Genomic DNA, 230686 nt, shown 5'->3' with positions numbered 1-230686 from the left:
TTTATTGGAAAAATATCCAGCTTTGAATATTGATGGCGTTTTATTGGCCCAGGTGATTCAAGCGGGATCTGGTCAGAATCCAGCTAGACAAGTCGCTTATAAAGCAGGAGCTAACCCAGAAATACCAGCACTTACGTTAAATAATGTTTGCCTTGGCGGCGTCTCTTCAGTTGCAGATGCTGTTCGCAGAATCAAATTGGAAGAAGGCTCGCTTTATATCGTTGGGGGATTTGATTCGATGTCCAATGCACCGCATGTACTTCCTACTAGATCGATAAAAGGACTAGGGCATCAAACGTTAAAAGACACATTATTGCACGATGGTTTATGGTGCGCTTTAAGTGATCAATCAATGGGAGTGTTAACAGATCACTACAATCATCAATATCAGATAACAAGAGGAGAGCAAGATCAATATGCAGCATTATCACAACAAAGGGCAGCCACGGCAAGGTCAAAGGGAATCCTAAAACAGGAAATCCTTCCTTTTGAAGAGGTGTTAACAGAGGATGAAGGAATTCGCCCTGAAACGTCAGTTGAAAAATTGGCCGATTTAAAAACGGTTTTCACGGAAGACGGAACGATAACTGCGGGCAACGCTTCACAGATGACAGATGGTGCAAGTATTGGAATTGTGACAACATCAGAAAAAGCAGCAGAGTTACAAACTTCACCTCTAGCAGAAATCATAGATTGGGCAGAAACAGCAGGCCCTGATGCTAGTTTACACACGAAGCCTTCGGATGCGATTGCAAAAGTTCTCAAAAAGCAAAACCTGACTCCAAGTGATATTGATTTATTCGAAATCAATGAGGCGTTTGCAAGTGTCGTAATTGCGAGCTGTAAGGCGCTAAAAATAGATTGGGACAAGGTAAATGTCAACGGGGGAGCCATTGCGATCGGGCACCCGCTTGGTGGGACAGGTTTTCGCCTCATCCTTACGTTAGCACATGAATTAAAACGCCGCGGTGGCGGAACAGGAATCGCAGCTCTATGCGGTGGAGGCGGTCAAGGCATCGCAATTCTTATCGAGGTACCTAAGAGAGGGGAATTATCATGAGCGTAAAGACAACTAAGGAAAAATCGATATTATGGGAGCCGACAGGAAAAGATATTGCGAATTCTCATCTGCAGGCATTCGCCAATCAAATTCAGCAACCCCTTTTTCCATATGAACGTTTACACAGATGGTCAACGACGTATATTGACGAATTCTGGTCAGCGATATGGGATTATGCATGTCTCATTGGCGATAAAGGAAAAACGACTTATATACCAGCAGAATCGATGGTTGATGCAACTTTCTTTCCTGAAGCAACCCTCAATTTTGCGGAAAACCTTTTACAAGGAAAAGTCGATCAGATTGCTGCATATGAAGCGGATGAATCAGGAGTAACTGCTAAGATCACCTTTGGCGAATTGCGAATTCAAGTTGCGCGAGCGCAAGCAGGGTTAAAGCAGTTGGGTGTGAAAAAAGGAGACAGGGTTGCTGGTATAACTACAAATAATATTGAAGGGCTAGTTGCCTTAATTGCTACTACTTCACTTGGTGCTGTCTGGACGTCTTGCTCACCGGACTTTGGTGCAAAAGGTATCATTGACCGCATTGGTCAGGTTGAACCTAAAGTTTTAATCGCAAATCTAACATATCAGTACAAGCAAAAATTTTATGATATCTCGGATAAATTACAAGAAACAATTGAGCAAATCGATAGTATCACAGATGTTGTAACGATTGCTGGGGAAATTCCAGGTGCAACGAGCTGGAGTGCGCTTCTGGACAATGGTGCAAGTGCTCCAGATTTTGAAAAAGTTGGCTTCCGTGATCCGTTATATATTCTTTATACCTCTGGTACAACGGGACTTCCAAAGGCAATTGTTCATTCCGTTGGTGGAACCCTGCTACAGCATGTAAAAGAACATCAGTTACACTGTGATGTGCATGAAGGGGACGTGCTTTATTGGTATACCAATACTGCCTGGATGATGTATCCATGGTTAGTATCAGGTTTAGCAAGTAAGGCAGCTATTCTTTTATACGACGGTGCACCAGTATTACCTGATAACCCGAGTCATTTATGGGAAATTGCTGATCAGGTGAATGTTACGCATTTTGGTACAAGTCCGAAATACTTAGACACATTAATGAGAGAAGAAATCGTATTAAAGGATCTTTATAATCTTACTAGCCTAAAAAGTATTCTATCATGCGGTGCGCCGCTTGTTGCTGATCAGTATGACTGGGTTTACGAAACGATTAAAAAAGATCTTTTGTTAGCATCGATTTCTGGTGGGACAGAGATTATCGGATGCTTTGTAATGGGATCTCCAGTTCACCCAGTGATTCGTGGTGAGATTAGCTGTAAAGCATTAGGGATGGCAGTTGAAGTGGTGGATAATCGCGATGCCCTCGTATATGGCCAAAAAGGTGATCTTGTTTGCCTACAGCCATTCCCAAGCATGCCTCTTACTTTTTACGGAAAAAATGGAGATGAACGTTTTCGTGCTAATTATTTTACCGAACGAGCGGGGATATGGACGCATGGGGATTTTGCGGAACAAACGATTGATCAGTCCTTTATCATTTATGGGCGGGCTGACACGGTTCTTAATCCTGGAGGTGTTCGTATTGGGACGGCGGAAATTTACAGTGTGGTCGAGCAAATAAAAGAAGTGAAGGATTCGATTGTATTCGGATTACCTTGTGACAATGATGAAGAGATCGTCTTGTGTGTGGTAACAGAGGATTTATCAAAGGATTTAGCGGGAGTGATTCGGAAGCAAATTCGTGCTAATGCTTCGCCGCGGCATGTGCCAAGACGTATTTATCAAGTAAATGATATACCGCACACGATTAACGGAAAAAAAGTAGAAGGTGCCGTCAAGAAAGTGGCGGTGGGAAATGAAGTAAAGAATAAAGCGTCGATTCGCAATCCAGAATGCCTGCAATTTTTCACGGATATTCGAAAAAAGGAGTGCTATTAATGGCAAAACGACCGAACGGTGCCATCATTGGTATCGGTGAATTAAAGCCAGCGCGCTATTCAGAAGGAAAAACGACTTTAGGTTTAATCGCTGAATCTGTACTACTTGCAGTAAAAGATGCTGGTATTTCAAAAGAAGAGATCGACGGCTTGCTTGTGGGTCCGCAAGTTGGTGAAACACCGCAGCATGTTCCTGCAACTGTTTCAGAATATCTGGGAATTGAGCCTACGATGACTAATACAGTCGATTTAGGTGGTGCAACCGGTGCTGGTATGGTGTGGCGGGCAGCAGCGGCGATCGAAGCGGGTATGTGTGAAACGGTGGTATGTGTGCTAGCGAATAAGAATGAAAAAGGGAATGCGCCACGCTCACCAAATCGCAATCCTATTCGTGAATTTGATGTACCATTTGGGGCGTCTGGTGCAAACACTTCCTATGCATTATTAAAACGAGAGCATATGGAACGATACGGGTCAAAGCAGGAAGATTTTGCACAGATCGCTTACTTGGCACGCAATAATGCTTTGCAAAACCCGAAGGCCATTTTTTACGGCAAGCCGGTGAGTGTGGAGGATATCTTGCAGTCTCCAATGATATCGGATCCCCTGCATTTACTGGAGATCGTGATGCCATGTGCAGGAGGCGCTTGTGTGATTGTCACTTCAGCAGAAAAAGCAAAACACAGCTCGAAATATCCGGTCTATCTGCAAGGTGCAGGAGAAAAAATTACCCATCGTGCCGTGAGTCAAGCACCTGCTATTGATAAATTACCGTTTGTTTATTCTATCCCACAAGCGCTAAAGCAAGCAGGAATCACTGGGGAAGACTTGGACTTACTCTCTCTTTACGATTGTTATACAAGTGTTGTAGCAACACAAATTGAGAGCATCGGGATTTGTGAACAAGGTCAATTTGCAAGCTTTTTACGGAATCATACATTTGATCATAAAGGAGACTATCCACTGAATACACACGGGGGACAATTAGGATTTGGACAGGCTGATTTAGCTGGTGGAATGTCTCATGTAATCGAAGCGGTCCTGCAGCTAAGAGGAGAAGGTGGCGAGCGTCAAATTCCAAATATAAAGCACGCGCTTGTAACAGGAAACGGTGCGACATTAAGTGAAACAACGGCACTTGTGTTAGGGGGAGAACGATGACAAATATATCCTTTCCAGAACCGACGATTACGCAGGTAAGTAAACCTTTTTGGGACAAAATTGATCTACAAGAATTTTACCTACAGCAATGCGAGGATTGTCAGAAATGGATTTTCTATCCAAGGGCACATTGTCCCCATTGCTTTGGTGAAGAGCTTTTATGGAAAAAAGCATCAGGAAGCGGAACGTTAAAATCGTGGAGTATTGTCCATAGAGCAGGGCACCCAGCTTGGCAAGAAAAAACACCATACGCAGTTGGAATTGTGGAGCTTTTAGAAGGACCATCGCTTTTAACACATTTGATCATTGATCAGGAACAATTACGGTATCAATTACCTGTTACCATTTCATACGAGAAGCTCGGGGACAGATATCTACCATTTTTTAAAAAGAAGGGAGATTAACTTATGATTTACACTTATTTGATTTTAATCGTTTTATTTTGGCTAATCGGACTTTTAATATGGGGGAAATTTTACAAAAATAACTAAGGGAGGTTTTACATATGTTAACAGATTCAAGTCTGCTTTTATGGACTGTTATTATTTTATTAGTCGTCTATTTTGGCGTTGTAACATGGATAGGGCAAAGGGGAAGGAAGCATAGTAAGTCGATGAATGGTTTTGCAACAGCACGAGGGAAGGTGAGCCCATGGTTAGTTGGGGCAAGCTTTGCTGCATCCTATTCCAGTGCTAATTTATTTATCGGGGTGCCAGGTCTTGCATACCAATACGGAACATCTGTTTTGTGGTATACGTTAGGATGCTTTGGTGTTTCATGGGTCGGATTATTAATTTTTGCTAAAACCTTTTGGCGTTATGGGAAAAAATTTGGCCGTGTGTCGACAGTTCCAGAATGGTTAGGACGTCGTTATAACTCAAAAGCCTTGCAAGTGCTTGTTTCCGTCCTTATTTTATTTAATGTTTATTATATTGTTGGTCAAAATGTGGGGCTTGCGACGATCTTTGAAACAGTTATCGGAATACCTTATGTTTGGGGTATCATTATCGGGGTAACCATTACGATTTTGTATATCGGACTTGGTGGTGCCTATGCGCAGATGATTACCGATGGAATTCAAGGGTTACTTATGGCTGTTGCTTCTATCTTAATATTTGTTTCATTTTTCTGGACCATCGGTGGCGGAATCAATGTATTTGGCGAATTAACTAGTCAGCTAAATGCAGCGGATCCGAATTTAACAAGAGCTATTGGGGTAGAGGGTCCATATAATAGTGTGTTAGCAATTATGGCCGTACAGTTCTTATTGTTTAGCTTTATTTTAATGCCACATTTACTAAACAAAGTATTGTCGATTGAAACAGAGGAAGAGCTTGCACCTTTTACACTTTCAACAGGTATCGTGTTATTTGTCATTTCAACATTGATGGTGTTAGGTGGACTAGCTGCAAGAGTGTTATTCCCTGCACTAGAAAGCGCGGATGCTGCGATTCCGATGTATGTCATTGAATCGTTCCCAACTATTATTGCTGCGATCATCATTGTAGGTATTATTTCTGCAATATTGTCGAGTACGGACAGCTTATATTTAGGGGTAACAACAAGTATTGGGAATGATTTTTACAGAATAGTAGCTCCGCTTTTTAATAAGAATTTAAGTAAGGACCAAATAGATTCACAGTCGCTTAAAGTGGCAAAAGGTTCTCTACTCTTAGTTGGTTTATTGTCTTTGTATATTTCATTAGACCGCCCAGAATCTTTGTCGATTTTGATTCAATTTAGTTTCTCTGCGATTTTATCAGGTATTTTAGCACCGATTTCGCTCGGCTACTTTTGGAAAAAGGCGACGAATTATGGAGCGATAGCTGCTGTTATTGCAGGTGCTGGTCTTTATGTCGTATTTACACAATTGAACGTAATTGAAAATATATATTTGGCAATGTTCTTTGCCTCGCTAGCCTCGTTTGTAGCGATGGGCATTATTAGTTATATCACTGCAAATGAAAAGCATGAAGCACTTGTTTTGAAAAAAATTAGTTAATAGTATTTCGGGGGATTAGCAGCTGATCTAGTTGCTAATCCTTTTTGCTCGTTATTTCTTAAGATAGAGATGTTAGATAGTGGATAGCTTTATTTATATATTAACTATCTTTTTTATAGTATGATGATAAAAAGAGAGGGTGATAGAGTCATGGAAAATGTTAAAGAAGAGACACTAGTCATTGATTGCTCAATTGAAAAAGCCTTGGATGTCATTGGCTCAAAGTGGTCCTTTTTAATTTTGCGTGAATTGTTTGGAGGAACCAAACGCTTTAGTGAGCTCCAGCGTGCAATTAAAGGAGTAAGTCCAAAAGCATTAACAAACGCACTAAGACATATGGAAGAAAATGAAATCGTAATCCGAAAAGTATACCCAACCGTCCCAGCAAAAGTAGAATACTCCCTCACAGATAAAGGACAAGACCTACATAAAATCATCAAAGAAATGAAACTATGGGGAGCTAAATGGGGATAAAGATTATTCGACAGGTGCCAGGCACCACAAAACTACAAGATTGGAGGATCAAAATGAAAAATTATGAAAAAAATGTTGTAGAGATTAATCATCATGGTAGGAGGGTTTATGGGGTCTCTTACATGCCTATGAATAAGACTGAGTTTCCGATGGTGATTTTTAGTCATGGTTTTAATGGGACGCATGCGGATTTTGCTATGCATAGTGAGTATTTAGCTGATAATGGTGTGGGGGCATTTTGTTTTGATTTCTGCGGTGGATCTGTACATTCAAAAAGTGATCTTAAGACGACGGAAATGTCTATCATTACAGAAAAGGAAGATTTGTGCGCTGTAATTGATACTATAAAGCAATGGGATAATGTCGATCGCGACAATATCTTTCTTTTTGGAGGAAGTCAAGGCGGATTTGTTACAGCTTTAGTAGCAGAAGAATATATAGATGAAATAAAAGGCTTGTTGTTGATGTTTCCTGCATTTTGCATTCCGGATAATTGGACGGAAAGATTTCCTGTATTAGACAATGCTCCTGACACCTGTGAGATATGGGGCGTGCCGTTGGGGAAAAAATTCATTGAATCCATTCATGGATATAACGTATTTGAACATATTGGCAAATTCAATAAGAATGTATTAATTTTGCACGGTGATGAGGATGAAATTGTTCCCCTTGAATATGGAGAGAAAGCAGCAAAGCTATATCCTCATGCAAGCATGGAAGTGTTTTCTGGAGAAGGACATGGATTTTCAGAAGAAAGTAATAAAAAAGTAGTGGATATGACACTTGAATTTGTAAAAGAAAACTTATAAATCTCTTCTCATTGAAGGAAGATAATATTTGCTGAAAAGGCGCATCTATGAGATGCGTTTTTTTATGAATTTGAAGATAATTTCAGGAAAAAGATTCATTTTTAAAACGCTATTTATGAACAATAAAACAATAAAAGTATATTTATTCAAATTTTATGCATTTGACATAAAATGTCCATATGAATTTATGAGAATTTTGAATATACTTATTTTATAAACATTTTAATTACCAAATATGGTAAAGGGAAAATAAGTTCCTAGTCCCATATAAGGGATCATCAAGAGGACCGTTATACACATACATGTGAAATACTTCACATGAAAAACAGAGCGAGGAAGGAGCATTTTGATGAGAATAGGGATACCGAAGGAAAGCTACCCCGGTGAAACCCGGGTTGCTGCAATTCCTAAAACAGTTGAACAACTAAAGAAATTCGGCTTTGATATTTCTGTTGAAGCTGGAGCTGGTGAAGAAGCTAGCTTTACAGATGAGCAATACCTAAAGGCAGGAGCAATCAACGCAAGCACTACTGACGTTTGGCAATCTGACATCATTTTTAAAATAAATCCGCCAAACGAGGAAGAAATAGTGAAGATGAATGAGGGCGCAACGTTAGTTAGTTTTATTTTTCCGCGTCAAAATAGTGAGCTAATCAAGCATCTTACGGAGAAAAGAATCAATGTATTAGCAATGGATATGGTGCCAAGGATTTCACGGGCGCAATCTGTTGATGTCTTGTCTTCGATGGCCAACATTGGAGGATATCGAGCGGTTATGGAGGCGACACATGCTTTTGGTCGCTTTCTAAATGGCCAAATAACCGCTGCGGGTAAAGTACCTCCAGCAAAAATATTTGTCATTGGTGCTGGTGTAGCTGGGTTAGCTGCAATTGGTACAGGGCGTTCGCTTGGAGCAATTGTTCGAGCATTTGATGCACGTGCTGAAGTGGCAGAACAAGTTGAATCGATGGGTGGAGAATTTTTAAGTGTGGCCATCGAGGAAGATGGAACAACCGCTTCTGGATATGCAAAGGAAATGTCTGAGGCTTTTATTAAAGCAGAGATGGATTTAATAGCAGAACAAGCAAAAGAAGTAGATATCATCATAACAACTGCACTGATTCAAGGGATGCCGGCTCCAAAGCTTATTACCAAAGAGATGGTTGATAGCATGAAGCCTGGATCAGTAATCGTTGATATGGCTGCTCTAACAGGTGGTAACTGTGAATACACGGTTCCAAACGAACTCACTGTCACAGACTCAGGAGTGAAAATAATTGGATATACCGATCTTCCGGGTCGCATGCCAGCACAAGCATCCGATATGTATGCAACAAACTTGGTTAATTTAACAAAATTGCTGTGTAAAGAAAAGGATGGAAATATCGATATTGATTTTGATGATGTGATATTAAGGAACATGGCAGTTACGCGTGAAGGGAAAGTAACTTTTCCACCACCTGAAATTAGTGTCTCAGCAGCTCCTGTGAAAAAGGAAGACAGTAAAGCTAAAACAGAACCAATTACAAAAGAAACAAAAAATCGCTCTGGCTTGAAATATATGTTCGGCATAGCTGCCATTCTTTTATTCGGTTGGATAGGGCAAGTATCACCACCAGAGTTTTTATCTCACTTTACAGTTTTTGCATTAGCTATTGTTGTTGGTTATTACGTGATTTGGAAGGTGACAAGTGCCTTGCATACCCCACTCATGTCCGTTACAAATGCGATCTCAGGTATTATTGTCGTGGGTGCAATTTTACAAATTAATAGTGATATTCTAGCAGTGAAAATTTTATCTTTTATTGGTATTTTAATAGCATCTATTAATATATTTGGTGGATTTATGATAACGCACCGTATGTTAAATATGTTTAGAAAGGATCAGGAGGTGTAAGGGATGGAGATGTCTCAAGGTTTAGTTACTGTAGCGTATATCATTGCAGGTGTCCTATTTATCCTAAGCTTAGCTGGTCTATCTAAACAAGAAACTGCTAAAAATGGGAACATAATTGGTATTGTAGGTATGGCCATAGCAATCGTGGCTACTGTTTTAAGTATAGAGCTTGATATGGAAGCATGGATCTATATTGTAGTAGCGGTGGCGCTTGGTGCTTTGATTGGAATTGTTGTAGCGAAAAAGGTTAAAATGACCGAAATGCCACAACTTATTGCGATTTTAAACAGTTTTGTTGGTCTAGCTGCTGTGTTAGTTGGTTTTAATAGTTTCATTAAAATATTTACACATGATCCTGTACGTGATGTTCATTTAAATATTGAATTAATAGAAATATCCCTTGGTGCTCTTATTGGTGCCATCACCTTTACGGGCTCCATTGTTGCTTTTGGTAAATTGCATGGAATGATTGGTTCGAAACTTCTTTCTTATCCATTCAAGGGAGCGGTAAATGCCATACTCCTAATTGCATCTATTGTTCTTATAGCTTTATTTATTATCGAGGGAAGCTCTCTAAACGCAATGATTTATCTTAGCATCATGACAGCGATCGCTCTGTATCTTGGATGGCAAATGGTTATGTCAATCGGTGGAGCAGATATGCCAGTTGTTATCTCGGTGTTGAACTCTCTATCTGGATGGGCTGCTGCAGCGACAGGATTCATGCTAACGAATGACCTGTTAATTATTACTGGAGCTTTAGTAGGTTCTTCTGGTTGGATTCTATCCTATGTGATGTGTAAAGGAATGAACAGATCCATCGTCGCTGTCATTGCTGGTGGGTTTGGTGATCAAGGAGCAAGTGCAACATCTGATGGAGAAGTGGGTGAGCACCGTGAGATTTTTGCAGAAGATGTAGGAGAAATGTTAAAACAATCACGCTCTGTTATTATTACACCAGGCTACGGAATGGCTGTGGCTCAAGCACAATATCCGATTGCAGAAATGACGAAAAAACTTCGTGACCAGGGAATCGATGTGCGTTTTGCGATACATCCAGTTGCTGGTCGTTTACCAGGCCATATGAATGTGCTTTTAGCTGAAGCGAAGGTGCCTTACGACATTGTGTTGGAAATGGATGAAATCAATGAGGACTTTCCTGAAACAGATACTGTACTTGTTATCGGTGCAAATGACACGGTAAATCCAGCGGCACAAGATGACCCAACTGGTCCAATTGCTGGCATGCCTGTTCTTGAAGTATGGAAAGCAAAAAATGTCGTGGTGATGAAACGCTCTATGGGAGTAGGTTATGCTGGAGTGCAAAATCCGCTGTTCTTTAAAGAAAATTCCAGTATGTGTTTTGGGGATGCGAAAACAACGACAGAGGCAATATTGCATTCGATATAAAAAAGTAAACTGTTAATATGAAAAGTGACCTAGAAATAAAGATTAATCGACAGGTGCCAGGCACCATTCACTAAAAAGGACGAGCCCGAGGGCTCGTCCTTTCCAATTATCTATTTTTGTCTGGTCCGAATAGTTTGTCTCCGGTTTCTATTGCTGGTCTTGGTGCTTCGTCCATGTCATAGCCAAGGAAAAATCCTGTGTGTGGTGGCTGATTATAGCCAACATTTTGCCAGGCTACAGATAGTCGGTAAACTGGGTCGTGCATCAATGTGTGAATTTTTTCTTCAGTTACGTCTGTTGTCGTGTAGATTCTAAGCTCTTCACTATCACTAGATGGCCAGATTACTTCTTCACGCCAGTCCCCATAGATATCTGCTTGAAGTGATGGATTCCCTTTTGTCCAGTTGCTTGTACGTGTGCCTTCCGGTGTTAGTAGATTAACTAGCTCACCGTTTTCGTAATCCCACTTGTCAATACGTCCAACGCCGTGCGGGTCATTGTCTTGATCAAACGTATGATCAAGAATCTCTCGACCTAAATCGCCGTCCCACCAAACCGCATGGTTGACCGATTGTGGAATAGATTGTGAAATTAATTCGCCATCTACAGCATGTAGCCCGTTTCCAGAGCTTCCGTCCCATGCTGAAGAAGTCCAGAATTCAGCACCCTCGTAACGTGGATCAATGTCAGCGATCAGACCACGTCCTACGTCACTGCTGATATCGACACCGGCTATTTTCTCACCAGTTGCCGCGTCACGAATCCCGTAGCCTATTGGGATCGATGCGTCTTCGTGTGGTTGGAAAATTTCTAGTCCTGGACGGTTCGGATCAAAATCGCTGACGTGAAGTGCGTCACCATGTCCCCATCCAGTTGTGTATAGACCGCTTCCGTCATCATCTACGACCATCGCACCGTAAATGATCTCATCATTGCCATCTTCATCTACGTCAGCTACAGATAGACTGTGATTTCCTTGTCCTGCATAGCCTTCATTTCCTTCGTCATCACTATCAAATACCCATTCCTCTGTTAGCTCGCCATCACGGAAGTTATAGGCAGCTAGTACAGATCTCGTATAATAGCCGCGAGCCATGACAATGCTTGGGCGCTCCCCGTCGAGATAAGCTACTCCAGCTAGGAATCTATCAACGCGGTTACCATAACCATCACCCCAGTCACTAACATTTCCTCTTGCAGGTGTATAGTCTGTTGTTGTCAATTCTTTTCCTGTTTCGCCTTCAAAAACGGTTAAATATTCAGGTCCATCTAAAATATAACCACCATCATTACGCCAGTCAGCTTCGGCATCACCAATGACATCTCCTTGTCCATCAACCGTACCGTCTGCTGTTTTTAAAACGACTTCTGATTTTCCATTGCCATCAAAATCATAGACAAGGAACTGCGTATAGTGGGCACCCGCACGAATATTTTTACCAAGGTCAAGGCGCCATAATTTCGTTCCATCTAGCTTGTAGGCATCTAAATAAACATTACCTGTATAACCTGATCGGGAGTTATCCTTCGAGTTCGATGGGTCCCATTTTAAAATGATCTCATATTCACCATCCCCGTCAAGATCCCCAACACTTGCATCATTTGCGCTATAGGCGTAATCTACTCCGTCTGGTGTGGTGCCACCCTCAGGTTTGTCTAGTGTGACACTTAAATAATCTTCGCTCCAAACATCCACTTCCTCTGTTATTTTATCGCCACTTCCTTTAATGATCTTCACTTGATATTTCGAATCTATCGTTCCATTCTCATCGAAAATATTGGTGCTGTCCTCAATCGGCTTCTTATTCACCTTTTTCCCATCACGGAAAACATTGAATTTCACCTCTTTCGGATCCGTTCCAAGCATCTTCCATCCTACGTAAACGCCATCCTCTGATTGCACTGCTACTAAAGCACGGTCCAGTTGTTCCATTTGACGTTTGCGAACTTCTGTTACGGGAGATTCTGCAACCTCAGAAGCTTCTGAAATCCCGCCTTCGTTAACCGCGCGTACCTGATAATAGTAGGGGTTATAGGTCAAAATCGAATCGTCTGTAAAGCTTGCTTCAGTGGTTGTTGCGATTTTTTCAAAGGTCACTGCACCTTCTGGGTAGTCTGCTGGGTTGTGATTGGCACGGTAAATATAGTATTGTATGGCACCATCTGTTGTTTCCCAATTTAACGTGACGTTATCAAGTGTTGCGTCGTTTACAGCTACGCCTGCGGGTGCTGATGGTACTTCTATTTCTTCATTAAAAATTTGTGCGGTTACCTCATTGCTATTTTCTGATTCGATACCTGAGGAATGCACGAGTGTTACAGCGTAGGTATAGGAAAATCCGAGTTCTACGCTCGTGTCGGTGTAGGTTGCATCTGTTGTTTCATCGATCTTCTCAAAGGATTCATCGGATTCATTTTTACGGTAAATATTATAATGACTAGACGCGTCGTCAGCGTCCCAGGACAATTCTACTACACTGTCTGCTGAGTAAGTAACAGTGTCAACAGCTAGGCTCTCAATTTTAGTCATCGGGATAATTTCTAATGCATTAATCCGTCCGTTGTTTCCGATATCGATTACGATTTGTTCATCGCTTACGGTCAAATTAGTGTTAAGCTCTGCGTATTCTCCAGCCCCAGAGGAAATACTTCCCTCGCTCTCGCCGTTAATCGCGAAGCTGGTTCTGTTAAAGGCAATATCGTCGCCAGCAATAATGCGAACGAAGTAGTCTCCGTTTGGAACGTCAACGGTAAAGGAGTAATCTGCCCCGTTAGTGAAGTCTCTTCTTAAATTATCGGGTTCACCTCGGTCACGATTATCCACTTCATTGCTTAAACCATATCCTCTTTCTGCGTCGTAAATTAGGGTGTTAGAAACTTGTGTATAGCCATCTGCTACCGGACTACTTTCTGAGCCAAAATCAAATAAATAACTGTCATCTGTTTCTGCCTGAACCTGTGATGGGGAATAAGCTGGTAATAGACTAACTAATAATACGGCAATTAGAAATACAGAAACCTTCTTCATCAAATGCAAAAACCTCCTATTATTTTGATCTAGTTTTTTTATGTAGCCTCTAGGATGTCCGGGATCTCGCGTATCTTTTGCATCACCTCCTTAAATAGAAGTCAGACCCTTAGACTTGGTTCTATAGTATGATAGCGCTTACATTTAGTTTTAAAAAATTTTTAGTTGTGCATATAAGCGTGGCTAGGGCTTTGTGTTGTGGCAATTTTGTGAAATTTCCATCTGAGTAATGCAAGCTTAATGAGGATAAGCGCGTTCGTCAATAAAATCTCCGAAAATTGAACAAACAACTCTGATATTTGTGGATTTGTTTTAGGGGAGAGAGTGGGAGGTTGATGAGACTGCTTCTCTACTCAGTAATACTAGATACCATGACGCCAAAGCTAGATACGAATTCAGAAAACTAGATAACCAATCTTTAATAAAGATTAATCGACAGGTGACAGGCACCAAAAAACCGAAATCCAATTCCTAAATAATGTGGATACAAAAACAGGAGTTTCATGAAATGAAATTGAATTAATAGGAATAGGCATTTATCGTCATTATCACCTAAAAATGTAATATGCTGTGAGGGGAGTTAAATAATGAAAAGAAAAATACATATTATGGGTGCTTCTGGAGCTGGAACTTCTACCTTAGGTGCTGCACTAGCTGAAAAATTGCCCCATACATACCTTGATACAGATGATTACTTTTGGACAAAAAAGTTTACAGAGCAAAGAGCTGTACCGGATAGAAGAGAGCTACTACAAAATGATTTATTATTATATGAAAATTGGATTTTATCTGGTGCTGTTTGTGGCTGGGGAGATGATTTCAAGAATTACTTCGATCTCCTTATTTTTTTATGGATTCCAAAAGATATAAGACTTGAAAGATTAAAGGAAAGAGAATCTCAGAGGTATGGAAAAGGAGTATTACCCGGCGGTAGCAACTACGAACAATCAAAAACATTCTTAGAATGGGCATCTTTATATGATGATGCGGGTCTGGAAGTGAGAAGTAAAACCCTTCACGAACAATGGATGAAAGATGCACCATGTCCTGTATTAAGAATTGAAGGAGATTATACAGTAGCCGAGCGAGTCAATCTGGTATTGAATTATCTGAATTCTAATTGAACAAAATTGAAAGGAGAATATATTTGAAACAAACATTATTAGTCATTGATGCGCAGCAAGAATTAATAGAAGGGAATCATAAAGAAAGTGCTGTTTTCAATAAAGATCAGCTTATCAACAAAATTAATTTAGTAATTGAAAAAGCTAATGAATCGAATGTTCCTATAATTTTTGTTAGAGATTTGGATGTAGCGGAAGGTAAAGGGAAAGGATTTCAAATCCATGAAAAAATACTGGTACCTCCAAATGCAAAGATATTTGATAAAACTGCAACAAATTCCTTTCATGGAACTGGACTTCTAAATTATTTAAAAATTGAAGAGATGGAGCATGTCGTTATTATGGGATGTGAAACGCAACACTGCATCGATAGCGCTGTTAGAACGGCTACCATTAATGGTTTAGATGTTACTTTAGTAGGCGATGGGCATTCGACCAAAGAAAGTGCAGTATTGAGTGCGGAACAAATTATAAAACATCACAATGAAACCCTTCATGGACATTATAATGTTGAACACTTCTCCATCGTAAGAAATGCAGAGGAAGACTTGTTCCGTCCACAGCATGATAGATATCGAGAAGAATAAGTGCTAAAGAAAAAGCGAATTTTTAGAATTATACCGAGAGAGGAGAGGGTATAAACATCAAACAAATTTTTAAGCTTTTTGTAACCGCGTGGATCTGTGTCTTATTAACTGCTTGCACAGATGATGAAGAAGTTATAAAAATTGAAAATAAAAATTTTGGAGAGATGTTAGTTGTTAAAAAAATAATAGATAATCATCCAGCCGAGGATTCGGATATTGTTATAAAAGATAAAAAGAAAATAAAAGAGGTATTGTCTTTGGTGGAAGGGGTTCACGTTGAGAATATTGAAAATGAACAAGCAATGAATAAAATAAAATCAGGAACTGTATATATATTCGGTTTCTTTAACGAAAATAAATCAACAACACAAAAGGGAGAATATGCTTTCTCTATTTTAGAAGACGGTTCAATAATCTTCACCTATGACAATATTAATAACACACAAACACCCGTCATCACAACCCAGAAACAAAAGGACAAACTAAATAAGATAAAGCAGTTGTTGAATATATTATGAGGAATAATGGTGTCAATTTTTATATAAGAGTTCTTTGTGAAATATGTGTAGATGATTATTAGAGGAGGAAAGAAAGTGAATACCTCAAAGCAGAACAGTATCGCTTGGGATAAAAAAGTGGAAGAGGGTTCTAGATACACTCAATCAGTAAGTGCTGAAATTATTAATAAAAGTAAAGCTGGTGACTGGGAAATCACTGTCACAACTGAAAAATCAGTCCCTAGAGATTGGTTTCCTAAAAATTTAAAAGGAGTAAAGATTCTTTGTTTAGCATCGGGTGGAGGTCAACAAGGACCAGTTTTAGCCGCAGCAGGAGCAGACGTAACAGTAACTGATATATCTAAAAAGCAATTGGAGCAAGATCAAATGGTAGCAAAAAGAGATGGATTAAATTTAAAAACAATGCAAGGAGATATGTCAGATCTTAGTGAGTTTGACGATGAATCTTATGATATTGTTGTCAATCCTGTTTCTAACTTATTTGTAAAAGATGTGCGCCCCGTATGGAATGAAGTTTCAAGAGTTTTAAAGAATAAAGGAATTCTGATTTGTGGCTTTACAAATCCTTTATTATGGATTTTTGATGATAATCAAGAGCGAAAAGGGATTTTAGATGTTAAAAATGCTATTCCTTCATCGACATTGGACTTTCTAAAAAAGGATGAACTTGAAGATTATATTAAAACAAATCAAACAATAGAATATGCCCATACCTTGGAAGACCAAATTCAAGGACAAATTGATGCAGGGTTTCTTATATCAGGCTTTTTTGAAGATGACTTTGGAGGGAAGAGAATATTAGATAACTATATTAAAACTTTTATCGCAACGCGAGCTATAAAATTAAAAGTAGAATAGGATAGGTAGGATGAGATTTTATGGAGAAAGAAACTATATATAAAAATGACAAAGGCAAAAAGATAATTTCAGAACACTATGAGAATTACATAGAAGCATTTAAGTTTGAGTACGAACGAATTTATGTTGATACAAGCTATGGTAAAACGCATGTTTTAGTAGCAGGGCCTCCTGAAGGAAAACCTATTTTTATATTCCAAGGCGGAAATTGTATAAATCCAATGACTTTATCGTGGTTTTTACCATTAATAGGGCAGTACAGAATATATGCACCAGACACGATTGGGCATCCTGGATACAGTGATGAAAATAGAATGTCAGCAAAAGACGATAGTTTTGCTCACTGGATAGCGGAATTAATGCATAATTTTAATGTGGAACGTAGTGCATTTATAGGTCCATCCTATGGAGCTGGTATCATTTTAAGGTTAGCTACATTTATGCCAGAGAAAATTGATTGCGCCGTATTAGTTTCACCAGCTGGAATAAAACTAGGTTCTAAATTAAAAATGATGAAAGATATTTTACTTCCATTAGTTTTGTTTAATGCTACTTCTAAGGAAAAGTATCTAAATCAAATTACTGGTATTATGTCTGATGGAAGCATGAAAGAAATGGATAAAAAAATTATCGGTGATGTATTCAAATACGTAAGCCTTGAACAAGATATGCCTAAGCTAACGGAAAAGAGTGAATTAGAAAATTACCAATCTCCCACTTTAGTTATAACTGGCAAGAAGGATATATTTTTCCCTGAAGGAAAATTGAATAAAGGTGCTCAAGAAATTATTCCTAATTTAAAAGCATATAAGGCTTATGATATGGGACATTTTCCATCAGAAGATTACTTGGTAAAAATAAATGAAGATGTAATAGGTTTTTTGAAAACTTATTATTAAAACACGCAAATTTTAGAATGAAATGTAATAAAAAAAACGAGAATACACTTTTAGCTTGTATCTCGTCTTTTAATCGTTTTAAGAAGGGATTGTCATTTTTAGTATAAGTCAATTTTTTCATCATTACCTTTTTTTAGCTCTTTTAATTCGCTTAAAATTGCTTTTTGTATTAACAAGTTTTCTTTTTGTATTGCCATTAATTCATTTTGTCGTTTATGTGATGATTTAGCGACCTTTAAAGCAAAAATAAGCAAAAGTGTGGTGAAAATAGCTAATACAATTGCTACAATGATCATTATATTCAGAAAGTATAGTAGATCCATAATTACTCCTTTCTTACATGTAGTTTAGTCGGGATTCGGTATAGAAACAGGTATATCAATATCTATGTCTTCTCCTAAGGAATTGTCGTTTTGGTCAGTTGGAGCCTTTACATGAAAATTAACCTCTTCTAGCGACTCTGTCATTGATTCTTCCAATATATATGATACCGTCACATAATAATCACCGGCACCTGTATCGGAATCAATATATGCAAAGTTAATATTCAGAGCAGTACTCATTAATCCTTCAGGTTTATGAAATTCTTCTCCAGAATCAGTTGTCAGCTGAAAATTATCTTCCGTAAAATTAATATTTTCTTTTTCAGAAGTCACAGTCATATGTACTTCTATAAATTCTATTTTCCCTTCTGGCAAACGACCATTTAAAAAATCCTTATTTATTTCTCCTCTTTTTACCGCAACAGATTTAATCATTATGGATATGGGACCTGTCTCATATGTACCAACGTCATTTTTCCCTTTCAGAGTTTCAAACTCACCCATACTAAAGATGCTATCATCATTGTTTTCTTGATCATTTGTTGTTTGGTTTTTCTCTACTGGTGAATCACCGTCTTCATTTGCACTGTTTTGTTCATTCTTGTCTGAATTAACACTGCATGCACTTACTATTAATAATGAAATGGATAAGCATATGTATAACGAATATTTCAAGGAGACCCTCCTGTAATTTTCGGCAGTGAAATTATAACATGACTTGGAAAAATAATGCAATTATCCTTCAGTTAAATTGTTGTATATTCTAGCAAAAATGATCTTCATTCTTATTCTCTTGGACATTCTGCACCATACTAGAGACAAATATAGCAGGACAACTACCTTTTTTAGAGTAGATTAGGAACAAGTCCAACCTATTAGCAGGAAAATTAATATAGTAATAGTGAAAGATGCTGAAAGGAGGGAGAATAAGTTGGAAGAAATAAACCAGGAACTATCAAATTTATCTAAAAGTCTAGCAGGTGTGGCTGTTTCCAGTGTCTTAAAAAAACACAAGATAACAACTGATGAATCTATCACAAACCAATTATCAGAGGAACAAAAACAAGAATTAAGAAATATTTCTGAAAAACTAGAAGTTCTCGTTAGTGATTTTACTTCAAAAAACAAACCAGAGAATGTTAAAGAGAAGCTAGAGTCAGTAGAAAGTCCGTTACGAGAATTAGTGAAAAAAAATACGAAAAAGGAGAGTGATGAATAATGAGTACGAGAATGGAACAAAGAAGAAGAAGAGCAATTGATGAATTCTATGGCTGTAATTCCAATCACAATAGTAATGCTGCTATTCAGCAGAAGGATACGCAGGACGCTGACATTTTTCAAGGATCCTTTGAATTAATCGAAGTTAGAGATTCTTGCGGGGTGGATATTACAACTACGGATACGCAAGTAGCTGTATCTATTCAAGCAGCTCTAAAAGTTGCTATCGCACTTGTTGTTAACATTACGATTACAGATAGTAATCGAGCAGAGTTAGTTACCCAAGAATTACTTCAACGCGCAGAAATTGATCAGGTTAATAGACAAAGGATATTAATAGAAGGATCAGAAAATGTAACTGTCACCACTACTGATACGGATGTAGCAATTTCCCTGCAAGTACTAGTTCAAATTTTGTTAGCATTACTAGTACAACTGGATATTTTTTAATATCCCATAGGATTTGCTTATACTCCCTCAGATTGCCAACTCAAAGACAGAGTTGGCTTTTTAACTGATATTTTCCTTCGCTTCAATATCCTTTACTACATCCTCTAGCGTTACAGATATTAAGACCTTTTCCATTGCAACTTGAGCAGCTGTAAATATTGGCTCGATAGTATTCTGAACGTTTTTCCCTACTATACATAATGGATTTGGATTATCATGAATGCTAAATAAATCGTTCTCTTGTACAACATTTACAGCCTTGTACACATCAAATAATGTTATTTCAGCTAATTCCTTAGTAAGTTTTGATCCTGCAATACCTGGTCGGACCTCGATTAAACCTGCTTTTTTTAGCATACCCATAATTTTTCTGATTACAGCTGGGTTAGTGTTAACACTTGAAGCCAGAAATTCAGATGTGGTGGTACTTTCCTTATTTATATTAATTAATGCTAATATATGAATTCCAACAGAGAATCTACTGCTAATAGACAATTTCTAGTCCCCTTTCTTATATACGATCTACTTTTTAATAAATCAATTTATCATGTAATTAAAGTGATTACAAGTTTATTATACCAATTCTTGAGCAAAATAATAGCTGTAGTAATTAATTGACATATCTTTATCTTGTAACTAAAATGAATACATGTAATCAAAATAGTTACAACTTAAAAGGAGAGAGTTATTTATGAAATTATTAGTTACTGGAGCTACAGGTAAATTAGGTTCAAAGGTCGTAAAAACATTACTTACATCAATACCATCAAGTGATTTGGTAGTAAGTGTCAGAAATCCTGAGAAAGCAGAAGACCTTAAAACACAAGGTATTGAAGTGAGACAAGGAGACTTTGATCATCCAACAACCTTAGATAATGCTTTTAAAGGAATTGACCGCTTATTAATTATTTCAGCAGATGGTGACGATGAAACAAGAATTCGTCAGCATTTAAATGCGGTTGAAGCGGCAGAAAGGGCAAAGGTTAAATTTATTGCTTACACAAGTATAGCGAAGGCGACAGAGAGTAAGAATATTATGGCTCCACCCCATGTTGAAACAGAAGCGGCAATTAAGAAGACCGGGATTCCTTATTCTATCCTGCGGAATAATTGGTATTTAGAAAATGAAACAGGAAGTATACAAGGTGTCAAGGCAGGAGCTCCATGGGTAACATCTGCTGAAGCAGGGAAAGTAGGCTGGGCACTTCAACAAGATTATGCAGATGCAGCGGCGAAGGTTCTAGTAGAAGATGGTCATGAAAATACCGTATATGAACTTTCAGGACCTTTATTAACTCAACAGGAATTTACAGACGCACTTAGTATTGTATTGGATAAAGAGGTGGCTATTCAATCAGTCACAGATGATGAATATGCAGAAGTCATGAAAGGCTTGGGCTTACCTGATGCTGTTATACCAATTGTAGTCGGTATTCAACAAAGCATTCGTAACGGTTCACTAGAGGTTGAAAATAGTGACTTTGAAGAAGTACTCGGTCGCCCAGTCACACCAATAAAAGAAGCCTTAACGCAAATAGTTAATGATATTTAAATAAAGAAAATTCGACAGGTGCCAGGCACCACATCCCGAAATTCCTAAAATATGTTTAATTTTTTATAAATGGGGGTATAAAATGAGGTAACTATTTACGGGAGGAGTGATAGTATGCCTTCTATTAAAGATGGTGAGGAATATATTGATGTGAAAGCTGGGCGCTTTCGTCTTTATTTAAATAAACGGTATCAGGTTTTTTCTACGATTAATGATATGCTAATTGGTATATTATTTGTGCTTGGGAGCATATTGAATTTCTGGTCGAGTCTGGAAATGGAGGGGATGATTGCTTATCTCCTCGGAAGTATTTTCTTAGTGGTAAGGCCAGTCTTACGCTTAATTAATAGCGCTACCCTGCGAGATGAAATTAAGAGTAAAGATACCTATACAACTTAATAGATAAAAATAGATTCTCTTTTTTATAAAGAGGATTTATTTTTATTTATTATATGTGACTTTTGTGCTAATTATTTTTATTTGATAGTACATATTTATCAATAAAATATTTTATTTATGTTATGATTAAGGGTATAATTGATCATATAAAGACATGTGCAATTTAGATATTAAATTTGCAGTACTTATTATATTTTTTAAATATATGTCCTTAAGAGAAGGTTGGGATGAAAATGCGAGCAAATAAAAGCTCAATCATTGGCATTGTCTTGGTAATTACTTTTTTGTATTATCTTCTACTTTTATTATTACAAGATAATCCGTGGGTTAGGGTTTTAGTTACCATAACGGGTTTAATTTTAGCTGGTTTTCTATGTTTGAAGTGGATTTATGATGCATATAAAATTACCAAGGATAAACAGAAAAAGTTCTGGCTTTTGATTGGAATTGGAGTGTCGTTATATACCATTTCTAGTATTTACTGGCTTATTATTGTAATCATTCAAAAGGTTACTGATTATCCTGACCTATCTTATGCGTTATGGTTATTTGCCTATATCTTCTTTCTCACAGCACTTGTATATAAAATTCGTGTAATTGAAACATCGATCAACACGAGTCCTTATTTATTTAACATGGGGATATTTATAATCGTTTCCGTATCTATTACCGTTCACTATTTACTTCAACCAATCCTAGCATTTTCCGGTGAATCTACTCTTGTCTTTGTAATTTCTATATTATATTTAGTTGTAGACTTAAGTATTATCTTTGCAATTTTGATTATTTATTATCTTTCCTTATATAGTAATGAAAAAGAATCGCTCTTATTCATTGTTTGTGCCTTCTTTTTCCAAGCACTAGCTGACATGATGTTTGTTTACGCAACCCTTAATGATTTTTATGAAGTAGGAATATACATTGATGCCATATGGCTCTTTGCACTTTTATCTATGGGTATTGCAGCAAAATTTGTTCAAAAAGACTTTGCGTCTTTTGATTGGAAAATATTACGTTCCTTTGATAGCAAGGATACCTATTTTCCTTATATTGGTGGAATTGTTTTAGTGATCCTAGTAAGTGATAGTTATAATTGGGAAATGAATGCCCTAAGTATTGGTATTAGTTTTGTTTTTATTTTAGTGATTACTCGACAAATTGTAGTAATGCGTAAAAATAATCAATTGGTAAAGGAATACCGTTACTTAGCCTATCATGATTCCTTAACCTCTTTAAAAAATCGAACTAGTTTTGTTAAAGAGTTAAAGCTTTTCTTGAAGCAAGCAGAAACCCTAGATACCTCTATTTGTGTTTTATTATTAGATTTAGACCGTTTTAAAAATGTCAATGACACGCTAGGACATCATTACGGGGATGAAGTACTAATGGAAGCAGCTCAAAGATTGAAAATGGGGGCTGATTGTCAATCAGAAATATATCGAATTGGCGGGGATGAGTTTGTTATCATTATACCGGATATAGATAAAGAAGAGTGTGAAAGGATTGCTAAATCAATTCTTGCTATATTTGAGTCTTCCTTTGTTATCGATAATCATGAAATTAACATCACCCCAAGTATTGGGATAAGCATGTATCCAACAGATGGGAAAAAGGGAGAGACTTTACTTCGATATTCAGATGCAGCAATGTATCATGCAAAAGAAACGGGGAAAAATCGATACCATTTCTTTAATCAAAAATTAAATGAAGATATTGTTAGAAAAATGACATTGGAAATAGAACTGAAAAAAGCGATGCAAAATGATGAATTAATGGTACATTACCAACCAAAATTCGAGTTAAATAGTAAAAAAATAATTGGAATGGAAGCTTTATTAAGATGGAATCATGCTACTCTAGGAGCTATTCCACCACAGGAGTTCATTCGAGTTGCAGAAGAAACGGGGCAGATATTACCGCTCGGTGAATGGGTTTTAAGAAAAGCGTGTGAAGATACAAAAGAGTTGCATAAAAAAGGATATCAAAAAATAGCCATTGCTGTGAATGTTTCCGTGCGTCAATTCGAAGAGCAGGGGTTTGTTGAGCTTGTAGAGCAAGTTTTAGAGGAAACCGGACTAGAAGCAAAATATTTAGAGTTAGAAATAACTGAAAGTATAATGCAAAATGTCGCACATTCTACCGAAATTTTAAAAGGATTAAAGGCAATTGGAGTGAAAACAGCTATCGATGACTTTGGAACAGGCTATTCTTCGCTCCACGTTTTAAAAACATTACCAATCGACACGATTAAAATCGATAAATCTTTTATAGATCAAATGGAAGTGATAACAAATTTCTCTATCGTAAAAACAATTATTGACATAGGTTTAAATCTGAACTTGAAGGTTATAGCAGAAGGTATTGAAACACACTTTCAGCATGAGATTTTGATCGACCTAGGTTGCGAGTTAGGGCAGGGATATTTATTTTCGCAGCCGGTCTCCTTAAAAGAATTAGAGAACCATCTATTATTAGCCGTATAGTAAAATTTTTTCAAACAAAGATTCTAATTTTTGAAAAAATTTGTTAAACTATTCCTTAGGTCTAAAATATCGAAAGGTTAGATGAATAGTGAAAATCTTTAATTAGAAGTGGGTATTTTAATGAGGATAATGGACGTTAGTATCCTAATAAGTTCCACTAACCATCGGTAACTTTACAGGGATAGGGGGGAGTCTATTGAAGCGAATGCGAAGGAAATATCAGATAGTGATTTTAGGCGGTATTTTATTTTTAGCACTACTGATAATATTTCTATTGGACTACTCCTATAAAAAAACAAGTGAGGTTTTTACTGACCAGACTGAAATAACTGTATATGATATTAAAAAAGAATATTTAAAAGAAAGTGTTTTAAATGTAGTAGGAGAAATTAAAGTTTTAGAAGATGAACAAAAATCTAGCTTCTTACAATCAATCTATGAAAGAATGACATTACTTGAAAATTCCTATGACCGAAATGCAGAAACGTTTCTAATAGAATTAGATGAAAGTCTATTAAACGGCTTGAATAGTAAAGTATCAGTATATGTCGAGGAAGAAGATGAAATGGTATTTACTAACGATAACAATAATGACGTTGTTAATATTGCCGATAACGAAGAAGCCTTTTCTGTGTATGAGGACAGGAAAATAGGTCCATACAGCATTGTCATGGGAGTTAAGACAGAAGATATGGTGAAAAAAATAAAAGGAAGCATTCGTGCAATCATTTACCAAGCCGAGTATTCTCAAAGTGCATATATTTGGGTGAACGAAGTCTTAGATTATCGTGGTGGTGAGAATTACGCCCTACGCAGAATACATCCGTATTTGGCTTATACAGAGGGAGATTATTTATCGACCTATACAAAGGACCTTATGGGGAACACTCCCTATCAAACAGAACTTGATGGTCTGATGGAAAATGGAGAAGTGTTCTATACGCACTATTTTGAAGAGTTGAATTCTGCTAATATTTCAAAAAAGCTTTCCTATGCTTATCTATACGAACCCTTTGACTGGATCATTGCAATGGGTGTGCATACAAATGAAATCGATGTATATGCGGATGAAACTGAAAAAAAGAGCATGAATTTATTAACCTCTATGAAGCAAGGGGTACTCTACTTTTTGCTTAGTAGTGTTATCGTTTTACTAGCTATCTTTTATATCGTAGAGAAAAGATATTATATAAACTTTAGAAACCGAACAAGAAAGGAATTATACACAGATCCATTAACAAAAGGATGGAATAGACGAGCTGGACAAGAAGATTTAGAAGAATGGTTTGAAAACTATAAAGGAACAGGCATCTCTCCGATTGTTTACATGATAGATATTGATAATTTCAAGCATGTGAATGATACCTATGGTCATGATATAGGAGATCAAGTGATTTGCGAAACAGTGAAAGCGTTGAATCACGTGATTCGAAATACGGACCGCGTTTATCGATGGGGTGGAGAAGAATTTTTACTTGTCTGTGATGGACTGCATGTAGATATGATCGACACGTTTACTACTGTTTTACTAAACGCTGTTCGAAAGCATGATTTTATTGTTGAAGCAGTGAAATTAAAAATAACGGTTTCCATTGGTGTTTCGCATTTTAAAGCGGACGATATCACCTATCATGATGCAGTGAAACGTGCAGATATAGCCCTCTACAAAGCGAAAGCTGAAGGAAGAAATCAATACCACTATGATGAACAATCACATAAATAAAAAAACTGTACTTCCAACATAACTGGGGGTGCAGTTTTTTTGTGTTAATAAGAATTTTCTCGGCCAAATTTAGATGAAGCTTGGACAATTCATTCACTTTCATGACCAATTCGAGGGGAAAACTATATTTATTAAAAGATTTTTTGGGAAAATTGATCTGCGTCAATTTTTGTTCAGCTCTTCTGGCGTAAGATTAAACTATACAAAGGAGGAGATGGAATATGACAACGTCAGTAATTCAACTGGAGGGCTTGACTTGTCCGTCATGTGTGAAAAAGATTGAGGGCGTAGTTGGGAAGATGCGCGGCGTGGAGAATGTAAAGGTATTGTTTCATGCACAGAAGGTGAAGGTTACCTTTAGCCAAGAGCAAATTATAGCGAAGGAAATTAGTGAGCAGATTTCTAAGCTTGGATATTCTGTAGTGGGTGAAAAATAATGAAACGATATCCGAAGAAACAAACTGTAGTTATGATGATAGCGGGAGCACTTATAGTACTAGCATTTGTTGTGCCAAGTTTAAAAGACTTGGCACTCCTAAGTGCTACCGTACTTGCAGGTGTACCGATTGGGGAAAAAGCATGGCAGGCACTTAAATTTAAAGCGTTTAGCATCGAATTGTTGGTAACAATTGCAGTCATTGGTGCTTTATTTATTGGTGAATACGTAGAAAGCGCGGTTGTGACATTCTTATTTTTATTTGGTGCGTATTTAGAAGCAAGTTCGCTCGCGAAAACACGCGCATCGTTAAAAAGTTTAATGGATCTCGCGCCTGTAGAAGCACGGGTGGTAAGAGAAGGTGAAGAATTAACGATCGACGTGTCAGAGGTGAAATTAGGTGACACTGTCCGGTTACGTTCAGGTGAAAAAATTCCAGTGGACGGGAAAGTGCTAAGTGGCCATTGTGTAGTAAATGAAGCAGCGGTGACAGGAGAGAGTGTCCCTGTTACTAAAAGCGTGGATGCTACCGTTTTTAGTGGGACCTTGGTAGATCATGGTTATGTCGATATCGTAGCTGAAAAAGTCGGCGAGGATACAACGGTTGAAAAACTGATCGCACTGGTAGAAGAAGCTCAAGAATCCAAAACGAAAGTGGAAAAATTCTTACAAGCTTTTGCACGAATATATACACCATCTATTATTGTATTAAGTATTCTCGTTCTTGTGATCACAAAGAATCTTCACATGGCGATTACCTTTTTAGTGATCGCCTGTCCTGGTGCACTTGTGATTGGGGCACCAGTATCGACGGTAACGGGTATCGGAAATGGAGCGAGAAATGGCGTGCTAATTAAAGGCGGCGAAACGATGGATCGCTTAGCTAAAGTAGACAAGATTATTTTTGATAAAACGGGCACGTTAACAGAAGGGAAGCCTTCCGTTGAAGACATCCATGTTATCGATAAAAGCTACACTGAACAAGACCTATTACATTTAGCAGCTACAGTCGAACAGATTTCAGAGCATCATTTAGGAAAAACAATTGTAGCAGAAGCGAAGAAACAAGGTTTAACTAAGCTGGAGAAGATCACGGAAGGCACGGTCAGAAAAGGACTAGGTGTCGAAGGAATGCTAGATGGCCAAAAAATAATAGTAGGAAACCGTGCTTTGATGAAGGAATCACACGTCGACGTTTCGGACGTATTACTACAAGCCGTTACAAAAAAAGAAGCAAAAGGTAAAACGGTTGTATTTATAGCGATTGATGGAAAATTAGTCGGTAGTCTATCCATTTTTGATAAAATTAGAGTAGACGCAAAAGACGCCATCGCAAAATTAAGAGCATATGGTGTGGAAGAGATTGTGATGCTGACTGGTGATAACAAGCTAACCGCTAAAAGTGTCGGAACAGAGCTTGGTTTGGATCAGGTTTATGCCGAATTGTTGCCAGAGGATAAACTTTCCTATGTGAAGAAGTGGCAAGCTGATGGCCAAATTGTTTTAATGGCTGGTGACGGAATTAACGACGCACCATCGATTGCAACAGCAGATGTTGGCGTTGCGATGGGTGAGGGAGGAACTGATATATCCATGGAAACAGCTGATGTTGTTTTAATGGCAGATAAGCTTGATCAACTTGCACATGCCTTTGCCTTAGCAAAAGCAACCACCAAAAATGTAAAACAGAATACCTATCTTGCCGTTGGTGTGGTCGCGATTTTATTAATAGGTGTCTTGATGGGTTCCGTGCACCTCGCTTCAGGCATGTTTATCCACGAAGCAAGTGTCTTACTGGTGATATTAAATGCCATGCGGTTAATGAAATTCGGTGAGTCCAAACGCAAAAAGGTGAGGCGCGTACTAGCAGAACGTACCGCTTAATATGATAAACTAGTAAAAAAGCGAGGTGATCAAGTGAGTTCTACATGTAATCATTCCTATCGTGGTTGTGTAGCTGGAGTGCCGATTTTTAACCATTTAGAAGCTGAGGATTTAGATGAAATCATGAAAACCGTGCACTCCTCTACCTACCAAAAGGGAGAGCATTTATATCATGCAGGCGATACGCTTGGTGCTTTATACATTGTGCATAAAGGAAAGGTTCGCATTTACAGGATGAACGAGGAAGGAAAAGAGCAGCTTGTGCGTCTATTGTCAGCTGGTGACTTTACCGGTGAGCTCGCTCTTTTCACAAACAAAAAAGAAGAAGCCTATGCAGAGGTAGTAGAAGATGCGCAAGTATGCCGGATCACACAGGATGATCTGCACAGTTTTTTAATGCAGTACCCAACAATTGCGCTTAAAATTATGCAGGAATTTGCAACGCGTCTTGATACCGCAGAAACCCAGACGGCACTTTTTGCACAGGAGCGAGTAGAAACCAGAATTGCAAAATATTTATTAACCTGTACAGAAAATAATACCGCAAGACTCACGATGACCAAAAGAGACCTAGCATCCTATCTTGGCACTACACCGGAGACGATTAGTAGACGCTTTTCTGATATGGAAAGAAGCGGGATTATTCAGAAACAAGATTCTCGCACCTTCCTAATTCTAGATCAAGTACAATTAGAAGAGTTATAAATCAACTGCCCCAGAAAGCTAGATAATAACGAAGATCCAAAGTGGAAAAAGGGTTATCAAACCCCCTTTTTCACTTACCGTCATTGACGAAGAAACAACCCTCGACAATTATTAAATACACTGCACTTGAACATATTAGCAACAGTTTCTGGCAAAATAACACCAGCTTTATCACACATTAAACTGAGACCCTCCGCTTACGCAAGTTAAATTCTGAAACCAATTGGATCCACTTCATATTGCCTAGAATCCACCATAACAAAATATACCTTATAGTCTCAGTGAACTGATCAGTTACCTTTTCAGGTTTAAAACCCGCGAATAATAAATTTTTCATTTAGCTGTTGTGAGTTTATAAATAGTATGGTATAAATATATTGTACAATCGGTTGCCATTTAATAAATGAACAATATTAATTATATTGTTCATATTTTTATTAATTTTATGCAAACGATTGCACATAAAAAGATGTGGATTTTTATTTTTTATTAAAATTTGAAAGGGGTTACAAAATGAGGAGAAAGAAAAAAGGTTTTTCCATGCTCTTAATATTTTTAATCTTATTTAGCACAGTATCATCCTATCTACCTGTTTCCGTTTCAGCTGCAGAGCTAGAAAGTCCAGTTGTAAATGACGATAACACGGTGACAGTTACTTACGAGGATGTTGAAGCAGAAAAGGTGCGTGTAGCAGGTGACTTTAACGATTGGGATCCTAGTGCATTAAGCATGTCTGATGATGGTTCTGGAATATGGACTGCTACGACATCTGCACTAACACCTGATATTTATGGATACAAGCTTGTTGTAGGAGAAGATGGGTGGAAGACTGATCCACTTAATCCAGCTACTTTAAGTAATGGCAACAGTAAATTAGTAGTGCCAGGGCTTAACTTAAGTGAAGTACCTAATAAAGTGGCGATAGGTTCTAGCACTTCATTAACTGCTAATCTAGTTGATGATTCTGGAAATAATCCAACATCTGATGCTACATGGTCACTTGTCGGGGAGCCAACAGGTGTAAGCCTAGACGGGGCCAGTTTAGAGGTTGCTAGTGATGCTGCTGTAGATGCAACCTTCACAGTAAAAGCAACACAAGGAGATTATGAAACAACAAAGGAAGTACAGGTGATTGCCGGTAATAATGAGTTTACTGTACATTATTACAGAGAAGATCCTGCTACTTTCACTGATTGGGATTTTTACTTCTTTCATGAAAGTGGAGAATTTGATGCAGTTGGAAAAGCGTTCGATTCAGTAGATGATAGTGGTGATTATAGATTCGCGCATGGAACCTATTCTTTCCCAACCAATGAAGTAACCCTTCTTACTAGAAAAGGTGGAGAGAATTGGGATGACCAAGAAGGTGAGCGTGTTATAACGGTACCAGAAGGTGAATCTGCTACAGAAGTATGGGTAGTTGAAGGTAAATTAGATGTCTTTACTAGTCGACAAGATGCGATCAACGCTATTACTGGCGACGAACAAGAGGAAGAACGACGTCGAGTACGGTTGTCTTATACTCGAGCAGATGAAACATTTGGAGATTGGAATATATGGGTATGGAATACGGGTGTCAAAGATGATCAAATTAATTTTGACACTATTCAAGGCGATACTGCAGTAGCTAATATTGCTGTCTCAGAAGAAGCAGAAGAAATTGGTTTTGTTCTACGTAGCACAGAAGATTGGGATACAGCAGAAAAAGAATTTGAAGATGATCAGTTTATTTCAGTAAACAAAAACGATCTTCTTACAAAAGCTTATATTATTAGTGGGACAGATGAACTAAGAGTTGTTCCAGATGGCTCAGCACCTAATGTAGATAAAGGAAATGCCACTTTCTATTATCGTGATAAAGAACTTTACTCAAACGATGCAATGGATACGATTGATAAAGTAGAGTTGAAGATTAACAATGAAACATATGAAATGCCATATGAGCCATTAAATGAAAGATTTGTTTATACGGTTAATGGAATTTCAACTGGTGAGACATCTTATTCTTACCTCATTACAAAGGATGGCACAACAAAAGAGGTGACAGATCCTTATAATACCGTAGATGGCGCTTCTACTATTAGATATAATGAGCAGGTTGATTTAACGGTTTCTGGTTCTGTCTCACCTGCAGCGATTGATTACAATCAAAATGCAGTTTTATCTGTCGGTGTGGAAGGTTTAACAGATGATATTGAAATTTCTGAAATATACGCAGATGTTAGTTCGTTAGGTAATTCTAGTAAACTTGCCATTGATCCATTACTTAAAGAAGTATCGATAGCAGTAGATGATCACGTGACAGCAGGGACGAAAGAAATTCCTTTAACTGTTGTTGATTCTTATGGAAACCAATACACATCGAGTACACAGGTTGATGTGAAAACAAGACAATCTGTTGGAGAAGAAGATTTTGATTGGGACGAATCTATTATTTACTTTATGTTAACAGATAGATTTTTTGATGGAGATTCTTCTAATAATGATCCTTATGGAATTGGCTTTGATACGAGTAAATCAGGCACGTACCATGGTGGTGACTTTGAAGGGATCACGGAAAGGTTAGATTATTTGGATGACCTTGGTGTAAACACCATTTGGATTAGTCCCATTGTAGAAAATATTGAGTATGATGTTCGTTATGACGCAACAGATGGCATTGATGGAGAGCCATACTATGGATACCATGGTTACTGGGCTAGTAACTTCGGTAAGTTAAATCCTCACTTTGGTACAATGGAGGAATTTCATAGATTAATTGATGCTGCACATGATCGCGGTATAAAAATTATGGTTGATGTGGTATTGAATCATACAGGGTATGGTTTAAAAGAGATTAATGGAACGGTTTCTAATCCTCCTGAACAATATCCAACGGATGCTGACCGTGACCGATTTAGTGATCTTGTGCGACAAGGTTCTAACGTTGGAACTGCTGAGGTTGTCGGTGAATTAGCTGGACTTCCAGATTTTAAAACAGAAGATCCTGCAGTACGCCAACAAATCATTGATTGGCAAACAGCTTGGATTGAAAATGCTACAACACCAAATGGAAATACAATCGACTATTTCCGTGTAGACACCGTAAAACATGTCGAAGATGCTACGTGGATGGCATTCAAAAATGCACTTACTGAAAAAATGCCTGAGCACAAAATGATTGGGGAAGTTTGGGGCGCGAGTGTAGGTAATGACTCTGGCTACCTGGAATCAGGAATGATGGATTCCCTTCTTGATTTTGGTTTTAAAGGGATTGCTCATTCATTTGTGAACGGCGATTTAACCGAAGCGAATGATAGTCTAATTGATCGCAACGAGAAAATTGATAATACAGCAACCCTAGGCCAATTCTTGGGCAGTCATGATGAAGATGGATTCTTGCACAGTCTTGATGGAGATGAAGGTAAATTGAAAGTGGCGGCGTCACTTCAAGCAACTGCTAAAGGGCAACCTGTCATTTATTATGGGGAAGAACTTGGACAAAGTGGAGCTAATAATTATCCATACTACGATAACCGCTATGATCTTGATTGGGATCAAGTAGAGGGTAACGATGTTTTAGCACACTATACAGAGATTCTGAACTTTAGAGCGGATAATTCTGACATATTTGCTAAAGGCGATCGAACTACTATTGGAGGAGAAAATAGTGAGGACTACTTACTATTCTCTCGTAACTACAATGGAGACGCTGCATACGTTGGATTAAACGTCGCAGAAGAGGCATTAGATATTACCGTTTCTGTTGATTCAGCAGATGCAATTGTCACAGACCACTACTCTAATCAAACATACAACGCTACAGCTGCTAACGAGGTTTCTTTAACGCTCCCAGCTATTGCTGATGGTGGTACAGCGCTGTTAACTGTTGAAGGTGGCTCAATTACAGGAGTAACAACTAATACTAGTGATAATAGTGATGATGGAGATGCCGTAGAACCAATTCCAGATAATCATATCCGTATTCACTATCAACGTACAGAGAATGACTACGAAAACTATGGTGCTTGGTTATGGAATGATGTAGAGAGTCCATCGGCTGGATGGCCAGATGGTGCTACTATGTTTGAAAAAACAGATAGCTATGGTAGCTATATTGATGTGGAATTAGCTGAAGGTGCGCAAAATATAGGATTCCTAGTTATGGATGTAACCAATGGTGATGCTGGAAAAGACGGAGGAGATAAAGGATTCACGATCACTTCTCCTGAAATGAACGAAATTTGGATTAAACAAGGTTCTGATGAAGTATTTACTTATGAACCAGTAGATCTACCGGAAAATACTGTCCGTATTCATTACTTGCGTGATAACGCAGACTATGAAAACTACGGTGTTTGGAATTGGGGCGATGTAGTAGCTCCATCTGAAACTTGGCCAACTGGTGCAACAGATTTTGAAGGTACTGATCGTTACGGCGCATATGTAGATATCGAATTAACAGAAGATGCACAAGAACTTGGATTTATCGTCCTTGATGAGTCAGGTGGCGGTACGAAAGATGGAGGAAACAAAACATTTAATTTACTAGATAAATATAATCGTCTATGGGTTAAACAAGGGGATGATAATGTCTATATTTCTCCTTACTGGGATGTGGCAACAGGTATTACAGCAGCGGAGGTAATTTCTGAAACTACTATCCAACTAAACTTTACGATGACTGAAGGTTTAACAGCAGAAGATCTAGTGAGTGATTTAGAAATTGTAGATGCTGATGGAACTACTGTTACCGTGGAATCTGCTGAGATCACAGGAGATAAAACTGCAGACGTGACCGCAACCTTCGATATTAATAAGCTTCCATTGTCTATCACATATTCTGACAAAACAGTTTCTGCAAGCTCTGGTTGGAAGTTTATTGATGAACAATACGGTTATGAAGGCGATGACCTAGGTGCAACATATCAAGATGGCGATGCTACACTTAAATTATGGGCTCCTAAAGCGAGCAAAGTAGTTGCAAACTTCTTTGATAAAGAGGATGCAGCTACAGAAATTGGTAGTGTTGAATTAACTAATGAAAACGGCGTTTGGACAAAAGAAGTCACTGCAAGTGAATTAGGGTTATCTGATCTAGATGGTTACTACTATCAGTATGAGGTTACAAATGATGGTGTAACAAAAGAAGTATTAGACCCTTATGCAAAATCAATGGCAGCTTTCACTCTTAATACAGAAGGGGAAGCTGGACCTGATGGAGATGACGTTGGTAAGGCTGCAATCGTTGATTTAAGCGGTACAGATCCAGAAGGATTTTCTCATGCTGACATCGATGGTTATGAAAAACGGGAAGATGCTGTTATATATGAAGTACACGTTCGCGATTTTACATCTGATTCTTCCATTGAGGGTGACCTAGATGCTAGATGGGGTTCTTATCAGGCCTTTATCGACAAGCTCGATTATATTGAATCATTAGGGGTAACGCATGTTCAGTTATTACCTATTATGGCTTGGTATTATGGTGATGAAACAGCGATGGATGAAAGGGAATTAGATTACTCTGCTGGAGGTAATGAATATAACTGGGGATATGACCCACACAGTTACTTCTCACCAGATGGAGCATATTCTGAGGACGCAACTAAAGCTAAATTAAGAGTAGAAGAAACAAAAGCATTAATTGATGCGATCCATGATGCTGGAATGGGTGTAGTACTTGATGTAGTTTACACGCATACTGCAAAAACAAGTACGTTAAACGACATTGTGCCAAATTACTATGCGTTCCAAGATGCTGAAGGAAACTTCCTCGGTGGTTTTGGAAACAACCTAGCAACCAACCATCAAATGGCTGAAAAGCTTATGGTTGATTCTGTTAAATATTGGTTTGAAGAATACAAGATAGATGGTATGCGTTTTGATATGATGGGGGATGCAACATATCCAGCTATTCAAAATGCCTATGACGCTGCTGCAGAAATCAATCCTAATGCTTTATTTATTGGAGAAGGTTGGAGAACATTTGCAGGAGATCTAGATGATCCAACGCTTGAAGGTATGGGAGCAGATCAAGACTGGATGGATAAAACAGATGATGTTGGTGTGTTCTCGGATGAAATGCGTAATGAATTAAAATCTGGATTTGGTTCAGAAGGGGAACCACGCTTTCTTACTGGAGGTGCTCGAAGTATTGAAACAATCTTTAATAATATCAAGGCACAGCCTTCTAATACACCATCCGATGATCCAGGTGACATGGTTCAATATATTGCAGCACATGATAACTTACCTTTATTTGATGTCATTGCTCAATCTATTAAAAAAGATCCAGCAATTCCTGAGAACAACTTAGAAATCCATAAGCGAATAAGAATAGGTAATTCTTTAGTACTAACCTCTCAAGGAACGGCATTTATTCATGCTGGACAAGAATATGGTAGAACAAAACAATGGCAAACAGATGGAGTACCCCAACAGAAATATCATGAATTAACTGATGAAAATGGAGATCCATTTAAACATCCGTATTTTGTTCATGATTCGTATGATTCTTCTGATGCAATTAATATGTTTGAATGGAAAAAAGTAACGGATGAATCTCTTTACCCTGTTAACACGCTAACGCAAGCCTATACGCAGGGGTTAATTGAGCTAAGAAGATCAACCGATGCATTTCGTCTCGGAGATATGGAACTTGTAAACAGTAATGTCACATTAATTGATGCGCCTGAAATTGCAGATCAAGACTTACTAATTGCCTACAAAAATGAATCTACAGATGAAACAGGAGCCTATTATGTGTTTGTAAATGCTGATACAACAGAAAGAGTCCTTACGCTAAGTGAAGACTTAACTTCTGGAACTGTTGTAGTAGATAATGATGAAGCGGGAACTGCAGCCGTTTCTGAAAAGTCTGGGTTTAGCTTAACATCAGATTCTATGTCTATCGATCCGTTAACTACAGTTGTTATCAAAGTATCTGATGACGAACCGGGCACAGACGAACCAGGCACCGATGAGCCGGGAACAGATGAGCCGGGAACAGATGAGCCAGGCACAGATGGGCCAGGAACAGAAGAGCCAGGCACGGATGAACCAGGAACAGATAAACCCAAAAAGGATAAAACAAGTAAAGTTGTCATCAAAGACGAAACAGACTTGGTGATAAACGATAATAACAAAGTTTATTCTTACAGCAAGAAAGCAAAATCCGTTACAATTAATAAAGAAGTTATTTCTAAGTTAGATCCAGATTTTTCTGTTGAGCTAACGAATGGAAAAGCTACATTATTAATACCAATTAAGTTATTCCCAGAGGGGACAGATGTTACCATTAACTTTGAGAAAGTTTCTAAGAAAGTAGCTATGAAGAACAAAGATGCAGTGAGTGAGCTAATTGATTTTTCAATCATTGCTGATGGTAAGGAAATCACTGAATTTCCTGATCAACCAATAACAGTAACGTTTGCTGTCAATAAAAATAAAGTGAAGAACTGGGAAGATTTAAAAGTTGTTTACATCGATGAAAATGGTGATCACAAAGAAATAATTTCTCCAATTTCTTATAATAAAGAAAAAGGTGAAGTTGTAGCGGAACTTACACACTTTAGTGCGTATGGTGTATTTGAAATTGCTAGTGATTCTGACGATGAAGGTGCTAGCAAAGATAACGGCGAAGCATTACCAGATACCGCAACAAATCAGTATAATTGGTTATTGGTAGGTGGTTTACTACTAGTTATCGGTGCCATCACATTGGTTGCAGTAAGAAGAAAAAGACAACAAAGCTAGAGCATAAAATGCGCCTTATAGAGAGAACACTTAAAAAGTCTCTATAGGGCCTTTTTGTGTATAATTAGAAAAATCAGGACAATATTTTCCCTCGAGTGACTCTTTTTCTTTTTTGAATTCGATGATTAATTCATTACTTTTATTGAAAAACAGGATTCGCGCACCTTCCTAATTCTAGGTCAAGTACAATTAGAAGAATGATTAAATAACTGCATTATAAAGCTAGATAACGCACATCCAAAATAAAAAACAGGGCTATCACACCCTGTTTTTAACTAACCATCTCTGACGAAGAAACAAGCCTCCGCCAATCAAGAAAAATACCGCACTTAAAGCCAACCAGTTAAACATGCTAGTAGCTGTTTCTGGCAAAAGCGCACCAGCTTTATCAGCCATCGAACTCACCTGTTTCGCTTCTTCTAAAACAACAAAGGCACTAAAGTGATCAGCTGAAGCAATCACTTTTCCGTCTTCATACGTTCCACCAACCAATTCCCAATCATCCGCTTCCGCATTTTTAACATAAACACCTAACCGTTCCACGTCAAATTCTTTGGTGCTATCCACAACAAAAGAGAGCGCAATAGGTTCCGCGAACTCATCAATTACCGTTCCCCCTTGAACAATCGTCAAATCATAAACATCACTGAGCCCATCAGCCGCCGCCTCTAATTTTTCTAGGCGTATTTCCGCATCTTCCTTTGCTTTTGAAAAAGTGGAAGCAGGTACATCCATTTGGAATCCACCATGCATAATAGAAAGCTGTACATCTTTCTCGATGAGGCGATGAATTTGTTCTTCCGTTAAGGATAAGATTACCAAATCCATATTATCTGCTTTTTTTAAATCAACTAAGAGTGTGCCACCATTTTTCACTTCAGTTAGATCAGCATTTAAGATTTTAGCAATATTATTCGTTACGCTCGGTTGTTTGGTTACTTTTGATTTTTGTGTGATTTGCTCCTCATTCTTTTCCTCTGACTTTGTATCGTTATCGTTTTCGTTCTTATTTTCATCTTTGGCTTCTTCTTTATCTTTTTCATCTTCCTTATCTTTACCTGCTTCATCCTCTTTGTCTGGATCATTTTCATCTTCGTTTTTATTTTGATCATCTGGTGTTTCATTACCATTTTGGTCTTCTGTTTCATTTTCTTCTTCTGTGAACGGTTCACCGGTAATAGAATTAGCCGATTTCGTAATAGTATAAGTGATTTCCGCACCACTCCAGAAGTGGAAGGTTAATTTTACTTCACCATCATTTACTTCATTAAAGAAATTTTCACGTAGCGTGATTTCGTTATCTTGATAGTTCGGTGTAAAAGTGTAGCCAAATTCTTTATAAGTGGTCCAGTTTTGCGGGCCAGCAGCCTCACCACTTGGATAGATAGCTTCCATTGTCGCTAATCGGTCTCCATTAAAGGTCGTAGGAATAGTAAAATTAGAAGCCTCACCAACTGCCGTATCTAATACAGGTGTATCATAGGTTTTCACCTCAATATCCCAATCCATCCCTTGATTAAAACTAGCAGTGAGTGTTGCTTGTTTACCAAAATCATTTGATCCGGTTAAAGACTCAAGTAAGCCTGCTTTTAAGATTAATTCATTACCATTAAGCTGATAATCTTCACCCTCAATAAGGGCTTGCCCGTCGTGTAGCAATGCTTCGAATGTGGTCCCATGAAGGTTTAGGGTCAGTACTTGATCTTCTATTGTAGCATCCTTTTTTAGATATACTTCATTTGAGCTTGCTGTTGCAGATCTTACTTCCCAGCTTGTCTTGAGCATCTCAATTAGTGATGGGTCAGACCATTCAAGTGAATTTCTGCCTAGATGCTGCCCATTATCCCAGAGCATATGGACAAGATCTTTTTCCTGTGCGTAATGCAGCATAAATTCAAAAAACTTTAATTTTTCACCTTGCTGAATAACATCGGTACTCGTATCAAAGCCAAGTAAGCCGTATTCACCGATAACAACTGGAATACCGTTAGCGCTAAATGTATCGTGGACGCGATCAAACGTTTGAATAATATCATTTTTCGTGTCTTGTTCAAAAGTGGTGTAGCCAGCGATATTAACACTAAAAGGCCAGAAACCATAATAATGCACAGTTGCTAAAATATTCGGATCATTTAGCTCTTTGATATAGTCATATAATGGATTAATTTTATGGGATTCAGACCCCGTATCCAAAGTTGGCAAAACAAGTGGACGGCTATCATTTTTCCCGCCTGATTCTCGTACAATGTTGTAAAAAGCAGTATTAAGCTCATCTAAATATACCTGTGATTGCTCTTCTGAGGCCTGAAATCTAGGCTCATTAATACTTTCAAACATTAGATTAGTAGAGTAATCCTTAAAATGTGCAGAAAGCTGTGTCCAAATGGCTTCATAACGAGCTAGGGAGTTGTCATGATCTGTTGCCATCCCACCTTCAAGCCAAAGCCATGAATCGTGGTGAATATTAATCATCACGTATAGTCCTTCGTCTAAAGCCCATTGCACCGTCTGATCAACACGATTTAGAAAATCAGCATCTATCGTATAATCAGGACCTTCCGCCATACGTTGGTCAAAGGTAACTGGAATTCGAATACTTTTATAGCCTTCAGATGCAATTTTTTTAATTAATTCTTGTGTAACAGGGGGATTTCCCCAAGCAGTTTCATCTGTACCAACGGCGTCAAAGGAATTCCCTAGGTTCCAGCCGGGTTGCATATTTTCTGCGTATGTTTCTATATCTATGGTGTTTGTTTCCGCGCGTACTTCTGGAGGAGCATGGAAGGCTAGTAGGAAGATCATGGTGAGGAAAAGAGAGAGTGCACACTTTTGATAAAAACAATTTAGGATTTTACTTGTAGACATATAATGTCCTCCTTATAATTTTAGTAACTAGATAAGAATAAAATGTCACCCCCAGAGTTAGAGATAGTGCATCGTTTATACACAGAAGTTTTAAGAAGAAGTAATAATGAAAACGATTACATTTAATTTATCATGGTCCTATTTCCATTAAAACCCTAAAATGGAGGGCATAAATCATGTGAAATGGAGACATAGGTCTTACAAAATTATTTTAAATCTAATTATGTCTAGAACCTACACGTTAATAGCTTCCTTAAATATATATAAAGAAGAGATGAAAAGTGGGGGAGGGCGGTAATTTTAAATTAAATAGTGAGCGGTATTTATTAAAGGGAAAATCGATGCTTAAATCGACTTAACATATGAAAAATAGAGCATAACCAAGCTTAATCACTTAGTCATGCTCTATTATTAAATTTCACCAGATTAATTTCCAGCAATACCAACTTCATCATTATAGATTAGCCAGGTTGCTTTTTCTGTATCTGTTCTGAATGTCAGTTTATAGGGTGCATAACCAGATGCAACAAAATATATGGGCTCATGGATCTCGGATTCATTGTTTACTAATTGGCTCATTTGATTATCTAAATCGTAAAGATCCAACTCCTTTCCTCTATGATCTTTTATCTCAAATCTGGAAGCGGCCGCAAATGATCGATAAGTTGCTAAATTTTCATAAGAAACACCAACTCGAACGACGTGAATCGGGGAGTATATTTCATCTTCTAATCTCCTAGCAATAGTAGATGCTCCTGTGAAGGTAATGATTTCATTTTTAAACTCGACAGTATCACCAAGACCATAATTTCCTAAGTCTGTGCGATTCTCTTCTTCGATCGCTTCTTCAACCTTTTGTCGCTCTTCTTGATCTTTTTCAAATGCAATCACAACTTCATCTTTTTGATTGAGAAAACGAAAAGTAGGCTCTTGTTGATCTTGGTAAAAAGTCGATGCTTTATAAGCTTGACGTAGATGAGGCTCGATGAGCATAGCGACCATTTCATCGTAATTTTCTGCTTCCAATTCAGTTGCTTCTAGCATTTCTGCCGCTTCGTCTTGTGGCTCTTGAATTTTAGCTTCTATTGTTGTTGCGTCTACCATTTTAATTTCGGATATTTCAAAGTTACTGGGTACCCATGCTAAATAGTTTAGAAAAGCCTCCTCACTTAAACGAATTTCTTGCCTTTCCCAATCATATAAATTAATCTCTGACCAGTCTTTTTCTATTTCAGGTGTTGATTGCTCTTTTTCTGTTGTACCCCCAATTTCAAAGGAGCATCCTATAAGAAAACTGAAACAGATGACGCATATCCATAATTTTTTCATCTTATCCCCCTAATTAAAATAAAAACAACTATTTATTAATACTTCCTCTATGTAATCATTTTTTGAAGAAAAGCTTGATTGCGATTAACCAACCGAACAACGCGCCAATCATATTCAAAATGAAATCATCTATATCAAAGCTACCTCTTCTTGTAACAATTTGAATGAATTCTACCATAAATAATAGGACAATCATCGTAGTAATGAATATTATTATTTTTCTTGTTCCTTTAAAGAAATAAGGAAGGTATAGCCCCATTGGTGAAAATAAAACTAGATTTCCAAAGAGGTTTTTTATCGGTATTTCAATATTCATACTTCCATTAATCAAGGCGTTTAGATAAAGCTTGATGGTTTGAAGTGGCGAAAAATTTGACGATGCCCTCATATATTCAAACAATGTCATATTTGACCACTGATCCCCCCTCGAACCTAAGAACAAGAGTGAGGATAGAAGGCACAGATAAAAGATAAAACTAATTACGAAAATAATTTTATATAACCTTTTCATCATGTCCCTCCGTAATTATTAATCTTTAAAACAGTCATTTTGTATAGCTGAAAATCAATTATTATTTTCCTTAGTTTAACATAAATTTACAATGTTTCTCTTCAAACAATAAATTTATACATAAAAAAACTACTTGAAGCACAACGCCTCAAGTAGTATTCCTTTAAGTCGTCCACTGATCACTTACGATAGCTACGAGTTTCCATACGCCATTCTCATTTTGTTCTAACACAAAATTCACGGCGAACCAGTCCATACCTTCATATTCGTTTGTACCTTCCACGTAGTATTCCACAACAGTGGCTTCAGAGAAGCGTTCTTCCAAATTGGAAATAGTATTTCCGCGAGAAATGTATTCATTTACATTGATCTCGTCAGGTGCACGCACGCGTTCAGTCGGCACAAACTCTTCTATATATTGAGCAGGTGTGAGCTCAATCGGATCACCGCGTCCGTCATACGTCCCCCAGTTGTATGCGTTACTTTCTGGAGAAAGTAGCTCTTCTACTTCGGCTGGAGTAAAGACCTGGGCGGTTTCTTCAACGTGAATATACGGAGAAAAGAGTAGCCCTTTTTCATCGTGTACTTCTTCTGCTAATTGATTCATATCCTGTCGGTCTAAGATTTCCATGATATTTTGCGCAGCTTGTTCTGCGGTATCAGGATTCTCTAAACTGGTGTAATCAATCTCATCCAATACCCATCTTTCATCGTCCCATCTAGCATGGAAAGTCATTTCGGAATGGCCTAAGAGTTCATTATTTCGTTCTTGAATGATTTTAAAATGGTTTTCACTTTCTTCCTCAATAGAGAAGTTTTGATCTTCAACAAGGAAGGTAGGACCATCTTTAGCAATCAAGTAAATGTCTCCATCTCGGTCTTCCAAATACGTGTCGATCATCCAATCGGTTAAATCTTCTGACAGTACTTCTCTAAAATGTGCCCTTACTTCTTCGGTCGATGAGTACATACTGATTTCACCTTGCTGATCACTATCATCAATTAAGGCGGTAAACGTTTCCTCATATTTTTGCATTAATTGAAGTGCAGTGACTTCTGTAAATTCTTGATTTTCAAGAGGTGATTGATCTTCTGTCTCAGTTTCTGGTGCCGGATCAGGCGAAGTTTCAGGCTCCTCTTCTGGCGGCGCAGTTTCTTCCTCTTCTACCTGTGGATTTTGTTCTGCATTTTCGTTACCAATGAAAAACTGATTGATACTTAATAAACCGATCAGGATAATCGCAGCGGCTGTAGCAATGCTAACCCATACTTTATTATGAAGAAGTGGTTTTTTAAGAGGTGTCATATTTTTTTGATCCTCCTCCAATTGATTCATAATATTTTCATGCATCTGTTTTTTCTTCTCATCTGTTAATCCTTGTTTAGGAAAGCTCTTTAATTTATGCTCGATATCTTTGGGATCCCTTTTACGCATGGATATCCCTCCCTTCATCTTGACCGGAAAGCTTGTTTATTGCACGGTGATACGTGACACGAACCTTAGCTTCAGTCCACCTTAAAGCTTCAGCAGTTTCATGAATAGAAAAACCTTTAATCGCTCGAAGAATCACTACATCTCGATAGTCTGTTTTTAAATGGTTGATAGAATGATATAATTCCTGCATTTCTTCTTGATGTAAAAGCTGATCTTCCGGAGTCTTCATAGGATTTTTTTGTTCCTGATTAAAGATTTTTTCATCATATTCATGTGCTCGCCGGCTCATTTTTGTTTCTTTTTTTCTGCTTTCATCAATAGCGATGTTTCTGGCGATACGGATTAACCAAGTTTTCGGACTGGCATCATGGTTGAAATTTTTGTATCCACGCCCAGCTCGAATAAACACCTCTTGAACGAGGTCATCCACATCCACCGTGCCAGTATAATAGACGAGAAAATGATAGACATCATCACTATACTGATAAAACCAATCTGAAATTATTTTATTTATTTGAGTCATATTAGAAGGCCTCCAAGATATAATTCACTTAATAGACGGATTTTAATTGTAAATGTTTCAGTTTTTAAAAATAAAGTGAAATATTTTCAATAAAGTACCTCTACTTATATGATAACAAATGAATACGAGTTTTCTATCATTTAAATAAAAGATAGAAATGACCGAAGAGGATGTCTTTTGAAAAATTTTGTGACAGAATTAGATCCAGTTGCCAATGAAGAAGGAGGGTCTTTACTCGCTATATTTGATGAGTATAAATATCTATTAGAAAATGACTTAAATGGTTATGATTTACTAACTTATGGATTTAATTATATTCAACGATTACCATACTGGAATTCAATTAAAAAAAACTTTATAGAAATGCTTGTTTTTGACGCCCTCATTGGAAATCAAGATAGACATCCTTTTAATTGGATGGTATTATTTTATCCAAATGACGAAATACGTTTGTCACCAATTTATGACAATGGTGCTTCATTGGGTTTTCGTTTCGAAGATTCATATCTGCTTAAAATGATCGAAAATGAATCTATGATGAATAAGTACATGAAAAACACCAAGTCAAAAGCTGGAATCTTTGAGAAAAAGCAGGTTAAGGTAAAGCAATTATTGAATTACTTAATAACTGAATATCCCAAAGAAACTGCATCAATTATTGAAAAAATTAATGATTTTAATATAACTGAATACAATAATTATATTAATTCTTTATCATTTATAAGTGAATATCAAGAAAAATGGTTACTAAAAATTATTCCATTTAGAAGAAATAAAATATTACAATGGGTTAAGGAAAAGGAAAGGAAGAGTTAAATGAGTAATTTACAATCATTATGGGTTGTTTGGCAAAATCCTAAAAATCGTTTATTTTACCATATTGGTACACTTTCCTTCTTTGATAATCATTATGAATTTAGGTACGTAAATGGTAAAACTGGGCACTTAAAGCTAAATGACGCTATTCAAAATGGATATATGCTAAATCCAGCTTTTCCAGATCCAAATAAAGTCTATAAATCGGATGAACTGTTTACAGCTTTTAATCGTCGACTACCTTCTTCTAATCGAGCAGACTTCCTTGAAATATTGTCAGATTTAGGATTGGATGAAAGTTGTACAAAAATGGAATTATTGCAAGAGACGCGAGGACGTTTAGCAAATGATACGTATTCGTTTGAGCAACCTTTGAAGATTCATAAGGATGAAAAAGTGTATTCAAGCTTTTACATTCATGGTATGAGGCACCGTAATTTACCTGCTCAATGGCCAAAATGGGTACCGGTTGGTGAAAAATTGGTGTTAAAAAGAGAGAAAGATCATCATGTAGATCCTAATGCCGTTGCAATTTGGACCCAAAATGGTAAACATTTAGGTTATGTTCCAGGATTTTATGCAACAGGTGTTGCTGGTTTGTTAGATAATGGTGCAAACCCTAAAGTAGTTGTACAGTCTGTTAACCCTGATTCAACATCACATTGGTGGGTCAAGCTTAACTTTGAAAGTGAAATCCCAATTCCAAAAGAAGATATTGGAAAGTATTTTGAAACTTTTACTGAATTAGCAAGCTAATAAATATATCGAAATACACCAGAGCAACCATTAAATGGAATTCTGGTGTATTTTTGATAATTATAATGCCACTATCCAAATGATTTTCAATGTGATACCTTCACCCTAGATGTTTCGGGCGAAAGCACCTGAAAACCCCACAGCACGAGAACTGTGGGGTTTCCATTTCTATATTATTAAGAGAAGCTGTAAATCTTAACATCATAAGCAGTTAAAGTAAGCGAACCTGTTACTTCTTCGTCCGTCAAGCAGTCTATCATTGGCTGCTTCAATTTCATAGGTTGCGCATCAGATGCATAATTCAAGAGAATAAAAAAGGTTTTTTCATCATTTTTTCTAACAGCAAGCTCGACTGATTCCGGTAAATCAAAATACTCACTGTAATCATCCGGCTTAAGATCTGCTAAAATTTTCTCTGCAATTTCATAGCTGAATACGCCTCCAAAGTAATAAGCTGTACCTTTTCCGTGATTTCTTTTTGTTAAAGCAGGCTCTCCTGCGTAATAATCATTGGTGAAATGACCCAATATTTCTACGTCATCATTATCAGCATGTAAGATTTCATTAAATCCTAACGCTTCTTGCTCGTCTTTATTAAAAAGGCTTACTTTTGGCGCTGCTTCATACGCACCAACTAGCGTAAAGTCGCTTACTGTAATCCCAACTAGATCAGCAATATATCCAGGGAAAGCTTTCTGATAGGGTTGTCCAGTTAGATCCTTGTATCCTGTGCGGCAACCAAATACAATTTTCCCACCTTGCTCTACGTAATTCGTTAGCAGTTTAGCAGTTTCCTTAGTTAGAATTGCTGCATGTGGATAAATAAGAATATCATACTTACTTAAATGGTCCACAGTTGTTTTTTTATTGATATTAGTTAAATCAACTGGTATATGGTTATACTGAAATGCTTTGAACCAAGCTTCCTTACTTTGCCCGATAAAGTTGCCATACCATTTATCCATTTCGCCGTCCCAGCTATTTTGGTAATCCGTTAAAATCGCCACTTTCGCTTGATAGGTTGATCCATATAACGCTGGTCCTACTTTTTCGATTTCCTTACTGAAGGTTTCAATTTCTGCTATTCGTCTGTTTGGCAGATTATGATAATCGTTGATTCCATGCCAATACATTTCAGTACCTTTTGTAGCTGTACGCCAGCGGAAGTATAAGACCATCTCTGAACCATGTGCTATCGATTGATACGACCATAATTTTACTTGACCGGGCTTTGGAGCGGGTTGCTCCAATCGATTTACCCAACCACCGGGACCAGATTGTTGTTCAAATATAGCAAAGTTTCCACCAAAGCCTCTTACTGTACTTAAGTTAAGACTCCATTTCCTGTCACGCAAAGGCTTAGATGACGTATCCTTGATCACTTTGCTGAAATTTGGATAGGAATCATACGCATAAAAATCAATAATGTCTTCCGTTAATTGGTGGTTATCCAAGTGACCAAACATTCCATTTGTTGTGACCCATTGATCTTTTGTCAGCTTTCTAATTATATCTGCTTGTATTTTTGCGAAGTTGATTGTACTATCTGAGAAAAATCGTTTCTCATCCAATGCCTGATGTGGGTTAGAGGTATCATTCACCGTTGGTAAGGTGAGAGAGACTTGATCCCAGCTTGTATACGTTTGATTCCAAAAAACTGTACCCCATGCTTCGTTTAAAGCGTCTAATGATTGGTACTTTTCTTTTGCCCAATTTTTGAATGCCATATGATCTGCTTCAGCGTAAAATTCACTGATTTCGCAGTTTAATTCATTATCAATTTGCCAACCAACGACATACGGGTTATCACGATAATGCGTTACCATTTCCGTTACAATCGTAGCGGATAGTTCCTGATATTTCTTAGAATTGTAGTTGTAATGTCGTCTTGATCCATGTTTAAATTGGACACCGTTATGCGACACGTTTAAAACCTCAGGATATTTTTCCGTTAGCCACACAGGAGGTGTAGCTGTCGGTGTACCAAGAATTACTTTTAAGTTGTATTTTCCTGCAAGAGCGATGGCTTTATCAAATAAATCAAATTCAAAATGACCTTCTTTCGGTTCAAAGATGGTCCAAGCAAATTCGCTCATGCGAACATAGGTAAAACCTAATTCCTTCATTCTTTTAAAATCATCTTCCCATAAATCCTCTGGCCAATGCTCCGGGTAATAACAAACCCCAAGTGTGATTTTTTCTTCATTAATTATTTTATTGATCATAAGTCTTCTCCTTTTCAATGTTCTCCAATTTTTAAAAGAAATGATGTTGATTCTTTTTTTATATGTAGCCATTCTTAGTGCCAAGCATCATATTGAAATGAAAGGGAAAAATAAGCGTGATGATACAAAAACTTGTTTCATATGTGCTCTGATTTCCATTAGGTTTCTTGATTGAGCGTAAGGTAGGTCCAATGAAGCGCTTTAAAACAAGGTTATACTTGAATCATGAAATTAAAAATGAAACCGCTTCAAATAAAGTATAATTGCCAAACAATATCATAGCAACAAAGAGCCTTCCATTATTTCAAGCACTCAAGAAAGACATTTTATATTTCGCTTACTTGAAGCTGTTGAGTCATCTCGTATAAAGACTGCATTCTTGAAAATGATAGTAATGAAGAAAGCCAATTTGAAACTTTATTCGAGTTCTTTCTCTTTATTCTTACTAAAACACTAGGTATAATAGGTTTAAGAAAGAGAGGGATGTATGTGTCTATTACGAAACCATTAGTTCAGCTTAATCAAAGCTTTATATTACTCACTGTTTTACTTGGTGTAATCATAAATCCACTTATCTTAATATTACCATTTGTTATAGGCGTGTTTACGCTTGTGACAAAATCAAATCCTGTTATTCTGCTTGGAAAACGATTTTTATCAAAAGCACCAAACGAATATCCGCAGGAAGACAAGGCACAACAAATATTTAATCAATGGATTGCGACAATTTGTATAGGGCTTTCGTTAATTGGAGCATTCATGAATATAGCGGTGATTTTTTACTTGTTTAGTGTGATGGTAATGATCGCTTCCGGTCTAGCATTAGCCGGTTATTGCATTGGATGTACGATTCGTTATAGGTATATGATGTGGCGTTATAAAAAGGCGTCTTGATTTAAAAGGAAAATAATAAACTCCTGCATGACATAAAATATCCTAAGCTAATCTTAAATAGATTGTCAAAAAACAGGCTATTTAACAACACTTAAGCATGAAAGTTAGTTTGCTCCATTCACTATAAATTTTCAAAAAAAGGTCCTTTCACAGATGGAAGGATCTTCTTTGTAAACTTTATGTGAATATTTTCACAAAATGCTTTTATTCTATATAATTTTTGGTATAATAAGGTTACAAAGTTCAGATGGGGTGTGGGTCAGATGATGACGATTGTAGCATTAACGCCAATATTGGCGGTTTTATTTTTTTTAGTACTATTACGAATGCCTGCTATGAAGGCAATGCCGATAAGTTTGGTGGTTACAGCAATTTTAGCGTTCTTTTATTGGAAGGTTCCAATGCTTCAAATTTCTGCTTCTATTATAGAAGGAATATTAATTGGCGTTTCCATTTTATATATTGTTTTTGGTGCGATTCTTCTCTTAAACACCTTACAAAAAAGTGGTGCGATTGATACAATTCGAAACTTTTTTATGAATGTCACACCAGATAGACGGGTGCAGGTTGTTCTTATCGCTTGGTTATTTGGGGCTTTCATTGAAGGGGCAGCAGGATTCGGGACACCAGCTGCAATTGCAGCTCCACTGCTTGTCGTTCTTGGTTTTCCACCACTTGCAGCAGTTGTGGTGGCACTAATTGCAGATAGTAGTCCAGTATCCTTTGGTGCTGTTGGTACACCGTTAATTGTCGGTGTAGATCAAGGCTTACAAGAAGGTGGACAGCTTGCGGCGGTGGCTCAGCCGTATATTGGAGATATGGCGATGGGAGAATACTTAAAACAACTCGCTACTCAAGTGATGCAATTTGATTTAATTACAGGTACGATGATGCCGCTTATCATGATTCTAATTTTAACTCGTTTCTTTGGGGAAGAAAAATCATGGAAAAAAGGCTTAGAAATGTGGAAATTCGCGATCTACGCCGGTCTTAGCTTTACAGTTCCAGCCTTTATTGTTGCTAGCCTGTTAGGACCGGAATTCCCATCCATTATTGGTGGTTTAGTAGGGCTTGTGCTCGTTCTTGTTGCAATTAAAAAGAACTGGTTCATGCCAAAGGAAAGCTGGGATTTTGCGCCTCGAGAAAGCTGGTCAGCGGACTGGATAGGCAATTTACCAGTCGCTAAAGAGGAAAAAGTTAGAACGATGTCACTCTTAATGGCATGGATTCCTTACTTATTACTCGGAGCGCTGTTAATTTTAACACGCTTAAACTTTTTACCAGTCAAAGCTTGGTTAACGAGTGTAAGTATAGGTTGGGAGAAAATTCTTGGTACGGAGATTTCCGCGACCTTCCAACCACTTTATTTACCTGGAACAGTATTCATAGTTGTAGTCATTATCACCATTTTCATCCATAAAATGAGTGGTGGGGCATTTACGACAGCTCTTTCTGTTTCTGGAAAAACGTTGATTGGTACGGCGATTACTTTATTTACCGCTGTTCCAATGGTTCGAATCTTTATCAATTCGGGGCTAAATGATGCTGGATTTGCTAGTATGCCGGTTGAACTGGCAAACCAAGCATCTCAACTTTTAGGTAGTGGCTGGCCGATCATGGCGCCATTTATAGGTGCACTAGGTTCTTTCATATCAGGTAGCGCGACTTTTAGTAATATGATGTTTTCTTTATTCCAATTTAACGTAGCGGACCAAGTTGGTCTGGACCCAACAAGTATTGTCGCTCTTCAAGTATTAGGTGCGAACGCAGGGAACATGATCTGTGTCGTAAACGTAGTTGCAGCCGCTTCCGTTGTCGGATTAGTTGGAAAAGAAGGGTTAATTATCCGGATGACACTCATTCCGATGGCCATTTACGCTGGAGTTGCAGGAATTCTTGGCTTAATCTTTTAACAGTTTTAGAAAAGCTAGATATGTTTTCTTCTTAGCCAGATAACTTCAAGTAATGCCCGTTATCGTACTTTAGAAGCTAGATACATCCATTCGGAAGCTAGATAACGCAGGAGAATACCAGATACACATTATCGAAAAACAGAGACCCATTTTTGAAAGCTAGATATAAGCTAATCAAAATCCTCTACATTCAAGTAGGGGATTTTTTATACTATTTAAGCGAATAAAAACTGATATTTTAAAGGAATTCGCTAGCTAAATGTGGAATTCTATTCTAGATACTACAATTGATTTTTTAAAAAGGAGAATGAAAATATGAAGGATAATTGGAATGCACAATTATACGATGGTTCTCATGCGTTTGTCTCGCAATTTGGAAATGACTTAATTTCTTTCCTTGCACCTGAAAAAGGGGAGAGGATCCTAGATATCGGTTGCGGTACAGGGGATTTAGCAAGTGAGATTCAACAAAGAGGTGCAGAAGTTACTGGAATTGATCAATCAGAGAATATGATTACACAAGCGAAAGAAAAGTTTCCTTTAATTGATTTCCATGTAACAGACCTCCTAGAGTTACCCTATCAATCCGAGTTCGAAGCGGTATTTTCGAATGCGACGTTACATTGGGTCAAACAACCTGAACTTGCATTAGAAAGGATTTATCAGAGTTTGAAACCAGGTGGTAGGTTTGTTGCTGAGTTTGGGGGAAAGGGTAATGTAAAAATTATTAGTGATGAAGTAATAAGGCAGCTCCAATTATCGGGAGTAGAGAATGTAACGGAGCGCTTCCCATGGTATTTTCCAAGTATCGCGGAATATACCACTTTAATGGAGAAAGCGGGATTTCGAGTCACCTTCGCGCAACATTATGATCGACCAACGCCATTAGAAGGTGAGCATGGCTTACGGAATTGGATCGAGATGTTTGGTGCATCGTTTTTCCAAGAAATTTCTGAAGAGAAAAAGCAAGATTTAATTGCAAAAGTTGAAAATAATCTAGAAGATACATTGAAAAATAACGGAACATGGATAGCAGATTATAAAAGAATTCGAGTAATTGGAATTAAATCTATATAAATATTTTGTATAACTTCACAACGGGAAAATCCGAAGTGAGGTTATTTTAATGCAACGATAATTGATTCATGTATATATTCTTCTTCAAACAATTTTCCATTAAAAATTTGAAGCCTAAACAGATTTATGTTAATTTTTGTAATTAAAGGAAGGAATTATTTTAATTCTCTAAGATTTGATTAGGAGGTGTAATAATGGCAAGCAAATATAAGGTGCTAGCTCTTATTTGCCTTTTTACAAGTATTGCTTTTTCATTTTTATATCGCGAAACTCAATCAGATATATATATAACATTATTTTACATAGGGGCTGGATTTACAATATTTTTCCTTATAGTTTATACAATATTTTTTTATAGAAACAAACGAACTAATGAAAAAATGGATAGCAAATTATAAAAGAATTCGAGTAATTGGAATTAAATCTATATAAACGAAAAATCTATACAAATTATTGTATAACTTCACATCGGAATAATCCGTTGTGAGGTTATTTTTCGCGTATGAAAATAAAAATAATATGACGAAAAGAACTTATAAATCCCTGTCATAAGCACTGTCTTTTAAATTATTAGAATATTTTGAAACAAATAGGTTTACTTTTAAAACCCTCGGGTATATATTATACATAAGTTATACAAAACTTATATAAAATATATACAAGGGAGAGATGGAGAATGAAAAAAGTTTTTGCATTACTCGTTTCAATGGTTTTAGTAAGTAGTTTATTTGCAGGTACAGTTTTCGCGGATGATCATGAAAATGCTATGGTAAGAATTTTACACGCTTCACCAGATGCTCCTGAAGTTGATGTTTATCTTAATGGCGACGCAGTAGTAGAAGGTGCTGGTTTTAAAGCAGCTACCGATTACATGGAAGTTCCTGCAGGAGAGCATGAAGTAGAAATTTATCCGGCTGGTACAATGGATGAAGCAGTGATTTCCGAGACTCTAACAGTTGAAGCTGGAATGGCTTATACAGTAGCTGCAACTGGTATGTTAGACAGTTTAGAACTAACGGTTGGCATGGATTCAATGGAAGTAGCAGATGGCATGACTAAAGTACGTGTCGGTCACCTTTCTCCAGATGCACCAACTGTTGATGTTGGATTAATTGATGGTGATACATTATTTGAAGGCGCAACTTTCCCTGCAATTACAGATTACATGGAATTAGACGCTGGTACGTATGATCTTGAAATTCGTACAGCAGAAGGAGATCAAGTTCTTGATCTTTCTGGTACAACTTTAGAAGAAAATACCGTTTATAGTGTATTCGCAGTCAACACAGCAGAAAACTTAGAAGTGTTAATGTTAGAAGATTACTCAGGTTCTATGCCTAGTGAAATGCCACAAACTGGTCTAGGCGGAGCTCAAGGTTCTAACATGGCATTATATGGTTTAATGGCGATGCTTGGTGGACTTGTACTTGCAGGCTTTGGATTTCGTCGTAAAGCTAACCAACAATAAATGATCATAAAAACTATACGCACGATTGCGATCCTTCTTATATTGGGAGGATCCATCGTGGTTTACACAACGTTTGATGACGAAGTACAAGCAAATAATATTCCACCAATGAAACACCATGTTTATAGTGGGGAAAAAGGTATTCCTTTAAATGAAATAGATTTTTCTGAAAAAGTAGAAACGAAAGAACAAGATTCTGTAATCGAATCTATTACTCCAACCCGAATTGCAATTCCAAGAATCCAACTTGATGCACCGGTCGTTCCGACTGGATTAAATGAAGAGGCTCAAATGGAAGTTCCGGATAACGGGGAGGAAGTAGCTTGGTTTGAACCTGGAGCAAAACCGGGGGAAGTTGGAAATACAGTACTAGCTGGGCATGTGGACGATTATACTGGACCCGCAGTATTCTTTTATTTAAAGGATTTAGTAGCAGGAGATAAAATAGAAATTACGGGGGAAGACGGGAAAGTATTTGTGTACGTGGTAAAGAAAACACAAAGCTACTTGACGGATGAAGCTCCAGTAAATGAAGTGTTCGGTGAGTCAAATGGCCAACACCTGAACGTCGTAAGCTGTACAGGACTGTATAACAAAGAACTAGCAACTCACGAAGAACGCCTAGTCATCTATACCGAACTAGCAGAAATAATCGAATAAATCCAATATGGGCTGGAATAAAAAGCTTCCTTTTTTAATAAAAAGGAAGCTTTTTTGCATGGTTTTATAAACACATAAATGTCTAACTCGAATATTTGACAGGTACCAAATCCAAATAAAGAAAATTCGACAGGTGACAGGCACCACTTCCCAAATCAAACCTATATTGAAATTATTTTTAATTAATGCTATGGTTAATTAAAATTTGGTGTAAGTGTTTTCAATTGAAAGAAACCGGTTTCTTCTGTGAGGTTTTTCTTGAATTTGCATCTAAGAAAGGAGTGTTTGCGATAGTGCAGCTTATAAATAAGTTCAAGAAGATGAGTCTGAAAGGTCGTATAGCGATTGTATTTGCAGTAAGCACTTTTATTCCGCTTCTCTTTACCGTGGTTTTTTCCTACTTCACTATGTCATCGATTTTAACAAATAAATTAAATACAACCTTTAACAGTAATTTAAATCAAATCAGGTTAACACTTGAAAATACGATTGATGACATGAACTATGTTTCGCAACAAATCGATTTTTCGGAGAATATAAACATTACATTAGAAAACTATCTTAAACTAGAACCCTCACTAGAAAAAACCCAACTATACGATGAAATAAAGAATGAATTAAATGTCATCACATTTAGTAATCCGAATATTGGGCTCTCTCTTTTGTATATAGAAGAGGATGATAGTTACGTATTTAACAGCCATTGGGCTAAGGATGATTTTACTTTAAGAAATGACCCATTATTTATAAAAGGATATAAGATTGATAACTTTGGTCCTCACGTAAGTATGGAAAGGTTTAATAATAAATCCGTTCTCTCTACTGTGAGGGAATTAGATATTAATTATTCTCAAAATGTATATTTGTATATAGAATCTAACCTAGATTTAACAAAAAATATACTAGAATCAGATAATGTTATTAATGAAACAAGCTATCTAATATTGGATGAAAATAAAAAAATCATTTACTCCGAACAAGAAAAAGCGTTCTCCATCAATCAAACCTTCAATCCCCAAAGTAATAAAAATTATGGTACAACAGATGGCTATTATTGGTTTAGAGAAGATACAGAACGAGGATGGAGCATCGTTTCCTTAATTTCTGTTTCACAGTACAACGAAGAAATTAATCAGTGGATTATTATGATGATTTATATTGCCATACTATTCGTCGTGATTAGTTTAGTTGTAGGATTATTATTATGGAAAACATTCTACAAACCACTAAATCAATTTAATAGAGAAGTAAAGTTGATGGGAGACAGTAACTTTCATTCAGAAATTGTCCAAACATCAATTCCTGAATTTATAGATTTAACTCATCGTTTCCGGTATATGAGAAAACAAATTTCCACTTTAATCACAGAAATCGAGCAAAAAGAAAGGAATAGAGCGGATTTAGAGGTGGAAAAGCTGCTTCATCAAATTAATCCACACTTTTTAATGAATACCCTAGATACCGCAAGATGGCTAGCTGTCTCAGGTGAAAAAGATCAAGTAATCCATCTCATTTCTTCCTTAAATAAAATTCTTTATTACAACATGGGAAAGTTAGGCCAGTCCTCAACTTTAAAGGATGAATTAGATAGTATGGAGCAGTATTTACAGCTGCAGCAAATACGCTATGATTTCACCTATAACATCAATATTTACCTTGATGATAGATTATTAAATACTTATGTCCCAAGATTTATTCTTCAGCCAATTGTTGAAAATTCGATCTATCATGGCTTGGTAGATGACGGACAAATTGACGTAAATATTCAGCTTCACAATCATGAAATTATGATTGAAGTAAAGGACGATGGTAGAGGAATGTCTCGGGAGAAGATTAATAGAATACTATATACAGATCAGCTAGAAGAAAAGAAGCAAGGGATGGGAATTGGTTTGAATTATGTAAAGAGAATACTAGAAAAAACCTATCATAAAAAAGCAAGAATCGAAATTGTAAGTACTATAAACAAAGGAACAAGCGTTATTCTATATATACCAAATGGAGGGGAGAAAAGTGATTCGAGTATTATTAGTAGAGGACGATAAATTAGTGCGAAAAAGCTTAATCTCATCTTTTAATTGGGAAGCTTTTGATATGAAAGTGGTTGGTGATGCGAAGCACGGTGAGAAAGCGTTGGAGTTTTTAGAAACTGAGAACGTTGATTTAATCATCACCGATTTAGCAATGCCGATTATGTCAGGAACTGAACTAATACGGAAGGTCAAGGAAAAATATCCAGCCATTCATGTCGTTGTCTTATCCCTTCACCGGGATTTTGATTATATTCAAGAAGCCATGCGCCTTGGTGCGATTGACTACATTGCGAAAGTAGAACTCGATAATGAGCAAATGGATAAAACCTTAAAAAGAATTCATGACCGTATTAAAATGGACGAAGATCCCATTATGACAACAGGTAAAACGGACATAGAAGCAGTAAACAAGGGCTATCTTGTTATCACGGATGAAGAGATTGATAAGTATGAAAGGAACCTGCGAAATACATTTCAGACTGCTTCGATGCTGGTACTAGGAGTAAATGTATTATATGTCGACTATGACTTAGATGCTTCCAAACTAAAAGAGCAAATTTCTTCAACCATTCATTCTAATGAACAGGTGCTGTTAGTTGAAATTGATAGCGAGAATAAGCTAGAAGTGAATGAACTAGAAAGCTTTGTAAGAAAGTATAAAGATTCCATTCTATTTTATGAGGTAGAACAAAAAGGATTCCTATCATTTTTCACGTTAAAAAGTGCCAATTTAATAAGGAGACGAGCCTCAAATGAAGATGTGCAGAAATTAAAAGAAGAGTTAATCTCTTTAAAGTGGTGCCGTAGCGATGAATTATTAGAACGCACATTATACGATTTAAAAGAATTAGGACTAGCAAAGAGTAAACTAATGGGACTCTTATTATTGACTATTCATGAATGCAGACGTATTTATGCAGACATTCTTTCCATCGACCTAACTTTACCTGATGAGTTTAGTAGCTGGGTAGAAGTAGAATCGTGGTTTAAAGAAACCAAAGAAATTATTAATCAAAAGCTTTTTTATACATCAGTATCAGAAGAAACGACGGCGTGTATTATTGAAGCAATACAAATTATTGAAAAAAAGATAAATATATCGATTACTGCAAATGAAATTGCAAAGGACGTTAATATGAGCAGAAGCTACTTCTCCATGTGCTTTAAACAGGTAGTAGGGAATACATTTAATGAATATGTAAGGATTGCACGAATAAGAAAAGCGAAAAACTTCTTATTGTTTACGAGTGAGAAGGTATCTGTTATCTCAGAAAAAGTGGGCTACGCTGATGTAAAGTATTTTAGTAAAGTATTTAAGAAGTCGACTGGTTTTCTGCCTAGTGAATATAGAAAACAACAAAAAGAGGAGTAAATATGTTCTTTAATAGTTAGACAATTGTTTTCTTTGTGAAAGAATGAGTAAACTTATCAAAAAAAGTAAACATTTAACCCCTTTAAACTGGACACACTTGACTTATTGAATGCGTTTACATTATTGGTATCATTAGAGTTGTAAGAAATACATTAAAGGAAAAGAGGGGTTTTACATGAAAGTGAAGGGGAAAATTTTCGCTCTACTTATTTTGTTATTTTTATTACTTTTAGCAGCATGTTCTGATGATGCTGGTACGAATGAAGAGTCCGAGGGGACGGATGGAGAAACTACGGAAGAAACAGCTAGTGATGAGGATGCAGATCCTTTTGGAGCATATGAGGAAGCGATTACAATTGCGATTGGCCAGGAGGTTGATCCAACGGATACGAGTTTAGAAGAGGGCGAGACACCGCTTAATAACAAGTATGTGAATCATGTGAAAGAAAATTTAAATATTGATATGGAACATGCCTTTACAGCATCTCCTGCCAATTATGACCAAAAAGTAAGTTTGGCAATTGCTAGTAATGACTTACCTGATGCAATGATCGTTGGTCCGGTTGAATTACGACAAATGGTAGAAGCGGATCAATTAGCAGACTTGACACAGGTTTATGAAGACTACGCGTCACCTGCAATCAAAGAAATTATAGATAGTACAGATGGTGTTGCATTAGAAAACGTAACATTTGACGGTAAAATAATGGCGATTCCGAATTCGCAAGCATCCGCGGATGGTATCCACAATATGTGGATCAGAAAAGATTGGTTAGATGAACTTGGACTTGAGCCACCTACGACTTTAGAGGAATTAAAAGAAGTAGCAAGAGCTTTTGTAGAAGATGATCCTGATGGAAATGGTGAGGACGATACGATTGGTCTAGCAGGTCCAGATACAAGCAATAAATTATATGCAAACTTCTTAGAATCAACCAATAATTTATACGGTTTTGATGGTATTTTTTCCGCACACCATGCGTATCCAGGTTATTGGATCGAAGGTGAGGACGGGGAGCCAGTTTATGGTTCAACTTTACCTGAAACAAAAGATGCTTTAGCAACACTTAGAGATATGTATGCAGAAGGTTTAATTGATAGAGAAATGGGAGTAAGAGAAGATTCTGGTGAATCTGTTATTAGTGGGAAAACAGGAATGTTCTCTGGACCTTTCTGGATGCCTTATGGACCGATAACAGATGCGGTTACAGAAAACCCAGAAGCTAATTGGCAGTCATATGCTGTTCCATTAGACGAGAACGGAGAGTATACACCACACTTAAGTACACCAACAAGCTCGTATGTTGTGGTTCGAAAAGGTTATGAGCATCCTGAAGCTCCAATGAAAATATTAAACAATTTATTTGCCCATGAATCAGAGTTTGATCATATGGAAGGTGGCGGTGGACCGGGTCATTATCCATTAAGACTCGTTTACGCTCCTGCTGATGAAATGGAAGTTACTACGGTTGCCATGCGTGAAGTGTTAGCTGGAACCAAGGAACCTGAGGATTTTTATGATATGCCTGCTTATAAATTAATTAAAAACGATGTAGATACTGTTTTTGATACGAAGCTTGAGCCATATGACAATATGGATATCGAATATTGGGATATTTCTTCGACTAGCTTTACTCGAGCATATTCTGCTTTAGTTGGTACAGCACCTCAGGTTGATACAGAAGTGAACGGCGTTAAAAGTTTAATTTATTCGCAAACCGAAACAATGGAAGGCCGTTGGGTGAACTTAAAGAAATTAGAAGATGAAACCTTCTTAAAAATCATTATGGGCTCTGAACCATTAGATTCCTTTGATCAATTTGTAGAGGATTGGAAGCAGCAAGGTGGAGATCAAATAACAGAGGAAGTAGCAGAAGTAGTAAATTGATTTAAATTTTAAAGGCGTCGAAGCTTTTCGGCGCCTTCTATCAATTCACAACTTAGCAAAGAGGGAGCGTTTATTATGAAAGCAAAAGGCTTTGCCAAACATTACTATTTGATGATGCTTCCAGGTTTTGTTTGGTTATTTATTTTCAGTATTATACCGATGTTTGGCATCATCATTGCATTTCAAGATTTTAATCCAGGTCAAGGGGTTTTTAATTCTGAATTTGTTGGTCTAGAGACATTTAAGTACATGTTCCAATTAAATGATACCCCAATTATCTTTTTTAATACGATGTTTATTGCGATTATGAAAATAATAGGAAACTTAATTGTTCCTTTAGTGTTTGCTTTAATGCTTCATGAATTAAGGTATATCGGTTTGAAGCGTTCGATTCAGACAATTGTTTATTTACCTCACTTTCTATCATGGGTAATTCTTGGTGGAGTAATGTTAGATATATTTGCATACCAAGGTCCGGTTAACCAATTATTAGGTGTATTCGGAGTAGAGCCGATTCTATTTTTCGGTAGAGCGGACTTATTTCCATTCTTAGTAGTTGGAAGTGATGTGTGGAAGGAGTTTGGTTTTAATACGATTATCTATCTTGCAGCGTTAACTGGTATTAATCCTGCTTTATATGAAGCTTCAGGTATTGATGGTGCATCACGCATGCGAATGCTTTGGCACATTACGCTACCTGGTATTAGAACAACTGCCGTGTTACTAGCAGTACTGGGCTTAGGGAATGTATTAAACGCAGGCTTTGATCAAATTTTCAACCTATATAATCCGCTTGTTTATTCCACAGGTGACATTATTGATACGTGGGTATACAGAACAGGGTTATTAAATCTTCAATATGAGCTAGCAACTGCAGTAGGATTATTAAAATCAGTCGCAGGCTTTATCTTAATTAGTGTGTCGTATTACCTGGCATATAAATTTACAAACTATAGAATCTTTTAATGGGAGGGGGAACATATCATGGTTAAAAATAAAACATTGTCAGCAAAAATATTTGATATCGTACTGATCGTTATATTGTGTTCGATTGCTTTAACGTGTATTTTGCCATTATGGTATACACTATCTGTGTCACTTAGTTCGAAATCAGCGGCTGCAGCAGGCATCATCACACTTTGGCCGGTAGATTTTAATTTAACCTCCTATCAACAGCTTTTAGGCGACACACAATTTTTTAAATCGTTTTGGATATCAATTCAACGTGTCGTTTTAGGGGCAGGACTTAACTTTATTATCGTACCATTAATGGCATACCCTCTATCAAAAACAGTAAAAGATTTCAGAGGTCGAAATGTGATTATGTGGACTGTTATTTTTACCATGTTATTTAATGGGGGGTTAATCCCACTTTATTTAACGATCCAAGAATTGAATTTAATGAACAGTGTGTGGGCCCTTGTATTAGTAGGTGGAGCTCAGACGATTGTTTTCAATATAATACTCACGATAAACTTTTTTAGAAATTTACCTAAATCTCTTGAAGAAGCAGCACTTGTTGATGGTGCGGGACCATGGTATATCTTGTTTAAGCTATTTATTCCACTTTCGATACCGGTGCTTGCTACCGTGACTTTATTTAGTATTGTGTATCATTGGAATGAATTTTTATACGGCTTAATATTTATGACAAGAGAAGAGTTTTATCCGCTTCAAACCTATATTCAGCAATTAGTAGTATCAATAGATCCATCTCAAATGACAGAAGATCAATATAAACGAATGAGTGAAATGTCGAATCGAACCTTAGACGCTGCAAAAATCTTTATTGCGATGATCCCAGTTTTAGTCGTTTATCCATTTTTACAACGTTATTTCATTCATGGTATAACACTTGGGTCTGTAAAAGAATAGAAGAGTAAAAGAGGGATACTATGGAATCATTTGCTTTAGAACGAATATATCGCTTCACCGATATCATTATAAGGACCGCTTATATTAATATTCTTGTGATCATTTTCTCCTTGCTAGGACTGATTTTGTTCGGGTTCTTTCCTGCTATTATTGCAGCCTTTTCGATATTCAGAAAATGGTTGACCGGGTACAGTGATATAGCGATAACGAAAAATTTCTGGCGAATTTACAAACGAGAATTTATAAGAGGTAATCTCGTCGGTTTTATAGTCGTACTGATTGGCGGATTGCTTTATATTAACATGTCGATTGCTGAAGTGATTCAGCATGACGCGATTCGCCTTACCTATTATCCACTCCTCGCCGTAAATATATTGTTTTTGGGAATGTTGATTTATTTATTACCGATGTATGTGCATTTTGACATGAAGGTCATCGAATTGTTTAAAAATGCTTTTCTGTGCATGTTTGCGATGCCGTTACTGACTATTATTTTAGTTGTAACGGTAGTGCTGCTCTATCTTTTATTCACCGTAATTCCAGGCTTACTTCCATTCTTTGGTTTTAGCTTGTTTATACTCGTAATGATGAAAGGTGCACTCATCTCGTTTGAAAGAATGCTGCATTTTTCAGAGATGGCAAGGGAATAGCTATCTTTACGCTTTAAAATAATCACAGAAATATTGGAGTTGACAGGATGATCAGACTTTTTCAAAGACACCGCATACGAAAGAATAGAGAAGTACACGGACTCTGGGAGTTCCAAACTATTAATGCTTCAGACAAATTATCCAGTAAAAGATATCAATTACCTGTACCGAGCTGCTGGGAGATGCATCCGGAATTTCTTACCTATCGAGGGAAGGCCATTTATCGAAAATATTTCGAAGTGAAGGAAAAAACAAATATAAGACTCGAGTTTAAAGGGGTTAGTCATACAGCAACTGTGTTGGTTGACGGAAATATAGTGGCCACGCACTATAATGCTTATACCCCTTTTTCTGTTTTACTTCCGAACGTAGACGGAGGGGAACATTTACTGGAGGTTTTGGTAGATAATCGATTTACAGAGGATTCTGCCCTGCATATTCCCAATGATTATTATACGTATGGTGGCATCATTCGATCGGTAATATTAGAAGAGATTCCAGATTGTTATATCGAAAAAATGAAAGCCATACCAAAAAAAGTAGATGATGAATGGCACTTGGAATTAGAAGCGCATATTTCTAATCTAACAGACGAGAGACAAAAGGTAAGAATGGAAGCAACGATTGCTGACACTAGAGTGATCACGCCATTTTCTGAAGTTGAAAAGGGTAAAACTGTAATGATTAGACGTTCTATTCCAATACAAAATATACGTGAATGGTCATCCCAAAAGCCGAACTTATACGAATTAGAGCTAAATTTATATCGAGGCGAAGCTTCTGAACCTATTGATGATCAAATCGATAGAATCGGGTTTCGGACGATTACAACGTTAGATGGGCATATTCAATTAAATGGGGAGAACATTGTGATGAGAGGATTTAATAGGCACGAGGATCATCCGCAAGTAGGCGCTTCTTTTTCCCAAACGTTGATGGTACATGATTTAGAATTGATGAAGGATATGGGTGCAAATACAGTAAGAACCAGCCACTATCCAAATGATGAGTTGTTTTTAGACCTGTGTGATGAGATGGGCTTCTTTGTATGGGAAGAGAATCATGCAAGAGGGCTAAGCTTGGAGCGTATGCAACATCCTAAATTTCAAGAGCAGTGCCTTCAAGTAAATGAAGAGATGGTCACGAACCATATTCACCATCCATCGATTATCATTTGGGGAATTTTAAATGAGTGTGCGAGTAATACAGAAGAAGGAAGAGAGATGTATAAAGAACAAATCGAGCAAATTAGAGCGTTAGATAACAGTAGGCCCGTTACTTTCGCATCACACCACCGAGCAGAAGAGCTCTGTTTTGATTTGGTAGATATCTGCTCGTTTAATTTATATCCCAAGTGGTACACAGACGAAGATCCAAAAGTATTAGTAGAAGAAGCTAAAAAATGGGCAGAAGAATTAGGTGGAAAAGGTAAACCAATGATTATGAGTGAGTTTGGCGGAGATGGTATATACGGTTACCGAAGTCCAACACATGTAAAAGGGACAGAGGAACGACAAGCGGAAATAATAAGACTTAATCTAAAAGCCTATGAGGAAAAATCGTATATTAGCGGCATGTTGATTTGGCAGTTTGCCGATTGTCGCGTAACAGAGGGGTTAGGGTTTTTATTAACGCGAGCAGGAACGATGAATCAAAAAGGAATGGTTGATACATACCGAAGACCGAAGCTTGCATATCAAACCGTTCAAGAAATTTGGAAAAAGGGAGATAAAAAATCATGAAATTTACAGACGGAAATTGGCTAGTCAAAGACGGATATCAGATACATTTTCCAAAAGAAGTGCATGAGGTTTCAGAAGCGGATAATAGTGTAACACTGTATGCCCCATGTCGTTTTATTAATCACCGTGGAGATACGCTTCAAGGGCCAGTTCTTACGATCAAATTATCTTCACCCGCTGAGGATGTTGTGCGCGTTCAAACCTGGCATTACATGGGAAGAAAAGAAGCTTTTCCGAGATTTAATGTTAAAAGTGATTCAAGAAAGATAAGCCTTTCACATGCTGAAAATAAAGTAACTTTTTCTAGCGGTACTCTTAAAGTGACGATCGATAAAAAATCCTTTCAGATAGATTTAGAGAATGCCACAAATAAGCTAACTAGCATGGATAGTAAGGGTCTAGCCTGGATTGAAGCTCCAGAAGATAAAACCTATATGCGCGGACAATTAAAGTTAGGTGTAGGAGAGCACCTTTATGGTCTTGGCGAACGTTTTACACCATATGTAAAAAATGGTCAGTCGGTAGAAATATGGAATCGTGATGGCGGTACAAGTTCAGAACAGTCCTATAAAAACATTCCGTTTTATTTAAGTAGTAAAGGCTATGGTGTTTTTGTTAATCACCCAGAAGCGGTTGATTTTGAGCTTGGCTCTGAGACGGTGTCAAAAGCACAATTCAGTGTAGAAGGAGAGCATTTGGATTATTACTTTATCAATGGTCCTACCCCTAAAGAAGTAATCAGCCGTTATACAGATTTAACAGGTAGACCAGCCCTTCCACCAGCATGGTCGTTTGGTTTGTGGTTATCGACTTCCTTTACCACGGATTATAATGAAGAAACGGTCAATCATTTTGTTGATGGCATGGCGGAACGGGGAATCCCACTCAGTGTTTTCCACTTTGACTGTTTTTGGATGAAGGAATTTGAGTGGAGTAACTTTATCTGGGATGCCGATAATTTCCCTGATCCAAAAGGAATGCTCCAACGATTAAAGGAGAAGGGGTTAAAAATCTGTGTTTGGATCAATCCTTATATTGCTCAGAAATCGGTCCTTTTTGAAGAAGGAAAAGCAAACGGATACTTAATCAAGCGTCCAAATGGAGATGTTTGGCAATGGGATCTCTGGCAACCTGGTATGGCAATTGTTGATTTTAGTAATCCGGATGCCTGCAAGTGGTACCAATCAAAGCTAAAAGCACTCCTTGATATGGGTGTCGATTCTTTTAAAACGGACTTTGGTGAACGGATACCGACAGATGTCGTATATCATGATGGATCCAATCCAGAGAAAATGCATAACTATTATACGTATTTATATAATGAAGTTGTTTTTGACCTGTTGAAAAAGGAAAAAGGAGAAGCGGAAGCTGTCGTTTTCGCACGTTCTGCAACAGTCGGTGGTCAAAAATTCCCTGTTCATTGGGGAGGAGATTGTGATTCTACGTATGATGCAATGGCAGAGAGCTTACGTGGAGGCTTATCGTTAACCAGCTCCGGATTTGGCTATTGGAGTCATGATATTGGTGGATTTGAAAATACAGCAACGCCAGACGTGTTTAAGCGTTGGACTGCATTCGGTTTGCTATCTAGTCATAGTCGTTTTCACGGTAGTTCGTCCTATCGTGTGCCATGGAACTTTGATCAAGAAGCGGTTGAGGTCGCACGCAAATTTACTAAATTAAAAAATAGCTTAATGCCATATTTATATGGAAAAGCAGTAGAAAACAAGGAAACAGGTATTCCGGTGATGCGCTCGATGCTTCTCGAATTTCCAGACGATGTCCTTTGTGAAACATTAGATCGTCAGTATATGTTAGGGGATGCTATGTTGGTCGCGCCAATTTTTAATGAAGATAGTATCGGTTCTTTTTATCTACCAAAAGGGACATGGACACACTATTTAAGTGGAGAAGTTATAGAGGGTGGAACATGGATCAAAGAAAAGTATGATTATTTCAGTCTACCTTTATTTGTTCGGGAAAATACTATCCTACCTGTTGGTAAATCTGAAGACAATCCAGTCTATGATTATGCAGATGAAATTACTTTTAAAGTCTATCAACCTATGGAAGGATCGACTATAACTAGAAATCTGGTAGATGTCTCTGGGAAAGTAATCGGTGCTGTTGGTATGCGCAGAGAAGGTGATGTGTTGCATATAGAAACGTCTGGTATAGATAAGGGCTTTTATGTGGATGTGATAGGAATGAAGAAAATTAAGGTGGAAAAAGGAGAATCAAGCTGCCAAATCGAATTAATTTAATAAGGGAATTACCCAAGCGAAAAGCGCAGATGCTTTTCGCTTTCTACTCTTTTTAATAGGAATGAAGGAGGGTGATTATGTTGACAAGAATAAAAGTGGGTATCATTGGCTTTGGTTTGCAGGGACAAAAATATGCTTCCATGATAGCGGAAGATGTAGATATTGGCCTTGATCTTGTTGCTGTAAGTGCTAGAGATAGCAATAAATCACAGCTAGTTGATAAGCGTATTGCATTTTTCACAGATTATAGAGATCTATTGCGTGATAGTCACGTCCAAGCAGTTATTATTTGTGTTCCTCATTATCTACATCCTACAATTTCTAAAGAAGCTTTATTGGCTAGAAAACATGTATTAGTGGAGAAGCCTGCAGGTGTTTACGCGCATGAAGTTAGAGAAGTTAATGCTATTTCTGAACAATTTCCTGATTTAGCGTATGCGATCCTTTACAATGAACGCTTGAAACCAATCTACCAGTATTTGAAAGCAGAATTAGCTCGCGGTGATTTAGGCGAAGTTAGAAAAGTGAATTGGATTCTTACGAAAAATTGGCGACCTGAATCATACTACAAACAAAATAACTGGCGTGCAACCTGGAACGGAGAAGGCGGCGGCCTTTTAATTAATCAACTTTCCCATCAAATTGATTTACTACAATGGTTATTTGGAATGCCAACACATGTGTCTGCTCAACTAAAGTATGGGTCACAAAGAAATATCGAAGCGGATGATGACGTGTCTTTCTTATGGCGACTCAAAAACGGGGCAAATGTAGTAATGGATGCTTGTACACATGATCTACTTGGAACAGATCGATTAGAAATTTTGACCGATAAAGCTAAGATTTTGGTAGAAAATAGTTCGGTTATAACTGTTAAAAAAATGGAGAGAAATGAGAAAGAATGGAGTGAACAAATAGAACCCGAAAAAGTCAAAAATATTCATGATCATATAAGTTATGAAGAAGAAAAAATAGATTTCAGTAAGGAATCTGTTCATGTATACAAGGAAGTTTTTAAGAATTTTGTGAAGCACATAAATGGAATAGAATCCCCTGTAGCAGAAGGAAAAGAAGGGATAAATAGTGTAGAAATTACAAATGCCCTATATCTTTCAGATTGGCTTAATAAAGAGGTAAGTTTGCCGGTAGACGCAAATAGTTTTATGTTGGAGCTGCAACGAAAAATCGAAGAATAAAACATGGATATCTTTGGATTAGTATATTTGCTATTATTATAAGATTAATAGTAAAGAAAGCTAAATAAAATAAGAAATGTTAAAGAGCTTATTCATACCTTTTATGGATAAGTTTTTTTAATAGAAAAATAGCGTAAGCCTTAATTAAACTGAGTTATATGAACTACAAAATAAACCAAAGTATGAGTAAGTACCCACAAATAAAAATAAAATATTTAAAAAAATAATTATTTTACTAGTTCTTTTAAACTATTTATGGTAAAATGAAATTCGACAGATGCCCGACACAGTTCGACAGGTGACAGGCACCAAACTTCAAAAGGAAGGTGTTTTAACATGAATATTAAAGAGATTATTGGTTTGATTAATGATGCTATGAATGAAATGGATTATATTGCTGCGAGAAAGTATATGGAGAAGAATTTAGATGTGCTGGATGGGAGGAAGCATTTGTTGAACCGGAATGCGAGAGAACTTTATGATTTTGTGAAGAATCGTGTGGATTCTGGTCATCAAGGCTTATCTAAACAGGATATGGCAGCTATCCATGCCATCAATATTTATGCTGAAAAATTTGATCTGCGTGGATTGAAGCTGATGGTTAAAGAGCGTCCTCAACTTTTTATGCTACGTGAAGCAGAAGGCTATTTAAATAACGATGCTAAGGTGATTTTAATTGGTATGGGTGTACTCAAGAAAGAAGCGGTCTCATAAACCTAAATCATCGAGAGAATTATCGTTGTACATAAATTCTCATAAAAGAAAAGACTATTATTCTACTAGATAAAGCTTTATGGTAGATGATATGAGAATTTATTTAAAGTGAGGTTTTATAATGAAAGTTATCGCACCTAAAGTATCATTTAATTTACCTTCTAAAAATTTCCATGAAATTTATGAGGAAGAAGATCCAGAATTAGAATTATGTGAGGTTAATGAATCGATTTTTGAAAATGAAGTGTTGCCTAGAATTCGATTATATAAAGTGATCATTAAAAATTGTAGATTTAACAATACCGATTTTTCGAATATTGATATCACAGATGTCATTTTTAAAAATTGTGATTTATCTAATACAAAAATGAACAAGTCTTCCATACACAGAACTCTCTTTTCTAATTGTAAATTAATAGGTGTCGATTTTACTCATTCCAACCTTGGCAATATCACCTTTGATGATTCTATTTTAAACTTAGTAGCATTTGGTGAGTCGAAGCTCGAAAAGGTTTCTTTTCAAAATTGTGCCTTAGAAAGTTCAGACTTTTATGAATGCAAATTTAAGGGGATTGAATTAAAAGCTTGTAATATTGATGGCGTTAATTTTGAGCGAACCTCATTAAAAGGGATTGATATTAGTACCTCAACTTTTGAATCCATTATTCTCTCTGTAGAGGATTTAAAAGGATGTAAGGTGTCTTCTTATCAAGCCATTCAATTTGCTAGTTTGTTAGGATTAGAAGTGGTTGATTAATCTAAGTAAAAGATAAGCTACTACAATTTTTAATGAATTTAAAATAAAGAAAAGGAACAAATCAACTTTTGATTTGTTCCTTTTTGGTAAGTAAAAAATCGCTACGTACCATTAGTCTAGAATGACATATCCTCTTCCATTTCGGTTAGTAGCTCCTCCATTTTTTCGAGGTGGTGTACTTCGATTAATTTGATAGAAAAAAAGTTCAGTACTGGTTTTAAATAGGCAATAAACTTCTCATTCCTCATCCAGATTTCTTTTGGAATAAATTCATTCTTAACAAGCATAGAAACAAAATCTTCTTGGTATTTCTTTGGATCTTTAGAAGGCGGAAACATTTCATGATGAATTACTTGAGTTGATTTTTTGTCCACAGCAAGCATTAATTCTGGAAAGAAACCTCGATCATTTGGGCCTTCTTGGACAGGCTCTGGAAAAAGAACAAAATCGAGTTCTAGTGGATGGTTGATTTTTTCAAATTGCTTTTTCACTCGCATTAATTCTATTTCTGAAATCAATAATGGCGGGTTAGGAATCATGTTTGCTTGATCAAATTGGTCTTTAGGATCAACAGTATCATCCCGCCAATTCCCTTTAGAATCTAAATTACGAGCAAACCACTTACTAGTTGCTGTGTCGAAATTTAAGCTACCCTCGTTCACTTTTTTTGAAATATCAATAATATGAGGAATTGTCTGCTTTAAAATCGATACCTCTTCATGGGTTAACTGCCAAGGAAGATAACCGGGCTCTTGCATTAAGAAGGATGGCCAGCCTTTTTTCCCACGATAGTTTCTTCCAACTTCCTCAATCAGCGAAATGTCATTTTCTTCTAACATATCTTTATTATCAAAGGATAATGTAATCGTTCGCTGGTTCATAATTAAATCAACATCTAACTCTTCTTCGTTATCATGATTAAATATAGTTTGAATAAGTGACATTAATCCGTCTTTTCCCGGATAACACGCAATACCTTCCATGATGCCAGCATTCCCCATAACGGAGCAATAGACATAATCATCTAATTCCGGATTCCAAATGGCAATGATTTGTTCATCAGCTATGTTTTTCCAAGGCTTCACTTTGTATAGTTTGTCAGCTAGATCAAAAAGTTCTTGCCACTCTTCAATAGGAATATTTGCCGTTACGTCCATGGGAGCATAATATTCCTGTATGGGCTCTAATTGTTGATTCACATATTTTACAATTTCTTTCGGTTTTAGATCTGTGTATAAAGGACGTATCTCTGGTCCCATTTTACTATCTTCCTCTGGAGGGAACTGACGGGCTCCCGTGCATATAGGATATGTTTTATCTGCCTCTTTATCTAAAATATTCTCTAATTCTATCGTATGTTCCCAATTGTCACCTAAATCATAGGTGTAGGTTACTTTATCCTTTATTTGCGTAAAAGCGTCAGATAATAGCACTTCTTCTTCATCCAAATATCTATGGTTAATGGAATCGAACTGATGGAGTCCTTCGTCGGAAGGTTCAATAAAAATCGGTCTACCGTGAGCATCTTGGAAAATTGGTGAATAAAAATGATAGAGATGGGCATTCTCCCAATCAAAGGCTAATTGGATAATATTGTGTAAATTTTGAAAATCGGTATCATCTTCTACTAATATTCTGCGCCATATCGGTGGTTTTGCGCCGTTTAGACTTATTTTTAGTTGATAGATCACGTGAGCACAACCTTTCTCTTTTATTCTATTAATTTTTAGTATGAAAGTTGTTGGGAGTACTGTCAATTATAGTGGGAATATTGTTTCTAAACACCAGCTATAAAATAAAAAGACCACTTGACGAAACAAGGGCTTTCGGATAAAATCATCTTTGAGATTGAAAATCGTTATCATTTAATTTAGGGGTGGAGAAATTGTTAAATCGAAAACTTATTTTGGGATTATTTATTTTTGTTGTTGCGATGCTTTTAACAGCTTGTGGCAATGATGAAGGACAAACTAGTGAAGAAAATCAAAATACAGATGAAACTGAAACTAGTGAAGAGAGTAATAATGAGGAAGAGGTAACTGACAATGAGTCAGCTGATGCTGGTGTTGTGAACTTATATACAGGCCGTCATTATGACACAGATCAAGCCTTGTATGATCAATTTACAGAAGAAACTGGCATCGAGGTTAATGTTATTAAAGGAAAAGACGATGAACTAATTGCTCGTCTTGAGCGCGAAGGAGAGGCTTCAGAAGCTGATCTATTTATTACTGCGGATGCTGGAAGACTGCACCGAGCGAAAGAAGCAGACTTATTACAACCATTAGAAAGTGATGTTGTAAGTGAAAATGTACCAGAAAAATATCGCGATCCTGAGAACTATTGGATAGGTCTTACAAAACGAGCTAGAATTATTGCATATCATACCGATAGAGTAGACCCAGAAGATTATCAAACGTATGAATCTTTAACTGCACCTGAGGCAGAAGGTAAAGTTTTAATCCGTTCTTCTTCTAATGTTTATAACCAATCATTAGTGGCTTCTTTCATTGCTTTAGATGGAGAAGAAGAAGCAAAAACGTGGGCAGAAGGAATCTTAGCAAATATGGCACGTGAACCAAAAGGTGGCGATCGCGATCAAGCGAAGGCAGTAGCTGCTGATGAAGGTGATGTGGCAGTGATGAATACTTATTACTTAGGAAGAATGTTAAACTCAGAAGACGAAGAAGAAGTAAAAGTAGCAGAACAATTAGGTGTGATCTTCCCTGATCAAGATGGAGCAGGAACACACGTGAATATTAGTGGAATTGGACTTACCACAAGCAGTAAGAACACTGAGAATGCAAAAGCATTCGTTGAATTTCTTACTTCTGAAGAAGCGCAAGGTCAGTTTGCGGAGGCAAATTATGAGTATCCCGTTAATCCAAATGTAGAAGCGGCTGAAGTTCTACAAACATGGGGCGAATTTAAAGAACAGGATATAAATTTAGCAGAACTTGGTGAACATAATAACCGTGCAATTCAAATTATGAATGAAGTCGGTTGGGAATAAGAAAAACAAAGCTATTCATCTGCTTAATTGCAGCATGAATAGCTTTTTTAATTAGTATTAAGTGAAGTTCTCTATGTACATATGCAAACACGCGATGATTTAAATTTCTATATAAAAAGTGTCACACCAATGATTTTTAATATTTATACGGCAATGCCTCGACTCTTTTACTATTAGATTAGTTAAAGGCTTCTAATTGAAAGTTGCAAGGAAATCTGGAAAGTTGCAAGGAAATCTGGAGAGTTGCAAGGAAATCTGGAGAGTTGCAAGGAAATCTGGAGAGTTGCAAGGAAATCTGGAGAGTTGCAAGGAAATCTGGAGAGTTGCAAGGAAATCTGTAAAGTAGCAAGGAAATCCGTAAAGTAGCAAGGAAATCTGAAAAGTAGCAAGGAAATCTGAAAAGTTGCAAGGAAATCTGGAAAGTTGCAAGGAAATCACAAAAGTCGAGAACAAATCGCGAAAGTCGAGAACAAATCGCGAAAGTCGAGAACAAATCGCGAAAGTCGAGAACAAATCGCGAAAGTCGAGAACAAATCGCAAAAGTCGAGAACAAATCACAAAAGTCGAGAACAAATCGCGAAAGTCGAGAACAAATCGCGAAAGTCGAGAACAAATCGCGAAAGTCGAGAACAAATCGCAAAAGTCGAGAGCAAAGCTAAACTAGAACGTATGGAAGTATCTCATTAATGTGATACAATTATTGAAAAGTGTTTTGTCGAAAAAATATCACTGCTGAAGTTGAAGGAAGTACACATTATGAATCAATTAAGAAAATGGACGCCTTACTTTAATATATGGACGCTTTTAAGTGTAATTATTGTATTGTTAGTAATCGCGCCTAATATCTCCATCTTTATTAGTTTCTTTGTAGAGTCTAGTGAAAACTGGGCCCATGTAAAGGAACATATTTTACCTGAACTATTAAAAAATACAACATTATTAATCATTTTCACAAGTATCGGAACAATCCTTATTGGGACAAGCTTGGCATGGCTTATCAGTGCTTACCAATTCCCCGGGAAAAACTTTTTTAAGTGGGCATTGATTTTGCCGCTTGCGATTCCGCCTTATATCGCTGCATATACGTATAATGGTATCTTAAATTACACTGGCGTGATTCAAACGACTCTTAGAAATCGCTTTGACATAACTGTCGACCAAGTATATTTTGATATCATGACCCTGCCAGGTGCGACGTTTATCTTTATATTTTTTCTGTTTCCATATGTATATACCGTGACGAGAGCTTATCTTGCCAATCAATCAGCAGCTCTCGTTGAAAATGCTAGGCTCTTTGGCCGCAGTAATCTAGCAATCTTTTTTCAAATTATTTTACCGATTTCACGAGCTGCGATTGTTGGGGGCACAAGTCTCGTTATTTTAGAGGTTCTAAATGATTACGGTGTGGTGCAATATTTTGGTGTACCAACTTTCTCAACAGCCATTTTCCAGACGTGGTTTGGCATGGGAGATTTAGCAGCTGCGATAAAATTAGCGGCAACTTTAATGATCATTATTTTTATGATTCTTTTTCTAGAGAGCTTTTTACGTAGGCGGAAAAATTTTAGTTATACTACAACGAAAATTCGTCCGCTCAAACCGTTAAGGCTTACCAAATGGAGAGCATGGACAGCGTTTAGTTACTGTATGATTGTTTTCAGTTTAGGCTTTTTAATACCCTTTATCCAACTCGTGGATTGGATGCTTTTAACCTATGATAAGATTGCAGACCCTGTCTTTTTATCCTTAATTAAAAATTCCTTATTTGTAGCGGTGATTGGTAGTTTAATGATTGTCGTGTTCTCCATCGTGGTTGCTAATTTTGCGAGAATTCATCGAAGTATAATTTCCAATGCCTTTGCACGTGTAACAATTCTTGGCTATTCGATTCCTGGTGCAGTTATTGCTGTTGGAATATTGACAGTCTTTCTTGAAATCGATGCTCTACTAGGCGAAATATATAATTTTATCGGGATTGATTCTGTATTATTTTTAAGTACAAGCTTGTTTATGCTGATTTCTGCTTATGTCATCCGTTTCCTTGCTGTCAGTTATAATTCGATTGAAGCAGGCTTTGAAAAAATCGGTACTAAATATAATGAAGCATCTCGCATGCTTGGAATGAATATTACAAAGTCATTCTGGAAAGTCGATTTTCCGATGATGAAAGTGCCAATTTTAAGTGGTTTTATACTAGCATTTGTGGATATTTTAAAAGAGCTTCCGCTAACCCTTATTTTAAGACCATTTAATTTTGACACACTATCAACGAAAGCTTTTCAGTATGCAACAGATGAACAAATTCATGAAGCTGCGTTAGCTTCGATTTTGATCATCGTTATAACTGCAATAGCGATTCTTATTTTTCATTTAGTATTAGAAAGTGATGAAAGAAGATCCTAGATAAATTGGAGGTGAGATCATGTTTGTTGAGATAAAAGATTTAGCTTTTCATTACCCAAATCAAAAGGATTTTACGTTAGCAAAATTTTTCCTCACCATGGAAAAAGGAGAAATTGTTTCTGTTTTGGGAGCAAGTGGAAGCGGAAAGAGTACCCTTTTGCGGATTATCTGTGGCTTAGAAGTTCCTTATAGTGGAGTAATTAAAATAAACAACGAAGTAATGTCAGACGAAAGTCGATTTGTTCTTCCAGAAAAACGAGGAATTGGCATGGTTTTTCAAGATTACGCCTTATTTCCACATATGAATGTCTACGATAATATTATTTTTGGATTAAAAAAGCTTCCACGAAAAGAACGGAAGGAACGAGCAGATGAAGTGCTAGAGCTAATTAATATGGTGGATTTTAAAAAACGATATCCCTATGAATTAAGTGGTGGGCAACAACAACGAATCGCTTTAGCGCGGGCCTTAGCACCACAGCCTTCTCTTTTACTACTTGATGAACCTTTTAGTAATTTAGACGCTGATCTCCAAATTAAAATTCGCGAAGAGTTGCGTGAAATTATTAAGAAAGCTGGCATCACCTCGATCTTTGTTACACATGACCGTGAGGATGCGAATGCCATCGCTGATAGAATTTTACGGATGGAACATGGTTTTGCTTACCCATGTACAGTGAAGATATAGGAGAAAGAGGTCTTATCATGACAATATTGGTAACCGGTGCAGCTGGATTTATCGGCATGCATGTAGCAAAAAAGCTATTAGAGGAAGGGAAATCTGTCATAGGAATTGATAATTTAAATGAATACTATGATCCCAAATTAAAAAAGGATAGAGTGAAGGTGTTAAAAAAATATGCTTCCTTTACCATTTTTGAAATGGATATTTGTGATGATGCTCAACTTATGGAGCTTTTTAGAGCTGAATCAATTACAGAAGTCATCCATCTGGCCGCACAACCTGGTGTGCGCTATAGCATAGAAAATCCAAAAGCATATATTGATACAAATATAACGGGATTTATTCATATTTTAGAAGCTTGCCGTCACTACCCAGTCCGCCATCTTATATTCGCATCGTCAAGCTCCGTTTATGGATTAAATACCCACATGCCATTTTCACCGTCAGACACAACCGATCACCCTGTCAGCCTATATGCGGCAACAAAAAAATCCAATGAGATGATGGCGCATAGCTACAGCCATTTATATGATATTCCCGTTTCAGGACTACGTTTTTTTACGGTATATGGTCCATACGGTAGGCCAGATATGGCTTATTTTTCATTTGTGAAAAGGATAGTGGAAGGGCAGCAAATTCAGGTCTTTAATAAGGGAGAGATGGAACGGGATTTCACCTATATCGATGACATTACAACCGGCATTGTAGATTTACTTCCACATGCTCCTAGCGAGAACTCGGAATTTGATTCAAGTGCCCCCGATTCCAGAACCAGCTTAGCCAAGTATCGTCTCTATAATATTGGGAATAATCAACCGGTTAAGCTTCTTGATTTTATTCACACAATTGAACAGCACTTGAATAAAAAGGCTGATATAGAATTTTTGGATATGCAAGCAGGGGACGTGAAAAAAACCTATGCCGATATCGATGATTTAAAACGAGTAACAGGCTTTCAGCCAAAGACTAATATAGAGGTAGGACTTGAAAAATTTATTGCGTGGTATAAAGTATATTATAAGTTATAATGACTTTCATAAATAATTAAAACGATTAAAGGAGGTGAAAGAATGCGCGTAACAGCTAAGATGATCGCAAAGGAATTAGGTATCTCGACCGCTACGGTGGACAGGGTTTTGAATAACCGAAAAGGGGTAGCTGATCGTACAATAAGAAAAGTAAAAGAAAAAGCTGATGAAATGGGATATAAACCAAATAAAGCAGCTAAATTTTTATCTACACAGAAAACATTAAAAGTTTTATTCTTACTTCCTGTTGTGCCTTATTATTTTTGGGATGAAATAGAACAAGAAATTAAAAATGTGCGACAATTATATGAAGATTTTGGTTTCAGAGTAAAAGTAAAGCGTGTGGATACAATACAAGGCAATGACCAATTGAAATATTTCAAAAAAGTTGTGCAAGAAGAATCCTTTGACGCTATTGTGATAGCCCCACATGATGCAGATCCGTTTGTTGATATTATCAATAAAGGCGTTGAAACAGGCATTCCTATTTTTACACTTAATAATGACGTCCCAAATAGCAGAAGGAAGGCATATGTTGGAAGTGACTATTTTGATGCGGGCTACTTGGCCGCAGAACTGATTCATTTATGTCAACGAAAATTAAATACAGTGACTTTGATAAGAGAAAAGGAAGATACGTATCAAATGATTTATAAAGAAAAAGGTTTTCGCCAATTCTTTTCCGATCATAAGCTTAATCCTGAAATCCAGATTGCGGGAATAGATAGTACAAAAGTAGACAAATGCATGGATAAAGAGATATTGAAAATCCAAAAAACTGATGGAATATATGTTGCAAATGGCATCTTAGGTGAAGTTGCAGACTATATGCGTAAAAAAGATGTCAGCAATAATCAAGTGTTAATCGGACATGATATAAATTATTTCATCGATTCTTTTATCCAAACAGGAACGATCTCTGCAGCGATTTGCCAGGATCCAGTCACACAAGCATCAGTGGCTGTTAAAAAAGTTTTTGATTATTTATATGGTGATATTAAAGGTGAACTAACAGATACGATCGTTAAACTGGAAATTGTAACGAAGTCCAATGCTAAATATTATTTAAATGAGAAGTATGCCCCAAAATTTAATAAGAATAAATCTGCTGTGAAATCAGGTGTTACTGGGAATGGAGTTACTTTTATAAACTAGTAGGTTAAAAAAGTTTCAATAAAATGATTGACGTACATCATATTATGCTTTAGTATAAAAATTAATTAAACGCTTACATTTTTAACCGGAAATAAAAGAAGTTACATACTTCTTTTTATTTTCCTTAAAAATGATTAACGTACATCATTAATTAGAAAATTCAGAAAAAGCGGGTGGAAAAATGAGTCAAACAAAAGTTATCCAAGTAGGTACAGGGGGGTTTGGATTATCCTGGTTAGAATTATTGAAGGATCATGATCAGGTTGAAGTAGTTGGAGTTGTCGATGTTGATGAAGCAAACCTTATCGAGGCAGAAAAAGTATTAAATGGAACAAAAGTAGATTATTTTAATAATCATGTGGAAGCATTTCAATCATTAAAAGCAGATGTTGCGGTTATTGTTACCCCGCCACAAACACATAAAGATATTGCAAAGGCAGCATTAGAACATGACTTACATGTATTTATGGAAAAACCAATTGCGCATAATCTAGAAGATGCGGTTTCCTTAAATGAATTTGCAAAAGACTATAGCAAGCATGTCATGATTAGTCAGAATTATCGTTACCGACCAGTCATTCAAGCACTTAAAAATGCTGTAGACAAGCAATTGGCAGGACCAATTGAATACGTGGAATGGAATTTTAGGAGAGCTACTAAATTCGGTGGATGGCGCGATCATTATGATGAAATTCTGATAGAAGACATGAGTATCCACCATTTTGATATGATGCGATATTTACTAGGAAAAAACGCCACTACTGTTTATGCAAAAAGTATGCGGCCATCATGGAGTTGGTTTAATGGAAATCCGACAGCGAGTATTTCGATGACGTTTGAAGGTGTCTTAATAAATTACTTTGGCAGTTGGGTAACAAGCGGACCAGAAACTTCCTGGAATGGAGATGTGAAGCTATATGGTGAAAAAGGCGTGATAGTCTTAACTTCGGACCGACCGGTGTTCATTGGTTCTGATGGAACGGAAGCAAATCTACCGATTCCAGAAATGGAGCATAGCGATCGCACCTATTCTATTACAGAACTGATTCAAGCAATAAAAGAAAAGAGAACACCAGCAACTGCTATAGCAGACAACCTTAATAGCTTCAAAATTGTAAGCGCTTCTTTGGAATCATTAAAAACAGGTAGTGAGGTTTCATTAAATAAATATTCTTAAAAAAAACGGAGGGGTTTTTATGAAGAAGTTAGTATGGATGGTATTAGTAGGTTTCTTGGTCTTAGTAATAAGTGCATGCTCAGATTCAAACGGAAGTGGAGACGAAGAAACAAGTGGGGACGAAGGTTCAGAGGGAGAACAAACTACGATTAAAATATGGGATTATATGGAGCCAGGGTCCTCAAGTGATAGAGAGCAAGAGGCTTTAATTGAACAGTATGAAGAAGAAAATCCAAATATTACGTTTGAAAGAACGTATATGCCGTTTGCTGATTTAAAAACAAAATTACTACAAGGACTAGGAGCTGGGGAACTTCCGGACATAGTGGTAATTGATAATCCAGATCACCAATCATTTGCACAAGCTGGCGTATTTGCTGATATTACAGATAAAGTAGAGGCATGGGGAGAAGCGGATCAATACTTTGAAGGTCCAATGGCTTCTGCGATGTTAGATGGAAAATATTACGGCATACCAAACAATAGTAATGCATTAGCAATCTATTACAATAAAACGATGTTTGAAGAAGCAGGGATTGAAGAAACACCTGAGACTTGGGAAGAATTCAGATCAGTAGCAGAGCAACTAACTACAGATGAAGTAAATGGATTTGCAATGTCAGGCGTAAAAAGTGAAGAAGGCACGTTCCAGTACTTACCTTATTTATGGCAAGCAGGTGCTGATTTAGATTCCTTTGGAAGTGAAGAAGCGAAAAACTCCATGCGGTTTATTCAGGACATGGTAAACGATGGCATCATTTCTTCAAACATGATCAATTGGGATCAATCTGATGTACTCGTTCAATTCCAAAATGAAGAGGCAGCAATGATGGAGAATGGTCCATGGCAAATTCCTATGCTAAAAGAGAATTCACCAGACTTAGACTGGGGTGTTTTCCTAATGCCAGCAGGTGAAGGTGGCACAGCATCTATTCTAGGTGGAGAAAACTGGGCAATAACAGAGGGCGCACAAGCTGAAGACGAAGCGTGGGACTTTATTGCATGGACACAAGAACCAGAAATATATGGACCGATGCACGAATTAGGTGGAAGACTTCCTAGTAGATCAGATGTAGCTAATGATGATCAATATAATTGGGCGCAAGATGAACATGTAAAAGTATTTATGGAGCAACTAGAATCGGCTAAACCGAGAGCATATGGAACAAATTATCCTGAAATTTCAACACATATTCAAGAGGCAATACAACGAGCGATAGCTGGTGAAGATGTGGATACAATTATGGAGAATGCGGCAGCAGATATTGAACCGTTACTTCCATAGAAACATGAGGGAGGCTTTTGCCTCTTTCTATGATTGGAGGGTTTACTGATGTATGGACAAATGCGAAATAAGTTTCCACAATATTTGTTTCTAATACCAGCTGCATTGTTTGTTGCGATGTTTATGATATATCCAATCGTATATAACGTTATTGTAAGTTTTCAGGATTTGACTTTAATGAATTTAAAATCGGGTGCAAAGTTTATTGGTTGGGATAATTACATCAATATTCTGCAGACTGAAAGGTTTGGGATCGCTTTAAAAAATACGATTATTTATACTTCTGCCTGTATCTTCTTTCAAGTGGTTATAGGTTATTTAATGGCAGCCTTTTTAAATCAAGAATTTCCGTTTCGAAACTTTTTCAGATCGATTATGTTATTAGCTTGGATGACACCGTTAGTTATTACTGGTTCCCTTTTTAAATGGTTGTTTGATGTGGATTATGGCGTATTCAACTATTTATTAACAACACTTCAAATTGTAGATGAACCAATTAACTGGCTGGGGCAACAAAGCACAGCGTTAACGGCGGTAATTATCACGAATGTATGGATCGGGATTCCTTTTAACATGATCCTGATATTAGCTGCGATGCAATCCTTGCCAAAGGATGTATATGAAGCAGCAAAAGTTGACGGTGCAAACAAATTTCAAACTTTTTTAAACGTAACCTTGCCATTATTACGTCCGCAATTAATGATCATTTTAGTATTAGGGATCATTTACACCTTTAAGGTCTTTGATATTATTCTCATTATGACTGGCGGTGGCCCGGTTAACGCTACACAAGTATTGCCATTTTACGGCTATGAACTAGCCTTTGTTAATTTTAACTTTGGTGAAAGTGGAGTAATTGCTACGGTAATACTATTCATCTTAATCTGCATCGCGCTTCTATATTTGTGGATGATTAAGAAGGAGGAAGCACAGTGAGAAATTATACTCTAAAACAATATCTTCTATTACTGGTTGCTATCATCATTATGATGGTGTTTCTCTTTCCAATCTATTGGATGATTACTACATCTGTAAAGCCGATGTCGGATATCTTTTCGTCACCACCAATGATTATTCCAGAAACGATTCAATTTGACGCCTATTACAAAAACCTGATTCAAGATCAGAGTTTACTGCCATATATTCGAAATTCATTCATAGTGGCAGCAGGAACGGCATTTTTAACCCTTTTATTAGCCTTGCCATGTGCATACGCCTTAGCAAGATTTCGGCTAATGTGGGGGAATATATTTCTGCTTATCCTTTTAGTAACGCAGATGATACCCGGAATCATGATGGCAATGCCACTGTATATTCTGTTTAGTAAAATTGATCTCGTAAATAGTTATTTGGCGTTAATCGTTGGTAATACGACGAACGCCTTGCCATTTGCCATCGTTATTATGCGGCCCTTTTTTCTATCGATTCCAAAGGGATTAGAAGAAGCGGCGGTAATTGATGGTTGTAATATATTTACGGCATTTTTTAGAATCATCTTACCTTTAACGAAACCAATTATTTTAACGGTAAGTACATTCAGTTTTCTATTTGCATGGGGAGATTTGATTTTCGCCTTAACGTTAGCTACGGATGAAAAGGTGAGACCACTTACGATGGGAATCACAAAATTTATTGGGCAATACGGAACGCAATGGGATCAGTTAATGGCTGTATCAACAATTGCTGCAGCACCAATCATTATCGTTTTCTTATTATTCCAAAAGCATATTGTAAGTGGAATAACTGCTGGATCAGATAAATAATATCGAGGAGGAATTCACATGAAATTGGGAGTTTTTGCAGTTTTATTTTCAGGTTTATCATTAGAAGAAATGCTAGATCATATTCAAAGTAAAGGACTTGAAACGGTCGAAATCGGAGCTGGTGGCTATATTGGTGATGCACATTGTAAACCGGCAGAATTACTGAAGGATGAAGGTAAACTAAAGGCATTTAAAAATGCATTTGATGATCGTGGAATAAAAATTAGTGCACTTAGCTGTCATGGAAATCCGTTACACCCAAATAAAGAAATCGCTGATGGCTTCCATGAGGAATTTGTTAATACTGTTAAGTTAGCTGAAAAATTAAATGTGGATACGATCGTGACGTTCTCCGGTTGTCCTGGTGAATCCGACTATTCTAGGAATCCCGTTTGGATTACCTGTCCATGGCCAAATGATTTTTCAGATGTAGTTGATTGGCAATGGAAGGAAAAAGTGATTCCATACTGGAAAGAACAACAACAGTTACTAGAAAAACATAATGTGAGAGTAGCGATTGAACCTCATCCTGGATTTGTTGTTTATAATAATGAAACAGCAAAAAGACTTCGCAAGGAATGCGGCGATAAGATTGGTGTCAATTTTGATCCGAGTCATTATTTCTGGCAAGGGATGAACCCAGCACAAGCGATTAAAGATGTTGGTGACTCACTTTTCCATTTTCATGCAAAGGATACGCAAATTGAACCTCGTAATACAGAACTTAATGGTGTATTAGATACGAAAAGCTATAAGGATATTGCTAACCGTTCATGGGTGTTTCGCACAGTCGGTTATGGACATGGGGAGAATGAGTGGAGAGATATAATTAGTGCACTACAAGTAATCGGATATGATGGTGCGATTAGTATCGAACATGAAGATGGTCTAATGAGTGAAGATGAAGGCTTTTCAAAAGCAGTTTCCTTTTTAGATAATATGCTCATAAGGGAAGGAGCTAAAAATCTATGGTGGGCGTAAAGAAAAAAGAGATTCGCATTGGTATGGTTGGCTATCAGTTTATGGGAAAAGCACACAGTCATGCCTATCGTGACTTACCTTTTTATTTTGATAATCCACTAAAACCTGTGTTAAAAGCCATATCAGGACGAAACGAAGAAGCAGTAAAAGAAGCACAGAAAAAAATGGGCTGGGAATCTTATGAGACTGATTGGCGTGCACTCATTAAGCGCGATGATATTGATGTGATTGATATCGTAACGCCTAACCATACGCATGCAGAAATCGCTATAGCTGCAGCCGAAGCTGGAAAGCATATTATTACAGAGAAACCTTTAGCCTTAAATGTAGAAGATGCTAAACGAATGTTAACAGCTGTGAGAAAAAATGGTGTAAAACATATGATTTGTCACAATTATCGATTTGTTCCTGCTGTGCAATATGCGAAACAATTGATCGATGAAGGTAGACTCGGAAAGATTTATCATTATCGTGGTAGTTACTTGCAAGATTTTATAATTGATCCTAATTTTCCTTTAATTTGGCGCCTGCAAAAAGAAATATCAGGCTCAGGTGCATTAGGCGATATTGGCGCCCATAGTATTGATTTAGCAAGGTTTTTAATTGGTGAATTCAAAGAAATTGTAAGCACGATGGATACTTTTATCAAAGAAAGACCTATCGGTGAAATGACAGGCGGCTTAAGTGCGAAAGGGAACTCAGAAGAAATGGGTGAAGTAACAGTCGATGATGCGACAAGTTTTCTAGCAAGGTTTGAAAATGGTGCCTTAGGAAACTTTGAAGCAACGCGATTTGCAGCGGGAAACCGAAACAAAAATAAATTCGAAATAAATGGTGAAAAAGGTTCTATTCGCTGGGATATGGAAAATATGAATAATCTCGAAGTCTACTTTACTGATGATGAAGAAGGTGTTCAAGGATTCCGGATGATTAATTGTACAGAAGAGGTCCACCCATATGTCGGGGCCTACTGGCCAGCAGGTCATATAATTGGATATGAACATACCTTTATTCATTTAATGGATGAATTTCTTAGAGGAATAGCCGGCGATTATCAACCCTCTCCTAATTTTGAAGATGGCGTTAAAAATCAAATTTTATTAGAGGCAATTGAGCAATCAGCTAAAGATAAAAAATGGATAGAAATAGGTTCTTAATATTAAAATGCTCAGCAAATCGGATTTTTTACCCCCTGCCGTTTGCTGGGCATTTTTGTTCGGGAATTATTGAATTTTCAAAAAAGAAATTATGCCTTCTGAAAAAATAAAAATCAACAAAAAGATGGACCACACTGGTGAAGACTACATTTTCCTACCTTACTGACTACCTTTAGCAAATCTGGTATACTAGTATGTATCTAATTTAGAAGATAGCTATTCAAAGAAGTCGGGAGGGGATAATGTGGATTACTTTATAATGAATGCGGATACATTGCTGAAAATAGATTCTGAAATGCCTAGCTCTGTTTTACATGCAGTGGATATGCTAAAGAGAGATATGGAAAAAGTATTTCTGAAAAATAGAGAAAACAAATTTAAGCAGAGTCTCATTATAGTTGATTACGACAGAACGCTTAAAGAAGAAGGATATAAGATAAACTTTCGGTCAGAAGGAAAGGAACAAATTATGGAAGTTCGTGGTGCAGATGATCTTGGTGTAATTTATGGATTACTTTTTATCAGTAAAGAGTATTTAGGTGTTGATCCATTTTGGTATTTTGCAGACATTGAATTGAAGCAACGACAAGAAGTGAAAATTCACAATAAGGAAATTATTTCTCCTACTAAAAAGGTAAAATATCGCGGTTGGTTTGTAAATGATGAAGTGTGTTTAATCGGTTGGGCAAAGGAGTACCCTCCAGAAAAAGAGGTTTGGTATCCAGTATTTGAAACCCTTCTTCGTCTTGGAGGAAATATGGTTATTCCTGGTACAGATTTGCCGAAGGATGGAGTTCACTGGGCTCTGGCATCAGAAATGGGCTTATGGATTACACACCATCATGCGGAACCGTTAGGAGCAGAGATGTTCAAACGTGCGTACCCAGATAAACAGGCGAGCTACAAACAGCATCCGGATTTATATGAAAAGCTATGGGAAGATGCGATTAAAGAACAAAAGGATAAAAAAGTAATTTGGGTCCTATCCTTTCGTGGACAGGGGGACGCACCCTTTTGGTCTCAAGATCCGTCTTATGATACCGATGAGAAACGCGGTCAGTTAATTAGTGACGTGCTTCATCGTCAGCTAGAATTATTACATCAATACATAGATCATCCAGAATGCTGTGTTGCTTTATATGGGGAGCTTTCTGAATTATATCGTAAAGGAATGTTGCATTTACCTGAGGATATTATCAAAGTTTGGGCTGATAATGGGTATGGCAAAATGGTTTCCAGACGGAATGGAAATGAGGATTTTCGGATTTCATCCCTTCCAGAAGGGAAATCCTTTGGGAGGCAAGGAATCTATTATCATATAACCTTTCATGACTTACAAGCATCCAATCATCTAACCATGTTTCCAAATGAGCCAGACTTAATAAAAGAAGAATTAAAAGAAGTATTTCGTCAAGGTGGAGATGATTATGTTTTACTGAACAGTGGAAATATTCGGATGCATACCTATCCACTAGATATGGTAAGTGAACTTTGGAATACTGGTGATCTAAATATAGAAGAACATTTAACAGCCTATCTCGAAAGATTTTATTCTTCCCATTATGATAAGCTGAAAAATAATATAAAAGCATATTTTGATGCAACGCTTACTTACGGAAAACACGCTGATAATCGTGCTGGAGAAGAAATTTACCATCACCCAGCAAGGTTAATCGTTGGGAAATGGATGACTAATAATGATTCAACATGTGAAGAGTTAATTTGGGCTACGGGATTTGTCTCTTTTGAAAAACAAGTAGCGTGGTTTGGACAACTTACGAAAGATGCACGCGAAAAATGGGAGAAACTAAATGCATCGAGCAGGGAATTGTTGAATCAGTTAACACCATCTGATCAACAACGCGACTATGATCAATTTCATGTTCAAGTAGAATTGCATGATTCAGGAAATTCGGGACTGCATCATTTAAGTATGGCGTATGCTCACTTTCAAAAAGAACAATACCCAGAAAGCTTTGTTTATGCTTCGTACGCAATTTGGGAATATCAACGAGGAATAGAAGCACTAAAGAAGTCGGAACATGGTAAATGGAAGAATTTTTATAGGGCTGATTGGTTAACAAATATAAAGCGGACAATTGAAAGTTTGGATGCTTTACGAAAATTTATACGAATGCATGGAGATAGTCCGGATTTCTTTTTATGGTATAAACAATACCTGATGCCAGAAGAAGAAAAGCATATATATTTAGAAAATACCCATCGCGAACCGCTATCGGATGACAAGCTAGCGCAGCGATTAAGTGAAAAATTATTTGCTAAAAAACAGTCAAACTAGAGAAGTTAGTTTGGCTCTTTTCATTTTTAAAAGGAAAGCTAGATAATCAAGTCCCAATCTCAGAAATTGATTTCAAAAAAACCAGATAGCGACAACACTTTAGAAAAAAGAGTCAAATCTCTTTATGGAATGAGAAAGTAAAGCTTTAGTAAAAATGCTGTCACAAGTTCTGACAAGATTAATGATTATTTACAATTAGCATGTTAGATTTATTACAAGAAATATAAAACGAAGCTTGGAGGTGACAAGAAAAAAGGGTAGAGTCTTCAACACCTATGAAAGATTGCACTACAGTGAGAGATAACTTTTACTAAAGGTGGAGGTGGTTAAAAAAAGAGTTCAAGCAACAAACATATTTTAGCAGGACAAAAGGAGGCTTTAGAGAAACGATTTGGATTTCATATCGAACAAGTAGAGAGAAAGTAATAAAGGAAGAAGGGGGTCAGTCGTACGGTGAAAAATTTGGACAAGTCATTAAAAAGAAAGATAGCTTATTAAAAGGTATAGATAAAGTAATGATAAAACAACCGTTAAGGATGTGAATGTGGCGATGCTACGTTTCTACATTTAACGGTTGTTTTTTAGTTTTAAGAGTTATGTTATATCATCTTACATCTATCTAATGATTTTCATTAAATGTAAGATAATCTAACTAAAACCTATCGGAAAAACCAAAAACTAAATGATATCTTCCGGTGATAAGATTAATTTAACAACAAAGCAGGGGGGAAGGGAAAATGCTAAATGAGTATAAATTAGAATTATTAGACGTATCAAAAGAATTTAATTCTAGAGGTGAAACGGTTAAGGCGTTAGATGAAATCACTATGAAAATTCCAGATCATAAGTTTATAAGCATTATTGGACCAAGTGGTTGTGGGAAGTCAACGTTGTTTAATATCATTTCTGGATTAGATCAACCAAGTGATGGTGAACTATTAATTGATAAAGAAGAAGCTTCTGGAACATCCGGACTGGTAGGATATATGTTACAAAAAGATCTATTACTACCTTGGAGGACTATTTTAGAAAATGTCATTCTAGGAATGGAAATTATCGGAATTCCAAAAAAGGAAGCAAAAGAAAAAGCTATCCCACTCCTTCATCGCTATGGTTTAAAAGGATTTGAATACAGCTATCCTTCTCAGTTATCTGGCGGAATGAGACAGCGTGCGGCACTATTAAGAACTATTCTTTATGACAGAGACGTCATTTTATTAGATGAACCATTTGGGGCACTCGATGCGCAGACGCGGGCAAACATGCAGGAATGGTTACTTGATCTTTGGGATGATTTTCAAAAGACCATTTTATTTATCACCCATGATATTGACGAATCTATTTACTTATCAGATGAGGTTTACATTATGACAGCAAGGCCAGGCAAGATCAAACACCGCTTGAAAATTGACTTAGAGAGACCAAGAAAGCCCAATATTATTACATCAAAGAAATTTATTGAATTAAAGGACGAGGCATTAACGATGTTGTCTGAAGAAGTTTTAAAGAGTCAACAAATGGAGATGCAAGCAAATTAATTAGGAGGTGGAGAAAATGTCAGACAATTCATCTGTTCTTGGAAAAAGAAAAAAGATAAACAGGGTTTCTGTTGGTAGTCATAATAAAAAAGCAAAGAAATCAAATGCCAACTGGAGTTACTTAAACAATGAACCGAAGGAATACTTATTAAATGTTGGTCGCTTAGCTGCATTCTTATTGATGATCTTAATTTGGGAAGCCGGAGCAAGAATTGGTTTGATTGATTCATTCTTTTGGAGTATGCCATCTGAAATTATACAAACATGGACGATTATCGCAGTGGATGGATCGGTTTGGAACGATACCTTTTATACATTCCAATCTACTATATATGGATTTGTGTTAGGAACAGTGGGAGGTGCAGTGATAGGCTTGTCCTTCTGGTGGTCCAAGTATTATGCAAAAATAGCAGAGCCGTTTTTAATTATCTTTGAAGCAATGCCAAAGCTTGCTTTAGCCCCAATTGTTGTTTTGATTTTCGGAATCGGACTTTCTTCAAAGGTAGCGATGGCTGTCGCGATCACGATTATTATCACCACACTCACTACTTACAATGGGATGAAGCAGGTGGACAAAGATTTAGTTCGTATGATCTTCGCTCTAGGGGCATCAAGATGGCAGGTTTTCACAAAAGTAGTGGTGCCTTGGACCATGCCATCGATTATTTCAGCTCTCAGAATCAATATTGGTCTGGCACTTACCGGAGCTATTGTAGGTGAATATATTGGTTCCACACACGGTTTAGGTCGGATGATCTTTTATGCAGGACAAACCTATGAAATATCGTTAATCTGGGCAGGTATTTTTAATCTTTCGTTATTATCCGTAGGTCTTTATCTACTTATAAGCTGGTTAGAGAAAAAACTATTAAAAGGTATATTACATTAAAAGAATGGGGGAATCGTTTTGTTGAAAAAAAGTAGGTATCTATTATTTGTGGTGATGATTGGGTTACTGTTTTTAGCAGCATGTGGTAGTGACGAAGCAGCTGGAGAGGAACAAGCTTCAGGTGAAAACATGGAAAAAGAAGAGTTGATTATTGCTGAACCGGTGCACGGGTTTGGATATCTACCGCTTTATGTTGCGATTAGTAAAGGATATTTTGAGTCAGTGGATGTATCTGTGACCACTTTAACTGGTGGGAGTGCCCACACAAATGCTGTATTAACTGATGAGGCATGGGCCTTTATCGGTGGTCCTGAGCACAATGCATTCGCAAAAGCAAAAGGAGCCGAGCTCAGAGCAATTGGGAATGTGGTGAATAAAGGAAATGTGTATTTGGTTGCTAGTCCTGACTTAGAACCTAGCGAGGATATGACTGAATTTTTAACAGGAAAAACAGTTGTAACAAGTCAATATGGAGGTACCCCTAACTCGATAACTAGATATTTACTTGCAGAATGGGGGCTTGAGGTTGGTGAGGATGTGACCTTGATGGAGGTTGAAAATGCTGCTATTCCTTCTATCATAAGTGAAGGAAATGGGCACGTCGCGGTAGTATCTGATCCAGTCATGCAACAAGGAATTAACGAAGGAATTTGGAATGAGCCTTTCTACAACGTGCCTATGGAGTTAGGACCATATGCATATTCCACCATTAATGTGAAATTAGACAGCATTGAAGAAAATCCAGAGCAGGTGGAAGGATTTATGGAGGGGTTAGTCAAAGGTCTGGATTTAATTCTAGAGGATCCGGATGAAGCTTTAGAAATAGCAAAAGAAGAGTTTTCTACTCTTGATCCAGCTGTGTTAGAAGATATGTTGGATCGAGCGATTGAGGATGAACTTTGGGAATTTGATGGGAAAGTCACAGAGGATTCGATTACCACTAATTTAAAAGTTGTGGAAAATGCTGGGATGCTTGAAGAGGAAATCAGTTATTCAGACATCGTAGACCCACAATTTTTTGAATAATAAAAATTAAATGGAGGGATTCAAATGGCAATTTGGGATGAATTTTTATCAGAAAATGACAAGGTGATTTATGGTGGTGCAGGTTTTGGGGAAAAGGCAGGGTTAGGTAAAAGGCCAGCAGTATTAATTGTAGATGTGAATTACGCTTTTTGCGGGGATAAAAGAGAGCCGATTATGGAATCAATTAAAAACTGGAGTCACAGCTGCGGGGAGGCGGCTTGGGATGCTATTCCGCCAACGCAAAAACTATTAAAAGCTGCCAGAGATCAGCATATTCCCGTGTTTTATTCCACTGGAACTGATAGTAGACCTGATGGTTTTGACAGAGGAGGATGGAGCCATAAGAATAAACGAACAGGGAAGCCTCAGCCAATTACCGAGCCAAGAGGAAATGATATTGTAGCAGAAATTGCGCCAATCGAAAGTGATATTGTAATAGAAAAATTGAAGCCTAGTGCTTTTCATGGCACCCCTTTAATTGGGTTCTTGATAGATTTGGGAATAGACTCCTTAATCATTACTGGAACTACCACGAGTGGATGCGTAAGAGCAAGCGTTATAGATGCATTTTCTCAAAACTTCAAAGTTGGGGTCGTGGAAGAATGTACATTTGATAGAGGTGAGGCTTCCCATGCAATTAACTTGTTTGATATGAATGCGAAATATGCAGACGTGATGTCGATAGATGAAACGATAGCTTACATCGATACGATTGAAAAAGGATTATTTGATCATAAAATAGACTTCCAATCTGCTGCTGTATCTTCTATGTAAAGGATGTGTTTCATCAGCGAAAGCTCTTTTTCTAGAAACTTTTCGGGAATTTAGCGTTCGCAAACTGGAAAGTAGTTTAATTGAGCGGTTACACAGTGGAAAGTGTAAAAGGCCTGGAAGCAATTGCTCTCCAGGCTTTTTATTTCACTATTTTCAAAAATAAATCCGATTTTTGTTTGGAAAGGGAGGCCTTATTATGTTGGTCAACGAGAAAACCTGGGCGCTGATCATTTCTATAAGCTGTGGATTATATTGGTTGGCCCACTCTACTATCAGACCTATAATTTCACTCTATGCTAATAATAATGGTGCAACGGATTGGGAGATTGGTATTATTCTAGGAATATATGCTTTTTTCCCTTTCTTTTTAGCGATTCCAATTGGTGGATTAGTGAGTACATTTGATAAAAATAAATTACTGCAAATTGGCGCATGGCTGATGGTCGTGAGTGCGGGGCTATATATTATTTCCAACAGTTTTTGGATGTTGCTTATTGCACAAACAGTGGCAGGAATTGGCCAATTATTTGTCTGGTTAATCTTTCAAGTCATGATTACAGAAGGAAAAAGTAAAAGTAATCATACGAGAATTGCCACCTTTTCCCTTTATATGGCATTAGGACAATTGCTTGGGCCGCTTCTCGGTGGCGTTCTGTCCGACACTTTCGGATACTCTGCAGCATTTATGTTGTATGGTGTAATATGTATCTTGCTTACAGTGGTCAGTTATTTACTTAAAAGTGATATTAAAGTTACGGAATACAAAAAACCAGATTTTTTAGAGATGTATAAAGAGAGTGCTAGATTGTTAAAAAATTTAGGATTTGTAGCTGCTTTATTATTTTCATTTATTGTCTTGTTTATTATTGATGCCAGGATGTCTTTTTTACCTATTTATATGGAAACTCTAAGCTTTAGCAATACCGTTATTGGGCTTTTGCTGTCGGTGGCCTCTTTTTCAGCGCTTCTAATTAAGTTTATTTATCCGTATTTAATTAAACGACTGGGCTATATGAAGCTATTAATCGGTAGTTTTTCATTTTCCATTCTTTTATTATACTTAGCACCGCTTCCTCACAATTATTTTACGATGGGGATACTCATCTTTATTACTGGTATAGCACTAGCAATTAATCAACCATTATCTTTATCTCTTATTTCAGAACAGACGAGAGAAGATCAACGAGGCATTGCGTTTGGTATGCGTTTAATGGGGAATAGAGGTGCACAATTAGTTGATCCGCTTGTTTTTGGAGCAATATCCTCAATCTTTTATTTGGAGTTTGCATTTTGGATTGTAGCTGTTTTTTTAACCCTTCTGTCAGTGCTAGCCATAGCCATGTTTGCTGCAGCAAATTCAAGAAAAGAAGCAAAAGCTGCTTATGTTCCTTCAAAAAAAGAGCAGGAAGTATAAGACAAACGCTATGCTATAATAATTAAAACGGTACATTAAAGAAGGTGAAAACGGATGGATATGTTAGATTTAAGGATTCTTGTCGAACTATTTGAAAAACGTAGTATAAGTAAAGTAGCTAAAAATCTCCCACTGTCCTACTCTGCAATCAATGCTCGCCTACTAAATATGGAATCGGAAGTGGGTGTGCGGTTGTTTATTCGCACAAGCAGAGGGACAGAGTTAACCGATGCTGCAGAAAAGTTTTATTATTTTGCTTATAAAAGCTTACTTTCCTTAGAAACAGGCCTTAGTATTGCCAGACAATCTAATTCACAAAAAAAGAAGGAAGACATTCAAATTGGTATAACGAGACCTTTAATCCATCTAGTTGCACCAGTCTTTACAAACTTAATGAACACACAAAAGACCCCAGTTGCGTGGAATATTCAAACTGGTTTCACCCTGGAATTAATGTTGCTTACAAACGGGGAAGCGCTCGATATGTCGATCATCAACCATAACAAATTTATTCCAGATAGTTTAGAGCAAGAAAAGATATTTAGTGATCCCATTCATTTAGTTGGTGCGAAGGGCCAAAAGCTCCCTAATTATCAAGAACTCTATCATATATTATCGAGAGTTCCTCTCATTCTGTTGAAGAAGGGTTTCCCACTTCGCGAATTAATTGAGGAAGAATTATTTAAGCCAATGGGATTTGTGCCAAAGCAAGTCATCGAGGTCGATTCCATGGATATTGTAAGGCAATTAATGTGTGATGGTGTGGGATATTCCTTTATGCCAGAAATGGCACTCCTTGACCGGAAAGATGCATTTGATTTAGAAATATATGCTTCAGATATTGTTATACAAACTTTTCATATGGTATATTTGCCAACCTTTTACCAAGAACACCAAGCACTTATCGCAGACATGATAAACGGTATTCGAACAACAGTGAAAAATAAGCAAGCAGGTACTTTTTCAGCTTATTAAAAATTAGTAATATTTTGTTTTGATTGGCACATCAAGGGAACTTTTTTATTATGAAAGTCCCCTTGATGTGCCGAAAAATGATTAGATGAATCAATTCTTTCCTTTCATATACATCGGTGTATTTCCTTCTTCTGTTTTAAAACCTATTTTCCCATAAAACTCCACGACATTCGGATAAGCTACTAACATTTTCGTTTGGTATCCTTGATACAAATCAAGCATTTTATCCATCATTTCTTTGCCAATTCCTTTACCTTGATAGCTTGGATGGGTCAACACATAGTGAAAATAAACTGTTAAAGCGCCATCTGAAAGTGCATTGATTAAACCAATCAGTTCGTCCCCATCCCAGGCTGCAATGACTTCGTCGGATCCTTTAATTGCCTGTAATAATTTTTCCGGGAATTGTGCTGACTCCCATTCAACAGAGAGAAAGAGTTCTTTTAGATTTTCTTCTGTGATATTTTCTGTGTCTTGCCTGTAAAAAATCGTCATGGTCTAAACCACCCTCTTTATTAATCTAGTATAGCTTGTTTTTGATCTAAACATAAAGTAAAAGTATTTACCTATTCCTTACGTATTTGAGCAGTTGCATAAAATAAAAATTTGTTTTTAGAGTGGCTTAGAAAAGCTTTTATCTATTTTTAGAGAAATACTAAAAAAACTTTTTAAGCATACTTTTATCCAAAATGGATAAAAGTATGCTATACTAGAAATACATCATAAATAGGAAAATTTTTTGATGGAATGGATTTTAAAGGAGACGATCAATAGTGCAACAGGAGAAAGCCCAAACCACAAAACAACGTCCTTCTTGGACCTTTATACTACAAATTTTTCTTACCTTTTTAAAAATAGGGCCGGTCACATTTGGTGGCGGTTATGCGATGATTCCCATGATTGAAAGAGAAGTGGTTGATCGAAAAAAATGGATAAAGCCAAATGATGTAACAGAAGTATTCGCCATTAGTGAATCTGTGCCAGGAGCGATTGCAATTAACTCCGCTACATTCATCGGTTTTCGTTTAGCAGGCGTGAGAGGTGCGGTTGCTGCAATGCTTGGCGTTCTTTTACCAACCTTTTTGATTGTAGTTGGACTAAGTATGTTATTTATTCTTGTGAAGGATAACCCATATATTGAAGCGGCATTCATCGGAATTCGATCTGCAATTGTAGCGTTAATTGTTTATGCAGCGTACAAGATTGGATTGACAGCAATTTATGATAAAACAACACTGACCGTTATGGTGATTACGGTAGCTATTTTATTTTTCTTGCATATTCACCCGGTCCTGATAATTATTGGAGGCATGGGCGTAGGGATTTTACTTGTTCAAATTAGAAAGAAATTAGGTATTTTCACAGCAATGGATAAAGAAGAATCAAAACAAAAAGCAGAAATAGTGTAGGGGGAGGTATGGATATGTTATTGTGGGAAATTTTCACAACCTTTTTAATGATCGGATTTGTTTCCTTTGGCGGTGGTTATGCGATGATTCCAGTTATTGAACTTGAAGTAACCAAGCACGGCTGGATGAATACACAAGAGTTAACCGATGTGATCGCAATTGCAGGAATGTCTCCAGGGCCAATAGCAACCAACAGTGCTATTTTCGTGGGTTATCAAACCGCAGATTTACTAGGTGCTGTCGTAGCTGCTTTAGGAATGATGCTACCATCATTGTTTATTATATTAATCATAGCAACGTTTTTCTTTAAAATGAATAAAAATATATTTGTGAAATCAGCTTTTTATGGACTCAGGCCAATTATTACGGGCCTAATCATTTATGCTGCTATCCGCTTCGCTATTACAAATAATGTAGTGGGAACGATGAATTGGCACACCGCCTCCTTGCTTGGCATTTTTGCTTTGTCTTTATTTGCTTTAATTAAAATCAAACTTCATCCAATCTTCGTCATTGCAATATCGGCAGGACTAGGTATAGTATTGTATTACTAAAGGGATTGAAAAGGGCTGAAGTAAATGTTAAGAGAATTTTTGCTCGAAAAAGGAAAAAAATATGGAGCGATGCGTGAAGTGTATAAACTCCTTCAAAAACATGATGGCTTAACAAAAGCAGAATTAATTGAGAAGTTAGATATAAAACAAACCACTTTAGTTCGTTATCTCGATGCTTTAATGGAGAGAAAGTTAATTGATATTCATGAATATGAAGCATCCTCAGGTGGAAGGCCACCCGCGGTTTATGCGATCAATCCTGATGCGAATTTACTAGTTGGCATTGATATTTCCAGACGGAAAACAAAAATTGTGATCACGAATTTAACTTTTGAAGTAATCGAATCGACTCAATTTAATATGACAGAAGCACATCATCCTAAGATGACACTAGAAAAAATAGAAATAGAAATACACGCCTTACTCAAAAAGCAGCAGAAAACACCAACAGATATTTTAGCAATTGGGGTTGGTTCCGTTGGTCCACTTGATCGTGAAAAAGGAATCATCACGTCCAAGGCACAATTTTTATCTGGCGAGTCGGAGCAAGTAGAAATTGTTGATGCATTAACAAAACGCTTCGATCGACCAGTCTTCTTAGAAAATGGCGCAAACACAGCAGCAGTCGCCGAATATACACTTGGTAATAGCTTGGACCACAATATCCTCTATTGTATTAGCGGGATCGGTGTTCGTTGTGGCGTCTTAACGGATGGTGAAATTACTCACAACCAGACAGGAGACGCCAGTGCGATTGGAGAAATGGTTCTTTTCATAGATAAAGATAATCCGAAAAAGCTAGTCGATTTTCTATCCTTTCAAGCGATTTTGGGAAAAGTCCGAGCCTATGCTAGAAAGAGTGGAGCAATGGGAAAGAGGCCTGTTAGCGATGCTAAGATTGACGCGTTATCGATGGAAGACGTTTTTAACGCAGTAGAAGCGGGTGACCAACAAGTAAAAAACATCCTGCTAGAATCAGCACATTATTATGGAGTCGGATTAAGTAACGTTGTGCAAATCTTACACCCTGAAAAGGTTATCTTAAGCGGCGAATTAATTGATCGTTATCCATTCTACAAAGAGAAGGTAGTCGAGAGCGCAAAAGCTTTTATTAATCCTCTTGGAAGAGACAGAGTAAAATTTGATATTGGAGAATTGAGAGAAGAGGCAAGCGTTCGAGGTGCTGCGATCTATGCATTACAAGAGATGATAAAAAGATAAATGCGCACAAAATTCTGTGCGCATTTTTTTATGAAATAATATAAAAGTTGATATATTCTACGTTAATAGTAGACGAATCTTGATCGAACAAAACGTTTCATGACCATACTTGAGAGTTTCATGACCAAACGAAGTCGCTTCATAGCCAATCGACAGCACTTCATGGCCAAATCGGAAACTTTCATGGCCAAACTAGAACGTTTCATGACCAAATTACAACTATTCATCTTTCTATTTGACGCTTTTACGCACAAATTCGTTGTGTTCACGCACACTTTTCGATGATTCACGCACAAACTCACGGAGTTCACGCACAAATTCGTTAGGTTCACGCACAAACTCACATATTTTCACTTTTCCATTTGTCTAACTGACGCTTGGAGGTGAAGTGGAGAATTTTCTTCTCTTCTGAAAGTGAAGTTAATTTAGCTAAAACTTTTGGTTTGATATGTTTATTGAAATTCCAAATGAATCGGAAGAATTCCAGATCAAAGCGTTCTGGGCAATCCTTTTGCATATCAGGTCGAATACGATTCCTGTACTTGAACACCCGTTTTGTAGCTTGATAGATGCACCTGTATCTTGAAAAGTCTAGAAGAATGATCGTGTCTGCTGCTTGTATTCTTAAGTCAATTGTACCTGCGTAATTGCCGTCGATGATCCATGAATCTTCTTTCAAAATATCTTTTTGAATATCGATTTGCTCCGCTCGATCAGTCATTTCCCAGTTTGGCTTCCATAATAGCGCATCGAGATGATAGATAGGTAGAGTTAATGATGAACCGAGCTCGCGGGCTAGCGTTGATTTTCCGCTACCCGGTGAACCGATAATTGCAATTTTTCTCAAAAAATTGCCTCCTTCTTATCCTACCTTATTCTAGTGGTAGGACGTATAGAATGACACAGAAGAAATGAAGAATACTAGCTGCTAATACGAATAAATGCCAGAGGGCATGGTGATAACGAAACCCTCGCCATACATAAAAGACGGCGCCAAATGTATACAAAATACCACCAAGTGCCAACAGCAGAATGCCATTAGGATGAAGATTTTCTGTTAAAGGTCCCCATGTAAAAACAATTAGCCAGCCCATTACCACGTAAAGTAGTGTTGATACAACAACGAAACGTTTAACGAAATATGCTTTAAAGATTGTACCAGCTATTGCGAGCCCCCATACAATTCCAAAGAGTGTCCATCCCTGCACACCTTTTACGACGACGAATAGAAAAGGTGTATAGGTTCCTGCTATAAAAAAGTAAATCGAGGAATGATCAAGCACCTCAAAAACATTTTTAGCGCGACCTTTAGGCAGCGCATGCAGTAGAGTGGATGAGGTATATAAGAGAAACATAGTAGAACCGAATAAGGTGAAACTGACGATGTGCCATACGGTTCCTTTTAATGTAGCCAAAACAATTAAGATTACCAGTGCTGCAATACTTAAAATCATGCCAATACCATGTGTGACGGAATTAGCAATTTCTTCTTTCTTTGAAAAAACGTGTGTTGTCCCCATCTTACAGATCCTTTCAGCTTATCTTTGATTTTTAGCTATAGCTTTTGTATACGATAAGAAAATCGTATAAGAAAATAAAAATTTATAATATGTAATGACGTGAAAGTAAGTTTTTCTAATCTTATTATGCTTTTCACAAACTAGAAATGCAAGAGAAATAACGGAAAAGAAAAAACAGCCACTTCCTTAATAGGAAGAAGCTGTTCGATAATCATCATTAATATCTGCTTTTGGTTTACAGTAAATGATACAGCTGATAAAGACTGCTAATATCAGTAAAAACAGTAATGGACCAATAAGCCCAAGAGATTTAAGTGACGAGAAGAAAATAATATTTACAAAAAGTAAAACGATTGAGCTAATAACGACTGCAGGTCCTTTAACAGAAGCAGTTCGTTTTACTTCCCATGTTCCGCGTTGTTCGAATAGTGTAACAAGAACCATAACAGAGATGTTAGCAATCATACCAATCCAAACTGGGTGAATGTCCAGGTGGAAATCAGTAGGGCTCCAGCCGCTTAAATAGTACCAAACAATCCCTGCTGAGAACCCACTAACGAGGGACCCGATAACAGCATTTTTAGAAACTAGTGGCCAAAACAGTGCAGCTACTACAGGAGCGAAGGTAGCTGAGTTCCGCATTGTCCACGCGAGAACGTTCCACCAGGCGGATTGTTCGGTTCGTAAAAATCCAAATACAATCATCAATACAGTTAAAAATAATAGAGACCACTTTGTATAGACGACCAGCTTTTGCGGGGAAGCTCCAGGAAAAACGGCGCTTCCAACGTCTCTTCCTAAGCTGGTTGCACCTGAGAACTGACAAGGCGCACCCCAACCAAGGGCACATGCCCAAATACCAAGAAAGAACAATCCTACTAGTGGTGCGGGTAGTACTTCCATTAGGTAGAGCGGGAGAGCCACTAACCCTTTGCTTTCGCCCGGTACTACTACAGCCGCAGATAAACCAAAGACAATACCTAACACAATAAAGGGAATGCTCATAATTTCCGCTATAATAAGCCCCTTTTGTCCTTCCTCAGGCGTTTTACAAGAAAGGGCCATTTGGAATGCTGCTTGTGCTAAGATGACATTGACAAAGAAGGTAGCAAACCATACGAGAATTACTTGTAGCCCTACACCTGTCCAATCAAATAATTCGGGACGGTCGACGGCTAATTGTTGTAAGCCACTGATTCCTGGATTGATAAAAAAGGCGATCGTTCCAATCGTAAACATAAGTGCGAAAACAATCGTGTTCATCGTTTGGGTAAAGGCAATCGACCACATTCCACCAGCTTGTAAATAAACAAATAATAAAATGGCTGTAAAAGCTACTGATAGAGAAAGGGAGATGCCTGTAAATACGTGAAAAGCTGAGGCGAACGCAATTGCTGTAGCAACCGACCACATTGGAAAGGCGACTGCTGTAATGGCACCTGAGATAGCCTTTGCACCGCGACCGTATGTGTCACCAATTAGACCACTGATGGTAACGAGTAATCTTTCGCGAAACTTTTTAATCATTAATAGCGCGATGATCAAAACTTGAATGGTTTCTGCTACACCGTACCAAATGGCTGAGACGCCTGTTAAATAGGAGAGCTCAACGATCGAGATATAGGTGGAGCCTGAAAATAAACCAGTGATACAAAATGCTACGGTCCACCAGCGGAAGGTTCTTCCACCAACGAAGTAGCCATCTGTTTGTTGTGCTTTTCTTTTCGCTAAATTGCCTGCAACGATTAGTGCTAATGTATAAAGAATCGTTAGGGCAATCATCCAAATTCCATATGAAGTCATCCTGCAACCTCCTCGTTAATTTTCCAATTTAATTTTATTTCGCATGAAGTATCCTTAAACAAGTTGTAGGCAGGACAACGGCGGGTAACCTCTTCGATTAAATCGGTTAAGTTTCTTTCTTTATCTGCTAAATTTAGTACGATATCTAGCTGGGCAGTTTGAAAATAAGGACTAACATCTGCTGTTCCTTTTAAACCGCGCTTATCAATTTCGCCATGAGCAGATACCTCTAAGTTTTCAATGGAAATTTCTTTTTCATTTGCTACCATCTCAATGACAATCATTAAGCAACCACTTAATGATCCTAATATATATTCCATCGGAGTAGGAGCAAGATTTGTTCCCCCAAGTTTTTCAGGCTCATCAATGGTGAAATTAAATTCACGGACCTGAGTTTTGTTTTGCAGGTTATTTGTTCGAGTACTTTTGGTTTCTACTGACCGTAGATATTTATTCTGTTCTGTCATGTTAAAGTTTCTCCTTTTCAAGTGATTTTTGATTTGGTAGTATTATGGATAAAGCTACATAGCGAAGTCTCTTTTTCCACGTAAAAAAGCAGCTACTATTTTTCCGCCTGAAAAATAATAGCTGCTTAGCTAATGAATGGATATCTACCCTTATCTTTCAGGCTTTAGGCCTGCTGGAATGGGCACCTTATTTCGGAAATAGGTTGCCGTGGGATCATAGGACCAGATTCCTCCTCCACTCTTGATAAGAAACTATGAAATTGTCAGTTAATTCTGAATTGATATTTGTAATCATAAACTCAAATTAAAATGAAGTCAACCCTATTTTAAAACTTTCAGCTTATAAAAATTGAATTACCACATCATCGGTATCATGCGTTCAATATTTTGGATAAATTCTGAAATGAATATATCAGATAGTAGGTAGATAAATAAATAGGTTATCACCATACAAAGAATAGTAAGATAGTAAAGCTGTCCACTTGGCTGATGCTTTTCTAAATGATAAAAGCTTAATAATAGTGGATTAACTACAATGATAATACTAAGACCCACGACAGATAATGCAATCATGATCATACTAAATGACATCGATCCGAGTAGCGAGATTACCATCGTAACGGTAGCTAGAGCAGTGTAAGGTACCGCTAGTCCACCGAACTGCGCGGTTAATTTTTTGAAAGTAATCGGCTGTTTGCCTATTTTTAAAACGATAAAGGCACTTACTAAACCAATTGCTGTTATTAGTAGAAAGCCAAATAGTAATCTACTAACCAATGGGAAAAATGGGAGGGCATCTGCTGCATAGGCAAATTCCATCGCATTTTTCGCAATAAAATAGACGCTTAAAGAAAGAGTAAGGGCGAATAATACAAGCGTAATGATACTATTTATAAATGCATTTTCCTCATGCTTTAGAGCAATGGTTGGATTTTTAATGACTTCTAAAAAATAGTTGTAATATTGCTTCGATTGTTGCTTAATTTGTTCTACCTGTTGACCTTGTGGAACGTTTGGTTGGGCGTTCGCTTGAAAACCTTGCTCAACGGCAGGCTGTGCCTGTTGAAAATTAGGTGCTTGCTGCGAGTTATTTTCACTAGTGCTTTGTTGATTTGTTGATGCACCACATTTTTCGCAAAAATTTCCATCGTCTTGATTATGTTGACATTGTGTACATGTTACCATTTCTTTTTCCTCCGTTCACTTTTAATACCATTCTAATAGTTTGTCTGTTTCAAAACTCTTTACTTCATCACTGCCACGAATATACCAATCGTCACTAGTTGGTTCATAAACAAGATGGTATTTCCACATATATTCAGTTCGGTCAAAATTTCTAGGTGCTGGTTCGCCGCTTTCATAATAACCAGTTCTAAATTGAAGCTTGGTTATTACTTCAACATTGTAATCATTTTCTGTATCAACTAGGAAACTACCATCGTCAAAAATAATTTGTTCAACGTCACCTGTAAAATTACTATTATCCTCACGCATACGATCAAAGTTATCCCCTGTTGCTTTTAGATAACCCATATTTTGCATCACAGTTAAATGTGAAATGGATTGATCTTTATAAGCGATGATCCATTCATCGACATGCCTTGCAATTCGCGAATAGATTTCATCTCGCAAATAATCATCTTCATAGTTAAATTCGAACATAACAGGATTTTGACTTGCATCTGTAATCATAACTGGATCTGCGTAGAGCGTTTCCCACGGTAATTCTAACTTTGCTGAAAAGGTAGTGGAACCATCGTACGTCACTGGACCAAAAACCGTTTCTTCCCCGATTGCCTCTTCTGTTACCACATCATTTACGATTAACGTTGCTTCTTCATGTGTGGATTGAATGATGACTTCCTGGCCCTCGAAGCTTATAGCTGCACTAGCTTCTAGTTGTTCCGTTTCCCAAAAGTCGATTGTAATGGCATCCTCATATTCCCCGTATATCTGGTTATGTAAAAAAGTTAATTCATACTTCCCCGGAAGATGCACTAAATGTAATTTTTCATTAGGATTCTCTAACATTATTTTATAACGATCCTTAATGGAGAGTTCCGTCTGTTCAAAATTTGCAGAAGCTACTATTTTAACGGGGGTTAATTCAAATACATACTGCGGGTAAATACCAAACTTCTTTTCTGTTTCTACTGCTTGAATAAGTGGATGAGCAGCTTCATCATTTGAAATTTGAGCTTCTAATCGGTCGCTAATCCTTGCTAAAGCTTCTTTATTATCTTGGAAATACTGAATGAAATCTGTAAGATATTTATCTGTGATTTCTTCCTCAGAGGTAAGCTGCTGTCTTAGCTTATCCTTATCTCCTTCTTCTACAGCAGTTTTTAGTTGATCAAGTTGGGCTGCACCATTGTAATTAACGGATCCTAAAAAGTAGGCACCAACAGATATTAGTGCAAGAACAATGAGTATAGATGGAATAATAATGAATAATTTCTTTTTCTGACTTGATTGTGGTTGTGTTACTTTTTCTTCTTTCGGTGTTTGGTTGGCTTGTGTGGGTGTAAAATCTTGTCTTTCAGGAGCTGTAACCTTCATTCCGCAAGATTTACAAAATGAAGGAGATTCGCTTACCGGCTGCCCACAATTTTTGCAAAACATTCCATGAATCAGTCCTTTCATTTGATTAGTAAGGAGTAGATCAAATGTACGATCTACTTATTACATAAGTCAATACTACCATTTAAAATTCGACCTGTCACGACATGAAAAAACACTTATTTTGTCGAAAAAAGTGAGATAATAACTAATTGATGAATGTAAGCAACATAAAACTAACCGGAAATACTTACTTGTTCATTTCTTTCATATACTTATTCAACCCATGACAGGTACGAAAATCATAGTCATCTTCCTACGCTTTTTCACCAATTGCACAGAAAGCTATATTTTATTGCATTGTATATATTTATAAAATAACTCCCTCTATTATTCTGTTAAAAAAATTTCCGCAGCTGTACCATTACCTATCTTAATATCATCTAGATAGATATTTTTTCCTAGTTTGTTCCTTGGTCAACGCTTTTCCTTCCAACCATTATTTCCGTATAATTCTTAGCATTAACTACAGTCTATTTAAGTGTGTTTTTGAAAAAGCTCTTCGGTATTCTGTAGGTCTCATTTTTTCATACTTTTTAAATAAACGCATAAAGTACTTTTCATCTTCTATTCCAACTCGTGAGGCAATGACTCTGATGCTCAGAGGGGTACCGGTTAATAATTCCTTTGCTTTTGTCATCCTTAATGCATGTAGATAAGATTGTAAGGTTTTCCCTGTATTCAATTTAAAAATTCGAGATAAATAGTCCTTGTGATAGTTGAATTTTTTCGCAACGTCAGAGACGGATATTCCTTCAAATGCATGGATTCTAGTCCATTCAAGAATCTGATTAAAATTGGCTTCAGTCTTATCCTGACTTTTAACAGGACTTGATGTGTAGGTCAGGGTTTGTTCGGATAGTTCGATCAGTAAAGAAGTCATGAAATAATTCATACTCATTCGCGTGTAATAATTCGAGTTATCAATGTCTAATAACTGGTTCGCCAAAATATTTATTCGTTCGATCCCTATTGGAAAGGAGTACTTCGGTAAATATATGTCAGTTATCATATGGCTCATTTCTGGCTGCGTACGAATACGCATCATTAGCTCCTGATCCATCTCATCACCAATGACGACATCATGCGACGTAAAGTGAAACCAGTAAAAGGAAACCTCAGGATTACATAACCGGTAGCCACGGTGCATGCTACCTGGATAAATAAATAATATTTCACCAGGCTTAAGTGCATACTTGATGCTGTTCTGTTCGATATATAAGGTTTCATTTACACTAATGATCATTTCGTAGCTGTCAATCACGCGCTTTTCATGTTGCCATTTGACCTCAGATATAAATTGTCCACCTGAAATAAACTGTACTGGTTTATCGATATTAAGTTTCATATAGGACATATCGTGCACTCCTTTTCTGTATGAAAGAATTAATGGAGGGAAGTATACTTTATATTAGATTAAGGAAATAAATTAATTAAGTCAATTAAGTCCACCTTTTGTTCTAATCTACCTACTTACTTTTAAAAGAAAGGGTGCTAGAATTTAAATTAGTAAGCGTTATCAATGTAAACTTAATAACAAGGAGTGAGAAGAATGAAAAATAACCTCCAGAAAATCAATCCAATCGGACTAAAGCAAGTGAAAATTGATGATCTTTTTTGGAATCCGTGGGAAAAATTAGTCAAAGATTCCATTATCCCTTATCAGTGGGACGCACTAAATGATCGAATTGAAGGTGCTGCTCCTAGTCGAACGATTACAAATTTTGAAATAGCAGCAGGTCGAAATGATGGGAAGCATTACGGAATGGTTTTCCAGGACAGTGACCTGTATAAATGGATGGAAACCGTTGCTTTTTCCTTGTCAGTAGAAGACGATCCTGAATGGGAAAAGATTATGGACGATGTCATCGATTTAATTGAAGCGGCACAAGAAGAAGATGGCTATCTTAATACGTACTTTTCGGTGAATGAACCTGATAAAAAATGGACAAATTTAAAAAATGATCATGAATTATATTGTGCGGGACACTTAATTGAAGCGGCAGTTGCTTATTATGAAGCAACGGGTAAAAAACGTGTGATTGACCTAGTCAGTCGTTTAGTCGATCACATCCAATCTGTTTTAGGGAAAGAACAAGGTAAAAAGCCAGGATACCCGGGTCACCCTGAAATTGAATTAGCTTTGATGAAATTATATAAGGTCACCGGTGATACTAAATATATTGACCTTTGTCAGTTTTTTATCGAAGAAAGAGGAAAGCGAAATCCAGATCATTATTATGATATCGAAATGGAAGAGCGAGGTGGACCGAAGCATGATGACGACAGAGACAATGATTATTATCAGGCGCACCTTCCAGTACGAGCGCAAAAAACTGCAGAAGGCCATGCGGTAAGAGCGACTTATTTGTATAGTGGAATGGTCGATCTTGCTAGTGAGCTTAAAGATGAAGATTTATTAGAGGTGTGTCGAACACTTTGGGAAAACACCGTAAATAAGCGGATGTATGTGACGGGTGGTATTGGTTCGCAATCACACGAAGAGCGTTTTACCGTTGATTATGATCTTCCAAATGATCGTGCATATACAGAAACCTGTGCGGCAATTGCGCTAATCATGTGGGCTCACCGAATGGTGCATATCGAAGCGGATGCGAAATATACCGATGTTTTAGAGCGAGCGCTTTATAATGGGGCTCTCAGTGGTATATCTTTAGACGGAAAAGGTTATTTTTATGTAAATCCATTAGAAGTATGGCCACATACAGCGAACTGCCGTCATGATATGAATACAGTAAAACCTACAAGACAGCCTTGGTTCGGTTGTGCGTGTTGTCCTCCAAACATCGCAAGACTACTTGCATCACTCGGTTCGTATATTTATTCAAGTAATGACGAAGAATTATACGTTCACTTATTTATTGGTGGAGAAACAGAAGCGGAACTAAGCGGTCACAAGGTCACGTTAAAACAAGAATCTAATTATCCTTGGAAAGGCGATATCAGTTATAGCTTCGAGATGGAAGGGAAAACGACATTCACGCTAGCAACGCGCATTCCCGGATGGTGTACAAATGCTGAAATTTTAGTAAATGGAGAAGAAGTAGTGTATGACTTAGATAAAGGCTACGCTAAGATTAACCGAACTTGGAGTCCAGAAGACGTTGTTGAAGTATCCTTTCACATGCCAGTGGAAGTGGTGCGATCCCATCCAGAGGTTAGAGAAAATGCTGGTAAAGTAGCACTGCAACGTGGCCCAGTTATCTATTGTTTAGAGGAAATGGATAACGGAAAGAATCTGCAAGATCTGTCAATTCCAGCAGATCAAAATTTTGTAGTAAACCATGAATCAGAATTATTAAATGGTGTCACTGTTATAAGAGGACAGGCGACACAGACCGACCGTGATCAAATCGAAGACAGTCTTTATTCTACGAAAAAATTGAATCGAAAGAACCGCGAATTCAAAGCCATTCCATACTATGCATGGAGTAATCGTGGAGAAAATGAAATGACGGTTTGGGTAAGAGAGGAATAATTTTTAAAATAAACACCTTGAGAACAGATGGAAAAAATCTGCTTTCAGGGTGTTTTTGATTGCACTATAGGAAAGTATAAAATTTATTTGACTTTAGTATAAAGAAAACAAAAGCTTTCACCATACGAGCTAGCGATAAGCTTTCGTTTTATTAAGAATGAGGAAGTAGTGCACCGATAATTATTGTATACTAAAGAAGTGGTGAGCTGCGATTGGCCAGAAAAACTTATATATTGACTTAATGGAAGAAATAATAAAGGGAAGTGGATGGAAATGATTGTCGAAGCTATTGTACGAAATAAACAAGAAGCCCTTGAAGCTGAAAAAGCTGGGATAGACCGGTTAGAATTAGTATCGAACATCCAACTAGATGGACTTACACCAAATGTTGACGTAACAAAAGAGGTTCTAAATACTGTTAACATACCCGTTCAAGTAATGATACGACCACATAATCATGGCTTTTTTTATTTAGAAGACGATAATGATTTAATAAAAAGCACTGTCGATCAAATGCTTAATATTGGCGTGAGAAATTTTGTGTTTGGTGCACTTAATAAAAATAAAACCATAGATGAAACACTAATAACCGAAATACTATCTATGGATTCTGATATTCGGATTACTTTTCATCGAGCTTTTGATTATTCACGAGATTTGGAGGAATCTTATAGAATATTAACCAAATACTCCTATGGTGTTGAGAGAATTTTAACCTCCGGTGGGGCAGAAACCTGTGTAGATGGACAGGAAAAAATAAAAAAATTAATGAAGATGTCTACAAATGTGAAGGGGCCGATTATCATGCCTGGGTCGGGTTTGGATAAAACAAATTTTATGTCTTTTCATCAGGAAGTGCGTGCTTCTGAATATCATTTCGGAAAGGGTGTAAGGCATAATCAGTCTTACTCTGGAAATTTTAATCAAGCATTTATACATAGTGTGAAAAATGTTAATATTTTTGAAATATAAGACTTGTATGTGCATGTTTTGAAAATTAAAGCCATAAGGAGAAGTCTCCTTATGGCAATTGTAGTTTATTCATAAATAGCTGCTTGAATTTCCTCATCTTCAATATTGTCCTTATCATACCAGAAGTATCCAGTATCAATATTTTCTTCTACTTCTTCGCCATCTAATGCTTGAACTGCGGCTTTTACTGTTTCATATCCAATACCCTCTGGATTCTGTGTGATAGCTCCTGCCATGATACCATCTTTAATTGCGTCGATTTGTTGTTTACCAGAATCGAAGCCAACTATTGTAATTTCACCTTCTTTACCTAATTCACGAACTGCATTCACCACACCAATTGCAGAACCTTCATTAGAACCGTAAATCCCAGCTAGATCCGGATTAGCTTGCATCATCGTTTTTGCTAAGTTGGTAGATTCTAAGTGATCACCACCGCCATATTGTGTATCTACGATTTCAATATTCGGATAATTTTCTTCGATAGTTTCTATAAAACCATCACGGCGTTGTACGCCTGTAACCGATACTTGGTCATGCACGACAAGTGCTACTTTACCTTCCTCACCAATTAATTCAGCCATTCTATTTGCAGCTTCTTGTGCCGCTGCATAATTATCTGTGGATGCTGTAGCAAGTGGGATTTCACTATCCACTCCAGAATCAAATGCAATAATAGGAATGCCAGATTCATCTGCTTTTTCCAATAATGGGGATGAAGCTTGTGAATCTAGAGCTGCAAAACCAATAGCATCAGGATTCTTATCAAGAGCAGCTTGTAACATTTCCATTTGCTTATCCACCTGAGATTCATTTTCAGGTCCTTCAAAAGTAATTTCTACATCAAATTCTTCAGCAGCTTTTTCTGCACCACTTTGTACTGCTTGCCAGAATTGGTGTTGAAACCCTTTTGAAACAATAGCGATATAAGGCTTATCTTCCGCTGCTTCTTCTGATTCAGTTTCCGTCTCTTTACCTTCGTCATTTTCATTACCACTACTTTCTGATGCTTCCTCTGTTTCACTACCACATGCCGCTAGAACAAATAGAACGGAAATAACAACAACTAAAAATGCTAACCATTTTTTCTTCATTTTTTTCTCCCCTTTGTTTGAATTTCATATATGAAGTAACTCAAATAAATGAGTTATTTCTAAAAAATAATGTTACTCATTTTTCTTGCGGAGCATATCAAAATAGACGGCGAGTAAAATAACAAAACCGATTACAACTGTTTGCCATTCTTGAGGAATAGACATAATACGAAGTCCATTTGTAAGTACACTCATAATAAGTGCACCAATCATCGTACCAATAAGTGAACCTTTACCGCCGCTTAATGATGTACCACCAATAACAACTGCTGCAATTGCTTCCAATTCATACCCCATACCTAGAGCTGGCTGAGCTGAATTTAAACGCGATGCCATAATGACACCTGCAACACCTGTAAAACAACCTGCAATGGTGTAAATGATCATCTTCCATTTTTTTACGTTTATTCCAGACAAGCGAGTTGCTTCCTCATTGCTACCAATGGCAAATGTGTATCGACCAACGATAGTTTTAGATAATAAAATCCAACCAATTATGACCATTAAAAAGAATATTAAAACTGCATTTGGAATAGAGATACCTGGAATAACGGACCCGAGTGCGATATTATTAAATCCTTCCACATCACTGAAATAGATAGGAGATGCCCCAGATATCACCAGTGATAATCCTTCAGCTATCATCATCATTGCTAAGGTTGCAATAAATGGAGGAATTCTTAGCATAGAGACTGAGAATCCGGCAATAAACCCAATTAATGCACCAGTAAGTATACCTCCGAGAATCCCGACACTAACTGGTAAGCCTAAGTAGACAATGAAAACACCAGTCATTACTGAGGTTAAAGTCATACCTGTACCGATAGATAAATCAATTCCACCAGTGATAATTACGAATGTTGTACCGAGAGCTAATATTCCAATTACTGTTGTTGATAATAAAATCCCTTCAATATTTGACCAGCTTAGAAAATTCTCAGAAGCAATTGAAAAAAATATGATTAATACAATTAAACTGGCAAATGCAAGTATCTGCTGTAAGGCACCAGAGTTTGCGAAGCTTTTTTGTTTATTATTATTTGCAGTTGTTGCAGCCATGCATTTTCACTCCCTTAAAGTCTTTAAACGTGTTTTGTAGCAAGTTCCATAATTTTCTCCTGATTTGCATCTTTACTTAATAACTCTCCGGTTACACGTCCTTCATTCATGACCACGATTCGATCACTAAGTCTTAAAATCTCTGGTAATTCAGATGAGATCATAATGATAGATTTTCCTTCGTCAGCTAACACTTCTAATAGGTCATAAATTTCTTGTTTTGCACCTACATCAATACCTCTTGTTGGTTCATCAAAAATTAAAATATCGCAATTTTTTAATAACCATTTTGCAATTACTATTTTTTGTTGATTGCCCCCTGAGAGTAAATTCACCTTTTGATTAATACTGGGCGTTTTTACTTTTAATTGTTTTGTGTATCTTTTTGCATCATGACTAATACCGGCAGGTTTGACGAATGAAGCTACAGAATATTTGTCTAATGTGGAGATCACAATGTTTTCTTTAACCGTCATTTCTAACATCAGTCCAAAACTTTTTCTATCCTCGGATAAATATCCAATACCGTGTGCAACAGCATCAACTGGTTGTTTGATAGAAACCTTTTTCCCATTAATTTTTATCGATCCTGAAGAAGGATCTGCACCAAAGATAGCCCGAGCTGTTTCAGTTCGTCCAGCACCTACTAGACCAGCAAACCCTAAGATCTCGCCTTTTTTTAATTCAAAGGAAACATCTTTTACATGCTTATTTTTTAAATTATTTACTTCTAAAATGGTCTCAGTAAATTGGTTGGGGTCAGAAACCTTTTGTTGTATTTTAATTTCTCTGCCGACCATCAAAGATACAACCTGTCTTATTTGGGTCCCATTAGTTGGAAGTGTATCGATGTATTCTCCATCTCTCATCACAGTTATCCGATCAGCAATTTGTTTTAATTCTTCCATTCGGTGTGAGATATAAATAATGGAAACGCCTTCATTTTTTAACCAATTAATGATATCAAAGAGGGCGTTAATCTCTTTGCCAGTTAAAGCAGCAGTAGGTTCATCCATGATGAGAACTTTTGCATTAAAGGATAAAGCTTTAGCAATCTCCACCATTTGCTGTTTTGCTACTGTGAGACTAGAAATTTTTGCTCTTGGATTCAATTGAATATTCAATTTTTCAAATAGTTCTTCTGCTTTTCTATTTAATTCATGATTTTTCAAAAAGAAATTTAAGCGGTCTCTGGGTTCACGACCAATAAATATATTTTCAGCTACCGTTAAGTCAGGCATTAAATTTAATTCTTGATGAATAATGTTAATGCCAAGCTCTTGTGCTTCCTTGGTATTAGATGGTGCAATTTCCTTTCCATCAAAAACAATGGTACCTTCATCTTTTTGATAAATTCCGGTTAATATCTTCATTAAAGTGGATTTTCCTGCTCCATTTTCACCAATTAGTGCCAGTACTTCACTATGGTGTAAGTCTAGTTGCACATTTGATAATGCTTTTACACCAGGAAATGATTTTGTTATATTTTTCATTTCAAGTATTTTTGAGGACATTTTTGCACTCCTTTCTCCGCGCATGTTAGAGAGAATTTATCACTAAATACGATCGCTACAACTCTTCCAATGTTCTTCAAATAGTGTTAGTTCTTCTGTCTGTTTAAAGGGGATGAAGCAGTTTTTGATGACCCTTTAGTACTGAACGCGCTAAACTGCATCGCTCATTACTACTTGTATTCAAGTTAATAAGCCAATTTTTCATTCTAGTTTACCTTGTATAAATTGGTACCGCTAACATATAAAATTTAGCAAAGTCCATTTCTGCTAGTTAAGGTATAAAATAATTTTTTGTATAAACTTATAAGTAGTTTGATAATTATCGGTTTTGTTCATTTGGAGTCGAGTAGTTTTAGCTCTGCTAAAGGTAATGCCGCTATTATTAGTAGAACTAATTAACAAATAGTTTCTTGGTATACAGATGCTTTCCACCAATCCTTGGGATCTTGCTCTTCAGCATTATTTTAAAGAAAATAAGTTTTGTAAGAATAAGTATAACTTGCCAAAAGATTGTCGTTCTGGTTAAAAAGAGTAACTTTGACAACACTTGTGTCAATATCAGGAGATAGTATAAAAGAGTCTGATTGGGTTATAAATAACTCCTTTCAGAATAATGATAGCGCTTACGGTTATCGGTAACATAAAATCTAGCATATACTTTATAGTATGTCAACGAGAATTTTATATGTTTATTATTATAACCGGGTGATTATCCTTTGATTTTATATTTAAAAACAACAATTAACCCTATTATATGTATTGAAAAAGAAAAAACAATTTCATAAAAAACGCTTGCATTAATTTTATGTTATCGGTATCATAATAAACAAAGATTTAGAAAAAAGAGGTAGGCGCTTATGGTTACGATATATGATATTGCAAAAAAAGCAGATGTTTCACCAATGACAGTTTCACGAGTTATTAATAATTCAGGGAAAATCCGTAGTACTACTAGAGAGAAAGTAGAACAAGCAATCAAAGAATTAGGTTACATTCCAAATTCTGCAGCCAGAAGTTTAACATCAAATCAAACTAAAACCTTAGGTTTAATTTTAACAGATATCTCCAATCCATTTTTTGCAAAGATAGCTAGAGGTGCTGAAGATGCAGCAGTTGCCACTGGTTACCGAGTGTTAATGAGTAACACGGATGAGGATAGCGTAAAAGAAGTAAATTATATTGATATGATGATTTCAGCAAGAGTTGATGGCGTACTTATCGCACCAACTAGTGATGAAACAATAAGTCAGATTAATCGCTTAAGACAACATAACATTCCAGTGGTCTTAATTGACCGAATGATAGAAGGTTTTGAAGGTGATTATGTATTAGGTGACAGTTATGAAGGTAGTAGAAAGTTAGTGAAGCATTTAATAGATTACGGTCATCACAATATTGCACTTATAAACGGTCCGTCTAATGTATCTACTGCAAGGGAACGACAACGTGGTTACTTGGAAACGTTAAAATTAAATGATTTAGCTGTACATGATCACTATTTATCGGAGATTGACTTTAAAAGTGTGCAGGCAGGAAGTGCAAAAGATATAGTTGAGCAATTAATGAGTCTAGAAAAAGATAAAAAACCAACAGCTATTTTTGCTGCTAATAATTTCATAGCTATTAGTGTTATTAAAGCTCTAAAAGAACTGGGTTTAAATGTCCCTGAAGATATTTCTGTTGTTTGTTTTGATGAAGTAGAACCTGTTGTTTATTTTGATCCATTTTTTACAGTTGCAGCTCAACCTGCTACAGAAATTGGAAGAATAGGAACGCAGTTCTTGGTTGAAAGAGTAGAACATCAAAATATTAATCAGGAAAGAAAAGTTGTTTTACCACCCGACATTTTCATTAGAAAATCCACAAGAAGACTTTGAATAAAATTTTTCAAAAGGAAACAAGAGGGCTGATATGTTAAAAAAAATCCCTAATATTTTGTCGCCTGATTTATTGAAAACGCTTCACGAAATGGGCCATGGAGATGAAATTGTTATCGGTGACGGTAATTTTCCGGCGGCAAATTATGCGAAAAGGTTAATTCGATGTGATGGCCACGATATACCGTCATTATTAGATGCTGTTTTACAATTACTTCCTGTTGATGACTTTGTAGCGAAACCTATTACTTTAATGGAAGTAGTAGATAAAAGTGCGGAAAAGGCGCCTGCTATATGGAATTCATATGAAAATATTTTAAATCATCATGAAATATCACCTGGGCAAATAGGTTATGAAGAACGTTTTGATTTTTATGAGAGATCAAAGGAAGCATATGCAATAATTGCAACTACTGAAACAGCATTATATGGCAATATAATATTGAAAAAAGGTGTAATTTCTTAAATTATATATTTGAAAGGTTTATAGATTTTCTATTTGTGCTTTAGCTATGTAGAATGAAAATTTTTAATAGGGAGGTTTATAGAATGTCTAATGTTAGAGAGCAATTAAGTAAATATGCAATGAAGTTAGTTAAATCTGGTTTAGTAGTTGGAGCCGGTGGCAATTTGAGTATGCGTGATGATAAATATATGTATATATCTCCAAGTGGCTTCGATTTACAAGAAATTGAAGAGGAACAATGGGTGAAAGTGAATATTGAAACAGGTGACGTTGAAAGTAACTTGAAACCATCTTCAGAAGTGCAAATGCATCTTGAGTGTTTTAGAAGAAGACCAGATATAGACTCCGTTTTACATGCCCACCCTAGTTATTCTGTCGGTGTTTCTTCAGCTGGTAAAGAAATTCCTAGCATGTTTCCAGATTTTCCGGCGATGATTAAAAATGTTAAATATCTAGATTATATGATTCCCACCACGCATGTATTAGCAGATGCTGTGGCAGAAGTGATTGAGAAAACTGAAGTTGTAGTGATGAGGAATCATGGTGTTTTAACAGTTGGAAAATCTATGAAAGAAGCGTATTTCTTTATGCAGCTTGTAGAAGAAGCGGCAAAGGTATATACGATTTCTACTACTGTTGGGGTGCCGAATTTATTGACGGATGAAGAATGCCAAGACCTACGTAATCTTTCAAGCGAGAAATATCGAGCAAAGTTATTAAAAGATTCCTAGAAATAAGAAATAAAGGAGGAATTTCATGAAAAGGGTTTGGGCATTTGATATCGGTGCCTCTAACGGAAGGTTGATGGTAAATAGTTTTGATGGAAAGTATATGTATCTAGAAGAGATATATCGTTTTCCGAATTTTCCAGTCCAAGTAACCAATAATTATTACTGGGATATTTTAAATATTTATAGTGAAATGAAAAAAGCGATGAAAAAAAGTATCTATAAAGGTTTTGATCAAATAGAAAGTATGGGAATTGATACTTGGGGTGTGGATTTCGGTTTGCTTTCGAATACGGGGGAAATATTGTGTAATCCTTATAGTTATCGGAATCCTAGAAATATTGAAGGGATGGAACGTGTACTAGATCAAATTTCTTCAGACGAGTTATTTGGTTTGACGGGTTTGGAAATTGCCTCTATTAATACATTATTTCAATTATATACAATTAAAGAAGCAAATCCTAAGTTGCTTGAACAAGCTGAGACACTGTTACTAACTCCAAATTTACTAGCATATTTATTTAGTGGACAAAAATACAATGAATTTACAATAAGCTCAACAACGCAGATGTTATCTGCTTTTGATAAAGATTGGGATAAAAATATTCTCGATAGATTATCTTTACCAAAGGATCTGATGGCTCCAATAGTAGAACCATATACTATTGCTGGTGAAACTTTACCGGCTATTAATAAAGAAATGGAAATGGATCCAGTAAAAGTAACATACACAGCAGGTCATGATACAGCCTGTGCTTTAGCTGCGTTACCTTTAGAAGACGATCAATCGATTTTTATGAGTTGCGGTACTTGGGTATTAATAGGAGTTCCGGTAGATGACCCGGTCACACACGCAAATGCAATGAAATGGGGATTTACTAGTGAAGGAACGATGGATGGATATTATAGGTTACAAAAAAATAATATGGGTATGTGGTTGTTGCAGCAATCTAGATTAATTTGGGAAAGAGAAGGCATAACTACCGATTATGAAAATGAGAATCGATTATTTATGGAATCTGAACCTTTGCAATCTTTGATTGATCCTGATCATCCATCCTTTTTCACTCCCAATAATATGATTGAAGCGATTCAACAATTTTGCCGTGATACCAACCAGGTTGTGCCGAAAACTCAGGGTGAAATTATTCGCTGTATCCTAGAGAGTTTAGCTTTAAAATATAGATGGGTGATCAACCATCTTGAAATTTTAACTGGAAAGAAATTAAAGCGCATACATATGGGAGGTGGAGCGATTAGAAATCAGATATTGTGCCAATTAACAGCAAATGCGACTGAGCTTAAAGTAATAGCTGGTCCAATTGAAGCAAGTTCAATTGGAAATGCAATTGGGCAATGGATTGCGTTAGGTGAAGTGAAGAATATAAAAGAAGCTAGGGAAGTAGTTAAAAGATCTTTTCCTTTGAAAGAATACAAACCACAAGATTCTGATAAATGGGAAGATAAATATAATTATTTTAATGAAAATATACTGCAAGGTTAGTATTGCTAAGGGAGGAATATTCATGACTGAAAATAGCAGATATATAGGACATATGCCGAAAATAGGTATTCGCCCAACGATAGATGGCAGAAGAAAAGGTGTTCGAGAGTCCTTAGAAGAGAAAACGATGAATATGGCAAAAATGGTGGCAAAATTAATTTCTGATGAATTAAATTATAACAATAGCCAACCTGTTGAAACGGTTATTGCGGATACATGCATTGGTGGTGTTGCAGAAGCGACAAAAGCAAAAGCGAAATTTGATAAAGAGAATGTTGGTGTTACGATCACGGTAACTCCGTGTTGGTGTTATGGTTCAGAAACAATGGATATGGATCCAAATCGACCGAATGCAATTTGGGGATTCAACGGAACAGAACGTCCTGGTGCAGTCTATTTAGCTGCAGTATTGGCGGCGCATAATCAAAAGGGGATACCTGCTTTTGGTATATATGGTAGAGATGTACAAGATATTGATGATCAAACAATACCGGAGGATGTAGTTGAAAAGATTTTACGCTTTGCTAAAGCAGGAATTGCTGTGGCGATGCTAAAAGATAAATCCTACTTATCTATTGGTTCCGTCTCCATGGGAATCGCTGGTAGTATGGTAGATGAAGGTTTTTTCCAAGATTATTTAGGTATGCGAAATGAATATGTAGACATGACGGAATTAAATCGTCGCATAAATGAAGAAATATATGATAAAGAAGAATATGAAAAAGCCTATGCATGGGTAAAACAAAACTGTGCCTTTGGTTCTGACACTAACAGTGAAGGAAATCAACGCTCGAAGGAACAAAAAGAAGAAGATTTAAAAATGAATATAAAGATGACCATTATAACTAGAGATTTAATGGAAGGTAACCTCAAATTAGCTGAAATGGGATATGAAGAAGAAGCAATGGGTAGAAATGCGATAGCTTCTGGTTTCCAAGGTCAACGTCAATGGACAGATCATCTTCCTAATGGTGATTTCATGGAAGCGATACTTAATTCTTCCTTTGATTGGAATGGAATTCGAGCGCCTTATATGGTTGCAACGGAAAATGATACATTGAACGCTGTAACAATGTTATTTGGCCACCTCCTTACAAATACAGCGCAGGTTTTTGCAGATGTTAGAACATATTGGAGTCCAGAAGCTGTGAAACGTGTGACCGGACAAAAACTAGAAGGTAAAGCACAAGATGGTATTATTCATTTGTTAAATTCTGGTTCAGCAGCTTTAGATGGTACTGGTCAGCAAGAAGAAGATGGAAAACCTGTAATGAAACCATACTGGGATATAACGAAAGAGGAAGTAAATAAATCTTTACAAGCTACAAAGTGGCGCCCAGCTAATACGGAGTATTTTAGAGGTGGTGGATTCTCTAGTAACTTCAAATCGAAAGGCGATATGCCGGTAACTATTGCTCGCGTGAATTTAGTAAAAGGATTAGGTCCTGTACTTCAGATTGCAGAAGGTTATACGGTTGAATTATTAGATGAAGTTCATGAAATATTAAACAATCGTACAGATCCAACTTGGCCAACGACTTGGTTTGTACCTAATGTCACAGGTGAAGGTGCATTCCGAGATGTATATACGGTTATGAATAATTGGGGCGCAAATCATTGTGCAATGAGCTACGGCCATATAGGCGCCGATTTAATTACACTTGCATCGATGCTGCGTATACCTGTCAATATGCACAATGTAAAAGATGAAAATCTATTCAGACCAAGTGCTTGGAATATGTTTGGCACGCAGGACCCAGAGGCTGCTGATTATCGGGCTTGCCAAATTTATGGACCGTTATATCGTTAATCCTGAAAACACTCAAAAAAACACATAATTGTATAACAAAGATTAAGAACTGTTCTCTTGATTAAAGAGGACAGTTCTTTTTATTAATAATGAAGCATCCTTCAAATTTTTAATCAACCTAACTTTTCTTATGTAAGCCCTTACTTTTCTTTATTCAAATAAAACGGGTTACACTATAGAATGAACTTATCAAATACAGAAAGGGGTTAGTTAATTTGAAGAAATTATTTTTACTTTTCATTTTAAGTTTATTAACAGTTGTCGTTGTTGCTTGTAGTTCAGGTTCAGACGAAGAAGAAACATCAGGAGAAAACAATGACACAGAAACAGAGGGAACAGAAGAGACAGATGAAGAAGCAAGTGGAGAAGGAGAAGACATTACCTTACGTGTTGCTTGGTGGGGTGGCCAAGAAAGGCATGATCGTACACTTCAAGTAATCGAAATGTACGAAGAGCAAAATCCTAATGTCACAATCGAAGCAGAGTATTCAGGGTTTGATGGTTACTTTGATAAATTGAATACGCAGCTAGCAGCAGGTAATGCGCCAGACGTTATTCAATTTGGTGGTAACTTAAATGACTTTGTACTAAGAGATGTTATTTTACCACTTGATGATTATGTTGGAAATGAATTAGATACTAGCTTGCACTCACAAAGTATGTTGGATTCTGCAACATTTGATGATCAACTATTTGGGGTCACTTTAGGTACTACTGCTTGGGGTGTATTAGTTAACAAGACTGCTTTTGAAGAAGCTGGAATTTCCATGCCGAGTAAAGAATGGACTTGGGAAGATTTTCAAGATATCACACCACAGATCACTGAAAATATCGATGGCATGTACGGTGCATCAGACTTTAGTGAGGATGGATTTGGTGTATTCTTAGCCCAGCGTGATAAATACACGTATCTTGATGGAGAAATAGGATTTGGTGTAGAGGATGTAAAAGATTGGTTTAGTTTATGGCAGGATTTAAGAGAAAGTGGTGGAGCAGCTATGGCTGAAGTACAAGTATCAGCTTCTCAAACACCAGAGCAATCTTTGATCGTGCAACGTGATGTTGCAGTTGAGTCTATTGCAAGTAACCAATTAGGTGCTTATGCCGGTGCAACTGAAGATGAGTTTGAATTGTATCCATATCCATATAATTCTGAAACAGGTAAGAATGGAGTTTCATTAAGACCAAGTCAGTATTTTGCAGCATACAAAGATACACCACATCCAGAAGAAGCTGCTAAATTTATGGACTTCTTTGTAAATAACACAGAAGCTACGGATGTTCTAGGGAATGACCGCGGTGCTCCAGTTAACTCAGAAGTACGCAAAAGCTTAATTGAAAGCGCAAGTGAACTAGACGAGAAAGTTTATGCATATATCGATCTAGTAAGTGAAACTTCTGATGCTCCTTATATCCCGAACTTACCAGGATATAACGAAAATACACAGTTGTTCACAGAAACAGAGCAAATCATTTATTATGATCAAAAATCTGTAGATGAAGCTTCAGAAGATTATTTTGAAGAGTTATTATCTAATATTGAAAAATATGAAGACGAAGAAGCTGAATAATTAGATTTGGATGAACAGAGTGACTCTTGTCTAGAGTCACTTTGTTACATCCTTATTATTTGAAGTCTTAAAAATAATTATTAAAACAATTTCAGAATAACAACTTGTTAGGCTAGTTGTTTTTTGAAATGAAGACTTCAACTTATTTTCATACTATAGGAAAGGATAAAATTTATCGGACTATAGTATAAAGAAAACGAAAGCTTTCGCCATAAGACCTGGCGATAAGTCGAGTTTTATTAAGTATTTAGGAGGGGTGCCAATTGGCTGGTTCAGAAGCTGTACCAACAACTATAAAAAAACCAAAGATGTCAAAAGATAAGAAAAAGCAGTACATTATTGCCTATATTTTCTTGTTACCATGGCTTTTCGGGTTCTTAGGATTAGTACTCGGACCAATGATTAGTTCGTTATATTTATCATTTACTAGATTCGATTTATTAAACCCTGCAGAATGGGTAGGTCTAGCGAACTATCAAGAAATGTTTCAAGATACTAGATGGATCGCATCTGCAAAGGTTACCTTAACATTTGTTTTTGTTGCTGTACCCACACAATTAATTGCTGCATTATTAGTAGCGGTATTGTTAAATAAAAAAATGATGGGTGTAGGCTTTTATAGAACTACTTACTACTTACCATCCTTATTAGGTGGAAGTGTTGCAATTGCAATTCTATGGAAAAACTTATTTGAAATCGATGGTTTAGTAAACCAGGTTCTTGCTTACTTTAATATCGAAGGTCAAGGTTGGATTTCACATCCGGATTATGCTCTAGGCACGATTATTATTCTTGCAACATGGCAGTTTGGTGCTTCGATGGTTATCTTTTTAGCAGGCTTAAAACAGATTCCAAAAGAACTGTATGAAGCTGCTGCGGTAGACGGTGGGACAAAGATACAGACATTTTTCCGTATTACCTTACCATTATTATCACCAGTTATTTTCTTTAACCTAGTGATTGAATTAATTAAATCCATTCAAGTCTTTACCTCAGCCTTCATCATAAGTGAGGGAACAGGTGGACCAATAAACTCTACGTTATTCTATACGTTGTATCTATACCAAAAAGGGTTTACTCATTTTGAAATGGGTTACGCCTCAGCAATGGCTTGGGTGTTAGTATTCGTATTAGGAGTTATGACATTGGTTATCTTTTTCTCTTCTAAATATTGGGTGCATTACGAAGATGGGGGGAAACTATAATGGATCAAAGTACAAAAACTAGCAGATTACTCACACATATATTCATTATTATCTTTGGATTATTTATGCTTTATCCGGTAATCTGGATGATTTCAGCATCCTTTAAGCCAGAAACCTTAATTTTTTCATCACCAGGACTCTTTTCAAAAGAATGGACCATTGATAATTATTTTACAGGTTGGAATGTTGTGCGTAATACAACTTTCGGACAATTTTTCCAAAATTCATTCTTAATTAGTACCATTGCAGTTATAGCAAATATTATTACTTGCTCAATGGCTGCGTATGCTTTTGCTAGATTGAAGTTTCCATTAAAAAAATTATGGTTTGCCTGTATGTTGATGACTATCATGTTACCAGCACATGCAACGTTAATTCCGCAATATACTATTTTTCATAATTTAGGATGGGTGAATACAATTTTGCCGCTTACTGTACCTAAATTATTAGCTACAGATGCCTTTTTCATCTTTTTAATGGTTCAATTCTTTAGAGGCATTCCACGTGAGCTAGATGAGAGTGCAATTATGGATGGTTGTGGTATATTTCAAATATACACACGAATTATTATGCCATTAGCCGTACCTGTATTAATTACGACTGCAATATTTACTTTCATCTGGACGTGGGATGATTTCTTTAGTCAAATTCTCTATTTAAACACAGTGGAGCATTTTACCGTTCCATTAGGGCTTCGTTTATTCTTAGATTCTCAAGGTGAATCATCATGGGGTTCTGTATTTGCGATGTCTGTGTTATCATTAATCCCTATAACTACGGTGTTCTTTATCTTCCAACGTTATATTGTTGATGGTATTGCAACGACAGGTATAAAAGGATAATAAGCATCACTTCAGTCACGCAAAAGCCGCGTGGCTGTTGTTCTAGGTATACTTAATTATAAACGGAGCTAGAAAAGAGGCCGCGCTATGATACGTAAACTAAAGACAATAATGGTGTTGAGCTTTGTGCTTGTAAATGCTCTTTTCCTTGCTGGTGTAAGCTATGCTTCTTATCAATATTTTTTTAATTTCACCTCAGAAGAAATTAGTGAAACAAAATTATCGCTATTGAATGAAAGCGCTAATAAATTGTCGGGTGTTATAAACAATATTAGTGAAGCAGGTACTTTTATTGCTATAGATCGATCTGTTACAGATATTTTTAGTGATAATTTAGAGAATCCGTATGAGGCACTAACTGAGCGCACAGAATTAAAGAACATTGTAAATAATATATCTAGCTTAAAGGACGAAGTATATTCCATTGAGATATATACTGATCGATATGCGAATACCCCTTATTTATATGACCACACAATTTTGCCAGAAGACCGTTTGAAGGAGTATGCCTGGTTTGAGCCTTTTATTGATTCTGTTGATAACGGATGGGTGCCAAACCATGAAAGTAATACGATTGGACAAAATGTAATCAGCTATGTTCATCGCATTATTAATCAACGAAATAATACAGTAGGTTATCTAAAGGTCAATGTGTTAGCATCTGATTTTATGAATTATTTACGTGATACGGATCTTTACGCGGAAATAAATGAACCATTTATTTTACTTAATACAGGCAATCGAATTATAGCTGAAACACATTCCACAGAGGATTTCCCAGTCTTGAATGAAATTATTAGTAATACCGATAATTCTATATTTAAGCAATTAACGAAAGAATATGAGGATTTAAGAAATCATCATCAAATAATAAGATCAAATAATGAATATTACTTACTACTTATTTCAAGACCTAACTATGATCAATGGCGTTTAGTACAGGTTGTTCCTGTTGATGATTTATATGAAGAAACGAAGCAAATGGGTGCCATTGTTTTATTAATCGGTTTAGTTGCCATTGTTTTATCCATTCCTATTGTTTATGCACTAGGGAGATGGATCACAAAGCCAATTGGTCAAATGATCCAGGCGATGCGGAAGGTCGAAAAGGGTCAGTTTGACACGAAAATGAAAAAGCATTATGTAGAAGAGTATGACATAATGTCTTCTAATTTTAACCGGATGACGTCTGAATTAAGTGACCTTGTAAGTAAAGTAGAACTCGAAAATGAAAACCGAAGAGAAGCTGAAATGAGAGCTTTACAAAGCCAAATCATGCCACACTTTCTCTATAATACATTGGACATGATTAAATGGAAATCACTTGACCATGACGCAGATGATGTAGGTGAGATGGTTAATAATCTCAGTAAAATGCTGCGTATTGGATTGAGTGGTGGACTTAGCTTTATAAGGCTCAGAGATGAATTAGAGCACGCGAAATGCTACATCAATATTCAAAAACAACGCCTGCAGCAGGATATTAAGTATAAAGCACGCGTGCCCGCATCAATCAAAGACTTGTATGTACCTAAAATTATTTTACAGCCATTCATTGAAAATAGTATGAAGTATGGCTATGACCATAATGAAAAACAGCAGGTGCGAATTGATGTTGAAGCAAATCTTATTTCATCTAAGGAGCAAGAAGTTTTAAAAATTACGATTCGTGATTATGGAAAAGGGTTACCTGAAAACTTTAATGATCAGCATGTTCGAGGTATCGGTATTAAGAATGTTAGAGATCGAATTAGGATGTATTGTGGCGATGGCTACAATATTGAAATAAACAATCATGAGGATGGTGGGGTATTAGTCGAAATGACCTTACCGGTAGTACATCACGAACCAATGGATGATACGAATTCATCACATATATAGGGGGGAGCAACTTGAAAACAGTCATGATTATTGATGATGATCCTTCTGTTAGGGAAGGTCTTCTAAAGCATGTGAATTGGGAGAAACTACATGTGGAAGTATCTAGTACTGCTACAGATGGCAAGGATGCCTTGATGCAAATGGAAACCTTCCAACCGGATTTAATCGTTACAGATGTGTACATGCCAAATATGGATGGCTTGACTTTAATAAAAGAAGTAAGTGAACGTTATCCTGATATACGTATGGTGATTCATAGTGGCTATAATCATTTTGAAAATGCCAGAAAAGCTATTCGCTATGGTGTAAAACACTTCTTTTTAAAGCCTTCTCCTGTTTCTGAGATTGAAACAGTGATGGAGGAAGTACTTCAGGAAATAGAAGTAGAGGAACAGGAAAGTAGGATGCTAGAGAACTATCAACAGCAATTGCCTTCCTACCTTGCATATCAAAAGGATGCTTTCTTTCGTGATTTACTTTCCAATCGTTATAAACCAGCTGCTATAACCCCAGAAAAACTATCTTTATTAAATATTGAGAAACAAGCAAATGTTTTAGTTACAACCTTTATGTTAAACAGACCCCCTTACTTAACAAAAGGGCATGAGCGTGAATGGCAATTAATGAAGTTTAGTGTAGGGAATATTTTAGAGGAAACAATGCAAACCTATATAAGGGTTAGTAGTTTATCTGCGCATTTGATTGATTATTCAGATACAAGCTATGTTCTAATTACATGGTTTGAAGATGATTTTGGGGATCAGTTCACTTCCAATATAGAGATGGCTAATAAAATGATGGAGAACGTTTTATATTTTGTAAAAATTTCCGTTATGATTGGTATGAGTAACAAAAAGGAAGGGTTGCATCAGTTAATTGATGGTTATTTAGAAAGCATGCGTGCGCTTGAAGTAGCAGAATACGAAGAATGGAATAAACTATACGTATTTGATGATGCAGTAAAAATTGAAGCAGACGATACACTTGTTTATCCGTTTTCTTCGATTAAAGAAATGAATCAAGCGATTGTCGAAAAAGATTATGATCGTGTCTTGTTTAGCTGGAATGAGCTCGTAAATCTTTTATCGAAGGACAAACAATCACCATATTATATGGTACAGACAATTTCGATCAATATTTTAAGTGCGCTGATGATGGAGGAACATGTTTTAGAGCAAGCGCAACGACAACCTATTCAAAAATCCGAGCTATTAATTAAGGTCTACGAGCAAACAACTACAAAAGAATTGTTGGATTGGATGACTGAACAATTAACAAAATGGGTAGAGGAATCTAAGGCGTTTTTTTCTGGAAGAAAAACAAGTACATTAGTAGAAAAAGTAAAAGAGCATGTGTATAACTATTACGATGAAGAAATTACACTAGCTGAAATTGCTGAGGATTTGTATGTTAACAAAAACTATTTATCCCAGTTATTTAAAAAGGTTACAGGAGAATCCTTTGTAAACTTTTTGAATCAATATCGGATTACAAAAGCAAAAGAACTTCTTCGTGAAAAACGCTACATGGTATATGAAGTCAGTGAGATGGTTGGATATCAAAATTCTACTTATTTCAGCCAGGTTTTTAAAGCGATTACAGGCGTTAGTCCATCTGAATTTTTCTAAAAAGGAGAGAAAGCACTAATGGTACAGAATAAGGATATTCAATTGCGAGATCCCTTTGTTTACGTGAATGAATCAGAAGGGAAATACTACTTATATGGAAGTACGGATAAAAATATTTGGGGAAAAGGAACAGGTTTCGATGTTTATGTTGGTGATGATTTAGAGAATTGGGAAGGTCCATACCCAGTATTTCGCCCGGATCAGCATTTTTATTCAGAAGAAAATTTTTGGGCTCCTGAAGTACATGCCTATGATGGTAGCTATTATATGTTTGCAACCTTTTTAAGAAAAGATAATGGGAAACGAGGTACAGCAATTTTAAAAGCGGATTCTTTGATGGGACCGTTTTTACCTCACAGTGATGGACCGGTAACCCCTGAAGGCTGGTATTCCTTAGATGGAACCCTCCATTTAGATGAAGAGGATAAACCTTGGATGATTTTCTGTCATGAGTGGGTGCAAATTGGCGATGGCAGCGTTTGTGCTGTTCGCTTAACGGAGGATTTAAAAGAAACTATCGGAAAGCCTGTTACTTTGTTTAATGCGTCAGAAGCCCCTTGGCCAACTTCTTTTAAGCATAAAACACGAAACACGCAGGATAATTATGTGACAGATGGTCCATTTGTATATCGAGCGGAAAATGGCGAATTGTTATTATTATGGGCAAGCTTTGTAGATAATGTCTATGCACAAGGCATATCAAGGTCAATGACTGGAGACATAAAAGGTCCATGGATACATGACGCAGAGCCAATGTTTACAAGTGATGGCGGACATGGCATGCTTTTCCATGATTTAAAGGATAACTTAATTCTAACTCTACATTCCCCTAACAAAACACCAGAGGAGCGTCCAATTTTTATTCCAATGGAAGAAAACGATGGAAAAATTGGAGGCAAGAAAGATGAATAGAAAAGAAACGATAAAAAGGCATTCTCCGCTCCTTACTGAAATTGATCCCGTTGCACCATTATCTTTAGGTAATGGTGACTTTGGGATGTCTGTTGACTTTACAGGTCTTCAGACGTTTCCAGAACAATATCAGGCTCCATTAAGTACACAATCATCATGGGGATGGCATGCAACTGGTGGCAAAGATCGTTTTACCCTCGAGGATATAACGTTCAACTCATACAGAAGCTACCAAAAAGATGTACCCTATCCCCTTTTCCCAGAGGATAAAGAAGAAGCGTACCACTGGCTAAGGCAAAACCCACATCGCTTGCAGCTGGGTCAGTGTGGTCTGCAATTTTTTGATGAGGCAATGGGAGTTATCGATTCTAGCAACATTATTCCAGTTAGACAATACCACGACTTGTATACAGGAATTATTAAAAGTGATTTTGAGGTTGATGGTATACCAGTATCAGTTGAAACAGCGTGTGCAAGTGATGGTGATGTGATTGGAGTGAAAATTGACTCCGTATTAATTAAGGATGGTCGAGTGGGAGTTAAGCTAGCTTTTCCAAGTCCATCTATGCATGATGAAAAATGGGAAAATACTACACAGCTTGATTGGGGAAAAAACAATCACGAAACGCGTTTAAAGGATAATACGTCAAAAGAATGTAGAATTGAAAGAACGATGGACGATACGAGTTATCAAGTGGCACTTGATTGGTCCATCGATGCGCAAATTGAGCTAACAGATACACATACGCTAGAACTTACTCCAGAAAAGGTAGAGGATACTTCTCTCTATTTAACAATAGCTTTTTCAAAACAAACACCAGTAAAGCTAAGCGCTCCTGAAGTAATTGAAAGTAGCACGAAATATTGGCAGGGTTTTTGGGAAAATGGAGGATTTATTAGTTTTGAAGGAAGCACAGATCCTAGGGCACAGGAACTGGAAAGAAGAGTCATTCTTTCCCTTTATTTAACTGCAGTCCATAGCAGTGGTCACGTACCACCCCAGGAAACGGGTTTCATGTATAATAGCTGGTTTGGCAAGTTTCATTTAGAAATGCATTGGTGGCATGGTGCACATTTCCCGCTTTGGAATCGTGAGAATTTGCTTGAAAGAAGTATGCAGTGGTATATAGATATTCTTCCGAAAGCATATGCTTTAGCAAAAAGTCAAGGATACATAGGTGCCAGATGGCCGAAGATGGTTGGTCCAGAAGGAGATCAAACTCCTTCTCCGATTGCACCAGGTCTTATTTGGCAACAGCCACATCCGATTGCCTTATTAGAGCTTATTTATCAAACGAATAAAAAACATTCTTTATTAGAGAAATATAAGGAAATTGTGTTTTCTACCGCTGATTTCATGAGTTCCTATGCCCATTTTGATGAAAAGAAAGGCGTGTATGTCTTAGGGCCGCCTTTAATACCGGCACAAGAAAATCATAAGATGGAAGATAGTATCAATCCCCCTTATGAACTTGAGTATTGGCATGAAGGTTTATCGATTGCAATAGAATGGAAAGAACGACTGGAAGAACAGGTTCCTAAAATCTGGATAGACGTTCGCAATAATTTAGCTACCCCTCCATCGGATGAATCTGTGTATTTAGCGCATTCCAATTGTACGGATACTTTTACAGAAAAAAATCATGATCATCCGTCGATGGTAGCAGCATTAGGTGTGTTACCAGGAAATATGATAGATAAAGAGAAAATGCGTCAGACATTGTATAAAGTAAAAGATGAATGGCAGTGGAATACAGCTTGGGGCTGGGATTTTCCGATGTGTGCGATGACTGCAGCGCGTTTAGGTGAAGGCGAATTAGCTATTGATTTTTTATTGATGGATCAGGTGAAAAACACCTATCTTGTGAATGGACAAAATTATCAGCATGATGCGTTAACCACTTATCTTCCGGGTAATGGTGGCTTGTTAACAGCAGTAGCGATGATGGCAAAAGGCTTTAGTGGTTCAGAAAAAGAAGCACCAGGCTTCCCGGATGATGGCTCATGGAAAATCGAACTAGAAAATATATTCCCTTTACGGTAGGGGAGAAGTTAACCATTCATATAACCGTTAGAGTAGAAGCGGACGGCTTCCACTTCCAATTCGTCGCCCAGGGGATTAGCTGAAGACACGCCCCTCGAGTTAAGTGGGGAAGCCGTAACGGTTGTTAAGTCTATCATTTATTTCAGTATGAATATTATATTTTATCGTTTGTCATTTTTCGTGTCCATATGATTCAACAACTAATCTTTGTCTACTAAAAGGACAGCGAGGTCTTTTCTGGTTTTTTAATGTAATATTATGGTAATATAAATAAAATTTTGTAAATAAGTCTTGTCAAGATGAATGGTCGATATGATATAATGAAAGCTAGTTGTTTTATTATATGGTAGATAGGATGAAGTTTAAAATATGGGAAAACGTACAGATAGAAATAAAAAGAAAAAATCATGGTGGAAAATTCTATTATTGGTATTGCTTTTGATCGTTGTAGGTGTAGGGATATATATATGGACAGTTGTTAACGATGTAAGAGATACAGTCAATTCTAAAATGCATGAGCCTGTAGAGTCAATTGACCGCGACAAAGTAAAGAAGAAAATGAATGATGCAGAACCTTTAAATATACTATTGCTAGGTGTTGATGCAAGGGAAAATGATACAGGTCGTTCAGATGCCTTAATGGTGTTAACACTCAGACCTGAGGAAGACTCCTTGCAAATGATAAGTATCCCGCGTGATACAAGAACATTAATTGTCGGTCGTGGAAATGAAGATAAAATTAATCATGCATACGCTTTTGGCGGGGCAGATATGGCAGTTCAAACAGTAGAAAACTTCCTTGATATTGAATTAGATTATTATATGAGAATCAATATGGAGGGCTTACAAGAGCTTGTAGATGAGCTAGGTTCTATCACCGTTCAGAACGAAATCGAATGGAGTGATGGAAACTACAGCTTCACAAAAGGTCCAGTAGAAATGGATGGACAAAAAACGATGGCTTATGTTCGCATGCGTAAACAAGATCCAAATGGAGATTTTGGCCGTACGGAAAGACAACGTAAAGTGATTCAAGGAATAATTGAAAAAGGTGCTTCTGTAGGAAATATTGCAAAGGTTGGAGAAGTGATTGATATAATGGGTAATAACATGTCTACGAGTCTTGATTTTGAAGATATGCGAAATTTATTATCTGACTATGTCAATACACGAAAGAATGTTACTAGTTATCAAGTGCAAGGCTCTGGTGAGACAATTGGTGGAATATACTATTATATAGTTCCAGAGGAAGAGAGAAGTAAAGTTCATAACATGATCGTAAATTAATATTAAATTAGCCCCTGTTTCTTTTTAAAAAGTAGACAGGGGCTAATTTTTGTATGAAAATGATAAATATTTGCCCCAGCAAGCTAAACCAGCCCCGTGTTTAAACGATTCATTTTGAACGAGATCAAAAAATTTTTCGACAGGAACAAGCTTTAATTCAATTTCTTCACTGGCTTCAAGTGTCGGTTCAGAGACTTTGTAGCAATCATTTGCTAGAAAAAGATGAATTGTTTCTGAAGTTGAGCCGGGTGATGGATAAAATTTCCCTAGAGATGTCCAAAGATTAGACTGGTATCCTGTTTCTTCTAGAAGTTCTCTTTCTGCAGCTTTTTCAGGTTCTTCATTTGCATCGATCATCCCTGCTGGAAATTCTAATTCCCATGATTGGACGGCATGACGGTATTGATCAAGCACAAGAACTTTTTCTTCTCGGGTAATAGCCAAGACACAAATACCATCAGCAAAATTAATATAAGAAAAGTTTCGCATTTCTTGGTTGGATAATTCCACCTCATCGTTCGTGATGGTAAACCGGTCATGTGTTGTGGTCTGAGACGAAATTGTTTTCCAAGGAGATTTAACCATATTATTGACTCCTTCATCATTTTTTAGTTGCTGGTTTAGGATAGACTCTTATCGTTAAAAACATAATACCATAAAGAATAATTGCAAAAATTATCGTCGCCCACCTAATTGGTATACCAAGCAAGTATAAAAGATTATAAAAAAAGAGGGGTAAAGTTAAAGCATATCCTGTCATTTTCCAAAGCTGAGCAAAAGCTAGCTTTCGCTTATTAATAACTTTGATAACCCATGATCCACAGGTCAAAAATGTAACCCCACTTACCACTAAAAACATCATAAGTAGTGGGTAAAAGACAATAAGCTGCAAAATATATAAGCTAAAAGGAATCGTTGCTTCTCTTGTAGGGAATGAAATAATAGATAAAATAACATTTGGTAAGAAAGCGACGATGAAAACTAAAAACAAATAAACTAAAGTGTCCCGCATTCCTACTCTATTAAGTGAGAATAACGCTTGCTTATTAGGGAGCTTACTACTATTAACAAAAACATTCAGTAATTGCATACGTTCCTCCGCTATCTACTTCTTTTCTATCGATTGATAAGCACTATCAAAATATAAAATAGGTTTTCCTTCACCTAATACAATTTCATCAACTTCAGCAATAATTAATTCGTGATCTCCTGCTTCTACCCGGTTTTGAACAGTACAGGCTAGTGTTGTTAAAGCGCCGTTGATTACTGGTACATCATCAAGTGTTGTGAAATCTTCAAACTTTTTATCTATTTGTTTTGCAAAGATCATGGATATTTCTTGTTGTTCTTCACGTAAAATACTGATCCCTAAGCGCTTCATTTTGTCGGCATTTTGACATAAATGTGTTTTTTTATCTAAAGAAATGGTTACAAGCATTGGGTCTAGTGACACCGACATAAATGCATTGACGGTCATTCCATGAATTTCATCATCTAATTTTGTTGTTACGACAGTTACTCCAGTCGCAAATTTACTCATTGCTTTTCTAAAAGTTTGCTTTTCCATGGTGATATTTCCTCCTAAAAGCCTCATCCGTTGTGGAGATTATAATAGCTAATGTAACTTAAGTATAGCATTTACTTCACTTTATATAACAATGAAGAAGTCGATATATTACCGACTTCTTCATCTAATCTAAATTTATGCAGTTACTTGTGCATACTTTTCAGATACAACATCCCAGTTAATCACATTAAAGAAATTTGAAAGGTATTCTGGGCGTTTATTTTGATATTTAAGATAATAAGCGTGTTCCCATACATCCACACCAAGGATGGCAGTTTTTCCATCCATAATTGGATTATCTTGATTTGGTGTGCTCGTGATTTCTAGAGAACCATCTCTGTTAGCAATCAACCAAGCCCAACCAGATCCAAAGCGAGTAGCTCCAGCTGTTGAAAATTCTTCTTTAAATTTGTCGAAGCTTCCAAAGGTGTCATCAATTGCTTTTTGAAGAGCAGAAGATGGTGCGCCGCTTTGATCAGCTGGTGCTAAAATTTCCCAGAAGAATGTGTGATTGTAGTGTCCTCCACCATTATTTCTCACTGGTGTTTGAATATCTTGAGGTAAGCTATCTAGATCTCGTAGTAAAGCTTCAAGTGATTTTTCTTCTAGTGAACCTTTACCCTCTAGTGCTGCGTTTAATTTATCAACGTAAGTTTGATGGTGCTTGCCATGGTGGATCTCCATTGTTTGCTTGTCGATGTGTGGTTCTAGTGCGTCTGTGCTATAAGGTAGTTGTGGTAATGTGAAATTTGCCATTTGTTAATCATCCTTTCCATGTTTTTAGTTGTAATTGTAGTGATTACTTTTTATACTAGATAGTATAGAAAGTATCTATCAACAACATACATGGATTTTTTAAATAATGCAAACAATTCGCTTGTGTAATTATGGAAAAAATCTGGAGGTGCTATATGCATAAAACAACTAAAGAGTTAATTTTAGAAGAACTAAAGAAAGAAGAAGCCTTAACTGTGAATAATTTTATAGAAAAACTTCAAATTACGCATATGGCTATTAGAAAGCATTTAAAAGCCTTAGAACTTGATGGGATGATCGATGTTGAAGAAAGAAGAAGTGAGTTAGGTCGACCATCTAAGTATTTTGTGTTAACTGCCAAAGGAGATCGTTACTTTCCGAAAAATTACGAGACGATTAGTCTTGGATTTTTAGAAGATATAAGTGAAATGTACGGGGAAGATGCAGTGGAAGAATTATTTGAGCGCCGGAAGCAAAGACAAGCAGAAGCTTATAAAACTGAGTTTAAAAATGACGTTAAGAAAGATAAGTTATATGAATTAGCTGCTTTTCAAGATCAAAAAGGCTATATGACAGAAGTAATAAAATTGGATGAAAATAATTATGAACTTAGAGAGTACAACTGTCCGATAATAGATATTGCTAGAGACCATCACGTGGCATGCAAGTGTGAAACGGATATGTTTAAAGAGGTTTTAGAAACGGATGCCGTGAATCGTGTAGCATGTCGAACGAATGAAGATCATTATTGCAGTTTTCATATTGATTTAGAATATGTTGGATCCAATTAAAAAGGTTTTGTAATATTTCCCGGGAAATTGTCTAATAGCAGACAAAGCTCCTAGTTACGCCGTAACTAGGAGCTTTGAAAATTAATGCATAAATGGTTTAAATAACAGATTATTTTCTAAATGAACGTGTTGAATGGTATTCTTTTCTAATTCAGCCAAACGTGCATAAGTAGTTCGGAAGGAGCCACATGCATCTACTGGTGGAGTAAATCCATCTGTGATGTTATGCATAGCAGTTAAAAATTCTTCTGCGAGCTCGTGGTCTTGTTCCATAACAGTATTTAGTTCTTTTATTTCTTGAAATAATTTGTCGTCCTTTTCTTGGTCATAAGCCTCAATTAATGGGAATAAATCATTTTCTTCTTCTTGCATGTGCGCTTCCATATCAACTTTAAACATGTGATAGTATTTGTATAGGTCTTTCAAAAATGGATGCTTATCACCATGCACCTTAAATATTTTTGTTACAAAGAAGCCGATCGGCTCTAATTCCTCTTTTAGATAATGATGATGGCGCTCTACAATATGAGAAATAAGCTCAGTACTGGACATTTCGTCCCAGTTTATTTCTACATTTCCTTCTTCATGCCATGTTTGGTAAGCGCTATTTAAATCTTTTAAAAAAGCATCGCCATCTATAGCTTCTTTCTTTTTTTCTATTGCCTCACTTAAGGGAATATTACCCTTACAACAAAAATTTATGTTTGTTTGCTTAAATATATCACTAGCCTTCGGATAAACTTTTACGATGTCAGCGGGAGTATCTTCCATTTGAAATAATTTCATGTTTTTTCCTCCTTTTAAATTGAGAACCTTATATATGCCAAAGATACGGATAAATAAGTTATTCTATAAAGTTTGAAAAGTATTCTATACTAATCATACAAAAATATTTACTAAAAACATGTGATCTAAGTCACATATTGAGGGTGTATTTTCTGACAGTTTTGTGAAGTCTTTTTAAAAACAAACATGAAGTATAGGGAAAGACTTCTAGTCGAAATTTTGTTACACTATTAAAAGGACATCTAACAAAGTAAAAATGTTAGATAAACACAGGATACCGAAATGAATAGAGGATGGTGAGAAATATGACGATAAAATATACAAATTTTAGAGGAGAAGATTATTTTTTGCATCATCGTTTAACAAAAAAAGGGAACGATAATTATTACTTCAAGAAAAATGATGATCAATCAAAAGTAGATGAGATACCAGAAGGCTTTGAAATTTATGAGCACCCAAATGGAAGAGTATTTTTACGTAAAAAGTTACCAAGGCTTTTTACCGAAAAAGAAGTGAAAATAGTAGATCAAGGCATAAAGAAATATAGTCCAATTAAAGATTTTAAATTGGATGTAAAGAAAGATACGATCTATATCTATACGTACGAAAATCCCGTTACCTCTATAGATGAAATGCCAGTCATAGTAGAAGCTCTATCTGATCCCCGTTATAAAAATTATTTCACAGAGCTCCGATTTCGTCTTGTCACCGATGATTCAGATGAAAGAGAGTTCATCGTAGAGAGAGTTTATTATAGCGGAAGCGCAGAAGATGAATGGATCTTCTTAGATACTTCTACTGATTTAAAAGATTTAGTAAAAACATATGTACAACATCTAGGAAAAGATAGCTTTTTCGATTTACATTATATTAAATAATTTTTAGAGAGAGTCGTAAGCACATTGATTTGTGTTTATGGCTTTTTTGTTATAGGAAAGCAAAAGGTGATGAATTGAATACGAGTATAAATGCGTATTCGTTTGTTTGATCTCGAATGCTAGCCTGTAATATAGGAACTTAAGAGGTTAAGGAGGGGGTATTTGGTTTCCTGCAATATGTTTCGGGCTTTACAACAATCATATCTAACTTTAACCATAGTTTTTCTGGTATTAGTGGAAGGATATCCAGCTTTGAAGAAAGTTATCTAGTATTTAGAAAAAAGAACTGAATGCAAAAAGGGAATATGCAGCCAATTTATTGGCCACATATTTAAGTTTTTGTATTCCATTTTGGAGATCGCTAAGACGACAAATTAGAATTGGAAATCACCATTTTTCATTAATAGGATTTCAGTTCCATCTTCTTTAATACCCACTACTTTCATATCTTCGGTACCAAAGGCCACATTGACTAACAGGAGGGAAGTATTAAGTCCTGCACCCTTCAACTCTTTCACCGATAGGTTGCTGCCATTTTGAAGGTTGGAAGGGGAAGCATTTCCGATTCCAATATGGCAGGCCGTGTTTTCATCAAACAAGGTGTTGTAAAAGAGAGTATCCGCCTGTGAAAGAGGTGAATTGTTAGAGACCAAGGCAATTTCACCTAGATAATGTGAACCTTCATCTGTTTCGATGAGACTTTGTAACGCTTCTTGCCCAGTGGCAGCATAATAGGCAGTAATCCGTCCATCTTTAAAGGTTAGGTAAAAATCATCGATGACACTACCCCCATAGATAAGCGGTTTAGTGGCTACTAGTTTGCCATTCACCTCATTTTTATCGGGTGCAGAAAATATTTCCTCCGTGGGAATGTTCGGAAAGAACGGTATTCCCTTCTTATCTATAACACTCCCACCGATAAAGATGTGATTTTTAGGCATGCCGACTAATAAATCAGTTCCTCGACTATTTGTAAAATGCAGTGCTTCAAACTGGCTGTCGTTTAGAAACTTTTTCCGGGACTCTAAGGCTCTGTCATGAATTTCCCAGTCTTTTATAGGGTTTGTTCCATCTGCCCGTGCTCCACGTAAAATTAATTGCCATAACGATTCTAGGGCTTCTTCTTTACTTAAGTGAGGAAATACTTTAGTTGCCCATGCGAAGTACGGGACAGCTAGAAGACACCAGCGTACCTCGTGAGATCTAATCTTTGCATAATAATCCTTCAACATGGTGCGAGAGGCCTTTTGAAATCGGCTTATCCGTTCTGTGGAAACATCCTCAAAGACATCTAAGTTTTCAGAAATAATATGGATGTAAGCAGCACCCGCATCGTCCCACTCCTTAAACCGAGCCTTCTGCCAGTTGGGAAAGTGATCGATGGCATCATCTGCTGCATTTAAATAAAATTCTTTGGTAGACTGTTCATCTGTCCAATCTATAACCACATTTGAAGCCCCTGACTCATAGGCTGACTTTTGGATTAGACGTGCAAACGTTACATTTTTTATGTCACTATGAATAATCACTAATTGATTTTTTTGCACATTTACACCGGCTCGTACAGCAAGCTCTGCATACTTTTTCAACTGTTCTTCGCTAACAAGCTCATATATTCCTTTATTCATCACACACTCAGCACCTACCTTTTAATTCCTCTATAAATAGAAAAACTTCAATTAACTAAGCTAATTTCATTAATGGAGTTAAAAATTTTTAAATTACTAATTGAATTTAAAAATGGTAAAAATAAGGCCCTGTGCTTGTAATATTACTAAGCACAGAGCCTTGATTATACTAAATGTAATACAATTTAAAATTAATATCCTGATCATGGTTACCAAATTTCTGACCAAAAAGTGTAACTCCACCAACATTTTCTGCATCTTCTTTAACTTCTACTCGGAAAGTCCATACATCAGTCGTAGCATCTAAATCATCAATTGTTATATCTGACATAGGCTCTCCATCCATATACGTACCATGAGGTGTAACTCTGATAGCTTTTAATAATCCATATTGATTTAGGTTATGTGGCCACCAATCTGGTGTGTATTTTCCACGTGTATCCGCATAATCTCCAGGACTTACCCATGTACCTAATTCAATCCCATTTAACGTAAATGTGATATCTGAAGGCCAAACATCATTTGAAAATGGGAACTCTGATGATAACTCTAAGCTAATATCAAGCTGTTGTAAGTGTTCTGTAGGTTTTAAAAAGTTTGGTGTTTTATATTCAATAAATCCTTGAGTAAGCCATATTATTTTTGCATCCATTCTTTTAGGATCCATAAAATATTTCGTTTGATCTACTGGACCAATAAAATCTTTCTCAGTAGCTAATCCACAAGTGGGAACTACTTGATAGTCAGTATAGTGCCCAATTGGAATGGATGTCTCGTAGGTTGCAAAAGAATGATAAATCTTTTTAGGAAAATTAATTTCTATATGATCTACTTTAAGTATAGAAATCCGTTGCAAACCAGATTTCCCAGGAATTTTTTCCGTTCGGATGATTCCTGCTGTTTCTAACTTTTCGATATGTTTAGTGACAATCGGACTACTAATTCCTAGTGCAGCAGATAAGTCTTTAATATTCATTTTATTTTTGGATAATAATTGAATAATGTTTAATCTGACTTTACTAGCTAATGCTTCATATACAGCCAAGGAAGCGTGGTCAATTTCTAATTGCATAATCGTTCAGCCTCTTTCCTTCAATTTACGATTAACTAATATGATAACATAAATCGCTAAAAAAAGTTCATTTTTTCTTATTTTTAATAATATGATAATTGGATTAAAGTTTTAATGATATAAAAATAATTATTTTATTAATTATTAAATGATAAAATAAATTAAGTTTATAAAAATATTATTTAAGTTAATTAAAATGGTTGGTATTTCAATTAATTCAAATTTTATAGGTATTATATTTATTAATAGATTAAATGAAATTGCGATAGGATCTATTTGAGTCATAATTATGTTTTCAAAATGTTGTACAATAACAATGCTTTAACAGCTAAAAAATATCACGATGGAACTAAAGAGGAATTATTCTATGATAAATTTTCAAAAGTATAGCATTATTCCCTGTTCAGCACTTTTTTGATTGTATTCTACAAAAGTGAAATATTTCTAGCAGCTTTGATAATATAAAGATTAAATAATAGAATCTAGTTTGTTAATATAAAACAAATATGATAAAATTATGTCCATCTTTACATTGATTTATAAAGGAGTAAGATTATATGCCCATTATCCAATCTGTCGAACGCGCACTAAGTATAATTGATTTATTTGATGAACAACATCCTGAATTGAAAATTACTGATATAAGCAATAGATTAAACTTGAATAAAAGTACCACACATTCTTTATTGAAAACGCTTAAGGAACATAATTATATAAAGCAGAATCATGATAGTGGAAAATATAGTTTAGGTTTAAAAGTATTAGAACGAGGGCAATTTGTTCTAAATAGTATGGATATTAGACAAATATCAAAGGAATATTTGGGACAGTTATCAGAGAAAACTGGCCAAACAACACACTTAGTTATTATGGAAGGGATGTATGGCGTATATATAGATAAAGTAGAAGGTGCTTCTGCAATTGTGTATTCTAGAATTGGAAAAAGAGTACCGATCCATTGTAGTGCTGTCGGGAAAAGTTTGATGGCATTTAAGTCATTAAATGAGATAGATGATTTATTGACTGATTATAACTTTTTTAAGCAAACTTCTAAAACCATCACAACCAAACAAAAATATTTACGTGAATTACAGAAAGTAAAAGATACCGGATACTCTGTGGATGATGAAGAAAATGAGCCAGGAATTTATTGTATTGCTGTCCCTATTTTTGATTATTCTAATCAAGCTGTAGCTGCAATAAGTATATCGACCACTAAACAAACGATCAACCAAGCTATGAAAAAACTGATCATTCAAGAATTAAAGCAAACCTGTGACCAAATATCAAATCAGTTAGGAAGTAAAAAAATTTATCAATAAGGTAAATTTTTTTATTTAACTATATAAAGAAACTTAGTTTTATAATATAAAACAAATATAGTTTCTTGAGAATGCTACCATAGAAAAATCCATTTGCTCTATGCTTTTAGTTTCAATTGTACTTGGTCATTTATAGAAATACGGCCACATTTATTTAGGATTAGGCTGATTGCTAAGTTTCACTAACTAGCTCTGAGGTAGGGAGGTAAAAGCAATAAAAGAATCATTTTTTTGATGAAGAATTTAAAGGAGAGGAAGAGGAGAATGAGAATAATTTCTTTTGTAAACAAAGGAGAAGAAACAAAGCTCGCAGTAGTAAAAGCTGACACAAATGTTTATCCATTACCTTTTGAGAGTATGCAAGAAGCTTTAATGATTAGTAAAGGAGCTGGAATGTCTCTCTTTGCATTGATCGAGGAAAGTATTGAAAATGCTCCAGTACTAACTGAAAAAGAAGAGGATCTAAATCTAAGTATTCCAATTTTAGCAGATGAAGTATGGGCAGCGGGGGTTACGTATCAAAAAAGTAAAGAAGCAAGAAATAGGGAAGCGAAGGTCGAGAAGGATTCTTTTTATGATAAAGTTTATGATGCGAAAAGGCCTGAGATCTTTCTAAAATCTACTGCTAGACGTGTTGTTGGACCCGAGGAACCTGTGGGAATAAGGAGTGATTCAGATTGGCAAATTCCTGAACCAGAGCTAGCGCTAGTGATACGAGCGGATGGAGAGATTGTAGGCTATACAGTTGGTAATGACATGAGTAGTAGAGACATAGAAGGAGAAAATCCATTATATCTTCCTCAGGCAAAAATGTGGAAAAATTCATGTGCAATTGGGCCGGCAATAACACTCGCTGAGACAGTAAAAGATCCTTATAACTTGGAAATAGAGTCTCGAATTTATCGTGACGGTAACCTTGTTTCAACAGGACATGCGAATACATCGATGCTAAAACGGTCTTATGAGGAGTTGGTATCTTATTTAATTAAAGATAATGATATTGTTGATGGTACTGTTTTACTAACAGGAACATGTATTGTTCCAGATGATTCTTTTACATTGCAAGAAGAGGATGTCATCGAAATCGAAATAGAGGGTATAGGTACATTAAGAAATCATGTTAAACTAGCGAAAAATATAAAATAATAGGAGGAATAAATAATATGAGTCAACAATTTAATAATTTTATTAATGGGAAATGGAAAGCGTCTTCATCTAAAGAAGTAATAGAAAGTTATAATCCTGCTAAGAAATCTGAAGTAATTGGAAGTGTACAAAAATCCACACGCGAAGAATTAAATGAAGCTGTTGAAGGTGCTAAAGCTGCACAAAAAAAGTGGAAGAAGCTAGCAGGGGCAGAAAGAGGAAATTATCTTTTTAAAGTAGCGAATATTATGGAAGAAAATTTAGAAGATATAGCAAAAACGATGACCAAAGAAATGGGTAAATCGTTACCGGAGGCTAAAGGTGAAACGAATCGTGGTATTGCGATTTTACGTTATTATGCTGGAGAGGGAATGCGCTCAGACGGTGATGTGATACCAGCGACAGATCCATCTGCATTGATGTATAGTAAGCGTGTTCCAATTGGTGTTGTGGGCGTGATCACGCCATGGAATTTCCCGGTAGCTATTCCAATTTGGAAAATGGCACCAGCCCTTATTTATGGTAATGCGGTAGTATTAAAGCCTGCTTCTGAGGGGTCGGTTACAGCCGCGAAAGTTATAGAATGCTTCGATAAAGCTAATTTCCCTGATGGTGTGATTAATTTTGTAACAGGAAGTGGTTCTGTTATCGGGCAAGGTTTAGCAGAACATCCAGATGTAAACGCGATAACCTTTACAGGTTCAAATGCGGTCGGTAAAAATATAGGTGTCATTGCTGCACAAAAAGGTGGGAAATACCAGTTAGAAATGGGTGGTAAAAACCCGATTATTGTAGCCGATGATTGTGATGTAGATGCTGCAGTGGCCGCAACCCTAAGTGGTGGATTAAAATCTACTGGTCAAAAATGTACATGTAGTAGTAGAGTGATTGTACAAGCTGGCATCTATGAAACTTTTAAGGAAAAACTTCTAGAAAAAGCGAAGCAAATTACCGTTGGAGATGGTATGGATGCGGACACGTGGATGGGTCCATGTGCAAGCGAATCCCAATTTAATACCGTTAAGCATTATATTGAAAAGGGAAAAGAAGAAGGCGCTACACTTCTTTTAGGTGGAAAAGAGCCGACAGATGAGAAGTTAAAAGACGGGTATTATATTGAACCAACTATTTTTGATGACGTGAAAACGTCTATGACCATCGCACAAGAAGAAATATTTGGTCCAGTATTAGCCTTGATGAAGGTAGACACCGTGGAAGAGGCTATTCATTTAGCAAATGATGTAGAATTTGGATTAAGTGCATCTATTTACACGTCGAATATTGAACACATGCTTACTTTTATTGATGATATGGAAGCTGGGCTCGTGAGAATTAATGCAGAGACAGCAGGTGTTGAATTGCAAGCGCCATTTGGTGGAATGAAAGCTTCCAGTTCTTACTCAAGAGAACAAGGACAGGCAGCGAAAGAATTCTTTACTACGATGAAAACAGTATTTATTAAAGGATAAGAAAAAGGGTGATCCAAATTAATTGGATCACCCTTTTAGATTCTTATTGGTTTTACCTATTCATGAAGTAATTACTCTTGTAAAGCTTTTTCACCAGCATCTAAAACTTCTAAAATACGATCTACATCGTAGACACTGCCTTTCCACGTTCCGCCACTAACTTTTTGTAATGCTGCCCATAATCGTGTATCATCTGGTAGATTTTCAGACGGTTTAATTTCTGAGTTAACAGCGCGTTTTGATAGAATTTCTGCGCCTTCCTCTATCGATACTTCCTGGTCTTTTGTACCGATAAAATTGACAGTGCCCTCTAAATTTTTACAATCAATATAAACTTCAATGAGGTCACCATCTTGAATCTTACCAATTGGCCCTTCCGCTAAGCCCTCTGGACCAACATGGCCAATACAAGCTCCTGTTGACACTCCAGAGAAACGAGCATCTGTAATTAACGTCACAAATTTCCCGTATGACAAATGCTTTAACGCAGAAGTTACTTGATAGGTCTCTTCCATACCAGTGCCAAGAGGTCCACACCCAGTTAGTACCATCATGTCACCTTTTTTAATTTGTTTAGTCTTTATGGCTTCGATTGCATCTGCTTCACTTGTATAAACCTTCGCTTCGCTTTTATGATAGTACACTTGATTATCATCTAATCGCGAAGCGTCGATAGAAGTCGATTTTATTACTGCTCCTTCTGGTGCTAAATTTCCTGTTGGGAAAGTCACAGTGGAAGTAAGACCTTTTTTAGCAGCTTGCTCTTTAGACATAATTACTTCTTCAGGTTCAACTCCATCTGTATTCCGTAAATGTTCTTTCATTTTTTGTCTGCGTTCGGATGTTTCCCACCAATCTAAGTTCTCTTTCAATGTTTTACCAGTAACAGTCAAGACATTTTCTCTTAGTAATCCTAACTCTCTTAAATAAAGCATAACTTCAGGCACCCCACCAGCTAAGAAAGCTCGTACCGTAGGATGATGATCTGGTCCATTTGGTAATACACTCACTAATCGAGGGGTCTTTTTATTAATCGCATTCCAATCTTCAATAGAAGGAATACGACATTTTGCTGCATGTGCAATGGCAGGAATGTGCAATAATAGATTAGTAGAACCACCGAATGCCGCGTGTACGACCATTGCATTATAAATGGCATCATCTGTTACGATATCTTTTGTTGTAATATTTTTCTCTTCCATTGCAATAATAGCACGTGACGATTGACGCGCCATTTCTTTCCAAACATCTTGCCCTGATGGAGCTAAAGCTGAATGTGGCACACTCATTCCGAGTGCTTCACCCACTACTTGGGCGGTAGCAGCCGTTCCAAGGAATTGACATCCACCACCAGGGGTTGCACAAGCCATACAGCCTAATTCTGCTGCTTCTTGTAAACTTAATTCATCATTAGAATACCTCGCTCCAATAGTTTGGATTTTCCCAGCATCTTCCCCGTATAAAGGAGGCAACGTTACCCCACCTGGAATAATAACAGTTGGTAAGTCGTGCATCGAAGCTAATGCGATAATCATGGCAGGTAATCCTTTATCACATGTAGCGATACCAACTACTGCATCTCTAGTTGGAAGAGACCGGATTAATCTCCTATATACCATCGCAGCATCATTGCGATAGGGAAAGGAATCAAACATGCCAGTAGTTCCCTGAGTTCTTCCGTCACAAGGGTCACTTACATAAGCGGCAAAAGGTATACCCAGATGCATACTAACTTCATTTGCAGCTTCTTTCATTAATAAATCTACTTCCCAATGCCCTGTATGATAGCCCAAAGCAATCGGATTGCCCTCAGGGTCTTTCATTCCACCTTGTGTACTTAATAGAAGGACTTGTTTTCCATTAAGTTCATCCGCTTTCCATCCCATACCTACATTTTGAGATAAACCAAATAAATTTCCACTTGGTGATTTCCGAAGCATTTGATCGGTAAGGGGAAGCTTCCCAACAGGTCCCCTTGCAACTGTTTTAATATCATAAATATCCTTTTGCGGTGTCATTAATTGATCTAACGATGTCATATAATCGCTCCTAACTTGAAAATTTAACCGTTTACATTATAATGAAAGTATAGTGATAAAAAATGGAGAAGTCAATATAATGAAAATGAGTTTTATAATATAAAACAAATCGCATAATTTCATTATAGACAATTCTATTTCCGTCTATTTAGTTCGTCTAAAGGACAAACTAAATAGATGAAATTCTAATAAGTAAAAGTAGGCAAAGTCAAATGCTGAAAAAGGAGTGTATTGATTTGACGAAAATTCAAAATCCTGTTTTACCCGGTTACCATCCAGATCCATCGATTTTACGTGTAGAAGATGATTATTATATCGCAGTCTCTACTTTTGAGTGGTTTCCTGGGGTACAAATTTATCATTCAAAGGATTTAGTCAATTGGGAGCTTTTACCCTATCCGCTAAATCGCAAATCTCAACTGAATATGAAAGGAAATGTAAATTCAGGAGGCGTATGGGCCCCATGTTTATCTTATGATAATGGCTTATTTTATTTAATTTACACAGATGTAAAAAGCAGACAGGGAGCATTTAAAGATACTCATAATTATCTTGTGACCGCTTCTAATATTGAAGGACCATGGTCAGAACCTATATATATGAATAGTAGCGGATTTGATCCGTCCTTATTCCATGACGATGATGGAAGAAAATGGTTCGTTAACATGATTTGGGATCATAGAAAAGGAACAAATTCCTTTGCAGGTATCGCGTTACAGGAATATTCCGTTAAAGAGCAAAAATTGGTTGGACCGATTCAAAATATATTTAAAGGCTCGGAGCTTGGACTAACTGAAGCACCACACTTATATAAAAAGAATGGCTACTATTATTTATTAACGGCTGAAGGTGGTACGTGGTACACCCATGCTGCTACGATGGCTCGGTCTAAATCTTTGTGTGGCCCTTACGAAATAGATCCTACTAACCCGATTTTAACCGGAGATAAAAAGAAAACGGATCAGCTTCAAAAAGCAGGCCATGGTAGCTTAGTAGAAACACAAAATGGCGAGTGGTATATGGCTCACCTTTGCGGAAGACCTGTTATAGAGGATAAGTGTATTTTAGGAAGAGAAACCGCGATTCAAAAATGCTACTGGACAGATGATGATTGGATAAGGGTGGAAGGTGGGCCTGATCCATCGCTAAAAGTAGAAGCTCCAGATCTTCCAGCTTTTGAAGCTAAAAAGATACCGAATAAGGATCCATTTGATGAAAAGAATTTACGTCTTTACTGGAATTCATTAAGAAGAACATTTGAAGGAAATTGGTTTTCTTTAACAGAGAGGCCAGGTTATCTGCGTTTATATGGTCAAGAATCAATGAGCTCGTTCCATCATCAAAGTATGATTATGAGAAGACTGGAACACTTTAACACAGAGCTTGAAACTGTTGTTGAATTTGAACCGGAAAACTTTCAACAGATGGCTGGATTAATGCTTTATTATGATACAAATGATCACGTTTATCTGCGAATAACTGATCACGAAGAAAAAGGAAAATGCATTGGGATTATCGAAACAAAGTATGGTAAGTACGATGAGTTGTTAGAAGAAGATATTGTCCTGCCAAAAGAGAAGAAGGTTTATTTAAAAGCAGAAATAAATCGTCACTTAGTCCAGTTTTATTTTAAGGTGGAAGAAGGAGATTGGCAAATAATCGGAGAAAAGATAGATATCGGACATCTATCTGATGATGATGCAGAGTATATCCGCTTTACAGGAACTTTTGTTGGTATGGCCGCACAGGATTTAAGTGGTCAACAAAAGCATGCAGATTTTGATTTTTTCAACTATAAAGTAATAGATTAATAATAAAAAACGGAGGCGTTTACGATGAAAAAAGCATTAATTTTTCAGGGTGGTTGGCAAGGTCATGAACCAGAAGCAGTGGCAAATATTTTAAGCGAGTTATTAGAAGAGGAAAATTATGAGGTGAAAATTACAGATACCCTCGACACATTAGCTTCAGATGATCTTACTCAATATGATTTAATTGTTCCAAATTGGACGCAGGGTACGATCGAAAAAGAACAGCTTCAACCGTTGTTAGAAGCAGTAGAAAAAGGTACTGGATTAGCAGGTCTTCATGGTGGAATGGGTGATTCGTTCCGCTTTGAAGTTGATTACCAATTCATGGTAGGTGGTCAGTGGGTCGCGCATCCTGGTAATGATGGTGTTACTTATAACGTACATATTAAGGATGCGGATCATCCTTTAACAGAAGGCATGGAGGATTTTACGGTAGTGTCTGAACAGTATTATATGCATGTAGATCCTGCGATTAATGTTCTTGCTACAACAAGATTTCCTATCGCTGAAGGCGCGTATAAAACAAATGGAGAAGTTGATATGCCTGTTGTTTGGACTAAGAGGTGGGGAAAAGGTAAGGTTTATTATTGTGGTTTAGGCCATGTGGCTGAAATTGTAAGGATGCCAGAGGTCTTAAAACTGATGAAAAAAGGGATGATTTGGGCAAGTCGCTAAAATCTTTTTCGTTTTACAATAGCAAGTATAAAATTTATCGGACTAGACTTTTTCTAATGTAAGAAACACATAATTTTGTTCAGTAAAAATTAGGAGTGGAGCTATGAATCAATTAAATGTTGGTATTATCGGATGTGGAAATATAAGTAAAATTTATTTAACAAATGCTTCTCGTTTCAACAACTTTCAAATTACTGCAGTTGCTGACCTTGTATTAGAAAGGGCAAAAGAACGTGCCGAAGAGTTTAATATTGAAAAGGCTTATACGACCGAGCAATTACTTGACGATGCATCGATTGATTTGGTGATAAATCTAACAATTCCAGCAGTACATGCAGATATTGCAATAAAGGCCATGGAGAAAGGCAAGCATGTCTATGGAGAAAAACCGTTAGCTGTTTCTAGAGAAGATGGAAAAAGAATGTTAGAAATTGCAAAAGAAAAAGGCTTATACATTGGAAATGCTCCAGACACTTTTTTAGGTGGAGGGATTCAAACGTGTAAAAAATTAATTGATGACGACTGGATTGGAGACCCAATTTCCGCTACTGCATTTATGATGATTCCGGGCCATGAAAGGTGGCATCCTGATCCTCACTTTTATTATAAAGAAGGAGGAGGACCAATGTTTGATATGGGTCCTTACTACATTAGTGCACTAATTGCTTTAATGGGTCCAGTTAAACGGGTGACTGCCTCTACAAATATTACCTATAAAGAACGAACGATTACGAGTAAAGAAAAATTCGGCGAAAAAATCCAAGTGGAAACGCCAACGCAAATTAATGGTGTACTAGATTTTCAATCTGGAGCAATTGCTTCTATTATTACGAGTTTTGATACATGGCACCATCAATTACCACATATCGAGATTTACGGCACAGAGGGTACTTTAATTGTTCCAGACCCTAATACCTTTGGTGGTCCAATTTTTGTTAGAAGAAAAGGACAAAAAGAATGGTCAGAAATTCCTTTCACACATGGGTTTACTGATAATAGTCGAGGTCTCGGAGTGGCAGAAATGGTTGATGCGATTAATGAAAAACGTCAAGCCAGAACAGATGGAGAACTTGCTTATCATGTTTTAGAAATCATGCATGGATTTCACGATGCTTCCAATGAGGGAAAGCATTACACATTAGAGAGTAGCTGTAAACAACCACAGGCCTTACCAATAGGATTAAGTGAAGCAGATTTTTAAATAGAAAGTAATAGCTATCTTGTACCGTGAAAACATGGGTGATGCGCTTAAAAGCTGTTGAATGTAAGTTTATAAAAATATTAGGAGAGGTGATTGAATTGAAACTAGGTGTATTTGCTGTACTTTTTGGTGACAAGTCATTAGAAGAAGCCTTAGATAAAATTCAAGCTGCAGGTCTGGACTCGGTAGAAGTTGGAACTGGAGGATATCCAGGAAATGTTCATTGTGACCCAGAGATTTTATTAGAGGACGAGTCAAAATTCCAAGTATTTAAAGAAGCTTTTCATTCACGAGATTTAGAAATTTGTGCATTAAGTTGTCACGGTAATCCACTCCATCCAAATGAGGAAATAGCCAATCAGCATCATCAACAATTTGAACAGACAGTGTTATTAGCTGAAAAGTTAGGTGTACAAACCGTTGTAACTTTTTCAGGCTGTCCAGGTGAGTCAGAACATTCCATATATCCAGTTTGGATCACCGCTGCTTGGCCAGATGATCATCCAGAAGTATTAGCATGGCAATGGAAAGAGCGCGTGATACCTTATTGGAAAAAACAGCAGGAGTTTTTAAAGAAGCATAATGTTCGAGTTGCCATTGAACCTCATCCAGGATTTGTGGTTTACAATAATGAAACAGCCTTAAAGCTTAGGGAAAACTGTGGAACACAAATTGGGGTAAATTTTGATCCAAGCCACTTGTTTTGGCAACAAATGGATCCCGTTATCAGTATAAAAGAATTAGGAAAGCATGAAGCACTTTTCCACTTTCACGCAAAAGATACCGCTATAGATGAGCAAAATACCAAAGCAAATGGTGTGCTAGATACCAAGCCATACAGTGATGAATTGAATCGTGCTTGGATTTTTAGGACAATCGGTTATGGGCACGGAGAACAAGAGTGGAAGCGAATAATTAGTGCCCTTCAACTTATTGGATATGAAGGTACGATTAGTATTGAGCATGAAGATAGCCTAATGTCAGTAGATGAAGGATTTCAAAAAGCAGTCGACCTTCTTAAGAATGCAATGATTAAAGAGAAAGTTGGTGAAATATGGTGGGCGTAAACCAAAAAAAGATTCGTGTAGCGATGATTGGATATCAGTTTATGGGTAAGGCACACAGCCATGCGTATCGCGATCTTCCATTTTATTTTGATGTGCCATTAAAACCTGAATTAAAGGTTGTCGTTGGAAGAAATGAAGAAGGTGTAAAAGAAGCTCAGGAAAAAATGGGCTTTGAATCCTATGAAACAGATTGGAGAAAAGTAATCGAAAGAGATGATATCGATGTAGTGGATATCGTAACGCCGAATCATACACATGCAGAAATCGCAATAGCAGCGGCAGAAGCAGGCAAACATGTCATTACAGAAAAACCACTAGCTTTAACTGTTGAGGATGCGAAGCGCATGCATGCGGCCGTGGAAAAGAACGGTGTGAAACATCTTACCTGTTACAATTACAGATACGTTCCAGCTGTACAATTTGCCAAAAAGCTAATAATGGAAGGGAAAATCGGGAAGATTTATCATTTTAGAGCGAATTATCTTCAAGATTTTATTGTCGATCCCAACTTCCCGCTCGTTTGGCGACTAAAAAAAGATGTTTCTGGGTCAGGTGCACTTGGTGATATTGGCGCACATAGTATTGACTTAGCCAGATTTTTAGTAGGTGAAATAACGGAAGTAACTTCTATGATGCAAACCTTTATTAAAGAACGCCCTATTGGTGAAATGACAAGTGGGCTAAGTGCAAAGGGTAGTGCAACAGAAAAAGGAGAAGTAACCGTGGATGATGCGGTAGCTTTTCTTGCCCGTTTTGAATCCGGAACATTTGGTACGTTTGAAGCAACACGATTTGCTACAGGGAATCGTAATAAAAACAAATTTGAAATTAACGGAGAAAAAGGTGCAATCCGTTGGGATATGGAAAATATGAATAATATAGAAGTGTATTTTCATGATGACCCAGAAGGTTTGCAGGGCTTTCGTTTAATTAATTGCACAGAAGAAATTCATCCATACACGGGTGCTTATTGGCCAGCAGGTCACATTATTGGCTACGAACATACCTTTATTCATTTAATTGATGAATTTTTCCGAGGTATTGCAGGGGATAAGCAGACTTCACCCAATTTTGATGATGGAGTAAAAAATCAAATTATTTTAGATGCGGTAGAAAAATCAGCTAATGAGAAGCGTTGGATAGAAATAAAATAAGAGCAATAGGGAAAGTATTCTTTATCCATAAAAGTGGAATAGAAGAATACTTTTCTTCATTCTTTAATTTATCTATTATATTATAACTACATACACCTAACACCCTGATCTTAAAGTGTAATCATTTTTTTACCATGGATTTTAAACTTAAAGTGAAAGAACCATTTTAAAATTAATAATCAAAATGTATATAAAGATAAATATTCGGTAGCACGATGCTTTGAATAAAAGAAATTAGGTGAGAAAGTATTGATATTTAAAGATAGACGAACAGATAAAGAAATGGAAAGAATGATATTAAACTTTGCAACAAATAGCGAAAGTGTTAGAGCGGTGGTATTAGAAGGCTCAAGAGCGAACCCAATGGCAAAACAAGACATTTTGCAGGATTTTGATGTTAATTTTATCGTAAATGATATAGAGACTTTTATTAAAAAACCAAGGTGGATTGACTATTTTGGAGAACGTCTTATCATGCAAACCCCCGATCTATTATCGGAAAGAAAGTATAGGTTCGCTTATTTGATGCAGTTCTGTGACGGCCATAGAATAGATTTAACCCTAGTTGATAAAAAGGATGTTGCTAGCTACCTTTTGGAATCTGATTTAAGAATAAAACTTTTAGATAAAGATAACCTGCTACCTAGAATGGATGCACCAAGTGATAAGGAGTATTGGGTGCTAAAGCCTTCTGAGAATGAATTTATAGGATGCTGTAATGAATTTTGGTGGGTGAGCACCTATATAGCAAAAGGATTATGGCGTGAGGAACCCTTGTATGCATTAGACCATATGAATTTTCATGTGCGACCAAAATTAATCGAGATGCTTTCTTTTAATGTCGGAATAAAAAATGATTTTAAAGTAGGAGTAGGTAAAAGTGCTAAGGATTTAGAATATTATCTTTCCGCGGAGAAGTGGAGACAGTTATTGTCGACTTATTCTACTGGTGATTTAAAATTAATTTGGAGCAGCCTCTTTCTTATGATGGACTTGTTTCAAGAAGAGGCAACAGTAGTAGCAAATAAACTAAATTTTTCCTATAACCAACTAGAAGCTGACAATGCTAGGTTTTATGCTGAACACTTATATCATGATAAAAAAGAAACATTGTAAGATTATCTAACAAAAAGCTATGGAAGAATTCGATTATATGATAACTTTTATGTGGGATGGGATATAAAAGGTTTTAGGGTGTTATAGAGAAAGAGAATAAGGGAAGTCGGACACGTTTATCTAGTTTACTAGGTAATCGTGTCTTTTTCTTTTTATAAACTTGCAAGATATAAGCGTGATAACAATATGTAATTGCAAAACTGATCGGATGAAATTACTATTATCGTAATTAGCCAACGACAAATAGGGTATAGTATACTGAACATATACATATTTTGGGTGGTGAGCTTTTTGGGTATTGAAATAGTTATCTTGATCGTCTTAATATTAGTAAACGCTTTTTTTGCTGCGTCAGAGATTGCACTAGTTGCCCTAAATGATAATAAGGTAAAAAAGATGGCAGAGCAAGGAGATAAAAAGGCTATTATGTTAGACAGACTTTTAGCTGAGCCTGGTCGATTTTTAGCAACGATACAAATTGGAATTACACTTGCCGGATTCTTAGCAAGTGCCTTTGCTGCGGATAATTTTGCTGACCCTCTTTCAGAATCTCTTCACGCATTAGGTATTCCTCTTTCTATCGGAACGCTTCGAACGATTTCAGTCGTGGTGATCACAATTTTGCTTTCCTATTTCACACTTGTTATCGGTGAACTTGTACCAAAGCAATTAGCACTTCAAAAGGCAGTGAAAGTAGCAAATTTTACGGTTAAACCTTTAACCTTTTTATTCAAAATTAGCAGACCTTTCGTTAAATTATTAAATGGATCAACCAATTTAATTGTGAAATTATTTGGTGTAGATCCAAATGCGAAGCAAGATGAAGCCACAGAAGAGGAAATACGAATGCTAGTTGACATAGGTGGAGAGAAAGGAACAATCGAAGCAGATGAAAAGCTAATGATTCATAATATATTTGAATTTAATGATAAAGAAGTAGCAGATATCATGACACATCGGACAGATATGACTTCAATACCTATCGATGCACCTTTTGAAGAAGTAGCTGAAATTGTAAACACACGTAGTTTTACGCGTTTTCCAGTATATAAATATGACCTTGATCACATTGTAGGAATATTACATACAAAGGATCTAAGTCAATTTTTGCATAAGGACCCAGTTGATTTCGATCTGTATAACTTAGTAAGAAAAGCCTTTTTCCTCTTAGAATCTCAATCGATTGATATTGCTTTTTCAGATATGCAAAAAAATAAAGTGCATATCGCTATGGTGGTGGATGAATATGGCGGAATTGATGGCATGATTACGATGGAGGATATTATAGAAGAAATTGTTGGAGAGATTTATAGTGAGCACGAGGAAACAGTGGAGCAGGATGAAATCGGGATTAAAAAAATAGATGAGTACACATTAGAAGTAAAAGGAACGACGCAGCTTCATGATCTTGAGGATTATATCAAAGAGGCTTTACCTCTAGAGGACTTTGAAACGATTAATGGATTATTCGTTCATACTTTAGGGTATATTCCAAAAAAGAATGAGAAAGTTTCAGTAGTGTATAAGGGCTTAGAGATGAAAGCGTTAGAGGTTTCCGATAATCGAATAGAAAAGATTTTGATTAAACAAGAACCAATAGACAATTAGATTAAGTTACAAGGGAGGAAATAGTCGGTATGGATGTGTATAAAGAAGGTAAAGAGGAAGTCTTAAAGGCTTTTGACTCTTCAAGAAAAGGGTTGTCTAAAGAGCAAGTAGAAAAAAGATTGGAAGAAGAAGGCTATAATGAAATAGCAGATAAAGAGAAGGTTCCGACATGGAAGCTCTTTTTGGAAACGTTCAAAGATCCGATGGTGATTGTTTTATTAATTGCTGCCGGCATTCAGCTTGTGTTGGGTGAGGTCATTGAATCCATTATTATATTTATTGTTTTGCTAGTCAATGCAGTAATCAGTGTCGTGCAAACGAAAAAAGCAGAAAGTTCCTTGGATGCGCTACGTGACATGTCAGCACCTGAAGCCAAGGTATTAAGAAATGGCGAAAGTCAAAGTGTGCTTGCAAGAGAACTAGTTCCAGGCGACATTGTAACATTAGAGGCTGGTGATTACGTCCCAGCTGATGGGCGGCTTTTGGATGCAGAATCTTTAAAAGTGAATGAAGGAATGCTAACAGGAGAGTCTGAAGCAGCAGAAAAAAATACCGCAGTGATTGAAGAAGAAGTTTCCATAGGTGACCGTATAAACATGGTTTTTAGTAGCTCTTTAGTTGTCTACGGTCGTGCTACATATGTTGTTACGGGTACAGCGGGAAAAGCAGAAATTGGTAAAATTGCTCAAATGATTGAGACTGCTGAACAAAAACAAACACCACTTCAAAGGAAACTGGATTCCTTCAGTAAGAAATTGGGCGTAGCTATTCTTTTATTATGTGTTCTTATTTTTGCTGTTCAAGTGGGACGTTTATGGTTTAGTGATGCTGATGTCAATATGACTACAGCTATTTTAGATGCCTTAATGTTCTCTGTTGCAATTGCAGTTGCTGCGATTCCAGAAGCACTGTCTTCTATTGTAACGATCGTTTTATCCGTTGGTACGAATAAAATGGCTAAACAGCATGCCATAATTAGAAAGCTTCCTGCTGTAGAAACACTTGGCTCTACGAGTGTTATTTGTACAGATAAAACAGGAACATTAACACAAAACAAAATGACTGTAACAGATTATTTTATTCCAAATAAAGAAGAGCAACTCTTTTCATCCGATCACAGCAACTGGGGTGAAAATGAAGAAAAATTAATCCAAGTTGCAGCCCTTTGTAATGATTCTTCCTATAACAATGAAGGTGCAGAAGTTGGGGATCCGACCGAAGTAGCTTTAATAAATTTCTCAGAAGAAAAAGGCTTACCTTTTCAGGAAATGCGCGATAAATATCCACGAGAAGCGGAACTTCCTTTTGACTCGGAACGAAAACTTATGTCAACACTCCATACCTTTGATGGTGAAAAACAGCTATTAATTAAAGGTGGACCAGATGTGATGTTTTACCGTGCTGGCTATGTCTTAGTAGACGGAAAAGAAGAGGAATTTACTGATGAATGGGCAAAGGTGTTTGAACATCAAAATGAAGCATTTTCTAAGGATGCATTACGAGTCCTAGCTTACGGCTATAAGAAAATTACCAAAGACACAATAGATAAAGAAGATGAGAAGAATTTTGTTTTAGTTGGATTAACTGCAATGATTGATCCTCCTCGTGAAGCAGTTTATGACTCTATTAAAGAAGCAAGAAGTGCAGGCATTAAACCAGTGATGATTACTGGTGATCATAAAACAACCGCCCAAGCTATTGGAAGAGATATTGGATTAATGGAAGAAGATGATATTGCGATAACAGGAAGAGAATTGGACAAGCTATCAGACGATGAGTTGGATGAAAAATTAACGCATATATCCGTGTATGCTCGTGTTTCTCCAGAAAATAAGATTCGAATTGTTAGAGCATGGCAGCGAAAAGGCCAGGTAACGGCAATGACAGGGGACGGGGTAAATGATGCGCCAGCTTTAAAACAAGCTGATATCGGAATTGGTATGGGAAGCGGAACAGATGTGGCAAAAGATTCAGCTGCGATGATTTTGACCGATGATAACTTTGTATCGATTGTTAAAGCAGTCGGTGTAGGGAGAACTGTTTTTGACAATATAAAAAAGGCAATAAGTTATCTGTTTGCAGGTAATCTGGGCGCCATTATTGCCATCTTGTTTGCAGTTATTTTCAACTGGGCTAATCCATTTACGGCCCTTCAACTATTATTTATTAACTTAGTAAATGATTCCTTACCAGCAATTGCACTCGGTATGGAAAAATCGGAACCAGATGTTATGAAACGAAAACCTCGAAAAATTGAAGAAGGAATATTTGCTGGTGGGACATTGAGATCTGTTATTGTAAGAGGCGTACTAATCGGTATAGTTGTTATTATATCCCATTATATCGGTTTGCAGCATTCGACGGAAATGGGTGTGGCAATGGCCTTTACAACCTTGATTCTTGCACGTACGTTACAAACATTCCCTGCTCGTTCTAATGTGGAAACAACATTTGGAGTAGGTATATTCAGTAACAAATATGTATTAGGAGCAGTAGCAATTTGCTTTGGTTTATATGCAATCACAGTGCTTCCATTTGCAAGAGATGTCTTCTCCATACCTGCAGCGTTTGGTATTCAGGATTGGTTAATTGCAACAGGATTAGCAATAGTTGCTGTTATTGCAATGGATGTAGCTAAATTATTTCGCAAACGATAAATCGTATATAAAAGCAAATATTAACTTAACTAGATGTATGAAACTCAAATCATTCTTCTCTTAGAAATAAATAAAAAGGATAAGCAAAGAAGGCCGGTTTAATAAAAACCGAACTTTTTTGCTTTTTTCTTTTCGGAAAAGGAAATCTTTGTTTTGCGTTATTAAATGCAAGGGTTTACAATATAGAGATAAAAAGGACTAAAGGAGTAGATATGAGATGGGTAAAAATGCACTTGGAACAAACGTTGTCACGCAAATTGCTATTGTAGTCCATGATATTATAAAAACTTCACAGGCCTATGCTGATTTTTTTGATGTTGAAATGCCAGATATACAAATAACTGACGGCTATGATAAATCAGAGATGGAGCATCGGAATAATCCGTCACAAGCACGAGCTAAGCTAGCATTTTTTGATATGGGTTCCCTGCAATTAGAGTTAATTGAACCGGATCATGAGCCAAGCACATGGAGAGAGCATCTCGACGTGAAAGGCGAAGGCGTTCATCATATTGCATTCGAAGTGAATGGAATGAAAGCTGTTATAAATGACCTAGAAGCAAAAGGAATGCCACTTATTCAAAAAGGCGAATATCCAGGTGGACGTTATGCGTACATGGATACAGAGAAAGAATTAAAGGTATTATTTGAGTTATTAGAAAATGATTAGGAAGAGGGGGAAAAGAAATGAAAATTTTAATAACTGGTGCTAATAGAGGTCTAGGTCTTTCCTTAGCAAAAGAGGCATTAGAAGAAGGCTACCATGTTATTGCTGGAACACGTTCCTTAAACGAAGCCGCCACAAGCAATTTAACAGTATTAAAAGAAAACTACAACGCTAAGTTAGACATTTTTCATATGGATGTGACAGAAGAAGCATCGATTGAAAAAGCAGCGCAGCAGACAAAGCATCAATATGGTTCAGTGGATGTTTTAATTAACAACGCCGCTATTTTGAATGAACGCGATAAAAGCATAGAAGAATTAGATTTAGCAGCCATTCAAAAAGCTTTTGATGTTAATACACTTGGGCCTGTTCGAGTCATTAAACATTTTTTACCTTTATTACGTGAATCCAGTTCTGAAAAACGAGCTATATTAAATATAAGCTCAGAAGCGGGTAGTTTAACACATACTTATAGTGGAGATTATCCGTACGGGATGTCGAAGGTTTCTTTAAATATGCTAACCGAAAAGCTTCGTGTTTATTTAAAAGAAGACAAAGTTAAGGTTTTATCCATTCACCCTGGTTGGATGAAGACAGATATGGGAGGTGAAAAAGCTCCCACAAACCCAGATCAGGCTGCAAAGGATATCATGAAAATTATAAATGATAAAATAAAGATAGAAGGTCGATTTGCTTTCATAAATGCAGATGGAACTGAAAGAGAAATATAGAATCGGGGGGGTTTCAACATGCGCATGTTAGCGGTGTTGGGAGATTATTATCATGATGCCAGGTTACTTAGAAAAGCATTAGATCGTGTGCTTTACTCATTAAGGGATCAAGAAACGATTGAGCAAATAACCATTGATTATCTTGGGCCAAAGCAATTAGATGATGCATCTTTTGAGGAAGTGGATCTTATAATTATTGCAAGTGAAAATAGGATCAATCCAGAAGAAGAACAAGTAGAAAAATGGATGACAGAAAAAATAGCGAAAAAAATCCATCAATTTGTAGAAAATGGCGGTGGGTTCTTAGCATGGCATTCGGGCTTTGCTTGTTACGATGGAGTAGAAACTTATCTTGATATGTTAAAAGGTTCATTTGACTACCATCCAGAAAAACATGTAGAAGTAACTTATCATATCGAAGATGATCTTTTCTTGAATAAGAACATACAGGATTTCTCTTTTATAGATGAGCATTATTTTATGCATTGTGATCAAGATCAAACGAATGTATTTTTAACTTCCGCTTCAGAGTATGGAGAGCAAGTGGCAGGATGGTATCACGAATTAGGAGAGGGCAAGGTTTGTTGTGTGGTACCTGCACATACCGAAGAAGGACTGCTACATGATTCCACAGGTGAAATTTTAAATGGTTCGATTGAGTGGCTAATTAAGGAATAGATGAAAATTAACATAATAAACAGAGGAGAATAGAGAAATGAAAAAAATGGGAATGTGGATTGGCTTACTTGCAGCTTTGATTATATTTATAGCTGCTAATATTTTTTATAATAAAATCGATGAATTAACAGGAAGTGATACGATGAGCAATAAAAAAACAATGATTGAAATGTCAGGTGAATTTGGAGATTATAATGCAGAAGAAAGTATTGACGACCCTGCACATGATCCTTCTATTTTCAAGGCGGATGATACGTATTATGTTGTATCTACTGGCATTGCCAGAGAAACAGATAATCCTGGTGGAATTTACATAAGAAAATCAGAGGAATCGATTGGTGGACCTTGGGAAGCAATAGGAGAAATACCTGTTCCAGAATGGGCTAAAAAATACCAAGTTGGTCATTTATGGGCACCACATGTTGTGGAAAAAGATGGTGTTTTTTATATGTATTATGCAGTTTCTGTCTTCGGAACGAATAATTCGGCGATTGGTGTTTCAAAAACTGAGACACCAGGAGATTTAAATAGTTGGGAAGACTTAGGTACTGTAGTAACTTCTGGACCAGGTGTTAGCTATAATGCTATTGATCCAATGGTATTTGAAGCAGATGGTACCTGGTGGATGGTGTTTGGTTCACACTTTGGTGGAATTGTTTTGCAAGAATTGGACAATATGACAGAATTAACGGGTGAAGTTTATACGATTGCTTCTCGACAATCTACAACAGCTCATAATGCTATTGAGGGTCCAACAATATTTGAACGTGATGGTTATTTTTATTTGATAACTTCTTGGGATCAATGTTGTAATGGTGTAGATAGTACGTATAAAGTAGCAGTAGGTAGAGCTGAATCCGTTACTGGTCCCTACGTTGATCCAGATGGAGAAGAGCTTCTAAATGGTGGCGGAGAAGTTATTTTAGAGACATATGAAAATCAAATCGGTCCAGGAGGACAGGATATATTAGAAGAAGATGGTACGTACTATATGGTATATCATTATTATGATGGAGATGCTGATGGCGTGATCCGTATGCAAATAAGAGAAATAAATTTTAATAATGATTGGCCAAGCTTTAAATAAGATAAAAGCGTTTGCTCTTAATCGGAGCAAACGCTATTTTTTCGAATATTAAGCGATTGTGCAGGAAAATTAATCTCAGAAATAGCAGAGAAAAGCTAAAGAAGTTAAGATAAGGTATAATAGATAAAAGAATTCATGTTCATTTTTAAAATATTATAGGAAGTCTAAGATTCAACGCAATATAGTTTAAGTAAAACTAAGGTTTTCTAAAAAGAAGGGGGTAGTTAGCATGCCACATGCATTAGTATTACAATCAGATTTTGGATATGAAGATGGAGCGGTAAGCGCTATGAAAGGTGTGGCGCATTCTGTAAGTAGACTCTTGCCCATTTATGACAACACACATGAAATCCCGGTATTTGATATTTGGGCAGGTTCTTATCGTCTGTGGCAAACGGTCATGTACTGGCCAGCAGAAACTATTTTTGTATCAGTAGTTGATCCAGGCGTAGGGTCAGAAAGAAGAAGCATCGTAGCAAAAACTAAAGATAACCAATACATTGTAACACCGGATAATGGCACACTAACTCATTTATCACAAAAAGTGGGGATTGTTTCGGTGAGAGAAATTGATGAAACAAAACATCGTTTACCTAATTCAGGTATTTCTCATACTTTTCATGGAAGAGATATTTATGCTTATACCGGAGCAAAGCTTGCTTCAAGCATCATGCTCTTTGAGGATGTTGGACCTGAGGTGAATTTAGAGGATGTGGAGCTGTTACCATTTCAAGAAGCCACTCTATCAGAAGAAGAAATTACAGGAATGATTGATATTTTAGATATCCGCTTCGGCAACTTGTGGACCAATATCAGCTATGAGCTTTTTATGAAATTAAATATTCAATACATGGACAAATTAGTCGTTAAAATTTTTCACGGTTCTCGTTTAATTTATGAGAATAATGTTAGTTATGGGAAGTCATTTGGCGCAATACATGTGGGGGAACCTGTGCTTTATATAAATTCCTTGCACAACTTAGCTATTGCCATAAATCAAGGCTCCTTTGCTAAAGCCTATGATATAGGTACAGGAACAAATTGGAAGATACAAATTGGTAAATTAGCCTCTCCTGAGTAAGCTTAAAAGGGCAATACAAGAAATTATAAAGAAATAATGAATATTAGGGATTCGAGTGGCAAAGGAGTTTACTTGATGGTTTTAAGACATCTGATAGAATTGCAACGTTTATTTAAACGATTTGTATTAATTGCTAATTTTCTACCAGTTTTTGTTGGTTTTATATTAGCAATAGCTTATTATAATGTCTCCTTTTATACTGTGAGGCAGGATTTTTTGCTTGTTACAGTCGGGAGTATTTTATTGATCGCAGGAGCTTTAGCTTTAAACAATTGGTTGGAAGCTGACGTAGATAAATTAATGGAAAGAACGAAGAAACGTCCGACTGTGACTGGAACTTTTTCTTTAAGAACAGTCCTGTTAATTGGAATTATTTTCAGCGCAATAGGTCAAGGATTGTTATTCTTAATTAATTTGGAAGTAGCACTATATGGTTTTACCGGCTGGTTTATGTATGTTGTTATTTATACGATGATGACTAAAAGGCGATTTACCTGGAACACTCATATTGGCAGTATTTCTGGAGCAGTGACACCATTAATGGGATGGGCTGTGATTGATTCAGCTATAGCTCCCATCCCGATTTCCCTATTTTTAATCATGTTTTTATGGCAAATGCCGCATACATACGCTATTGCAATTCGTAAATTTGATGATTATAACCGGGCTGGTCTAAAAATGCTACCAGTGGTAAAAGGATTCCAAACTACGATTTGCAGAACGGTAATGTACATGTTAGCATTATTTTTTGTGCCGTTACTCATTGATGAAATAAGTATGCCTTTGTTTATTATAATGACAATAATAAATTTGGCTTGGTTAATGATAGGACTTGCTGGCTTTCGAATGCAAGACACAGTCAAATGGGCAACAATTTTATTTGTTTCCTCCCTAATTTATCTGATGCTGACTTTCCTATTATATGTGATATTCATATAAAAAAGCATGAGAGCAATGCTGCTCCCATGCTTTTTTGCAATTAATCGTCTAAATCGTCCATCGAAATGGAAAGTATTTCACCCGTGTATGCATCAATTTCAATGTCTACTTCATTCGTATCTGTATCCATTTCAATTTCATATAGCATCCTACCATCATCTTCATCAAGCTCTATATCAGTGATCGTGCCATCAGCTTCTTTTAAAGCAATCTCTTTTGCTTTTTCTTTTGATATGAGTGTATTTATGTCGATAGTTTTACCTTGATCATCAGTATCATCACGCTTCTCGGTCGAAGGTTTATTTGCTTCGTTTGTTTCACTCGAGCTTGTAGGTTTTTCTGTTGTTTTAGAGTTCTTTTCTTTTACAGTATTGGTGTGTGGCTTTTCTTCTAATTTTAAAATCTCACCAGATTCAGCATCTAGTTTTAATTCATACTCATGCGTTTCTCCATGTATTTCAATTTCATAAACTTTACGGTTGTTTTCTTCATCTAATTCTATCTCCACTACATCTCCAGCAAATTGTTCTTGTGCTTTAGTTTTCGCTTCTTTTTCTGATAAATATGCACTGGCAGAATTACTACTTAGTTGAAATATTGCTAAAATACCACCTATTAATAAGATAATACCCATAATGGTAATGAATTTTTTGTTCTTCATAGTATCTTCACTCCTCTTTGTTATTTGTTACTTTAACTATAACCAATAATTCTGAGGAGACCCTGTGAGAATTATGAGAAAATGATGAGAAAGTGATAAGTTTTCTCTTAGTTATTGGAATATGATTTATTTAAATGAATAGTGAAAATGGATCCTTTTGCTGGCTCACTAGAAACAGTTATGTTTCCGCCGTGTGCTTTGATCATTGCTTGGCCAATTGCTAAGCCGAGTCCAGAGCCGCCAGTTTCACGACTTCTTGCCTTATCAATTCGGTAGAAGCGTTCAAAGATATTTGATTGTTGTTCTTTACTTATTCCCTCACCAAAGTCTTCAATGGAGATCATTAATTCTTCTTCTGATTCATGAATACGGACAATTATTTCACTATCACTGTATTTACATGCATTATCCACTAAAATATATAGGCTCTGATGAATCTTTTCTTTATCTGCACTTACGACTGCATTATCATGTTCATGGAAAATTATATTTCTATTATAAGCAACAGCTAAAGAGCGAACAACATCACGTGCAATGGTATTTAAATCCACTGTTTCATAGTTGAGTGCGCTTTTTCCATCATTTCGGGCAAGAATAAATAATTGTTCTGTTAAGTACTTCATTCGTTTTGCTTCATATGAGATTGCATCTGAAGCTTCATCAATAACCTCAGGTTTTTTATGTCCCCAACGCTCCAATAATTCTGCATAACTCGTAATGACAGATATGGGTGTTTTTAGTTCATGAGAAGCGTCCGAAACGAATTGCTGTTGTTTAATGATACTTTCATTCAACCTTTCTATCATGTCATTATAAGAGGTTTCTAGATGATATAATTCATCCCGAGCTTTTCCTTTTTTATCTAGTTTCAGAAATTGCCCATTTATTGGATTCTCTGCCATTTGGGTTGTTAAATTTTTGATAGGGCGCAAAAAATAATTAGACAATAAATAGCCAATAAAAATAGCTGGTAAAATCATCACAAGGGAAGCGATGAGTAAAACAATGGCTAACGTTTGCATGATCGATTGGTATGCTTCTAACTCTTCGGTTACTTGAAGAGTAACTATTTCGCCATTTTCAAAAATCAATGGTTGTGATATTTGTACAAACTTTGAGCCATTATTCTTTTCATGAATCTGTTGTAGTCCCTCATTTTGAAAAGAGAATGGGAGGTTATAATATTCTGCTTTTTCAGCGACCCCGAAGAGAACTTTCTCATCTTCCGTAATGATTCGTATCATGCCGTTTGTAGGCATAAAAGAGCGTAGCAATTGTTTGTAATCTGCACCAGCTTCTTCGTTTTGTGCGATAGCCTGCATCACACGCTCGGTGTTAGAAACAGCTCTTTCCATCTCAGTATCTAACACATTTTTTTCAAATAAAAAGTAAATTCCCGTATTGACGAAGATAATTACCACAACGAGAACGATACTAAGAAATAATTGTATTTTTGTGCGAAGTTTCATAGTTTTTCATCCTTAATGGAATAGCCTACTCCTCTAACTGTTTGGATAGTAACTTTATCAAAAGGTTTGTCTATCTTATTTCTAAGATATCGAATATAAACATCGACTACATTCGTATCACCTGCATAGTCAAATCCCCATACTTTCTCTAACAGTTGATTTCGTGTTAACACTTGGTTTTTGTTTTTGAGTAAATAGACAAGTAAATCAAATTCTCTGGGTGTTAATTCAATAGGTACCTGACTACGTTTAATGTCTCGTGATCCAATGTCTATTGTTAAGTCATCATAAACAAGATGGTAAGTTGGTTTAAATTGATTGCTTCTTAAATGTACTCTTATTCTCGCTAGCACTTCTTCAATTTGAAAGGGTTTCGTAATATAATCATTTGCCCCTAAGTCTAACCCAGAAACTTTGTCATGAATTTCATCTCTTGCTGTTAAAAGAAGTATTGGCATATTCACATTATGTCGACGGACTCGCCTTAAAATTTCTAAACCACTTAAACCTGGTAACATAATATCAAGTAAGACAAGATCCCATTCTTCATTTAAAAGTACATCTATTGCATCTGTACCCGAGTGAACCACGGAAGTTTGATATCCTTCGTAACTTAACTCTAATTCGAGCACACGAGCTAATTTTGGTTCATCTTCTATAATTAATATATGTGACATAATAATCCTCTCCTATTCCTGATACCGTAACATAGCATATTTAAAGCTATATAATAAAAGTGAGCCATTTTATTACTTTCAACGGAACCTATAACGAACTATGTTTTTGTGCAAACACGACGGCTTTTAACCAATACTTTCGGTGATTTTGAGAATAATCAATTATTTTTTCCTCACAAAAGACAGTATTTTTAGGTAACGAATGTTTTCAAAAAGATATGTATCAAAAGTTAAATTTTATATTCATAGTTAAAAAAGGCTGAAGGCTTTCCATTATAAGTTAATGGGTTTGGTAATTTATCACTTCATCTATAATAATATCTTACCTTTTTGTTGAAAGTCGAATCCTACTTTATAATATTGTTTAAAATAATAAAATATCATATGCAAAACCTTGATAACATAGCTAATAAAAAATATTCCTATTAAATAGATAGGAATTCTGCATTTTCAAAATATTCACATTTTTTCTGTTGACAGTGAAAATAATACGGTGTAGAGTATAAGACAGACAATTACATACATATAACTTATCAAGAGAGGTGGAGGGACTTGGCCCTTTGAAGCCTCAGCAACAGATAATAATTTAATTATTATACTGTGCTAATTCCAGAAGCATGTGCTTGAAGATAAGAAGAGCTAAATGATAGTAATCCTCTTCTTATATAAGGAGAGGATTTTTTACTTTTAAGGAAATAAAATATTTATAGGCAGAAAGGTTTTATTGCTTTTAATAATAGTTATTCATAATAAGATTAAGGGATAGATAGTTGATGTGTAAAGTAATTACGAATTTTTCTGGATAAGGAACCATATGTTTGGATTGTCTGCTAGATAAACTATACAGAAAAAGGATGAAATAAAATGACACTTACTAACCAAGCACCATTTCATGCAGATCACGTAGGAAGCTTACTTCGACCAGATAGACTGCACGAAGCTAGAAAGAATTATAAAGCAGGCACGATTAAACAAGAAGAATTAAGACAAATAGAGACCGAAGAAATTACTCGAATTGTCGATAAGCAGGTCGAAGTTGGATTAAAGCTCGTGACAGATGGTGAATTTCGTCGTTCTTGGTGGCACCTAGATTTCATGGAGCACTTTAACGGCTATGAAGGATATGTGCCAGAAGAAGGTTATCATTTTGCAGATATGGAAACAGAACGATATAATGTCCGCAATACAGGAAAAATATCTTTTAATCAAGATCATCCTTTTATACAGGATTTTAAAGAATTCAAACAAATCGTTGGGGATCGTGCTGTAGCTAAACAGACTATTCCAAGTCCAAACCAATTCTTTCACGCTGATCTCAGAAATCGTGAGGTGTATCCAGACATTGAAGAATTTGCACAGGATATTATAAATGCTTATAAGGAAGCGGTTATTGCTTTTTATGATGCTGGATGTCGTTATCTGCAATTTGATGACGTATATATTGCAGCTTTATCTTCTCCGGACTTAAACTTTGATGGAGATGTCTACGATCGTGATCAATATATTGATCTAGCATTAAGAGTTGTAAATGGTGTGTTAGAGGATAAGCCAGAGGATTTAGTCGTTACAACTCACTTATGTCGAGGTAATTATCGTTCTACTTGGGCTTTTAAAGGAAGCTATGAATTAATTGCACCAACACTTTTCGCAAAAGAAAAGGTGAATGGATTTTTCTTAGAATACGATGATGAACGTTCTGGCGATTTTAAACCTTTACAAGAAATTCCACGAGGAGGAGCAACGGTTGTTATAGGAGCAGTTACCTCCAAAAGTGGGGAATTAGAAGATAAAGATGCAATTATTACTAGAATAAAAGAAGCTTCTAATTTTGTTCCATTAGATCAGCTAGCTTTGAGTCCACAGTGTGGTTTTGCTTCTACCCACCATGGAAATGTTCTAACCGAGAATGAACAATGGAATAAACTCAAATTTATCGTAGATGTGGCAAATGAAATTTGGGGTGAATAATTAATAAAAAGATGGTCTCTTCTGAAGTGGAGAGATCATTTTTAAATAGTTTGGATAATTACTCCACCATCAAAGTTAAAATACGCCTTAAATTAAAACAAAAGATGACCATTAAGTTATAAATATATAGGTAGATGTTATTAATAGAATTACAATGCATCTTGAAGAGATTACATAATAAAAAAAACGACCACAATTTAGGATGTGGTCGTTTTTTGAATCTTAATGTGTTATTTTGTAGTATTAAAATTCTGCTTTTAAGCGATTAGTTTGATCTACGGTTTCTTCCATAATGGCAGCTAACGCTTGATTGCTTGAAGTTAATGTAGTGACAGTTGCACTCATTTCCTCTAAGCTAGCCGATGCTTCTTCAATGATGGCAGCAAGGTCATTCGTGGATGCTTCTACTCCATTGGATTGTTCTTGTACTTTTTCTGCAAGAACTGTGAAGCTTCTTAATCCTTGATTTAAAGTCTCTGTAGTTTTCGTTAATTGGTCAAAATAACCTGTTACTTCATCCGAAGCTTGCATTCCTGCTACGAAGTTTTCCATACTCTTGTCCATTTGCTTTACTGCTTGTTCATTAGAAGTATTTAAGGAAGCCAAGTTTTCTGTGATTTTTTCAGTTGTTTCACCGGTTACATCTGCTAGTTTACGAATTTCTTCTGCAACAACAGCAAATCCTTTTCCAGCTTCACCAGCACGAGCCGCTTCAATAGAAGCATTTAATGCTAACAAGTTAGTCTGTTCTGTGATTTCTTTAATTGTATCAGCAAAACGATTGGTTTCTGATATTTTTTCGGTTAACTCAGCAAACGTTCTACTTAGGTCTCCAATAACCTTTTCTAAAGCCTGGTTATTTTCGTTTAACGTGTTCATCTTTTCTTTGCCGGTTTCAGTCATGTCACTAGCACGGTTCGATTCTTCATACAAGGTAAGAGAAGTTTGTTGTACTTCATCTACATTTTGTTTGGTTTCCATTGTACTAGAAGAAATTTCAGAAATTTGCTCTGCTTGTGTTTGACTGCCTTGTGAAATTTCCTGAATGGTTTCGGAAAGCTCATTTTGCGTATTGACGTTTTCTTGAAGTTGTTCATTTACTTCTGATATTTTTTCGATGATCGTAGTAACTGAGGTTTCAATTTGTACTCTTTGTTTTTCTTTTCTAGCTTGATTCTCTTCTGTCTCAACTAAGTATTTTGCCAATTCATCCATTCTTCTAGAAGAGCTTTGGATAATAAAGAAGAAAACAACTCCAGTTAAAATCGTGGTAAAAAGAGAATACTGAAACAATTGTCCCATGATTTCATTGGATTTATCCATCATCCAATAGTTATAAAAAATAACGAGTATACCAAGACTCAGTCCGGTGAAAAAAACTTTATTATTTAACTGTATAGCTGCGAATAGACTTAGAAAGATTACGATTAAGAAAACTGGTGCGCTGCTTCCTTGAGTAAATATGTATAAGGCATTCGACAAATAGAATATTGCTACAAGTATATAAGGTATTACTTTTGGCATTTTTAAAAGCTTATGAAACACAAAAAATAAGATGAAAGCTAAAATTAATTCGATTCCGTAAAATGTTACTGTTGTATATTGTTGCACGGCAAGTGACAGTAATAAGCCCGTAAGTAATGTGATTGCCATGATAATAAGCATCAGCATGTTCTTCTTTAGCATATCTTTGTACTTCATTTCCTCTACTAAGTGCATAAAATGGTCCCTCTTTCCTATAGTTAGTTATATTTTTCTACTTTTAAGTATAATACTATAGGAAGAAAGGTTCAATATATTTATTGTGACAAATTTCGAACATATTCGACATTTTAACGTGGAAGGTAGCTAGCATAGGCTTTTCGTAGGGTGCTAAGCTCTTCTAACTTTAATAGATTTGTTTCTTTATCTTGATTACCGACTGCTAAAATCAATTGTTCAATTAAATAAGTAGGAGCAATCATCGAATGAAATTCACTTCTCTCGCCTCGACTTGCAAAAAGAGTGATACTTGCTTCATTTGTGAAGTCAGCTACTAATTGATCACTTATAAGCAGACTATGGTAATGTTTTTTTCGTTGATGGAGTAATATTACTTTTGCTTCTGATAATAATCTTCCGAAGCTAAATAAAATCACTAAGTCCTTTTCTTTTATATGAGCTAAGTCTTCAAACAACTCTGTCCCAAGCTTCTCGATAAAATGGATGTCTATCCCGTAGCGGTTTAATCGATAAGCAAGGAGTCTACCTAAGCCTTCGGATGGTCCTGGTGCTAGTATGAAAATACGATTAGCTGTTGCAATTTTAGTAGCAGCCTTTTTAAAGGTATGTGCATTGATATGTGCCATCGTTTGATGTAGCTGATCTAAGATTTTCTCTAATTTAACGAATGTAATGCTTTCACTTTCATTATTTTGAAGCTCATGTTTAATTTTACTCGCGGGGGATGCTTCAATATACTCTCTCATGGTTATTTTAAAATCTTTCAAGTTACTATAGCCAACCACCTTCCAAAAGCGTGAGACAGTGGCAATGCTTACCTCTACTGCTTCTGCAATCTCTTTTTCACTAGATAGTAAAACCTGTTGGGTATGTTTGTGGATATAATTTGCTATTTTTATTTGACTTGCTGTCATATCATTTGTTTCCCATTCGAAATTCAGCATGAATCCGTTCCTCCTTAATCGATAATCTTCACTCAATATATCAAAAAATTTACGCCTATTTTTTAATATGAAAGAAAATTTACATCATGATAATAAAAGTTAACAAATTTACATCCTTTTAACGCTTCTCATAAATCTCTTTAATAATAGAAATTTACAATGAAGACAAGCTAATAAAAGGAGGAACTTATTAATGGTGAAAATTAGAGAACGGTATAAATTAACGCAAGCACAAAAAATGATGGTTTTTATTCTGTCAATGTCTTTATACGGACTATCGAATATGATTACCGAATTAATACCAGAGGCAAGACTAGGACCACTTGAATTTTCGGTTGAATATTTTGCATTTATACCATTGACACTTTGTATTTTATTTCATCCGCTTTATGCTGCTATTGGCGCATCTCTTGGTGAGATCATCTTCGGAGAACTCATGCTTGGACAATTCGGAGGGTTTGGAGAATTAGAGAAGTTTATTGCTTTCTCCTTAGCTATGTATGTTGCTGGAACGTTTGTCCGCGATCCAAAGAATAAACGTCAAGTTGGAATTGCTGCCATGCTCGGTGTAATTATTCATCAAGCGATTAGTTCTATGGTAGATATTTTAAAGGTATGGGTAGGTGTAGAAGAATTAGAAGCTGTTCCTGGTTTAGCTGAGAGTGTTGTGGTAATTGAAGGCTTTGCCTTTTTAAATGACGTATTATTTTCAGGTATCCTTTTTGCTTTATTACCAACTATGTATTTAGTTCCGAGACTATACGGGAAAATTGAACCATTACTTGGTATGAAGCCTCGTAATACAAAAGATCGTTATCATTTAGGAGAAATAATTGGTCCGCGTCTCGTGGTATTAGGAATATTCCTGGCAGGCTTTGCCTTTCTTTTCGAATTTTTATCTGAATCAGGATTTAATGTGGAATGGGAAGCAGAGGTTGGGGATATCTTCATTTGGATAAGTATGGGAGTTGCATTTTGCATTGCGCTTATCACCGTTATTTTCATGAATAAGAGAAAGCAAACTTTAAAAGAAGAGAAGCGGATTTCATGAAACACCAAATTGAAATAAACAACGTCACGTTTCAGTATCCAGGAGCAGAAAATAATGTTCTAGATAATGCTTCTTTAACTATTGATGAAGGAGAATTTGTAGCAATTATAGGAGGGAATGGTAGTGGGAAATCCACCTTGTGCAAATTAATTAATGGACTCATTCCTCATTATTATGTTGGAGATTTTGAAGGTGAAGTAACAGTTAACGGAATAAATACTTTAGAAAGTAAAGTCGCTTCCTTATCTGAGCATGTTGGTTATGTTTATCAGGATTTTGAAAACCAATTAGTCAGTCCAAAAGTAATAGAAGATGCTTGTTTTGCACCGCTTCATTATGGTTATACGGATTACCTTGATCGTGCTACAGAAGCATTAAAAAAAGTAGGATTATATGATGTGAAGGATGCTTTTATTTGGCAATTAAGTGGCGGCCAAAAGCATTTGCTGGCACTAGCTAGTATTCTTTCATTAAGTCCATCCATTATCATTATGGATGAACCAATCGCTCAGCTTGATCCAACACATGCAAAAGACATTTATAAAATATTAAAGGAGCTTCATGCTGAAGGTACAACCATTATTGTGATTGAGCATCATACTGAATTTATCGCTAGTTTTGCGGATCAGGTTGTACTGATGGATAAGGGTTCTGTTGTTTGGAAAAAGAAGGTGAAGGAGGCCTTCTTAGATGTCGAATTATTGATGAAACACCAGATTTATCCGCCACAAGTAACACAAGCGGCCTTCTATCTTAAAAAATCAGAGATAAACTTAGCGGGTCAGCAGCCGTCTCAGCAGAAGAAAGAATTTTTACCAATCACTTTAACAGAATCGCAGTATTTTTTTCAAAAACATCAACTAGATAGTACAAACTTAGATTTTCCTATACGTAAAAAGGAAAGAGAGAAAGTAGTGCAATTTAGTGATGTCTCCTTTGGTTATAAGACACTTACGAGAGAGAAAATGCAAATTTTAGATGGAATAGACCTAACCATATATAAAGGAGATCATATTGCTCTTGTAGGTAACAACGGAGCAGGGAAATCTACACTCATGCGTCTAGTCACTGGATTAATTAAACCAGACTCAGGCTCGATTATTGTAAATGGAAAGAATATTTCAAAAACACCGCCAGAACATTTGGCTGAAAAAGTAACGTACATTTATCAAAATCCAGAGCAAATGTTTATTGATGATTCGGTCGAAAAGGATGTGTCCTTTTACATGAAATCCCGAAAAGTTCCTGGTTATAAAAATATAGTAAATCAAATTCTTAAGCAATTTGATTTAGTTGATTTACAGGAAAGGGATAGTCGTTTGTTAAGTGGAGGCCAGCAAAGACGTGCATCACTTGCAATTGGAATGGGAATGGATCCGGAGCTTATGCTTTTAGATGAGCCAACTGCAAATTTAGATATAGGTACTAGAAAACACATTACTTCGTTACTTGGAAACTTAAAGGATCAATTAGATGCCGTAATGATTGCAACCCATGACATGCAGCTTGCTTGTTCGTTCGCCAATCGGATTATTGTCATGCATGAAGGAGCCATTATTCATGATGGGGATCGGGATTCTGTTTTCCAAAATCAAGCTTTACTTACTCGGGCAGGACTAGAATCGCCTCAAATATTAAACTTAGCACAAATGTTAGGCATGAAAGATATTTATACGGTCGATCAATTTGTGGATGCTTATTTGAAAAAGGAGGCAAAAGATGGAGTTTACGCGTAAATTTACCGATAAGTTATCCGTAGAACAAGTGAAAATAGAATTACTTAATACAGCTTATGGAAATGGCCATACCTTTTTAGCACAGCTTGACCCTCGCACACTCTTTATTTGGTACACATTTTTTGGGATTGTCCCTTGGTTTATTCATCAAGAATCAATTCTAATTGGAATGTTTATTTTTATGGTCATCACCACTATTACTGCAAAAGTTAGCCCATTAATTATTTTTATTTTGTGTCTTGGCCTGCTCGGTCAAGGTGGCTATATGTTAATCGTGGCCATGTTTTTTGGAGGTGATTGGTCCATTCTTTTGCCATTACTTGTCTTAACGTTAAAGCTTTCTGTGATCTCATTAGCGAGTATAAGTGTATTTTGCTCGATGACTCCAGAGAAATTAAGTAATGGTTTATTGAAAATTGGAGTCCCTGGACAAGTATCGTTTTCCATTGCTTACGGATATAGAATGCTTCCGACCTTAATAGAAGAGTATCATCATGTTTTCCAGTCTTTTAGATTAAGAGGTAAAGCTCCTAATAAGCATGGATTCCTATATATTCGCTCGATTATTTATTTCGGAAAAATAGCTGTATTATCCTTTTATCCGTTACTCCTAAGTACTTCTAAAAGGGCGAGAACAACCGTAGAAGCATTAGAAACAAAAGGGTCATTTTATGGATTTAATCATCCACAAGTAAAAAAATTAAAGTTAATAGATATGAAGTTTGGCCGGAAAGATATTTATTTTTTAATAGGATCTTGTTTTTATGTTATTTTGTTATTCACTATTTAATAGAGAGGGTTTTTTGGATGATTATTGATTTTCATACACACGTAAAGATATCGAAAAAGTCTACATTTATGCCGGATTATTTTGACACCATGATACAAGAAGCGAGTGAATCTGGTTTGCATGCACTAGCCTTAACCGAACACTTTAATACTATTCGCTTTTTTGATATCTATGATTATTTAGATGAACATTATAGTTATCAGGATGGCTATTATCACGTACATGATGTTCGAGTATTTCCAGGGATTGAGGTCGATGTTAAAGAAGGCGGACACATTTTATTAATAGCTGATCGAAAAACTATCAAATGGATAAGAAAACAACTAGATAGTCATGTCGAGCCTGAACAATTTATGCCTTTTGACTCCTTGATGGATTTAATAGAAGGAATGGATGTACTTAAGATCGGGGCACATCCATTTAGAGAAAGTACACCTCTAGCTAAAAATATTACAAAGCAGCAAATGAAAAAGTTAGACGCACTTGATTTAAATGGAAAAGATCTTTACGCAAAAGGATCTGAGTCTTGTAAAGCTGAATTAATTAGTTATGCAGATGAAGTAAATTTACCTGTTGTGGCAGGAAGTGATACCCATCAATTTTTGCAATATGGAATTGTAGGAAATGATTTTAAGAAGGATTGTACCAATGTAGAAATGCTTAAAGCTTCAATAAAAGCGAATGCTTATGAGCTTCAGATAGCTGATGACCTTTTCTTTAGAGTAAAAGCAGCTGTCTTGGTGAAAAAATATATGAAAAAGGCGATAATCAAAGAGGAAGTTTCTATCTAAAGTCTGACATTTGTCAGGCTTTTTCTTTTACGCTTATATCGGATGGAGAGTCATATAACCACACGAAAAATGAGATAGCTTGCATGTGTTTCTCCTATTAAAAATACTAATTATTTTGGAAATAGAAATGATAACAACTCGAAGCAAAGCTTAAATTATGGTATCTTTAAAAAGTAGTAAATCTCTATGTACGATGGATGGACGTGCAATAATCGCAAGGAGGGATTAGATGACTTCAAACCAGAGACTTGATATGCAAAACCTTTATTTATTAAATTTGCATCATTCAACATTTTTAAAGAGTCAAGAGGCACACGCTATTGGCATGGAAATGTATATAAGAGCAAAACATATCAAAACAAAAGATGAACTCTTTCAATTTTGTGAAAGCTATGTATGTGGTTATTTATTGTATGCAGATGTCATTATTATTAAAGAAATATATGAAGCAACCAGACAGAAGGATTACAATAGGGCAGAGTATTTGGCCAAAATATTTGATGCTAGTAAACACGTTATTGAATTGAAAAAGACAAGTAGGCAAGCGGGCAATAGATTACTAGAGCGCCTGTTATCTGTAGAATCTATACCTGCACTAGAAAATTGGAAGAAAAGCCAAGGAGAAGAAACGAAACGTAATCATTACGCAATTATTTATGGATTATATACTGCCGAAATGGAATTTGATCTTTCAGATGTAATTCAATCCTATTTATACTTCTCTTTAACAAATTTGGTTCAACACGCTGTTCGTGCTATTCCACTTGCACCCAAAGAAGCTGAGCTTGTTATTTTTCAAATGATAGAAAAGATTAATGATGCAACGCACACTGCAATGGATTTATCGATAGAAGATATGGCGAATTGTGCAATTGGCTTAGAAATTTCTGCAATGCAGCATAAATATCTACTATCAAAATTATTTATATCTTAGATGAAAGGGAGGAGAAAGATAGATGAGCACCGTTCGATTAAAATCAAGATTGCTAAAAAATAATATGGTCGATTATCAAGCGGATGATCCCTTGAAGCTTGAAAAATCAAAAGCCTCCCACCGGGTTTTTACTAATTATAATTTTATATCTTCCGATCATATGACAAAAGGCGACGACCTTACTATTCAGTTGCATGTAGATAAGGCTACAAACGTTATGGTTCATCCAACAACTCCAATTCATATTAAAGAAGATACAGGCTTAGAAAAAGCAGAACAAAAAATTCAGCTACATGTTGAAAATGAAGCGTTATTTTTTTGGAGAATGCAAGAAATTATCCCTGAGGAAAGCTCGAGATTCTTTCAGAAAACCAATATTACACTTGCGCGTGATGCGGAATTGGTATGGTCTGAAATATTTCACGTTGGAACAAAGGAAATGAAGAAGCCCTATCAAGCATGCCAGTCTCTAACAGAGGTTTGGACAGAAGACGATTGTATTGTCTACGATAATTTATACATTGACCCATCTCTGGACGCGATAGATCAATTTGGAATGCTTGAAAACTTTGCTTATGTAGCCACTGTTTGGTATATAGCGAAGGATATTCCTTTTGATGAGTGGGATGTTCAACAACGATTATCCCAAGCGAAAAATCATCGGGCGGGGATGAGTGACTTAGATGGAAAAGGAATTGTGATCCGCTGGTTATCCCATGATTTAGAGTTATTAAAACAGGAAATGGAAGATGTACTGAGCTTTTTTGACGAAAAGATCACAGAAATTAGAAAATGGAGAAATTGAAGCGTTTTTCAGTCGAGTAAGTTGGTTAATTGAGGACCAAAACTTTTTGTAATCATTTCGGCAACCTTAGTAGTGAAATGGTGGGAGATTAATTGAAGAAAACTTTTGCAAATATTGTAGCGTATTATTATAAAGAGTGGAAAGAATTCACAATGCCAATACATCACCACAAAGCAATGGAGATAATGTATGTCATTAATGGTAAATGTATAGTTGAAGTGCAGAAAGAGAAAATTGAGTTAAAAAAAGGGACCTTTATATTTATTGATTCTAATGTCCCGCACCGCTTGATTGTTGATAAAGACTCCCCAGCACGAATGCTGAATGTAGAATTTAACTGGGAGGAAAATAACACGAGTCTGGTGTCATTAGAGGATCTAGCTGATAGAGATGAAACAATTAAAGTATGGTTAGAAAAAGAAGCTATATACGATGTCTTTAAAGATATGGACCAGGTATACCCCACACTTCGACAATTAGTTCTTGCGCTTGATCAAGGTGCAACAAATAAACAGTTACTAATAGATTCGCTTATTTGCCAATTAGTTTTCCACCTTGCTCACAATTCAATGGAGCAAAGAGAAAAAGTAGATAATTTTCAACAACTATATGTAAATAAAGCTGTTCAATATATTTTAGAGCATTATGATTATGATATTAGGATCCATGACATTGCAGCAGCTACGCACATCCACCCTAGTTATTTACATCGAATTTTCAAACAATCGATGGATTGTACAATAAATACCTATATCGCTAGAGTACGAATTGATAAAGCAAAAATGCTACTGAAAAATACGGAAATTCCAATAACTGAAATATCGAATTATGTTGGGATTCAAACAAGTCAATATTTCAGTATGCTTTTTAGAAAACATACTAATCTCACGCCAACTGCTTACCGGCAGCTTTTTTTAGAATTATAAAAAAATAAAAAGCTAGGATTTTATACAACATTTTCTTTCTTTCTCTACAATAGTAGAATTACTTCTGATTTTAAGCTGATAAGATAACATTAATAGTTAAGAAGTAAAAGGAGGAAGGAAATTGACATTTAAAATTGCTTTTATTGGTGCTGGTAGTATTGGTTTCACACGAGGATTACTTAGGGATATTCTATCTGTTTCAGAGTTCAAAGATATTGAGGTAGCATTTACAGATATTAATCAGAAAAATTTAGAAATGGTTACACAGCTTTGCCAACGAGATATTGATGAGAATGGGTTAAAAATTAATATTAAGGCCACAACAGATAGAAAAGAAGCTTTAAAGGATGCGAAGTATATTTTTAATGTGGTACGTATCGGTGGGTTAGAAGCTTTTAAATATGATGTGGAAATCCCGCTTAAATATGGAGTAGATCAATGTGTTGGCGATACTTTAAGCGCAGGTGGAATCATGTATGGGCAACGTGGTATATATGAAATGCTTCAAATTTGTAAAGATATTAAAGAAGTATCAAGAGAAGATGTATTGCTATTAAATTATGCAAATCCGATGGCAATGCTTACTTGGGCTTGTAATAAGTATGGTGGCGTAAAAACAATTGGTCTATGTCACGGTGTTCAAAATGGTCACAAACAACTCGCAGAAGCACTTGGTAAAACAAAGGAAGAAGTGGACATTATCTGTGCAGGTATCAATCACCAAACATGGTATATTCAAGTAAAGGATGAAGATGGTAATGATCGTACCGGAGACCTTTTAGAAGCTTTTGAAGCTCATCCTGAATATAAGGATACCGAAAAAGTAAGAATTGATATGCTGCGTCGATTTGGTTATTTTAGTACGGAATCTAATGGACATTTAAGTGAGTATTTACCATGGTATAGGAAGCGTCCTGAAGAAATTAATGAATGGATTGACTTAAGTACGTGGATAAACGGAGAGACTGGTGGATACTTACGTGTTTGTACAGAGGGAAGAAATTGGTTTGAAACTGATTTTCCGAATTGGTTAAAAGAACCAGCATTTGTATATGAACAGAAGAATCGCGGGGAAGAGCATGGTTCTTATATTTTAGAGGGATTAGAAACAGGTCGCACGTATCGTGGTCATTTTAATTTGCCGAATGATGGTGTTATTAGTAACTTACCAGATGACGCTATTATAGAAGCTCCAGGTTATGTTGATCGAAATGGCATTAATATGCCTCTAGTAGGAGATCTACCTTTGGGTCCTGCTGCCGTATGTAATGTTAGTGTTTCGGTGCAGAGGCTATCTGTTGAAGCGGCAGTAAATGGCGATGATTATTTACTCCGTCAAGCGATGATGATGGACCCATTGGTAGGTGCTGTATGTAATCCAAAAGAAATTTGGCAAATGGTGGACGAAATGCTTGTTGCACAAGAGCAATGGCTGCCACAATATAAATCATCCATTGAAAGAGCCAAAGAAAATTTAGCAAAAGGGGATTTAATCCCGACAAAAGATTATCAAGGTGCAGCCAGAATTAAAGTGAAAACAGTAGAAGAGATGGCGCAAGATCGTGAAGCAGCTAAGAAAAATGCTGGAGAAGCGGATAAAGGGAATTTTTAAACCTAAAGCCAAGACAGTTAAGCAGCTGTCTTGGTTTTTAGAGCCTGACTTGTTTTAGAGATAGGGTTGCCTCGCCAACCTATCTTAATGTTAAGCTTATCAGCTTTTAAATGGTATTAAACTACCAAGGAACTTGCTAATTTGGGTTATAAAATGGAGTAGATACACTACAGTTACAGACGGTCGCTTTCCACGGGGCACGGCCTCAGCTAACTTGGTAAAGAAAAACACTTTACCAAGTGGATCTTCGGACGCGTGCTGATCCCGTAGGAGTCGCCCTCTTTCACTTTCGTTTTCCTAAATTTTCAACAAAATAAAACAGGGAAAAGTTAATCAAGCTGAAGAAAATTGCGACATTCCTGAGGAAACGGAGTGATTTTTCTCAGCCACGCTTACAAAAAACTATTTATCTCCTAATCGAATAAAGATGCAAATTTATAATTTGGCTTAATGGATTCTGCTGAAAAATCAATCTATTAGTATTTGGTGATTATGGTGTGGTTTTTAAGCTTTTAATTTTCTTAAAACAAATAAAGCATATCCCTATTAAAACGAGGGGATATGCTTTATTTTTAATCTTCTTTTAAGCTTCGTGTGGATTGTCTGTATTTAATTTCATATGGAACGATAATTCGTTTAGCAGGTTCATCTTTGTCTTTTGCTTTTTCAATTAAACAACGAGTAGCATGCATGCCTAACATATAAATTTGAATGTCTACTGTAGTCAATGGGGGAGTGGTAATTTCTGATAAGTATAAATTGTTAAAACTTGCGATGGAAACATCTTCTGGACATTCCAAGCCAATTTCTTCTAATGTATTTATTACCCCCAGACTCATCAAATCATCGGCGATAACAAGGCCAGTTGGTGGTGCTTCTAAAGCGAAAAGGTGTTCCACAGCATCTCTTCCACCAGAAGTTAAAAATTCAGCATGGATTACGTAATCTTGTGGAGCTGGAAGCTTAGCTGCTTCAATTGCCGTTTTATATCCTTGCAGACGATCTGTGGTTACCGTAAGTTCAGACGAGCCACCGATAAAAGCGATATGTTCATGACCAAGCGCTATTAAGTGATTAGTCAGTTCCTTGCTTGCTTTAACATTATCATTATCTACATAAGTGATTTCACTTTCCTGTTCCTTAGGCTTACCCACAATTACAAATGGGAATTTTGCATCGATGAGAAATTGTTGAACTGGATCAGCTACTCTTGAATAAAGTAAAATAATACCATCCACACGGTTACCATGTACCATTCTTTGAACTTCTTCATAGACCTCTTGATCATTTCCTCCAGTTGATACATAAAGAGAATATTCGGTTTCATGAGCACATGCACCAATCCCTCTTAATATTTCAGGAAAAAATGGATTTTGCAATGCTTTATCTGCTGAAGAAGGCATAATGACACCAATTGCTTGAGAAGATCGCACAGCTAAATTACGCGCATTTACATTCGGGTGATAACCTAAATCTTTCATTGCTTTACGCACACGTTTTTTTGTATCCATGCTTATTCTAGGATTATCAGCGATTACTCTTGATACTGTTGAAGGTGCCACTCCTGCTATTTTTGCTACATCTTTAATTGTTACTGCCATAACCTTCACCCTTTTTATTTAATACCCAGCTTATAATTATTTTTATATCTATTCTTCATTATAGGGGATGAGTTCTTTATTGAAAACATTCACGTTTGATTTGAGTGGATATTTTAAGAAATAGAGAAAGGCATGAGTGCCTTTCTCTATTAATAAATCTAACCTTTTGTAGCCCCTGCTGTAAGTCCACTAATCAAATAACGTTGTAATAGCAAGAATACAATCGCAATTGGAATCGCAATTAAAATCGAACCAGCGGCAAATCGCGTAAAGTTAGTGGAGAATTGGTCATTAATAAAGTTATAGAGTCCTAAAGCTAAGGTATAGTTATTAGGATCTGTTAGCACGATTCTTGGTAATAAGAAGTCCATGAATGGTGCCATAAAATTAAATAATGCTACTACAGCCAAAATTGGTTTAGCTAATGGAAGCATAATTGTCCAAAAGATGCGAAGGTGACCCGCGCCATCAATTTTAGCTGCTTCATCTAGCTCTCTTGGAATAGTATCATAATACCCTTTTACAAGCCATGCATTGAACGGAATTTGTCCACCTAGATAAATTAATAATAATCCCCAAATGGAATCTACTAATCCAATGGTTGTTAGTAAAATATACAAGGCAACCATACCCATTAAAGCAGGGAACATTTGTAGTAAAAGGAACAAATATAATCCATACTTACGTCCAAAGAACTTGTAACGACTAAATGCATAGGCGATTAATGATGTAATAACAACAGACCCTAGTGCGTTTAGTACAGCTATGATCAAGCTGTTTTTGTACCATATTAAATAGTCACTTCCCGGATCTGTAAATAACCATAAATAATGTTCAAATGTTATCGTGTCTGGAATTAACTTTGTTACCAACATATTCGTACCGGGATTAATGCTCATCATGACTGTCCACATCAGTGGATAGCCGATAATAATAAACATAAATAAGAAGAATAAATAAATGAACGCTACTTCTATTTTTGATTTTGTTTTTTGTGTCATAGCCATTAGTAACGTCCCTCCTCTTTAAATGATGCAGTTTTTCTGAACTGATAAAAGGCAAAGCCCATTACGATAATACCCATAATAATGGTGATTGCTGCTGCCATATTATAATTGTTTGTTTCAAAGGTTAGCTTATAAACCCATGATATTAAAATATCTGTTCCACCAGCATTTTGACCTCGCACAGCTGGTAACCCTTCATTAAATAGATAGATAATATTAAAATTGTTAAAGTTTTGCGCATATTGCATAATCAGTAGTGGTGCGGTTGCAAACAAAATGTGTGGCAGTGTAATGAATTTTAGCTTCTGCCATCTTGTACCGCCATCAACGTCTGCTGCTTCATACATGTCTGCTGGCACACTTTGTAAGACGCCGGTAAACAAGGCGAATACAAAAGGAAATCCTAGCCAGGTTTGAATCATGATTAGCGCTACTTTCGCCCAGAACGGATCAGACAACCATGGAATCATTAAATTAAATGTACTTAATATGTCCCTGTTAATTGCACCAAACGTCGGGTTAAATAAAGCAGAGAAAATAAGAATAGAAACAAACGCTGGTACAGCCCATGGTAAAATAAGTACTGTACGGATAGTACGCTTGAACTTAATTCGTTTGTCATTCACAAGTAACGCTAAGAATAATCCAAGCACAATCTGGAGTGTTGTTGCGACAACGGTCCAAACAATTGTCCAAGCAAATACGCTTAAAAATGTATCCTTCCAAATCCCTATTTGGAATAGATCAATAAAGTTGTTAAACCCAACCCAATTGAGTAGATTTCTAGGTGGTGCATTATATTGATTATAATCGGTAAATGCTAACCCTACCATAAAAACAAGTGGTAGTACTACAATAAATAAAAGCATAATAAAGCCTGGTAAAATCATAAAATAAGGAAATCCATTATTATAAAAATCGCGGACACCCTGTAATAGTGTTGGATTCGGCTTTCCTTGAGCTCTTGCTTCTGCATCTTTTCGTGCATCAATAAAATTATAAGCGTAAATAGCTAAACCAAATCCTAATACAATTACGGAAATTAACCCTTGGATTAGTAATTGAATGGAGTGATGATCTCTAGGAATCGTGCCTAATGTAAATATTCCCCATATACCGATGTCGATAAAATCCCAAAAAGCTAATAAAAATGATATGGTTACGACAAGTAATAGAATCCCTTTAATAAATCTTCTATTATAAATTTGGCCAAGTCCTGGGATGATGGATAATAGTGTTGCGATATTGCGTGGCTGCTTAAGGTCAAACTTTCTATTTTTTGTTTGTGTTGCCACCGCATGTCCCTCCTTAGATAAAAAAGATATATGGAAAGCTTCTCACTCTCCATATATCATTTTAAAAATTACTGTGTTGCGCCTGAAGCAGCAATATTATCTTTAATTGTTTGTACAGCTTCATTTAATACTTCTTCAACTGGTTCACCTTTAGATATAAAGGATAGACCATTATTAATAGGATCCCAAACTTGTTGCATTGCAGGAACTCCTGGCATAGGTTCACCAAACGTTGCTTGTTCAGCAAATGCAGAGTAGATTGGATCATCAGCAATTGCTGGATCTTCAATAGAATCTTTGCGTGCAGGCATTTCACCAGCAACATCATAATAAAGCATTGCGTTCTCAGAATTCGTTACAAATGCCATAAAATCTTCAGCCCATTCTTTGTTGTCTGAGTAATAAGATAGAAGATATGCTTTTACCCCAACAAATGATTTTGGATTCTCACCATTATCAAGTTTTGGTAAAATCGCTGCTTGTAAATCATCACCTAATGCTTCTTGATATTCTCTCACCATCCATGGTCCATTAATGACAGATGCAACTTTACCTTCTTTAAATAGACCGTTCATAATATCTGGTGTTAGATCCTGTGGAATGTATCCATTATCAAACCATGATTGAATTAATTTTCCACCTTCAACTGCACCCTCGTTATTTAAACCAATATCTTCAATGTCATAAACACCATCGTTATTCGCAAATACATATGCTCCGTTACCAGAGAAGAACGGGTATGTGAAATAGAAGTTTGCCGCTTCCATCAAGAAACCATACTCATCATTTCCTGCATTTGTATGTTCCTCAGCAATAGCCATTAAATCTTCCATTGTTTCTGGCGCCCCGTCTACTAATGAACTATTATAGAATAAAGCATATGTTTCTGTAACAGCAGGGTACCCCCAAATGTCACCTTCGTTTGTAACAGCACTAAGAGCTGCTTCTGTATAATCACCTTCAAGATCGCCTAAGTTTACTGGATCAATAAGGCCACGTAATACTAGATCGCCAATTCTATCATGTGGTTGAAAAATGACATCAGGACCATTACCTGCAGGACCTTCTACGTCTAATTTTTCTACCTGCTCTAACATATCAATTGGAGTTGCTTCAATTTCAATACCAGTTTCAGCAGTGTAAGCTTCTCCGATTTGGTTGATCGCTTCTTCTTGTTTTTCTTCAGCGTTCACCCATATTTTTAATTTTTCAGGTTTTTCAGGCATATCTGATTCTGTTTCATTTTCTGTATTTTCTTCTGTAGCTTCTTCACCTGTGTTCTCTTCACTTGTTTCTGTTTCATCTGGACCACATGCAGCAAGCAACATTACTAAGACCATTATACCTACTAAAAACCCTAACCATTTCTTCATCTAATTTACCTCCCAATAGATTATTACTGATATACAATCATTTGTGAAAACGATTGCGCATATCTTGATTTTTATTATACATAGGTGATTCTGTTTTGACAACCATTAATTTTATTTTTTATAAAAAGCTTTATTTAAATTTGAATATTGTAATAAAAACTTTTATAACGCTTACAGTTAAAATCATTTTTTGCTATACTATATAAAAGATGTTGCAAAGAATAAATAGATATCCCGGCATAAGAGATGTTTATTAGAAGAAAATCACTAATTAGTTGCGCAATCGTTTGTTCACTGGTTGCATGAACTAAAGGAGGAAAATAATGAAGAAGACAGCAATTTACCACAGATCGGTCCCATCAATGTCCTATGCTTACGATAAAGAAACGGTACACATACGATTGAAATCAGAACGTGATGATTTAGTTAATGTATCTCTTATTTATGGAGATCCATATGATTTTACAGCTGACGAGTGGCAATATCATGTGGTTGATATGAATTTAACGGGTCAAACAGAGCTTTTTGATTATTGGACAGTAGCAGTAAAGCCACCCTTCAAACGATTGCGGTATGGTTTTTATCTAAACGATAAAAATGGAGAACAAAATGTTTATACTGAACGTGGTTTTTATAGTCAAGCACCACAAGACATAGGTTGCTATTTCTGCTTTCCATTTATACATGAAAATGACACTTTTTCTGCTCCTAGCTGGGTGAAAGATACAGTTTGGTATCAAATTTTTCCTGAAAGATATGCAAATGGTGACGCGCTATTAAATCCAGAAGGAACACTGAAATGGGGAAGCGAAAAACCAACTCCAACTAACTTTTTTGGGGGAGATTTTCAGGGAGTAATTGATCATTTGGATCATATAGAAGAGCTTGGAATCACTGGTATTTATTTCACCCCTATATTCAAAGCTTACTCGAACCATAAGTATGACACCATTGATTATATGGAGATAGATCCGCAATTTGGAGATAAAGAAACTTTTAAAGAACTAGTGAAAGCTTGTCATGAAAAAGGAATTAAAGTAATGCTTGATGCGGTATTCAATCATAGCGGATTTTATTTCACACCATTTCAGGATGTCTTAGAAAAACAAGAAGCTTCTTCTTATAAAAATTGGTTTCATATGCGTGAATTTCCGGTTCAAATGGAGCCAATCCCGAATTACGATACATTTGGTTTTGTTCCAAGTATGCCTAAATTAGATACAGCTAATCCGGAAGTTAAATCATATTTGCTAGAAGTGGCAAAATATTGGATTGAGGAATTTGATATTGATGGATGGCGCTTAGATGTTGCCAATGAAGTAGACCATGCTTTTTGGAGGTCCTTTAGACAAGTTGTAAAAGAAACGAAAGCTGACGCTTATATTCTTGGTGAAATCTGGCACGATTCTATGCGCTGGTTACAGGGTGATCAGTTTGATGCGGTGATGAATTATCCATTTACCAATGGTGCAATTGATTACTTTGCCAAAAGAACTATAGAAGCGAAAAGTTTTGCAGACAACATAACCGAAGTACTTCACATGTACCCGGAGAATGTCAACGAAGTATCCTTTAATTTATTAGATAGTCATGATACACCAAGAATTCTTACACTTGCCGGTGACGATAAGGATAAAGTGAAATTGCTTTACTTATTCCAGCTATCTTTTACTGGCACACCTTGTCTTTATTACGGAGATGAAATAGGAATGGCTGGTGGGGGAGATCCTGGATGTCGAGCTTGTATGGAGTGGGACGAAAACGATCAGGACGCCGCATTATTTCGCTTTGTTCAACAATTAATTCATTTTAGAAGCGAAATTGATGCTTTTGGCAATAGTGGAAGCTTTCGTTTTATAGAAGTAGATAATTTTAAAAATATCGTGATATATGAAAAGAAAACAGAGGAGACAAAATTAATCTTTGTATTAAATAATTCTAATAAAGCACAAAGTATTGTGGTCGAATCATTAGCTTCTAAAAAAGTAAATGAAATATTTACTAATGAGGAATTTTCCTTTGATGAATCACCGAATATTACTTTAAATGGAAGTGGTTTTAAATGCTTTATGGAAAAATTATAGGAGGAGAGAATTATGGCAAGAGAATGGTGGAAAGAAAGTGTGGTTTATCAAATTTATCCAAGAAGTTTCCGTGATAGCAATGGAGACGGAATTGGAGATATAAATGGAATTATTGAAAAACTAGATTATTTAAAATATTTAGGGATAGACGTGATTTGGCTTTCTCCTGTATACGATTCACCAAATGATGATAATGGTTATGATATCTCAAATTATCAAGCAATTATGGACGAATTTGGAACGATGGAAGAATGGGAGACATTATTAGCGGAAATGCATAAACGGGATCTGAAATTAATCATGGACTTAGTTGTAAATCATACGTCAGACGAACATGAATGGTTTGTGGAGGCTTCAAAATCAAAAGAAAATAAGTGCCGTAATTACTATTTCTTTAGACCTGGTAAAAATAATCTGGAACCAAACAACTGGGAGTCTGTTTTTGGTGGTTCTGCATGGCGTTATCAAGCAGAAACAGATGAATATTTTCTCCATCTTTTTTCGAAAAAGCAACCTGACTTAAACTGGGAAAACCCGAAATTACGAAAAGAAATATACAAAATGATGTCTTGGTGGCTCGATAAGGGGATCGACGGTTTCCGAATGGATGTTATTAATTTCATATCAAAGGACAGTCGGTTACCTGATGGAGAAAGTAAAAAAGGTTCATCTTATGCTTCTGGTGCAAAGTACTTTATGAATGGTCCTAAAATTCATGATTATTTACAAGAAATGCATCAGGAGGTGTTAAAGAATTATGATATTATGACTGTCGGTGAAATGCCAGGTGCGACGCCTGAAGAAGGAGTATTATATACTGATCAAGAACGAAAAGAGCTGGATATGGTTTTTCATTTTGAGCATATGGATATTGATGCAGGTGAAGACGGTAAGTGGGATTTAAAAGATTTTTCATTGATTGAATTAAAAGAGATATTAAATAAGTGGCAAGTTGCCCTAGAAGAAAAAGGGTGGAATAGTTTGTATTGGAATAACCATGATCAACCAAGAGTAGTTTCTCGCTTTGGTGATGATGGTGAGTATCGTGAGAAATCCGCGAAAATGTTGGCAACCACGCTTCATTTTATGAAAGGAACACCTTACATTTATCAAGGGGAAGAAATAGGGATGACCAATGTTGCCTTTGATTCTATTAAGGATTATCGTGATATTGAAACATTAAATATGTATAACGAGAAAAAAGCGGATGGCTGGAGCGAGGACAAGTTAATGCAAGCCATTCATACAAAATCTCGTGATAATGCAAGAACACCAATGCAATGGAACGAGTCATCTCAAGCAGGTTTTACTACAGGGGATCCTTGGATCAGCGTTAATTCTAATTATAAAAAAATTAATGCAGAGGCTGCAATTGAGGATGAAAATTCCATTTTTCATTATTACCGAAAGCTTATTACTTTGAGAAAAACGCATGATATTGTTGTAGATGGTAAGTTTAATATGCTTGAAAAAGACAATGATGCATTATTTGTGTATACAAGGGAGCTAAATAATCAACAGATGCTTGTTATCAGTAATTTCACATCCTCAAAACAACACTATTCGTTACCTGCTAAATCATTTGAAATAGTGAATAGTGAGCTATTGATTAGCAATACAGAATTAGATGTCAATAATGAAAAAGAAATAGTTTTATCACCATATGAAACGAGAGTGTATTTTAAAAAATAATATTACTGGGGCGCTTCTATAGAGGAGCGCTCTATTTTTGTGAACTTTACTTTTTTTAAATCTTTTAGGATTCCAGTTTAGCAATTATATATTCAAGATCAATTTAGAATACTTTTATTATAATGCATAAAAAAACCGAACCATCCTACGAAGGTTCGATCTTTTAACATTATTGTTTAGCGTCATACCCTGCTGCGAAAATGGCAACTAAGAAGGTGATGCTAACCCCTATTACTAATGCTACGCCCATTTGTCATCCTCCTTTTGTGAATAGACAAGCTAGCTTTTGAGTCATATGCCCCTATTATAACGAATCTCCTATGCTTTGTGAATCATGAATTATTTTCTAACACCTGTTTGTGCTTAAAAATCATTTTTTTTAGATTCCTACATAGATTATAGAAACTGTGTTTATCCATCTCGCGAATATAGAAGCGTGAAATAAGTGGGAGGACGAGAAATGAATTTTATGGAGAAATTACATCAGGATCGCTTAGAGCAAAATAAATTAAAATGGGAAGGGACATTTCTAGATTATTTAGAACTGGTGAAGGAACACCCTTATTTAGCACAATCTGCGCATTCGAGAATTTATAAGATGATTCGTGACGAGGGAGTGGAAGAGCTAGAATCAGGGAAACGATATAATTTTTTTAAAGATGAATTGTTTGGATTAGAAGAAGCTATTGAGCGAATTGTAGAAGAGTATTTTCATCCTGCCGCCAAAAGGCTCGATGTAAAAAAACGAATATTACTGCTAATGGGGCCAGTAAGTGGAGGGAAATCCACTTTTGTCTCTTTATTAAAGCGGGGCTTAGAAAGATATACGCTAACAGATCAAGGAGCTGTGTATGCAATTAAGGGTTGCCCGATGTATGAAAACCCTCTGCACCTAATTCCAGAAAATCTTAGAGATGACTTTTATCAGGATTATGGAATAAAAATTGAGGGCTCATTATCACCGTTAAATACGATGAAATTAGAAAAAGACTACCATGGAAAAATTGAAGATGTAAAAGTGGAGCGGATCTTTTTTTCTGAGGATAAGCGAGTTGGTATTGGTACATTCAGTCCTTCCGATCCAAAATCACAGGATATAGCTGATTTAACTGGTTCGATCGACTTTTCTACCATTGCCACGTATGGATCTGAATCTGATCCACGTGCTTATCGTTTTGATGGGGAACTAAACAAGGCGAATAGAGGGATAATGGAATTTCAGGAAATGTTAAAATGTGATGAAAAATTTTTATGGCATTTATTATCTTTAACACAAGAAGGAAACTTTAAGGCTGGTAGGTTCGCCCTCATTTCAGCGGACGAAATGATTGTAGCTCATACAAATGAAGCGGAATATCGAGCATTTATTTCAAATAAGAAGAACGAGGCACTGCATTCGCGTATGATAGTTATGCCTGTTCCATACAATTTAAAGTTAGACGAAGAAGAAAGAATCTATCAGAAGATGATTTCAGAAAGTGATATAAAAGACGTTCACATTGCTCCGCATACGCTAAGAATTGCTGCGATATTCAGTTTGTTAACAAGGTTAAAAGAGCCTAAGCAGGCAAACATTGGTTTGTTAAAAAAGTTGTATTTGTATAATGGTCAGAATGTAGAAGGTTATAATAATGTAGACGCCGCGGAGTTGAAGAAAGAGTTTTCTGACGAAGGGATGAGTGGAATTGATCCGCGATATGTGATTAATCGTATTTCCTCTACCATTATAAAAAAGGAAATGCAGTCTATTAACGCATTGGATGTGCTACGCTCTTTAAAAGATGGCTTAGATAGTCATCCATCTATATCAGAAAAACAAAAAGAAAATTATCTTGATTATATTTCCATTGCTCGAAAAGAATATGATACCTTAGCAAAGAAAGAAGTGCAAAAAGCTTTTGTTTACTCCTATGAAGAGTCCGCTAAAACTCTGTTAGATAATTACTTGGATAATGTAGAAGCTTATTGCAATCAGACAAAATTACACGATCCATTAACCGGAGAAGAAATGAAGGAAGATGAAAAACTGATGCGTTCTATTGAAGAGCAAATTGGCATTTCAGAAAATGCAAAACGAACCTTCCGTGAAGAGATTCTGATTCGAATATCTGCTTATGCTAGAAAAGGAAAAAAATTTGATTACAAGTCCCATGAGCGCTTGCAAGAGGCGATTCAGAAAAAGTTATTTGCCGATCTAAAGGATGTTGTGAAAATAACGACCTCTACTAAAACTCCTGACGAGAGACAATTAAAGAAAATGAATGAAGTGATTGCGACGCTTATTGATGAGTATGGATATAATGCAGCTTCAGCAAATGATTTATTAAAATATGTAGGTAGTTTGTTAAATAGATAACAATTGGCCTCCTTAGGGAGGTCTTTTTATATAGTTAGCTAATTCGTTTAACTTTAGTGATTGGGATGGACATATAAAACTATGTAATAAGGAGATATTTAAAACTAATGAAGCTTTAGTTCATGCCATTAACCGTTTGTTTGCTTTTTAATTGATACGTTCTAGCCTATCCTTTACTATAGAGGAGTTTGAATTATTGTCCCCTAATTATTAGTTTAATAAAATTCAAGAGGGATATTAAACTATTAGGTTGAAAAATACGATATACTAAGAAATGGATGTATCAATATACGAGGGAGGCACAGTATGAATATTACTTTAATCATTACACTATTAACAATTATCTCAATCGTTGGCTTGGTAGCAACTTTGCTAATTGGAAGACAGGAAACAAAGCGCATTAAACAATATGAAGAAGAGGGAGATACAGCAATAGATGAACTAAAAAGATCCAGAGAGTATGAAAAAAAATCTTTGAAATCTAATTTACCTATTTTGAGCGCTATATACATTGTTTTTATTTTAGGTTCTATCATAGCTCTCGTTATTTATATTTTTTAAATGCATAGTTTATATACAAAAGGAAATAAAAAGTTAAATATTCAACCTTTAACTGTTGTTTACTGTACCGTTTTGGGTTATATTTATTGAAGTAGTAAAAATGTTAGGCACTACAAATGGATGGGAACTTAATAAGCGTAAGTAAGTGACTTCTAATGGGGGTATAAGACGTGACACAGCAGGAATCCAGTGAGAGATTCTGGAAAAATTTTTACGGTCCAAATATGGGGTATTTAGAAGAACAATATGAATTGTACTTGGAGAATGCAGAAACTATTGATCCAACTTTAAGAGATATGTTTCAGCAATATGGTCCTCCAAAAGAATTAAGCAAAAAAGGCGATAATGGAAAAGCTACAGAAACATTCACTTCTAATACGAATGCAAAACAGCTTTCCTCAACAATCAAACTTGTTGAGGCTATTCGACGTTATGGTCACCTAAATGCACAGATATATGCGGTTGGCTCTGGAAAGACAGAGGGCACTAAACTAGCTAGCCCTGAGCATTATGGTCTAACTAATGAGATTTTGGAAGCGATTCCTTCTGAATGGGTATGGGAGTACTCTAGAGAGGGCATCAAAAATGCAAAAGATGTTGTAGATTATTTGAGCGAGCAATATGCAGGAACTATCTCTTTTGAATATGATCATGTAAATGATGATGAAGAACGTAATTGGTTTCAAGAAACGATTGAAACTGGACAATATCGTTATGATTTTAGTACAGACGAAAAGAAAAAATTACTTGGTAAGATTGTTGATGTAGAAGGATTTGAGAACTTTTTAGCGAAAACGTTCGTAGCACAAAAACGTTTTTCCATTGAAGGTTTAGAAATGATGGTTCCAATGCTTGATCGTATTGTCCAAAATTCCTTTTATGATGATACGGAAGAAATTTTGATGGGGATGGCGCACCGAGGAAGATTAAGTGTACTAACCCATATACTAGGAAAACCTTATGATAAGCTTTTTTCAGAGTTTCATCCTTCAGCAGGCAAGGAATTAATTCCTACTTCGCCAGGATCAAAGTCTATTACGTATGGTTGGACTGGAGATGTGAAATATCATTTCGGTGCGGAAAGAGAATTAGGGGAAGAGAAGCCATCTCCAACCCGTATTACATTAGCACACAATCCATCTCACTTAGAATTTGTTAATCCAGTGGTTGAAGGATTTACGCGTGCTGCCCAGGATTACAGGTTTGAAAAAGGAAAACCAGTACAGAATGTAAAGAAAGCTTTTAGTATATTAATTCATGGTGATGCAGCTTTCATCGGAGAAGGTGTGGTTGCAGAAACATTTAACTTAAGTGCGTTACCAGGATATACAACTGGGGGAACGCTTCATATTATTTCAAACAACCTTGTAGGTTTTACAACAGGACAATCTCAAGGTCGCTCTACACGATATGCAAGTGATTTGGCAAAAGGATTTGAAGTGCCAATTATCCATGTGAATGCAGATGATCCTGAGGCATGTATATCAGCAGCAATGCTGGCATACGACTATCGCAGAACATTCCGTAAAGATATCTTAATTGATTTAGTAGGCTACAGAAGATATGGACACAATGAAATGGATGAGCCGAGAGCTACACAGCCACAGCTTTATGAAGCAATTGATGGTCATCCAACTTGTGCAGCGGTATATGCTGAAAAATTAAAGAATAATAACATAGTTGAAGATAATACTTTAGAAGAAATGCAGGATGCTGTATTTAAAAAGTTAAAAGGTATCTATGATGAAATGACGGAAAACATTAATGAGAATCCGGAAGCAAAACCGGTACCTCAAGCACTTAGAAATGGATTAAGTGATATAGAAACAGCAGTACCAATGGAAATACTCCAATCACTAAATAAAGGAATGTTAAAGCGACCTGAAGGCTTTCATTCATTTAAAAAATTGGAAAAAATCCTCTCTAAGCGCCATGAAGCCTTTGAAAATGAAGAACAGGCTGATTGGGCTGTCGGTGAAGCTTTAGCATATGCTTCTATTTTACAAGATGGTATCCCGATAAGACTAACTGGCCAAGATTCTGAACGAGGAACCTTTGCCCATCGACATCTTGTTTTACACGATGTTAAAAATGGGGAAACATATAGCCCTCTTCACGGTCTAGACGAAGCAAAAGCGACTTTCGATGTTCACAATAGTCCACTATCTGAGGCTGCAGTTCTTGGCTTTGAGTATGGCTATAGTGTTAAGGCTCCAAAAACGCTTGTGGTTTGGGAAGCACAATTTGGAGATTTTGCGAATGCTGGCCAAGTAATTTTTGACCAATTCATTTCTTCTAGTCGAGCGAAATGGGATGAACGATCAAACATGGTGATCTTATTGCCACACGGTTATGAAGGTCAGGGCCCTGAGCACTCTAGTGCACGGGTAGAAAGATTTTTAACAATGGGTGCTGAGAATAACTGGATTGTTGCAAATGTAACAACGAGTGCGCAATTTTTCCATTTACTAAGACGCCAAGCAGCATTAGTGGATAGCGACGCAGCTCGTCCGTTAATCGTTTTAACACCAAAAAGCTTGCTAAGAAGTCCACGTGTAATATCAAAAGCTGAGGAATTTACGAATGGGAAATTCCGTCCGCTAATTCCTCAACCAGGTCTAAGCGAAACATCTAAGACAGCAAAACGATTACTTATCGGTACAGGTAAAGTCATGGTAGATATTGAAGAAAAAATGAGTGAAGATCCAAAAGCATATGAACACGTTCATGTTGTGCGTTTGGAGCAAATTTATCCATTCCCAGAAAAAAGCTTAGCTAAAGTAATCGAAGGTTCTCCAAACCTTGAAGAAGTATGCTGGGTACAAGAAGAACCTCGTAATATGGGATGTTGGAACTTCTCGAAAGAGTTGCTATTTAGAATGGTACAAGAAAAAGATATAGAGCTACATTATGTTGGTCGTTGTGAGCGTTCATCACCATCAGTTGGGGATGCACACATTCATAAGACCGAACAAAAACGTCTAGTGCAACAAGCCCTAGAGCTGAACAAAGGAGGAGAAATCAATGAAGGAAATTAAAGTACCAGAATTAGCAGAATCCATCACAGAAGGTACCATTTCTGAATGGCTCGTTAATGAAGGAGACTTTGTTGAAAAAGGGGACCCTATTGCTGAGCTAGAAACAGATAAAGTTAATGTGGAAGTGAATGCTGATTATAGCGGTGTTATCACTGAACTCGTTAGAGGAGAAGGGGATGACGTTGAAGTAGGGGAAATTATTGCTAAAGTAGATGATAGTAAAGAAGCTTCTTCTGAAAGTAATGACAATAAATCTTCAAAAGAAGATAAAAAACAAGATGAAAAAGAAGAAAAGAAAGACGATAATAAAGAACAAAAATCTACGAAGAAAGAAAACACTTCTTCAGATAAATCAGATAAGGAAGGTAAGGGGCAAAAAGTTATTGCGTCGCCTGCCGCTAGAAAACGTGCGCGGGAGTTGGGTATCGACCTTAATGACGTTCAATCGAAGGATCCTTTAGGCAGAATTCGTCCGGAAGATGTTGATGAACTAGCAAAAGCACTTCAGGATGAGAAAGAAGCTCCTAAGAAAAAAGAATCGAAGAAGCAGGAACCAAAAGAGGCTCCAACTGAAGACGGTCGTGTCGAACGAGTGAAGATGTCAAGACGTCGTCAAACGATTGCTAAACGTTTAGTAGAAGCACAGCATAATGCAGCAATGCTAACTACTTTTAACGAAGTGGATATGTCTGCAGTCATGAAATTACGAAGTCAACGAAAAGACAAATTCCTAGAAAAACACGGCATTAAATTAGGATTTATGTCATTCTTTACAAAAGCTGTTGTAGGAGCTTTAAAAGAGTTTCCATACATTAATGCAGAAATTCAAGATAATGAAATTTTGCTTAAAAATTATTATGACGTTGGAATCGCAGTTTCAACGGATGATGGTTTAGTGGTACCAGTTGTGCGTGATGCAGATCGATTAGATTTTGCTGGTATTGAATCAGAAATTATGAATCTCGGTAAAAAGGCAAAAGATAAAGAACTGCAATTAGCTGATTTACAAGGTGGCTCCTTCACTATTACTAACGGTGGAATTTTTGGATCATTATTATCTACTCCAATTTTAAATGCACCGCAAGTCGGTATACTGGGGATGCATACGATTCAAAAACGTCCAATAGCTATGCCAGATGATTCTATTGAAGTTAGACCGATGATGTATATCGCATTGTCCTACGATCATCGAATTGTAGATGGTAAGGATGCCGTGCAATTCTTAGTAAGAATTAAAGAATTACTTGAAGATCCATATGATCTATTATTAGAAGGTTAAACTTAAAAAACGTTCATTTAATTAATATTAAATGAACGTTTTTTCTATATTTTTTCAAGATGAGACTTAAAGAAGTAACTCTCTTTTCTGATTTTCCTTAATCAACTTCACTCTCCTTGCATAGAATGAATAAAGAGAGAAGGAGGGTGTTTATGGATACACAAGCCTCATATGTTATTTCTGAAGAAAACTGGAATTTACATCGAAAAGGCTATGATGATCAACGAAGACACCAACAAAAAATTTATGAAGCGATGAAGGGTAAGATAAAGGATTTAATCACGGAAGAGAATATAATATTATCACGAGGTAAAAAGAAGATCAGGATCCCAATCCGTTCATTAGATGAATATAAAATAAGATATAATTCTGATAAACAAAAAATGATAGGCCAAGGGGATGGGGAAAGTTCTGTCGGAGACGTAATTGCTAGAGCACGACCAAAAGAGGGAGATTCAAAAGGGAAGAAAGAGGCAGGAGATGTAGCTGGAGAAGATTATTATGAAGCAGAAGTCTCGATCGAGGAATTAGAGCAAGTCTTTTTTGAACATCTGTCATTACCTAATATGAAGGAAAAAGAAAAAGACAATATAACTGATGTAAATGTTGAATTTAGAGATATTAGAAAGATTGGATTACAAGGAAATATCGATAAAAAGAGAACCATGCTAGAAGCTTTTAAACGAAATGCTACAAGTGGGGACCCTTCTTTTATGCCAATATATCCAGATGATTTAAGGTTTAAGACATGGGAAGAAATAGAAAAACCAGAAAACAAAGCTGTCGTAATAGCTATGATGGATACAAGTGGCTCGATGGGAGAATTTGAGAAATATGTAGCAAGAAGTTTCTTTTTCTGGATGACGAGGTTTCTGAGAAAAAAATATCAGACAGTAGATATTGAATTTGTTGCGCACCATACAGAAGCGAAAGTGGTGGATGAAGAGTCTTTCTTTAAAAAAGGAGAAAGTGGCGGTACCATTTGTTCTTCTGCATATAAAAAAGCGTTAGAATTAATAGAAACAACTTATTCCCCTCATAGATATAATATTTATGCATTTCACCTTTCTGATGGAGATAACTTGACGTCAGATAATAGACGCTGTCCCCCCTTAATTGATGCCTTATTAGAAAGCTGTAATCTATTTGGTTATGGGGAAATCAATCAATATAATCGCCATTCAAATCTAATGCAAATGTTTCGTGAGATTGAGCATGAAAATTTCAGGTATCATGTGATGCGAGATAAAGGTGATATTTTTCACGCGATGAAAAAATTTTTCGGCCCACCTACACAAGCTGAATTAACAACTTAAAAATAGGCACTTTCATAGGTGCCTATTATTTGTTTATCGTACGTTTAATAGATCACTCCAGCCTGCTCAATGGTAACTTCAATCTTTGATTGGATATCAAGCTTTTTAAAATATCCTTTTTCTAATTTATTACCTTGTAATTGCTTTGAATGATAGGCTAACAAGTCTCTTCCGTATCCAAAAACATCTGAATTTGCCTCTTGCAATAATGAAATAACTTCTTCGGCATCTTCTCCCATTTGTTTTTTTATTTTAGTTTTTAATTCTTTAGCATATGCCTCATCAAAAAGGTGATCTTTTGGGTATTCATCAATTTCTATAGCTAGGTCTAAACCTAACTGTACCGAGAAATCATTTGAGGAAGTTGATGATATTGTTTTTTTTACTTTTGCTTTTAAAACCTGAAAAGACACATAATTATATACCCAGTTCTCTTTATTTTCTTCATTGACCTTATACGTGAATTCTGTGCCACTTTTTGCTTCCCCTGATAGCAGCATCATTATACTTGATTGATCGGGAGTAAGGAAATTCTCTGTATATTTCTTCCCATCAAATAATGCTAAACCTTGAATTTCAACAGCTCGGTTTTTAGGATCAAATTGAAGAAGTGGTAATCCAAAATCCTTCCCTTCATCAAACATATGGGTACAGATCGTTTGGATAGACTGTATAGGTAAAATCCTTTTTTCTTCTCCATTTCGAATTAGTTCTGTGAGATATTCCGCAATTAAATTTTGATCTTTCTCTTTTAGGGATATAATATCGCCAGCTTTCCCCTGCACCACACCTAACTTGGCGCTTAATGGACTTAATGGTTCTCGGTAAAAATTATCGAGAAAAGGGTAAATATCGATCTTCGCAAGTTCAGATCCTAACAATACCACCTGATTCTTTGAACCGCCATATTCACCTGATATTTTTTCGTTAATTAGTTTTCGAGTATCGTTGATCGTATCACCAACTGCTGAAACAACTTCATTAGCCATTCCTGTATCCGGATTTATTGGAATCGATCTAATCACAATTGTTTCTTCAATCTTGTTCTCAGCGTCTAAATCAAAGGCCATTCCATAAATTAATCGAGTATTTTTTAGTAAATGTTGATCCCAACATCCAGTTAATAAGAATAATGAAAGAATAATAAAACATACTTTTGTGTTAGTCATTGGTCAATGCTTCCTTTTTTCTAAATAATCTTTTCAAGCTTGCTATCAGTAATAAAATAAAGGGAATACCTGCTGTGAAAATATAACTAAGATTTGAAATAATTTTTGCCAATAAATTAATACTGTTCATATCTTTTGGCAGAAAATAAATAATGATTAACAGCATAATTACAATCAAATAAGTGACTTTTTTATGCTTGGCTTTCTTCAAGATTGTACTAATACCAAGAGCTGACGAGTATAAATAAATAACTAATGTGGTTAATACACTAACAGACCATAAAGAAAGAAAAAATAAATCCATTCGGTCTAGCAGCTTAAATTGTAAAGCCTTTAACATATAAAGAATGGGTTCAATTATCAACTTTATTTCATATGGACTAAAAACAACAAACGTGGTAAAAACAACAAACGTATAGATTACTGTTGTAAATATGTTTCCAACTAACAAAAAGCTATATTTTCTGTTCTTTATTTTAATAAAAGGCATTAGGATAAGGAAAAGCTCAAATCCTAAAATGGATATATTGACTTGATGAGTGGCTTTTATAATATTTGTTACTCCTGCTTGTCCTACTGGTAAGATATATCGAATGTCAAAAAAGCTAAATGCGGGTATCGTAATTAAAATTAAAAGAATGACAAAAATAACAGAAATGGAAAAAAAACGAGCTATAATTTGTAGGGATTCACTCGCTATATATGCACTGAGCATTAAAATTAATATAGAAATAACGATATTCGGTGTTTCGAAAAATATCCACCTTTTAAGAACATCATTAAATAAAAGTGTTATTACCACGAGCGTTGATAAAAAATAAAAAATATAACTAATGTTGATTAAAGCACCTAAATATTTACCTGCAATAAGCGGAGCAAATTCAAAAAGCGTCTTATTCGGATTGGTTTTCATTAGATACCAAATGATCGTTATAAAAAGCTGGACGATCATCCCAGAAAGTATGACAGAAATCCAACCATCACCTTTAGCGACTGGATGGATCTTGTTTGATAAGGAGAGAATTCCTACTCCAATTTGACTCTGGATCAGAATAGAAACACCCACCCACCAAGTAATTTTATTCTTATCACTCATTTTGTTCATCCCATTCTCTTGGATTGTTCGATTCAAGAGTTCTATACTTTGCATTCGCATCCTTAGGTCTTTTTTGGAGGAGCCATGTTGGAAAACGGACGAAAGTATCTTTAAATTCAGATAATCTAAGCGGTGCAAAAGGTGAAAAGTATGGTGCACCAAATGTATTTAATTTGCACAAATGTATTAAGATAATAGAAAAACCAAACACAATACCTATCAAGCCGAATAAAGCTGATGAGATCATTAAAGGAAATCCTAACAGTCTAATCGAAGTGCTCATTTCAGTAGATGGAATGATAAAGGTTGCTAATGCAGTTATAGCTACGACAATGATCATCATGTTTGATACTAAATTTGCTTCTACTACTGCATTACCAATTACTAATCCTCCTACTACTCCAATTGTTTGTGCAACAGGACTAGGTAGTCTTATGGTTGCTTCACGAATTAATTCCAAAGTAACAGCCATAAAAATAGCTTCTAATATAGGTGGAATCGGGATTGGTTCTAAAGAAGATTTAACGGTAAATAATAATTCTACAGGTAATATTTCATAGTGAAAAGAAACTACTGCTATATAAAAAGAAGGCAGCCCTATTGCAATAAAGAAGCTTACCACCCTTATTAGTCGGTAGAACGATCCGTTTAGCACTCTACTATTATAATCATCTGGTGATTGAAAAAAACTGATAAAAGGAGATGGGGCTATTAGAGCTGTCGGACTTCCGTCGGCCAAGATACCTATTCGTCCATCAATCAAATTTGCAACTACCTTATCGGGTCGTTCTGTATTTAATAATTGAGGAAAAGGTGAAAATGTCCGTTCCTCAATATATTCTTGTAAAAAGCCGGGAGTTTGAATGATGTCAGCTTTTATAGATTTAATTCTCTTTTGCACTTCCTTGATTAATTCAGAGCTTGTAAGGTTTTCAATATAGATAATTGCTATTTTATTTTTCATCGCGTTACCAAGTTCAATATATTCTACTTTTAATTTTGGATTTTGAGTTTGCGCTCTAATCATAAAGATATTAGAGCTTAAATCTTCAATGAATCCAATATGTGAACCTCTAATTACTTGCTCATTATCGGGTTCATCAACATTTCTGTTATTCTCACGTTTAACATCCATTAGTAAAATAGTGGTGTTATCCGAAGTGATATAGGCACAATATCCATTTGCAATTAGTTTCACTACTTCTTTTAAATTTTGAGATTCTTTCAAAGTCAAGGTTGTTATAGCATTTATTACTAGCGATGCTTTTTCTAGTTTCTTCAAAGGTTTAAGAATATGATTTTCTATTGTCTCTTTTGAAATTAATGTTTCAAAATAAATTAAATATCCTTTTTTATCATGGATAGGTAAGGGTTTTATAATAAGGTCATGACTCTTTCCCAATTCGGTTTGAATAAACTCTGCGTTAGCTTCTATGTCAGGTGTGGTATTTTTATCTTTAATAGAATTTATTTGATAAGGCTTAACACTTTTGGAATAAGTATCCTTCTTTTGTTTTGTTTTCCCTTTTAGAAAGTTAAACATATATACTCCTCCAAAAATGATATTTCTTTTTAGTATGCTAATCAAATCTTCGATTATTCATTAATTTTGATAAAGCGATAGGAATTTAAAATTTCTAAAATTGGGGATTGAAATATTTCCTATAAACGAATATTATAATAGATGTTGTTTTAAATATTCGTATATAGAAGGTGTTCTGGTGAAAAATTTATTTAAATTAAGAGAAAATGGTTCAAATGTAAGAACAGAGGTTACTGCGGGGATTACAACCTTTCTTACGATGGTTTATATTGTGATCGTTAACCCAGCTATTTTATCAAGTGTTGGTATTCCACTTGATCAAGTGTTTATGGCTACCATCATTGCCGCTGTAATAGGTACTCTTTTAATGGCGTTTTTTGCAAATTACCCAATTGCGATAGCTCCAGGGATGGGTTTGAATGCTTATTTTGCAACGGTAGTAGGTGCTGAAGGATTGTCCTATCAAACAATTTTTGGTGCTGTATTCCTGGCTGGTGTATTATTTATACTACTGAGTTTAACAAAGCTACGAGAAACTTTAATATTTGCCATTCCAGCTTCATTGAAATTTGGAATTACAGCAGGAATTGGTTTGTTTATTGCTTTTATTGGATTAAGAGAAGCAGGCTTTGTAGTGGCGAGTGAAGCTACATTAGTCACGCTTGGTGATCTATCTGATAAAACGGTAATGCTTGCTCTTATAGGCTTACTTCTTATTTTGATTTTTATATCTTTAAAAATCAAAGGTTCTTTATTTATTGGAATGTTAGTTACTGGTTTGCTCGCATACTTCACAAATCAATTACAATTTGATGGGCTAGTAGATACTCCACCAATGCCTGTGTTTTTTGATATTGATATAGCAGGAGTTTTCTCGAACGGACTTTATGGAGTTGTTTTCGTATTTTTACTCGTAACTTTATTTGATACAACCGGTACGATGATAGGTGTGGCTGAACAAGCTAAATTGATGAAGGATGGAAAATTACCAAGAGCGAAGTCAGCATTAATGGCTGATGCTGTTGCCACCACAACTGGCTCTCTTTTTGGAACAAGTCCATCTTCTGCATATATCGAGTCAGCAGCGGGTGTTGGAGCTGGGGGGAGGACAGGATTAACATCTCTAGTAGTTGGTTTATTATTTATAATGACGATGTTTTTCTCTCCAATAATTAATGCGATTTCCATGGTTCCGGCTATCACTGCACCAGTCCTTATTATTGTAGGCTGTTTTATGATGGAAGGCTTAGCTAAAATTGATTGGAAAAAATTTGATGAAGCTTTTCCTGCTTTTGCTATTATATTAACAATGCCACTTACATCAAGTATTGCTACAGGTATCGCGGTTGGATTTATTACTTATCCACTAATGAAAGCTTTGGGCGGTAGCGCCAAATCTGTTCACCCATTATTATATATTTTTGGTTTAATATTTTTAATCCAAATGATATTCTTTCCTGTACATTAATAGTGAAAAGGAACTTGACTAGTGTTGAGTTTCTTTTTTATTGGGGTTAGAAAATTATAAATTTATCCTATTTGTAAAAAATGTTGGTAGTGCATTCGCCTAAACGTAAAAAAATCAACTATTGAGAAAGCGCATTTGATAAGGAATAACAAGTTCGAAAGCTCACTGTGGTTCCTTTGTCTCAGTTTATTTAGTCTAAGTCTGATTACCTTGTGCATTACTTTTATGTACATTCATCAAATATAATCTATCAAAAAAATAATATGGAAAATAGAGACAAATGTAACTATTTTTATATCTATTACGTCTGTTATAGTAGAAGAAAAGAAGAAAGGAGTATTCAGATGAATCGACTAGCCCTATTTACCTTGCTATTGTTCATTACTTTATTAGTAGGTTGTCAAGTAGAAGAAGAAGAAGCTATTCCAAATGGATATTTTAATTATGAAAAGGACCAGGTTGAAAATGCCGTAAAAGAATTGTCATTTCAACCAGAACTACCTACTTTTTTACCAATTGCAACGGAAGTAGTAGTAACAGATAAGTTCGAGCTGCTTGATTCATCAAATGAAGCTCTTGATATCAGTATGTATACACAAGAAAATGATATATTCACCATTCAATTAATAGATGGTGAAACTACGAAAGAAGGACCAAAGGTGGAGGTCATTCTATTAGATGAGCAAACAGAAGCAGAATTTGTAGATCAAATTTTTTCAAAAATGTTAATGTGGAATAAAAATGGTGTTACTTATAAAATAATCTATCGTCCCAATGATATGAACACTCGTAACGCTAAAGTGACCAAGGAGGATTTAGTAAAAGTTGCTCAATCCTTTCATTCATAATTTTCGCAATTTTAGATCATTAATAAATATGTAGAAATACCTTTATTTTTAAAATTAAACATAATACAATGAGGATATTCCTTTTTAACTATTTAGCGCTTACATTGCCGGAATTTGTAAGATTAAATTTAGGAAAAAAGGGAAGGGTACTAAAGTAGTGTATATATCTTAAGGAGGGAATCTTGTGGGAATTATTTTAGGTTTACTTGCGATTCTTATTGTATTAGCAATAGCATATGTTATGTCAAACAATCGTAAAAAAATTAACTATGTTGGAATCGGTATCATGCTAGTTGCACAATTACTAACCACATGGTTTATGTTTATGACACCGATTGGTGAGGCAATTATTAATTGGATATCTAACGTATTCAATAAGTTAATTGAGTTTGGTTCGGAAGGGGTATCGTTTGTCCTTGGTGGTATAGCAACAGAAGATGGTGCAAATGTGTTTTTCTTTAATGTACTTTTAATTATTATCTTCTTCTCTACTATACTTTCTGTTTTAACATATTTGAAGATTCTTCCAACTATTATTAAATATCTTGGTGGATTAATTTCAAAAATAACTGGTTTACCTAAAGTGGAGTCATTCAACGCAGTTAACAGTATGTTTTTTGGACAATCTGAAGCACTCATTGCAATTAAATCACAATTTCATCATTTAAATGATAATCGATTGTATATTGTGAGTGCATCTGCAATGGGTTCCGTATCTGCATCTATTATTGGAGCTTATCTACAAATGCTTCCGGCACAATATGTGTTAGTGGCAATTCCATTGAATATGTTTAGTGCATTAATTATTGCATCTATTATTGCACCAGTGGAAGTAGATAAAAAAGACGATGTGGTTGATGTTAAGGACGCGTCTGGAGCGAATAGTTTCTTCGAAGCAATGGGTAACGGTGCTTTAGATGGTGGTAAAATTGCCCTTATCGTTGCATCGATGTTAATTGCATTTATCGCGTCTTTAAACCTTGTAAACTGGGCGGTTCAAGGAATCTTTGCTGGGGTTACTTTACAACAAATTATAGGATATGTATTTGCACCGATTGGTGTGTTAATGGGTATCGCACCAGGTGAAGTTATTGATGCTGGTGGTATTATGGGCTTGAAAATAATTACCAATGAATTTGTTGCTATGCTTGAATTACAGGCAATAATGGGCGAGTTTTCTGAGAAAACTGTCGGAATTGTAACCGTATTTTTAACTAGTTTTGCTAACTTCTCTTCTATTGGTATCATTGCTGGTACAGTTCAAGGGATCGATTCTAAAAAAGGTGCGAAAGTATCTAGTTTTGGATTGAAGTTATTAATCGGGGCAACATTAGGTTCTATCCTTTCTGCTACTATGGCAGGGTTATTCTTATAAAATGAAGGGAGGCGTATCGGAGAAAATTTCCGATACGCTTTTTAAAATCCCATGAATCTTTGTTTTAAATTCTCTCTTAGTGGAATAGTTATACTAAACTTAACTTTCAGGAGTGAATAAAATGGAAAAATATCATTCATATATAAATGGTAATTGGATTGAAAATGACGATAAGTTAGAAGTTCTTAATAAATATACACAAGAGGTTTACGCAACAGTTAGCAAGGCTAACGAATCATTAGTAGATGAAGCTATTACAGAAGCTGGTAAGGCATTTAAGGAAAAGGCACTCACACCTTATGAACGTTATGAAGTATTGAAAAGGGCTTCGGAAATCATGCTAGAAAATAAAGAAGAACTAGCATTGCTAATCACTACAGAAGCTGGAAAGCCACTAAAACAATCTAGAACAGAGATTGAACGCTCTTCTAAAACCTTTGAAATTGCTGCAGAAGAGGCAAAACGTATAAATGGAGAAGGGGTTCCTGTAGAAGCAACACCTGGTTCAGAAAATAGAATGGCTTTTACGATAAAAGTTCCGGTTGGTGTTGTTGGTGCGATCAGTCCTTTTAATTTCCCGTTAAATCTAGTATCACATAAAGTAGCTCCAGCTCTTGCTGCGGGCAATGCTGTTGTACTCAAACCAGCTAGTAAAACACCATTATCTTCGCTTAAATTAGCAATGATCTTAGAGGAAGCTGGACTGCCTAAAGGGTTATTTCATGTAGTTGTAGGAGCTGGTTCTACTGTAGGTCAAACAATGATGGAAGATAAACGCATTGCCTTATACACATTTACAGGCAGTGCTGCAATTGGCCAAAAATTAAAAGAGGAAACTGGGATTAAAAAACTAATTCTTGAGTTAGGCAACAATTCACCGGTGATTGTTGATAAAGAAGCAGATATCCAACAAGCTGCTGAAACTTTAGCTAGTCAAAGCTTTGCATTTAGTGGTCAGGTCTGTATATCGGTGCAAAGACTCTATGTTCATGAAGATATTGCAAAAGCATTTAAAGAAAAATTTATTAAAGCGATCGAGAATTTAAATGTTGGTAATCCTCATGATGCTGATACAGACGTTGGTCCAATGATAGCGGAGGAAGAGGCAAAACGCGCAGAAGAATGGATTAATGAAGCCCTATCAAATGGTGCTTCGTTGCTTCATGGTGGTGCGCGAAAAGGTGCATTACTTCAGCCAACAGTCTTAGAAAATGTAAAAAAAGATATGAAAGTGGTCTGTGAAGAAATTTTTGCACCTGTTGTTAGTCTTATTTCTTATAGTGATTTAGAAGATTGTATCGATGAAATAAATGAATCTGATTATGGACTCCAAGGTGGTATTTTCACACAAAATATTGATACAGCATTTTATGCAGCAAAAAATGTTCGTGTAGGTGGTTTTATGATTAATGATGGCTCCCAATACCGAGTAGATTTAATGCCATACGGTGGTGTGAAGGATAGTGGGAACGGAAAAGAAGGTCCGAAATACTCGATCAATGAAATGACGGAAGAAAGATTAATTGTCATGAATTTAAAATAGACTATTAGAACCAGCAGCGATAGTTGCTGGTTTTTTGCGTTAATTTCTATAAAAATAGTTTTTAAGAAATAATGTCAATTGCTGAAAATAGAAGTACAATTACATCAATATAAATATAATATAGTGCAATTTAATACAAAATGTTAATTTTTACATAAAAGACTGGATTAAATTGTAAAATAATAGTTTAATGTAATTATATAATATGTTTTAAAAAGACAGGTGAAGCAGAATGATGTGGAATCTACGAATACCAGTAATTATTTTTCTATCGGGAGCTGTATCTGGGATTTATCAAGTAAATCCGGACTTATTTATTTTGGAGGGCTATTGGTTTAGAAGCTTACAATTTATTTTTTCCATAGTAACACCCTATCTAATAATGGAAAAAACCGGGGTTAATAAACTGGATGTTCATTTTTCCCTTGGTTTATTGATAATTCTGAGTGGTATATTAATTGATATATTACTAGTATAAGATTCGGGTAGGATTAAGAGATAGAAGACATTATTTTTATATATCCAAAATGAATTGGAGGGCGTGATTCACGCCCTCCAATTCGATTAAATTACTCTTCATTTAAAATGTGGACCTTATTTTTTTGTTTCCTTTTGACTTTGTATAGGGCTTCATCCGCACGCCTTACTATTTCGGTAATACTATCTCCATGCTCCGAGCGCCACACTGCCCCGCCAATACTGCAACCGACTGTTACTTTTTGGTTATTTATAGTGATTGGTTGATTAATCGAAGAAATAATTCTCTCGCCCACATTTTCGGCTAATTCTAAGGGGTCATTAGAAGTGGTTAATACCACAACAAATTCGTCCCCACCTATCCGAGCTACCAATTCATCATTTCGAACATTAGCCTTTATTCGTATACCTATTTGGTATAGTAGCTCATCGCCAACTTGGTGACCAAAAGTATCATTTATTTCTTTAAAGCCGTCTAAGTCTAAATAAAGAATTATCAATGTATCAAAATTTTTGGTAGCTTTATCTAGGAAATTTTCTAAGCCATTACGGTTAGGTAAACGTGTTAAATGATCCTGATGGGCTACGTCCTCCATTTTTTCCAGTGCTGTTTCTGTTTGTGTTAAATTGTTTATTAGATTTCTTAAGGAATCAGATAAGATCTCTATCTCCACAATTCCCTTGTAGGTAGGGATTTCTAAATCTTCCCCGTCTCTTAGCCTATCTGCAACATTTGTGATTCTCTTTATTGGACTGGCAATTTTCCCAGCTATAAACCAACCAATTAATGCAAATAGAATAACAAGTAAAACACCAGATATTAAAAAGAAGGTAATTAGTTCCCTTGTAGAAGAATAAGCGACTTCTGTTGGCTGACGAACCAATATGGTCCATCCTAATCCGCGGTAGTCTTGATAGCCGTCTGTCTTTACATATCCTGTTAGATACTCTTCCCCGTCTGGCCAGATTTCAATATTCCAGCCTCCCTGATCTACTTCAGCAGCAGAAAGGCTTTCTAAGTCCAGAGGTTCACCTATCAAATCGTCTGGACCTAATATAATGGTTTTATCAGATTCACTAATAACAAATACTTCAAGCTCTTTTTTGTTTTTAAGTGTTTCCGTCATGGTTGATCTTACTTCTTTCATCCAATCCCAACTTAAATGAGCAGCTAGAACCCCAATAAATTCATCATTATAATTATAGATTGGTGTGCTAATATCAACGAACTTCATCTCTTCACCAGTTGGATTTGGAAGTAATTCGGCTAATAAAATAGCTTCATGTACATCGCCTATAAATGTATCATTTTGAGCTTCTTTATAAACTGGACGTTCAGAAATATCAACACCTTCAAGAATACCACTTGTAGAGGCCCTAACAGTCCCGTTTTTATCTGTATAGCCAATCCAGGCAAAGTCAGCAAAAGTTGCCTTTAGCTGATCAAGAAGTATTTTTACATCATTTAAATCCTCAGGGTCTCTTAAATCTTGAAGTTCGCTTAAAACGCCAATCTCTCCATATCTTGACCACATAAAATGATCTAATTTATCCCCCATTAAAAAAGCGCTTTCTCCTAATGAATTACCAATTTCAGATTGAACCTCTTTAATCGATCGCTGACCAATAATGAAACTCAATAGAAGGATTAAAATAATTACAATTGTCGCAAAACTGATGGATAACAATCGTCTTAGACTTATAGAACGCACATCACTCACCCTTGCCCTTTTTTTGCGAATCTTATCTCTACATAATACGACAAATTAAGATAAAATGCGACAATGTAACTACCTTTATATGAAAAGTTTATAATTGTTAGGATTGTTTTCCTAAATCATTTCAAAATATGATAGTAAAAACAAAACAGCAATTTTTCATTTTTTGATGAATTAGCTTTGTTGAGTATCTAATTTTTTCTGTAAACTGTGCTGTAGGTAATACATTCTTGTAAATAATGCAATGGCACCTGCTGCTAATCCAATGATTAAACCAAGCCAATAACCATAAGCCTCCATATTTGTATAATTAGCGAGCAGCCACCCACTAGGTAAACCTATAATCCAATACGACACAAGGGACATCCAAAAGGTTATATTAACGTCTTTATAGCCGCGCAATACTCCTTGAATTGGAGCTCCAATTCCATCAGCAAACTGGAAGAAAATCGCATAGAACAAGAAATGTTTTGTTAACTCTATTACTTCTGGATTAGTTGCATATAAGCGAGCCACTGGATCATCAAAAATATAAAGAATAGCTCCTGCAAAAATAGAGATGAACATGCCTGATAGAATTCCCATGTAGGCATAATGCTTCGCATCGGAAATTCGTTTAGCTCCAATTTCAAACCCTATTACTATCGTTAATGTCATTGCGATACTTAATGGAATCATATAAAGCAATGAGGCGAAATTAATAGCTGCTTGGTGTGCTGCTATCGTATAAGTGCTGTAAACACTCATAAATAACGTAACAGCTGAAAAGATGCTAACTTCAAAAAAGATCGAAAAGCCAATAGGTACACCAATTTTCAACAAAGAGATCCAACTTTTAAAGGAAGGTTTACTCCAACTTCTAAAAATATGGTGCTTTCTAAATGGTCTTACGACATGGACAATCCAAACTGATAATCCAAGTGCGATCCAATAAGTCAGAGATGATGCAATTCCTGCGCCAATACCGCCAAAGGCAGGTAGACCAAGCTTTCCAAAAATAAAGACATAATTGAAGACGATATTTAATGGCAGTGACAGCAGGATAATGAACATAGATATCCTTGTTTGACCGAGCGCATCTATGTAGCAGCGAATAAGGTTATAGACAAACATTGGAATTATTCCAGTACCAATTGAAATTAGATAATATTTTGCAACATGTTGAACACGTGGCTCTAAGTCCATGAAGGAAAGAATAGGATCAATGAATATAAAACCTAGAATAGATACAATGACCCCAATTGTAATCGATAACCATATTCCTTGTTGTACCGTATATGGTACGTCTTGATCTTGTTTAGCACCAACCATTTGTGCAACAATGGGAGATAATGCCATAAGTATTCCTACAATACCCATAGAGACGGGCACCCAAATACTTGAGCCAATCGCAACACCAGCTAAATCTGCTGCGCCAGCCCTTCCAGACATAATTGTGTCAAAAAGGGTCATTCCATACATACTTACTTGCGTTATTAGAATAGGTATAAGTATAATCAGAAAGAGTTTTATTTTTTCGCGTTTTGTTTTTGTTTGGTACATGATGAACTTCCTTTATTTGATATTTTAATCGAATCGAATGGATTATAGCATAGTCGCATATTTTTGCATATAGATTAACACGAAAAGAAAGGACGATTAGATGAATAAGAAACAAATCATTATTACAGGTGGAGGTACGGCTGGACATGTGATGGTAAATCTAGCAATTATTCCAGTTTTATTAAAAGAAGGATGGACGATCGATTATATAGGATCAAAGCGTGGAATAGAAAAAGATTTAATCTCTGAGTTGGAAGGTGTAAATTATCATTCTATTTCAACAGGAAAATTAAGAAGGTATATGTCTATAGAAAATATAAAAGATCCTTTTAAAGTATTAAAAGGGACCTTGCAAGCTTTTCGAATCATTGGTAAGAAAAAGCCAGTTGTTATTTTTTCAAAGGGTGGTTTTGTTTCGGTTCCAGTTTTAATTGCATCTAAATTACGAGGAGTTCCGGCAGTCATTCATGAATCCGACTATACTCCAGGACTAGCAAATAAAATAGCCATTCCATTTGCTAAAAAGGTGCTCGCCACTTTTAAGGAAACGTTGGAATATATTCCTGCCCAAAAAGCTGAGTGGGTAGGAGCGGTTGTAAGAGACGAATTATTTACAGGAGATAAAGAAACAGGGTTAAGACTTACTAACTTTAAAAGAGATAAAGATGTCCTTTTAATCATGGGTGGTAGTGTTGGATCAAAAAAAGTTAATGAAGCGGTTCGAGAAGCCTTAGATCAGTTATTAACTACTTTTCAAATTATTCACATATGTGGAAAGGATAATATTGATTCAAGCTATGAACAGCCTGGATATATCCAATACGAATATGTTAGCGATGAATTAAAGGATTTATTAGAAATAGCTGATATCGTCTTATCGCGAGCAGGGGCAAACTCAATTTTTGAATTTTTAGCACTGAACAAACCAATGCTTTTAATTCCTTTATCAAAAAATGCTTCTAGAGGCGACCAAATTGTAAACGCACAGTCATTTAAAAAGCAAGGGTATGCCCGCGTACTAGAAGAAGAAAATCTTACTGTTGATCGTTTAGTACAGGATTTAGTGAGTTTACAAAAAGAAAAAACAGCTGTTATAGAAAAAATGAAAAATTATCAAAGTGTAAAAGCGAAGGATAGAGTAATAGAAATTATTAAAGAAGAAGCAAAAGAATGATTGTTTGTTTAAACTTAAAAACCATATGTAAAAGTATTTTCATAGGTTAGAGTGTTTAGTTAAAGTGCAAATTGCTTAGCGATTTGCACTTTTTATATTTCAAATTAACATGAATCTTTCAACAATAACAGCAACACTATCCATGTTCTTAATACTGTATTTTGTTAAAATACGGTGATTTAGGTCCTTTTTAAAATTCTCTTTAATGAAATGGAATTTTTTGTTTACAGTTATATGGTTGCGGGAAAAGAATTTGCAAGGTTAATTCTTAAATAAGGATAACCTTAAATCTTTTTTAATCAAATGAAAGGATGTTATATGTGAGAGCAGTTACTTTCCAAGAAAAAGAGCATGTACAAGTGAAAGATGTGGAGGCGCCGTCCATTCAGAAAAAGGATGATATGATCATACGAATAACAGCTACAGGTATATGTGGCTCTGATTTACATCTCTATCATGGAGGCATTCCTTTAGCACAAGACTATATCATAGGACATGAACCAATGGGAATAGTGGAAGAAACAGGTCCTGACGTGAAAAGCTTTAAAAAGGGCGATCGAGTAGTTATTCCTTTTAATGTAAGCTGCGGGCACTGTTATTATTGTAATCATCAAATGGAAAGCCAATGTGATAACTCTAATCCTCATGGAGAAAACGGTGCGCTATTTGGTTATTCAAAAGACATGGGAAATTATCCAGGTGGTCAAGCTGAATATCTGCGAGTACCTTATGCAGACTTTTCTTCTTTCAAAGTTCCTGAATCAAGTGAATTAGATGATGAAAGTGTTTTGTTTCTTTCCGATGTTATTCCAACAGCGTATTGGAGCGTTGAAAATAGCGGTGTCAAAACAGGAGATACAGTGATTGTTCTTGGAACTGGTCCCATTGGTCTAATGGCACAAAAATTCGCCTGGTTAAAAGGGGCAGAAAGAGTCATTGCTGTGGATCAGGTTAAACATCGTCTAGAGCATGCGAAAAAAACAAATAATGTTGAGACATATAATTTCAGTGAAAATAAAGATATTGGTAGTATCCTGCACGAAGCAACAAATGGTGGTGCAGAGGTAGTCATCGATTGTGTTGGTATGGACGGTACTGTACCGCCTGATGCGAAACATGGCTCTGATGGAAATAATCAATTTGGTACCATCAGCCCTATCATCACTGCTTCTCAAGCCGTTAGAAAGTTTGGAGTAGTTCAATTAACTGGAGTTTATGGAACAGAGTCAAATAATTTCCCATTAGGAGATTTCTTCACCCGAAATGTTGCGCTTACGATGGGGCAAGCTCCTGTGATTCATATGATGCCAGCTTTATATAAAATGGTAGAGAATAAACTAATTGATCCTAAAGATATCATTACGCATACGATGCCACTTACAGAAGCGGCAGAAGCCTATCGAATATTTGATAAAAAAGAGGACGGAAACATTAAAACTATATTAAAGCCATAAATTACTGAAAAACATAAAGGACGTTGGGTAACTACCTAGCGTCTTTTATTATGATATTAAAAAAATCAATTCATAATGAAATGTGCATGAGTTTTTTTAACAAAAGAGATTATTATTCTTCCAATAAAATTTCAATGTTATTTTCCAATAATTGATATAATAAGGTATATAATCAATTAAGGGAGGAATATAAAATGCAACATTTCTTTGTATGGGTGACAGTTATTATTTTAGGATTTATTAGTTTATTACACTTTTATTGGTTGTTTGGAGGGAAACGAGGAATACTTGCGGTAATACCTGAAAATGGCGATAGGGAAAAGTCTTTTATGCCGAAATGGTATCAAACTTTTATTGTAGCAGCTGGATTACTAATCATGGCACTTATATTATTAATACAAAATAATGCTATTCCTTACTTTACCCCCAACACGATTACAAAAAGTTTTACTGCTTTTTTTACTCTTATCTTTTTTATGAGAGCAATTGGTGACTTTAAGTATATGGGATTCTTTAAAAAGGTAAATAAAACGACCTTTTCCACATATGATACACGCATTTATTCTCCTCTTTGCTTATTTCTTGGCTTTATCTTTTTGGTCTCCTTTCTTTTTTAATTAAGATTGCTATGCTAGGAATAGTTAATTTCTTCAATCAACCTTAGCGCTTTTAAGAGGTTAAATTATTAATCTTTAAAGAGATGCACTTAAAGCTTAATAAAACACATGAATAAGTAAATAATAAACTGAAAGTTTTGTTATTATCAAAGTTACTAAAAATAAAGATGATTTCTATACAATATAGAAATCATCTAAAAAATTAATATAAAAGTTATTGACTATACACATTAAGTCCATGCCAGTACTAGTATAACGTTCAATCTATAAGTTTTTATTTCAATTTTTTTGTAAAATTTGAAAACAATGATACCCATACTCATCGATGGTGACTTTTGTATTGTCATTGAAAGTCATATATTTGTTGGCAAATAATTCTTTCACCGACTTATTAGCTAAAATTTCTATATTAGTTATTTTTTTGCGATTACTATTATTTAAAACAAATAAAAGCCTTTGTTCGTCTTTTTTCTTTAAATAAGCGATCACATCATTTTCTGCTTTAAGAAATTGAAATTGAGATTTATTACCGAACCCGGAGATTTCTTTTCTCATTTGTATTAATTTTTTTACAAATTGATATAAATCTCGATCTTGTTTTTCTTCATTCCATTCCATACAATCACGACACTCTGGGTCATCACCACCTGTCATACCTATCTCATCTCCGTAATAAATGCAAGGTGAACCTATGAATGAAAATTGAAATAAGTAAAGTAATTTTACTCTGTTTTTGTTTTTATTTGCCATTGTAAGTATTCTCGCTGTGTCATGACTATCTAACAAGTTAAAAGCGAACTCATTCACATTTTCTGGATACATATGCAGTACGTTGGTAATATTATCTTTAAAATTTTGACTATCAATATTCTGTGTTGCAAAATACTCTACAGCACTATTCGTAAAGGGATAATTCATTACCGCATCAAATTGATCTCCTTGTAACCACTTTATAGAATCATGCCAAACCTCTCCTAATATATATACGTCAGGTTTAGTTTCTTTAACAATATTTCTGAATTCTCGCCAAAAAACATGATCAACTTCATTAGCGACATCTAATCGCCATCCGTCAATATCAAATTCTTCAATCCAATACCGTGCAACTTTTAACAAATATTGCTTTAATTCTTTATTGGCGGTATTTAATTTCGGCATTGAAGCCACGTGCCCAAAAGCATCATAATTAGGGAAATCTTCTCCGCTAACGGGAAAGTCTTTTAAATGAAACCATTCCTTGTAGCGAGATTTTTCTTGGTTTTTTAACACATCTTGAAATGGCTCAAAATAATAACCACTATGATTAAATACTGCATCTAACATAACTTTCATACCACGCTTATGACACTCTTCTACTAGTTTTCTTAGACTAGCTTTATCTCCAAAATGAGGATCAATTTCGAAGTAATCAATCGTATCATATTTGTGATTTGAGTATGATTTAAATATCGGAGTAAAATAAATGCCAGTAATACCTAAATCAGATAAATAACCAAGATGATCGATAACACCTTGAATATCACCCCCAAAAAAATTTGAAGGGGAGGGAGCTTCACTTGCCCACGGTAATGTGTTTTTGGGATTAAGTGAATCGTCTCCATTCGCGAAGCGCTCAGGAAATATTTGATACCAAACTGTATCTTTTACCCACTCTGGTGCTTGAAACAAATCGATTTCATGCAAAAACGGAAAACAAAAGAAAGCATTTATATCCTTTGGTACTGCGTTTGAAAATCCTCTTTCTGTATATATTATCTCTTTTTTATCATTTCCTATACAACGAAAGCCATAACGCAATCTACGATATTCAGGTTTAATTGAAATTTTCCAATAATCTGTTAACTTAGTTGAACCTGTTTTGACCATGTAAGTAATCTCATATTGCCACTTTTCCCCCTCAAAATTATGAGGATCTGCATAAAGTAACCCAATTGAGTCTACGTCATCCTTTTTTGTCTCTATCATAATATCAATAGTTTCTTTGTTTCTGGCATAAAGATATGGATTTGCTGCTCGGTGTTTAATTGCTTCAATAAACATGAAAAAAACTCCTTTCTGTTAGGAAAATAAATTAAATTAAGTATAATCATGTAACGCGTTTCTTATCAAAATAAGTTGTAGTAGAAAAGTAACATCTCAAATAAAGCGCAACCGATTGCGCAAAATGTACATACTTCACCCTAGGAATCATTGTAATATTTTTTTTGCATATTTTAAGTGCTCCTTTTTTAAAATAAAAAAACAACCCCAGCTTTAAAACATAAAGCCGGGGTTGTTTGCTCGAAAACGAGAAAATCAGCGCCCTCATTTTTCAATGAAGTTTGTCTTGTTACTGATATTATCGCAATTATTAATTGAAATGTCAATTGTTTTTTTAAATATTTAGGTTTATTTTTTTCTTTCTATATACTGTTAAAAAATGAGTGTTTAAAAAATATTTTTAAAAAAGAAAACGCTTGCGTATATTGTTTTTATATGTATAATGAAAATAAGTTACCGAGCAATCGGTTGCGCAAAAATAATAAAAGGGAGAGGTTTTAATGAAAAAGAATAGTTTATTTTTATCACTAGTTTTACTCTTGTTCGCATTTGTAACATTAATAGCTTGTGCACCAGAGAGGGAGGTAGAAACACATTCTAACACCCCTGATACAAGCAAGAATGGCAAAGTTGAAGATGAACAATCAGCAATTGACAAAAGTAAACCAGAAGAATTAACAGTGTGGGCAAATGATGAAGAAGAACAATTAGCAGCAATAGAGAAAATTGCCTCTGATTATGAAAAAGAAAATGATATCACAGTAAATGTAGTACCTAAATCCTTGTTAGACCAACTTGATGAATTAGCATTAGCCGGACCTCAAGGGAATGGTCCAGATTTGTTCTTTCAGCCACATGATAGAACTGGTGATATTGTAGCACAAGGTTTAGCTCAACCATTGGATATTACTGAGGAGGATTTGAGTGATTATAGCGATGCTTCTATTCAATCTGTGCAGTATGATTATGAAGGGCAAACAGATATCTACGGTCTACCAGCAGTTATAGAGACTTATGGTATTTTCTACAATAAAGATATTATAGAAGCTCCTGAAAATATTGAAGATTTAAAAGTCGCACTAGAAGAAAAATCTGATCCTTCTCAAGATCAATACGGATTTCTAATGAAACCGAATGATTTATATTTTTCTTATCCTTTTTTTAAAACTAGTGGCGGATATATTTTTGGCGGTGAAAATGGCACATATGATACTAGTGACATAGGTCTAGCTAATGAAGGTGCAATTCAAGGAGGGGAACTGTACCAGTCATTTTTCGGCGAAGGTCTAATACCACCCTCAACCACTGTAGATGTAATAGATGGGTTATTTACAGACGGAAAGGTTGGAGCTGTTATAAATGGTCCTTGGAGTATCCCTGGATATAGAGAAGCCTTAGGTGATAGCCTTGGTTTCACACCATTTCCTGCTATAAATGATCAACCAGCAAATACACTTGTTGGTGTGAAAGCATGGATGGTTTCTTATTATTCAGAAGAAGTTAAATGGGCGACTGATCTTGCTTTATTTATAACTAATGAAGAAAATCAAAAGCACTACTTTGATGTAGCGGGTGAATTACCTACAAATACTAATGCAATCAAGGCAATTGATGACCCTGTATTTAGTGCTTTTAGTGAAGCGATTGAAAATGGAGTACCAATGCCAAGTACTCCACAGATGTCTCAAGTTTGGGAGCCAATGAATAACGGATTACAGTTTTTAGCAGAAGGCGAAGACCCTTCATCAGTACTAAAGGAAGCTGTAGAATATATTCAAAGTAATATTGAAGCTAGTGGTGCTCAGTAATAAAGTGATGGGAAGAAATTATATTTCTTCCCTATCATTATTTCATCAAACTTCTATGGGGGTAATCTGATGAGTCATAAATCAAAAAATAATAACTTTAAAAAACATAATCCAAATCTCGCTACCTTTTTATCTATTATTTTAGCAGGATTAGGGCAAATTTATAATCAGCGCTTTTTAAAAGGATCTATTTTTATTGTCATCGAGTTAGCCGTTTTAATTACTCTTTTGGATTCTATAAATTTTGGGCTGTGGGGTCTAAGAACACTTGGAACAATTCCAGGGGAAGACCATTCTATTCAGCTATTAGTATTCGGTGTATTGGCGCTAATTTTGGCTGTTATCCTTGCTGCGTTATATGCGTTCAATATTATAGATGCGAGAAGTCAAGCAATAAAAATTAAAAATGGTTGGAAACCTCATGGCATTAAAGAATCAATTAGTAACTTTTATAATTATGCATTTCCCTACTTGATGACTGTACCTGGATTATTGCTAATGATTTTTGTCGTGATATTTCCTTTGATTTTTTCAGTCTTATTAGCTTTTACAAATTATAGTTTATATAATTCACCGCCAAGAAACCTCGTGGATTGGGTTGGTTTCGAAAACTTCACTGAATTAATTACAGTTCCAATCTGGCAAGATACTTTTATAAGCGTTCTAGCCTGGACAATTGTATGGACAGTAACTGCAACCACCTTTCAAATAGCTGTAGGTTTGTTTTTGGCATTAATTGTAAATGATCCGAGAATTCGTTTCAAAAAACTTATTCGTACCATATTTATTTTACCTTGGGCAGTTCCGGCTTTTGTAACAATATTAATATTCTCGGCTATGTTTAATGATGATTTTGGAGCAATTAACCGCGACATTATAATTCCTCTTTTTGGTGGTAGTGGTATACCATGGTTAAGCGATCCTTTGTATGCTAGAGCAGCTATAATTGTAATTCAAACCTGGTTGGGATTTCCATTTATATTTGCTTTATTCACGGGTGTCTTACAAAGTATTTCAAAAGATTGGTATGAAGCGGCAGATGTCGATGGAGGGTCCCGTTTACAAAAATTCCGCTTTATAACTTTTCCACATATTTTATTTGCAACTGCTCCGTTATTAATTATGCAATATGCGCAAAATTTTAATAACTTTAATATTATTTACCTTTTTAATGAAGGTGGGCCTCCGGTTAGAAATCAAAACGCAGGTGGGACCGATATTTTAATCTCTTGGGTTTATAAACTGACTTTTGAAACAAATAATTATGCGATGGCTGCAGTTATTTCATTAATAATGGGACTAATTATTTCTGGTTTCGCTTTTTATCAATTTAGACAAACTAAATCGTTTAAAGAAGAAGGTGAATTATAATGAATCAAAAACAAAAATCTAGAATTGAAATAACATTGATGTATTTTGTTATTGTAATAACTTCAATCATTATATTTTATCCATTGATTTGGACAGTAGGAATGTCCTTCAATCAAGGTACAAGCTTATATTCATCTTCTATTATTCCGGAAGATTTTTCTTTAGAACACTACAAATGGCTATTTAGTAACAGTAGTGATTATATTTTATGGTATAAAAACTCTTTAATTGTATCATTTTCTGTAGCAATAGGAAGTGTTATTATCACATCCTTAGTTGCGTATGCATTCTCCCGTTATAAATTTGTAGGTAAAAAGAATGCGTTATACATCTTCTTGTTGTTACAAATGTTTCCAGTTATGATGGCGATGGTAGCGTTATATATATTTTTAAATATGATTGGAATGCTTGATACTTTAACAGGTTTAATATTTGTATATCTGGGAGGACAAATTCCATTTAATGCGTGGTTAGTTAAAGGTTATTTTGACACAATTCCTCGTGAGCTAGATGAGGCAGCAAAAATTGATGGCGCAGGTCATTTGCGAGTATTTTGGAGTATAATGCTTCCTCTAGCTAAACCGATATTGGCAGTAGTTGCCTTATTTAATTTTATGATGCCTCTATTTGATTTTCTTTTACCATCCATTGTACTAACGAGTCAGGATAACTACACTTTAGCTGTTGGACTCTTTAATTTTATTAATGACCAATTTGCTAATAACTTTACTAGATTCGCAGCTGGGTCAATATTAATTGCTATACCTGTTGCAACTGTTTATCTCTTTTTGCAACGGTATTTAATTTCAGGCTTAACTGCTGGTGGTACTAAAGGCTAAATCTTCATAAAATCGGCTCTAAATAATAAAAATCCAGTATAAATAAGAATGCAGCATTTCAGTTTTATATAGTCGTTTTAAGAATTGAAAATTTTAATAAGACATTCACTGACATGTAATTATAACCTGTCTTAGGAAGCTGCATTTCTATTAATAGACAATTTTCAACTATTTAAAAAGTGATTTGTTATAAGCTCAATATCAATTGTGCGTTTTATGCTAGATATTATAACCTTATCTTATTGGTGGAGGTATAGCAGTAATGATAAAGGTTAGATTTATTAATCGAGAAAGGTAATCATTCCTTTCTCGATTTTGTAAAAAACTATAACGTGAATATTTCCAATAAAGTACTCGATATCTATCACGAATAAAAGGTTGAAATTACAAGTTGAATATTAAATATAAAGGGTGAGGGATATGGCAGTAACAATTAAAGATGTAGCAAAAGTTGCAGGAGTGGCACCTTCAACAGTATCAAGAGTAATTGCTGATAATCCTCGAATTAGTATGAACACAAAAATCCGTGTACGTAAGGCAATGAAAGATTTAGGTTATCATCCCAATGTCAATGCGCGTAACTTAGTTGCTCGGTCCTCTCAAGCAATTGGCGTTATTATGCCTTCTTCAGCAGACAATGCCTTGCAAAATCCATTTTTTCCTGAAATATTAAGAGGGATTGGTGCATGTGCTCATGAAATGAAATATTCTCTTTATATATCAACGGGAGGTAACGAGCAAGAGGTCTATGAAGAAGTTCAAGGAATGGTGCATGGTAACCGTGTGGATGGTATCATTTTACTTTATTCAAGAGTAGCTGATCCAGTTCAGCAATTTCTCATCGATGTTAAATTCCCATTTGTGATTGTTGGAAAGCCCAAGGAACGAGAAAGTGAAATCACTTATGTAGATAATGATAATGTAAAGGCGAGCAAGGAACTTACCAACCATTTAATAGAGCTTGGGCATGAGCGCATTGCTTTTATCGGCGGATCCCCTAAACTTACGGTGACCACAGACCGTCTGCAAGGATATAAAACTGCAATAGAAGCTGCTAATCTTCCGGCTCCACTAGATTATGTTGTTCATGCCGAATTTTTAACTTCTGGTGGTAGAGATGCTGTAGAACAGCTTTTTGCCTTAGAAGCACCACCAACTGGCCTAGTTATCGCCGATGACTTGATGAGTTTGGGTGTTATTAATACGTTGGAAGAAATAGGCTTAAAGTGCCCGGATGATGTTTCGATTACAAGTTTTAACAATTTATATTTATCAGCATTTATTAACCCTCCGCTCACCACCGTAGACATCCAAATTTATATGTTAGGCATGCACGCTACTCGTTGTTTAATTGAAAAAGCGAAGGATAAGGAAGAACCTGCTAAACGAATTATCGTTCCATATGAGATTAAATACAGACAATCGTCAGAATTTTTAAAAGAAGAATAAAAATAACACTTACGACCTTATTGATTATAAGTTTATAAAATGCTTAATAGTAATACGCTATCTTCATCAATTAATATTAGACTAGCTTTACAATTTAGAAATTCGATATAAGTTACAAAGGAGTTATGAAAATACTTTATCTTGCTAAGAAATCATTTTACTTTCCTTGCAACCCTTCCTTAGAATGATTCCCACATTTTTTGTTATTTGCTTCATTTATAGATTTTGCTAAATTAGCTTCTATACATTTTTTAGATGTATTCTTGTTACACACAATTGCTTTTCGCGAGTACTACTTCAGGTCACTTGGTAAAGAAACACACTTTACCAAGTGGATCACTGCATGCGTGCTCATTCCGAAGTCACAATTTCCGCTATTGTTATCCTGATTTTTCAACAATATATATTAGAAAAAATTAAGTAAGCTCTAGATAATTGCTACTGTGGGAAGGAAAAAGTCTGAAGTTACTCCGAATGGTAAATGAACGATTTTGTTCCAAGACGCATAAAAATTAAACAACTCTATTTTTAATTTACAGTGAATAATCCGTGACTTAGCTTGATATTGGAAAATGGTTAAATTGCTTTTCTTTTTTGTCAATTCAAATATTTTTATTCTCTTTGCTTATTCGTTAAAATTAAATCGAAGCGGTGAAAAATTAAAAGGAGGCAATTTTTATGAGTTTAACTACGACTAGAAATATGCACAATGGTACAAAGATTCCCGCAATTGGCTTAGGTGTTTATAAAGCTGAGCCTGGCGAAGAAGTATATCAAGCGGTGAAATCATCATTAGAAATTGGGTATCGCCATATTGATACTGCTTCCTTGTATGCAAATGAAGAAGACGTAGGACAAGCAATAAAAGACAGTGGCATTCCGCGTGAAGAAATATTTGTTACGACAAAGGTTTGGAATGATGAGCAAGGTTATGAGGATACGAAAAAAGCTTTTGATAGAAGTCTTAAACGTCTACATATGGATTATGTAGATCTATATTTAGTACACTGGCCAGTACCAGGAAAATTTGTGGAAACTTACAGAGCATTAGAGGATATTTATGAAGAGGGAAGAGCAAAGGCTATTGGGGTAAGTAATTTCATGCCACACCATTTAATTGAATTGATGAAGCATGCTAAAATTAAACCGATGATTAATCAAATTGAGCTACATCCGGAATTACAACAGGATGAAACGAGGAAATATTGTACTGAAAATGATATTTTAGTAGAAGCATGGGCCCCACTGGGTAAAGCACGATATTTTGATAATCCTGTTTTACAGGAATTAGCTGCAAAACACAGTAAAACACCTGCTCAAATTATTATACGCTGGCAATATCAAACTGAGATTATTACCATTCCTAAATCTGTTCATAAAAATAGACAAGAAGAGAATGTAAATATTTTTGATTTTGAACTGTCTAACGAAGATTTAGAAAAAATGGCAACCATAAACAAAGAAAAGCGAATCGGGCCTCATCCTGATGAGTTTGATTATGATAATTAATAGGAAAAGTAAGTAAAGGTAAACCCTGTACCTCAATACTTAACGAAGTATTGAGGTACAGGGTTTTGTATTCGAGAATTTTTGTGTCACTAATAATTAATACCCTTTTGTAACTAGATCTAGTTTTCCAGTACTTGGATCAATTACAAGTCCATGTACAGGGATGCTTTCTGGTAATAATGGGTGATTTTCTATAACTCGAACGGACTGTTCAACTGATTTAGTTACATCATTAAAGCCAACCAACCATTCTTTTGGATCATGATCCATGTTATTAACTGTATTTTCGTCGATACCATGATCTTTAACTGCTTCTAAGAAACCTTCTGTATCAAATTTATTCATTCCACAACCGTGATGAGCAATTACAAATACTTCATCTGCTTGCAAAGCATGCACTGCAACAAGGATACTTTTCATAATACTATCATAGGGATCAGTTAAGATAGCTCCAGCATTCTTAACCATTTTCACATCGCCATTCTTTAAATTAAGGGCATTTGGTAAAAGCTCGACTAACCTAGTATCCATACAAGTAAAAACAACCGCACGTTTATTTGGAAATTTATCAGTCTCAAAGGCTTGATAGTTTTTTTCTTCTACAAATTTTTCGTTAAAGGATAATATTTCATCTAATAACATAATATTCACTCCATTTATATTTTTTCTTTCAATATTAAATATAATGTAAAAGAATATTCTTTTCAAATCGTATAAATAACGATCATTCTGAAATTCCCATTTCACATGCTATAATAATAAGATAATTAATTTTCTTGTTAATGAGGTGCTTTATGTTCAAATCAAACCAGGATAAGCCTGATATTATAGATGAAGATTTATACGAAGAGATAGACCAGGATGAGCTATTAGAAATCTTGGAAGAAGAAAAAAGAAAAGTATTGGAAAAAGAAGAACAAGAGAAAGAGCCAAAAACAAAACGCCCATTTCCAAAGTGGATTTTTTGGTTAGTTGCCTTTGCCATGGTAATACAAGTAATTGCAGTTATTCCTAGAACATTTTCTATTCCTGCAATTGATTTTTTAATAACCTCAACAAAGCTCTACAATGATCCTGTTATTCAAGAATATAGAGAAAGCGTTGTTGTGATAGAGGGCGATGATAACAAAGGAACTGGATTTTCTATTTCAGTAGATGGAAGAATCCTAACAAATTATCACGTAATAGAAGATCAAACCCAACTTTCAGTAGGTTATCCGGAAGATGGCTTATTTCAAGCAACTGTAGAAGAAACCTATCCTAATATAGATTTAGCAGTTTTAAAAGTAGAAGGTGATAATTTACCCTTTTTGACGTTAGCCAAAGAAACGACATTTGAAAACAATGAAGCAATAAATTTTATAGGTAATCCGCTACAGTTTAACGGAATTGCAAATGAAGGAAAAATTATTGGTTATCAAGAATTAGACTCGTGGGAAATGCCTGTTCTTATGCTGAATGCACCGGTATATCGCGGGAATAGTGGGAGCCCAGTTATAAATAAAGCCGGAGAAGTAATAGCAGTCATTTTCGCCACTCAAAATAATAATACACACGGCAAAGTGGGGCTCGCAGTTCCAATAGATTATTATTATCAAATGAATAATGAGTGAAGCTTGCGGATTAGCCCGCAAGCTTTTTAACGTCTAATCCAAAGGTTTCAAATTGATGTGTAAGGGTATTTAGCAATATGTAACAACTTTGTTACAAAAGTATGAAAAAATGATTATTTTTACCCAAACTTTGATAACGAAACTTAAAAAAGTGTAAAACAATAATGGTAGATGATAGATAGGACTTCCTTTACCATAGGTATTAAGCGTTAAAAATGACAATGATAGATGGTGAAGTAGAATGAAAATGAATATAAATTTAATTAAAAATAAATGTAATAGAGTCGAAAAACTATATATACGTACGAAAAATATAGTGCTGGTGGTGATAGATGATGTTAAATAGCCAGTTAGCAGACGAGTCGATAACTTTAGAAGAACAGATAGAAGCAATCCAGCAAGGCGATAAGGACTTAGAGAATCAATTATTAAAAAATTATCAACCCTTTATTGCTAAATGTGTATCAGAAGTGTGTAAACGTTATATATATCGAACCACAGATGATGAATTTAGCATAGGATTGATGGCTTTTAATGAGGCAATGCATGATTATTCTCCGAATAAAGGAGCTACGTTTTTATCATTTGCTCGTTTAGTAATTAAACGAAAAGTGATTGATTTTATCCGCAAAGAAAAAAGACAGCTTGTAACAACTTCTTTAGATATGCAAGAACATGATGAGCAATTGGAAAATCCCATGGAAATCCAGGCTTCAAAAACACAGTTTAAAGCTGAAGAAGATTCTTGGAATAGAAAGCAAGAAATTCAAGAATTTTCAAAAAAACTGAAAGAATATCACTTATCTTTTTCAGAGTTAACGGTAATATCGCCAAAGCATCAGGATGCCAGAGAATCAGCTATTCGGGTGGCGAAAGTTTTGTACAATGATGCTAAGTTGCGAGAATATGTGTTTAAGAAGAAAAAAATACCAATTAAAGCTCTATTAAATCATGTGGAGGTAAGTAAGAAAACTCTAGAACGCAATCGAAAATATACGTTAGCAATTTTTCTTATTTTATCTGGTGACTACGTGTATCTAAAGGATTACCTAAAGGAGGTAGATCTGTGAACAAAGGAGTTATTGTGGAACAAAAGAAGCGGTATATCGTTGTAATGGACCACCAAGGTCAATTCCACAAAGCAAAACCGATATCAAACGAAGATATTGGAATGGAAGTAGTTTTTGAAAAAAAACAAGAAGAAGCTTTTTTGTCTTTTTTCTCTTTGCAAAATTATAGATGGAAAGTAGCGACAATGGCAATCATTTTCGCCTTGTTTATTACACCTTTATATTTGTGGACGAATGAGGAAGAAGCATATGCTGTGGTTAGTTTAGATATTAATCCTAGTGTGGAATTGATGGTGGATAAAGAAATGAGGATTATTGAAGTAGATCCTCTTAATGAAGACGGAAAGATTTTGATCCAAAATTTAGAACTGATGGATCAAACGATTACAAATGGGATGGATCTATTAGTAGAAAGAGCATCTGATCAATACGATTTAAATAATAACCGAGCAATATTAATGGGTGTTAGTTATTTAGACAATGGAAGTGAAATGTTAGAAGAGTTAGATGCCTATTTTTCTGAGAAATCTTATGAACTTGCAATATTTGAGGTGTCAAGCTCCATTCGAGAGACTGCTATGGAGCAAAAGAAATCGATGAATGAAATATTAGCTTCAGAAATCCATGAAAATAAAGTAAAAAACACTAATTCTGAAAATACATCTTTAAATGATGAGGAAAGAGAAATTATTCAAAATTTTTATTATAATGATTCAGAAGAAGAGAATGACTCACAAAAAAATAGTGGTGAACAAGAACTGGATTCTGAAGAAACAAATCAACCTAATGTAAAGCCTGCTAATGAACAAAAGGATAAAAAGAAAGAAAAGAAAAAGCAAGAAAATAACCAAGAACAAAACCAAGAAAAAAACAAAGATAAAGAACGTAAAAAAGAAAAAACGGATGGTAAGAAAGAAGCTGTGAAAGAGAAAGTAGAAGATAAAAAACAACAAATAAGCGACAAAAAAGAAGAGAAAAAAGCTTGGATACAAAGTCATAAAGACAAACAGAAGGAAAAAAAGGAAAATAGTAAAGCTAACAATGGAAAGGTAAAAGAAAAAAGTTCTGACCGATCTAATATTTCGAATTCAAAGCAACTAAAAAACAATAGCGATAATAGAAATAATAAATTTATACATGATAATGGTAAAAGCAATTATAAATATTATGAGAGATAATCATAAAATCACATCTTATTGTAAAGGATGTGATTTTTTAATTAGGAAATGTTCACCTTCACAGAGGTGGGAAAGTCAAATCTCCTCATGCTGAGAATATATATCATATAAAGAGTAAAGTGAAAAAAACATTATGACAGCAACCTCTTTGCTTTGAGTACGTGTCTTCAAAGACGGCATAACTAAATTACTTATTTTATGAAAAACAGGTAAAAAAATGAAAGATCAAGGTGCATTTATACTGCTATTTAAGGTCTTTATTTTAAGTTATATACAAAAACCATGCTTTAGCCATCGTCTAAAGCATGGTAATTATTTAAATTAATATCAAACTACTAAGTTGATTTTTTTAGCTCATCTACTTATTGAGTCCATTAACTGGAAAAAATATTCGGGTTTATGACTTTTATTTAGGTTATACCATGAATGTAATGTATCTGGTGCAAATACATCTAATTTTTTCATTACTTCCATCGCAAATTCCAGAGGAGCTACTCCTGATGCAGTAACTAAATTCTCACCAGATACTACAGGTCCCATCTCATAAAATTTTCCCCCTTTATAATTAGGACAGACCATTTTAATATACTCTAAGTCATTGCTTGTATGCTTTCTAGAATCTAGGTATCCAACATTCGCTAGTCCCTCAATCGCACCACAAATTGCAGCAACAATAGTGCCCAGCTTTAAAGCCTCACCAATTTTTTTCAAAATAGGTTGATGAATATCTTCTCCCCAAGTATTCCCTCCAGGTAAAATTATAAGATCCGTACGCTCAAGGGTACATTCATCAAGAGAAATATCTGGTTTTATGCTCAGTCCTCCCATTGTAGTAATAATTTCTTTATTAGCTCCTACTCCAATTACTTTTAAAGGTGCTAAATCTTTTTTGAAATATCTCCCTGAGTTTAGTTCCGCAATTAAATATCCATATTCCCAGTCCGACATTGTATTAAATACATAAAGAAAAACTTTTTTTGTTTGCATCTAATAACACTCCAATCACATTTAATATAGCCAAAGATAACATAACTTCCCTGACACCTAGCGTCAGGGAAGTATTCAAATTTGATGAAATTTTATTAATTCCGACAAAACTTCGATCATTCTTTTCTTAAGACTGATTGGCTCAATAACTCGAATAGATTTACCGTACGGTAAAAGTAAATAAGGTACATATGTATGTATCATATCTTTCTCAAGAAGAAATACTGCTTGATTTGAAGTCCACTCTTGTAAATAATTTCCTAAAAACCAATGTTGGCAAAGATCACTCAATGAACTTTTATCTCCATTAATAACCAAAGAAATAATCCCTTCCTTATCATCTATAGTTGGAACAAGATTTTTCATAAAAAAGTCACGCGCTGAAAAATTTTCTGGTCGGTTAAACTTATTTTCGGTTAACATTAGACTTTCCATTCGATCTACTCTAAAACTACGGATAGCATTCCTAAGATGACAAAAGCCAATCACATACCATTTATTATTCCAATAAATAATTCTGTACGGATCCAGCAATCTATACTTTGATTGCCCTTCAGCACTTTTATGGTATAGAACTTTTACAGAGTATCCCTCAGCTACGGCCTGATCCAACTTCTTCAAAAAAGGTTCCATAGCGAGGGAACTTAATCGACTTATTACTTCGAGACTAGTTACATGTTGATTTATATTTGTTTCCTGCTCTTGATTCGAATATTTTCTTAGCTTTGAAATAGCTCTATTTAGTGCTTCACCTCCATAATAACCCGCTTCTTCTGCAAAAACAGCAGCGTGAAATAGCGAGGTTTGTTCCTCAAAATCAAAAAAAAGAGGAGCTTCAATAAAATTGTTCAATAAAGTGTATCCACCGTTATGTCCTGCGTCTGAAATTATAGGTACACCACTTATTGAAAGTGTATCAATATAACGATACACAGTCCTTATATTCATCTCTAACTTTTCTGAAATTTGTTTTGCAGTAATTTTCTCACCTGAACTAAGCATCCACAGAATAGCAAGTACATTGTCAATTTTAGCCATAGAATCCACCTCTATATGGAAATAAATTTATTTTAAAGTAATACTAAAAACATTAGCTATTCATTGAATTTCTATTTAAAAGTAAGAAAACCGAAAAAGCTAAAACAACTTGCCATGTAATTTTTGAACTTGACCTTTTAATTGTTTGTTCTCTTCTTCTAGCGCCTTTATACGGTTTTTAAAGGTCTTTATTAATGCTTACTTTGAACGGACACTTATACTATTTTTACGAGGACTTAACTCACTTATTTGGATCCCTCTTAATGTCTACAATATAGTTCTAATATCCTTTTGTTTGTAAAGTCATGACTTTGAAACCTTTGCTTTTTGTGCAACGGAATTAAAATTTACCTTCTCTTTTTTCAATGCCATCTCTGAAATTGTCTTTTCAACCCTAATTCTTGTCTTCTCTGACTTTTCTTAGGATAGTTGAATTATAGCAGTTGTGTTACTCTTGCTAGTCATCTGCATTCGTCTCCTTTAACGAATGAATAATTTACTCTATTCTATTTTTAACACGTTCGTTAGTTTCAATCTGACGCTGTCATTGGTTCTGCTTAGTCCTATTTAATATTTCTTTAGTGCGGTGTAAGTGCTCTTTATGTTCATTTAGAAATTGCTTACTTGTACAGAAGTTCGTACAATCTAAACAAGCATTTGCATGAGGACAGGGTCCCGCAATTATAGCCATTAGGAAGTGCTTGTGCATTGATATTCTTTTTAAATCATTGAAGATCTGTATTGTCAGCTTCAGTATTTTCTTCGGTTAAATCCAGAATGCTACCGTTATTGGTCACCAATTTAGCCTTCTTTGGTTTTAAATCTATTACCTTTACCTCCTCCGTTGGATTACTTAACCATCCCACAAAGTTTGACATTTCCTTGAATTTCAATTCTTCTAATCCAATTCCTCTCTGGCTCATAAATTCATAAAACAGCTTGAGATGATAACGATATGTTTTAATCGTATTTGGCGCTTTCCCTGAATTATCCAAGTATTTTATATATCTCTTAATCGGTTCTACCAATTCAAAATTTTTGTCTAGTAGTATGTGTAATGGATATGATTTTTCCTCAACAACTACTTTTTGAACTTTTATTTCTCCACCATCTTTAACTACTATAAATAATACCTATATACATTCATTAGTTAAAGTGTTGAATTTAAAAAACCCTTAACTTTGAGTACTTAAAGTACTCTAGTTTTGGATACTATGTTTATTGTGAGTTAGGATATGAGTAGGTATTTAAAAATGCGTTTGCTTTTCTGAATAAACGATTTCCATTATACTAGCCTAAAGTAATGATTAAAAATAAGCTTCAGCAATGACTTAATTAGAGAAAGGAATTTATATAATGGATAAACTAGATTTATCGAATTTCGAAAAAAAGATGATTGTCAGAAATATAAAGGAAGAGGACTTCCCTCAAATTTTAAAATTACAAAAAGTATGCTTTCCGAATATGCAACCATGGAAAGAAGCGCACTTAAGAAGCCATTTGAAGATGTTTTCAGAAGGTCAATTTTGTGTCGAGTATGATGGAGATATAATAGGGAGTTGTGCCAGCCTCCTTATTAATTTTGATGAATATGATGACAAACATACATGGGATGACATTACGGATGAAGGGTACATAACGAATCATAATCCGGAAGGCTATAATTTGTATGGAATTGAAGTAATGGTGCATCCGGATTTCCAAGGAATGAAAATTGGGAAACGTTTGTATGAAGCAAGAAAGGAACTTGCTAGAGAATATAACCTTAAAAGTATCATTATTGGTGGAAGGATACCTAATTACCATAAATATCAGGATGAGATGACACCAAGGGAATATGTAAAAGAGGTTAGCAATAAAACGATTTATGATCCTGTATTGACCTTTCAAATCATGAATGGATTCACGGTAATGCGGATTAACCCGGGTTATCTTCCTGATGATAAACAATCAGCACGATACGCCACATTAATGGAATGGAACAATATTGATTATCGACCTAAAACAAAGCGTCATTTTAAAACGGCTTTTCCAGTTAGGATTACTGTGATTCAATACATGATGAAAAAAATCCAATCCTTTGAAGAATTTGCAAAACAAGTAGAATATTATGTTGATGTTGCATATGATTTTGGATCTGACTTTGCGGTATTTCCAGAAATATTTACGACGCAGCTCATGAGTTTTCTTGATGAAAAGATTCCATCAAAATCGATTCGCAAATTAGCGGAATATACCGAAGACTATATTGAACTATTTACAGATTTGGCTGTTAAATATAATGTAAATATTATTGGAGGATCTCACTTTGTAGAGGAAGGAGATCATGTGTATAACATCGCTTATTTATTTAGAAGAGATGGAACAATTGAAAAGCAATATAAAATTCATGTGACACCAAATGAACGTAAATGGTGGGGCATTCAGCCAGGTGACAAAGTAAAAGTATTTGACACTGATTGTGGAAAAATAGCCATTCAGATTTGTTATGATATTCAATTTCCAGAATTAGCTCGTTATGCCGTAGATCAAGGAGCAAATATTATTTTTGTTCCATTTTGTACAGATGATCGACAAGGCTATCTAAGAGTGCGCTATTGTGCACAGGCGAGAGCAGTAGAAAATCAAGTATATACAGTTATTGCTGGAACAGTTGGTAATTTAACTCAAGTAGAAAATATGGATATTCAGTATGCACAATCTGGAATCTTTACCCCATCAGATTTTGAATTTGCTCGTGATGGAATCATTGGAGAATGTAATCCAAATATTGAAACAGTGGTTGTGGGTGATGTGGATTTGGAAATTCTGAGAAGACAACGGAAATCTGGTACTGTAAGGCAGCTGACTGACCGTCGTAAAGATCTTTTTGAAATTAGTTATAATAATATTGAATGATTTATGGAGATGCACAGTGCAGTGCATCTCTTTTTTATATTTTACTGACAGGATAACTGTGGGCATGGTCAATATAATGCATAAGGTTCTCATGAGCTTCTCCTACAATGGAATCGTCATGTTTAAAGTAATAAGCATGAAGCAAGGTTTCAATCTTTTTAGAAAGAAAATCATCGTTCGTGCGCACCATTAGAACCAAAAGATCGTCCCACTGTCCCCATATCGTAAAAAAAAGTGCTTTATCATAATCAGCTGAAAGCATATTTCCCCTCTTTTCTACAGGTTCCTCATTTAATTAGTAGGAAAAAGTATCGTTCTTAGCTTCTACGAACTGGAGTAAATAAAACGCTTGAATGCTTGGTCTAATTACCAACATTTATCAAGGCGATAATCGGATAAATCATTTTTTAAAAAAGCATACTAAAGATGTCTAAAAGAAAGGAGGTAAAAAAATGGACCTTAAACGAACAAGTCTTGCTATTTCCACAGCAGCAGTCTTAACCTTATCTGCTTGCGGTAATGTGAATGACGATGCAAACCGTAACAATAATGACGGAATTGAACAAACAAGATTTAATCAAACTTCAGACTATCCGATAAGCGAGGAAAATAATCGCGCTAAACAGAACGAAATGCAAAATCGATATCAAAATGACGGGGGCGATCGAGATAACTCCTTTTTATTTGATGGCAAAACAGAGAACACACGAAATACAAACAACAGAAACACCAATGAAAATACTAGAAATACTGGCAATGTAAACCAGGATGAAAACAATTATGAAGTAGCAGATAAAGCTGCTGATGCTATTACTGAAAAAATTCCTGAAGTTGGTCGTGCTTATGTGCTAACGACAGATAATAATGCTTACGTTGCAGCAGGTTGGGACAAGGATAAAAATAACACGAATAATAATAAAGAAGAAGAATTAAGTGAAGATGTTAAAGATAAGATCAAGGATGTCGTAAAATCTGTAAACCCAGATATAGATCAGGTCTATATCTCCACTAATCCAGATTTCTTTAATTTAACTGATAGATATGTCAATGATGTTGATGAAGGTAATCCGGTAGAAGGTTTATTTAGAAGAATGGGCAATATGATCGAACGAGTTTTCCCAGATATGGAAAGGTAATAAGGTAAAAATAAGTGAGGGTTTTCCCTCACTTATACATATATGAAGCTTGCAACAACTCTGTGATTATGCTATATTTCACATATAAACCCGATAAAACATACCTTAATAGTATGAATTAAAATATATCTGTGGGAGTGGAGTGCTTTTGGGTAGAGAATTTTTAGAGGTATTTGAAAGCTGGGCAACTTCTTATGATCAAGCTGTAACTGGAGAAGATCCGCAGTATCGCGAAGTTTTTAAGGATTATGATACAATATTAGATGAAGTGGCAATAAAGTCAGTAGGTACTGTCTTAGAGTTTGGTGTAGGCACAGGAAACCTGTCTAGGAAGCTAATCGAACTCAAGCATGAGGTGATTGGCATTGAACCATCAGATCCAATGCGAAAACTTGCAAAAGAAAAGTATCCAACACTTACTGTGTTAGAAGGTGATTTTCTTTCTTATCCTCCACTTCATAAAGAAATTAATACAATAACAAGTACGTATGCTTTTCATCACTTAAATGAACAAGAAAAACAAACAGCTATTGCGAATTTTTATAAAGTTTTACCGGCTGGGGGTAAGGTTGTTTTTGCCGATACAGCATATGAAAATGAACAAACAAAAAAAGAAATTCATGCTTCAGCAAAGAAAAATGGTCATTTGGATTTATTAAAAGATCTTCAGACAGAGTACTATCCTTTCTTGGAAGATTTAAAGCGATATTTTGAAGAAGCAGGTTTTTCTTTTGAAAGTAAACAAAGGAATCAATTTGTATGGATAATGGAAGCAATTAAACCAAAGGAGTGAGTAAAACATGGTAAAAAAAATGAACGTGGAAAGCTTTAATCTTGACCATACAAAAGTAAAAGCACCGTACGTGCGCTTAGTAGGGGTAACAACAGGAGCAAATAATGACAAAGTATATAAATACGATATCCGTTTTTGCCAGCCGAATAAGGACCATATGGAAATGGCAGGACTACATTCAATTGAGCATTTAATGGCAGAAAATATTCGTAATCATATGGATAATGTTTTAGATATAGGTCCAATGGGATGTCAAACCGGATTTTATTTAGCGGTAATTAATAATGATAGCTATGATGAGGTAGTGGAAGCACTTGAAAATACGTTAAAGGATGTATTAGCTGCACAAGAAGTTCCTGCATGTAATGAGGTACAATGTGGCTGGGCAGCCAACCATAGCTTAGAGGGTGCAAAAGAAATTGCATCAAAAATGTTAGAAGGAAAAGACGAGTGGCACATCGTATTTGCTGAGTGAGGAATCGCTTATGTCAGTAATTAGTAATGTGCAAGATTTAATTGGTCACACACCACTCTTTGAAATAAGTCATATAAAAATACCAAATAACGTGCGAATTTTGGCTAAATTAGAATATTTTAATCCCGGTGGAAGTATAAAAGATCGTTTAGGAAAAGCCTTTATTGAAGAAGCAATTGCAACAAGAGAATTGTTGCCAGGCGGAACAATTATTGAGCCTACAGCTGGTAATACAGGTATAGGTATAGCTATCGCAGCAATTAATAAAGGGTTTAATGTTATATTTTGTGTGCCTGATCATTTTAGTAGTGAAAAACAACAGTTAATGAAAGCTTTAGGAGCAGAAATTGTTTCTACTCCTAGAGAAGCGGGCATGAAGGGTGCGATTGAAAAGGCAGAGGAATTATTGAAAGTGATCCCAAATAGCTTTTCACCCAGACAATTTTCAAATATAGCTAATCCGAATGCATACATGAAAACTGTAGCACCAGAAATTTGGAATGAATTAGATGGGAAGCTCTCGACCTTTGTAGCGGGTGCTGGTACAGGTGGTACCTTTATGGGGTGCGCGAGGTATTTTAAAGAGAAAAATAAGCAAATAAAAACAGTAATTGTGGAACCAGAAGGATCTATCATTGCCGGTGGAGAAGCAGGACCACACCGTACCGAGGGAATTGGAATGGAATTTCTGCCTTCTTATATGGATAAGAGTTATTTTGATTCGATCCAAACAATTTCCGATCAGGATGCTTTTTATATGGTGGGACAGCTTGCAAGAAAAGAAGGATTATTGGTAGGTAGTTCTTCTGGCTCTGCCCTTTGTGGTGCTTTAAAAGAGGCTGAAATTGCTGAAGAGGGTACAACAATTGTTACCATATTCCCTGACGGAAGTGATCGGTATTTGAGTAAAAATATTTATTCCTAAGTAATGTAGATGTATAGGAGGAAAAGTATGCATAAGAAGACTAAAATGGTTCACGGTGGTATTACAGGTGATAAAGAAACCGGTGCAGTATCTGTCCCTATTTACCAAGTGAGTACCTATAAACAACCTGCAGCTGGGCAGCATACAGGTTATGAGTATTCAAGAACTGGTAATCCAACAAGACATGCGTTAGAGTCAGTAATGGCAGAGCTTGAGAATGGAAATAGAGGTTTTGCATTTGCTTCAGGCATGGCGGCGATTACTTCTGTGATGATGTTACTAAAAAGTGGCGATCATATTATTCTAACAGATGACGTTTATGGGGGCTCCTATCGTTTAACAACGAAGGTACTAAACCGATTTGAGCTAGGCCATACATTTGTTGATTCCAGCAGTCCAGAACAAGTAGAAGCTGCAATTAAACCAGAAACAAAGATGCTCTATATTGAAACACCGACTAACCCTTTATTAAAAGTGACTGATATCAAGAAAATGTCGGAAATCGCAAAGAAGCATGATTTGCTTTTAGTAGTTGATAATACCTTTGCAACCCCATATTTTCAAACGCCACTTGATTTAGGTGCAGATATCGTTCTTCATAGCGCCACAAAGTATATCGGTGGACACAGTGATGTTGTCAGCGGTATTGCGGTAGTGAAGGATGATAAACTGGGGGATGATATTCATTTCATTCAAAATTCAGTTGGTGCCATACTTGGACCGCAGGATTCTTGGCTCTTACTAAGAGGAATCAAAACCCTAGGATTAAGAATGGAAGCGATCGAAAAGAATAGTCGAAAACTTGCTGATTTCTTAGAAAACCATTCTTTAGTAGAAAAAGTATATTACCCTGGCCTTTCTAGCCATCCCCAGCATACTTTATCACAAGAGCAAGCAGATGGTTTTGGAGGAATGATTTCATTTGTGGTCAAAGACGGTCAAAAGGCAGAAGAGGTATTAAAAAAATGTCAATACTTTACCTTAGCCGAGAGTCTTGGAGCAGTGGAAAGCTTAATTTCTATCCCTGCCAAAATGACACATGCTTCGATACCAAAAGATAGAAGAGAAGAATTAGGTATTCTAGATGGATTAATTCGTATCTCGGTTGGAATTGAAGATGCAGATGACTTAATCGAAGATCTTACAAACGCTTTGGTATAAACGATATAAAAAGCAACACTCTATAGACATTAGGAGTGTTGCTTTTTTCTATGTTTGAAAAAGTGATAGAATAAGAAGATAAACAAAACAAGAAGGGAAGAACGATGATGTCGAATGAAGTAGTGGAATATTTAAAGAAGAATTATGATAGAAATTTAGAGAGCTTAAAGGAATTTTTGAGTATCCCAAGTGTTAGTACTGACCCAGGTCATCAAGAAGATGTGAAAGATGCAGCTTCTTTTGTTTTAAATTATTTAAAGAAAAGTGGTTTCAAGAAAACGGAAGTAATAGAGACAGAAGGACATCCACTTGTATTTGCTGAATGGCTTGGAGCAGGAGAAGATGCACCGACGATGTTATTTTATGGACATTATGATGTGCAGCCAGCTGAACCACTAGAACAATGGAAAAGTAAACCGTTTGAAGCGGATATCAGAGAAGGGCGCATATATGCTAGAGGTGCTAGTGATGATAAAGGACAAGTATTTATGCATTTGGCAGTTTTAGAAGCATTTTTACAAACTCACGGAGAATTGCCGATCAATGTGAAGGTTTGTATTGAAGGAGAAGAGGAAATTGGTAGTGAGCATCTATATAACTTGCTACAAAAAAGAAAAGAGCAATTTAATGCAGATTTTGCAGTTATTTCAGATTCAGGAATGGTAAAAACAGGACAGCCAACAATTCTTTATGGATTAAAAGGATTTACCGGCCTTGAATTTACACTAACTGGTCCTGATAATGATTTACACTCAGGAATTTATGGAGGTGCCATCAAAAACCCAGCAATGGCAATGTCACACCTTTTATCTTCTTTGAAAAATGAAGAAGAAGTAGTAACGATAGATGGCTTTTATGATGATGTAGAAGCATTAGACGAAGAAGAGCGCAAATTAATAAAAGAAGCTCCTAGTGAAGATTTTAAATTATCAACGGGAGCTCCTGAAGTTATATCTGAAAAAGGATATACCGCACAGGAACATACTATGGCACGTCCTACATTAGAAATTAATGGATTGTACAGTGGCTATCAAGGAGAAGGGACGAAAACGATTATTCCTTCATTTGCTACAGCAAAATTAACATGCCGCCTAGTACCAGGACAAGATCCACAAACAATACAAGATTTACTGGTGCGTCATTTAGAGGAGCATGTTCCAGCAGGTGTTAATTTAGAAATAAAAAGGGAAGCCCTATCAGCAAAAGCATATAAAGTTAACCCGGATCATCCATTAATGCAAATTGCTGCAAAAAGCTATCAGGAAAGTTTTGATAAAGATGTCGTATTTGTTCGCATGGGTGGATCAATTCCTGTGGTTGAATGGATAGACTCGATTTATAATATGCCAATTGTGTTATTAGGCTTTGGTACGCCAGAAGATCGTTTACATTCACCAAATGAGAGCTTCCCTTTAAATAATTATGAAAAAGGTATGGAAACAATCGTTCATTTTATATCGAATGTGAAAATGAGCTAAATACTTGAACAAAATTTATTATTCCTTCATGATAAGTGAGAAACTTTCACCTTGACAAGTATACCTTTAGGGGTATATTATAGTTAAAGAATAAAAGTTTAACTATTTATGAAGGAGGCAGCTATGGCAATTTTAGTCACTGTCACTGTTGGATTGCTTAGTCTCATTGCTTATACATTTTATGCAAGATACGCTCCTATTAAAGGTGTACCTTGTATTGATACAAAATCAAAAACCTGTAAGAATGATATTCTAAAACTCGATATTAGAGATTATAATATAGCTTCAAAAGATCCTGTTGTAGATGCTAAAGTGTTACCTGTCGCTTATTTGAAAAGGCATCATAATGAATTAGAATGTTGTCGGATTCATGTTATTGCCTCAGATCACATGGAAAAAAATATTGGTATTAGGTTCCTGAAACACAAAGGATTTGAAGTCGTGGGTTATACAATAACCACATGCAATTGTAAAGATAAACAGAAAAAAGTTGCATAACATAAGTAAAACTTAAAGGGGCTGGGACATAACTAGCCTAAAATAATAAAAAAAGGTTCCAATTATCGTTATTTGATAATCGGAACCTTTTTTTGACGAATGGTTTTCAG

General features: G+C 36.0%; 187 protein-coding genes and 2 riboswitches (1 of these 189 cut by a window edge). Of the genes, 137 read left to right on the top strand and 50 right to left on the bottom strand.

The features are described from left to right. The 9 genes from DFR57_RS00955 to pntB form a co-directional block, all read left to right on the top strand. Positions 1-1060, top strand: partial view of a thiolase family protein gene (locus DFR57_RS00955; protein ID WP_114351260.1) — the 3' portion only. 104 nt of this gene lie to the left of the window's left edge; only the last 1060 of its 1164 coding nucleotides appear in the window; the start codon falls outside the window, past its left edge; it ends in the stop codon at positions 1058-1060. Continuing rightward, a complete protein-coding gene (locus tag DFR57_RS00950) occupies positions 1057-2985 on the top strand; it encodes an acetoacetate--CoA ligase (protein WP_114351259.1) in 1929 nt (642 codons plus the stop codon). The genes DFR57_RS00955 and DFR57_RS00950 overlap by 4 nt, the downstream gene beginning before the upstream one ends. Continuing rightward, positions 2985-4145, top strand: coding sequence for a thiolase family protein (locus DFR57_RS00945; protein WP_114351258.1), 1161 nt, complete (start codon positions 2985-2987; stop codon positions 4143-4145). Before DFR57_RS00950 ends, DFR57_RS00945 begins: the two co-directional genes overlap by 1 nt. Beyond that, positions 4142-4549 (top strand): Zn-ribbon domain-containing OB-fold protein, encoded by a 408-nt coding sequence (locus DFR57_RS00940; protein ID WP_114351257.1) that lies wholly within the window; start codon positions 4142-4144, stop codon positions 4547-4549. Before DFR57_RS00945 ends, DFR57_RS00940 begins: the two co-directional genes overlap by 4 nt. 101 nt (positions 4550-4650) lie before the next feature. Continuing rightward, positions 4651-6147: a sodium:solute symporter family protein gene (locus tag DFR57_RS00935; RefSeq protein ID WP_114351256.1), complete on the top strand. Its 1497-nt coding sequence runs from the start codon at positions 4651-4653 to the stop codon at positions 6145-6147. Positions 6148-6297: 150 nt separating this feature from the next. After that, on the top strand, positions 6298-6621 hold the full coding sequence (locus DFR57_RS00930; protein ID WP_114351255.1) for a winged helix-turn-helix transcriptional regulator: 324 nt from the start codon (positions 6298-6300) through the stop codon (positions 6619-6621). A gap of 53 nt (positions 6622-6674) precedes the next feature. Continuing rightward, positions 6675-7430 carry an alpha/beta hydrolase family protein gene (locus DFR57_RS00925; RefSeq protein ID WP_114351254.1) on the top strand — a complete coding sequence of 252 codons (756 nt, stop codon included), beginning with the start codon at positions 6675-6677 and terminating at the stop codon, positions 7428-7430. 349 nt (positions 7431-7779) lie between these two features. Then, positions 7780-9327, top strand: a complete 1548-nt coding sequence (locus DFR57_RS00920) for a Re/Si-specific NAD(P)(+) transhydrogenase subunit alpha (protein WP_114351253.1) — start codon at positions 7780-7782, stop codon at positions 9325-9327. Between the two features lie 3 nt (positions 9328-9330). Next, positions 9331-10737 carry a Re/Si-specific NAD(P)(+) transhydrogenase subunit beta gene (gene pntB / locus DFR57_RS00915; RefSeq protein WP_211315327.1) on the top strand — a complete coding sequence of 469 codons (1407 nt, stop codon included), beginning with the start codon at positions 9331-9333 and terminating at the stop codon, positions 10735-10737. 106 nt (positions 10738-10843) lie between these two features. Here the strand turns inward: pntB and DFR57_RS18530 are convergent, their stop codons facing one another. Then, positions 10844-13765, bottom strand: a complete 2922-nt coding sequence (locus DFR57_RS18530) for a rhamnogalacturonan lyase family protein (protein ID WP_114351252.1) — start codon at positions 13763-13765, stop codon at positions 10844-10846. 587 nt (positions 13766-14352) lie between these two features. On the opposite strand from DFR57_RS18530, the gene DFR57_RS00905 reads away from it, so the two are divergent. From DFR57_RS00905 to DFR57_RS00885, 5 genes are all read left to right on the top strand, one after another. Then, on the top strand, positions 14353-14889 hold the full coding sequence (locus tag DFR57_RS00905; protein WP_114351251.1) for an ATP-binding protein: 537 nt from the start codon (positions 14353-14355) through the stop codon (positions 14887-14889). Positions 14890-14912: 23 nt separating this feature from the next. Continuing rightward, positions 14913-15476, top strand: coding sequence for a cysteine hydrolase family protein (locus DFR57_RS00900; RefSeq protein WP_114351250.1), 564 nt, complete (start codon positions 14913-14915; stop codon positions 15474-15476). Positions 15477-15640: 164 nt separating this feature from the next. Next, entirely contained in the window at positions 15641-15994 is a 354-nt protein-coding gene (locus tag DFR57_RS00895; protein WP_114351249.1) for a hypothetical protein, read from the top strand. A gap of 75 nt (positions 15995-16069) precedes the next feature. Beyond that, positions 16070-16852 (top strand): class I SAM-dependent methyltransferase, encoded by a 783-nt coding sequence (locus DFR57_RS00890; RefSeq protein WP_114351248.1) that lies wholly within the window; start codon positions 16070-16072, stop codon positions 16850-16852. Between the two features lie 20 nt (positions 16853-16872). Further along, a complete protein-coding gene (locus DFR57_RS00885; RefSeq protein WP_114351247.1) occupies positions 16873-17751 on the top strand; it encodes an alpha/beta fold hydrolase in 879 nt (292 codons plus the stop codon). Between the two features lie 98 nt (positions 17752-17849). Here the strand turns inward: DFR57_RS00885 and DFR57_RS00880 are convergent, their stop codons facing one another. Both DFR57_RS00880 and DFR57_RS00875 read right to left on the bottom strand, forming a co-directional pair. Then, the gene (locus DFR57_RS00880) at positions 17850-18074 is read right to left on the bottom strand and encodes a hypothetical protein (RefSeq protein WP_114351246.1); all 225 of its coding nucleotides are present in this window, start codon (positions 18072-18074) and stop codon (positions 17850-17852) included. A gap of 24 nt (positions 18075-18098) precedes the next feature. After that, complete coding sequence (locus tag DFR57_RS00875) at positions 18099-18749, bottom strand: hypothetical protein (RefSeq protein WP_114351245.1); 651 nt, start codon at positions 18747-18749, stop codon at positions 18099-18101. Between the two features lie 256 nt (positions 18750-19005). On the opposite strand from DFR57_RS00875, the gene DFR57_RS00870 reads away from it, so the two are divergent. Both DFR57_RS00870 and DFR57_RS00865 read left to right on the top strand, forming a co-directional pair. After that, complete coding sequence (locus DFR57_RS00870) at positions 19006-19293, top strand: hypothetical protein (protein WP_114351244.1); 288 nt, start codon at positions 19006-19008, stop codon at positions 19291-19293. Continuing rightward, a complete protein-coding gene (locus DFR57_RS00865; RefSeq protein WP_245937344.1) occupies positions 19293-19742 on the top strand; it encodes a spore coat protein in 450 nt (149 codons plus the stop codon). Before DFR57_RS00870 ends, DFR57_RS00865 begins: the two co-directional genes overlap by 1 nt. A gap of 60 nt (positions 19743-19802) precedes the next feature. Here the strand turns inward: DFR57_RS00865 and DFR57_RS00860 are convergent, their stop codons facing one another. After that, positions 19803-20237 (bottom strand): Rrf2 family transcriptional regulator, encoded by a 435-nt coding sequence (locus DFR57_RS00860; protein ID WP_114351243.1) that lies wholly within the window; start codon positions 20235-20237, stop codon positions 19803-19805. A 196-nt stretch (positions 20238-20433) separates the two neighbouring features. Here DFR57_RS00860 and DFR57_RS00855 point away from each other — a divergent pair, with 196 nt between their 5' ends. From DFR57_RS00855 to DFR57_RS00820, 8 genes are all read left to right on the top strand, one after another. Further along, positions 20434-21294: an SDR family oxidoreductase gene (locus DFR57_RS00855; RefSeq protein WP_114351242.1), complete on the top strand. Its 861-nt coding sequence runs from the start codon at positions 20434-20436 to the stop codon at positions 21292-21294. 114 nt (positions 21295-21408) lie between these two features. Continuing rightward, the gene (locus tag DFR57_RS00850) at positions 21409-21693 is read left to right on the top strand and encodes a YrhK family protein (RefSeq protein WP_114351241.1); all 285 of its coding nucleotides are present in this window, start codon (positions 21409-21411) and stop codon (positions 21691-21693) included. Between the two features lie 227 nt (positions 21694-21920). Then, positions 21921-24176 (top strand): putative bifunctional diguanylate cyclase/phosphodiesterase, encoded by a 2256-nt coding sequence (locus DFR57_RS00845; protein ID WP_114351240.1) that lies wholly within the window; start codon positions 21921-21923, stop codon positions 24174-24176. 205 nt (positions 24177-24381) lie between these two features. Next, complete coding sequence (locus DFR57_RS00840; RefSeq protein WP_245937359.1) at positions 24382-25899, top strand: sensor domain-containing diguanylate cyclase; 1518 nt, start codon at positions 24382-24384, stop codon at positions 25897-25899. Between the two features lie 221 nt (positions 25900-26120). Then, complete coding sequence (locus DFR57_RS00835; protein WP_114351238.1) at positions 26121-26336, top strand: heavy-metal-associated domain-containing protein; 216 nt, start codon at positions 26121-26123, stop codon at positions 26334-26336. Continuing rightward, positions 26336-28219: a heavy metal translocating P-type ATPase gene (locus tag DFR57_RS00830; RefSeq protein ID WP_114351237.1), complete on the top strand. Its 1884-nt coding sequence runs from the start codon at positions 26336-26338 to the stop codon at positions 28217-28219. The genes DFR57_RS00835 and DFR57_RS00830 overlap by 1 nt, the downstream gene beginning before the upstream one ends. A gap of 33 nt (positions 28220-28252) precedes the next feature. Further along, positions 28253-28924, top strand: coding sequence for a Crp/Fnr family transcriptional regulator (locus tag DFR57_RS00825; protein WP_245937343.1), 672 nt, complete (start codon positions 28253-28255; stop codon positions 28922-28924). 513 nt (positions 28925-29437) lie between these two features. Further along, entirely contained in the window at positions 29438-36661 is a 7224-nt protein-coding gene (locus tag DFR57_RS00820) for a pullulanase (RefSeq protein ID WP_114351236.1), read from the top strand. A gap of 258 nt (positions 36662-36919) precedes the next feature. On the opposite strand, the gene DFR57_RS00815 is transcribed toward DFR57_RS00820, so the two are convergent. The 5 genes from DFR57_RS00815 to DFR57_RS00795 all read right to left on the bottom strand — a co-directional run bounded on the left by DFR57_RS00815 (position 36920) and on the right by DFR57_RS00795 (position 43324). Then, positions 36920-39526 (bottom strand): cellulase family glycosylhydrolase, encoded by a 2607-nt coding sequence (locus tag DFR57_RS00815; protein ID WP_114351235.1) that lies wholly within the window; start codon positions 39524-39526, stop codon positions 36920-36922. Between the two features lie 426 nt (positions 39527-39952). Then, the gene (locus DFR57_RS00810; RefSeq protein ID WP_114351234.1) at positions 39953-40855 is read right to left on the bottom strand and encodes a hypothetical protein; all 903 of its coding nucleotides are present in this window, start codon (positions 40853-40855) and stop codon (positions 39953-39955) included. A 55-nt stretch (positions 40856-40910) separates the two neighbouring features. Then, positions 40911-41366, bottom strand: coding sequence for a VanZ family protein (locus DFR57_RS00805; protein ID WP_114351233.1), 456 nt, complete (start codon positions 41364-41366; stop codon positions 40911-40913). Positions 41367-41529: 163 nt separating this feature from the next. Then, positions 41530-42801 (bottom strand): hypothetical protein, encoded by a 1272-nt coding sequence (locus DFR57_RS00800; RefSeq protein WP_114351232.1) that lies wholly within the window; start codon positions 42799-42801, stop codon positions 41530-41532. Next, on the bottom strand, positions 42794-43324 hold the full coding sequence (locus DFR57_RS00795; protein WP_114351231.1) for an RNA polymerase sigma factor: 531 nt from the start codon (positions 43322-43324) through the stop codon (positions 42794-42796). The genes DFR57_RS00800 and DFR57_RS00795 overlap by 8 nt, the downstream gene beginning before the upstream one ends. Positions 43325-43501: 177 nt before the next feature. On the opposite strand from DFR57_RS00795, the gene DFR57_RS00790 reads away from it, so the two are divergent. Continuing rightward, the gene (locus DFR57_RS00790) at positions 43502-44140 is read left to right on the top strand and encodes a HipA domain-containing protein (protein ID WP_114351230.1); all 639 of its coding nucleotides are present in this window, start codon (positions 43502-43504) and stop codon (positions 44138-44140) included. Beyond that, positions 44141-44896: an HIRAN domain-containing protein gene (locus DFR57_RS00785; protein ID WP_114351229.1), complete on the top strand. Its 756-nt coding sequence runs from the start codon at positions 44141-44143 to the stop codon at positions 44894-44896. 176 nt (positions 44897-45072) lie between these two features. On the opposite strand, the gene DFR57_RS00780 is transcribed toward DFR57_RS00785, so the two are convergent. Further along, on the bottom strand, positions 45073-47121 hold the full coding sequence (locus DFR57_RS00780; protein WP_114351228.1) for a beta-galactosidase: 2049 nt from the start codon (positions 47119-47121) through the stop codon (positions 45073-45075). Positions 47122-47610: 489 nt separating this feature from the next. Between DFR57_RS00780 and DFR57_RS00775 the strand changes: the two genes are divergently transcribed. The 16 genes from DFR57_RS00775 to DFR57_RS00695 all read left to right on the top strand — a co-directional run bounded on the left by DFR57_RS00775 (position 47611) and on the right by DFR57_RS00695 (position 67624). After that, complete coding sequence (locus DFR57_RS00775) at positions 47611-48015, top strand: DUF4395 domain-containing protein (RefSeq protein ID WP_114351227.1); 405 nt, start codon at positions 47611-47613, stop codon at positions 48013-48015. A 263-nt stretch (positions 48016-48278) separates the two neighbouring features. Beyond that, on the top strand, positions 48279-49928 hold the full coding sequence (locus DFR57_RS00770) for an L-lactate permease (protein ID WP_114351226.1): 1650 nt from the start codon (positions 48279-48281) through the stop codon (positions 49926-49928). A 315-nt stretch (positions 49929-50243) separates the two neighbouring features. Next, entirely contained in the window at positions 50244-51005 is a 762-nt protein-coding gene (locus tag DFR57_RS00765; protein ID WP_114351225.1) for a class I SAM-dependent methyltransferase, read from the top strand. Positions 51006-51681: 676 nt separating this feature from the next. Continuing rightward, entirely contained in the window at positions 51682-52473 is a 792-nt protein-coding gene (locus tag DFR57_RS00755; protein ID WP_114351223.1) for a DUF4397 domain-containing protein, read from the top strand. Positions 52474-52530: 57 nt separating this feature from the next. Beyond that, positions 52531-53133, top strand: coding sequence for a class F sortase (locus tag DFR57_RS00750; RefSeq protein WP_170132865.1), 603 nt, complete (start codon positions 52531-52533; stop codon positions 53131-53133). Positions 53134-53426: 293 nt separating this feature from the next. After that, positions 53427-55178 carry a sensor histidine kinase gene (locus DFR57_RS00745; RefSeq protein WP_170132864.1) on the top strand — a complete coding sequence of 584 codons (1752 nt, stop codon included), beginning with the start codon at positions 53427-53429 and terminating at the stop codon, positions 55176-55178. Further along, positions 55147-56538: a response regulator transcription factor gene (locus DFR57_RS00740; protein WP_114351220.1), complete on the top strand. Its 1392-nt coding sequence runs from the start codon at positions 55147-55149 to the stop codon at positions 56536-56538. Before DFR57_RS00745 ends, DFR57_RS00740 begins: the two co-directional genes overlap by 32 nt. A 175-nt stretch (positions 56539-56713) precedes the next feature. Then, a complete protein-coding gene (locus DFR57_RS00735; RefSeq protein ID WP_114351219.1) occupies positions 56714-58426 on the top strand; it encodes an extracellular solute-binding protein in 1713 nt (570 codons plus the stop codon). Between the two features lie 75 nt (positions 58427-58501). After that, entirely contained in the window at positions 58502-59392 is an 891-nt protein-coding gene (locus DFR57_RS00730; protein WP_114351218.1) for an ABC transporter permease, read from the top strand. 18 nt (positions 59393-59410) lie between these two features. Further along, entirely contained in the window at positions 59411-60301 is an 891-nt protein-coding gene (locus tag DFR57_RS00725) for a carbohydrate ABC transporter permease (protein ID WP_114351217.1), read from the top strand. A 20-nt stretch (positions 60302-60321) separates the two neighbouring features. Then, positions 60322-60951 (top strand): YesL family protein, encoded by a 630-nt coding sequence (locus DFR57_RS00720; protein WP_114351216.1) that lies wholly within the window; start codon positions 60322-60324, stop codon positions 60949-60951. A 47-nt stretch (positions 60952-60998) separates the two neighbouring features. After that, positions 60999-62693: a glycoside hydrolase family 2 protein gene (locus tag DFR57_RS00715; protein WP_114351215.1), complete on the top strand. Its 1695-nt coding sequence runs from the start codon at positions 60999-61001 to the stop codon at positions 62691-62693. After that, the gene (gene yicI / locus DFR57_RS00710) at positions 62690-64957 is read left to right on the top strand and encodes an alpha-xylosidase (RefSeq protein WP_114351214.1); all 2268 of its coding nucleotides are present in this window, start codon (positions 62690-62692) and stop codon (positions 64955-64957) included. Before DFR57_RS00715 ends, yicI begins: the two co-directional genes overlap by 4 nt. Positions 64958-65034: 77 nt before the next feature. Continuing rightward, positions 65035-66153 (top strand): Gfo/Idh/MocA family protein, encoded by a 1119-nt coding sequence (locus DFR57_RS00705; RefSeq protein ID WP_114351213.1) that lies wholly within the window; start codon positions 65035-65037, stop codon positions 66151-66153. Between the two features lie 336 nt (positions 66154-66489). Further along, positions 66490-66867 (top strand): hypothetical protein, encoded by a 378-nt coding sequence (locus tag DFR57_RS00700; protein ID WP_114351212.1) that lies wholly within the window; start codon positions 66490-66492, stop codon positions 66865-66867. Between the two features lie 121 nt (positions 66868-66988). Beyond that, a complete protein-coding gene (locus DFR57_RS00695) occupies positions 66989-67624 on the top strand; it encodes a pentapeptide repeat-containing protein (protein WP_114351211.1) in 636 nt (211 codons plus the stop codon). A 116-nt stretch (positions 67625-67740) separates the two neighbouring features. Here the strand turns inward: DFR57_RS00695 and DFR57_RS00690 are convergent, their stop codons facing one another. Next, positions 67741-69315 carry a plasmid pRiA4b ORF-3 family protein gene (locus DFR57_RS00690; RefSeq protein WP_170132863.1) on the bottom strand — a complete coding sequence of 525 codons (1575 nt, stop codon included), beginning with the start codon at positions 69313-69315 and terminating at the stop codon, positions 67741-67743. 242 nt (positions 69316-69557) lie between these two features. On the opposite strand from DFR57_RS00690, the gene DFR57_RS00685 reads away from it, so the two are divergent. From DFR57_RS00685 to DFR57_RS00595, 18 genes are all read left to right on the top strand, one after another. Next, positions 69558-70637, top strand: a complete 1080-nt coding sequence (locus DFR57_RS00685; protein ID WP_114351488.1) for a Fe(3+) ABC transporter substrate-binding protein — start codon at positions 69558-69560, stop codon at positions 70635-70637. A gap of 756 nt (positions 70638-71393) precedes the next feature. Beyond that, entirely contained in the window at positions 71394-73040 is a 1647-nt protein-coding gene (locus DFR57_RS00675; RefSeq protein WP_114351208.1) for an ABC transporter permease, read from the top strand. A 19-nt stretch (positions 73041-73059) separates the two neighbouring features. Then, positions 73060-73728: an ABC transporter ATP-binding protein gene (locus DFR57_RS00670; RefSeq protein WP_114351207.1), complete on the top strand. Its 669-nt coding sequence runs from the start codon at positions 73060-73062 to the stop codon at positions 73726-73728. Positions 73729-73745: 17 nt separating this feature from the next. Beyond that, positions 73746-74753 carry an NAD-dependent epimerase gene (locus DFR57_RS00665; protein WP_114351206.1) on the top strand — a complete coding sequence of 336 codons (1008 nt, stop codon included), beginning with the start codon at positions 73746-73748 and terminating at the stop codon, positions 74751-74753. A 42-nt stretch (positions 74754-74795) separates the two neighbouring features. Continuing rightward, complete coding sequence (locus tag DFR57_RS00660) at positions 74796-75908, top strand: LacI family DNA-binding transcriptional regulator (RefSeq protein ID WP_114351205.1); 1113 nt, start codon at positions 74796-74798, stop codon at positions 75906-75908. Between the two features lie 181 nt (positions 75909-76089). Continuing rightward, the gene (locus DFR57_RS00655) at positions 76090-77085 is read left to right on the top strand and encodes a Gfo/Idh/MocA family protein (RefSeq protein ID WP_114351204.1); all 996 of its coding nucleotides are present in this window, start codon (positions 76090-76092) and stop codon (positions 77083-77085) included. A gap of 19 nt (positions 77086-77104) precedes the next feature. Then, complete coding sequence (locus DFR57_RS00650) at positions 77105-78370, top strand: ABC transporter substrate-binding protein (protein WP_114351203.1); 1266 nt, start codon at positions 77105-77107, stop codon at positions 78368-78370. A 48-nt stretch (positions 78371-78418) separates the two neighbouring features. Continuing rightward, positions 78419-79306, top strand: a complete 888-nt coding sequence (locus DFR57_RS00645) for a carbohydrate ABC transporter permease (RefSeq protein WP_114351202.1) — start codon at positions 78419-78421, stop codon at positions 79304-79306. Continuing rightward, positions 79303-80133 carry a carbohydrate ABC transporter permease gene (locus DFR57_RS00640; RefSeq protein ID WP_245937341.1) on the top strand — a complete coding sequence of 277 codons (831 nt, stop codon included), beginning with the start codon at positions 79303-79305 and terminating at the stop codon, positions 80131-80133. The genes DFR57_RS00645 and DFR57_RS00640 overlap by 4 nt, the downstream gene beginning before the upstream one ends. An 18-nt stretch (positions 80134-80151) precedes the next feature. Further along, the gene (locus DFR57_RS00635; RefSeq protein WP_114351201.1) at positions 80152-81114 is read left to right on the top strand and encodes a sugar phosphate isomerase/epimerase family protein; all 963 of its coding nucleotides are present in this window, start codon (positions 80152-80154) and stop codon (positions 81112-81114) included. Then, positions 81102-82271, top strand: a complete 1170-nt coding sequence (locus tag DFR57_RS00630) for a Gfo/Idh/MocA family protein (RefSeq protein ID WP_114351200.1) — start codon at positions 81102-81104, stop codon at positions 82269-82271. The genes DFR57_RS00635 and DFR57_RS00630 overlap by 13 nt, the downstream gene beginning before the upstream one ends. Before the next feature lie 244 nt (positions 82272-82515). Continuing rightward, a complete protein-coding gene (locus DFR57_RS00625; RefSeq protein WP_245937340.1) occupies positions 82516-84570 on the top strand; it encodes a glycosyl hydrolase 115 family protein in 2055 nt (684 codons plus the stop codon). A 737-nt stretch (positions 84571-85307) separates the two neighbouring features. Further along, positions 85308-86108 carry an ABC transporter ATP-binding protein gene (locus tag DFR57_RS00620; protein ID WP_114351199.1) on the top strand — a complete coding sequence of 267 codons (801 nt, stop codon included), beginning with the start codon at positions 85308-85310 and terminating at the stop codon, positions 86106-86108. A 16-nt stretch (positions 86109-86124) separates the two neighbouring features. Next, entirely contained in the window at positions 86125-86997 is an 873-nt protein-coding gene (locus DFR57_RS00615) for an ABC transporter permease (protein ID WP_114351198.1), read from the top strand. Between the two features lie 18 nt (positions 86998-87015). After that, entirely contained in the window at positions 87016-88023 is a 1008-nt protein-coding gene (locus DFR57_RS00610; RefSeq protein ID WP_245937339.1) for an ABC transporter substrate-binding protein, read from the top strand. 24 nt (positions 88024-88047) lie between these two features. Continuing rightward, on the top strand, positions 88048-88797 hold the full coding sequence (locus tag DFR57_RS00605) for an isochorismatase family protein (RefSeq protein WP_114351197.1): 750 nt from the start codon (positions 88048-88050) through the stop codon (positions 88795-88797). Between the two features lie 196 nt (positions 88798-88993). Beyond that, on the top strand, positions 88994-90211 hold the full coding sequence (locus DFR57_RS00600) for an MFS transporter (RefSeq protein ID WP_114351196.1): 1218 nt from the start codon (positions 88994-88996) through the stop codon (positions 90209-90211). Positions 90212-90265: 54 nt separating this feature from the next. Further along, on the top strand, positions 90266-91186 hold the full coding sequence (locus DFR57_RS00595; protein WP_114351195.1) for a LysR family transcriptional regulator: 921 nt from the start codon (positions 90266-90268) through the stop codon (positions 91184-91186). A gap of 90 nt (positions 91187-91276) precedes the next feature. Here DFR57_RS00595 and DFR57_RS00590 read toward each other — a convergent pair whose 3' ends face one another. Further along, positions 91277-91681 carry a GNAT family N-acetyltransferase gene (locus DFR57_RS00590; protein ID WP_114351194.1) on the bottom strand — a complete coding sequence of 135 codons (405 nt, stop codon included), beginning with the start codon at positions 91679-91681 and terminating at the stop codon, positions 91277-91279. A 278-nt stretch (positions 91682-91959) separates the two neighbouring features. Between DFR57_RS00590 and DFR57_RS00585 the strand changes: the two genes are divergently transcribed. Genes DFR57_RS00585 through DFR57_RS00575 form a run of 3 tightly spaced genes read left to right on the top strand, consistent with a single transcriptional unit; the run spans position 91960 to position 94370 of the window. Then, the gene (locus DFR57_RS00585; RefSeq protein ID WP_211315326.1) at positions 91960-92595 is read left to right on the top strand and encodes a chromate transporter; all 636 of its coding nucleotides are present in this window, start codon (positions 91960-91962) and stop codon (positions 92593-92595) included. Positions 92596-92609: 14 nt separating this feature from the next. Continuing rightward, complete coding sequence (locus DFR57_RS00580; protein ID WP_114351193.1) at positions 92610-93149, top strand: chromate transporter; 540 nt, start codon at positions 92610-92612, stop codon at positions 93147-93149. 24 nt (positions 93150-93173) lie between these two features. After that, on the top strand, positions 93174-94370 hold the full coding sequence (locus DFR57_RS00575) for an ROK family transcriptional regulator (protein ID WP_114351192.1): 1197 nt from the start codon (positions 93174-93176) through the stop codon (positions 94368-94370). Between the two features lie 340 nt (positions 94371-94710). Here the strand turns inward: DFR57_RS00575 and DFR57_RS00570 are convergent, their stop codons facing one another. From DFR57_RS00570 to DFR57_RS00540, 7 genes are all read right to left on the bottom strand, one after another. Beyond that, positions 94711-95217, bottom strand: coding sequence for a DNA topology modulation protein (locus tag DFR57_RS00570; RefSeq protein WP_114351191.1), 507 nt, complete (start codon positions 95215-95217; stop codon positions 94711-94713). A gap of 25 nt (positions 95218-95242) precedes the next feature. Next, positions 95243-95890, bottom strand: a complete 648-nt coding sequence (trhA, locus tag DFR57_RS00565; RefSeq protein ID WP_114351190.1) for a PAQR family membrane homeostasis protein TrhA — start codon at positions 95888-95890, stop codon at positions 95243-95245. 186 nt (positions 95891-96076) lie between these two features. Then, positions 96077-97693 (bottom strand): sodium:solute symporter family protein, encoded by a 1617-nt coding sequence (locus DFR57_RS00560; RefSeq protein WP_114351189.1) that lies wholly within the window; start codon positions 97691-97693, stop codon positions 96077-96079. Further along, positions 97690-98160 carry an OsmC family protein gene (locus DFR57_RS00555; RefSeq protein WP_114351188.1) on the bottom strand — a complete coding sequence of 157 codons (471 nt, stop codon included), beginning with the start codon at positions 98158-98160 and terminating at the stop codon, positions 97690-97692. The genes DFR57_RS00560 and DFR57_RS00555 overlap by 4 nt, the downstream gene beginning before the upstream one ends. 147 nt (positions 98161-98307) lie before the next feature. Next, positions 98308-98411: riboswitch (SAM riboswitch) on the bottom strand. A gap of 103 nt (positions 98412-98514) precedes the next feature. Continuing rightward, a complete protein-coding gene (locus tag DFR57_RS00550) occupies positions 98515-99345 on the bottom strand; it encodes a hypothetical protein (RefSeq protein ID WP_114351187.1) in 831 nt (276 codons plus the stop codon). 21 nt (positions 99346-99366) lie between these two features. Beyond that, complete coding sequence (locus tag DFR57_RS00545) at positions 99367-100782, bottom strand: TcaA 3rd/4th domain-containing protein (protein WP_114351186.1); 1416 nt, start codon at positions 100780-100782, stop codon at positions 99367-99369. Positions 100783-101245: 463 nt separating this feature from the next. Continuing rightward, the gene (locus DFR57_RS00540) at positions 101246-102136 is read right to left on the bottom strand and encodes an AraC family transcriptional regulator (RefSeq protein ID WP_114351185.1); all 891 of its coding nucleotides are present in this window, start codon (positions 102134-102136) and stop codon (positions 101246-101248) included. A 195-nt stretch (positions 102137-102331) separates the two neighbouring features. On the opposite strand from DFR57_RS00540, the gene DFR57_RS00535 reads away from it, so the two are divergent. Together DFR57_RS00535 and DFR57_RS00530 are read left to right on the top strand one after the other, a co-directional pair. Then, positions 102332-104278, top strand: a complete 1947-nt coding sequence (locus DFR57_RS00535) for a glycoside hydrolase family 127 protein (RefSeq protein ID WP_211315325.1) — start codon at positions 102332-102334, stop codon at positions 104276-104278. 267 nt (positions 104279-104545) lie between these two features. Beyond that, complete coding sequence (locus DFR57_RS00530) at positions 104546-105250, top strand: copper homeostasis protein CutC (RefSeq protein WP_114351183.1); 705 nt, start codon at positions 104546-104548, stop codon at positions 105248-105250. 65 nt (positions 105251-105315) lie between these two features. Here DFR57_RS00530 and DFR57_RS00525 read toward each other — a convergent pair whose 3' ends face one another. The 3 genes from DFR57_RS00525 to DFR57_RS00515 all read right to left on the bottom strand — a co-directional run bounded on the left by DFR57_RS00525 (position 105316) and on the right by DFR57_RS00515 (position 108917). Next, positions 105316-106344, bottom strand: a complete 1029-nt coding sequence (locus tag DFR57_RS00525; protein ID WP_114351182.1) for an ABC transporter substrate-binding protein — start codon at positions 106342-106344, stop codon at positions 105316-105318. Between the two features lie 72 nt (positions 106345-106416). Continuing rightward, positions 106417-107403 (bottom strand): ABC transporter permease, encoded by a 987-nt coding sequence (locus DFR57_RS00520; protein ID WP_114351181.1) that lies wholly within the window; start codon positions 107401-107403, stop codon positions 106417-106419. A 23-nt stretch (positions 107404-107426) separates the two neighbouring features. Continuing rightward, complete coding sequence (locus tag DFR57_RS00515; RefSeq protein WP_114351180.1) at positions 107427-108917, bottom strand: sugar ABC transporter ATP-binding protein; 1491 nt, start codon at positions 108915-108917, stop codon at positions 107427-107429. 857 nt (positions 108918-109774) lie between these two features. Between DFR57_RS00515 and DFR57_RS00510 the strand changes: the two genes are divergently transcribed. From DFR57_RS00510 to DFR57_RS00450, 13 genes are all read left to right on the top strand, one after another. After that, a complete protein-coding gene (locus DFR57_RS00510) occupies positions 109775-110794 on the top strand; it encodes a LacI family DNA-binding transcriptional regulator (protein ID WP_114351179.1) in 1020 nt (339 codons plus the stop codon). A 34-nt stretch (positions 110795-110828) separates the two neighbouring features. Then, positions 110829-111260, top strand: coding sequence for an RbsD/FucU family protein (locus DFR57_RS00505; protein ID WP_114351178.1), 432 nt, complete (start codon positions 110829-110831; stop codon positions 111258-111260). 83 nt (positions 111261-111343) lie between these two features. Further along, entirely contained in the window at positions 111344-111991 is a 648-nt protein-coding gene (locus DFR57_RS00500) for a class II aldolase/adducin family protein (RefSeq protein WP_114351177.1), read from the top strand. 25 nt (positions 111992-112016) lie between these two features. Then, positions 112017-113492, top strand: a complete 1476-nt coding sequence (locus DFR57_RS00495; protein ID WP_114351176.1) for a rhamnulokinase — start codon at positions 112017-112019, stop codon at positions 113490-113492. Between the two features lie 22 nt (positions 113493-113514). Then, positions 113515-115302, top strand: coding sequence for an L-fucose isomerase (locus DFR57_RS00490; RefSeq protein WP_114351175.1), 1788 nt, complete (start codon positions 113515-113517; stop codon positions 115300-115302). Between the two features lie 215 nt (positions 115303-115517). Then, the gene (locus DFR57_RS00485) at positions 115518-116873 is read left to right on the top strand and encodes an ABC transporter substrate-binding protein (protein WP_114351174.1); all 1356 of its coding nucleotides are present in this window, start codon (positions 115518-115520) and stop codon (positions 116871-116873) included. Between the two features lie 308 nt (positions 116874-117181). After that, positions 117182-118078: a carbohydrate ABC transporter permease gene (locus DFR57_RS00480; protein WP_170132878.1), complete on the top strand. Its 897-nt coding sequence runs from the start codon at positions 117182-117184 to the stop codon at positions 118076-118078. Further along, on the top strand, positions 118078-118920 hold the full coding sequence (locus tag DFR57_RS00475) for a carbohydrate ABC transporter permease (protein WP_114351172.1): 843 nt from the start codon (positions 118078-118080) through the stop codon (positions 118918-118920). The genes DFR57_RS00480 and DFR57_RS00475 overlap by 1 nt, the downstream gene beginning before the upstream one ends. Before the next feature lie 87 nt (positions 118921-119007). Further along, complete coding sequence (locus DFR57_RS00470; protein ID WP_114351171.1) at positions 119008-120801, top strand: sensor histidine kinase; 1794 nt, start codon at positions 119008-119010, stop codon at positions 120799-120801. Positions 120802-120812: 11 nt separating this feature from the next. After that, a complete protein-coding gene (locus DFR57_RS00465) occupies positions 120813-122429 on the top strand; it encodes a response regulator transcription factor (RefSeq protein ID WP_114351170.1) in 1617 nt (538 codons plus the stop codon). An 18-nt stretch (positions 122430-122447) separates the two neighbouring features. Continuing rightward, positions 122448-123341 carry a glycoside hydrolase family 43 protein gene (locus DFR57_RS00460; RefSeq protein ID WP_114351169.1) on the top strand — a complete coding sequence of 298 codons (894 nt, stop codon included), beginning with the start codon at positions 122448-122450 and terminating at the stop codon, positions 123339-123341. Beyond that, positions 123334-125385: a glycoside hydrolase family 65 gene (locus DFR57_RS00455; protein ID WP_211315324.1), complete on the top strand. Its 2052-nt coding sequence runs from the start codon at positions 123334-123336 to the stop codon at positions 125383-125385. Before DFR57_RS00460 ends, DFR57_RS00455 begins: the two co-directional genes overlap by 8 nt. 369 nt (positions 125386-125754) lie before the next feature. Further along, a complete protein-coding gene (locus DFR57_RS00450) occupies positions 125755-126672 on the top strand; it encodes an LCP family glycopolymer transferase (RefSeq protein ID WP_114351167.1) in 918 nt (305 codons plus the stop codon). A 42-nt stretch (positions 126673-126714) separates the two neighbouring features. On the opposite strand, the gene DFR57_RS00445 is transcribed toward DFR57_RS00450, so the two are convergent. The 4 genes from DFR57_RS00445 to DFR57_RS00430 all read right to left on the bottom strand — a co-directional run bounded on the left by DFR57_RS00445 (position 126715) and on the right by DFR57_RS00430 (position 128995). Next, on the bottom strand, positions 126715-127257 hold the full coding sequence (locus DFR57_RS00445; protein ID WP_114351166.1) for an NUDIX hydrolase: 543 nt from the start codon (positions 127255-127257) through the stop codon (positions 126715-126717). Between the two features lie 16 nt (positions 127258-127273). Then, positions 127274-127762 (bottom strand): DUF1189 family protein, encoded by a 489-nt coding sequence (locus DFR57_RS00440; RefSeq protein WP_114351165.1) that lies wholly within the window; start codon positions 127760-127762, stop codon positions 127274-127276. A gap of 15 nt (positions 127763-127777) precedes the next feature. Beyond that, a complete protein-coding gene (locus DFR57_RS00435; protein ID WP_114351164.1) occupies positions 127778-128239 on the bottom strand; it encodes a flavin reductase family protein in 462 nt (153 codons plus the stop codon). A gap of 135 nt (positions 128240-128374) precedes the next feature. Further along, entirely contained in the window at positions 128375-128995 is a 621-nt protein-coding gene (locus DFR57_RS00430) for a superoxide dismutase (RefSeq protein ID WP_114351163.1), read from the bottom strand. Positions 128996-129150: 155 nt separating this feature from the next. Here DFR57_RS00430 and DFR57_RS00425 point away from each other — a divergent pair, with 155 nt between their 5' ends. Then, the gene (locus DFR57_RS00425; protein ID WP_170132862.1) at positions 129151-129786 is read left to right on the top strand and encodes a helix-turn-helix transcriptional regulator; all 636 of its coding nucleotides are present in this window, start codon (positions 129151-129153) and stop codon (positions 129784-129786) included. Between the two features lie 81 nt (positions 129787-129867). On the opposite strand, the gene ric is transcribed toward DFR57_RS00425, so the two are convergent. Beyond that, positions 129868-130572 carry an iron-sulfur cluster repair di-iron protein gene (gene ric / locus DFR57_RS00420; protein WP_114351161.1) on the bottom strand — a complete coding sequence of 235 codons (705 nt, stop codon included), beginning with the start codon at positions 130570-130572 and terminating at the stop codon, positions 129868-129870. Positions 130573-130877: 305 nt separating this feature from the next. Here ric and DFR57_RS00415 point away from each other — a divergent pair, with 305 nt between their 5' ends. Then, positions 130878-131450, top strand: a complete 573-nt coding sequence (locus DFR57_RS00415; RefSeq protein ID WP_114351160.1) for a hypothetical protein — start codon at positions 130878-130880, stop codon at positions 131448-131450. A 374-nt stretch (positions 131451-131824) separates the two neighbouring features. On the opposite strand, the gene DFR57_RS00410 is transcribed toward DFR57_RS00415, so the two are convergent. Beyond that, positions 131825-133078: an aminopeptidase gene (locus tag DFR57_RS00410; RefSeq protein ID WP_114351483.1), complete on the bottom strand. Its 1254-nt coding sequence runs from the start codon at positions 133076-133078 to the stop codon at positions 131825-131827. 169 nt (positions 133079-133247) lie between these two features. Continuing rightward, complete coding sequence (locus DFR57_RS00405; protein WP_114351159.1) at positions 133248-134150, bottom strand: ArsR/SmtB family transcription factor; 903 nt, start codon at positions 134148-134150, stop codon at positions 133248-133250. 557 nt (positions 134151-134707) lie between these two features. Here DFR57_RS00405 and DFR57_RS00400 point away from each other — a divergent pair. From DFR57_RS00400 to gucD, 3 genes are all read left to right on the top strand, one after another. After that, positions 134708-135472, top strand: a complete 765-nt coding sequence (locus tag DFR57_RS00400; RefSeq protein ID WP_114351158.1) for an IclR family transcriptional regulator — start codon at positions 134708-134710, stop codon at positions 135470-135472. A gap of 264 nt (positions 135473-135736) precedes the next feature. Next, positions 135737-136618, top strand: coding sequence for a fumarylacetoacetate hydrolase family protein (locus DFR57_RS00395; protein ID WP_114351157.1), 882 nt, complete (start codon positions 135737-135739; stop codon positions 136616-136618). A 17-nt stretch (positions 136619-136635) separates the two neighbouring features. Then, positions 136636-138087, top strand: coding sequence for an alpha-ketoglutaric semialdehyde dehydrogenase GucD (gucD, locus tag DFR57_RS00390; RefSeq protein WP_114351156.1), 1452 nt, complete (start codon positions 136636-136638; stop codon positions 138085-138087). Between the two features lie 71 nt (positions 138088-138158). Here gucD and DFR57_RS00385 read toward each other — a convergent pair whose 3' ends face one another. Beyond that, a complete protein-coding gene (locus DFR57_RS00385) occupies positions 138159-140126 on the bottom strand; it encodes a YjhG/YagF family D-xylonate dehydratase (protein WP_114351155.1) in 1968 nt (655 codons plus the stop codon). A 236-nt stretch (positions 140127-140362) separates the two neighbouring features. Between DFR57_RS00385 and DFR57_RS00380 the strand changes: the two genes are divergently transcribed. From DFR57_RS00380 to cyoE, 14 genes are all read left to right on the top strand, one after another. Beyond that, positions 140363-141937, top strand: coding sequence for a glycoside hydrolase family 43 protein (locus DFR57_RS00380; protein ID WP_114351154.1), 1575 nt, complete (start codon positions 140363-140365; stop codon positions 141935-141937). Between the two features lie 24 nt (positions 141938-141961). Next, positions 141962-142612: a ThuA domain-containing protein gene (locus DFR57_RS00375; RefSeq protein ID WP_114351153.1), complete on the top strand. Its 651-nt coding sequence runs from the start codon at positions 141962-141964 to the stop codon at positions 142610-142612. 103 nt (positions 142613-142715) lie between these two features. Continuing rightward, complete coding sequence (locus DFR57_RS00370; RefSeq protein WP_114351152.1) at positions 142716-143813, top strand: Gfo/Idh/MocA family protein; 1098 nt, start codon at positions 142716-142718, stop codon at positions 143811-143813. A gap of 98 nt (positions 143814-143911) precedes the next feature. Beyond that, positions 143912-144880, top strand: coding sequence for a sugar phosphate isomerase/epimerase family protein (locus tag DFR57_RS00365; protein WP_114351151.1), 969 nt, complete (start codon positions 143912-143914; stop codon positions 144878-144880). Then, positions 144871-146034: a Gfo/Idh/MocA family protein gene (locus DFR57_RS00360; RefSeq protein WP_425450928.1), complete on the top strand. Its 1164-nt coding sequence runs from the start codon at positions 144871-144873 to the stop codon at positions 146032-146034. The genes DFR57_RS00365 and DFR57_RS00360 overlap by 10 nt, the downstream gene beginning before the upstream one ends. A 249-nt stretch (positions 146035-146283) precedes the next feature. After that, on the top strand, positions 146284-147150 hold the full coding sequence (locus DFR57_RS00355) for an aminoglycoside 6-adenylyltransferase (RefSeq protein WP_114351149.1): 867 nt from the start codon (positions 146284-146286) through the stop codon (positions 147148-147150). Positions 147151-147441: 291 nt separating this feature from the next. Further along, positions 147442-148758, top strand: coding sequence for a hemolysin family protein (locus DFR57_RS00350; protein WP_114351148.1), 1317 nt, complete (start codon positions 147442-147444; stop codon positions 148756-148758). A gap of 29 nt (positions 148759-148787) precedes the next feature. Further along, complete coding sequence (locus DFR57_RS00345) at positions 148788-151415, top strand: cation-translocating P-type ATPase (RefSeq protein ID WP_114351147.1); 2628 nt, start codon at positions 148788-148790, stop codon at positions 151413-151415. Between the two features lie 217 nt (positions 151416-151632). Beyond that, positions 151633-152085 carry a VOC family protein gene (locus tag DFR57_RS00340; protein ID WP_114351146.1) on the top strand — a complete coding sequence of 151 codons (453 nt, stop codon included), beginning with the start codon at positions 151633-151635 and terminating at the stop codon, positions 152083-152085. A 17-nt stretch (positions 152086-152102) separates the two neighbouring features. Continuing rightward, the gene (locus tag DFR57_RS00335) at positions 152103-152813 is read left to right on the top strand and encodes an SDR family oxidoreductase (RefSeq protein WP_114351145.1); all 711 of its coding nucleotides are present in this window, start codon (positions 152103-152105) and stop codon (positions 152811-152813) included. 18 nt (positions 152814-152831) lie between these two features. Beyond that, complete coding sequence (locus tag DFR57_RS00330) at positions 152832-153491, top strand: ThuA domain-containing protein (protein ID WP_114351144.1); 660 nt, start codon at positions 152832-152834, stop codon at positions 153489-153491. Positions 153492-153528: 37 nt separating this feature from the next. Next, positions 153529-154578 carry an arabinan endo-1,5-alpha-L-arabinosidase gene (locus DFR57_RS00325; protein WP_114351143.1) on the top strand — a complete coding sequence of 350 codons (1050 nt, stop codon included), beginning with the start codon at positions 153529-153531 and terminating at the stop codon, positions 154576-154578. A 229-nt stretch (positions 154579-154807) separates the two neighbouring features. Beyond that, positions 154808-155659, top strand: coding sequence for an SAM hydrolase/SAM-dependent halogenase family protein (locus DFR57_RS00320; protein WP_114351142.1), 852 nt, complete (start codon positions 154808-154810; stop codon positions 155657-155659). A 75-nt stretch (positions 155660-155734) separates the two neighbouring features. Next, positions 155735-156598 (top strand): heme o synthase, encoded by an 864-nt coding sequence (gene cyoE, locus DFR57_RS00315; RefSeq protein WP_114351141.1) that lies wholly within the window; start codon positions 155735-155737, stop codon positions 156596-156598. A 40-nt stretch (positions 156599-156638) separates the two neighbouring features. Here cyoE and DFR57_RS00310 read toward each other — a convergent pair whose 3' ends face one another. The 3 genes from DFR57_RS00310 to DFR57_RS00300 all read right to left on the bottom strand — a co-directional run bounded on the left by DFR57_RS00310 (position 156639) and on the right by DFR57_RS00300 (position 159411). After that, a complete protein-coding gene (locus DFR57_RS00310; protein ID WP_114351140.1) occupies positions 156639-157259 on the bottom strand; it encodes a PepSY domain-containing protein in 621 nt (206 codons plus the stop codon). Between the two features lie 107 nt (positions 157260-157366). Continuing rightward, on the bottom strand, positions 157367-158728 hold the full coding sequence (locus DFR57_RS00305) for a HAMP domain-containing sensor histidine kinase (protein WP_114351139.1): 1362 nt from the start codon (positions 158726-158728) through the stop codon (positions 157367-157369). Then, positions 158725-159411: a response regulator transcription factor gene (locus DFR57_RS00300; protein WP_170132877.1), complete on the bottom strand. Its 687-nt coding sequence runs from the start codon at positions 159409-159411 to the stop codon at positions 158725-158727. Before DFR57_RS00300 ends, DFR57_RS00305 begins: the two co-directional genes overlap by 4 nt. A gap of 521 nt (positions 159412-159932) precedes the next feature. Then, positions 159933-160041: riboswitch (SAM riboswitch) on the top strand. A gap of 228 nt (positions 160042-160269) precedes the next feature. On the opposite strand from DFR57_RS00300, the gene DFR57_RS00295 reads away from it, so the two are divergent. Beyond that, a complete protein-coding gene (locus tag DFR57_RS00295) occupies positions 160270-161373 on the top strand; it encodes a 5-methyltetrahydropteroyltriglutamate--homocysteine S-methyltransferase (protein WP_114351137.1) in 1104 nt (367 codons plus the stop codon). A gap of 243 nt (positions 161374-161616) precedes the next feature. On the opposite strand, the gene DFR57_RS00290 is transcribed toward DFR57_RS00295, so the two are convergent. Together DFR57_RS00290 and DFR57_RS00285 are read right to left on the bottom strand one after the other, a co-directional pair. Then, entirely contained in the window at positions 161617-163092 is a 1476-nt protein-coding gene (locus tag DFR57_RS00290) for a methyl-accepting chemotaxis protein (RefSeq protein ID WP_114351136.1), read from the bottom strand. Between the two features lie 113 nt (positions 163093-163205). After that, positions 163206-164039, bottom strand: a complete 834-nt coding sequence (locus tag DFR57_RS00285; protein ID WP_114351135.1) for a MurR/RpiR family transcriptional regulator — start codon at positions 164037-164039, stop codon at positions 163206-163208. A gap of 193 nt (positions 164040-164232) precedes the next feature. Here DFR57_RS00285 and DFR57_RS00280 point away from each other — a divergent pair, with 193 nt between their 5' ends. The 8 genes from DFR57_RS00280 to melA all read left to right on the top strand — a co-directional run bounded on the left by DFR57_RS00280 (position 164233) and on the right by melA (position 172684). After that, complete coding sequence (locus DFR57_RS00280) at positions 164233-165090, top strand: DUF8171 family membrane protein (RefSeq protein ID WP_114351134.1); 858 nt, start codon at positions 164233-164235, stop codon at positions 165088-165090. Further along, positions 165087-166826, top strand: a complete 1740-nt coding sequence (locus DFR57_RS00275; RefSeq protein ID WP_114351133.1) for an ABC transporter ATP-binding protein — start codon at positions 165087-165089, stop codon at positions 166824-166826. Before DFR57_RS00280 ends, DFR57_RS00275 begins: the two co-directional genes overlap by 4 nt. Next, positions 166810-167616 carry an energy-coupling factor transporter transmembrane component T family protein gene (locus DFR57_RS00270; RefSeq protein WP_114351132.1) on the top strand — a complete coding sequence of 269 codons (807 nt, stop codon included), beginning with the start codon at positions 166810-166812 and terminating at the stop codon, positions 167614-167616. The genes DFR57_RS00275 and DFR57_RS00270 overlap by 17 nt, the downstream gene beginning before the upstream one ends. Positions 167617-167633: 17 nt before the next feature. Further along, entirely contained in the window at positions 167634-168407 is a 774-nt protein-coding gene (locus tag DFR57_RS00265) for a PHP domain-containing protein (RefSeq protein WP_114351131.1), read from the top strand. Between the two features lie 229 nt (positions 168408-168636). Beyond that, positions 168637-169341, top strand: coding sequence for an urease accessory protein UreF (locus DFR57_RS00260; RefSeq protein ID WP_114351130.1), 705 nt, complete (start codon positions 168637-168639; stop codon positions 169339-169341). 22 nt (positions 169342-169363) lie between these two features. After that, entirely contained in the window at positions 169364-170146 is a 783-nt protein-coding gene (locus DFR57_RS00255; protein WP_114351129.1) for an urease accessory protein UreD, read from the top strand. Positions 170147-170238: 92 nt separating this feature from the next. Then, positions 170239-171072: an AraC family transcriptional regulator gene (locus DFR57_RS00250; RefSeq protein WP_114351128.1), complete on the top strand. Its 834-nt coding sequence runs from the start codon at positions 170239-170241 to the stop codon at positions 171070-171072. 121 nt (positions 171073-171193) lie between these two features. Continuing rightward, on the top strand, positions 171194-172684 hold the full coding sequence (gene melA, locus DFR57_RS00245) for an alpha-glucosidase/alpha-galactosidase (RefSeq protein ID WP_114351127.1): 1491 nt from the start codon (positions 171194-171196) through the stop codon (positions 172682-172684). A 572-nt stretch (positions 172685-173256) separates the two neighbouring features. Here the strand turns inward: melA and DFR57_RS00240 are convergent. The 4 genes from DFR57_RS00240 to DFR57_RS00225 form a co-directional block, all read right to left on the bottom strand. After that, the gene (locus DFR57_RS00240) at positions 173257-174285 is read right to left on the bottom strand and encodes a LacI family DNA-binding transcriptional regulator (protein WP_114351126.1); all 1029 of its coding nucleotides are present in this window, start codon (positions 174283-174285) and stop codon (positions 173257-173259) included. 158 nt (positions 174286-174443) lie between these two features. After that, the gene (locus DFR57_RS00235; protein ID WP_114351482.1) at positions 174444-175286 is read right to left on the bottom strand and encodes a sugar ABC transporter permease; all 843 of its coding nucleotides are present in this window, start codon (positions 175284-175286) and stop codon (positions 174444-174446) included. Positions 175287-175291: 5 nt separating this feature from the next. Then, complete coding sequence (locus tag DFR57_RS00230; RefSeq protein WP_170132861.1) at positions 175292-176587, bottom strand: sugar ABC transporter permease; 1296 nt, start codon at positions 176585-176587, stop codon at positions 175292-175294. 68 nt (positions 176588-176655) lie between these two features. Continuing rightward, positions 176656-177960: an extracellular solute-binding protein gene (locus tag DFR57_RS00225; RefSeq protein ID WP_114351125.1), complete on the bottom strand. Its 1305-nt coding sequence runs from the start codon at positions 177958-177960 to the stop codon at positions 176656-176658. Between the two features lie 323 nt (positions 177961-178283). Here DFR57_RS00225 and DFR57_RS00220 point away from each other — a divergent pair, with 323 nt between their 5' ends. The 7 genes from DFR57_RS00220 to yhbH all read left to right on the top strand — a co-directional run bounded on the left by DFR57_RS00220 (position 178284) and on the right by yhbH (position 190286). Beyond that, on the top strand, positions 178284-180044 hold the full coding sequence (locus DFR57_RS00220; protein ID WP_114351124.1) for an alpha-glycosidase: 1761 nt from the start codon (positions 178284-178286) through the stop codon (positions 180042-180044). Positions 180045-180056: 12 nt separating this feature from the next. Then, entirely contained in the window at positions 180057-181736 is a 1680-nt protein-coding gene (locus tag DFR57_RS00215) for a glycoside hydrolase family 13 protein (RefSeq protein ID WP_114351123.1), read from the top strand. Between the two features lie 460 nt (positions 181737-182196). Further along, positions 182197-184092, top strand: coding sequence for a PrkA family serine protein kinase (locus DFR57_RS00210; protein ID WP_114351122.1), 1896 nt, complete (start codon positions 182197-182199; stop codon positions 184090-184092). 306 nt (positions 184093-184398) lie between these two features. Beyond that, positions 184399-184653 (top strand): hypothetical protein, encoded by a 255-nt coding sequence (locus tag DFR57_RS00205; protein WP_114351121.1) that lies wholly within the window; start codon positions 184399-184401, stop codon positions 184651-184653. Between the two features lie 170 nt (positions 184654-184823). Further along, positions 184824-187691: a 2-oxoglutarate dehydrogenase E1 component gene (locus DFR57_RS00200; protein WP_114351120.1), complete on the top strand. Its 2868-nt coding sequence runs from the start codon at positions 184824-184826 to the stop codon at positions 187689-187691. Further along, positions 187678-188970 carry a 2-oxoglutarate dehydrogenase complex dihydrolipoyllysine-residue succinyltransferase gene (gene odhB, locus DFR57_RS00195; RefSeq protein ID WP_114351119.1) on the top strand — a complete coding sequence of 431 codons (1293 nt, stop codon included), beginning with the start codon at positions 187678-187680 and terminating at the stop codon, positions 188968-188970. Before DFR57_RS00200 ends, odhB begins: the two co-directional genes overlap by 14 nt. Before the next feature lie 152 nt (positions 188971-189122). After that, on the top strand, positions 189123-190286 hold the full coding sequence (gene yhbH / locus DFR57_RS00190) for a sporulation protein YhbH (protein WP_425450927.1): 1164 nt from the start codon (positions 189123-189125) through the stop codon (positions 190284-190286). A gap of 44 nt (positions 190287-190330) precedes the next feature. Here the strand turns inward: yhbH and DFR57_RS00185 are convergent, their stop codons facing one another. Genes DFR57_RS00185 through DFR57_RS00175 form a run of 3 tightly spaced genes read right to left on the bottom strand, consistent with a single transcriptional unit; the run spans position 190331 to position 194094 of the window. Beyond that, the gene (locus tag DFR57_RS00185) at positions 190331-191455 is read right to left on the bottom strand and encodes a Ger(x)C family spore germination protein (protein ID WP_114351117.1); all 1125 of its coding nucleotides are present in this window, start codon (positions 191453-191455) and stop codon (positions 190331-190333) included. After that, positions 191448-192551, bottom strand: coding sequence for a GerAB/ArcD/ProY family transporter (locus DFR57_RS00180; RefSeq protein WP_170132860.1), 1104 nt, complete (start codon positions 192549-192551; stop codon positions 191448-191450). The genes DFR57_RS00185 and DFR57_RS00180 overlap by 8 nt, the downstream gene beginning before the upstream one ends. After that, positions 192544-194094: a spore germination protein gene (locus DFR57_RS00175; RefSeq protein WP_114351115.1), complete on the bottom strand. Its 1551-nt coding sequence runs from the start codon at positions 194092-194094 to the stop codon at positions 192544-192546. The genes DFR57_RS00180 and DFR57_RS00175 overlap by 8 nt, the downstream gene beginning before the upstream one ends. 175 nt (positions 194095-194269) lie before the next feature. Between DFR57_RS00175 and DFR57_RS00170 the strand changes: the two genes are divergently transcribed. The 5 genes from DFR57_RS00170 to DFR57_RS00150 all read left to right on the top strand — a co-directional run bounded on the left by DFR57_RS00170 (position 194270) and on the right by DFR57_RS00150 (position 199806). After that, a complete protein-coding gene (locus DFR57_RS00170) occupies positions 194270-195562 on the top strand; it encodes an NCS2 family permease (RefSeq protein WP_114351480.1) in 1293 nt (430 codons plus the stop codon). Between the two features lie 344 nt (positions 195563-195906). Beyond that, on the top strand, positions 195907-196410 hold the full coding sequence (locus tag DFR57_RS00165; protein WP_114351114.1) for a hypothetical protein: 504 nt from the start codon (positions 195907-195909) through the stop codon (positions 196408-196410). 184 nt (positions 196411-196594) lie between these two features. After that, positions 196595-197785 carry a NupC/NupG family nucleoside CNT transporter gene (locus DFR57_RS00160; RefSeq protein WP_114351113.1) on the top strand — a complete coding sequence of 397 codons (1191 nt, stop codon included), beginning with the start codon at positions 196595-196597 and terminating at the stop codon, positions 197783-197785. 121 nt (positions 197786-197906) lie between these two features. Continuing rightward, the gene (locus DFR57_RS00155; protein ID WP_114351112.1) at positions 197907-199328 is read left to right on the top strand and encodes an aldehyde dehydrogenase family protein; all 1422 of its coding nucleotides are present in this window, start codon (positions 197907-197909) and stop codon (positions 199326-199328) included. A gap of 232 nt (positions 199329-199560) precedes the next feature. Continuing rightward, a complete protein-coding gene (locus tag DFR57_RS00150; protein WP_114351111.1) occupies positions 199561-199806 on the top strand; it encodes a hypothetical protein in 246 nt (81 codons plus the stop codon). Positions 199807-199897: 91 nt separating this feature from the next. On the opposite strand, the gene DFR57_RS00145 is transcribed toward DFR57_RS00150, so the two are convergent. Next, the gene (locus tag DFR57_RS00145; protein ID WP_114351110.1) at positions 199898-201517 is read right to left on the bottom strand and encodes a sensor domain-containing diguanylate cyclase; all 1620 of its coding nucleotides are present in this window, start codon (positions 201515-201517) and stop codon (positions 199898-199900) included. A gap of 180 nt (positions 201518-201697) precedes the next feature. Next, entirely contained in the window at positions 201698-203065 is a 1368-nt protein-coding gene (locus DFR57_RS00140) for an MATE family efflux transporter (RefSeq protein ID WP_114351109.1), read from the bottom strand. A gap of 100 nt (positions 203066-203165) precedes the next feature. Here DFR57_RS00140 and DFR57_RS00135 point away from each other — a divergent pair, with 100 nt between their 5' ends. The 3 genes from DFR57_RS00135 (at position 203166) to DFR57_RS00125 (ending at position 206310) form a co-directional block, all read left to right on the top strand. Continuing rightward, positions 203166-204239 carry an undecaprenyldiphospho-muramoylpentapeptide beta-N-acetylglucosaminyltransferase gene (locus DFR57_RS00135; RefSeq protein ID WP_114351108.1) on the top strand — a complete coding sequence of 358 codons (1074 nt, stop codon included), beginning with the start codon at positions 203166-203168 and terminating at the stop codon, positions 204237-204239. Between the two features lie 320 nt (positions 204240-204559). Beyond that, complete coding sequence (locus DFR57_RS00130) at positions 204560-205693, top strand: alcohol dehydrogenase catalytic domain-containing protein (RefSeq protein ID WP_114351107.1); 1134 nt, start codon at positions 204560-204562, stop codon at positions 205691-205693. A gap of 194 nt (positions 205694-205887) precedes the next feature. Then, a complete protein-coding gene (locus DFR57_RS00125; RefSeq protein ID WP_114351106.1) occupies positions 205888-206310 on the top strand; it encodes a DUF3995 domain-containing protein in 423 nt (140 codons plus the stop codon). A 279-nt stretch (positions 206311-206589) separates the two neighbouring features. Here the strand turns inward: DFR57_RS00125 and DFR57_RS00120 are convergent, their stop codons facing one another. Further along, positions 206590-208350 carry an alpha-glycosidase gene (locus DFR57_RS00120; protein WP_114351105.1) on the bottom strand — a complete coding sequence of 587 codons (1761 nt, stop codon included), beginning with the start codon at positions 208348-208350 and terminating at the stop codon, positions 206590-206592. Between the two features lie 500 nt (positions 208351-208850). Between DFR57_RS00120 and DFR57_RS00115 the strand changes: the two genes are divergently transcribed. The 5 genes from DFR57_RS00115 (at position 208851) to DFR57_RS00095 (ending at position 215326) form a co-directional block, all read left to right on the top strand. After that, entirely contained in the window at positions 208851-210158 is a 1308-nt protein-coding gene (locus DFR57_RS00115) for a sugar ABC transporter substrate-binding protein (protein WP_114351104.1), read from the top strand. Positions 210159-210227: 69 nt separating this feature from the next. Then, the gene (locus DFR57_RS00110) at positions 210228-211529 is read left to right on the top strand and encodes a carbohydrate ABC transporter permease (RefSeq protein ID WP_114351103.1); all 1302 of its coding nucleotides are present in this window, start codon (positions 210228-210230) and stop codon (positions 211527-211529) included. Next, positions 211529-212368 (top strand): sugar ABC transporter permease, encoded by an 840-nt coding sequence (locus DFR57_RS00105; RefSeq protein ID WP_114351102.1) that lies wholly within the window; start codon positions 211529-211531, stop codon positions 212366-212368. Before DFR57_RS00110 ends, DFR57_RS00105 begins: the two co-directional genes overlap by 1 nt. Positions 212369-212788: 420 nt before the next feature. Continuing rightward, positions 212789-213817, top strand: coding sequence for a LacI family DNA-binding transcriptional regulator (locus DFR57_RS00100; protein ID WP_114351101.1), 1029 nt, complete (start codon positions 212789-212791; stop codon positions 213815-213817). Positions 213818-214495: 678 nt separating this feature from the next. Beyond that, the gene (locus tag DFR57_RS00095; protein ID WP_114351100.1) at positions 214496-215326 is read left to right on the top strand and encodes an aldo/keto reductase; all 831 of its coding nucleotides are present in this window, start codon (positions 214496-214498) and stop codon (positions 215324-215326) included. A gap of 96 nt (positions 215327-215422) precedes the next feature. On the opposite strand, the gene DFR57_RS00090 is transcribed toward DFR57_RS00095, so the two are convergent. Further along, positions 215423-215971 (bottom strand): beta-class carbonic anhydrase, encoded by a 549-nt coding sequence (locus DFR57_RS00090; protein ID WP_114351479.1) that lies wholly within the window; start codon positions 215969-215971, stop codon positions 215423-215425. 149 nt (positions 215972-216120) lie between these two features. Here DFR57_RS00090 and DFR57_RS00085 point away from each other — a divergent pair, with 149 nt between their 5' ends. The 3 genes from DFR57_RS00085 (at position 216121) to DFR57_RS00075 (ending at position 219187) form a co-directional block, all read left to right on the top strand. Further along, positions 216121-216939 carry a S1C family serine protease gene (locus DFR57_RS00085; RefSeq protein ID WP_114351099.1) on the top strand — a complete coding sequence of 273 codons (819 nt, stop codon included), beginning with the start codon at positions 216121-216123 and terminating at the stop codon, positions 216937-216939. 332 nt (positions 216940-217271) lie between these two features. After that, positions 217272-218009 (top strand): RNA polymerase sigma factor SigI, encoded by a 738-nt coding sequence (gene sigI / locus DFR57_RS00080; RefSeq protein ID WP_342768812.1) that lies wholly within the window; start codon positions 217272-217274, stop codon positions 218007-218009. Beyond that, positions 218006-219187 (top strand): anti-sigma-I factor RsgI family protein, encoded by a 1182-nt coding sequence (locus DFR57_RS00075; RefSeq protein ID WP_114351097.1) that lies wholly within the window; start codon positions 218006-218008, stop codon positions 219185-219187. The genes sigI and DFR57_RS00075 overlap by 4 nt, the downstream gene beginning before the upstream one ends. Positions 219188-219541: 354 nt before the next feature. Here DFR57_RS00075 and DFR57_RS00070 read toward each other — a convergent pair whose 3' ends face one another. The 3 genes from DFR57_RS00070 to DFR57_RS18630 all read right to left on the bottom strand — a co-directional run bounded on the left by DFR57_RS00070 (position 219542) and on the right by DFR57_RS18630 (position 222240). Next, positions 219542-220174, bottom strand: coding sequence for a type 1 glutamine amidotransferase family protein (locus tag DFR57_RS00070; RefSeq protein ID WP_114351096.1), 633 nt, complete (start codon positions 220172-220174; stop codon positions 219542-219544). A 75-nt stretch (positions 220175-220249) separates the two neighbouring features. Beyond that, complete coding sequence (locus DFR57_RS00065; RefSeq protein ID WP_114351095.1) at positions 220250-221212, bottom strand: helix-turn-helix transcriptional regulator; 963 nt, start codon at positions 221210-221212, stop codon at positions 220250-220252. Positions 221213-221937: 725 nt separating this feature from the next. Continuing rightward, positions 221938-222240: a site-specific integrase gene (locus DFR57_RS18630; RefSeq protein WP_425450926.1), complete on the bottom strand. Its 303-nt coding sequence runs from the start codon at positions 222238-222240 to the stop codon at positions 221938-221940. 328 nt (positions 222241-222568) lie between these two features. Here DFR57_RS18630 and DFR57_RS00045 point away from each other — a divergent pair, with 328 nt between their 5' ends. Further along, the gene (locus DFR57_RS00045) at positions 222569-224110 is read left to right on the top strand and encodes a bifunctional GNAT family N-acetyltransferase/carbon-nitrogen hydrolase family protein (protein WP_114351093.1); all 1542 of its coding nucleotides are present in this window, start codon (positions 222569-222571) and stop codon (positions 224108-224110) included. 34 nt (positions 224111-224144) lie between these two features. Here the strand turns inward: DFR57_RS00045 and DFR57_RS00040 are convergent, their stop codons facing one another. After that, entirely contained in the window at positions 224145-224372 is a 228-nt protein-coding gene (locus DFR57_RS00040) for a YhdB family protein (RefSeq protein ID WP_114351092.1), read from the bottom strand. A 190-nt stretch (positions 224373-224562) separates the two neighbouring features. On the opposite strand from DFR57_RS00040, the gene DFR57_RS00035 reads away from it, so the two are divergent. The 7 genes from DFR57_RS00035 (at position 224563) to DFR57_RS00005 (ending at position 230576) form a co-directional block, all read left to right on the top strand. Then, on the top strand, positions 224563-225246 hold the full coding sequence (locus DFR57_RS00035) for a YhcN/YlaJ family sporulation lipoprotein (protein ID WP_114351091.1): 684 nt from the start codon (positions 224563-224565) through the stop codon (positions 225244-225246). A gap of 148 nt (positions 225247-225394) precedes the next feature. After that, entirely contained in the window at positions 225395-226039 is a 645-nt protein-coding gene (locus DFR57_RS00030) for a class I SAM-dependent methyltransferase (protein WP_114351090.1), read from the top strand. Positions 226040-226046: 7 nt separating this feature from the next. Then, positions 226047-226514, top strand: coding sequence for an S-ribosylhomocysteine lyase (locus tag DFR57_RS00025; protein ID WP_114351089.1), 468 nt, complete (start codon positions 226047-226049; stop codon positions 226512-226514). Positions 226515-226524: 10 nt separating this feature from the next. Then, the gene (locus DFR57_RS00020; RefSeq protein WP_114351088.1) at positions 226525-227439 is read left to right on the top strand and encodes a PLP-dependent cysteine synthase family protein; all 915 of its coding nucleotides are present in this window, start codon (positions 226525-226527) and stop codon (positions 227437-227439) included. Positions 227440-227466: 27 nt separating this feature from the next. Further along, positions 227467-228600, top strand: a complete 1134-nt coding sequence (locus DFR57_RS00015) for a bifunctional cystathionine gamma-lyase/homocysteine desulfhydrase (RefSeq protein ID WP_114351087.1) — start codon at positions 227467-227469, stop codon at positions 228598-228600. A 107-nt stretch (positions 228601-228707) separates the two neighbouring features. Beyond that, positions 228708-230078: a dipeptidase gene (locus tag DFR57_RS00010; protein WP_114351478.1), complete on the top strand. Its 1371-nt coding sequence runs from the start codon at positions 228708-228710 to the stop codon at positions 230076-230078. Positions 230079-230201: 123 nt separating this feature from the next. Then, positions 230202-230576 carry a hypothetical protein gene (locus DFR57_RS00005; protein ID WP_114351086.1) on the top strand — a complete coding sequence of 125 codons (375 nt, stop codon included), beginning with the start codon at positions 230202-230204 and terminating at the stop codon, positions 230574-230576. The last annotated feature ends 110 nt before the right edge of the window (positions 230577-230686 follow it).

Source organism: Saliterribacillus persicus (assembly GCF_003337485.1).
GTDB lineage: Bacteria > Bacillota > Bacilli > Bacillales > Amphibacillaceae > Saliterribacillus > Saliterribacillus persicus.
The sequence above is the reverse complement of the archived record's forward strand: the minus strand, read 5'-3'. Positions and strand labels throughout refer to the sequence as shown.

Coding starts and splice junctions, on each gene's coding strand:
- DFR57_RS00210 (WP_114351122.1), top strand. CDS start 182,197: ATGAATTTTATGGAGAAATTACATCAGGATCGCTTAGAGCAAAATAAA.
- DFR57_RS00700 (WP_114351212.1), top strand. CDS start 66,490: ATGAATATTAAAGAGATTATTGGTTTGATTAATGATGCTATGAATGAA.
- DFR57_RS00895 (WP_114351249.1), top strand. CDS start 15,641: ATGTTAGTTGTTAAAAAAATAATAGATAATCATCCAGCCGAGGATTCG.
- DFR57_RS00045 (WP_114351093.1), top strand. CDS start 222,569: ATGGATAAACTAGATTTATCGAATTTCGAAAAAAAGATGATTGTCAGA.
- DFR57_RS00405 (WP_114351159.1), bottom strand. CDS start 134,150: ATGCAATTAGAAATTGACCACGCTTCCTTGGCTGTATATGAAGCATTA.
- DFR57_RS00270 (WP_114351132.1), top strand. CDS start 166,810: ATGGAGTTTACGCGTAAATTTACCGATAAGTTATCCGTAGAACAAGTG.
- DFR57_RS00035 (WP_114351091.1), top strand. CDS start 224,563: ATGGACCTTAAACGAACAAGTCTTGCTATTTCCACAGCAGCAGTCTTA.
- DFR57_RS18530 (WP_114351252.1), bottom strand. CDS start 13,765: ATGAAGAAGGTTTCTGTATTTCTAATTGCCGTATTATTAGTTAGTCTA.
- DFR57_RS00765 (WP_114351225.1), top strand. CDS start 50,244: ATGAAGGATAATTGGAATGCACAATTATACGATGGTTCTCATGCGTTT.
- DFR57_RS00175 (WP_114351115.1), bottom strand. CDS start 194,094: ATGTTTAACTTTCTAAAAGGGAAAACAAAACAAAAGAAGGATACTTAT.
- DFR57_RS00140 (WP_114351109.1), bottom strand. CDS start 203,065: ATGTACCAAACAAAAACAAAACGCGAAAAAATAAAACTCTTTCTGATT.
- DFR57_RS00885 (WP_114351247.1), top strand. CDS start 16,873: ATGGAGAAAGAAACTATATATAAAAATGACAAAGGCAAAAAGATAATT.
- DFR57_RS00125 (WP_114351106.1), top strand. CDS start 205,888: ATGCAACATTTCTTTGTATGGGTGACAGTTATTATTTTAGGATTTATT.
- DFR57_RS00660 (WP_114351205.1), top strand. CDS start 74,796: ATGCGCGTAACAGCTAAGATGATCGCAAAGGAATTAGGTATCTCGACC.
- DFR57_RS00630 (WP_114351200.1), top strand. CDS start 81,102: ATGGTGGGCGTAAAGAAAAAAGAGATTCGCATTGGTATGGTTGGCTAT.
- DFR57_RS00935 (WP_114351256.1), top strand. CDS start 4,651: ATGTTAACAGATTCAAGTCTGCTTTTATGGACTGTTATTATTTTATTA.
- DFR57_RS00135 (WP_114351108.1), top strand. CDS start 203,166: ATGAATAAGAAACAAATCATTATTACAGGTGGAGGTACGGCTGGACAT.
- DFR57_RS00470 (WP_114351171.1), top strand. CDS start 119,008: ATGATACGTAAACTAAAGACAATAATGGTGTTGAGCTTTGTGCTTGTA.
- DFR57_RS00600 (WP_114351196.1), top strand. CDS start 88,994: ATGTTGGTCAACGAGAAAACCTGGGCGCTGATCATTTCTATAAGCTGT.
- yhbH (WP_425450927.1), top strand. CDS start 189,123: ATGGATACACAAGCCTCATATGTTATTTCTGAAGAAAACTGGAATTTA.
- DFR57_RS00655 (WP_114351204.1), top strand. CDS start 76,090: ATGAGTCAAACAAAAGTTATCCAAGTAGGTACAGGGGGGTTTGGATTA.
- DFR57_RS00505 (WP_114351178.1), top strand. CDS start 110,829: ATGTTAAAAAAAATCCCTAATATTTTGTCGCCTGATTTATTGAAAACG.
- DFR57_RS00445 (WP_114351166.1), bottom strand. CDS start 127,257: ATGGTTAAATCTCCTTGGAAAACAATTTCGTCTCAGACCACAACACAT.
- DFR57_RS00490 (WP_114351175.1), top strand. CDS start 113,515: ATGACTGAAAATAGCAGATATATAGGACATATGCCGAAAATAGGTATT.
- DFR57_RS00520 (WP_114351181.1), bottom strand. CDS start 107,403: ATGGCTGCAACAACTGCAAATAATAATAAACAAAAAAGCTTCGCAAAC.
- DFR57_RS00545 (WP_114351186.1), bottom strand. CDS start 100,782: ATGTTTTGCAAAAATTGTGGGCAGCCGGTAAGCGAATCTCCTTCATTT.
- DFR57_RS00755 (WP_114351223.1), top strand. CDS start 51,682: ATGAAAAAAGTTTTTGCATTACTCGTTTCAATGGTTTTAGTAAGTAGT.
- DFR57_RS00025 (WP_114351089.1), top strand. CDS start 226,047: ATGGTAAAAAAAATGAACGTGGAAAGCTTTAATCTTGACCATACAAAA.
- DFR57_RS00685 (WP_114351488.1), top strand. CDS start 69,558: ATGCTTTTAACAGCTTGTGGCAATGATGAAGGACAAACTAGTGAAGAA.
- DFR57_RS00580 (WP_114351193.1), top strand. CDS start 92,610: ATGTTATTGTGGGAAATTTTCACAACCTTTTTAATGATCGGATTTGTT.
- DFR57_RS00425 (WP_170132862.1), top strand. CDS start 129,151: ATGCATAAAACAACTAAAGAGTTAATTTTAGAAGAACTAAAGAAAGAA.
- DFR57_RS00085 (WP_114351099.1), top strand. CDS start 216,121: ATGTTCAAATCAAACCAGGATAAGCCTGATATTATAGATGAAGATTTA.
- cyoE (WP_114351141.1), top strand. CDS start 155,735: ATGGTTTTAAGACATCTGATAGAATTGCAACGTTTATTTAAACGATTT.
- DFR57_RS00100 (WP_114351101.1), top strand. CDS start 212,789: ATGGCAGTAACAATTAAAGATGTAGCAAAAGTTGCAGGAGTGGCACCT.
- DFR57_RS00780 (WP_114351228.1), bottom strand. CDS start 47,121: ATGATCAATAAAATAATTAATGAAGAAAAAATCACACTTGGGGTTTGT.
- DFR57_RS00215 (WP_114351123.1), top strand. CDS start 180,057: ATGGCAAGAGAATGGTGGAAAGAAAGTGTGGTTTATCAAATTTATCCA.
- DFR57_RS00555 (WP_114351188.1), bottom strand. CDS start 98,160: ATGACAGAACAGAATAAATATCTACGGTCAGTAGAAACCAAAAGTACT.
- DFR57_RS00830 (WP_114351237.1), top strand. CDS start 26,336: ATGAAACGATATCCGAAGAAACAAACTGTAGTTATGATGATAGCGGGA.
- DFR57_RS00450 (WP_114351167.1), top strand. CDS start 125,755: ATGGGAAAACGTACAGATAGAAATAAAAAGAAAAAATCATGGTGGAAA.
- DFR57_RS00165 (WP_114351114.1), top strand. CDS start 195,907: ATGAATCGACTAGCCCTATTTACCTTGCTATTGTTCATTACTTTATTA.
- DFR57_RS00500 (WP_114351177.1), top strand. CDS start 111,344: ATGTCTAATGTTAGAGAGCAATTAAGTAAATATGCAATGAAGTTAGTT.
- DFR57_RS00410 (WP_114351483.1), bottom strand. CDS start 133,078: ATGAATAAAGGAATATATGAGCTTGTTAGCGAAGAACAGTTGAAAAAG.
- DFR57_RS00115 (WP_114351104.1), top strand. CDS start 208,851: ATGAAAAAGAATAGTTTATTTTTATCACTAGTTTTACTCTTGTTCGCA.
- DFR57_RS00540 (WP_114351185.1), bottom strand. CDS start 102,136: ATGTCCTATATGAAACTTAATATCGATAAACCAGTACAGTTTATTTCA.
- DFR57_RS00255 (WP_114351129.1), top strand. CDS start 169,364: ATGAGCACCGTTCGATTAAAATCAAGATTGCTAAAAAATAATATGGTC.
- DFR57_RS00435 (WP_114351164.1), bottom strand. CDS start 128,239: ATGGAAAAGCAAACTTTTAGAAAAGCAATGAGTAAATTTGCGACTGGA.
- DFR57_RS00495 (WP_114351176.1), top strand. CDS start 112,017: ATGAAAAGGGTTTGGGCATTTGATATCGGTGCCTCTAACGGAAGGTTG.
- DFR57_RS00675 (WP_114351208.1), top strand. CDS start 71,394: ATGAATCAATTAAGAAAATGGACGCCTTACTTTAATATATGGACGCTT.
- DFR57_RS00275 (WP_114351133.1), top strand. CDS start 165,087: ATGAAACACCAAATTGAAATAAACAACGTCACGTTTCAGTATCCAGGA.
- DFR57_RS00800 (WP_114351232.1), bottom strand. CDS start 42,801: ATGCGTAAAAGGGATCCCAAAGATATCGAGCATAAATTAAAGAGCTTT.
- DFR57_RS00840 (WP_245937359.1), top strand. CDS start 24,382: ATGCGAAGGAAATATCAGATAGTGATTTTAGGCGGTATTTTATTTTTA.
- DFR57_RS00880 (WP_114351246.1), bottom strand. CDS start 18,074: ATGGATCTACTATACTTTCTGAATATAATGATCATTGTAGCAATTGTA.
- DFR57_RS00635 (WP_114351201.1), top strand. CDS start 80,152: ATGAAATTGGGAGTTTTTGCAGTTTTATTTTCAGGTTTATCATTAGAA.
- DFR57_RS00785 (WP_114351229.1), top strand. CDS start 44,141: ATGAGTAATTTACAATCATTATGGGTTGTTTGGCAAAATCCTAAAAAT.
- DFR57_RS00725 (WP_114351217.1), top strand. CDS start 59,411: ATGGTTAAAAATAAAACATTGTCAGCAAAAATATTTGATATCGTACTG.
- DFR57_RS00310 (WP_114351140.1), bottom strand. CDS start 157,259: ATGAAGAACAAAAAATTCATTACCATTATGGGTATTATCTTATTAATA.
- DFR57_RS00330 (WP_114351144.1), top strand. CDS start 152,832: ATGCGCATGTTAGCGGTGTTGGGAGATTATTATCATGATGCCAGGTTA.
- DFR57_RS00670 (WP_114351207.1), top strand. CDS start 73,060: ATGTTTGTTGAGATAAAAGATTTAGCTTTTCATTACCCAAATCAAAAG.
- DFR57_RS00070 (WP_114351096.1), bottom strand. CDS start 220,174: ATGCAAACAAAAAAAGTTTTTCTTTATGTATTTAATACAATGTCGGAC.
- DFR57_RS00265 (WP_114351131.1), top strand. CDS start 167,634: ATGATTATTGATTTTCATACACACGTAAAGATATCGAAAAAGTCTACA.
- DFR57_RS00295 (WP_114351137.1), top strand. CDS start 160,270: ATGACACTTACTAACCAAGCACCATTTCATGCAGATCACGTAGGAAGC.
- DFR57_RS00850 (WP_114351241.1), top strand. CDS start 21,409: ATGCCTTCTATTAAAGATGGTGAGGAATATATTGATGTGAAAGCTGGG.
- DFR57_RS00865 (WP_245937344.1), top strand. CDS start 19,293: ATGAGTACGAGAATGGAACAAAGAAGAAGAAGAGCAATTGATGAATTC.
- DFR57_RS00430 (WP_114351163.1), bottom strand. CDS start 128,995: ATGGCAAATTTCACATTACCACAACTACCTTATAGCACAGACGCACTA.
- DFR57_RS00705 (WP_114351213.1), top strand. CDS start 65,035: ATGTTGACAAGAATAAAAGTGGGTATCATTGGCTTTGGTTTGCAGGGA.
- DFR57_RS00720 (WP_114351216.1), top strand. CDS start 60,322: ATGGAATCATTTGCTTTAGAACGAATATATCGCTTCACCGATATCATT.
- trhA (WP_114351190.1), bottom strand. CDS start 95,890: ATGGGGACAACACACGTTTTTTCAAAGAAAGAAGAAATTGCTAATTCC.
- DFR57_RS00575 (WP_114351192.1), top strand. CDS start 93,174: ATGTTAAGAGAATTTTTGCTCGAAAAAGGAAAAAAATATGGAGCGATG.
- DFR57_RS00335 (WP_114351145.1), top strand. CDS start 152,103: ATGAAAATTTTAATAACTGGTGCTAATAGAGGTCTAGGTCTTTCCTTA.
- DFR57_RS00530 (WP_114351183.1), top strand. CDS start 104,546: ATGGAAATGATTGTCGAAGCTATTGTACGAAATAAACAAGAAGCCCTT.
- DFR57_RS00475 (WP_114351172.1), top strand. CDS start 118,078: ATGGATCAAAGTACAAAAACTAGCAGATTACTCACACATATATTCATT.
- DFR57_RS00205 (WP_114351121.1), top strand. CDS start 184,399: ATGAATATTACTTTAATCATTACACTATTAACAATTATCTCAATCGTT.
- DFR57_RS00855 (WP_114351242.1), top strand. CDS start 20,434: ATGAAATTATTAGTTACTGGAGCTACAGGTAAATTAGGTTCAAAGGTC.
- DFR57_RS00260 (WP_114351130.1), top strand. CDS start 168,637: ATGACTTCAAACCAGAGACTTGATATGCAAAACCTTTATTTATTAAAT.
- DFR57_RS00835 (WP_114351238.1), top strand. CDS start 26,121: ATGACAACGTCAGTAATTCAACTGGAGGGCTTGACTTGTCCGTCATGT.
- DFR57_RS00370 (WP_114351152.1), top strand. CDS start 142,716: ATGAATCAATTAAATGTTGGTATTATCGGATGTGGAAATATAAGTAAA.
- DFR57_RS00005 (WP_114351086.1), top strand. CDS start 230,202: ATGGCAATTTTAGTCACTGTCACTGTTGGATTGCTTAGTCTCATTGCT.
- DFR57_RS00590 (WP_114351194.1), bottom strand. CDS start 91,681: ATGACGATTTTTTACAGGCAAGACACAGAAAATATCACAGAAGAAAAT.
- DFR57_RS00305 (WP_114351139.1), bottom strand. CDS start 158,728: ATGAAACTTCGCACAAAAATACAATTATTTCTTAGTATCGTTCTCGTT.
- DFR57_RS00945 (WP_114351258.1), top strand. CDS start 2,985: ATGGCAAAACGACCGAACGGTGCCATCATTGGTATCGGTGAATTAAAG.
- DFR57_RS00120 (WP_114351105.1), bottom strand. CDS start 208,350: ATGTTTATTGAAGCAATTAAACACCGAGCAGCAAATCCATATCTTTAT.
- DFR57_RS00525 (WP_114351182.1), bottom strand. CDS start 106,344: ATGAAGAAAAAATGGTTAGCATTTTTAGTTGTTGTTATTTCCGTTCTA.
- DFR57_RS00065 (WP_114351095.1), bottom strand. CDS start 221,212: ATGGCTAAAATTGACAATGTACTTGCTATTCTGTGGATGCTTAGTTCA.
- DFR57_RS00815 (WP_114351235.1), bottom strand. CDS start 39,526: ATGTCTACAAGTAAAATCCTAAATTGTTTTTATCAAAAGTGTGCACTC.
- yicI (WP_114351214.1), top strand. CDS start 62,690: ATGAAATTTACAGACGGAAATTGGCTAGTCAAAGACGGATATCAGATA.
- DFR57_RS00695 (WP_114351211.1), top strand. CDS start 66,989: ATGAAAGTTATCGCACCTAAAGTATCATTTAATTTACCTTCTAAAAAT.
- DFR57_RS00480 (WP_170132878.1), top strand. CDS start 117,182: ATGTCAAAAGATAAGAAAAAGCAGTACATTATTGCCTATATTTTCTTG.
- ric (WP_114351161.1), bottom strand. CDS start 130,572: ATGAAATTATTTCAAATGGAAGATACTCCCGCTGACATCGTAAAAGTT.
- DFR57_RS00110 (WP_114351103.1), top strand. CDS start 210,228: ATGAGTCATAAATCAAAAAATAATAACTTTAAAAAACATAATCCAAAT.
- DFR57_RS00015 (WP_114351087.1), top strand. CDS start 227,467: ATGCATAAGAAGACTAAAATGGTTCACGGTGGTATTACAGGTGATAAA.
- DFR57_RS00645 (WP_114351202.1), top strand. CDS start 78,419: ATGTATGGACAAATGCGAAATAAGTTTCCACAATATTTGTTTCTAATA.
- DFR57_RS00185 (WP_114351117.1), bottom strand. CDS start 191,455: ATGACTAACACAAAAGTATGTTTTATTATTCTTTCATTATTCTTATTA.
- DFR57_RS00925 (WP_114351254.1), top strand. CDS start 6,675: ATGAAAAATTATGAAAAAAATGTTGTAGAGATTAATCATCATGGTAGG.
- DFR57_RS00235 (WP_114351482.1), bottom strand. CDS start 175,286: ATGACACAAAAAACAAAATCAAAAATAGAAGTAGCGTTCATTTATTTA.
- DFR57_RS00415 (WP_114351160.1), top strand. CDS start 130,878: ATGACGATAAAATATACAAATTTTAGAGGAGAAGATTATTTTTTGCAT.
- DFR57_RS00615 (WP_114351198.1), top strand. CDS start 86,125: ATGTCAGACAATTCATCTGTTCTTGGAAAAAGAAAAAAGATAAACAGG.
- DFR57_RS00345 (WP_114351147.1), top strand. CDS start 148,788: ATGGATGTGTATAAAGAAGGTAAAGAGGAAGTCTTAAAGGCTTTTGAC.
- DFR57_RS00810 (WP_114351234.1), bottom strand. CDS start 40,855: ATGAAAAAATTATGGATATGCGTCATCTGTTTCAGTTTTCTTATAGGA.
- DFR57_RS00285 (WP_114351135.1), bottom strand. CDS start 164,039: ATGCTGAATTTCGAATGGGAAACAAATGATATGACAGCAAGTCAAATA.
- DFR57_RS00595 (WP_114351195.1), top strand. CDS start 90,266: ATGGATATGTTAGATTTAAGGATTCTTGTCGAACTATTTGAAAAACGT.
- DFR57_RS00920 (WP_114351253.1), top strand. CDS start 7,780: ATGAGAATAGGGATACCGAAGGAAAGCTACCCCGGTGAAACCCGGGTT.
- DFR57_RS00905 (WP_114351251.1), top strand. CDS start 14,353: ATGAAAAGAAAAATACATATTATGGGTGCTTCTGGAGCTGGAACTTCT.
- DFR57_RS00150 (WP_114351111.1), top strand. CDS start 199,561: ATGATGTGGAATCTACGAATACCAGTAATTATTTTTCTATCGGGAGCT.
- DFR57_RS00105 (WP_114351102.1), top strand. CDS start 211,529: ATGAATCAAAAACAAAAATCTAGAATTGAAATAACATTGATGTATTTT.
- DFR57_RS00220 (WP_114351124.1), top strand. CDS start 178,284: ATGAAGAAGACAGCAATTTACCACAGATCGGTCCCATCAATGTCCTAT.
- DFR57_RS00020 (WP_114351088.1), top strand. CDS start 226,525: ATGTCAGTAATTAGTAATGTGCAAGATTTAATTGGTCACACACCACTC.
- DFR57_RS00940 (WP_114351257.1), top strand. CDS start 4,142: ATGACAAATATATCCTTTCCAGAACCGACGATTACGCAGGTAAGTAAA.
- pntB (WP_211315327.1), top strand. CDS start 9,331: ATGGAGATGTCTCAAGGTTTAGTTACTGTAGCGTATATCATTGCAGGT.
- DFR57_RS00375 (WP_114351153.1), top strand. CDS start 141,962: ATGAAAAAAGCATTAATTTTTCAGGGTGGTTGGCAAGGTCATGAACCA.
- DFR57_RS00950 (WP_114351259.1), top strand. CDS start 1,057: ATGAGCGTAAAGACAACTAAGGAAAAATCGATATTATGGGAGCCGACA.
- DFR57_RS00180 (WP_170132860.1), bottom strand. CDS start 192,551: ATGAGTGATAAGAATAAAATTACTTGGTGGGTGGGTGTTTCTATTCTG.
- DFR57_RS00715 (WP_114351215.1), top strand. CDS start 60,999: ATGATCAGACTTTTTCAAAGACACCGCATACGAAAGAATAGAGAAGTA.
- DFR57_RS00385 (WP_114351155.1), bottom strand. CDS start 140,126: ATGACATCGTTAGATCAATTAATGACACCGCAAAAGGATATTTATGAT.
- DFR57_RS00735 (WP_114351219.1), top strand. CDS start 56,714: ATGAAAGTGAAGGGGAAAATTTTCGCTCTACTTATTTTGTTATTTTTA.
- DFR57_RS00730 (WP_114351218.1), top strand. CDS start 58,502: ATGAAAGCAAAAGGCTTTGCCAAACATTACTATTTGATGATGCTTCCA.
- DFR57_RS00040 (WP_114351092.1), bottom strand. CDS start 224,372: ATGCTTTCAGCTGATTATGATAAAGCACTTTTTTTTACGATATGGGGA.
- DFR57_RS00240 (WP_114351126.1), bottom strand. CDS start 174,285: ATGGCAGTAACAATTAAAGATGTAGCAAAAATAGCAGGAGTGGCACCT.
- DFR57_RS00515 (WP_114351180.1), bottom strand. CDS start 108,917: ATGTCCTCAAAAATACTTGAAATGAAAAATATAACAAAATCATTTCCT.
- DFR57_RS00605 (WP_114351197.1), top strand. CDS start 88,048: ATGGCAATTTGGGATGAATTTTTATCAGAAAATGACAAGGTGATTTAT.
- odhB (WP_114351119.1), top strand. CDS start 187,678: ATGAAGGAAATTAAAGTACCAGAATTAGCAGAATCCATCACAGAAGGT.
- DFR57_RS00930 (WP_114351255.1), top strand. CDS start 6,298: ATGGAAAATGTTAAAGAAGAGACACTAGTCATTGATTGCTCAATTGAA.
- DFR57_RS00010 (WP_114351478.1), top strand. CDS start 228,708: ATGTCGAATGAAGTAGTGGAATATTTAAAGAAGAATTATGATAGAAAT.
- DFR57_RS00155 (WP_114351112.1), top strand. CDS start 197,907: ATGGAAAAATATCATTCATATATAAATGGTAATTGGATTGAAAATGAC.
- DFR57_RS00650 (WP_114351203.1), top strand. CDS start 77,105: ATGAAGAAGTTAGTATGGATGGTATTAGTAGGTTTCTTGGTCTTAGTA.
- DFR57_RS00770 (WP_114351226.1), top strand. CDS start 48,279: ATGATGACGATTGTAGCATTAACGCCAATATTGGCGGTTTTATTTTTT.
- DFR57_RS00225 (WP_114351125.1), bottom strand. CDS start 177,960: ATGAAGAAATGGTTAGGGTTTTTAGTAGGTATAATGGTCTTAGTAATG.
- DFR57_RS00400 (WP_114351158.1), top strand. CDS start 134,708: ATGCCCATTATCCAATCTGTCGAACGCGCACTAAGTATAATTGATTTA.
- DFR57_RS00325 (WP_114351143.1), top strand. CDS start 153,529: ATGAAAAAAATGGGAATGTGGATTGGCTTACTTGCAGCTTTGATTATA.
- DFR57_RS00805 (WP_114351233.1), bottom strand. CDS start 41,366: ATGAAAAGGTTATATAAAATTATTTTCGTAATTAGTTTTATCTTTTAT.
- DFR57_RS00460 (WP_114351169.1), top strand. CDS start 122,448: ATGGTACAGAATAAGGATATTCAATTGCGAGATCCCTTTGTTTACGTG.
- DFR57_RS00510 (WP_114351179.1), top strand. CDS start 109,775: ATGGTTACGATATATGATATTGCAAAAAAAGCAGATGTTTCACCAATG.
- DFR57_RS00340 (WP_114351146.1), top strand. CDS start 151,633: ATGGGTAAAAATGCACTTGGAACAAACGTTGTCACGCAAATTGCTATT.
- sigI (WP_342768812.1), top strand. CDS start 217,272: ATGATGTTAAATAGCCAGTTAGCAGACGAGTCGATAACTTTAGAAGAA.
- DFR57_RS00280 (WP_114351134.1), top strand. CDS start 164,233: ATGGTGAAAATTAGAGAACGGTATAAATTAACGCAAGCACAAAAAATG.
- DFR57_RS00820 (WP_114351236.1), top strand. CDS start 29,438: ATGAGGAGAAAGAAAAAAGGTTTTTCCATGCTCTTAATATTTTTAATC.
- DFR57_RS00535 (WP_211315325.1), top strand. CDS start 102,332: ATGAAAAATAACCTCCAGAAAATCAATCCAATCGGACTAAAGCAAGTG.
- DFR57_RS00620 (WP_114351199.1), top strand. CDS start 85,308: ATGCTAAATGAGTATAAATTAGAATTATTAGACGTATCAAAAGAATTT.
- DFR57_RS00845 (WP_114351240.1), top strand. CDS start 21,921: ATGAAAATGCGAGCAAATAAAAGCTCAATCATTGGCATTGTCTTGGTA.
- DFR57_RS00550 (WP_114351187.1), bottom strand. CDS start 99,345: ATGGTAACATGTACACAATGTCAACATAATCAAGACGATGGAAATTTT.
- DFR57_RS00320 (WP_114351142.1), top strand. CDS start 154,808: ATGCCACATGCATTAGTATTACAATCAGATTTTGGATATGAAGATGGA.
- DFR57_RS00560 (WP_114351189.1), bottom strand. CDS start 97,693: ATGACTTCATATGGAATTTGGATGATTGCCCTAACGATTCTTTATACA.
- DFR57_RS00395 (WP_114351157.1), top strand. CDS start 135,737: ATGAGAATAATTTCTTTTGTAAACAAAGGAGAAGAAACAAAGCTCGCA.
- DFR57_RS00290 (WP_114351136.1), bottom strand. CDS start 163,092: ATGCACTTAGTAGAGGAAATGAAGTACAAAGATATGCTAAAGAAGAAC.
- DFR57_RS00665 (WP_114351206.1), top strand. CDS start 73,746: ATGACAATATTGGTAACCGGTGCAGCTGGATTTATCGGCATGCATGTA.
- gucD (WP_114351156.1), top strand. CDS start 136,636: ATGAGTCAACAATTTAATAATTTTATTAATGGGAAATGGAAAGCGTCT.
- DFR57_RS00455 (WP_211315324.1), top strand. CDS start 123,334: ATGAATAGAAAAGAAACGATAAAAAGGCATTCTCCGCTCCTTACTGAA.
- DFR57_RS00795 (WP_114351231.1), bottom strand. CDS start 43,324: ATGACTCAAATAAATAAAATAATTTCAGATTGGTTTTATCAGTATAGT.
- DFR57_RS00095 (WP_114351100.1), top strand. CDS start 214,496: ATGAGTTTAACTACGACTAGAAATATGCACAATGGTACAAAGATTCCC.
- DFR57_RS00440 (WP_114351165.1), bottom strand. CDS start 127,762: ATGCAATTACTGAATGTTTTTGTTAATAGTAGTAAGCTCCCTAATAAG.